Source organism: Myxococcales bacterium (genome assembly GCA_016706225.1).
Classification (GTDB): Bacteria; Myxococcota_A; Polyangia; order Polyangiales; family Polyangiaceae; genus JADJKB01.
Genome location: JADJKB010000022.1, coordinates 57,672 through 288,357, shown reverse-complemented (window position 1 = coordinate 288,357; position 230,686 = coordinate 57,672). Strand labels below are relative to the sequence as shown.

The 230,686-nt window shown below is 67.0% G+C and carries 190 protein-coding genes and 1 pseudogene (2 of these 191 only partly in view); 95 read left to right on the top strand and 96 right to left on the bottom strand.

Features of this window, described 5'->3' with window-relative positions:
- The 6 genes from IPI67_32340 to IPI67_32315 form a co-directional block, all read right to left on the bottom strand.
- A protein-coding gene (locus IPI67_32340; protein ID MBK7584867.1) for a substrate-binding domain-containing protein crosses the window boundary here: on the bottom strand, positions 1–150 show its 5' portion. 870 nt of this gene lie to the left of the window's left edge; 150 of the gene's 1,020 nt are visible here — the first part of the coding sequence; it begins with the start codon at positions 148–150; its stop codon lies beyond the left edge, outside the window.
- Between the two features lie 142 nt (positions 151–292).
- The gene (locus IPI67_32335) at positions 293–844 is read right to left on the bottom strand and encodes a hypothetical protein (GenBank protein ID MBK7584866.1); all 552 of its coding nucleotides are present in this window, start codon (positions 842–844) and stop codon (positions 293–295) included.
- Between the two features lie 105 nt (positions 845–949).
- Entirely contained in the window at positions 950–3,229 is a 2,280-nt protein-coding gene (locus IPI67_32330) for a DUF3160 domain-containing protein (GenBank protein ID MBK7584865.1), read from the bottom strand.
- Positions 3,230–3,431: 202 nt separating this feature from the next.
- Complete coding sequence (locus IPI67_32325) at positions 3,432–5,072, bottom strand: hypothetical protein (protein MBK7584864.1); 1,641 nt, start codon at positions 5,070–5,072, stop codon at positions 3,432–3,434.
- 61 nt (positions 5,073–5,133) lie between these two features.
- Positions 5,134–5,625: a hypothetical protein gene (locus IPI67_32320; protein ID MBK7584863.1), complete on the bottom strand. Its 492-nt coding sequence runs from the start codon at positions 5,623–5,625 to the stop codon at positions 5,134–5,136.
- 37 nt (positions 5,626–5,662) lie between these two features.
- On the bottom strand, positions 5,663–5,920 hold the full coding sequence (locus IPI67_32315) for a hypothetical protein (protein MBK7584862.1): 258 nt from the start codon (positions 5,918–5,920) through the stop codon (positions 5,663–5,665).
- Between the two features lie 266 nt (positions 5,921–6,186).
- Between IPI67_32315 and IPI67_32310 the strand changes: the two genes are divergently transcribed.
- The 5 genes from IPI67_32310 to IPI67_32290 are packed head-to-tail and all read left to right on the top strand — an operon-like array spanning position 6,187 to position 11,924.
- A complete protein-coding gene (locus tag IPI67_32310) occupies positions 6,187–6,729 on the top strand; it encodes an NADH-quinone oxidoreductase subunit J (GenBank protein MBK7584861.1) in 543 nt (180 codons plus the stop codon).
- A complete protein-coding gene (gene nuoK / locus IPI67_32305; protein MBK7584860.1) occupies positions 6,726–7,028 on the top strand; it encodes an NADH-quinone oxidoreductase subunit NuoK in 303 nt (100 codons plus the stop codon). The genes IPI67_32310 and nuoK overlap by 4 nt, the downstream gene beginning before the upstream one ends.
- Before the next feature lie 8 nt (positions 7,029–7,036).
- Positions 7,037–8,860, top strand: a complete 1,824-nt coding sequence (nuoL, locus tag IPI67_32300) for an NADH-quinone oxidoreductase subunit L (GenBank protein MBK7584859.1) — start codon at positions 7,037–7,039, stop codon at positions 8,858–8,860.
- On the top strand, positions 8,857–10,464 hold the full coding sequence (locus IPI67_32295) for an NADH-quinone oxidoreductase subunit M (protein ID MBK7584858.1): 1,608 nt from the start codon (positions 8,857–8,859) through the stop codon (positions 10,462–10,464). The genes nuoL and IPI67_32295 overlap by 4 nt, the downstream gene beginning before the upstream one ends.
- Positions 10,461–11,924, top strand: coding sequence for an NADH-quinone oxidoreductase subunit N (locus tag IPI67_32290; protein MBK7584857.1), 1,464 nt, complete (start codon positions 10,461–10,463; stop codon positions 11,922–11,924). Before IPI67_32295 ends, IPI67_32290 begins: the two co-directional genes overlap by 4 nt.
- A gap of 442 nt (positions 11,925–12,366) precedes the next feature.
- Here the strand turns inward: IPI67_32290 and IPI67_32285 are convergent, their stop codons facing one another.
- The 4 genes from IPI67_32285 to IPI67_32270 form a co-directional block, all read right to left on the bottom strand.
- Positions 12,367–13,170: a hypothetical protein gene (locus IPI67_32285; protein ID MBK7584856.1), complete on the bottom strand. Its 804-nt coding sequence runs from the start codon at positions 13,168–13,170 to the stop codon at positions 12,367–12,369.
- A 172-nt stretch (positions 13,171–13,342) separates the two neighbouring features.
- Positions 13,343–13,942 (bottom strand): Uma2 family endonuclease, encoded by a 600-nt coding sequence (locus IPI67_32280; GenBank protein ID MBK7584855.1) that lies wholly within the window; start codon positions 13,940–13,942, stop codon positions 13,343–13,345.
- Positions 13,920–15,101, bottom strand: a complete 1,182-nt coding sequence (locus tag IPI67_32275) for a DUF790 family protein (GenBank protein MBK7584854.1) — start codon at positions 15,099–15,101, stop codon at positions 13,920–13,922. The genes IPI67_32280 and IPI67_32275 overlap by 23 nt, the downstream gene beginning before the upstream one ends.
- Complete coding sequence (locus IPI67_32270) at positions 15,073–16,443, bottom strand: DEAD/DEAH box helicase family protein (GenBank protein MBK7584853.1); 1,371 nt, start codon at positions 16,441–16,443, stop codon at positions 15,073–15,075. Before IPI67_32270 ends, IPI67_32275 begins: the two co-directional genes overlap by 29 nt.
- 315 nt (positions 16,444–16,758) lie before the next feature.
- Here IPI67_32270 and IPI67_32265 point away from each other — a divergent pair, with 315 nt between their 5' ends.
- On the top strand, positions 16,759–17,238 hold the full coding sequence (locus IPI67_32265) for a hypothetical protein (GenBank protein MBK7584852.1): 480 nt from the start codon (positions 16,759–16,761) through the stop codon (positions 17,236–17,238).
- A gap of 177 nt (positions 17,239–17,415) precedes the next feature.
- Here IPI67_32265 and IPI67_32260 read toward each other — a convergent pair whose 3' ends face one another.
- From IPI67_32260 to IPI67_32250, 3 genes are read right to left on the bottom strand one after another with little or no spacing between them, the layout of a single operon-like run.
- Positions 17,416–18,036 carry a methyltransferase domain-containing protein gene (locus IPI67_32260; GenBank protein MBK7584851.1) on the bottom strand — a complete coding sequence of 207 codons (621 nt, stop codon included), beginning with the start codon at positions 18,034–18,036 and terminating at the stop codon, positions 17,416–17,418.
- Between the two features lie 4 nt (positions 18,037–18,040).
- Positions 18,041–18,850 carry a class I SAM-dependent methyltransferase gene (locus IPI67_32255; GenBank protein MBK7584850.1) on the bottom strand — a complete coding sequence of 270 codons (810 nt, stop codon included), beginning with the start codon at positions 18,848–18,850 and terminating at the stop codon, positions 18,041–18,043.
- Positions 18,851–18,903: 53 nt separating this feature from the next.
- Positions 18,904–20,463: a hypothetical protein gene (locus IPI67_32250; GenBank protein MBK7584849.1), complete on the bottom strand. Its 1,560-nt coding sequence runs from the start codon at positions 20,461–20,463 to the stop codon at positions 18,904–18,906.
- 100 nt (positions 20,464–20,563) lie between these two features.
- Here IPI67_32250 and IPI67_32245 point away from each other — a divergent pair, with 100 nt between their 5' ends.
- Positions 20,564–21,916: a hypothetical protein gene (locus IPI67_32245; protein ID MBK7584848.1), complete on the top strand. Its 1,353-nt coding sequence runs from the start codon at positions 20,564–20,566 to the stop codon at positions 21,914–21,916.
- A gap of 15 nt (positions 21,917–21,931) precedes the next feature.
- Here IPI67_32245 and IPI67_32240 read toward each other — a convergent pair whose 3' ends face one another.
- From IPI67_32240 to IPI67_32210, 7 genes are all read right to left on the bottom strand, one after another.
- Positions 21,932–22,723, bottom strand: a complete 792-nt coding sequence (locus tag IPI67_32240; protein MBK7584847.1) for a hypothetical protein — start codon at positions 22,721–22,723, stop codon at positions 21,932–21,934.
- Between the two features lie 7 nt (positions 22,724–22,730).
- Entirely contained in the window at positions 22,731–23,354 is a 624-nt protein-coding gene (locus IPI67_32235; protein MBK7584846.1) for a hypothetical protein, read from the bottom strand.
- On the bottom strand, positions 23,321–24,007 hold the full coding sequence (locus IPI67_32230) for a histidine phosphatase family protein (protein ID MBK7584845.1): 687 nt from the start codon (positions 24,005–24,007) through the stop codon (positions 23,321–23,323). Before IPI67_32230 ends, IPI67_32235 begins: the two co-directional genes overlap by 34 nt.
- Before the next feature lie 13 nt (positions 24,008–24,020).
- Positions 24,021–24,704 (bottom strand): ROK family protein, encoded by a 684-nt coding sequence (locus IPI67_32225; protein MBK7584844.1) that lies wholly within the window; start codon positions 24,702–24,704, stop codon positions 24,021–24,023.
- Between the two features lie 14 nt (positions 24,705–24,718).
- Positions 24,719–26,137, bottom strand: a complete 1,419-nt coding sequence (gene zwf, locus IPI67_32220; protein ID MBK7584843.1) for a glucose-6-phosphate dehydrogenase — start codon at positions 26,135–26,137, stop codon at positions 24,719–24,721.
- A gap of 2 nt (positions 26,138–26,139) precedes the next feature.
- Positions 26,140–27,144 (bottom strand): decarboxylating 6-phosphogluconate dehydrogenase, encoded by a 1,005-nt coding sequence (gene gnd, locus IPI67_32215; GenBank protein ID MBK7584842.1) that lies wholly within the window; start codon positions 27,142–27,144, stop codon positions 26,140–26,142.
- Between the two features lie 141 nt (positions 27,145–27,285).
- A complete protein-coding gene (locus IPI67_32210; protein MBK7584841.1) occupies positions 27,286–29,904 on the bottom strand; it encodes a glucosidase in 2,619 nt (872 codons plus the stop codon).
- Between the two features lie 188 nt (positions 29,905–30,092).
- On the opposite strand from IPI67_32210, the gene IPI67_32205 reads away from it, so the two are divergent.
- From IPI67_32205 to IPI67_32190, 4 genes are all read left to right on the top strand, one after another.
- A complete protein-coding gene (locus IPI67_32205; protein MBK7584840.1) occupies positions 30,093–30,980 on the top strand; it encodes a hypothetical protein in 888 nt (295 codons plus the stop codon).
- A 73-nt stretch (positions 30,981–31,053) separates the two neighbouring features.
- Positions 31,054–32,184: a hypothetical protein gene (locus tag IPI67_32200; GenBank protein MBK7584839.1), complete on the top strand. Its 1,131-nt coding sequence runs from the start codon at positions 31,054–31,056 to the stop codon at positions 32,182–32,184.
- Between the two features lie 118 nt (positions 32,185–32,302).
- Positions 32,303–34,429 carry a hypothetical protein gene (locus IPI67_32195; protein ID MBK7584838.1) on the top strand — a complete coding sequence of 709 codons (2,127 nt, stop codon included), beginning with the start codon at positions 32,303–32,305 and terminating at the stop codon, positions 34,427–34,429.
- A gap of 11 nt (positions 34,430–34,440) precedes the next feature.
- Positions 34,441–36,321 carry an IgGFc-binding protein gene (locus IPI67_32190; protein ID MBK7584837.1) on the top strand — a complete coding sequence of 627 codons (1,881 nt, stop codon included), beginning with the start codon at positions 34,441–34,443 and terminating at the stop codon, positions 36,319–36,321.
- A gap of 39 nt (positions 36,322–36,360) precedes the next feature.
- Here the strand turns inward: IPI67_32190 and IPI67_32185 are convergent, their stop codons facing one another.
- Positions 36,361–36,549: a hypothetical protein gene (locus tag IPI67_32185; protein MBK7584836.1), complete on the bottom strand. Its 189-nt coding sequence runs from the start codon at positions 36,547–36,549 to the stop codon at positions 36,361–36,363.
- Positions 36,546–38,222, bottom strand: coding sequence for a hypothetical protein (locus tag IPI67_32180; GenBank protein MBK7584835.1), 1,677 nt, complete (start codon positions 38,220–38,222; stop codon positions 36,546–36,548). The genes IPI67_32185 and IPI67_32180 overlap by 4 nt, the downstream gene beginning before the upstream one ends.
- A 123-nt stretch (positions 38,223–38,345) precedes the next feature.
- Here IPI67_32180 and IPI67_32175 point away from each other — a divergent pair, with 123 nt between their 5' ends.
- Both IPI67_32175 and IPI67_32170 read left to right on the top strand, forming a co-directional pair.
- On the top strand, positions 38,346–40,634 hold the full coding sequence (locus IPI67_32175; GenBank protein MBK7584834.1) for a glycosyltransferase family 39 protein: 2,289 nt from the start codon (positions 38,346–38,348) through the stop codon (positions 40,632–40,634).
- 2 nt (positions 40,635–40,636) lie between these two features.
- Complete coding sequence (locus IPI67_32170; protein MBK7584833.1) at positions 40,637–42,505, top strand: glycosyltransferase family 39 protein; 1,869 nt, start codon at positions 40,637–40,639, stop codon at positions 42,503–42,505.
- A 29-nt stretch (positions 42,506–42,534) separates the two neighbouring features.
- Here the strand turns inward: IPI67_32170 and IPI67_32165 are convergent, their stop codons facing one another.
- A complete protein-coding gene (locus IPI67_32165) occupies positions 42,535–43,482 on the bottom strand; it encodes a hypothetical protein (GenBank protein ID MBK7584832.1) in 948 nt (315 codons plus the stop codon).
- Positions 43,483–43,647: 165 nt separating this feature from the next.
- Here IPI67_32165 and IPI67_32160 point away from each other — a divergent pair, with 165 nt between their 5' ends.
- From IPI67_32160 to IPI67_32150, 3 genes are read left to right on the top strand one after another with little or no spacing between them, the layout of a single operon-like run.
- Positions 43,648–44,340 (top strand): AraC family ligand binding domain-containing protein, encoded by a 693-nt coding sequence (locus IPI67_32160; GenBank protein ID MBK7584831.1) that lies wholly within the window; start codon positions 43,648–43,650, stop codon positions 44,338–44,340.
- Entirely contained in the window at positions 44,337–45,497 is a 1,161-nt protein-coding gene (locus IPI67_32155) for a hypothetical protein (protein MBK7584830.1), read from the top strand. The genes IPI67_32160 and IPI67_32155 overlap by 4 nt, the downstream gene beginning before the upstream one ends.
- A complete protein-coding gene (locus IPI67_32150; protein ID MBK7584829.1) occupies positions 45,497–47,239 on the top strand; it encodes an asparagine synthase in 1,743 nt (580 codons plus the stop codon). Before IPI67_32155 ends, IPI67_32150 begins: the two co-directional genes overlap by 1 nt.
- 12 nt (positions 47,240–47,251) lie before the next feature.
- Here the strand turns inward: IPI67_32150 and IPI67_32145 are convergent, their stop codons facing one another.
- From IPI67_32145 to IPI67_32135, 3 genes are read right to left on the bottom strand one after another with little or no spacing between them, the layout of a single operon-like run.
- Entirely contained in the window at positions 47,252–47,812 is a 561-nt protein-coding gene (locus IPI67_32145; GenBank protein ID MBK7584828.1) for a DUF615 domain-containing protein, read from the bottom strand.
- 11 nt (positions 47,813–47,823) lie between these two features.
- Positions 47,824–48,834 carry a discoidin domain-containing protein gene (locus IPI67_32140; protein ID MBK7584827.1) on the bottom strand — a complete coding sequence of 337 codons (1,011 nt, stop codon included), beginning with the start codon at positions 48,832–48,834 and terminating at the stop codon, positions 47,824–47,826.
- A 6-nt stretch (positions 48,835–48,840) separates the two neighbouring features.
- Positions 48,841–50,289 carry a PLP-dependent aminotransferase family protein gene (locus IPI67_32135; protein ID MBK7584826.1) on the bottom strand — a complete coding sequence of 483 codons (1,449 nt, stop codon included), beginning with the start codon at positions 50,287–50,289 and terminating at the stop codon, positions 48,841–48,843.
- A 99-nt stretch (positions 50,290–50,388) separates the two neighbouring features.
- Here IPI67_32135 and IPI67_32130 point away from each other — a divergent pair, with 99 nt between their 5' ends.
- The 3 genes from IPI67_32130 to IPI67_32120 all read left to right on the top strand — a co-directional run bounded on the left by IPI67_32130 (position 50,389) and on the right by IPI67_32120 (position 53,667).
- Positions 50,389–51,045: a pyridoxamine 5'-phosphate oxidase family protein gene (locus IPI67_32130; protein MBK7584825.1), complete on the top strand. Its 657-nt coding sequence runs from the start codon at positions 50,389–50,391 to the stop codon at positions 51,043–51,045.
- Between the two features lie 139 nt (positions 51,046–51,184).
- Positions 51,185–52,132 carry a hypothetical protein gene (locus tag IPI67_32125; protein MBK7584824.1) on the top strand — a complete coding sequence of 316 codons (948 nt, stop codon included), beginning with the start codon at positions 51,185–51,187 and terminating at the stop codon, positions 52,130–52,132.
- A complete protein-coding gene (locus IPI67_32120) occupies positions 52,129–53,667 on the top strand; it encodes a hypothetical protein (protein MBK7584823.1) in 1,539 nt (512 codons plus the stop codon). The genes IPI67_32125 and IPI67_32120 overlap by 4 nt, the downstream gene beginning before the upstream one ends.
- Before the next feature lie 10 nt (positions 53,668–53,677).
- On the opposite strand, the gene IPI67_32115 is transcribed toward IPI67_32120, so the two are convergent.
- Positions 53,678–54,403, bottom strand: coding sequence for a hypothetical protein (locus IPI67_32115; protein ID MBK7584822.1), 726 nt, complete (start codon positions 54,401–54,403; stop codon positions 53,678–53,680).
- 135 nt (positions 54,404–54,538) lie between these two features.
- On the opposite strand from IPI67_32115, the gene IPI67_32110 reads away from it, so the two are divergent.
- Positions 54,539–54,811 carry a TMEM165/GDT1 family protein gene (locus IPI67_32110; GenBank protein ID MBK7584821.1) on the top strand — a complete coding sequence of 91 codons (273 nt, stop codon included), beginning with the start codon at positions 54,539–54,541 and terminating at the stop codon, positions 54,809–54,811.
- 15 nt (positions 54,812–54,826) lie between these two features.
- Positions 54,827–56,176: a dipeptidase gene (locus IPI67_32105; GenBank protein MBK7584820.1), complete on the top strand. Its 1,350-nt coding sequence runs from the start codon at positions 54,827–54,829 to the stop codon at positions 56,174–56,176.
- Positions 56,177–56,239: 63 nt separating this feature from the next.
- Here IPI67_32105 and IPI67_32100 read toward each other — a convergent pair whose 3' ends face one another.
- A complete protein-coding gene (locus tag IPI67_32100) occupies positions 56,240–56,656 on the bottom strand; it encodes a VOC family protein (protein ID MBK7584819.1) in 417 nt (138 codons plus the stop codon).
- A 142-nt stretch (positions 56,657–56,798) separates the two neighbouring features.
- Between IPI67_32100 and IPI67_32095 the strand changes: the two genes are divergently transcribed.
- Complete coding sequence (locus IPI67_32095; protein ID MBK7584818.1) at positions 56,799–57,548, top strand: hypothetical protein; 750 nt, start codon at positions 56,799–56,801, stop codon at positions 57,546–57,548.
- 13 nt (positions 57,549–57,561) lie between these two features.
- Here the strand turns inward: IPI67_32095 and IPI67_32090 are convergent, their stop codons facing one another.
- The 7 genes from IPI67_32090 to IPI67_32060 form a co-directional block, all read right to left on the bottom strand.
- Complete coding sequence (locus tag IPI67_32090; GenBank protein MBK7584817.1) at positions 57,562–58,113, bottom strand: cob(I)yrinic acid a,c-diamide adenosyltransferase; 552 nt, start codon at positions 58,111–58,113, stop codon at positions 57,562–57,564.
- A gap of 49 nt (positions 58,114–58,162) precedes the next feature.
- Positions 58,163–58,678: a CarD family transcriptional regulator gene (locus IPI67_32085; GenBank protein ID MBK7584816.1), complete on the bottom strand. Its 516-nt coding sequence runs from the start codon at positions 58,676–58,678 to the stop codon at positions 58,163–58,165.
- Positions 58,679–58,806: 128 nt separating this feature from the next.
- Positions 58,807–59,835, bottom strand: coding sequence for a hypothetical protein (locus IPI67_32080; GenBank protein ID MBK7584815.1), 1,029 nt, complete (start codon positions 59,833–59,835; stop codon positions 58,807–58,809).
- On the bottom strand, positions 59,832–61,052 hold the full coding sequence (locus tag IPI67_32075; GenBank protein ID MBK7584814.1) for a tyrosine--tRNA ligase: 1,221 nt from the start codon (positions 61,050–61,052) through the stop codon (positions 59,832–59,834). The genes IPI67_32080 and IPI67_32075 overlap by 4 nt, the downstream gene beginning before the upstream one ends.
- 120 nt (positions 61,053–61,172) lie before the next feature.
- Positions 61,173–61,499, bottom strand: coding sequence for an integration host factor subunit beta (locus tag IPI67_32070; protein MBK7584813.1), 327 nt, complete (start codon positions 61,497–61,499; stop codon positions 61,173–61,175).
- A gap of 45 nt (positions 61,500–61,544) precedes the next feature.
- On the bottom strand, positions 61,545–63,536 hold the full coding sequence (locus IPI67_32065; protein ID MBK7584812.1) for a hypothetical protein: 1,992 nt from the start codon (positions 63,534–63,536) through the stop codon (positions 61,545–61,547).
- A gap of 7 nt (positions 63,537–63,543) precedes the next feature.
- Entirely contained in the window at positions 63,544–65,607 is a 2,064-nt protein-coding gene (locus IPI67_32060) for a hypothetical protein (protein MBK7584811.1), read from the bottom strand.
- Between the two features lie 269 nt (positions 65,608–65,876).
- Here IPI67_32060 and IPI67_32055 point away from each other — a divergent pair, with 269 nt between their 5' ends.
- The 3 genes from IPI67_32055 to IPI67_32045 all read left to right on the top strand — a co-directional run bounded on the left by IPI67_32055 (position 65,877) and on the right by IPI67_32045 (position 69,671).
- Positions 65,877–66,521 carry a hypothetical protein gene (locus tag IPI67_32055; protein MBK7584810.1) on the top strand — a complete coding sequence of 215 codons (645 nt, stop codon included), beginning with the start codon at positions 65,877–65,879 and terminating at the stop codon, positions 66,519–66,521.
- Positions 66,518–67,999 (top strand): hypothetical protein, encoded by a 1,482-nt coding sequence (locus tag IPI67_32050; GenBank protein MBK7584809.1) that lies wholly within the window; start codon positions 66,518–66,520, stop codon positions 67,997–67,999. Before IPI67_32055 ends, IPI67_32050 begins: the two co-directional genes overlap by 4 nt.
- 76 nt (positions 68,000–68,075) lie before the next feature.
- Complete coding sequence (locus IPI67_32045) at positions 68,076–69,671, top strand: HAMP domain-containing histidine kinase (GenBank protein MBK7584808.1); 1,596 nt, start codon at positions 68,076–68,078, stop codon at positions 69,669–69,671.
- A 3-nt stretch (positions 69,672–69,674) separates the two neighbouring features.
- Here the strand turns inward: IPI67_32045 and IPI67_32040 are convergent, their stop codons facing one another.
- The 10 genes from IPI67_32040 to IPI67_31995 form a co-directional block, all read right to left on the bottom strand.
- Positions 69,675–70,454: a response regulator gene (locus tag IPI67_32040; protein ID MBK7584807.1), complete on the bottom strand. Its 780-nt coding sequence runs from the start codon at positions 70,452–70,454 to the stop codon at positions 69,675–69,677.
- A 75-nt stretch (positions 70,455–70,529) separates the two neighbouring features.
- Positions 70,530–72,050: a fucose isomerase gene (locus tag IPI67_32035; GenBank protein ID MBK7584806.1), complete on the bottom strand. Its 1,521-nt coding sequence runs from the start codon at positions 72,048–72,050 to the stop codon at positions 70,530–70,532.
- Positions 72,051–72,134: 84 nt separating this feature from the next.
- Positions 72,135–73,196 carry a hypothetical protein gene (locus tag IPI67_32030; protein ID MBK7584805.1) on the bottom strand — a complete coding sequence of 354 codons (1,062 nt, stop codon included), beginning with the start codon at positions 73,194–73,196 and terminating at the stop codon, positions 72,135–72,137.
- Positions 73,197–73,240: 44 nt separating this feature from the next.
- Positions 73,241–74,551, bottom strand: a complete 1,311-nt coding sequence (locus IPI67_32025; protein ID MBK7584804.1) for a TIM44-like domain-containing protein — start codon at positions 74,549–74,551, stop codon at positions 73,241–73,243.
- A gap of 360 nt (positions 74,552–74,911) precedes the next feature.
- Positions 74,912–75,538: a hypothetical protein gene (locus IPI67_32020; GenBank protein MBK7584803.1), complete on the bottom strand. Its 627-nt coding sequence runs from the start codon at positions 75,536–75,538 to the stop codon at positions 74,912–74,914.
- A complete protein-coding gene (locus tag IPI67_32015; protein ID MBK7584802.1) occupies positions 75,538–76,278 on the bottom strand; it encodes a hypothetical protein in 741 nt (246 codons plus the stop codon). Before IPI67_32015 ends, IPI67_32020 begins: the two co-directional genes overlap by 1 nt.
- Positions 76,275–77,246: a substrate-binding domain-containing protein gene (locus IPI67_32010; GenBank protein MBK7584801.1), complete on the bottom strand. Its 972-nt coding sequence runs from the start codon at positions 77,244–77,246 to the stop codon at positions 76,275–76,277. The genes IPI67_32015 and IPI67_32010 overlap by 4 nt, the downstream gene beginning before the upstream one ends.
- A gap of 46 nt (positions 77,247–77,292) precedes the next feature.
- Entirely contained in the window at positions 77,293–77,685 is a 393-nt protein-coding gene (locus tag IPI67_32005; protein ID MBK7584800.1) for a VOC family protein, read from the bottom strand.
- Positions 77,682–78,689 carry an ABC transporter permease gene (locus tag IPI67_32000; GenBank protein MBK7584799.1) on the bottom strand — a complete coding sequence of 336 codons (1,008 nt, stop codon included), beginning with the start codon at positions 78,687–78,689 and terminating at the stop codon, positions 77,682–77,684. Before IPI67_32000 ends, IPI67_32005 begins: the two co-directional genes overlap by 4 nt.
- Positions 78,686–80,206 (bottom strand): sugar ABC transporter ATP-binding protein, encoded by a 1,521-nt coding sequence (locus IPI67_31995; GenBank protein MBK7584798.1) that lies wholly within the window; start codon positions 80,204–80,206, stop codon positions 78,686–78,688. The genes IPI67_32000 and IPI67_31995 overlap by 4 nt, the downstream gene beginning before the upstream one ends.
- A gap of 82 nt (positions 80,207–80,288) precedes the next feature.
- On the opposite strand from IPI67_31995, the gene IPI67_31990 reads away from it, so the two are divergent.
- Complete coding sequence (locus IPI67_31990) at positions 80,289–80,843, top strand: hypothetical protein (GenBank protein MBK7584797.1); 555 nt, start codon at positions 80,289–80,291, stop codon at positions 80,841–80,843.
- Positions 80,840–82,231, top strand: coding sequence for a hypothetical protein (locus IPI67_31985; protein MBK7584796.1), 1,392 nt, complete (start codon positions 80,840–80,842; stop codon positions 82,229–82,231). The genes IPI67_31990 and IPI67_31985 overlap by 4 nt, the downstream gene beginning before the upstream one ends.
- A gap of 79 nt (positions 82,232–82,310) precedes the next feature.
- Here the strand turns inward: IPI67_31985 and IPI67_31980 are convergent, their stop codons facing one another.
- From IPI67_31980 to IPI67_31965, 4 genes and pseudogenes are all read right to left on the bottom strand, one after another.
- Positions 82,311–84,788, bottom strand: a complete 2,478-nt coding sequence (locus IPI67_31980) for a choice-of-anchor L domain-containing protein (GenBank protein MBK7584795.1) — start codon at positions 84,786–84,788, stop codon at positions 82,311–82,313.
- Positions 84,789–84,962: 174 nt separating this feature from the next.
- Positions 84,963–85,709, bottom strand: a complete 747-nt coding sequence (locus tag IPI67_31975; protein MBK7584794.1) for a TetR/AcrR family transcriptional regulator — start codon at positions 85,707–85,709, stop codon at positions 84,963–84,965.
- A complete protein-coding gene (locus tag IPI67_31970; protein ID MBK7584793.1) occupies positions 85,706–86,110 on the bottom strand; it encodes a DUF393 domain-containing protein in 405 nt (134 codons plus the stop codon). The genes IPI67_31975 and IPI67_31970 overlap by 4 nt, the downstream gene beginning before the upstream one ends.
- Positions 86,111–86,233: 123 nt before the next feature.
- Positions 86,234–86,623, bottom strand: a pseudogene (locus IPI67_31965) (hypothetical protein).
- A gap of 303 nt (positions 86,624–86,926) precedes the next feature.
- On the opposite strand from IPI67_31965, the gene IPI67_31960 reads away from it, so the two are divergent.
- From IPI67_31960 to IPI67_31945, 4 genes are read left to right on the top strand one after another with little or no spacing between them, the layout of a single operon-like run.
- Entirely contained in the window at positions 86,927–87,226 is a 300-nt protein-coding gene (locus tag IPI67_31960; GenBank protein MBK7584792.1) for an NADH-quinone oxidoreductase subunit A, read from the top strand.
- Positions 87,227–87,242: 16 nt separating this feature from the next.
- Positions 87,243–88,019, top strand: a complete 777-nt coding sequence (locus IPI67_31955) for an NADH-quinone oxidoreductase subunit B (protein ID MBK7584791.1) — start codon at positions 87,243–87,245, stop codon at positions 88,017–88,019.
- Between the two features lie 3 nt (positions 88,020–88,022).
- A complete protein-coding gene (locus tag IPI67_31950) occupies positions 88,023–88,517 on the top strand; it encodes an NADH-quinone oxidoreductase subunit C (GenBank protein MBK7584790.1) in 495 nt (164 codons plus the stop codon).
- A gap of 4 nt (positions 88,518–88,521) precedes the next feature.
- Positions 88,522–89,790, top strand: coding sequence for an NADH-quinone oxidoreductase subunit D (locus tag IPI67_31945; protein ID MBK7584789.1), 1,269 nt, complete (start codon positions 88,522–88,524; stop codon positions 89,788–89,790).
- Between the two features lie 23 nt (positions 89,791–89,813).
- On the opposite strand, the gene IPI67_31940 is transcribed toward IPI67_31945, so the two are convergent.
- Both IPI67_31940 and IPI67_31935 read right to left on the bottom strand, forming a co-directional pair.
- Positions 89,814–91,448 (bottom strand): alpha-amylase, encoded by a 1,635-nt coding sequence (locus IPI67_31940; protein MBK7584788.1) that lies wholly within the window; start codon positions 91,446–91,448, stop codon positions 89,814–89,816.
- Entirely contained in the window at positions 91,445–97,534 is a 6,090-nt protein-coding gene (locus IPI67_31935; GenBank protein MBK7584787.1) for a hypothetical protein, read from the bottom strand. The genes IPI67_31940 and IPI67_31935 overlap by 4 nt, the downstream gene beginning before the upstream one ends.
- Positions 97,535–97,847: 313 nt before the next feature.
- Here IPI67_31935 and nuoH point away from each other — a divergent pair, with 313 nt between their 5' ends.
- Positions 97,848–98,780 carry an NADH-quinone oxidoreductase subunit NuoH gene (gene nuoH / locus IPI67_31930; GenBank protein MBK7584786.1) on the top strand — a complete coding sequence of 311 codons (933 nt, stop codon included), beginning with the start codon at positions 97,848–97,850 and terminating at the stop codon, positions 98,778–98,780.
- A complete protein-coding gene (locus tag IPI67_31925) occupies positions 98,780–99,982 on the top strand; it encodes a 4Fe-4S binding protein (protein MBK7584785.1) in 1,203 nt (400 codons plus the stop codon). The genes nuoH and IPI67_31925 overlap by 1 nt, the downstream gene beginning before the upstream one ends.
- A 687-nt stretch (positions 99,983–100,669) precedes the next feature.
- Here the strand turns inward: IPI67_31925 and IPI67_31920 are convergent.
- The 3 genes from IPI67_31920 to IPI67_31910 are packed head-to-tail and all read right to left on the bottom strand — an operon-like array spanning position 100,670 to position 104,157.
- Entirely contained in the window at positions 100,670–101,668 is a 999-nt protein-coding gene (locus tag IPI67_31920) for a radical SAM protein (protein MBK7584784.1), read from the bottom strand.
- Positions 101,665–103,419, bottom strand: a complete 1,755-nt coding sequence (locus IPI67_31915) for a B12-binding domain-containing radical SAM protein (protein ID MBK7584783.1) — start codon at positions 103,417–103,419, stop codon at positions 101,665–101,667. The genes IPI67_31920 and IPI67_31915 overlap by 4 nt, the downstream gene beginning before the upstream one ends.
- A 15-nt stretch (positions 103,420–103,434) precedes the next feature.
- Positions 103,435–104,157 (bottom strand): hypothetical protein, encoded by a 723-nt coding sequence (locus tag IPI67_31910; GenBank protein MBK7584782.1) that lies wholly within the window; start codon positions 104,155–104,157, stop codon positions 103,435–103,437.
- A 200-nt stretch (positions 104,158–104,357) separates the two neighbouring features.
- Between IPI67_31910 and IPI67_31905 the strand changes: the two genes are divergently transcribed.
- The 3 genes from IPI67_31905 to IPI67_31895 all read left to right on the top strand — a co-directional run bounded on the left by IPI67_31905 (position 104,358) and on the right by IPI67_31895 (position 107,064).
- A complete protein-coding gene (locus IPI67_31905; protein ID MBK7584781.1) occupies positions 104,358–105,374 on the top strand; it encodes a radical SAM protein in 1,017 nt (338 codons plus the stop codon).
- A complete protein-coding gene (locus IPI67_31900; protein ID MBK7584780.1) occupies positions 105,371–106,219 on the top strand; it encodes a flippase-like domain-containing protein in 849 nt (282 codons plus the stop codon). Before IPI67_31905 ends, IPI67_31900 begins: the two co-directional genes overlap by 4 nt.
- Positions 106,220–106,329: 110 nt before the next feature.
- The gene (locus IPI67_31895) at positions 106,330–107,064 is read left to right on the top strand and encodes a hypothetical protein (GenBank protein ID MBK7584779.1); all 735 of its coding nucleotides are present in this window, start codon (positions 106,330–106,332) and stop codon (positions 107,062–107,064) included.
- Between the two features lie 41 nt (positions 107,065–107,105).
- Here the strand turns inward: IPI67_31895 and IPI67_31890 are convergent, their stop codons facing one another.
- A complete protein-coding gene (locus tag IPI67_31890) occupies positions 107,106–107,789 on the bottom strand; it encodes a haloacid dehalogenase-like hydrolase (protein MBK7584778.1) in 684 nt (227 codons plus the stop codon).
- Between the two features lie 55 nt (positions 107,790–107,844).
- On the opposite strand from IPI67_31890, the gene IPI67_31885 reads away from it, so the two are divergent.
- Entirely contained in the window at positions 107,845–108,252 is a 408-nt protein-coding gene (locus IPI67_31885) for a hypothetical protein (GenBank protein ID MBK7584777.1), read from the top strand.
- Positions 108,253–108,282: 30 nt separating this feature from the next.
- Here the strand turns inward: IPI67_31885 and IPI67_31880 are convergent, their stop codons facing one another.
- The 4 genes from IPI67_31880 to IPI67_31865 all read right to left on the bottom strand — a co-directional run bounded on the left by IPI67_31880 (position 108,283) and on the right by IPI67_31865 (position 113,921).
- Positions 108,283–110,526: a molybdopterin-dependent oxidoreductase gene (locus IPI67_31880; GenBank protein ID MBK7584776.1), complete on the bottom strand. Its 2,244-nt coding sequence runs from the start codon at positions 110,524–110,526 to the stop codon at positions 108,283–108,285.
- A 57-nt stretch (positions 110,527–110,583) separates the two neighbouring features.
- Positions 110,584–112,467 carry a hypothetical protein gene (locus IPI67_31875; protein MBK7584775.1) on the bottom strand — a complete coding sequence of 628 codons (1,884 nt, stop codon included), beginning with the start codon at positions 112,465–112,467 and terminating at the stop codon, positions 110,584–110,586.
- A gap of 172 nt (positions 112,468–112,639) precedes the next feature.
- Positions 112,640–113,410, bottom strand: a complete 771-nt coding sequence (locus IPI67_31870; protein MBK7584774.1) for a GNAT family N-acetyltransferase — start codon at positions 113,408–113,410, stop codon at positions 112,640–112,642.
- Between the two features lie 70 nt (positions 113,411–113,480).
- Positions 113,481–113,921, bottom strand: coding sequence for a hypothetical protein (locus tag IPI67_31865; GenBank protein ID MBK7584773.1), 441 nt, complete (start codon positions 113,919–113,921; stop codon positions 113,481–113,483).
- A gap of 101 nt (positions 113,922–114,022) precedes the next feature.
- On the opposite strand from IPI67_31865, the gene ppk2 reads away from it, so the two are divergent.
- On the top strand, positions 114,023–114,997 hold the full coding sequence (gene ppk2 / locus IPI67_31860) for a polyphosphate kinase 2 (protein ID MBK7584772.1): 975 nt from the start codon (positions 114,023–114,025) through the stop codon (positions 114,995–114,997).
- Between the two features lie 55 nt (positions 114,998–115,052).
- Here ppk2 and IPI67_31855 read toward each other — a convergent pair whose 3' ends face one another.
- The 4 genes from IPI67_31855 to IPI67_31840 all read right to left on the bottom strand — a co-directional run bounded on the left by IPI67_31855 (position 115,053) and on the right by IPI67_31840 (position 121,522).
- Positions 115,053–116,999: a serine/threonine protein kinase gene (locus IPI67_31855; protein MBK7584771.1), complete on the bottom strand. Its 1,947-nt coding sequence runs from the start codon at positions 116,997–116,999 to the stop codon at positions 115,053–115,055.
- Positions 117,000–117,116: 117 nt separating this feature from the next.
- Positions 117,117–118,517: a chloride channel protein gene (locus tag IPI67_31850; protein MBK7584770.1), complete on the bottom strand. Its 1,401-nt coding sequence runs from the start codon at positions 118,515–118,517 to the stop codon at positions 117,117–117,119.
- 83 nt (positions 118,518–118,600) lie between these two features.
- Positions 118,601–119,905: a hypothetical protein gene (locus IPI67_31845; GenBank protein ID MBK7584769.1), complete on the bottom strand. Its 1,305-nt coding sequence runs from the start codon at positions 119,903–119,905 to the stop codon at positions 118,601–118,603.
- A gap of 120 nt (positions 119,906–120,025) precedes the next feature.
- Positions 120,026–121,522 (bottom strand): hypothetical protein, encoded by a 1,497-nt coding sequence (locus IPI67_31840; protein MBK7584768.1) that lies wholly within the window; start codon positions 121,520–121,522, stop codon positions 120,026–120,028.
- Between the two features lie 161 nt (positions 121,523–121,683).
- Here IPI67_31840 and IPI67_31835 point away from each other — a divergent pair, with 161 nt between their 5' ends.
- The 3 genes from IPI67_31835 (at position 121,684) to IPI67_31825 (ending at position 123,848) form a co-directional block, all read left to right on the top strand.
- Positions 121,684–122,196 (top strand): TerB family tellurite resistance protein, encoded by a 513-nt coding sequence (locus IPI67_31835; GenBank protein MBK7584767.1) that lies wholly within the window; start codon positions 121,684–121,686, stop codon positions 122,194–122,196.
- Between the two features lie 141 nt (positions 122,197–122,337).
- Positions 122,338–122,991 (top strand): hypothetical protein, encoded by a 654-nt coding sequence (locus tag IPI67_31830; GenBank protein MBK7584766.1) that lies wholly within the window; start codon positions 122,338–122,340, stop codon positions 122,989–122,991.
- The gene (locus tag IPI67_31825) at positions 122,988–123,848 is read left to right on the top strand and encodes a hypothetical protein (GenBank protein ID MBK7584765.1); all 861 of its coding nucleotides are present in this window, start codon (positions 122,988–122,990) and stop codon (positions 123,846–123,848) included. The genes IPI67_31830 and IPI67_31825 overlap by 4 nt, the downstream gene beginning before the upstream one ends.
- A 49-nt stretch (positions 123,849–123,897) precedes the next feature.
- Here the strand turns inward: IPI67_31825 and IPI67_31820 are convergent, their stop codons facing one another.
- Positions 123,898–124,383 (bottom strand): hypothetical protein, encoded by a 486-nt coding sequence (locus tag IPI67_31820; GenBank protein ID MBK7584764.1) that lies wholly within the window; start codon positions 124,381–124,383, stop codon positions 123,898–123,900.
- Between the two features lie 96 nt (positions 124,384–124,479).
- On the opposite strand from IPI67_31820, the gene IPI67_31815 reads away from it, so the two are divergent.
- Entirely contained in the window at positions 124,480–125,874 is a 1,395-nt protein-coding gene (locus IPI67_31815) for a sigma 54-interacting transcriptional regulator (GenBank protein ID MBK7584763.1), read from the top strand.
- Between the two features lie 47 nt (positions 125,875–125,921).
- Here the strand turns inward: IPI67_31815 and IPI67_31810 are convergent, their stop codons facing one another.
- The 4 genes from IPI67_31810 to IPI67_31795 form a co-directional block, all read right to left on the bottom strand.
- On the bottom strand, positions 125,922–127,514 hold the full coding sequence (locus IPI67_31810) for a protein kinase (GenBank protein MBK7584762.1): 1,593 nt from the start codon (positions 127,512–127,514) through the stop codon (positions 125,922–125,924).
- Positions 127,515–127,592: 78 nt separating this feature from the next.
- Positions 127,593–128,897: a hypothetical protein gene (locus IPI67_31805; GenBank protein MBK7584761.1), complete on the bottom strand. Its 1,305-nt coding sequence runs from the start codon at positions 128,895–128,897 to the stop codon at positions 127,593–127,595.
- 70 nt (positions 128,898–128,967) lie between these two features.
- Positions 128,968–130,200, bottom strand: a complete 1,233-nt coding sequence (locus tag IPI67_31800; protein MBK7584760.1) for a hypothetical protein — start codon at positions 130,198–130,200, stop codon at positions 128,968–128,970.
- A gap of 104 nt (positions 130,201–130,304) precedes the next feature.
- On the bottom strand, positions 130,305–130,862 hold the full coding sequence (locus IPI67_31795; protein ID MBK7584759.1) for a hypothetical protein: 558 nt from the start codon (positions 130,860–130,862) through the stop codon (positions 130,305–130,307).
- Between the two features lie 232 nt (positions 130,863–131,094).
- Between IPI67_31795 and IPI67_31790 the strand changes: the two genes are divergently transcribed.
- Complete coding sequence (locus tag IPI67_31790) at positions 131,095–132,921, top strand: phosphoenolpyruvate carboxykinase (GTP) (GenBank protein ID MBK7584758.1); 1,827 nt, start codon at positions 131,095–131,097, stop codon at positions 132,919–132,921.
- Positions 132,922–133,000: 79 nt separating this feature from the next.
- Positions 133,001–134,809: an Ig-like domain-containing protein gene (locus IPI67_31785; protein MBK7584757.1), complete on the top strand. Its 1,809-nt coding sequence runs from the start codon at positions 133,001–133,003 to the stop codon at positions 134,807–134,809.
- 21 nt (positions 134,810–134,830) lie between these two features.
- Here the strand turns inward: IPI67_31785 and IPI67_31780 are convergent, their stop codons facing one another.
- Complete coding sequence (locus tag IPI67_31780; GenBank protein ID MBK7584756.1) at positions 134,831–136,246, bottom strand: hypothetical protein; 1,416 nt, start codon at positions 136,244–136,246, stop codon at positions 134,831–134,833.
- 85 nt (positions 136,247–136,331) lie between these two features.
- The gene (locus IPI67_31775) at positions 136,332–137,333 is read right to left on the bottom strand and encodes a hypothetical protein (GenBank protein MBK7584755.1); all 1,002 of its coding nucleotides are present in this window, start codon (positions 137,331–137,333) and stop codon (positions 136,332–136,334) included.
- Positions 137,334–137,480: 147 nt separating this feature from the next.
- On the opposite strand from IPI67_31775, the gene IPI67_31770 reads away from it, so the two are divergent.
- Together IPI67_31770 and typA are read left to right on the top strand one after the other, a co-directional pair.
- On the top strand, positions 137,481–139,025 hold the full coding sequence (locus IPI67_31770) for a class I SAM-dependent methyltransferase (protein ID MBK7584754.1): 1,545 nt from the start codon (positions 137,481–137,483) through the stop codon (positions 139,023–139,025).
- 159 nt (positions 139,026–139,184) lie between these two features.
- Positions 139,185–141,011, top strand: coding sequence for a translational GTPase TypA (gene typA / locus IPI67_31765; protein MBK7584753.1), 1,827 nt, complete (start codon positions 139,185–139,187; stop codon positions 141,009–141,011).
- Positions 141,012–141,112: 101 nt separating this feature from the next.
- Here the strand turns inward: typA and IPI67_31760 are convergent, their stop codons facing one another.
- Entirely contained in the window at positions 141,113–142,624 is a 1,512-nt protein-coding gene (locus IPI67_31760) for an FAD-binding oxidoreductase (GenBank protein MBK7584752.1), read from the bottom strand.
- A gap of 98 nt (positions 142,625–142,722) precedes the next feature.
- Here IPI67_31760 and IPI67_31755 point away from each other — a divergent pair, with 98 nt between their 5' ends.
- The 3 genes from IPI67_31755 to IPI67_31745 all read left to right on the top strand — a co-directional run bounded on the left by IPI67_31755 (position 142,723) and on the right by IPI67_31745 (position 145,041).
- On the top strand, positions 142,723–144,054 hold the full coding sequence (locus tag IPI67_31755; protein ID MBK7584751.1) for a L,D-transpeptidase: 1,332 nt from the start codon (positions 142,723–142,725) through the stop codon (positions 144,052–144,054).
- A gap of 85 nt (positions 144,055–144,139) precedes the next feature.
- Positions 144,140–144,505, top strand: coding sequence for a hypothetical protein (locus tag IPI67_31750; GenBank protein ID MBK7584750.1), 366 nt, complete (start codon positions 144,140–144,142; stop codon positions 144,503–144,505).
- An 89-nt stretch (positions 144,506–144,594) separates the two neighbouring features.
- Positions 144,595–145,041: a response regulator gene (locus IPI67_31745; protein MBK7584749.1), complete on the top strand. Its 447-nt coding sequence runs from the start codon at positions 144,595–144,597 to the stop codon at positions 145,039–145,041.
- A gap of 60 nt (positions 145,042–145,101) precedes the next feature.
- On the opposite strand, the gene IPI67_31740 is transcribed toward IPI67_31745, so the two are convergent.
- Both IPI67_31740 and metF read right to left on the bottom strand, forming a co-directional pair.
- The gene (locus IPI67_31740) at positions 145,102–145,314 is read right to left on the bottom strand and encodes a hypothetical protein (protein ID MBK7584748.1); all 213 of its coding nucleotides are present in this window, start codon (positions 145,312–145,314) and stop codon (positions 145,102–145,104) included.
- 12 nt (positions 145,315–145,326) lie between these two features.
- Positions 145,327–146,187, bottom strand: a complete 861-nt coding sequence (metF, locus tag IPI67_31735; GenBank protein MBK7584747.1) for a methylenetetrahydrofolate reductase [NAD(P)H] — start codon at positions 146,185–146,187, stop codon at positions 145,327–145,329.
- 59 nt (positions 146,188–146,246) lie between these two features.
- On the opposite strand from metF, the gene IPI67_31730 reads away from it, so the two are divergent.
- The 6 genes from IPI67_31730 to IPI67_31705 all read left to right on the top strand — a co-directional run bounded on the left by IPI67_31730 (position 146,247) and on the right by IPI67_31705 (position 153,002).
- Positions 146,247–147,695 (top strand): UDP-N-acetylmuramate:L-alanyl-gamma-D-glutamyl-meso-diaminopimelate ligase, encoded by a 1,449-nt coding sequence (locus tag IPI67_31730; protein MBK7584746.1) that lies wholly within the window; start codon positions 146,247–146,249, stop codon positions 147,693–147,695.
- Positions 147,696–147,767: 72 nt separating this feature from the next.
- Positions 147,768–148,586 carry a hypothetical protein gene (locus tag IPI67_31725; GenBank protein MBK7584745.1) on the top strand — a complete coding sequence of 273 codons (819 nt, stop codon included), beginning with the start codon at positions 147,768–147,770 and terminating at the stop codon, positions 148,584–148,586.
- Between the two features lie 258 nt (positions 148,587–148,844).
- The gene (locus tag IPI67_31720; protein ID MBK7584744.1) at positions 148,845–149,507 is read left to right on the top strand and encodes a TetR/AcrR family transcriptional regulator; all 663 of its coding nucleotides are present in this window, start codon (positions 148,845–148,847) and stop codon (positions 149,505–149,507) included.
- A 12-nt stretch (positions 149,508–149,519) separates the two neighbouring features.
- Positions 149,520–150,062: a hypothetical protein gene (locus tag IPI67_31715; protein MBK7584743.1), complete on the top strand. Its 543-nt coding sequence runs from the start codon at positions 149,520–149,522 to the stop codon at positions 150,060–150,062.
- The gene (locus IPI67_31710) at positions 150,059–150,844 is read left to right on the top strand and encodes an SDR family NAD(P)-dependent oxidoreductase (protein MBK7584742.1); all 786 of its coding nucleotides are present in this window, start codon (positions 150,059–150,061) and stop codon (positions 150,842–150,844) included. The genes IPI67_31715 and IPI67_31710 overlap by 4 nt, the downstream gene beginning before the upstream one ends.
- Positions 150,726–153,002 carry a DUF362 domain-containing protein gene (locus IPI67_31705; GenBank protein ID MBK7584741.1) on the top strand — a complete coding sequence of 759 codons (2,277 nt, stop codon included), beginning with the start codon at positions 150,726–150,728 and terminating at the stop codon, positions 153,000–153,002. Before IPI67_31710 ends, IPI67_31705 begins: the two co-directional genes overlap by 119 nt.
- 29 nt (positions 153,003–153,031) lie before the next feature.
- On the opposite strand, the gene IPI67_31700 is transcribed toward IPI67_31705, so the two are convergent.
- Positions 153,032–155,002 (bottom strand): serine/threonine protein kinase, encoded by a 1,971-nt coding sequence (locus tag IPI67_31700; GenBank protein ID MBK7584740.1) that lies wholly within the window; start codon positions 155,000–155,002, stop codon positions 153,032–153,034.
- A gap of 124 nt (positions 155,003–155,126) precedes the next feature.
- On the opposite strand from IPI67_31700, the gene IPI67_31695 reads away from it, so the two are divergent.
- Complete coding sequence (locus IPI67_31695; protein ID MBK7584739.1) at positions 155,127–157,250, top strand: N-acetylmuramoyl-L-alanine amidase; 2,124 nt, start codon at positions 155,127–155,129, stop codon at positions 157,248–157,250.
- A gap of 49 nt (positions 157,251–157,299) precedes the next feature.
- A complete protein-coding gene (locus tag IPI67_31690) occupies positions 157,300–158,166 on the top strand; it encodes a PEGA domain-containing protein (protein ID MBK7584738.1) in 867 nt (288 codons plus the stop codon).
- 236 nt (positions 158,167–158,402) lie between these two features.
- On the opposite strand, the gene IPI67_31685 is transcribed toward IPI67_31690, so the two are convergent.
- Positions 158,403–160,013, bottom strand: a complete 1,611-nt coding sequence (locus IPI67_31685) for a protein kinase (protein ID MBK7584737.1) — start codon at positions 160,011–160,013, stop codon at positions 158,403–158,405.
- A 248-nt stretch (positions 160,014–160,261) separates the two neighbouring features.
- On the bottom strand, positions 160,262–162,463 hold the full coding sequence (locus tag IPI67_31680) for a hypothetical protein (GenBank protein ID MBK7584736.1): 2,202 nt from the start codon (positions 162,461–162,463) through the stop codon (positions 160,262–160,264).
- Between the two features lie 189 nt (positions 162,464–162,652).
- Between IPI67_31680 and IPI67_31675 the strand changes: the two genes are divergently transcribed.
- The 4 genes from IPI67_31675 (at position 162,653) to pheA (ending at position 166,957) form a co-directional block, all read left to right on the top strand.
- Positions 162,653–163,480, top strand: coding sequence for a hypothetical protein (locus IPI67_31675; GenBank protein ID MBK7584735.1), 828 nt, complete (start codon positions 162,653–162,655; stop codon positions 163,478–163,480).
- Positions 163,481–163,557: 77 nt separating this feature from the next.
- A complete protein-coding gene (locus tag IPI67_31670; GenBank protein MBK7584734.1) occupies positions 163,558–164,475 on the top strand; it encodes a hypothetical protein in 918 nt (305 codons plus the stop codon).
- A 172-nt stretch (positions 164,476–164,647) separates the two neighbouring features.
- Positions 164,648–166,144 (top strand): hypothetical protein, encoded by a 1,497-nt coding sequence (locus tag IPI67_31665; protein MBK7584733.1) that lies wholly within the window; start codon positions 164,648–164,650, stop codon positions 166,142–166,144.
- On the top strand, positions 166,145–166,957 hold the full coding sequence (gene pheA, locus IPI67_31660) for a prephenate dehydratase (GenBank protein MBK7584732.1): 813 nt from the start codon (positions 166,145–166,147) through the stop codon (positions 166,955–166,957). It begins immediately after the preceding gene.
- Here the strand turns inward: pheA and IPI67_31655 are convergent.
- The 9 genes from IPI67_31655 to IPI67_31615 form a co-directional block, all read right to left on the bottom strand.
- Entirely contained in the window at positions 166,954–168,249 is a 1,296-nt protein-coding gene (locus IPI67_31655) for a 6-phosphofructokinase (protein MBK7584731.1), read from the bottom strand. The genes pheA and IPI67_31655 overlap by 4 nt on opposite strands.
- 181 nt (positions 168,250–168,430) lie before the next feature.
- Positions 168,431–168,643: a hypothetical protein gene (locus IPI67_31650; protein MBK7584730.1), complete on the bottom strand. Its 213-nt coding sequence runs from the start codon at positions 168,641–168,643 to the stop codon at positions 168,431–168,433.
- 59 nt (positions 168,644–168,702) lie between these two features.
- The gene (locus IPI67_31645) at positions 168,703–169,449 is read right to left on the bottom strand and encodes a hypothetical protein (protein MBK7584729.1); all 747 of its coding nucleotides are present in this window, start codon (positions 169,447–169,449) and stop codon (positions 168,703–168,705) included.
- Positions 169,446–170,039: an RNA polymerase sigma factor gene (locus IPI67_31640; protein ID MBK7584728.1), complete on the bottom strand. Its 594-nt coding sequence runs from the start codon at positions 170,037–170,039 to the stop codon at positions 169,446–169,448. Before IPI67_31640 ends, IPI67_31645 begins: the two co-directional genes overlap by 4 nt.
- Positions 170,040–170,113: 74 nt before the next feature.
- Positions 170,114–172,453: a TonB family protein gene (locus IPI67_31635; protein ID MBK7584727.1), complete on the bottom strand. Its 2,340-nt coding sequence runs from the start codon at positions 172,451–172,453 to the stop codon at positions 170,114–170,116.
- A complete protein-coding gene (locus IPI67_31630) occupies positions 172,443–172,862 on the bottom strand; it encodes a biopolymer transporter ExbD (GenBank protein ID MBK7584726.1) in 420 nt (139 codons plus the stop codon). Before IPI67_31630 ends, IPI67_31635 begins: the two co-directional genes overlap by 11 nt.
- Positions 172,863–172,865: 3 nt before the next feature.
- Positions 172,866–173,507: a MotA/TolQ/ExbB proton channel family protein gene (locus IPI67_31625; protein MBK7584725.1), complete on the bottom strand. Its 642-nt coding sequence runs from the start codon at positions 173,505–173,507 to the stop codon at positions 172,866–172,868.
- Between the two features lie 19 nt (positions 173,508–173,526).
- Positions 173,527–174,408: a hypothetical protein gene (locus IPI67_31620; GenBank protein ID MBK7584724.1), complete on the bottom strand. Its 882-nt coding sequence runs from the start codon at positions 174,406–174,408 to the stop codon at positions 173,527–173,529.
- On the bottom strand, positions 174,405–176,417 hold the full coding sequence (locus tag IPI67_31615) for a TonB-dependent receptor (GenBank protein MBK7584723.1): 2,013 nt from the start codon (positions 176,415–176,417) through the stop codon (positions 174,405–174,407). The genes IPI67_31620 and IPI67_31615 overlap by 4 nt, the downstream gene beginning before the upstream one ends.
- A gap of 160 nt (positions 176,418–176,577) precedes the next feature.
- Between IPI67_31615 and IPI67_31610 the strand changes: the two genes are divergently transcribed.
- The 3 genes from IPI67_31610 (at position 176,578) to IPI67_31600 (ending at position 180,057) form a co-directional block, all read left to right on the top strand.
- Positions 176,578–178,206: a hypothetical protein gene (locus tag IPI67_31610; protein ID MBK7584722.1), complete on the top strand. Its 1,629-nt coding sequence runs from the start codon at positions 176,578–176,580 to the stop codon at positions 178,204–178,206.
- Between the two features lie 90 nt (positions 178,207–178,296).
- Positions 178,297–178,668: a hypothetical protein gene (locus tag IPI67_31605; GenBank protein MBK7584721.1), complete on the top strand. Its 372-nt coding sequence runs from the start codon at positions 178,297–178,299 to the stop codon at positions 178,666–178,668.
- Positions 178,669–178,740: 72 nt separating this feature from the next.
- Entirely contained in the window at positions 178,741–180,057 is a 1,317-nt protein-coding gene (locus IPI67_31600) for a hypothetical protein (protein ID MBK7584720.1), read from the top strand.
- A 2-nt stretch (positions 180,058–180,059) separates the two neighbouring features.
- Here the strand turns inward: IPI67_31600 and IPI67_31595 are convergent, their stop codons facing one another.
- A complete protein-coding gene (locus IPI67_31595) occupies positions 180,060–180,548 on the bottom strand; it encodes a hypothetical protein (protein MBK7584719.1) in 489 nt (162 codons plus the stop codon).
- A gap of 188 nt (positions 180,549–180,736) precedes the next feature.
- Here IPI67_31595 and IPI67_31590 point away from each other — a divergent pair, with 188 nt between their 5' ends.
- Positions 180,737–181,117 carry a DoxX family protein gene (locus IPI67_31590; protein ID MBK7584718.1) on the top strand — a complete coding sequence of 127 codons (381 nt, stop codon included), beginning with the start codon at positions 180,737–180,739 and terminating at the stop codon, positions 181,115–181,117.
- A gap of 60 nt (positions 181,118–181,177) precedes the next feature.
- On the opposite strand, the gene IPI67_31585 is transcribed toward IPI67_31590, so the two are convergent.
- Positions 181,178–181,642, bottom strand: coding sequence for a hypothetical protein (locus IPI67_31585; GenBank protein ID MBK7584717.1), 465 nt, complete (start codon positions 181,640–181,642; stop codon positions 181,178–181,180).
- Positions 181,643–181,717: 75 nt separating this feature from the next.
- Here IPI67_31585 and IPI67_31580 point away from each other — a divergent pair, with 75 nt between their 5' ends.
- Positions 181,718–182,485, top strand: coding sequence for a hypothetical protein (locus IPI67_31580; GenBank protein MBK7584716.1), 768 nt, complete (start codon positions 181,718–181,720; stop codon positions 182,483–182,485).
- Positions 182,486–182,509: 24 nt separating this feature from the next.
- Here the strand turns inward: IPI67_31580 and IPI67_31575 are convergent, their stop codons facing one another.
- Positions 182,510–184,081 carry a hypothetical protein gene (locus IPI67_31575; protein MBK7584715.1) on the bottom strand — a complete coding sequence of 524 codons (1,572 nt, stop codon included), beginning with the start codon at positions 184,079–184,081 and terminating at the stop codon, positions 182,510–182,512.
- Between the two features lie 250 nt (positions 184,082–184,331).
- Here IPI67_31575 and IPI67_31570 point away from each other — a divergent pair, with 250 nt between their 5' ends.
- The 5 genes from IPI67_31570 (at position 184,332) to IPI67_31550 (ending at position 188,531) form a co-directional block, all read left to right on the top strand.
- Positions 184,332–184,541 carry a hypothetical protein gene (locus IPI67_31570; GenBank protein MBK7584714.1) on the top strand — a complete coding sequence of 70 codons (210 nt, stop codon included), beginning with the start codon at positions 184,332–184,334 and terminating at the stop codon, positions 184,539–184,541.
- 177 nt (positions 184,542–184,718) lie between these two features.
- Positions 184,719–185,258 (top strand): hypothetical protein, encoded by a 540-nt coding sequence (locus tag IPI67_31565; protein ID MBK7584713.1) that lies wholly within the window; start codon positions 184,719–184,721, stop codon positions 185,256–185,258.
- A 4-nt stretch (positions 185,259–185,262) separates the two neighbouring features.
- On the top strand, positions 185,263–185,658 hold the full coding sequence (locus tag IPI67_31560) for a CBS domain-containing protein (protein MBK7584712.1): 396 nt from the start codon (positions 185,263–185,265) through the stop codon (positions 185,656–185,658).
- 12 nt (positions 185,659–185,670) lie between these two features.
- Positions 185,671–187,014, top strand: coding sequence for an ArsB/NhaD family transporter (locus IPI67_31555; protein ID MBK7584711.1), 1,344 nt, complete (start codon positions 185,671–185,673; stop codon positions 187,012–187,014).
- Between the two features lie 137 nt (positions 187,015–187,151).
- Positions 187,152–188,531 (top strand): ArsB/NhaD family transporter, encoded by a 1,380-nt coding sequence (locus IPI67_31550; protein ID MBK7584710.1) that lies wholly within the window; start codon positions 187,152–187,154, stop codon positions 188,529–188,531.
- Positions 188,532–188,548: 17 nt separating this feature from the next.
- On the opposite strand, the gene IPI67_31545 is transcribed toward IPI67_31550, so the two are convergent.
- The gene (locus IPI67_31545) at positions 188,549–189,034 is read right to left on the bottom strand and encodes a ferritin family protein (GenBank protein ID MBK7584709.1); all 486 of its coding nucleotides are present in this window, start codon (positions 189,032–189,034) and stop codon (positions 188,549–188,551) included.
- Between the two features lie 155 nt (positions 189,035–189,189).
- Between IPI67_31545 and IPI67_31540 the strand changes: the two genes are divergently transcribed.
- From IPI67_31540 to IPI67_31480, 13 genes are all read left to right on the top strand, one after another.
- Entirely contained in the window at positions 189,190–189,651 is a 462-nt protein-coding gene (locus tag IPI67_31540) for a hemerythrin domain-containing protein (GenBank protein MBK7584708.1), read from the top strand.
- 230 nt (positions 189,652–189,881) lie between these two features.
- On the top strand, positions 189,882–191,789 hold the full coding sequence (locus IPI67_31535; protein ID MBK7584707.1) for a 2-oxoacid:acceptor oxidoreductase subunit alpha: 1,908 nt from the start codon (positions 189,882–189,884) through the stop codon (positions 191,787–191,789).
- Between the two features lie 33 nt (positions 191,790–191,822).
- Complete coding sequence (locus IPI67_31530; protein ID MBK7584706.1) at positions 191,823–192,776, top strand: 2-oxoglutarate oxidoreductase; 954 nt, start codon at positions 191,823–191,825, stop codon at positions 192,774–192,776.
- A gap of 75 nt (positions 192,777–192,851) precedes the next feature.
- Positions 192,852–196,652: a ferredoxin gene (locus IPI67_31525; protein ID MBK7584705.1), complete on the top strand. Its 3,801-nt coding sequence runs from the start codon at positions 192,852–192,854 to the stop codon at positions 196,650–196,652.
- A 13-nt stretch (positions 196,653–196,665) separates the two neighbouring features.
- Positions 196,666–197,502, top strand: a complete 837-nt coding sequence (locus IPI67_31520) for an RnfABCDGE type electron transport complex subunit B (GenBank protein ID MBK7584704.1) — start codon at positions 196,666–196,668, stop codon at positions 197,500–197,502.
- Entirely contained in the window at positions 197,499–201,860 is a 4,362-nt protein-coding gene (locus tag IPI67_31515) for a 4Fe-4S binding protein (protein MBK7584703.1), read from the top strand. The genes IPI67_31520 and IPI67_31515 overlap by 4 nt, the downstream gene beginning before the upstream one ends.
- 11 nt (positions 201,861–201,871) lie before the next feature.
- Positions 201,872–203,185 (top strand): electron transport complex subunit RsxC, encoded by a 1,314-nt coding sequence (gene rsxC / locus IPI67_31510; GenBank protein MBK7584702.1) that lies wholly within the window; start codon positions 201,872–201,874, stop codon positions 203,183–203,185.
- Entirely contained in the window at positions 203,182–204,183 is a 1,002-nt protein-coding gene (locus IPI67_31505; GenBank protein MBK7584701.1) for an RnfABCDGE type electron transport complex subunit D, read from the top strand. The genes rsxC and IPI67_31505 overlap by 4 nt, the downstream gene beginning before the upstream one ends.
- Positions 204,180–204,833 carry an FMN-binding protein gene (locus IPI67_31500; protein MBK7584700.1) on the top strand — a complete coding sequence of 218 codons (654 nt, stop codon included), beginning with the start codon at positions 204,180–204,182 and terminating at the stop codon, positions 204,831–204,833. Before IPI67_31505 ends, IPI67_31500 begins: the two co-directional genes overlap by 4 nt.
- 2 nt (positions 204,834–204,835) lie before the next feature.
- Positions 204,836–205,489 (top strand): electron transport complex subunit RsxE, encoded by a 654-nt coding sequence (rsxE, locus tag IPI67_31495; protein ID MBK7584699.1) that lies wholly within the window; start codon positions 204,836–204,838, stop codon positions 205,487–205,489.
- 8 nt (positions 205,490–205,497) lie between these two features.
- A complete protein-coding gene (locus tag IPI67_31490; protein MBK7584698.1) occupies positions 205,498–206,076 on the top strand; it encodes an electron transport complex subunit RsxA in 579 nt (192 codons plus the stop codon).
- A 12-nt stretch (positions 206,077–206,088) separates the two neighbouring features.
- Positions 206,089–206,292: a hypothetical protein gene (locus IPI67_31485; protein MBK7584697.1), complete on the top strand. Its 204-nt coding sequence runs from the start codon at positions 206,089–206,091 to the stop codon at positions 206,290–206,292.
- Between the two features lie 53 nt (positions 206,293–206,345).
- Positions 206,346–207,296 (top strand): serine/threonine protein kinase, encoded by a 951-nt coding sequence (locus IPI67_31480; GenBank protein ID MBK7584696.1) that lies wholly within the window; start codon positions 206,346–206,348, stop codon positions 207,294–207,296.
- Between the two features lie 25 nt (positions 207,297–207,321).
- On the opposite strand, the gene IPI67_31475 is transcribed toward IPI67_31480, so the two are convergent.
- Complete coding sequence (locus IPI67_31475) at positions 207,322–208,200, bottom strand: hypothetical protein (protein ID MBK7584695.1); 879 nt, start codon at positions 208,198–208,200, stop codon at positions 207,322–207,324.
- 269 nt (positions 208,201–208,469) lie between these two features.
- Between IPI67_31475 and IPI67_31470 the strand changes: the two genes are divergently transcribed.
- The 4 genes from IPI67_31470 to IPI67_31455 are packed head-to-tail and all read left to right on the top strand — an operon-like array spanning position 208,470 to position 214,282.
- Entirely contained in the window at positions 208,470–209,648 is a 1,179-nt protein-coding gene (locus IPI67_31470) for an SH3 domain-containing protein (GenBank protein MBK7584694.1), read from the top strand.
- A 4-nt stretch (positions 209,649–209,652) separates the two neighbouring features.
- Complete coding sequence (locus IPI67_31465; protein ID MBK7584693.1) at positions 209,653–210,726, top strand: hypothetical protein; 1,074 nt, start codon at positions 209,653–209,655, stop codon at positions 210,724–210,726.
- Between the two features lie 45 nt (positions 210,727–210,771).
- Entirely contained in the window at positions 210,772–211,905 is a 1,134-nt protein-coding gene (locus IPI67_31460; GenBank protein MBK7584692.1) for a hypothetical protein, read from the top strand.
- Positions 211,906–211,933: 28 nt separating this feature from the next.
- On the top strand, positions 211,934–214,282 hold the full coding sequence (locus IPI67_31455; protein MBK7584691.1) for a hypothetical protein: 2,349 nt from the start codon (positions 211,934–211,936) through the stop codon (positions 214,280–214,282).
- Positions 214,283–214,294: 12 nt separating this feature from the next.
- Here IPI67_31455 and IPI67_31450 read toward each other — a convergent pair whose 3' ends face one another.
- Positions 214,295–216,100: a hypothetical protein gene (locus IPI67_31450; GenBank protein ID MBK7584690.1), complete on the bottom strand. Its 1,806-nt coding sequence runs from the start codon at positions 216,098–216,100 to the stop codon at positions 214,295–214,297.
- 163 nt (positions 216,101–216,263) lie between these two features.
- Between IPI67_31450 and IPI67_31445 the strand changes: the two genes are divergently transcribed.
- Positions 216,264–217,478, top strand: a complete 1,215-nt coding sequence (locus IPI67_31445; protein ID MBK7584689.1) for a hypothetical protein — start codon at positions 216,264–216,266, stop codon at positions 217,476–217,478.
- Positions 217,479–217,642: 164 nt separating this feature from the next.
- Here the strand turns inward: IPI67_31445 and IPI67_31440 are convergent, their stop codons facing one another.
- The 4 genes from IPI67_31440 to IPI67_31425 all read right to left on the bottom strand — a co-directional run bounded on the left by IPI67_31440 (position 217,643) and on the right by IPI67_31425 (position 223,315).
- Positions 217,643–218,872, bottom strand: a complete 1,230-nt coding sequence (locus IPI67_31440; protein MBK7584688.1) for a hypothetical protein — start codon at positions 218,870–218,872, stop codon at positions 217,643–217,645.
- Between the two features lie 96 nt (positions 218,873–218,968).
- A complete protein-coding gene (locus tag IPI67_31435) occupies positions 218,969–220,036 on the bottom strand; it encodes a class I SAM-dependent methyltransferase (GenBank protein ID MBK7584687.1) in 1,068 nt (355 codons plus the stop codon).
- Positions 220,037–220,195: 159 nt separating this feature from the next.
- Complete coding sequence (locus tag IPI67_31430) at positions 220,196–221,158, bottom strand: hypothetical protein (GenBank protein ID MBK7584686.1); 963 nt, start codon at positions 221,156–221,158, stop codon at positions 220,196–220,198.
- A 324-nt stretch (positions 221,159–221,482) separates the two neighbouring features.
- Positions 221,483–223,315 (bottom strand): hypothetical protein, encoded by a 1,833-nt coding sequence (locus tag IPI67_31425; protein MBK7584685.1) that lies wholly within the window; start codon positions 223,313–223,315, stop codon positions 221,483–221,485.
- Between the two features lie 321 nt (positions 223,316–223,636).
- Here IPI67_31425 and IPI67_31420 point away from each other — a divergent pair, with 321 nt between their 5' ends.
- Entirely contained in the window at positions 223,637–224,995 is a 1,359-nt protein-coding gene (locus tag IPI67_31420) for a VCBS repeat domain-containing M23 family metallopeptidase (GenBank protein MBK7584684.1), read from the top strand.
- 417 nt (positions 224,996–225,412) lie between these two features.
- On the opposite strand, the gene IPI67_31415 is transcribed toward IPI67_31420, so the two are convergent.
- Positions 225,413–226,765, bottom strand: a complete 1,353-nt coding sequence (locus IPI67_31415) for a sigma 54-interacting transcriptional regulator (GenBank protein MBK7584683.1) — start codon at positions 226,763–226,765, stop codon at positions 225,413–225,415.
- Positions 226,766–226,831: 66 nt separating this feature from the next.
- Here IPI67_31415 and IPI67_31410 point away from each other — a divergent pair, with 66 nt between their 5' ends.
- The 5 genes from IPI67_31410 to IPI67_31390 form a co-directional block, all read left to right on the top strand.
- Complete coding sequence (locus IPI67_31410; protein MBK7584682.1) at positions 226,832–228,421, top strand: protein kinase; 1,590 nt, start codon at positions 226,832–226,834, stop codon at positions 228,419–228,421.
- Positions 228,418–229,185, top strand: a complete 768-nt coding sequence (locus IPI67_31405) for a hypothetical protein (protein MBK7584681.1) — start codon at positions 228,418–228,420, stop codon at positions 229,183–229,185. Before IPI67_31410 ends, IPI67_31405 begins: the two co-directional genes overlap by 4 nt.
- The gene (locus tag IPI67_31400) at positions 229,185–229,883 is read left to right on the top strand and encodes a hypothetical protein (protein MBK7584680.1); all 699 of its coding nucleotides are present in this window, start codon (positions 229,185–229,187) and stop codon (positions 229,881–229,883) included. Before IPI67_31405 ends, IPI67_31400 begins: the two co-directional genes overlap by 1 nt.
- A 61-nt stretch (positions 229,884–229,944) precedes the next feature.
- Positions 229,945–230,193 carry a hypothetical protein gene (locus tag IPI67_31395; GenBank protein MBK7584679.1) on the top strand — a complete coding sequence of 83 codons (249 nt, stop codon included), beginning with the start codon at positions 229,945–229,947 and terminating at the stop codon, positions 230,191–230,193.
- Positions 230,194–230,409: 216 nt separating this feature from the next.
- Positions 230,410–230,686 carry the 5' portion of a hypothetical protein gene (locus tag IPI67_31390; protein MBK7584678.1) on the top strand. It continues 98 nt past the right edge of the window, so only the first 277 of its 375 coding nucleotides appear in the window; the start codon lies at positions 230,410–230,412; the stop codon falls past the right edge of the window.

Here is a 230,686-nt window from a genome sequence, read left to right as displayed (position 1 = left end):
GGTGCCCTTGGGGATCACGGCGATGCGCAGGGTCTTCTGCGCAGGCGCGGCGTCCGAGCCAGAAGCCGGGCTCGGCGCCTCGCGCTTGCAGCCGACGGCAGCCAGTCCGATCGCCAGTCCGAGTACCCCACCGAGCGCGTTTCGTAACATCGCCCGGGAGGGTATCCGTCTGGTTCCGTCGGGGAAAGTCGAAGCGAAAACGCTCTGACTGAGCGCGGTCATTCGGCTCGCCGCCAGCTACTTTCAGCTGGACGGCGAGCCGAATGACCGCGTGGGCCTTGTGCTTGCTGCGTCACTTCGGCTTGGTGCAGCCGTCGAATGCGGCCCGCTCCGCGGTGCAGTTGCCCGCCTTGAAGTCCGGCGTGCCCTTCCCGCCGCACTCCCAGGCCGAGTCCGGTAACGCGAGTACGCAGCCCATGAGTGCCTCCCATTCGGCTACGCACGCGTTGGCCGTGTAGAGACCCTCGCAGCCGGTCTTGATCTCGGTGGAGTTGTCCGTGCATCCGAGTTTCTTCGCTTGGGCGGCCAGCTTGGCGCCCGCATCGGTGCAGGTCTGGTGTGTGCCGCCGCCGCCGCCGCTGCCGCCGGTGCTGCTGCCACCCGTGCCCGAACCGGCTGCGCCGCCGCTGCCTGAGCCGGCTGCGCCACCACTGGCCGAGCCAGCCGCGCCGCCGGTGCCGCTGCCGCCGGTGCCGCTGCCGCCCGTGCCGCTACCGCCCGTGCCGGCACCACCGGATCCGCCCGTGCTGCTCCCGCCCGACCCGCCGCCATCGTCGCCGCCGCAGCCCGCGCCAAATGCGAGCGCCAGTGCGCCGCCGACCACCAACAAGTTCACACTATTCATGTAAAGCCAGCTCCTCTCGGATCCTCGACCGGCGAACATAGGCTGCTTCGCGCGTGCGCGTGCGAATACTTGGGGCGCGACCCATCAGGGGTGGTCAACCCACGCTCAGCGCACGACGAGGTCGGTCATCCAGGGCACATCGGGCGGCGTGTTGGCCTTGACTACCGCCGACCAGTCCTCGTCGGTGAGCCGCTCGAAGTTCGAGGTCAGGTGCTGGAAGTAACTGGAGACGAGCCCCGCGTAGGCACGTGGCCCGGTGCAGGTGTCCACCGTGACGACCATCAGCCGAGGCATGCCGGTTCCAACGTGCAGCACCTTGCCGACCATCCCGCCGGCTTCGTCCGTCGGCTGGGTGTGCACGTCCGCGATGGTCGGATCGAGCTTCAGGCCGCGGCTCGTGTCGAAGAACAGCTGTTTGTACCAACCAGAGCTGAAGCTCGGATCGCCACAACCCTCGCTCACCACCACCGCATCGTTGATGAACTCCATCTGCTCGGCGGAGTGCGGCGCGCCCGTCCGCTGGTTCTCGGCCATCTTGCCCAGGGTCGCCGCGACGAAGGCGAGGTTTTCGAAGTACGCCTGTGTGTCCTTGCCGAGCCAGGGCTGCTGGCTGAAGTCGAGTGTGGCGATCAGGCTGGCGCCCTTCGTTGCAAACGCGCCGAGCTTGACGAAAAACTCCGGGTACGGCTCGACGTAGGCGTCGGGGAACTCACACGAGGCGCCTCCGGTGTACGACTGCTTGGCGTAGAGAATGGTGTCGTGGCGTAGCTCCGCCCACGACGCGAGCTCGGTGTTGAGCAAGCGGCGACCCCAGGCCTCGGTCCCTGCCACCGCCGGCAAACCCACCGCCTTCGGGCTCTGGACCTGAGAGCTCGGCGCGAGCGTGCGCAGCATGCCGAGCCAGAGATTGTAGAGGTTTCCTTCCCAGTACTCTGCCGGGTGGGCGTCCGCGAGCACGCGCATCGACGCGAGGTCGGGCGCGTACTTCCACTTGTCGAGCTCCGGGCCCAAGAGCAGGCCGGCCTGATCGTTGCCGAAGGCCGCGAAGGCTGCGTCGAGCGGGTCTGGCAGCATGCGCATCTGTGTGCCGTGCTGCACCCGGTCATAGACCACGTTGCTGAACACGTGGCTGTCGAGCACGTAGCGCTGGCCAAACAGCAAGAACGAGCTCGACAGCGGGAGGGTTCCGCTGCCAAGGCCGTTGATCATGATGTGGCTGGAAATGCGCTGCGTACCGTAGCCACCGCTGACGACCGCCTGGGCAATGACCGCGTCCGTTGTCTGTGAGAGGTCCTTGGCGGCACTCAGGCCCAGGTCTCCGAGCAGTGCGTCGAGCTCCGGCACTACCATGCTGTCGTGCTCACCAACGAACGCGCCGATGGTGTCGTCGACGCGCTTCCAGTCCGAGAGCGCCGTCTCGGACATCAGCGCCCGAAGTGTGTAGGCGCCCTCCAGCTGGCGGCGGTGAAAGACCTGGCTGCCGTCTTCTTGGGTCTCGAGGATGCGGAAGTCGATGCGCCCGAGCCACATCATGGCGCGGAAATAGCGCTGCATCTCCGCGAGGTCGGTGTAGTGGCCACGCGGCTTGAACTGCGAGAAGTCCAGGATGCGCTTGGCGTCGAACAGCATGATGGCCTTTTCGCCCTGTGCCGCGACCGCGCTGGCGAGCAGTGACCCGACCTCCGCCTTGCTGGCACCGGCCACGGGCTCGACGACGTTACCGCCGAGCAGGCTCATCGCCACACACAGGTACAGGTCGGCGTCGGCGCGCGCTTGGGCACCAAGGGCGCTGCCTGCGCCTTGCTGAAGCTCGGCGCGCATGCTCCCCAGCAAGCGCGTGAGCGTCGGGATCAGCGCGTACATTTCCACCCGCATCAAGAGCGAGTCATAGGACTGGTGCACGGCGTACAAGATCGAGTCCGCCGACACGTAGACCGGCAGGTCTTCGAGGTAGATGCTCTGGTAGCCATAGACGAAGCTGGGAAACCGGCGGTTCTCGCTGATCACGAAGCCGCGCTTGCCCAGGGTGTTCTGCTCGGCGCTGGGGAGCGCGAGCGCCGACTTCTGGATCAGGTCGAGGCCCGCCGCCGTGAGCGGCGAGTAGTCGAGGGAGGTGCTGAAGGGCACCGCGTACTTCGTGGCGAACCCTTGGGCGTCCAGGTTCGCGACCGCCGCGAGCTCCGCGGTCAGCTTCTCGAGCTCCGCGGCATCCCCTGTCGCGAGCTGGGTGGTCACGGCTTTGCCCGGGGTGAGTGGTTGGCTGGGTGTGGGCCCGCCGGGAACATGGGTGATCGGCGTGTCCGACTCGTCCGGTGTGCCACAACCGGTGAGCACCCCCGCCAACACCACCGCGATGAGGGAAGCTGCATTCTTCAGGGATTTCATGGGGGCCCTCCGGGGTACGGACGCCGTTCTGCCTCGGGGCAAAATTGGCACACCACAGCTGTGCAGCGTGCGTGCCAGCCCGGAGGAGCTGGCGGCCCTACAACGCTCGCCCAGCTCAGCGCAGCTCTGGAGGGCGAAGCTCACCTCTCCCGATTCGAGCAGATCCTGCGTAGCGTGCCCCACTGAGGTCAGGCGGCGCGCGTCACAACCCGACGACGTACCCCAGCGACGGCTCGATCACCTGTCCGCTCGTCGGCAGCATCTGCATGAAGTTGACGTTGAGCTGGAGCCCGCTGTCGGCGCTGACCGCGTACACGATGCCGGCGTGGAGACCGATGAACGCCTTGCCGAGTTTCTTGTACGCATCGAGCTTCAGCGGCACCGGCGGCGCGTTCCCGCGTTTGCAGGCGTCGTAGTAGGCGCCGTCCTTGGCGATCGTTGCGCCCGGTTTGCTCGCCGGTCCGCCGGGGACGCCTGCACAATCGCCGATCTTCACCGGCAGCTTTGCGTCGACCTGTGCGGCGCCGCCCTGGGCTCCGACGTACGGGCGCAAGCCGGAATCCGCAAAGGGCTTGTCACCGAACCAGTAGGAACCGCGCAGCTCGGCGTGGAAGGGCAAGAACTTCGCGTCCTTCTTCTTGCCCGATGGCGGGCCGCCACCAAACGCGTAACCCACGCGCGCACCAACGCTGAGGTTCGGGGTGGCCAGCTGATCGAACGAGATCAACGCGCGCGCGGTCGCGGGGGCTATGCCGCTCTTGATCTCGTCCGCGTACGTGGGATGCGGGTCGAAGCGGTACTGCTCTTCGGTGTCCTGGTGGTAACAGGCAAAACCGTTGTTCAGCTGGCTCTCCTGCGAGCACACCTCCTTGCCACCGGTGAAGGCGAAATCGTAGGCGAAATGCAGGCCGAGCCAGCTCTCTTTGGCCGCGCCGTGTTTCTTCTTCGCCGCGGCGCATTTCCCTTCATTACAGCTGAGCCCGCCGTCGCAGTCGTCGCTCGACTCACAGTCCGCGGCCTCCGTCTCCTCGGATTGCGGACAGCGCCCGGGTGGAGCCTTGTCGGGGAACGACGGCGGCTCTTCTTCGGTTCGCTTGACGATGTCAATCTCGATGGGTTTGCTCTTCTTTGCGTAGCCGTCCACCGGGTCACCGTTGCCATCCACGCCGCGGACGTAGAAGCGCAAGGTGCCCTTCCGCTGCAGATCCTTGCAGGGGATCGTGGCCTGCAGAGCGCCACGCTTCTTCTTCATCTTGAGGGTCTTCCAGCCGCCCCCTCCGAATTTGTAACGCAGATCGATCTTCTTGGCGCCCTCGCCGCCGCGGCAGGCGATCGGGATCGGGCGCCGGGTCTGGACCTCGGTCACCTTGAGTGAGCAGTCCATCGAGCCCCCGGTGCTCTCGGGCTCCTCGAGATCGACGCTGTCGGTTTCGCTCGGTGAGCTGACACCGCTCGGGCGAGTGCGCTTGATGGCGTTGAAGGTCTTCTTGGTCTGCGGCGTGGCCAGCGCGGCGTCCAGCTCCACTCCGGCATCGGAGGCGATGGCGTTGACAAAGGCTTCACGCGCGCCCTTCTGATCGTTCTTGCCGCTACCGCGCACGATGCCGATGTACATCCACGCCTTCGCGGTCACCGCGGGGCTGCACTGCCCACCGCAGGTCTTGATCGCGCCGAGCAGGACCTTCTCGGCCCGATTGAAGTTGGTGGTGACGTAGTGCTCGTTGATCGCCTCGTCGATCTGCTTCTTGGCGGCCACGTCACGGGACTTGGCCGCTGCCGCCGAGCCGCCGACCAGGGCGACGAGCAGCGCAATCAGGAGGGCGATCTTCGCTCGGAAGGGCACGTGAAAGTCTCGTAGCATGATGGCCCGGCGCGCTCGAACGCCTCGCACTCCCGCCGCCGCGTCAGGGCGTGATTTTGGCTTGCCCCTCGATCACACCCCAGCCCGGGCCGGGGTTCATTTTCACTCGGTATTCCCCCGGGGCGAGGCCCTCCAGCGTCGTCTCCAGCGTGCGGGGTGAGGCACAGGCGACGCGCAGCGAGCCCTTGTAGACGTCGATCGCATCTACGCTGATGACCTTGCCCCGCACGTTCGTTCGGTACTCGTAGACCGCGTCGCAGGGCAGCGCCTCGCGGTAGCGGACCACCAGCTTGCGTTTGCCCGGCACGAGCTCGAGCCCCTTCTTGTCGGGTTCTTCCGCGGGCTGGGTCGGTGAAGGAGCGGCGGTCGCGGGTGGGGGAGCCACATTCTCTGGCGGAGCGACTGACGTGGTCGTACGCGGGCCCTCCGGCTCCGCCAAGGGCGGCGTCGGCGGCGTTGGACGTGTTGAATCGCAGCCGCTGACCCAGAGCACGAGCGCGACCGCGGCGACCGGAGTGGACCTCGAACCCCGCATGCGAAGGCAAGGTACCACGCCGGTTTGGAGCGCTGCGCTATTCGGGGAAGAGCTCCCAGTCCCCGATTGCCCGGCGGCGTCGGGCCTTGGCCACCATGAACGCATCGAGGGCGACGATGGCCGACACGATGTACCCCACGCCGCAGGACGCGATGACCAGGGCCATGATCACCAGGCCCTTGGCGACCTGACCCAGCACGACGTGGCCGAGTCCCGGGGCCAGCACGCTGAGCACGATCGCGAAGAAATCCGTGGCGTCGAGTTCACCGGGTGCGTGCGAGGGGAGCGAGTTCATCAGAGGGTCCGTTGCCTTTCGCCAGACGGCCCCGATGGCCGCCGTCGGGGATCGTTCGCGGCCCCGGCGCCATTTATTTCGCGGGCGGCGGCCCGCCTTCGGCCTTGCCCCCCCGACCGACGCCGCGGAATTCCGGCCCCAGCCGAAATCCCGGTGAAAAACCCGAGATCAGGGGCTGACGGCTCAATGGACCCGAGAGTACCCTCCGCGCCCGCGTCGACCACGGCCCACCGAGAGAGGTGAAACCCCGGGTCGGCGCCCTGGTCATGGACCCCATCGCATTCGGCATCGTCGCGGCTTGCCTGCTCTCGTCGGCGCTGTTCGTGGTCCTCAGCAAGAACCTCGTTCACGCCGTGCTCTGGCTGGCGGTCACGTTGGCCACGACGGCTGCGCTCTTCGTGCTGCTCCAGGCACCGTTCCTCGCCGGCATCCAGATCCTGCTCTACACGGGCGGAGTCATCACCCTGATGCTCTTCGGCGTCATGCTCACACGCCGCCACGAGCGTTTGATGATCGAGAACGAGAGCACCGGGAGCCGGCGTGTGCCGGGCGTGCTCGCGGGCTCGGTTCTGTTCGGGGTCGTTGCCGCCGCCATCTACCGGACTCCGGGGCTGCCCACCGGCCCGGGGCGCATGGTCGCGACCCAGGAGATCGGCCACGCCTTCCTGACCGAGCACCTCCTGGCGTTCGAGGTGCTGAGCATCCTGCTGCTCATTGCGATGATCGGCGCCATCGTGCTGGCCCGGAAAGCCGACTTCGGCGCGGAGACGGAGCGCGTCATGCCCGTCCGCGGGAGGAAGGCGACCTGATGCCGCTCCAGCCTGTCCTCTTGCTCAGCGCGGCGCTGTTCTCCGTTGGTATCTACGGCGTCATCTCGCGTCGCAACGTGATCGGCATCTTGCTCAGCGTCGAGCTGATGATGAACGCCGTGAACATCAACTTCGTGGCGTTCTCGCACTATCATCAGAGCTCCGTCGGCCAGGTTTTTGCGGTCTTTGCCATCGCGCTCACCGTGGCAGAGGTGGTGGTGGGCCTCGCGCTGGTGATCCTGCTCTACCGGTCCCAGAAAGACGTGCTGGTCGACGGCGCTCGGGCGTTGAAAGGGTGAGCCTCGGCATGCTGTTCGGACTTTCACCCGTCGCCTGGGCGCTCGTCGCGCTCTTCGCCCCGCTCGCGGCGGCGTTTGTCATTGCAGTGGCCGTCCCGCTGCGCAAGGCCGGCAAACCGGCGGCGTATCTGGCCATCCTCGCCGCCGCCCTGTCGCTGGTCGGCGCCGTGTTCTTGATGCTGCGGCAGCTGCGCGCGCCGTCCGACATCTTGATCCAGACGGTGCGTTGGTTGCCCTCGAGCGGTCAGACCATCGCCGACATCGGTGTGCGCATCGACGGCATCAGCGTGCCGATGCTGGTCGTCGTGACGACCGTGGCGACCTCGGTGCAGGTCTTCTCCCTCGGCTACATGGCGGACGAGCCACCCGCCGCGTTTGGTCGCTACTTCGGCTACCACTCGCTGTTCATCTTCAGCATGAACACGCTGGTCCTCGCGCCGAACGTGCTCCAGTTGTTCGCTGGCTGGGAGCTGGTCGGCCTCACCAGTTATTTGCTGATCGGTTTCTACTGGCAGAAACCCAGCGCCGCGCGCGCGGCCGTCAAAGCCTTCTGGACCACCAAGCTCGCCGACATGGGCTTCGTGGCTGGTGTGGTGCTGTTGTTCGTCTCGACGGGTGGGTTCGGCTGGACGGCTCCCACGGATCCGACGCTTCACATGTGGATCGGGTTCGGGCTGTTCTTGGCGGTGATGGGTAAGAGCGCGCAGTTCCCGCTGCACATCTGGCTGCCGGACGCGATGGAAGGCCCGACGCCGGTCTCCGCGCTGCTGCACGCCGCCACCATGGTGGCCGCCGGCGTCTACCTGATCGTGCGCGCCAATCCGCTGTTCCAGGCGCTGCCGGTGCGTGAGCTGATGACCTGGCTCGGGGCGTTCACGGCGCTCTTTGCCGCGATCATCGCCGTCGTGCAGACCGACATCAAGAAGGTGCTCGCCTACTCGACCTGCTCCCAGCTCGGGTACATGGTGAGCGCGCTGGGCGCGGGCTCGTTGATGGGCGGATATTTCCACCTCACGACCCACGCCGCGTTCAAGGCGCTGCTCTTCCTCGGTGCCGGCAGTGTGATCCACGCGGTGCACTCCAACGAGCTCGCGGACATGGGCTATCTGTGGCCCAAGATGAAGGTCACGGCGGTGACGTTCATCTTCGGTGCGCTGGCGCTGGCGGGAGTGCCGGGCCTGGCCGGCTTCTTCAGCAAAGATCTGATCCTCGAGGCGCTGTACGAGCACCACGCCTACGGGCCGCTCGGCATGCTGATGATCGCGGCCTTCTTGACCGCCTTCTACATGGGGCGCGTGGTTTTCCTGGCCTTCTTCGGCAAGGCCACCAAGAAGACCCAGGCCGCCCACGAGAGCGGGCCCAGTATGCTCGCGCCTCTGGTGCTGCTCGCCGTCCTGTCCGTTGGCCTGGGGTACTTCGGCAAGCGCTTCGCCGGTCTCTACGGCGTCGAATATCACTTCCACCTGGGCGCCGTCGGCGGGGCCGCCTCCGTGCTCGGCCTGGCAGGCCTCGTGCTTGCGTACGCCGTCTACGGTGCGCGTTGGTTGCCGGAGTCGAGCTTCGCTTTCCTCGCGCCGGTTGCTCAGGTTGCCCGCTCCGGAGCGGTCGACAAACTGTACCTGTTTGCCTTCCACAAGCTCGCGCTCGGCCTCGCCAACATCGTCGGTTGGTTCGACCGCTACGTCGTCGACGGCGTGATGAACTTTCTGGCCTGGGCCACCATCATGGGCGGACGCCGGGCCCGCAAGCTGCAGACCGGTAACGCGGCAGACTACGTGTACGCCGTGATCGCCGGTGCCGTCGTGCTCGCGACCTGGGGGATCCTCCGATGATGGGCCTGCCGTTGCTCAGCCTGATCATCGCGGCGCCGTTCGTCGCGGCGGTGGTGCTGTTCCTCGTGCCGGACACCCAGCGGCAGCTGGTGCGCCTGGTGTCCCTCGCGGGTGCGCTCGTGTCGCTCGTCGGCAGCGTGCAGGTCGCGCGGCTGTACGACCTCGACAAGGGTGGACTGCAGCTGGCGGAGAGTTACCCGCTCGTGCCGTCGCTCGGCATCCGGATCTCACTCGCCGTCGATGGCTGGGGGGTGTCGCTGCTCTTGCTCACCGGCATCATCATCACCGCCGGAGTGCTCGCCAGCTGGACGCTGAAGGAGCGCGGCAAAGAGTTCTTCGTCTTTCTGCTGGTGCTGGTCGCTGGTGTGTTCGGTGTGTTCGTGTCGCAGGACCTGTTCGTGTTCTTCCTGTTCTACGAGATCGCCGTGCTGCCGATGTACCTCTTGATCGGCATCTGGGGCTCGAGCCACGCGGTGACCGAGGCCGGTCCCTTCAAGTTCGTGTGGAGGCTGCTCGACATCGGCGGGCGCGAATACGCGGCGATGAAGCTGACGCTGATGCTGCTGGTCGGCTCCGCCTTCATCCTGGTCGCCATCATCGCGATGTACCTGGCCGCCGGCGCGCGCACCTTCGACATGGCGGTGCTCGGCGACCATCCGTACAGCAGGGATCTACAGCTCTGGGCGTTCCCCTTCCTGTGGCTTGGCTTCGGCTCGCTCGGCGGCGTGTTTCCATTCCACACCTGGTCGCCCGACGGTCACGCCTCTGCGCCGACCGCCGTGTCCATGCTGCACGCCGGTGTGCTGATGAAGCTCGGCGCCTTCGGGGTGATGCGGGTGGGCATGATGATGCTGCCCGAGGGCGCTCAGGTCTGGGCTCCCTGGGTCGGCGGCATCGCGGTCATCAACGTGGTCTACGGCGCCCTCAGCGCGATGAGCCAGAAGGACCTCAAGTACATCATCGCCTACTCGTCGGTGAGCCACATGGGTGTGGTCATGCTGGGCGCGGCCACGCTGACACCGAACGGCTGGAACGGCGCCATCTACCAGATGTTCGCCCACGGCATCATGACGGGCATGTTCTTCGCGCTCGTCGGCCTGGTCTACGAGCGCGCGCACTCTCGCCACGTTCCCGGCATGGGCGGCTTCGCCAAATCGATGCCGGCGGTCGCGGTGTTCTTCACGCTGGCGGGGCTCTCGTCCCTCGGTCTGCCCGGCACGGCAGGATTTGTCTCGGAGCTCCTGGTCTTCCTGGGCGCCTGGCAGAGCGCTCACTGGTGGTGGGCGATCCCCGGCATCCTCGGCGCGTTCATCACCGCGGTCTACGTGCTCCGAGCGGTGCGCCAGATCTTCTGGGGCCCGGGACCGAGTGACAAGTTCCACGAGCTGAGCGACGCCACCGGCACCGAGTGGGCCGCGCCCATCATTCTCGGCGTCTGTATCATCGTGTTCGGCTGTTACCCGGTCATCGTGCTCGACTTCATCGACAAGGCGACGCCGGGGTACCTGGCTCGAGCGCAGGGCAAACACCGAAGGGGCACGAGCGCCGCCCTCGAGGCGCCGGCGAAGATCTTCACCAGCACGGCCGCCGGAGGTGAACGATGAACGTCTCCGTCATCGACCTGCTTCCACTCAGCCTCGACCTCGCGTTGTGCGCTGGCATCTTGCTGACGTTCCTGGCGGACCTGTTCTCCGGCGAAAAACCCAACCGGGCGATCGGCGTGATTCCGGCTGCCACCTTCGCCGGAGCGCTGTTCGCTTCGTTCCAGATGGACCTCTCCGGCAGTGCGTTCGGCGGGGCCTACATCGGGGACCACTGGTCGCTGTTCTTCAAGCGTGCGTTCCTGGCTGCGGGGCTGCTCGCCACGCTCGGCAGTCTGGATCACGTCGCCAAGCGCCAGCCGCACCGACAGGGTGAATACTACCTGCTGCTCATGTGCAGCGTGCTCGGCATGACCCTCTTGCCGGGCGCTCGGGATCTCGTGCTCTTGATCGTGGCCTTCGAGCTGATGGGGTTGCCGCTGTTCGTGCTGGCCGCCTTCGCCAAGACCGACGACCCGAGGGGTGTCGGGAAAGACGGTCCCGAAGCCGGGCTCAAGCTGTACCTGGTCGGCGCGGTCAGCGCGGCGATCACGTTCTTCGGGCTGTCGTTCGTCTACGGCATGAGCGGCTCGACGCGCATCGACGTCATCGCCCACACGACCATGACGCCGCTGTTCGTGGTGGGCGTGATGCTGGTGCTGGCCGGCATGGCCTTCAAGATTGGCGTCGTGCCCTTCCACATGTGGGTGCCGGACACCTACCAGGGCGCGCCCACACCGTTCGTGGCGTTTCTGTCCGTGGCGCCGAAGCTGGCGGGTTTTGCCGCCCTCGCCACGCTCTTCCACCATGGTTTTGCCCAGGCAGAGAGCGAATGGCAGCCCGTGATGTTGGCGCTGTCTCTGGTCAGCATGATCTTGGGCAACTTGCTGGCGGTGGTGCAGACCGACGTGAAGCGTCTGCTGGCGTACTCGGGCATCGGTCACATCGGTTACATGCTGATGGCGTTCGTCTCCGGCACCGCGGGCACGACGATGCTGCTCTTTTACTTCGTGGCGTACCTGGTCACGAACATCGGAGCGTTCCAGATCGTCGAGGTCGTCGAGCGCGAGACTGGCGACTCGTCGCTCTCGGCGTTCGAGGGCATGTGGAAACGCTCCCCGACCCTCGCGTTCGCAATGCTGGTGTTCCTGCTTTCCCTGGCGGGGATCCCGTTCGTGGTCGGGTTCTGGGCCAAGCTCAACGTGTTCATCGCCGCGTGGCAGAGTGGGTTCTACGCGCTCGTGATCCTCGGCGCGGTGCTCGCGGTGGTCGGGCTCTTTTATTACATGCAGATCGCCCGCGCGATGTACATGAAACCCCCGAAGCACGACGTGGAGCTGCGGGCGGCGCCGGGCTTGGCGATCTCGCTGGCGCTGTGCCTGGTGGGGGTCGTTGCCTTCGGCGCCTGGCCCCGCATCGTGCTCGACGACGCGGCTCGGGCGACGCAGCCGTTCGTGACGGCGCGGCAAGCTTCGCTGCCTTGAGCCTCAGCGCGAGCGCCCACCCGGCCTTTCCGGGGTCAATTGAGCCCGATTCTTGGCCGCTTGCTGGGATTTCTGGCTTAGCTCGGCGCGTGAAGCTCTGCGGGTCTTGTGCTCGTCCCACGGCGCGGCTGCGTCGGGCGCGCTGCCCTGCCTGTTGTCGACGTCTGGAGCGGGGACACAGTCTGGCGGGACCCTGCGCAGTGTGCGGGATCGCAGATCTTCGTGTGCTCCGGCGCCACGAGCTCAAGAACGGCTTCGTCGTTCTGTGTGCGAACCACGCGGCAATGGCTGGGCGTCGCCCGCTGACTCTGACCGAGCTGCGTGGTGAGTGCTGCCCGCTGGGCGATCGCCGTGGAGGCGAAGAGCGGCGTCAGAGCGCGCGTCGGGATGCGGAGCCGCGACCCAGGCTCGGCCGGGCGTTGCTCTCCGAGCGGCGCGCCAGTTAACGCACGAACAGCATTCCGGGTTTGCCGTCCAGGAAGGCGTTGGCCTGGCAGCTCGCGGTCATGGCCATGTTCCAGCCGTCGGGATAGAGACCGAAGTTCACGAACTCCGGGTGGTCGCGGAAGAAGAACTGATCGCCCGCGTCGGTGAACCCTGCGAAGGCGAGCATGTTGACTCCGCCGCTTGGTTTGCAGCTCCCCACCACTGTGGTTGCAGTTGGGTTGACGGCGTAGGCAAGGTTCGCGAAAGTCTTCAAATAGTTCGCGGCGACTTGCATCACGAACCCCTGAACGATGCCAAAGTCAGCATCACGCTCGGCAATCAGCACTTCGGAAAACAGGACCCGGTGTGCGTCCAGGTCCAAGGAGTAAGGTGTGTTCGGCTGGTCGAGGGAGCCCGCCCCGCGCTTCCACCCGAACCCCGTGCCCGACACGCCGCCCCCGGCCGAGCGCGCGATGAGTGTCCAACCGCCGCCATCGACGGTCATCTCGCAGTAGGCCTCGAACGGCGCGGTGCCGAGCGGCGTCAGCAGCTGTTTGCCGCTGGTCTTGATCCCCTTGGCGCGCCAGAGCTTGCAGCTCGCGGCGGTGGTGCCTCCGGCCGTTCCGCCGCCGCCCGCGGCGCCCGCTGCGCCGCCTGCTCCCCCTGTGTCGGTCGCCCCGGTGCCGCCCGCGCCGCTCGCGCCGCCCGAATTGTTTCCGCCCGCGCCGCTCGCGCCGCCGGTCGCTTCCGCCTCGAAGCTGTTGCCTGAACATGCGGCAATGACGAGACAGGTCGAGAACCAGAGCAAGCGACCGAGCATTATCTCAAAGCGAAGCAGGCCCGGCCGGCTCCGTCAATGACAGCCTCCTCGAACGAGCGGTCAGGCCTTGGTGGTGCGGGCCATCAGCACCCAGCGTGCGAAGTTTTTTCGCGTCGAGCCTCGAACGTCGGAGACCTCGGCTGAGTCAAGCGCCCCATGGGCGTCGCGGCGGTCACTGGAAGAGCTCCCCGAGATCCACGAGCACGTCCGGGAACGCCGCCGGCGCGAGCTGCGCGGTCGCCGGCACGAGCCGGTGCTTCGTGTAGCTCCCGGCGACCGGTGCTTCGAATACCTCGACCTGCTTGCCGACGACGTCCACCACCCAGTACTCCGGGACACCCGAGAGTGCATAGACTCGCGCCTTGACCCGGCGGTCGTAGGCGAGCGACGACTCCGCGACCTCAACCAAGAGGAAGGCCTGGTCTGGATGCCGGTCGGACCAGCGTCGCGGCGCTACCAGCGCGAGATCGGGCTGCGGCTGTGAGTCGTCGCCGGCGGCAAACGGCAGCTGGACGCGCACCACCGCCCGGTCCCCGACGCCCAGCACCAAGATGCGGGTGAGCACGGAGATCTCGTCCGAGTGCGGCGGCCCCACCGGGCTCATCTCGACGACCACTCCCGCGATGAGCTCGACGCGCTCGTCCCGGAAGAAGCCTTGTTCGCCCATGCGCTGGAACTCGTCCCGGCTGAGGCGCCGTGGCGAAGCGTGGTCGAGCAGCTCTTCGACGCGCATTTCTGCTGCAAACGTATCATGCGTCACCCAGTCGGTCATCTCGCTCCTCGATTCGCGCCAACACTTCGCCGGCACACACCCTGCTTCGAAAGCGTACGATCTCCGCGCCTGGCGGCAGCGCGTCGTCGCGGCATCCGCGCCGTTCGTCGACGCACAAGAGCAGCGAGCCGAGCTGCGCTTCGCGCAATCGTGCGAGCTTGTCCGCGAGGTAGCGCTCGGTCCAGAACCCCACGATCTCCACGAGCACGCGCCGCGCGTCCCGCCGGTGCACCAAGGCGAAGTCGGGGAAGAGTACGCGCCCGCCGCTGAGGGGCACCGGCTCCGGCTCGCGCACCAGGTCCCACTCGGAGCCGAGCCGAGCGAAGTCCCTTGCGAAGCGCGCCTCGACGGCGCTGTCGAACCGCTCGAGCTCGCGTCCCGCCGGAATCGGCGCCGTGTTGTCCAGGCGGTAGGTCACGAGCCCGGCTCCCGGCGCGAGCGAGACCTTCGCCTCGAGCTCGAAGCGCTCGCACCACATCGCCCGCGGCACCAGCGACGCCAGTCGCTTGCCATAGATCAGCGTGTGGCGGAAGAGCGCGAACGGCCCGGAGACGTCCAGCACGATGCCGCCGCCTGCGCTGGCTTCCGCCGTGCAGATCAGGCCGACCAGCTGCGCGTGCCGCACCAGCGCTCGCGTATTGCCGAACGCCTTCACACGCAGCGACCGCGCGCGCCCGAGCAGCGCCGAGGCCAGGGCCAGGTTCGTGTTCTGTGCGAGCGCAACCGTTGAGAGCTCCGCGGGCACTGGCCCGACGCGCTCGCTCGAGCGCAGATCCCCGAACAACTGCTCCTCCAGCGCCTCGGGCTCGAGCTCGAGCTCCCGCGCGACGAGCGCCATTACCTCCGCGCGGTCCGGCACCTCCGCCGCGCGACCAAACACGGCGCGCCGCACGGCCTCGGGAGCCACCGGCCTGCAAGGCTTCGAACGCGTTGCGCGGTCGAGCACGTGGCGCGCCATCCGCAGGGGTGCCTTGGGCGCGCGCACCACCAGCGGCTCCCCCAGGCGCTCGCCGAGCGCGCTCCGCGGCCTGCCTTCGAAGGCTGCATAGACGTCGAGCAGGGCTCGCAGCCACGGCTCGTCCCGCGGCCCTAGATAGCGCGGCACGACCAGGGCCCCATCGAGACCGACGCTAGCGGACAGCAGCGCTCGCGGCAGCAAGGCCCCGCCTCCTCTCCCGCGACTGCGCCACCTCTCGAGTGCCGGCGCTGACCAGCTCGTAGACCGTGGCGCGCTTGCCGGGTCTGGGCCTGAGCAGGCGGCCGATGCGCTGCACGTGCTCTCGCTCGCCAAGCGTACCACCGACGATCACCGCCACGTCGGCGTCCGGCACGTCGATGCCCTCGTTCAGCACTCGCGACGAGACCAGCGCGCGCAGCGAACCTTCCTGGAAGGCCGACAGCGCGCGGGCGCGTTCCTTGCGCCGGATCTCGCAGGTGATGGGCGTGATCAGCTCGCACCGGGCAATGGTGTAGGCCGCGTGGTTGTCGGCGGTGAAGACCAGCACTTTCGAGCTCCGGTGGCGCTGCAGGATCTCGTGGACCGCCGCGAGCTTCTTCCGCGTCAAGCTCAGGAGGCGCCGGCTACGCCTCCAGGCCGCGAGCGCCGCACGGCCTTCAGCCGACTGCATCGCCACGCTGGTGAAGTCCTGCCAGGCTGCGTTCGGGTTCTGTCGCGCGAACGGCTTGAACACCGTCACGAAGCGCCCGTGGTCCTCCTGGTACCGGCGCCTCTCATCGGCATCGAGCGCCAGGCGCAGCTCGATCAGATCGAAGTCGGCCAGGTACGTCCCCGTCAGATCTGCGACACCGAGCTCGTACACCACCGGTCCGATGAGCCCATCGAGGCGCGCCAGTGCGACCGGATCGGGCGGTGTGGCGGTGAGCCCCAGCCGGTGCTGGGCCACGCACATCTCCAGGAGCTCGTCGCGCTGGCCGAGCCCGAAGTGATGCACCTCATCGACGATCAAGACGTCGAAGCGCGAGCCGAGCTCCGGCATGAGGCGGTAGGCGCTCTCGAACGTCGCGACGGTCACGGTGCCGTTCCTCCGCTCGCCGTCGCCCCAGATCCCGACGGGCTCCGGGCACACCCGGCCGAGCTCAGCGTGCCACTGCGCGAGCAGCGCGCGGGTTGGCACCACGACCAGCGCCGGCAGCCGAAGTTCCGCCAGGGCCGCGACGGCCACGCGGGTCTTGCCCGCCCCCGTCGGCAAGACCACCAGCCCGCGGCGCTCCGCCAGCGTCCACGCCAGGAGCGCGCCCTTCTGGTACGGCCGGAGCGTGGGCTCCGTCCACGGCGCCGATAGTGCCGATGGCACCGGACGCACGGTGTCTTCGAGCGGCAGCCTCTTTGCTCGCAACGTGTGAGTGAGCTCGGCGTGAAAGTGCGCCGGGGCTCGCCACAGCGCCACGCGCGGATCCCACATGACCCCTGGCGCAAACCCGAGATCGAGCTCCGGCGGCTCGGAGATGACCAGCGTGCCGTGTTCGAACGAAAGGCGCATGGCCCGCGTGGTGCACGGGCCATACCAGCGCATGTTGCGCGAAGAATCGGGGCCACCAGGGGTGGCGAAGTGGCGAAGTGCGGCGAACCTCCGCCACTACTGGCGAAGGATTCAGGCGACCTCGCGGCGCGACGCGGGCCAAGCCGCACTGCCAGCCGACCGGCTGCGCTGGACCCGCCCAGTCGACTGTTGTTTTCGTGCGCTCTCGCAGCGCGACCGCGGTCGAACGGCCGGCGAGAAGGCGCCATCGCGCAGGGCTCGATGGACACAGAAGAGGGCGCCAAGAACGCGCGGCGACGGTGTAGGCTTCGGTCCATGAGCAGCTTCGGGCGTAAGATCAAGCGCAGCGCCGGTCGTCACCATGCGGGATCCGGGAGCATCGATGCACGCCTGGCCACGCTCGAGCAGCTCACCATTGACAGCCGGGACCTGAGCGTACCGGTGACGTATTTCCACGACGAGCTCGCCAGCCTCGACGACCTCGGGCGAGCGAGCCGCAGCGCAAACTCGGAGCTCTTGTCCCGAATCGTCGAGGCCACGCTGAAGCGCACGCTGCCGGGTTTCGAGATCGCCGAGTCGGCGTTCTTCCAAATCGAGGCCCTTCGATTTTGGCACGGCTTCGCGAGCGGTGCGAAGGGAGAATTTGCTGCCTTCTTCTATTTCGAAGGCATCGGTGTAGGTGTCGCACACGTCGTCGAGAAAGCGATCGGGGGCACGAGTCACTTCGTCCGCTTCACGGGCGTTCCGCTCAGCGCGCCGGTGCTGCCTGGGCCGGTTCAGCGCGGGCAAGGCTGACACGAACCCCTGGAGTCTCACGACCAGCCGTGGTGATCCTCGAGCGCTTCTACCCGCTCGCGCGATTTCGCAGAAGACGCTGTACGCACTGGAGGAGCTGCTCGCCCGGTGAGCGCGCGAGCCTCCGGTTCATCAGAGGCGTTTCAGCCAAGGGCTCGAGCAGCGCTCGCGCCGAGCTCAGGCCTTGGTGGCGCGCGCCGTCAGCACCCAGCCGAAGGCGATCGTCTCGAGCCTCTCGCGGCGTGCATCGACCTTGTGGAGCAGCGCGCGAAGTTTCTTCGCGTCGAGCTTGGAGGGGTGCAGCGCCTTGCGGCTGAACCCCTGCACCCGCGCAATGGCTTCCAGCGCCGTGAGCTCGATGACCACCAGCGAGCGCGAGGCGTAGTTCGGCGTGGTCAAGAACACGAGGCCGCCCGGGCGGACCACTCGAAACGCTTCGCGCAGCCAGGGCTCGGGCTCCGGCAGGTGTTCGATCACGTCCATCGAGACCAGGCCGTCGAAGTGCCCGTCGGGATACGGTAGGGGCTCACCGGGAACGAGCACGTCGGTATGCGCGATGCGCGCGCCGTGGATCTTCTGCGCGAGCTCCATGGCCCGGGGATCGATGTCCGCCAAGGTGAGCTCTTTGCCCGCCGCGTCGATCGAGTCGAGCTCGAAAAACGGACCCGAACCCAGATTCAAGATGCGCGGCCCCGGCACTTCGTAGTCGAGCGCGTTGATGATCGGCCCGTGGTAGAGCCGCCAGGGAAACCTCAGCTTGAGCCGATGGTTGCTGAAATAGTCGACGGCTTCGGCCATTTCCTCACTCCGGCCGCGAGCACACCATCAGGAACTCCGCGGTCGGTGCTGGGTCGCTGCCGGCCGCGAGCGCGGCGCGCACGGCGCCAAACGCAGGGCGCGCGGCGAGCTTGCGCAAGCGCGGAAAATTGGTCCAGCGCGTGGTCATCTTCTTGTTCACGAACCCGAGCAGGGACGGCACGAGCAGGAGCTCGAAGGCGACGGTGGTCGCGGTGCTGAGCACGGGCTCGGCGCGCTCGACGCGCAAGCCCGCCTTCTCCATGCAGGCGCGCCAGCCCGCTTCGTCGTAGAGGTGATGGTGTTTGAACGTGTGATCGACCGCGTCCTGGAGGGCTTGTCCCGCCGACTCGAGTCCCAGCGCCTTCAAGAGCCGCACGCTCAGGAACCAGGACGCCCAGTCGCGATTCGGCACGAACATGTAGGCGCGCCCCCCTGGTTTCAGGCTGCCGCGAATGGTGCGGAGAGCCGCGTCGAGGTCGGGGATGTGCTCGAGGGAACAGTTGGCGACGCAGGTCGAGAAGAACCCTTCGGGTAGCTTGGCGCGGGTGATGTCGCCGAGGATCACCTGGGCGTAGGCGCGGCTCGACAGCGCCCAGGCGCCCTCCTTGGCGTCGATGTCGATCCCCCAGATCTCGGTGTTGCCGAAGGCGACCGTGGCAAACAGACCGTCCCCGCAGCCCACGTCCAAGATCGGACCCGGGCAGTCGAAGCGACGGAGCTCCGTGAGGCGCGCGCACTCCTTCACGCACAGCGCCGCGGGCGCGTAGGGGAAGTAACGCTCGAAGTCCTCGAAGCCGACCTCTTCCTTGGGCATGGGGGCGCGTACTCTAGATCATTTTTGCGCCGCGATTGCCCCGAGAAAAGCCCTCAGCAGGCGCTGGTGAGCAAGAACACGCCGAAGCGCTTGCCGGGCTGTTCCGCCGGGGTGATGGCGCCCGGAAGGCCGATGGGTTGAGCCACGCTGGGCGCGGCCATCGGCACACTGAGGGGTTTGCCGTCGAAGGTGCCCGAGAGCACGGGCGCTCCGAACACGTCCTGGACGCTGCGAAGCTCGTACTTCGCTCCGGGGGCGACCACCGCGCTCACGTCGACCGAGACGCTGTCCGCGTTCTCCCAGTTGTAGACGATGACGTGAGCGCGCCCTTTCTCCCAGGGGTTGGGCCGCACCGCGATCTTGTTCGTGCCGGGCACTGCGCTCTGGAAGGTGTTGTTCGGGTAGCTCGCCGTCGTCACGCCGTTGACCGCGCCGATGAAGGTATTGCCGCTCATGTCGACGGTCTTCCACGATGGCTGGAACGTGGTGTCGCCGACCAGGTAGTTGTCGAGCAGCTTCGCGTCTTCGTTGGGCGCCTTCCAGCCGAGGCGCAGGTCGCGCTCGCCCGGGCTCTCGGCCCAGCCGAAATTCTCTTTCAGCTCGACCCGCGCCACCGGGTGCGTCCCGTTGTGACCGACCATGCAACCGTCGTAGTACTTGCTGGTCGCGGCGCCGGGGCTCTCGGGCACGGCCGAAGCCGCACCGTTGCCGAACCAGACGTTGCCGCGGATCTCGTAACCTTCCGCGAAGTACTTGTCGGTGTCGGAGTAGGCGTGCACACCAAACCCGAAGGCGTTGAACACGACGTTGTCGAAGATGTGTTTGGTGCCGTCGCGGTTCTGCAAATACAGGTGATGGCCGTGGGAGCGATCCACGTCGTCCCAGCCGTTGTTGTAGAGGATGCACCCCGCGACCTCGAGCTCCAGGGCGTACTCGGGGTTCGTTGCGCCGGCGCTGTTGCAGATCACCCCCGTGCCGGTGTCGTGCACGACCAGGTTCACGAGCTTGGCATTCTGCGCTTCGACGTAGATGCCGCTGGGGCGCGTCGTCTTGCGATCGGGGGCGGTGTTCGTGACCTCGAGATCGCGGATGACCACCCACTGTTTGTAGACTTGCAGTGTCGGTTCGGTGGAGCTCGCCCCGTCGAGCGTGGCCCACTCGCCGGGCGCGCTCCGCAGGGTGATCGGCGCGCCGCTCTGGCCCGCGAGCTTGCTCACGAAGCCGCCTTGGTAGACGCCGCCGTGCACGAGCACCGTGTCGCCGGGTTTCACAGCGGCGGGTCCGAGCAATGCGGTCGGCAGATCCCAGGGTTTCGCCGCGCTGCCGTCTCCACTCGCGGTCCCGCTGAGCGCGGCGTGGAACACGTTGCCACTCGGGCTTCCACCGGTGCCCGCGCAGGTGGGAATGGTCGTGCCGCCACTTCCTCCCGCGCCCGCGCCTCCGGCTGCGCCGCCGCTGCCGCCGGTCGAGGTGGTCCCAGCGTTGCCTCCGCTGTTCGCGGTGCCGCCGCTGCCGGGCTTGCCTCCGGTCGACGCGCTGCCCCCATCGTCTCCACCGCCGCAGCCGAGCGCGATGCAAGTTGCGAGCAGCGTGCAAGTGTTCGTGCGCCGCACGAGGGGAAGCATACGCCGAGTGTGTGCGGCGTGCTTCGTCGTTTCGCGCAGGGGACGCGAGCGGTTGGTAAGGCGCGGGAACTCCGTTATTCTGTCGCACGTGAAGCGGCTGATATTGCTGGTGTGCGCGCTCACTGCGACCTGCTCGTCGGAGACGCCGAGGGACTCGCCGGGCAAGAAGGACGCTCAGGCTGATTCGCCGGCGGGCGATGCGATGCCGGACGGGTCGAGCGTCGACGCTTCGGACGCGAGCGTTGATGGGGGGGATAGCTGTGGGCCCGTCGGCGCCGCGTTCACCCGCTGCGAAAAGAACCCGCTGTACACGGCCGGGGCCAAACACGCCGACGGAAGGCTCGAGCTCTTCATTGCCGATCCCAGCGTTCTCTACGACGAGGACGAGGGCAAATGGAAGGCGTGGTGGCAGTCGCCGCTGGACGCCGACTACCTCGCGCCCGATCCCGCGACGGCGATCTTGTATGCGGAGAGTAGTGATGGCGTGACGTGGACTGTAGAGGACAAGCCGGTGCTCAGCGCCAAGGGTGCCCCGGCGGACTGGGACTACGACCGCGTCGAGACGCCGACCGTGATCAAGGTGCCGACGAACCCGCCAGACCGCCGCTACGTGATGTTCTATTCGGGCGGGAACTTCGCCGCGGTTCAGAGCTCGGTCGCTGGCTACGTCTGGTATCAGATCGGCGTTGCCTATTCGGCCGACGGACGCTCGTTCCAGCGACCGCCCGCGAGTGAGTCGCCCTACGCGGGTAAGACGACGCCCTACCAGAACATCGCCGGGTTGCTCCTGCTTGGGCGAGACGCATTTCCCGGGATGGCCGGCGTCGACGACGGACTGGTGGCCGATCCCGAGGTCGTGATCGTCGGCGACACCTGGCACCTGTTCTTTTCGTCGATGGCGGTCGATGCCGCGAAGAAACCGCTCGCGTTCGGAGTCAGTCACGCCACGTCGAAGGACGGTGTGCAATGGACGCAAGCGGCGGGCAATCCGCAGGCAGGCGGCATGCAGCCGTCGGTGGTGTGGAACCCGAAGAGTACGAAGTTCGAGCTGTTCTTCAACGCCGACACGGATGCCGAGAAGGCCACGGCGGCGACCAACTTCAACGTGTCGGTGCACCTCTCCCACGCCACCTCGCCGGACGGTAACTCGTTCCAGCTATCGAACCCCAAACACGTGTTCGACTGGGATGCCTCCCACACCTACGAGGCCTATGGCTGGCTGACCGGGGCCGACGTCGTGCTGCGCCCCGACGGGTACTGGCTCTTCTACACCGGCTTCAGCAACCAGAGTCCGCCCCAGAATTTCTTCGTGCCTGCGAACGAGGCGTGGTGTGCCACCGCCGGGTCGACCTGTACCTGTTACACGGAAGACGCCGGGCAGAAGACCTGCTTGCTCGCGAGTGTCGTGACGCTCGATCTGGCGCGCCGCGCCGCGGACTAGCGGCTCACCAGCGCCTCACTTCTTGCCGTAGGGGTTGGCTCCCCCGACCTCGTCGCTGAGCAGCTTGCCGTCGAGGCTGACGCTTCCCGTCCAACCGTACGCCGTGTCCGAGCTGTCCTTGTAGATGTGTCCATCCAGGAGGAGCTGTCCCTGGTGCAGGCGCACGTTCTGGGGGAAGGGAGTGTTCTCGCGGCCCTGGCCCCGCAGCTTCAGATCCCACACCACGCCGCCCTTGCCATCGATCCGTACCAGGCGCGCGACAGCACCGCGTCCCGGGTGCACGTAGGACAGAACGTACACGAGGTAGCCGTCATCCACCTCGAGCGCACTTGCTCCCTCGTAGTCGACGAACCCGTTGGCTCGGTACGCGCGCTCCCACGTGAGCTTGCCCTCGGCGTCCAGCTTGCACACCACCGGTCGCGACTTGCCGACCTGGTACTTGCCCTTCGGGTAATCAGCTCGGGTGCCCACCACCAGAAACCCTCCGTCGCTCGTCGCCAAGATCGGCGCGAGGTAGCCCTCGACGTTCCCGACCCGGTGCTCGTGATATCGATACATGTCGAGCTTCGTCTTCTCGATGAAGCGCCGCGCGGCCGCGAAGCGCTGCTTCGGGAGCGGTTGCGGGGGTGGCGAAACGGCGGGAGCCGGCGCCGCCACCACAGCGGGCGGTGGTGTGGCGACCGGCGCAGTGGGCGTCTGGGCGATGGCCATGGACGGGCGCGCCGGCTGCGATGGTTCGCGCGAGCTCGTACGCGCCCCGCAGGCGCAGATTGCGATCACACCAATGCCGATGAGCCTCTCCGACATGCTCGACCTAACCCGTTGGCCAGGGCCCCAAGAGCGGGCCTTCGACCCAGACGCCGGGATCGCCGGCGGCGACGAGCCGGGCGCGGAAGCGCGCGGGCTGTGGCGTGAGTGAATCGGATCGCGTGTCGAGCGGCGCGTGCACACGCAGCCGGAGCTTCGAGCCGCGCGTGGTGTTGCCGTCGAAGGGCACGGTGTCTTGTTCGGAGAAGTCCCCCCTCTTGCGCGCTTCGTCTCCCACGCTCCCCTGATCACGCCGCAGCGACCAGGGCGGCACGGCGCGTGCGACGACCTTGCCGTCGCTGGCCAGCAGCTCGACGGCCTCGACCGCCACTCGTGAGAGCCCGCCGTCGGACTCGACATCCAGAAACAAGACGACCCAGGTGTCCGGATGCGGCGCCGGGGTGGCTGGGCCGACGCCGCCATAGCCAGCGCTCAACGGTTGGACGCGCAGCGCGCTCTGTTTCATTGCTGCTCCGTTCTCGACCACGGGGTTCGATGCAGTCGTCGCCGTGGGGTTCGAGACCGCTTCCGAGCCGGCGCGCCGGGGCTCACATCCCGCAGTGAGCGTGGCAAGCGCGGCGAGCGCGCCGATCGCGGTCAGCCGCCGCCGGGTTTGGGTTCGTTGTCCCACCAGCTGGAGAGGTTACCCTCCGCGTGGCGCGGTGTCGTCTGGTAATGGGAGACGTCGTTGAAGAGCATCAGGCGCGCGCGCACTGGGTCCTTGAAGTCGACGACGTTGAGGCAGGCGGGCGATTGATCGAGGCGGTCGCGGTAACCCCGGGCGTCGAAGCCGAGCAGGCTCGAGATCAAGAGACGCAGGGTTGCCTTGTGCGAAACGACGATGACGTTCTGGTCGTCGTGGGCGACGACGATCTCTCGGAGCACCGGCAGGGCGCGGGCGAGGACTCCGATACCCGATTCACCGCCGACGGGCGCGAACGTGAACGGGTCTTCTTCCCAGGTCTCGTACTCGCCGGGGAACTGGGCCTCGACCTCGGGCCGTGTCAGACCTTCCCAGCGGCCGTGGCTGATCTCGCGCAGGCCGTCGCGTGGGATCGGTTTCAGGTCGGAGTGCGGGTGCGCCAGGATGTTTGCCGTCTCGACCGTGCGGCTGAGCGGGCTGGTGTAGACGGCGGCGATCTTCTCGCGCGACAGCCGCGCCGCCAGGTGTTTGACCTGGGCGCGCCCTTCGTCCGAGAGATCGACGCCGACCGCGCCGGAGAAGCGGTTCTCGGCGGTGAGCTGGGTGGCGCCGTGGCGAACGAGGAAGAGGCGAGTGGACATCAGCGCTCACTATTTACGAGCGTGACCACAGTCGCACGCCGCCCACGATGGCGGCGTTGCCCGCGCCGAGCTTCACGTCCGGCGGGAGCGCCTTCAGTTTCTTCGTCTGCCCTCCGCCGAGCACGACGTAGTCGGCTTGCAGGGCATGGCGCAGCATCTCGACGACCTGGAACACGTGCGAGGTCCACTTCTTCGCACCCAGGCGCTTGAGCCCACGCTCGCCCACGTAGTCCTCGTAGCTGCGCCCCTTGCGATACGGCAAATGCGCGAGCTCGAGGGGATCGAGCGAGCCGTCGCTGACCAGCGTCGTGCCTAGCCCCGTGCCCAGCCCGAGAAACAACATGCGACCGCCGGCGTGGGAGCCGAGGGCCTGCAGCGCGGCATCGTTGACCATGCGCACCGGACGCGCGAAGGCCGCCGCAAAATCCAGGTTCACCCAGCCGCCCGCCAGGTTGACCGGCTCTCGCCCGGGCCGACCGCTCTTCACCGGGCCCGGAAATCCGATGCTCACCGCCTCGTACTTCCAGCTCTCGGTGGCCTTCTTCACGTCCGCCACCATCTGCTCGGCCGTCATCTCTCGCCCCGACGGCACCTTCAGCGGCTGCTCGTGATCTCCGAGCGCCACCTTGACGTTGTTGCCGCCCACGTCGATCACCAAGATGTCCCTGGCCGCCGGCGGGTTGTGAGCTTGTTTCATCGTCTGGTCCTTGGTCATGTTGGTGTGTTCCAGCCCCCGACCTCTGCGGTCAGATGATCGGCTTCCTTTGGGCCCCAGGTCCCGGGTTCGTACTCGTACATCGGGCTGGGCCCATGAATGACCGGGTCCACGATGGCCCACGCCGCTTCCACGACGTCGGTTCGCGCGAACAGGGTTGCGTCGCCCGCCATCGCATCACCCAGCAGGCGTTCGTAATCACCGAGGCGCACTCCTGTGCCGTGTCCTTGCTGTTCCGGCTGCGCTTGGTCGACCACCGACAGCTCCGTCGGGCGTCCCATCATGCCTTCGCCTGGACGTTTTGCGCGTGCTCCGAGCCCGATTTGAACCTGGGGGCTCAGGCGGAAGCGGATGTAGTTGCCCATGGCCGGCGCCGGTTCGTTGAACACGACCTGCGGCGGGTTCTTGAACTCGATCATGACCTCGGTGGTGGTGGTCTGGAGAGATTTGCCCGCGCGCACGTAGAACGGCACACCCTCCCAACGCCACGAGTCGACGTACAAACGCAGGGCTGCGTAGGTCGCCATGTAGGAGTCCTTGGCGACTCCCGGCTCGTCGCGGTACCCACGAAATTGTCCACGCACCATGTGGTCGGGGCTCAGCGGCCGCACGGTACGGAGCACCTTCGCCTGTTCGTCGCGGATGGCCTCGGGGATGGTGGACGACGGAGCTTCCATCGCCAGGTAGCTCACGACCTGCAGCAGGTGGTTCTGGATGACGTCGCGGATGACGCCGGTCTCGTCGTAGAACTTGCCGCGGCCTTTGACCCCGAAGCTCTCCGCCATCGTGATCTGCACGTTCTCGACGTAATGCCGGTTCATGATCGGCTCGAGGAACGCGTTCGCGAAGCGGAAGTAGAGGATGTTCTGCACCGCCTCTTTGCCCAGGTAGTGGTCGATACGGAAGACCGCGTGCTCCGGGAACACCGTGTGGATGATGGCGTTGAGCTCCCGTGCGGACTCGAGGTCGCGCCCGAATGGCTTTTCGACCACGACCCGTCCGTTGACGGCGCACCCGGACTTGCCCAGCTGCTCGATGACCGCCGCGAACATGCTGGGAGGAATGGCCAGGTAGTGGGTCGGGCGCTGCGCGCCGCCGAGCTCCGCCTTCAGGCGCGCAAAGGTGGAAGGCTCGGCGTAGTCGCCATCGACGTACTTGAGCTGGCGCGCCAGAACCAAGAAGGCAGCCTCGTCGAGCCCGCCGTACTCGGTGCAGCTCGCCCGCGCCCGTTCGATGAGCTGAGGCAGCTCCATGCCCGAGCGCGCGACGCCGACGACCGGGAAGTCGAGCTTCCCGCGCTTGGCCATGGCCTGCAGCGCGGGGAAGATCTTCTTGTATGCGAGATCCCCCGTGGCACCGAAGAAGACGAGCGCGTCGGACCGCTCTTTGACCACCGGACCGGCGACGCCGGACATGGTTATTTCTTCTCCACGTGTCCGCCGAAGCCGAAGCGCATGGCGGAGAGCACCTTGTTCTGGAACAAATCGAGGTTGCGCGACGCAAAACGCTCGAACAAGGAGGCAGTCAGCACGTGCGCCGGCACACCAACGTCGTTCGCAGCAGCGACCGTCCAGCGGCCCTCTCCCGAGTCCGAGACGATGCCGCCGAACTTGTCGAGCTTGGGATCCGTTGCCAAGGCTTGCGCGGTCAGGTCGAGCAACCACGAGCTGATCACGCTGCCGCGGCGCCAGACCTCGGTGATCGACGCCAGGTCGAACTCGTACTGGTAGTGTTCCGGGTTGCGCACGGGCGAAGTCTCGGCGTCCTTCTCGTGCGAGCGCTTGCCGATGTCCGCGTTGGCCAGGATGTTGAGCCCCTCGCCGTAGGCTGCCATCACGCCGTACTCGATGCCGTTGTGGATCATCTTCACGAAGTGACCGGCACCGGGGGGTCCGCAGTGCAGATAGCCCTCCTCGGCCGTGCCACTGACGGCGTTCGGCGTGCGCGGGATGTCACCGCGTCCGGGAGCGAGGGTCTTGAAGATGGGGTCGAGGCGCTTCACGACCTCCGGCTCGCCGCCGATCATCAGGCAGTACCCGCGCTCGAGGCCCCAGACCCCGCCGCTGGTTCCCATGTCGACGCAGTGAATGCCCTGGGGCGCCAGGCGCTTCGCTCGGGCGATGTCGTCATGATAGTGGGAGTTGCCACCGTCGATCAGCGTGTCGCCAGCCTCGAGGAAGGGCACGATCTTGTCGGCGATCGCGTCGGTGATCGCCGCCGGCAGCATCAGGCAAATCGCCCGGGGCTTGGCCAGCTTCTTCACCAGATCTTCCAGCGACGAGGCGCCGGTCGCCCCCTCCTTCACCAGCGCCTCGACGGCTGCTGCGCTGACGTCGGACACGACGCACTCGTGTCCGTTCTTCATCAAGCGCCGCACCATGTTCGCACCCATGCGTCCGAGTCCCACCATTCCGAGCTGCATCGTGTTTCCCTCTTCTCGCGAAGCCGATCGACGCGAAGCACGAAGGGTAGCGAAGGCCACGCACGATCGAAAGGGCCGCGAGGGCCCCTCGACGATCGGCCGGCGATCCGCCGCGCGTGGGCAGACCCGCGGAGGCTTCGCTCACTTTCCGTCGGCGCCTACACCAATGATCAGGTTGGCGACGAGCCCAGTCCAACCCGTCTGGTGCATCGAACCCACACCGCGTCCGGTATCGCCGTGGAAGTACTCGTGGAAGAGCAGGTGGTCCTTGAAGTGAGGGTCCTTCGCCAGCCCGGGTTGGTGGGACAGGAAGGGACGGACGCCGTCCGCGCCGGGCAGGAAGAGGCGCACCAACCGGCGTGCGATCTCGTCGGCCGCCTCGCCGATCGACACGAACGTCCCCGAACCGGTTGGGCACTCGATGCGGAACTGATCGCCGTAGTAGCGGTGGTACTCGCGCATGGCATCGATGAGCAGGAAGTTGACCGGGAACCAGACCGGCCCACGCCAGTTCGAGTTGCCACCAAACAGGCGACTGCTCGACTCGGCCGGTTGGTATCCGACCTCGAGCTCGGTCCGGCCGATGCTGAACCGATACGGGTGCTCCTCGTGGTACTTGCTCAAACCTCGGATGCCGTAGGGGGAGAGGAACTCGGTCTCGTCCAGCATGCGCTTGAACAGGCGCTTCATGCGGCTTCCGCGCAAGAGTGAGAGCAGGCGCTGCTGTCCGCGGCCCGGTTCGTTCCAGCGCGACACGAGCGCCGCGAGATCTGGACGGTGATCGAGGAACCACTCCAGGCGCTTCGTGAACTCCGGTGCGCGTGCGAGCTCCTCGGGCTCGAGCACCTCGACCGCGAAGAGGGGCAAGAGGCCCACCATCGAGCGCACCTTCAGCGGGATGACCTGGCCCGTCGGCAGGTGCAGCGAGTCGTAGTAGAACCCGTCGTCCTCGTCCCAGAGCCCGTGGCTCTTGCCGCCGAGCCGCGTCATGGCCTCGGCAATGTGCAGGAAATGCTCGAAGAACTTGGTGGCAATGTCCTCGTAGGTCGAGTTTTCGCGGGCCAGCTCCAGCGCGATGCGCATCAGCTGCAGTGAATACGCGGCGACCCAGGCCGTGCCGTCGGACTGGTCGAGATAACCGCCGGTGGGGAGTGGTTTGCTGCGATCGAACACGCCGATGTTGTCGAGGCCCAGGAAGCCGCCCTGGAAGACGTTGCGGCCCTCGGCGTCCTTGCGGTTCACCCACCAGGTGAAGTTGAGCAAGAGTTTGTGGAAGACGCGCTCGAGGAAGCTGCGGTCGCCCTTGCCCTTCTGGTGCTCCTCGAGTTTGTAGATCTTCCACGCGGCCCAGGCGTGCACCGGTGGGTTCACGTCGCCGAACGCCCACTCGTACGCCGGCAGCTGTCCGTTCGGGTGCATGTACCACTCGCGGGTGAACAGCACGAGTTGGTCCTTCGCGAACTCGATGTCGACGAGTCCGAGTGGGAGGGTGTGGAAGGCGAGATCCCAAGCGGCGTACCAGGGGTACTCCCATTTGTCGGGCATCGAGATGACCTCGCGGTTGTAGAGGTGATCCCAGTCGCTGTTGCGCCCCGCCTTGCGCTCTTCGGCGGGGCGCGGTTGCAGCGGGTCGCCTTCGAGCCAGCCGCGCACGTCGTAGCGATAGGTCTGTTTCGTCCAGATCATGCCGGCCAGGGCCTGGCGCAGCACGCGGCTCTCTTCGGGATCGGCGACGTGCTTGGCGAGATCCGCGTAGAACTCGTCGGCCTCGGCGCGCCGGCGCGTGAGCACGACGGCGTTGGGCAGCTCCGTGAGCGCAGCTTCGGGGTGCAGCCGAAACCCGAGCGTGACCGAACCCCCCGCGGGAACCACGCGCTTGACCCAGAAGCAGGCCTTGGTGCCGCGTTCGAGGGCACTCGTGGCGTCCGGGCGGCCGTCGACGACGCGCTCGTGGAAGCCGTCCTTCCAGCAGTGCACGGTCTTGGCGCCCCACAGGCGGGCCTCGTTGCTGTCGTTGTCGGTGAACAACGGAGTTGCGTCGCCCTCGCTCGACGTGAAGCGAAAGCGTCCGAGTGTCTCGTGCAAGATGGCGATCTCGCCCCGCTCGAGGTGCATCGACGGTTTGGTGATCGTGGCGTAGCCCCAGCTCCAGACGTTGCGAAACCAGAGCTGCGGTAGCACGTGGATGGGCGCCGCGACCGGGCCGCGGTTGTGCACGGTGATGGACAGCACGATGTCCTCGGGACCGGCCTTCGCCCACTCGACGAAGACGTCGAAGTAGCGGTCGTCGGCGAACGCCCCGAGGTCTTCCAGCTCGAGCTCCGGCTCCTCGCTGCTCGGCTGGCGCGCAACCAGCTCCTCGTACGGATACGCACACTGCGGATACTTGTAGAGGTACTTCAGGTACGAGTGCGTCGGCGTCGCGTCGAGGTAGTAGTAGAGTTCCTTGACGTCCTCGCCGTGGTTGCCTTGCCCGTTGGTGAGCCCGAAGAGCCGCTCCTTGAGCATGGGGTCTTGCTCGTTCCAGAGCCCGATGCAGAGACACAGTCGCTGGCTCAGATCCGAGATCCCCGCGAGCCCGTCCTCGCCCCAGCGATACGCCCGCGAGCGCGCGTGGTCGTGGGGGAAGTACTCCCAGGCATCCCCGTCGACGCTGTAGTCCTCGCGCACGGTGCCCCACTGCCGCTCGGACAGATACGGCCCGAACAAACGGTAACGCTCCCCCTCCTCGACGAGTCGCCGGCGTTCTTCGTTGCTCATGCGGCGGTGGCTCCGAGCTGCATGGGGCGGATGGTAGCTCGGTCGTGGTGGGGCGGTACACTGGGGCGGTGGTGTGCTGCGCGGTCGGCGTTCAGGCATCTGACAATGCTGACTGCTCCACGGTCGCTGGCGTTCTTGGTCCCTTGGCGCGAGGCGCCGGGACGCGCAGGATCGGTTACACTGGCGAGGTGTGTCGGGGCTCGAATCGCGCGTCGTTGCTCGTTGCGGGCGTGCTTCTGGTGGCGTCCTGCTCCATCAACGATCTCGATGAGACCGTGGGTGGGGGCAACTCGGGCACAGACGCGGGAACCAGCGGAGGCGCTGGCCCTGACGCGGCGGACGGCGATGGGAGTGCAGGCTGGCCAACCGGTGGCACGACGGGTGTCGGTGGTGCGATTGACGGCGGCGGCAGCGGCGGCACCCCGAGCGGCGGCAGCGGCGGCACCCCGAGCGGCGGCGGAAGTGGTGGAGCGGGTGGCGCCGGGGGCACGGGGGCGACGGGTGGCAGCGCGGGCTGCGCCAGCAGCGAGAAGCTCTGCGCTTCGCAATGTGTCGCCAAGTCGCCCGACAACGGCTGCGACGCGAGCGCGTGCACGGCCTGTTCGCTGCCTCACGCACAAGCTGGCTGCGCGGCAGGGCAGTGCAGTGTGGCCAAGTGCTCGAGCGGCTACGGCAACTGCGACTCGAACGCCGGCAATGGCTGTGAGACGATGCTGGGGACCGGCGCGAACTGCAAGGCGTGCGGCGACGCCTGCTCGGCGCCCATTGGCACCACGGCGTGTGTCAGTGGAGCGTGCAAGGTCACGGCCTGCCCAGGCGGTCGCGCGGACTGCGACGGGCTCGCCGGCAATGGTTGCGAGACCGACCTGACCACGACAGCGAGCTGCGGCGTCTGCGGTAACCAATGTCCTCCCGGTTTCACCTGTCACAAACCCGCGACGGGTCCCAACGTTTGCATCTGCAGCTCGGACACGGACTGCCTGAACGGCGGCGTGTGTTTCTGGGGCGTCTGCGTGTGTGGGGGCGTCGGTTGCCCCAATGGTCAACGCTGCACGCTGATCAGCACCTGCTTCTGAGGCGTGTCAGCCAAGTGCTTTTTCCGCAACTGCCCCGTAACGCTTTTCGCGCTTGCCGACTAGACTCACTCGGATGCGCCCTCGCTGGTTCGGCTCGCTCACCTGCCTGCTCTCGGCGTGTGCGAGCGCGCCACCGAGTCTGCCGCCCCCGCGGGTGACCACGACGCCAGTGCCGAGTGCAACGGCTGAGCCCGAAGCGCCGCCTTCAGTCAGCGAACCCGAGCCACCGATCCCTGAGGTCCGCGAGCCGACCTCCGTGGGTTGCCGGCTCGCGAGCGGCGAGTGGTCCTTCGATCAACTTCGGCTCCGCACCGGTGGCCCCGTGTTCGCAAAGGTGCGCGCGGCTCCTTCGACCGTGGTGCTGCCCGTCACCGACAAGGCCGTGGCTGCGACCGCGGTGTTCAATGACGGCCACGTGACACTGCGCGCCGTCGTGGACTCCGCGGAGCTTTCGCTTCACCCGCGGGCGCAGACAAAAAAACGCCCGCCGGCGGTCCTGCTTGGGGTGGTGTTCCCGCGCGCCGAAGCCAAGCTCACGTGGGTCGCCACTGCGACCGATCGTGCCAGTGTGTCGCTGGACGCAAGTGCGGTCGTCGCTTCGCCCTCGCCTGTCATCGACCAGCTCTTTTGTGATCAGCTCGGACTCGAGTTCGACGAGTTCGACGCACGCACGTACGTCACCAAGAAGGCCAAGCTGCCCAAGCTCTGGGTCTCTCGGGACGGAGCTCCGATCCGGCGCAATCTCACGGCGAAACCTTCGGCAGAGCTCGAGCAGGGCGTCGAGGTCGAGGTGCTCGAGGTGCGCGGGTCGATGACTCACATCATGCACGACACGCCGCTGTTCGTGGTCGCGGGCTGGGTGAGCTCGAGCGACCTCGGCACGCAGACGTGGGCGGGGGTGGGGTATGGCGGGTACGGCGCCGGCTACGGCCGGAGTTTTTCCACCGTTCGCGGCGACAGCTGCGCCAAAGATCTGTCCCTGATCGTGCAACTCGGTGCGGAGCGTGTCCGCGTCGGCAAGTTGAACGCGGGCAGCGCATTTCGCAGGGTCGACGCGCCCGCGGAGCCTCCCGACCCGCGGGCGAGGAAGCCCAAACCCGAGCGCTTCGTGCCCATCGAGCTGCCTCAACAGCGGTGGCTCACGCTCGTTCCCGAAGCGAAGATCGTCGTCGAGCGCGCCGAGCTCGAACGCTGCAAAGAGTAGCAGTCCCTGACGTGCACCCGGGATGGAAGCGGGCGCCGAGCGGACATTGAACTAGCGCCGCGAGCCCAAGCGCCGGTGGACTCTTGCGCCCGCTTGCCAACTCGCTAGCCTGTGGTCGATGCGCCCCCTTCACTTTGCCGTGTTCCTGCTTGCTCTGGGATGCAGCTCCGAGAACACCACAGTCACGTCGTCGGGCGGCACGGCGGGCACCGGCGGGGCTGCAGCCGGCGGGGGAACCGCCGGGACCGGCGGCGCGGCGGCGGGCGGGGGCAGCGGGGGCAACACGGGTGGCGCAGCGGGTAGTGGCGGCAGCACGGGTGGTGCCGCAGGCAGTGGCGGCAGCACGGGGGGTGCGGCGGGCAGTGGCGGCAGCACCGGCGGCGCGGCCGGTGCCGGTGGCGCGGACGCCGGCCCGTCGTGCACGGACCAATCGAAGAACGGCGACGAGACCGACGTGGACTGCGGCGGCTCCTGCCCGCCGTGCGCTGCGAGCATGAGCTGCGGGGGGCCGGCGGACTGCGTGAGCAAGGTCTGCACGCTCGGCAAGTGCGACACTCCGAGCTGCATCGATCTGGTGATGAACGGTGACGAGACGGACACGGATTGCGGTGGCAGCTGTCCCACGAAGTGCAAGCTCGGCGCCAAATGTGTGGCGCCGACGGACTGTGAGACGGTGTCCTGCGCGAGTGGGTTCTGCGCCGCTCCGACCTGCACCGACGGTTCGAAGAATGGCGACGAGACGGACAAGGACTGCGGCGGGTCATGCACCAAGAAGTGCGGTACCGGCGAGGGTTGTGCGGCCGGCGCGGATTGCACGAGTCAGCTGTGCGACGCGACTCTCCTCACCTGCAAGGCCCCCGACTGCAGCGACACCAAGCAGAACGCGGACGAGACCGACGTGGACTGCGGCGGGTCGTGCACCAAGAAGTGCGATCCAACCCAGGCTTGTCTGGTCGACGCGGACTGCACGAGCCAGGTCTGCGACCCAACGAGCAAGAAGTGCAAGGCCCCCGATTGCAACGACACCAAGAAGAACGGGGACGAGACGGACGTGGATTGCGGCGGCTCGTGCAGCGCAAAATGTGGCTGGGGCCAGGGGTGCAAGCTGACCGCCGAGTGCGGCGACGGGTCGAACGGCAAGTGCACGGCTGACAAATGCGTGCCGGTTCCCATCGGCATCTGGCAGAACGTCGCGCCGGCGTCACCGCCACCCCCGCGCTGGGGACCTGCGGTCGCCTACGATCCCGGCGCGGGAGGCGTCGTTGTCTTTGGTGGCAGCAAAGATGGATGCGGGACTGGGCTCCTGGCTGACGTCTGGGTCTGGGATGGATCGACTTGGAAGGACATCACCCCCAGCGCGGGAGCCGCGCCGAGCGGTCGCTGGGCGCCAGCCCTCGCCTACGATTCCGGTCTACAGGCGCTGGTGCTAGCTGGGGGCGGCACCCTCGGCCCCACGATCTTCTTCGACGAAACGTGGTCGCTCAAGGCAGGCGTCTGGACCAAACACTCGTCGAGCGCTTCGGTCGCGCGGGCGCGCATGGGCATGACCTTTCACGGCGGCGCTTCGGCGGGAAATCTGACGCTGTTCGGCGGCACCAACTACTTCTCCTACTTGACCAACACGGCTCAATGGAATGGCACGCTGTGGACGCAGCCCGCAGTGAACCCGGCGCCGGGCGCGTGGGCAGCTCCGACCTTCGAGTACGACAGCGCGCGGACCCGCTCGGTGCTGTTCGGGGGCACGACGGACGTCAACGATGGCACCAAGGCGGTCGCCGAAACCTGGGAGTGGACCGGGTCGAGCTGGATCGACAAGACGACTGCGTCGGCGCCCCCGGCGCGCTTCGGCGCGTCGAGTGCCTTCGATTCGGTGCGCGGTCGCACGATCGTCGCTTTCGGCCACGGCGTGGTCAACGCGGCGCAGAGCCCACTCGCCGACACCTGGGAGTGGGATGGGACCACCTGGACGCGGACCGCCACCGGGCCCGCGAAGAACTCCAGCTTCGCCGACACCATGGCGTACGATCCGGTGCGCCGACGCAGCGTCCTGTTCTACGCGGGCTACCAGAGTGCGTGCGCGAACGAGACCTGGGAGTACTACACACTCGGCAATCCCTGCACGACCGCCGCCGACTGCGCGAGCGGCGTGGCCTGTGTGGACGGCCTCTGCTGCGCGGCAAACAGCTGCAGCAGTACGGAGGCTTGCAACACCAAGTCGAACCCGGGCTACTGTGTGACGAAGTGAGGAGCTGCCAGATGCGCGATCCAATTCGCTGGGCAATACGCAGTGCGATTTCGGTCGCGCTGGTGACGGTCCTGACCGGCGCCTGTGGCAGTGACTCCGAGGGAACCACGCCCAGCAAGGACGCGGGCCTCGGCGGCGGCGGGAGCGGGGGTTCGGGTGGCAGCGGTGGGACTGCCGGCGATTCGGGAAATGACGGCCCGGTGATCGTCATCGACGCGGGCGACTCCGGTGTGCTCGGTTGCAGCGCCGACCTGCGCTCCGTCGTCGATGCGAACGGCGTGGTCGTCGAGACTTGTCCACCGGACCAGGGTTGCGCCGCTGGCAAATGCATCGCGGCCTGCGCTGCTGCCGGCGCGAGCCACGGCAATCTCGGCTGCGACTTCCTCGTGCCGACTCCGCTCGCCTACTACACCACCAAGCCGCCGTGTTTTGCGCTTGCGTTGGCGAACGCTTGGCCCAAGGCGGCGAAGATCACTGTGTCGCGCGGGGGCACGACGCTGGACGTCACCTCGTTCGCGCGCATCCCGATCGATGGTCAGCCGCCGACGAGCTGGAATCCGGTGCCAGCGACGGGGATCCCCGCCGATCAGGTCGCGGTGCTCTTCTTGTCGGCTGACCCTACCTCGGTATTTCCCGAGAACAACGTGCCGATGAACTGCCCCGTGCCGACCGCGGTGGCGGCCTCGACCATGCTGGATGGCACCGGCAAAGAGCTCGCGTTCCGCATCGGCTCCGACGTTCCCGTGAGCGCCTACGACGTGCTCCCGTTCGGTGGAGCACAGTCGCACTTCCCGAGCGCGGAGCTGCTGTTCCCGTCGTCGGCGTGGGGTTCGAACTACGTGGTCCTCGGCACTCCACCGGGGACCCACACGCCTGCGGGCCCGGTCTGGCTTCAGATCCTCGCCGAGCAAGACGGCACGAAGGTGGACATCCTGCCCTCCGTCGATCTGCCGTCCGGTTCGGCGGTCGCCGCCATCGGCAAGAACATACCAGGGAGTGTATCGCTCAACGCCGGGCAGTACGTGCAGTGGGAGTTGCCACCGGGCACTTCCGACGTCTCCGGCTCGATCGTCCTCGCCGACAAACCGATCGCTGTGTTCACTGGGAATCGCTTCTACCGGCAGCAGCCGACACCGGGCGCCGGAGGCGAGTCGACCCATCAGCAGATCTCTGCTGTCACGGCACTCGGGCGCGAGTACGTGGGCGCGCCGTTCGCATCACGGCGAAAGGACGCTGCGCCGGAGCCAATTCGTTACCGCTTCGTCGGCGCCGTCGATGGCACCACACTCAGCTTCGATCCCGCGGTGTCAGGCGCGCCGAGCGCGCTCGGGCGAGGACAGGTTGCAGATTTCTTGGCGACAGACTCGTTCCGGGTCACGAGCCAAGATGCGGACCACCCATTCGCCGCGGCCCAACTCATGGACACGGCCAACGTGCCGAGCGGCAGCGCACCGGGCGGGTCGGCTGCGTACTGCTCCGCGTTCAACTTGCCCACGACGCTCGGGGACGAAGAGATCGTGATGATGCTCCCCCCGACGCAGTTTCTTTCGAAGTACGTCTTCTTCACCGACCCGACCTACAGCACGACTCACCTGGTCATCACTCGTCGAAAAGGGTCAGCTGGGTTCGCCGACGTGAAAGTGGACTGCTTGGGCGCCGTCAGCGGCTGGAAGGCGGTCGGTACGAGCGGGCAGTACGAGATGACCACGGTCGATCTCGTGCGCGGTGGTGTGGGAGTCGGCAGCTGTGTCAACGGGCGCCACGTTGCCGACAGCACGGCGCCTTTCGGCATGACCGTCTGGGGACTCGACTGCTACGCCTCTTACGCGTACCCCGCCGGCGGAAACGCCGCGGTGCTGACCAAGATCACGGTTGTGCCCGTGCCCAAGTGAACCGGCGAGCCGGCGCGGCCTGCTTCGAGGGGTCGTCGTTCAGAACACCGGGAACATCAGACGGCATCCCTCGCCGGAGGGACCGGTCGCTGATTTGGCCCACTCCAGATTGCCGCCGTCGAGCGCCGAGAGCACTCTGACGCATTCGTCGAGGCCGAAGTCGGGCGGCTGCCCTTCGGCCTTGCAGCGCTCGAGGCTACTCGCGCAGGTCGCCCGCTGTCGGCTCACGGCCTGACCCAGAGATCCTTCTCCAGCTCCTGGTAACCCTGAGCCTTCAAGAACGGGAACACGAGCACGCTGAAGGTTCGCCGTTTTCGCTCCTGGTACGCCCGATCGACGACCACGACCTTGGGCCTGTGTCGGTCGAGTTGCTCGCGCAGCGGGCGCAGCTTCTCTTCGTCGGTGTCGCCCGGGTACTGCACCAGGTAGTCGTCCAAGATGGCGCTCTGGCGCGTCGCGCTCACGCGGTCGGCAAACACGTAGAGCCCCGGCGCGCCGGTAGTCCAGATGCGATCGCCAGGGGCGCTGTGAGCGAGCACGAACTGGAGCACGCGCGGCTCCACGTTGAGCGGCTGGTAAGGATACTGTTTTGGCGCCTCGACCTCGTAACGCGGGTAGACCGCGGCGGCCGATAGCGCGAGCAAGATCACCCCGCTCCAGAGCCCGACGGCGCGCGGCATGGCCGCGGACGGCATGGCAACGAGGCCGAGGCCCGCGACACAGAAGATGCCGGCCAGGGTCATCACGTAGTAGTGGGACCAGTAACACCCGGTCGCCGTCACCGAGTAGAAGCCGGCGGCGAACACGAAGAACGAGAGCGCACTCACCACCAGGGAGCGACGCACGAGCGCCACCGCCGCGGCGGCGAGGTACGGCACCACCGGGCCCATTTTTTCGAGGTTCAAGAAATCGACCCTGAGTTTGTCCCAGTGTCGGGGCAAATCCGCCCAGAAGGTGGTCGGCTGAAAACGGCCGAGCACGGTGCAGACCGACTTGGTTGGATCGCTGTAGGTGCTGTAGCTCTTGACCAGCGCGATGTATCCACTGAGCGCGCCGCGCGGCAGCATCAAGATCAAGAGCACGACCACGACCGAGAGCACTCCCAGTCCCGTGAGAGCCACGTAGCGCTTGGCTCTCACGCTGAATCGGCCCGGCTCCTCCGACATGAAAAAACACGCGGCCCAGGTGCCGATCACCGTGAACGCGACGGGTTCTTTCGAGAGCACCGCGCAGGCCATCAGCGCGCCGCCGATCACGTCGCTGACGCGGCGGTTACGCAACGGCGCGAGCAGACAGGCGAAGCCGAGGAAATAGTAGGCCAGCGCGATAGATTCGGCGTCCCCCAGGTGATTGTCGTGGAAACGCGGGTCGGTGAAGTACCAGCTGGCGAGCAATGCAAAGCCAAGCGTTGCGAGCACGTTGGCGCCTCGCCGCATCAGCGAGAGCTGAACGGCGAGCACCGAGCCCAGGGGAAAAAATAGATAGAACCAGCGGTAGCGCATGTGCTCGAAACCGAGCAGCTTCAGCGCCAGCGCCTGGGTATAAAACAAGAGTGGGGGTTTGTACTCGAAGGCCTCGGAGTACGGCGCGAGCCCCTTGGTGACACTCCACCCCGACCACAGGAAGTACTGTTCGTCGTAGCCAATGATGGAGTGCACGGCCATCTGGTCGAGCACCCAGAACAGGCGGGCGGTGAGCGCCAGACACACCGTCCAGACCACGACGCGGAGCACGCGCGAGGCGGGGGAATCGGCGCGGCTCAGTGACTCGGCCCAGGGTGCGAGCCGAGCGCGGACCCGCTCGCGGGCGGTGGCGAACCCGGTCGAACGTGGGCGCTCCTGTCCACTGCCCTCGGCGGGGCCCGGAGCGGGGTCAGCGTCGGACGCCGGGGCGGGCTCCATCCGGGCTTCATTAGCCCCGCGTCGGCGGGCGATCCAGCAATGTGCGCGGGCGCGACAAGCCCAGCTTCCTCTGTAGTACCCTGCCGCTCGGCTGCGCGGTCGTTCATGCAAAAAGAAGGCATAGTGGCGGGATTGGCCCCCCCGGAGGCGCCTCAGGTCGGACGTGTGCGGCGTGTGCTCTCGCGCGTGCGGTCGGCCCTTCGGAGCGAGGCTCCGGCGGTCGCTCATCCGCGAGTCGAGCTCGTGTGCCGCGTCATCGCCGTCTTGGCTTCGTTGTGGTTCACCGCCGCGGTCGCCTGGGAGATGTTCGGCCCCATCGCGGTCGGCCACTGGGCGAGCAACGCCGCCATCGGCATCGCCGCCGAGAACATGTGGAAGTGGAAGATCATCGCGCCCGTCGCGATGTACCTGACGGACCCGCCGACGCCTGCCGTCTACTACTGCAACCACCCGTGGGGGATCTTCTGGACGACAGCGATCGTGGTCAAACTGTTCGGGCACCAGGACTTCGTGTGCCGGCTGCCCGCCGTCGTCATGAGCGCGCTGTCGGCGCCGCTCGTGTACGGCATCGGGCGACAGCTCTGGGGCCCCGTCGCCGGTGCCCTCGCGTGTCTCGGGTTCGTCGTTACCCCGATTGCGCTGGCGTTCGGCAACTTCAACAACCTCGAAGTGCCGGTCATGTTCGGTGTGCTGCTTGCGACCTGGGGTTACCTGCGCATGACCCAGACCTGGCGTCGGCGCTGGATCCTGGTCAGCGCGTTCGGGTTTTTCACCGCGCTGAACAGTGACTGGCCGGGCTTCTTCTTCAGCGCTGTCGTGCTCGCGTTCGGCCTGCCGCGTGGGATCTTGTTCAACGGTTTCTGGTACCCGTCCGTCGACCGTCGGCGCTTCGCTCAGTGGTGGGCGCTCGGTGCATCACTGGCAGTCGGGCTCTTGCTCTTTTATCTGGTGGCATTTCAGAAGGCTGGTCAGCTCGGCAATCTTTTAACCCAGGGCATGCACCGCTCCGCCGGCGGCAACATGGCGCTCGACGCCGTGCTCGAATCCCGCGCGGACTGGATCGACGCGAGCTTCACGCCGCTGGCGATCTTCATCGGCAAGGCGGCGCTGCCCCTGTTCGTGTTTCGCCTGCTCTTCCTGCGGAAAGACGCCGAGATCTTCCCGCTGGCGATGCTCGCCATGGCGGCGCTGCAATACGTCACCTTCAAGCAGGGCGCGGACATCCACTTCTTCTGGCCGCAGCCCTTCGCGCTCTACTTCGCATTCTCCCTCGGCCTGTTCGCCTGGACGTTCGAGGCCGTTGGGCGCGCGCTCGTGCGGCGGTTCGGGCGTCAGGGCATGCTGTGGCCGCCGGCCATTGCGCTCCTGTTCACAGCGTGTGTTCCAATCGCGATGTTCCCCGATGGAGTCGCCGGGTTGGTGCAATCGCGCCGCACCGGCGGACGCTTCGACGAGCGGGGTGATCTGATTCACCAGGATGTCGACAAGATCACCGTGCTCAAGTGGTTGCGCCGAGACCTCGAGAGCGGGACGACGGTCATGTTGCACGACGGGATGAAGGCCTGTTGGAGCATGGACTGGGCCCTCAGGCGTCCGATCCTCGTGGGCGCGGTGCCGGTGGGGCCTCAGGTCGGTGAGGCGCAATACTTCGTGCTCGACACGCGTTTTGCCTACGCGACCGACTTGACCAAGCTTGCTGACAGCTACGCGGTGCGCGCGGTGGGGGCGTTCTGGATCGCCGACCGCTCCAAACCCAAGGCGCTGCTCGATGGGTTCTCACTCTCGCAGCGCGAGCCGACCCGGCTCGAGTGGTACTTCCGGCAAGGTAACGATCCGATGTACACGGTCGTCCCCGATCCGTTCGTTACCTGGGAGCTTCGGCATCACCTGAAGCAGGAGCCGAACGCTGTGCCAACGGGCACCGCGAAGACCTTCGAGCAGCGTCGCATTGCGCACAACGCCGCGGTCGCGTCCGGCGACCTGGCGCTGGCGGAGCGACTGCGGCAAGAGCTGGTGGACGAGCTGGACAAGTCCGCTGCGACCGACTTCAGCGGCGGGGTTCGACTGCTCGGCACGCGGATGCAGCCGGGGATCGGCGGGCGATTCAGCGTGTATTTCCTGGCGCCCGGCCCCATCGAACCGGATGCAACGTTCAACCTGAGCGCCGAGGTGACCAAGACCCGGCGCTGGACGTTGATCGACCTGCCAACACGCCTGCGCGCTACCGGCATGCCGTTCGAGATGCCAACGCCGCTGTGGAAGGCCGGCATGATCTACCGGAGCGAGAGCGAGATCCGCCCGCGACCCGGCACCGAGAAACACAACGGGTCGTGGGGCGCGCGGCGCGGCACCCCTTCTCTGCCGGTGAAACCCAGCCCGGGCGAGCACACGGTGCTGACGACGGTGTGGTGAAGATGACCGGGGGATCCAGGGATTGGGCGAAGCGCCTGCGAGAGGCAGCCCGCGATCAGCGGGCGGGGATCGCCGTGTGCCTGATCGCCCTCGGCCTCTACCTGTGGTTCTGGTTCGCGGAGCGAGCCAAGGACGCTCCGGGCAACTCCGATCCCCACTACATCTGGCTCTACGCCCGCTCACTGGTGTTCGACGGCGACTTCGACTTCAAGAACGACTACGCGCTGTGCGGTGATCCGTTCGCACTCGGCAAAGATCACGGAACGGGTCATGTCGCGAACCCGTACTACCTGGGTCCGACGATGTTCCTCGCACCGGCGCTGTTCCTGGTGCGTTTGTTCGTGAAGCTGCCGCCGGGGGCAAGGCCGGACGTACTCGCCGGGTGTCGCGGGCCGCTCGCAGGTGATGCGTTCGCCATCGGCTGTGTCGTGGGTGCGGTCTCGCTCTACCTTTGTTACCGACTGGCGCGGCGGTTCGTGGGGGACGGCGCCGCGGCGGTGAGCGCGGCGCTGTTCGGTTGGGCGGGGCTCCTGGCCGCGTATTCCGGCCTGTGGCCCAGCTACTCTCACGTGTACGCGACGTTTGGTGTCGCGCTGGTCGCGCTCACGTCGCTGCGGGCCCACGAGAAGCCGGAGTCCTGGGCGCGCTGGGTGGTGGCCGCGCTCGCGGTCGCGATCGCACTCTTGCAGCGACCCCCTCAGCTCATCTACGGCCTGCTCCCGCTGACCGTTGCGCTGATTCATTTCCGAAGAGACATCCGCAAGTTGGCGGGCGTGCTTGGCGTGCTCGCCGCCGGCGCGGCCCTCGGCGTGGTGCCGCTCTTGATGCTCTACAAGTACATGTACGGGCACTACACCACGAGCCCGGCGAGCGGCCCGTACCTTCACTTGTCCCAGGCGCACCCGTTCCTGCTGCTGTTCGCGCCGCATGGGGGACTGTTCTACTCGACGCCCGTTGCCTGGCTCGCGGTCGTGGGGCTGGTGTTCGCCTGGAAGCGTCGTGCGATGTGGGCGCTAGTCCTGCCGCTGGTCGCAGCCGGCGCCATCGAAGGGTTTCTCTACTCCGCGGTGCTCGACTGGCACGGGTCGGGAACGTTCGGCGCGCGCCGCCTCACCCCGTTGACGCCGCTCTTCGTCGTGCTCGGCGCGCTGGTAGTCGAGCGCATCGCCGCGTGGTTGATGGCCAAACCCGAGCGCTCGCTGTGGTTGGTGGGTGTCGGAGCAACCGTGCCCTTTGCGCTCCTGGTTCAGGGCAACATGCTCGGCCAGACACGCGCCGTGATCCCGTGCTGTCGCGGGGCTTCGCAGGCGGTGCAGTACGGAGAGAGCTCGAAGCTCTTGTGGCAGCTGGTGGACGAAAAGATCGGCGACGTTGCCGTCTACCCTGCAGCGCTGGCGTTTGCCGCGCGCTATCGGGTTCACCCGAACCGCTGGCGGGACGCGACCCAGTCGGACTGGTACATGCGCGACTTTCGATCCTTGAAGTTCAGCGCACAGGGGTTTCAGCTCGGGGACAAACGCCTGGTCAGCGACGGGTTCGAGGCGGTTGGCTCCTCGGCCCGCATGACCACGACGAAGGCCCGGGTGATCTTCGCGGCAGAGTGGCCGTTTGCGAGCCGGGTGCTCGTGCGCGGGCACGCCGACCGAAGCACGCGGGTGGAGCTGACCCTCGGCCACACGTTGGCTTCGTCCACCGTGGGCAGCTTCGAGCTTCAGCCCGGGGCGTCTCGGGTCGAGCAGGTCGCCGTGCCGAGCGGCGCCTTCGGCTCCGGGATCCTGGAGCTCGGTTTCCACACGAGCGACGCTCCCGGAGCCAACGTGGTGATCGACGACGTGCGCTTCGAGGATGACGCGAAGTACATCATCCCTTGAGCCTTCGAGGCCCAAGCCGCGGTGTAGCGTCAGGCGAGCTGCGCGCTTTTGCCCAACCTGGCGAAGTGCGCGGTGATCGCCTCGATGCGTCCCTTGTTGAAATCCAGGAACTCGATGTCCAGATGGCTCAAGCCCATCTCCGCCAGGAAGAAGAAGCGCTCGGCTTTCAGCTTGGTGTTGATCTCTTCGAGTTTGATCCGCTCGACGCATGGCAGCGTCGCCATCACCTCGGGGTTGGTCCAGGCCTTCATCAGATGAAGCTGCAGTTCGGTGAGGCGCTCGAGGCCGGAGAGATCGGGCAGCTTGACTACTCGCGACTGCCTCACTGTGAGGCTCTCGACTCTGGCGAGCGCAGCGATGAAGTCGACGTCGACGAGCTCTTTGATCTCGCTCAGCTGAAGCACTTCCAATGCTGGCAGGCGCGTCAGAGCTTCGAGCCCACCCACCTGCTGCACGCCGTCGAGCGTGACTCGGTGCAGCCGCGGCAGCGACTCGATGAAGGCGAGGGATGGTACCGCCGCGGACTGGATGTGGAGCTGCTCCAGCGCGGAGCAGGTCCCGAGTGAATCGAGTCCTTTGGCGGCACCGCACACGAAGACCTGGGTGAGCGCCGGCAGCTGGCCCACGAACTCGACGTCCGGCAGGCTTCCGCGGAGGGTCAGGCGTTCGAGGTGTCGCAAGGCGCCAAGGGCTGAGAGTCGGGCTTGTTTGGAAGCGGAGACCTCGAGTCCGCGGACGTGTTCGAGGGAGGCTACGGTCTCGAGCTCTGCCTCGGTGAACTTCGCGCCCTTCAGGTTGGGCGAGATGTGGAGGTTCAGGTCGGGGCGCAGCGCGAAGACCTGCCCATCGAGTTGACGCAGACAGTCCAGCGGATCCGTTCCGAAGGAGAAGCTGACTGAGCCGCCTATTTGCACCTTCTGGACCGCGGCGCGCATCTTCGCCGGGGTCCACGGAACACCATGCATTGCGTGTGTCATGAGCTGGCCGTAGGAGGGGCGGTTAGCCCAGTGTCGCAAGATTTGCTCGGCTGACCAACAGGTCGAATGCGGGGCAAAACCCTGGCGAAGTCCCGAGCGACGCTCACGGGGCGGTCTGAACTCAGTAGGTCACTTCGCAGCCGCGCCGCGCTACTCTCCCGTGCGATGTCCTCCCCCGAAGAGCGAACGCCAGACGGCATTCGGCTCGCAAGTTTGGAGCACGGCCTCGGCCTCGAGCCGGGAGGCGCGCTGCCCAGCGCGCTCGCCGGCTGGAGTGGCGCCGTGCTCGAGCTCACCGATGGCGCGACGCACTACGTCTTCGTTCATCAGGGCGAGGCCGGGCTCGTGTGCAACGCCGGGCGCTTCACGTTGAGCGCAGGCATGTACGCCGCCGTGGTCGGCCGGGGCAGCATCGGGGGCGCCGGCAAGGGGGTCGTCATGTCGCGCCTCGGACACTCGGGAGTGTTTTGCCTGGGTGGACCCATCGAGGCACGCGGTCGCCTGCGCTACATCGACGGCTGCACGGACTCGCTCCTGTTGCCGCCGAGCCGCCTTGGTGATCCGTGCCTGAACCACCTGCACATTCCGGCTCGCACGCGCCAGACCCGGCACACTCATCCGTCCGTGCGGGTCGGTATGGTCACACGTGGCTCGGGCCGATGTGTGACACCGACGCGAGAACACGACCTGTCACCCGGCGTGGTCTTCATCATTGCCGCCGACGCCGCGCACAGTTTTTTCACTGATGACGAAGCACTCGACGTCGTCGTCTATCACCCGGACAGTGACACCGGACCGACCGACGAAGATCACCCGATGCTGAACCGCACCATCATCACGCGGAGCGTGTCGGCGTGAAGTGTCCGAAGTGCGCCACCAGCCAGACCCGGCGCGAAGGCACCGCGTGCAAGAGCTGCAAGTATCAGTACGTTTTCGATCCGAAGAGCGACGGCATCACGGACACCAAGTTCATGGCGCTCTTGTCCGGCGCTAGCGCCAAGGACACCTACTACTTCACCTTCAATCAGCTCTACGCTCGTTACTGCCGTGGGCGAGAGCAGCGCATCCTGGCTGTGTTCGAGACTCTTCTCACCCTGGGCGGCAGGAGCGGCCGCCTTGCGGTGCTTGGCGGAGTCGTCGGTGTGGTCGTCGGGCGTGTGTTGGACTCGACCGCGCTCGTGCTCGTGTCGGCGCTGGTCATCCTGGTGGGGGTCGTCGCCTGGATTGCCGGTCGCTTTCAACGCCAGATTTCCCCCGAGGGCCGCGCGGCGGCCTCGCGTGAAGCATTGCGTGGCTGGGTCAACAAGTGGAGGGCCGCCGAGCGCCCCATCGAGCGACTGCTCGAGAAACCGTCGCTCGATCGTGCGCCCGGTCCGTATCGCGAGAGCGACATCTACGACTACGGTGTCGAGCGGATCTTGGTCGTGCAGCACGACCTGCTGGTCGATCTGTTCGTGAAGAACAACTTCCACGCCGATCAGCGGGCGCTCGTGCTCAGCGAAAATGGCTACCCGAGTTATCTGCTCTCTCATGCCAAGCGGCTGCTCCAGGAGCGAGCCGATCTGCCCGTGCTGCTGCTGCACGACGCGACACCAACCGGGACTCGCATGCGCGAGCGCCTGATCGCCTCCGGGCTCTTGCCGCTGTCCGGTCGTCAATTGATCGATGCCGGGTTGTTTCCCAAAGACGTCCCCAAGATCAAGGCCCTCGGGCCCACCGTCCCCGAGGCGACCGCGTTCGCGGTCCCGGTGGATCTGATCGCCTTCGGTGCGCTCGCCGGCGGCTTGGCGGGGCTCGCCCTCGCGCCACCGCCGGTCCCGGAATCGGTCGAGCATCCCCAGCCGCCGCAGCGACCCGCAGAGCCCGGCTCGACGGGTTCCGACGGAGGCGGGGCGTCTTCGGACTCGAGCTTCGAGTCGAGTCACGATTCGTCGGGCGATGACGGTGCAGCTCATGGCGGCAGCGCGGACTTCGGTGGCAGCGCGGACTTCGGCGGCGACGCCGACTTCGGCTGATGGGCGCGCTCTTCGGTTTCACAGGGCCTCCCGAGCCGCGCCTGCTCGAACGCATGAGCGAAGTGCTCGCTCACCGCGGTCGCGGCAAGGTCGTCAGCTTCGTCTCGGCACAGGGCAGCGTGGCCGTGCGTGCCGCCCGGCCCGAAGCTTCGCCGCGCTTGCGCTCCGCATGCCTCGCCTCGGAAGCCGACGCGTGTATCGCAATGAGCGGATACCTGACCGGCTCCCGGTTCGTGTCCCCCGCGCAGCTGCTGGCGGATTACCGCAGGCTGGGTCCAGAGCTCGTGAGCGAGCTCACCGGCGCCTTCACCTTTGCCGCGTTCGACGGCGCGAGGCTCTGTCTCGCACGCGACGGAGCCGGCGTTCGCACGCTGTACTGGGCTCGCCATGCGGGACGTCTGCTGTTCGCGGTGGAACCAAAGGGCATCCTGTCGGCGCCCGGGTTCCCACGCAGGATCCGCGCCGCCGCGGTCGCGCAGTACCTCAGCATGAGCTTCGTACCCGGCAGCGGCACCATGCTCGAAGGTGTGCACGAGCTTCGCCCCGGACATCGGCTCGAGCTCGAGGGCGCTGCGGCCGAGCCGGCGATCACGCGCTGGTACGAGTTCGAGGACGATCGTGAGCTCGAATCAGCGCCGGACGCCGAGTGGATCCGGCGTTTTGCCGAGCTGCACCGGGACGCCGTTGCGGTGCGGCTGCCCCGCGGTGAGCCCGTCGGTGTCTTCTTGTCGGGCGGGCTCGACTCGAGCGCCGTCACCGCGGAGGTCGCCCGACAACACGACGCCAAGGTCAAGACCTACGCCATCCACTTCGGGGACGACTACGACAACGAGCTGCCGTACGCCCGCTCTGTAGCAGAGCGTTGTGGCACCGAGCACGAAGAGGTGTTGCTGCGCCCGAAGGACTTCTTGCCGCGCCTGCGCCGCATCGTCTGGCACCTCGACGATCCGATCGGCGACCCGATCACGGTGCCCAACTTCGAGCTCGCCGGGCGCGTGTCGCGCGATGTGGCGTGTGTGTTCAACGGTGAGGGAGGAGATCCGGTCTTTGGCGGCCCCAAGAACATCCCGATGCTGCTCCACCACTGGTATGGCGGCATCGATCGAGACTCGGGGTTTCGCGCGCGCATGTACCTGGCTTCCTATCGTCGCAGCTACGAGGAGTGGGCGCGTCTGATGGTGCCCAGCTGGCGTTCCAAGGTGGATGCACAGCAGGATCTCGAAGGGGTGTTCTCGGGTGAGCTCGACGCCGAGCTGCCCACCGCGTTCCTGAACAAGCTGTGTGCGATCAACATCCGACAGAAGGGCGCGCACCTGATCCTGCCCAAGGTGGACCGCATGACCGGAGCCTTCGCCCTGACCATGTTGTCGCCGCTGTTCGACGAGCGATTGTTGAAGCTGTCTTTCCGGATGCCGCCGACCTTGAAGCTGCGGCAGGGTGTGGAGAAGGTAGTGCTCAAGCTCGCGTACAAGGACGCGCTGCCGGAAGCGGTGATTCGGCGCCCGAAGAGCGGCATGCGTGTGCCGGTTCACTTCTGGTTTCAGGGCGAGATGCGGCGTTTCGCTCGGAAGATCTTGAGCAAGAAGGAGATCGTGCGGGCTGGCATCTTCGATCCCAAGCGGGTCGCGCAGCTCCTCTCGTATGACACGGAGGAGGGACCGGGCCGGTACGGGTTACGCCTGTGGATGCTGCTCACGTTCGAGCTCTGGCGCCGCATCGTGGTCGAGGGTGAGCCCGTCTGAGTCGGCGCGCGCTCAACCCGGATGCCGCAACAGGAGCGCAATCGTCCGCGCGAGCTTGCCCTCGGCCCGCTTGCGCACGTCCGGCGCACCGCGACCCGCCGCGCGGACGAGCTTGAACAGGTGCTCGCGATCCACACTCGGGTGGTCCGCCAGAAAAGCGTCGAGCCCGGTGCTGCCTTCACCCAAGAGGCGCACCACCCACTCGCGCTCTTTGCCCTCGCCCGGTGCAGGCGCCGCCGTCGGAGCCGTGCCGTGCAAGAGCAGGGTGTCGAGTCGCGCGCGAACTGCCGGCCACTCGGCGTCCCGCAGTGCGCCACGCACGACCCGCTCTTGCCGACCGCGAGCGCGCGGGCTCTTGATCTTCTGAGCGTCGAGGATGGCGTCCAGGACCGGCTCCGGCAGGCCCAGTCGCCCGAGGTTCTTCTCACTGAGTGCGGTCAGCTCCCGGGTGAGCTCGAAGAGTGCGTCCTCGCGCACACGCCGCGCGCGCTTCTTGTCCGTGCGCGAGACCAGATCTTCGTCGGTCTCGGTCGTGGCCTCGGGTGAGGTCTCGTGCAAGCGTCGTCGGGGCATCTCCGTATTCGCTACCTTCCGTAGACTTCGATCTCACTGAGGGCGATGTAGCCCTTCTCTTTTTTGTTCACGATCAGCCGGACGTAGCGCGCGGGCTTACCGTCGAGTTTCTGGTGCCAAGGCTCTTCTGCCGTGAACAACGTGCTGCGCGTCGAGATTTCCGAGTAGCTCGCGCCGTCCTGTGAGAGCTGCAAGGTGAGCGGCAGGGTCTCGAGCTGATGGTTGTCGCTGCGGTGGTACACGACGACCTCCGAGAGTTTGTAGCTCTTGCCCAGGTCGATGATGACCCACGGCAGATGCTCGAAGGTCGTGTGCACCCCGAACCCGCGCCCTCGCACACCGTCGGTGGCGCCGGCCGGATCGGGTGTTCTCGGGAAGATGCTGCTCGTCGTCACCGGCTTGCCCCGGGCGACGTTGGCCGGCGCGAGCGCCCAAGCCACCGTCGCGACGAGCAGCGTCAAGAGGCCGGCCGCGACCGCCACCATGCGCAGGGCGCGGTTGACCTTGATGCGGCGCACGCTGCGCACCTCGAGCGCGCCGGCGAGCTGCCGGAGCAGGGCTTCGAGCTGTGGGCGGAGGCGCAGGGCCTCGCGAGGTTCGAGTCGATCGGCGGCGAGCACGTCCTCGTTGCTCAGAAAACCTTCGAGGTCCGTCGGCGCGCGCGCCAGCTCACCCGTTTCCGCGAGCGCTTCCAGCTTCTGCCATGCCGACGCCGCTCCGAGCACGCGTTCACCGTCGGCCTCTCCGCGCGCCACGAGGTGCGCGCTCACCAGGATCGCAAACGCCTCGCCCAGCAGCCTGAACGCGGGGCCGTTCTCGCCGGGACTGCGGAGCTGCCCGGCCGCGCCGACTCTCGCGCGCGCGGCGCCGAGCAGTCGGCGCATTTCCCGCCGCTGCTCCGGAGAGGCGCTCGCAGCGCGGCGCTCGGCCCGGCGGAGCAGGAAGCGCTCGACGAAGATTTCACGAAACAGGCGGGCCACGGAGCGGTTGCGGAAGGTATCGAAGGCACGCTGTGCTCGCAAGCGCTGTCACTTGCTGCTGCGGGCGCGACCGAGGCGTCGCGCTGCTTCGCTCAGCTCGCGCTCGTTCAGGCTGGCGAACCCGAGGCGCAAGAACGGTCGGGCTCGGCCGTCGAACGCAAAACGGCGCGCTGGCAGCACGACCACCCCGTGCGAGAGCGCGCGCTTGGCCCAGGCGTCCGCGTCGATGCCCTGGGTCCGAGCCCAGAGCGCCATGCCGCCGGTGGGGACCCGGATGCTCAGGCAGTCGCCGGTGTGGCGCCGGAGCGCCTCCAGCAGATGGTCGCGGCGCGCCTGATAGATGCGCCGGGCCTTGCGCGCGTGGCGCTGCACGACTCCGTCTTCGAGCAACTCGCCCAGCGCCGCCTCGAGCAGCAAGTCGCCCTGGCGATCGATGTGGGCGCGCACGCGGCTCATCGCTTCTATGACGGGAGGCGGCCCGACCACCCACCCAACGCGCAGGCCCGGTGTGAAGATCTTCGACAGCGTGCCGACGTAGAGCACCACCCCCGCGCGGTCCGCGCTTGCCAACGGGAGCACGGGTCGTCCTTCGTAGTGGAACTCGTGATCGTAGTCGTCTTCGATGATCGCAAAGCGGTGTCTCTCCGCCAGCCAGAGCAACGCGAGGCGACGCGGCGCGCTCAGCGTGGCCAGCGTCGGATACTGATGGTGCGGAGTGAGGTAGAGCGCACGGATCGGCCGGCGTTCGAGCGCGCGTTCGAGCGCACTCACGTCGAGGCCAGCGGCATCCACTGGCACCGGTAGACACTCGGCGCCCAGGCTCGAGAACACGTTCCAGGCCGGTCGGTACCCCAGCGCTTCGACCGCCACGACGTCGCCGGGCGAGAGCAGCACGCGCGCGATCAAGTACAGCGCCATCTGACTGCCGCGGGTTACGAGCACGTCGTCGGCCGCAGCGAGCACACCTCGCGTCGTGGTCAACAGTTCGGCGACCGCGCTGCGGAGTGCGGGGTGTCCCTGCTCGTTGCCGTAGCTCGACACCCGGACGCTGTCGCGCCCGAGCACCCGCCGGAGCGCCCGCCCAAGCTCCAGCTTGGGTGCAAGGCGTACGTCCGGCACTCCCCCGGACAAGACCAGCGCGCCGCGCGGCGGGGCGCTCTCGTCGAGGTCGGGAAATCGTCCGAGGTCGAAGCCGGGTCGTCGGGCGACCCCCGCGGGTGCAACGCTGCGAGTGAAACGCCGAGGCGAAGTCTCCGGCAGCGCGGACGAGACGAACGACCCCCGCGCTTCTCGTGCGACGATCCAGCCTTCCGCCGCCAGCTCGCTGTAGGCCGCAACGACGGTGTTTCGGTGTACCGCCAGCTCGCTCGCCAGCGTCCGCGCGCCGGGCAAGCGGGCGCCGGGACGCAGACGTCCGCGCCGGATGTCGTCCGAGAGCGCCCGCGCGATCTGGACGAACAGTGCCTCGCCCGCGTGTTCTGCCAGGTCGAGCGGCAGCCCGGAGCGTCGAACTGGCCTATCCGGTCTTTTCAAACTGTACCTTTCATCTAGTCCAGTTTGGGACACAGTGTCGCTTGCCACAAGGCAGGTGTGAAAATGGTCGCGAGCTCCCCCACCCAACGTACCCAGCTGAAACGCCACCCCGAGCGCGGGTCGTACGACCCGAGGGTCGTGCACGACATCCTGGATGCGGCGCTCCTGTGTCAGGTGGCCTTCGTCCGCGAAGGACAGCCCTACGTGCTCCCGACAGCTCACGTGCGCGTGGGGGACGAGCTCTTCCTGCACGGAGCCAAGAAGAACCGCATGCTCGCCGCGCTGGTCGAGGGCGTGTCCGCGTGTGTCAGCGTGACCATTCTCGACGGCCTCGTGCTCGCCCGCTCCGCCATGCACCACTCGATGAACTACCGCTCGGTCGTCATCTTCGGTCGTGGGCGCGAAGTCGAGGACGCGCAGGAGAAGCGGCGGGTGCTGGCCGCGTTGGTGGACCACGTCACCCCCGGCCGCTCGCTCGAAGTGCGCGAGCCGAACGACGCCGAGCTCTCGGCGACCCGCGTCGTGGCATTTCCCGTCGGCGAAGCCTCCGCCAAGATCCGGCGTGGTCCCCCCCTCGACCTCGCGTCCGATCTCGAGCGGCCGTGCTGGGCGGGTGTCGTGCCGCTCGAGCTCCGAGCGCTTCGGCCCGAACCTGCTTCGGACCTCGTTGACGGCGCAGCGATTGCGCCGCTCGACGTGGGCGGCGCGCGCTTCGAGTGATAACGTCCCGCGCGTGCGAAGTCTGCTCGCGCTCCCGCTTGCATTCGCGTGCTGCGCCGGTCCCGCCGCGCCGCCCGCGAAGCCGCCGGCCCCAGCAGCCGTCGAGCTGCCACGACCGGCCCGCGCTCGCGGTCTGGCGATGGCGCGAGCAAACCGGGAGTGTGTCCGCTGCCACGCGGACGTCGCGCGGGAGTGGCGGGGGTCACCACACCAGCGCTCGGATCGTGATCCGGCCTACCAGCGCGCCCTCGCTCGGGAGCCACTCGCCATGTGCCGGAGCTGTCACGCGCCGGAGGCTGACCCTTCTGCCGACGCACCGGCGGAGCTGTCGCAGCTCGGAGTGGGCTGTGTCACCTGTCATCTGAGCGGCGAGGTCGTGCTCGCGGCGCCGCGCGCGGAGGCCGGCCCGGAGCGCGCCCCGCACCGTCTGCAGCGTGACGCCCGCTTTGCATCGGTCGGAGCCTGCGCTTCGTGTCACGAGTTCGCTTTTCCGGACACCCTTGCGCGGCCCCGACCCGAGCTCATGCAGTCCACGGTCAGTGAGCACGCCCGGGGGAAGTTTGCGGGGCTGGCCTGTGCGACCTGTCACATGCCGAAGGACGGCACGCGACGCCAGCATGGGTTTTCGCGCCAGCGTCGCGAGTCGTCGCTGAAGGACGCCATCGTCGTACGGGCGCGACGCATCTCGTCGCGCCGCGTCGAGCTCGAGCTCGAGAGTGTGGGTGTGGGGCACGCATTTCCCACAGGCGACCTGTTCCGTCGCCTGGAGATCTCGGTCGAAGCCGTGGGCGACGACTACGCCAGCGTCACGCGTAGTGTGCGGTATCTCGCGCGCCACTATCGCCCGCTCGGCAAGGTTGGTGTCCCGCGTCGGGTGATCCACGACGATCGCCTCGGCGCCGACGGAACCCGGTGGGCGCTCGTGGAGCTCACGCTGGCGCCCGCAGCGGACGGTCTTCCGCTCGCCTGGCGGGTTGCCTACCAGCGCGTCGAACACCCCGCGGGCGTGAGCGACGAGAGCGCCGTCATCGAGAGTGAAGTGACCCTCGCACAAGGGGAGCTACCCGTGAAGCTGGAGAAACCATGATGTCCGTCAAGACCTGCTCGTTGTCGTTGGGTGTGGTGGTCGCAGCCGCTTGCGGCGGAACAGCTCCGCCTCCTGCCGATGGCCCCGCGCCGCCAAGTGCAATGCCCACCGCAGCGTCGGCGCCCTCGTCGGCAGCCAGCGCGACTGCCTCCGCGCCGGTACCCGACGCACCGAAACACGCCAAGAGCCCGTTCCACCTGCTTGTCCGTGCCGAACATCCGCTCGATCTCTACCCGGTGGGTGAGCGGCTGTTCGTGCGCAGCAACGGCGGCATCCCGCTCGCGTTGGTCGACGGCGACCGCCTGATCGAAGACGAAAAGTACGGCAAGGGCCTGGAAGGTTTCATGGGGATCCGCGGGATCGTCGGCAGCTGGCCCGACGACGCCTGGGCTGCCATCACGCTCTCGAACGGCCGCGTTGGCTGGGGTGGTATCCGGAAGTGGAACGGAGGCAGCTGGGCCACGTCGGGCAACGACCTGGGACAGCGCTGGATCTACGCCGGCCTCGCGACCTGGTCCGGCGGCCTCTTGGCGCTGCTCTACAACGTGATGCCGTACGACACCAATGACACTGTACGCTTCAAGTGGCTGGGTTCAGCCAAGCGCCCGCCGCTGCCCGTCACCACCAAGACGAGCTGCGGGACCTTGGTTCGAGCCTCCGGCTTCACGGCGCTCCCAACCGGAGAGGTCTTCAGCGCGGGGGCCACCTGTGACGACGACAAGTTCGCGATCGAGTGGTGGAAGGCGGGCGCGACGCGCGGACAGGTCGAGCGGTTCGACGGACCGAATCCTTACAACGAGACCTACCTGCTGGCGCGCACGGCGAAAGACGTCTGGGTCATCGGCGACGCATGGAAGAGCGCGATCACGGTCCACTTCGACGGCGAGCGCTTCGAGGTAGTGAAGAACCCGTTCGTCTTGCCCACAATCTCCGCCTCGCTTGGCAGCGATGGAACGTTGTGGGTCGTGACCGGGCAGCCCTTCGACAACGACAAGGTGCAGGGAACAGTCTGGAAGCGAGCGCCGAAACACGACTGGGAGAGGGTGGCCCTGCCCGAAGGTGTGACCTCACCCACGAGTGTCCACGCGGCAGTCGACGGCCGCGTGTGGCTCGCCGCGGGCAACGGCTTGTACCGCACGACACCTCCCGCCGCTCAGGTCCAGGAAGTGAAGTGGGAGTGGGGTCGGCAGTTTCCCGGCCACGTTCGCATTCCCAAGCTCGCGACCGAGGGCTGCAAGGACATCTACGTGTTGATGTACGGCATCACCAAGGTCACGCCGAAGGACTACGACTTCCCGCTGACCCGCAAGGCCATCAAGGGACACACCGAGCTCGCCGGGACGCGTTTTGCCGAGACCGAGGACAACGGCAAGCGCTACTTCGGAGCGTTCGTCCCCACGCTGGCGATGGGGAAGAAGATCGAGAAGCTGGTGCGCGAGAAGGTGAAGGGCTCGCAGCCAGCCGTGATCTGCTTCGCGCCCCGTGTCCTCCGCGACATCGACATCGATCTCGCAACCGGCGAAGTGAAGAAGTAGGGACGCTGGCTCAGTTGCGGCGGGCCTTCTTGGCCTCTTCGCCGACTTTTTCCAGCATGCGCGCGAGCTCCGCCATGGCTTCGGGGCTGGGTTTGTCCTTCTTGGGTGGCTCCGAGCCGCGCGGTGGCGGGGAGGACGATGGCTTCTTGCCTGCTGCGCGCCAGCCAGACCAGGTCGGCGGGGGTTTCCAGGTCACGCCCTGTACCCGCTCGGCGCCGGACGAGCGGCGCGTGGAACGACCGCCCCGCGCGAGTTGCCCCACGAGCTTCCAGGCTTCATGCCCGTCGAGCGGCGGCACGGGCAGCAGGTTCAGCGCGATCAGCCAGAGATTGGTGAAGGTGAACACACTGACCATGTCGGCCATGAACGCGGTGTGAGGCCTGCCGACCAAGGCGAGGGTCGCGAACGTAGCCGCGAGCAGCAGGCCTTGGGCCACCACACCGCCCCAGGCAATGATACTGCGCTGCACAGCGGTGGCTCGTCCCGACCAATGGCAGAGGCCGCCGAAGCCAGTGATGTCGATGCCCTCGACGCGCAGGCGGAAGGACCGAACCAAGAATGCATGACCGAGCTCGTGGATCAGGACGAGCAAGACGAAGCCGAGCCAGAAGCCGGGGGCGTACCGGAACCCGCCGAAAACGAGCGCACCGATCGGGAGCGTCCAGTGCAGGCGGATGGGGATCCCTCGAAGGCGGGCGATGGTCAGAGAGCCGCGGTCGAGCATGCTTTCCGCCATGTTAATCACCTGCGCCCTCGTGCCCAGGGGGCGGGTGTGCCGTGCGGCCCACTCCGGCTTACTTTCTGCTGTAATCACCCTCGGTTCGCACCCCTCTCCAGGGTGACTACCGCGGAAGGACCGGCCCGGCGCGTCATGGACATGAAGCTCTTCGTCACTGTTTTTTCCACCGTGTTCCTCGCCGAGCTCGGGGACAAAACCCAGCTCGCGACGCTGCTCTACGCGGCGGATGCCAAGACCTCGAAGTGGATCGTCTTCTCCGGCGCCGCGCTGGCGCTGGTCGCGACCTCGGCCCTGGGAGTGCTCGGTGGTGCGCTGATCTCCAGGTACGTCAGCGACAAGGCGTTGCACTGGGTGGCCGGTCTCGGTTTCATCGCCGTCGGTCTCTGGACGCTCGTGAAAGCTTAGCCGTAAGCTGCGCCGGTGAAACCGTCAGCGTGGCTCGCTCTCGCCGTAGTCTATTCTGGTTGTGCGCCCAGCCCGCCACCGGCGTCGGACTCGGCAAGAGCCGCCGAGCCGACTCCGACGTCCGCGCCGCCGAGCGCGACGAGCGAGCCTGCCGCGCCCCCGAGCGCGAGCGCCGCGGCCGCTCCGAAGCCGATTGATCTCGATCAAAAAGCGAACGAGCTCGCCCACCGCTTCATCATCCTGGACGGGCACGTCGACGTTCCGTATCGCCTGTGGCAGTCCCGCGACAAGGCGGGCAAGGTCACGGAAGACGTCGCGGAGCGCACAGCGAAGGGCAACTTCGACTACCCGCGCGCCGTCACGGGCGGGCTCGATGCGCCGTTCATGAGCATCTACGTGCCGGCCAAGTTCGAGGCTGGCGGCGCGAAGAAGCTGGCGAATCAGCTGATCGATCTGGTCGAGGACATTGCCAAGAAGTCCCCCGACAAGTTTCGCATGGCGCGCTCGACCGAGGAGGTCAGGCAGAACAAGAAGGACGGCAAAATCTCGCTCTTGCTGGGCATGGAGAACGGGTCACCCGTCGAGAAGAAGCTGGAGAACGTGAAGTTCTTCTTCGATCGCGGCGTGCGCTACATCACCCTCGCACACTCGAAGGACAACCACCTCTCGGACTCGTCGTACGACGACCGTCACAAGAACAAGGGGTTGAGTCCGTTCGGAAAGCAGGTCGTGGGCGAGATGAACCGGCTCGGCATCCTGGTCGATGTTTCGCACATCTCCGACGATGCGTTCCGGGACGTGATGAAGGTGAGTACGGTCCCGGTGATCGCCTCGCACTCGTCGTGTCGGCACTTCACGCCGGGCTGGATGCGCAACATGAGCGACGACATGATCCGAGAACTGGCATCCAAGGGAGGCGTCATCCAGATCAACTTCGGCTCCGGTTTCCTCGATCCGAAGCTGCAGAAACAGGAGACCGAACGCTGGAAACAACGGGCGGCGCTGCTAAGAAAACACAAACTCGAGTCGAACGATGCTCGCGCAAAACCTCTGCTAGAGCGGTTCGAGAAGGACAACCCGGCGGGGTTTGCGAGCGTGGCGCAGGTCGCGGATCACATCGATCACGTGAAGGCGCTCGTGGGCGTCGACCACGTCGGATTGGGCAGTGACTTCGACGGGGTGGGGGACTCGCTCCCGGTCGGGCTCAAGGATGTCGGCGCCTATCCGAGTCTGATAAAGGTCCTCTTGGAGCGCGGCTATTCGGACGCCGAAATCGAGAAGATCTGCTCCGGCAACGTGCTTCGGGTGTGGCAGCGGGTCGAGGTCGCGGCGGCGGCGCAGGCCGATGCGGCCTCGCACAAGTGAGCGCGCCGGCGCCCGCGTTTTCGTCGCGGGCGGTGTTGGCGTCACTCATGGCGGCTCCTCCGGTCATTCTGGTGTTTGCGCGTCGGACCGCTGATGGAGCTCGATCACGTTGCGATCTGGATCTCGCACGAAGATGGCCTGAGCGCCCGTAGGAAACTTCACCGGACCCCCGCTCGGGGGAAACCCCGCCGCTTCGAGCTCCGCCTTCGCCGCCAGGATGTCCGGGCAGAAGAGCGCAATGTGGGTGATGCCCGGGTGTTTCTCGGGAACGTCCATCAGGACGTTGGTTGCTCGCGGGTCCTTGGCGTTGAGCACGAGGTTGAGCTCGATGCCGGACGGGTGTTCCAGGATCGCAACCGGCTCCGGTCCGATCGGTCCCACGGTCTTCTCGAAGCCGAGCAAGCGGTAGAAGCCCAGCGACCGTTCCAGGTCATGGACGCGGATGCCAACGTGGGCTAGCCCACGCAGTGTGATGGTCATTGCTTCAGCTTAGTTCGCCCGCCTGGCAATCTTCACCCGTGGACTGCCGCGCGCCCCGCTTTTGATCTGCTTGCCGTCTGCCGCAAGTCGGGAAAAGCTCCAGGGATCTCAACCCTTCTAGTCGGAAGGGCTGTCGACTGCGATGGACTACCGGGACGACCGCGAAGCGCTGCGACAGCGGCTCGAAGTGCTCGAGCTGGAGAACGCTGCGCTTCAGCGCGAGAACGAGCAGCTGAAGCAGCCGCCGCCGCCCGAGCCCATCGAGCAACCAGCCAGGGTGCACACGCTCGCTCCGGCGCCGCGGAAGATCTCCTTAGCGCTGGCGTTCTCAACCTTGTTCCACCTGTTCACCTTCAACATGGTGATCTTCGGTGTCTGGCTGGTGGTGCTTCCCGCAGGGTACGCGCTCGCCACACACCAACCGCTGGCGTGGATCTTCCCCTACCTCGTTCCGGGGTTCATGCTGCTGCGCAACCTGCGGGCCCTCTACCTGCTGATGAACGGTGTGGCGGCGCCCGCCGCGGTGCTCGAAGCAGACGACTCGTCGTCGTGGAGCTACTCGACGAATGTCGGCAGATCACTGGCCGGCTGGGGTGATCAGGGCGACGAGTACGGGGGCTCGTTCTGCAAGACTCGTGTGCGCATCGGCCTCCCCGATGGTCCCTTCGCCGAGCGCACGCTGCGTGGCAGGCCCTACGAGGGCGGCATGTTCCTGTTCGACCCGGCCAAGCCGTCGCGGAACGTCGGCACCTGGGAGCTGCCGGTGCCCGTCCGCCCGGGTCCCGATGGACAGCTCCCAACGTCCGTCGGGGTGTTCCGTTTCGTTCTCGGGCTGCTCGGCGCCGGCGCGCTCGGAGTTCTGTTGGCTCTGCCGGTTCTGCCTCACCTGTGAGACGCGGGTGCGTTCACGTCGGTTTGTTCCAAGGCACGTCTGCGACTCCCGCCTCGTGGTTGGTGCGTCGGGCCAGCACGAACAAGAGGTCGCTCAGGCGATTGAGGTAGATGACGACCTCGTCGCGGACCTTGCTCGCGCGCCGGAGCGTCACCACACGCCGCTCCGCGCGGCGACAGGTGGTGCGTGCCGCGTGCAGCGCCGCGGCGCCGGCGGTGCCTCCGGGCAGGATGAAGGCGGTCAGGGCAGGGAGAGCCGACTCCGAGCTGTCGATGGCCGCCTCCAGCCGCTCGATGGCCGCAGCGGAACACAAAGCGAGCTTCATTCGCTCTTCGTGGCCGGGTACACACGCAAGCTCGGCGCCGAGCGTGAACAGATCGTCCTGGATCGCCCCGAGCAAAGCGTCGAGCTCCGCCGGCAGTCCCGTGGCGCGCGCGCAGCCGATGGCCGCGTTCGTCTCGTCGACCGTGCCGTACGCGTCGACGCGCGTGTCGTCCTTGTCGACACGCGCGCCGCCGAACAGCCCGGTCTCGCCGCTGTCTCCGGTCTTCGTGTAGATCTTCATCGCCGAAGCGTGAAGCCGCCGCTCGCGGCGATCAATCGTTCTTGCTAGCTCAGGCCGAGAAGATCTCTTGGATCTCGCCCTCGATGCTCGCGGCCGTGACCTTCTTTGCCAGCGCCAGCTCTTGGATCAAGAGCGAGCGGGCTTGGTCGAGGAGGCGGCGCTCACCGAACGACAAGTCCTTGTCGAACTTCAGGCGGTACATGTCGCGCAGAACCTTGGCGATCTCCGCCGGCAGTCCACTCTTGAGCATCTCGGTGTAGGCGCGGAATCTGCGGTTCCACGGCTGAACGTCCACCGCCACCTCGGGTGCGCGCAGGATGTCGAGGATCTTCTCGGCTTCCTTCTTCTTCATCACCGGGCGCAGTCCAACGCGGCTAGCCGCTTCCATTGGAACCATCACCTTGAGATCCGAATCGACGATCTTCAGGACGTAACAGCTCGTGCGATGCCCCCCGAAGTCCTTCTCTTCGAGCTGCACAACTTCCCCGACCCCGTGTGAGGGGTGTACGGCCCTGTCTCCAACCTTGAAGGTGGGCGCCGTCGTACTATTCACCTGCGACTGCATATCGTCTCCTGATTGCCTCGTCGGGGTCCCCCGGAACGACAAGTCGGTGGCGCTTACTACGATCGGCGTGTCCGGGTCAATCCCGATGGGAGCCCGGCCCGCGGTTCGAGCGGCGCGTTTTGACGAAATCACGGCAGGTCCGGCTCGTTTCGGGGCGGCGGTTTCAAGTCGAGAATTTCCCAAACCTCCGACATCACCGCGGCGCGCAGTCCCTGGGCCATGGGCAAGGCGGCGACCTCGAAGCTGACGCGCAGGGCGTCCGGCGTTGCGACGATCTGCGGGGGCTCGGCCTGGTCGAAGCCGAGCAGTTTTCCAAGTCCACTTCCCGTCAGATCGGTCCACGCGAGGGCGGCCTGCGCCGCGGGATCGGACTCCGCTTCGCCGAAGCTCCCAGCGATCACGATCACGGCGGACAGGTGCCCATCCGCCGCTGGCTTCACTGCGATGCCCACGGCGGTCGCTGCGGCGAGCAACCCACGTGCCCCTTGGGTCCATTCGCCGGTGAAGGGTCCAGGTGCGTAGAACCTCATGGGTGCGCGCTCGAGCTCGGCCACTGGCAGCGACGAGAGCGCCGAGCCCCGCAGAGCCGAGGGTGACTTCGTGAGCTTCTTCCGGGCGTACAGCTCGACGATTCGAGCGGGCAAGGCGGAGCCGACGGAGACCGCGACCAGTCGTTCGTCGATGCGCACCAGAGTCTCGGGTGTTTGTCCGACCACACCGCTCAGCCGATGGATGCGTGGGTGGGGTCGGTGGATGCGGGTGCCTGCGAGCAGGCGCTCCGAAAACCTCTCCTCCGCCGTCGTCGACGAATTTCGAGCGTCGGCGACATACAAAGTGGCGTGATCGAAGCCAGCGATGAGACCGTCGGAGAGCTGTCTCAGATCGACGCCGCTGTCTTTTGAGTGAGCTTCGAGGCGCTCTTTCGGCAGCAGCAGCTCGATGGCCTTGGCCAGGGAAGCGTCCGACCCGATCTCCTTCGGTCGCCCCAGGACCATCCAGCGCAGGCCTGCGGACGGCACGTAGTCGGAGAGCGGGCCGTCGTGAAGCGGTGGTGTCGGTTGGCTCTCGGGAGCCTTGGCCGCCGGTGGCGACGCGGGCGCGCACGCGGCTGCGAGCGACAGCCCGAGGATCAGGCTCGCCGCTCGCGCGCGTCTCACGAACCGACCCGGATCCGGCAGAAACGTCGGTTTTTCGAGCCGACCCGGACCAAATAGGTCTGGCCCGGACGGAGCTCGAACAGCCCGTCCTTGACCACCGTGCCGTCGACCTCCACCCCGCCGCCCTGAATCATGCGCCGCCCCTCGCCGTTCGACGCGACGAGTTTGACCGTGGCCAGCGCCTTGGCCAGGAGCAGCTTGTCGCCATCGGGCGCGACGTCCGCTTCGGGCACGTCTGCCGGAACGCCGTCCCCCAGGTACGTTGCTCGGAACGTGGCCTCGGCCGCCGCCGCCGCGTCCGCGTGGTGGAAGCGAGTCACGACCTCACGAGCGAATTCGGCCTTGCTGCCGATGGGGTCCCCCTTGGCGCGCAGCTCCGCGATCTCGGAGGTGGAGCGGGGTGAGAGCAGCTCGAAGAAACGCCAGATGACCTGGTCGTCGATCTGCATGCACTTGCGAAACATGTCGACCGGCGGTTCCGTCAGGCCGACGTAGTTGTCCGCGGACTTGCTCATCTTCTTGCCGACGACCTGCCCGTCGACCATGTGCGCGTCGATGCCCTCCAGGATCGGCGTCGTGATCACGATTTGCGGCTTTTGCCCGAAGCGCTGCATCAGATCTCGGCCTACCAACAGGTTGAAGAGCTGGTCGGTGCCGCCGAGCTCGACGTCGCTCTCCATCACCACGGAGTCGTACCCCTGAAAGAGTGGGTACAAGAGCTCGTGCAGGTAGATGTCGCGGTGTTGTTCGAGGCGTTCGCGGAAATCTCGTCGCTCGAGGGTGCGTGCAACAGTGCGCTTGGCGGCGAGCTCGACCATCTTGTCGAGGGTCAACGCCCCGAGCCATTCGCTGTTGTAACGGACCCGCGTTCGCTCCGGGTCCAGCACCTTAAAGGCCTGTTCTTGATAGGTTTTCGCGGCTGACAACACCTGCTCTCGGGTCTGCCGCGGACGCATGTCGTTCTGGCCCGTGGGGTCGCCGACCATCGCGGTGAAGTCCCCGATCAAGAAGGTGACGTTGTGCCCGAAGTCCTGGAACTGACGCATCTTCTGCAGCAGCACCGTGTGGCCGAGGTGCAGGTCGGGTCGCGTCGGATCGAAGCCCGCCTTGATCTCGAGCGGGCGTCCTTCGCGCAGGCGATCGAGCAGCTCGTCCCGTTGCACTACGTCGACCGCACCACGGGTCAGCTCGGTGAATTGTTCTTCGGCGCTCGGCATACGACAAACCCAAGGAAGGAGAGTGTTTTGTCGCCTCTCCTTGCCGCGTCCGCGTCCGGAAAGCTACCCCGACAAGCGTCTGGCGCCACGGGACTGTCGCGAGTGGACCTGCCGTAACGGTCAGTCGTCGTCGTCGTCGCTGTCGTCGCCGCCGCTGATCGCCGTGTGACGGCTGGCGTTCACCAGCTCTTTCAGCTCTTTGCCGACCTTGAAGAAGGGCAGGCGCTTCGCCGGAACCGGCACGGGCTGGCCGGTGCGTGGGTTGCGTCCGTCGTAAGGCTTGTACGGCCGCACCGTGAAGCTGCCGAAGCCACGGATTTCAATGCCTTCGCCCTTCTGCAGGGCTTCCGTCATCGCGTCGAAGACGCAATTGACGACCATCTCGGCGCGGGCCTTCGTGAGCTCCCCGCGGGCTGCGATAGCTTCGATGAGCTCGCTCTTGGTCATGCCCCTCGAGCCTCCTCCAGAACCCCGATGGTTTTCCCTAACGCCTCAATTGTCAACGCCTTTTCCTGCCGGTTCGGCAGGACGCGCGGGCCGGATGGCCAGTCCGAGCAGGACCAGACCCTCCGTCGAGCTGCTGAGCCCGACGCGGAATGGCCCCTTAGACAGCGGGATTGCGGGTCCCGGAGTCTCGAAACATTGGCCTGCCTGGCCCGTCCATCGGCTGCTCCAGCTCGTGCCGCCCGCCGACACCGTCAGGTTCGTGTTTTGATCATTCACGGCTGTCCAGCGGGCTATCACCCGCCCGGGTCCATCGATCTCGGCCAGGAGCTCGACCTCGATCTGAGCCTGGCGGAGGCGGAGCCCCGGTCGGCCCGCGGCGCAGGCGGCCCCCGGGTAGTCCGGGTGCGACCAGCCGGACCGGACGGCGAGAGGGGGCCACTCGGCGCTCGCGGCGAACTCGGTGTCGAGATGAGGAACCAGGGGTTGGAGTCGAGGAGTGCTGGCGAGCGCGGTCGAATCAAAGACGTAGCGGTACGCGGGGGGGCGGCCGAGCGCCTGCCACAACTGGAAGTCGTGGGCGTCGTCGTGAAAGCGGGCCACGATCAGGTTGCGGCTGGCGTCGTGCGCGCCCGGCAAATGTGCGAGGTTGAAGCCGTGGTCGGTGCTGACGAACACGAGGCCATGTCGAACGCCCTGGGCCGCGAGCACCTGCGGCTCGTACATCGGGCGGCCGCCCTCGCGATCTCGGAGCGCCTCGTGGGCGCGGCTGCCGTGCACCGCAAAGGCGACGGCGAGTGCACCTGGCGCAAAACGCGCGACGCGCAGCTGAAGGAGACCCCAGGCGACCAGCCCGTGCTCGAGCGGTAAGGCCTCGGCGTAGAAACGCGCGCCGCCTCCGGGATAGTTGCCGTCGAAGTAGAAGGGAGCGTAGGCGGCGATCAACGCCAGCGTGACCAGAGTGATCAGGCGCACCGCGTGCTGGCGTCGCCCGGCAATCGCCGCATACAAGACGAGCGCAAACAGCGGCCATGCGTTGAGCAGATCGCCGAGGTGGTGCCAGAGACGGCGACCGGTGGTACCGAGTGCGGCAGCAAACCCGAAACCGCTCGGTAGGTGTTCGCGGACGAAGCTGCCGTGCTCGAACATGCAGCCGACGCCCGCCCCGAAACCGTAGCGAAAACAGCCGGGGGGGCCGTCCGCGAGGGCGTAATAACGCAGCTGCGACGAGCCCCAGAACGAGCCTGTGGCAGCGTGCTGATGCAGCCCGAAGAGAACGAGCCCGGGCACCGCACCGAGGGCGACCAGCACCAGATCGGAGCGCCGGCGCCGGGCGCACAGCAGCGCGACGAAGACTGCGCAAACCAGCCCGGTGACCGGGCGGGTGGCGACGAGCCATCCGAGCGCGAGCCCTGCCCAGAGGGTCGCGCGCCCTCCGCGCAGCGCACCGAGCAGACTGACCGCGAGCAAGATCGCGGCCCAGGCGTGGCTCATGGTGTCGGCGGTGTGGTAGCGGAGGGCGGCGCAAAGCACCGAGAGGGTCGCGGCGAGCAGCGCAACGTCGTCGCGGTGGAAGAGCTCCCGCGCAAGCGCGAAGGTGATGAAGGTGAGCACGGCCGCGAGCACGGGCCCGACGGCGAGCGGACTCCCCAGTAGAAACCCCAGCGCGAGCAGCGCCGGATATCCCGGCGGGAACAGCACGACGAGTGTGCTGGCCTCAGGGGGAGTCAGGAGAAAACGCCCGCGGAACGAGCCCGACGGATCGGGAATCGGGAACGCGAAGTAGCCTTGGGCCAGCGCGCGCGCCTCGAGATAGTAACTGGTGGCGTCGACGATCCGGGGGCCACCACGCAGGTAGTGATGCAGGTAGCCGACGGACAGCAGCGCTGCCGCGATCGACAAGAGCAGGAGCGTGAGGCGCGGGCGCGAGCGAGTGAAGCGGGCGATGGGCTCGGAGCGGAGGGCGGCGGCCGCGAGTGCCCCGAGGCCGAGCACCAGTATTGCCCACGTGACAGCCTCTCGCGGCAGCCCGAGCGTCATGGTGGGCTCATCGAGCCTGCACCAACCAGAGGTGGTGCAGTGTGTGCTCGCCCTTCACGGCTTCGAGGCGGAAAGGCGCCAGAGCCGTCAGATCTTGGGGCAAATCGAGGCTGAGCTCGACCCAGCCATCGACGTGCTCGAGCTCTAGCTCACCGATGCGCCGTTCACCGACGGACAGCGCGAGTATTGCGCTCTTTGCCGGGGCAAGCCGCAGGATCAGCTGCGCGGGTCGCTCGCGCTTCGGGGCTGCCAGAGTGAACTCTGCCGAGGCCCCCTCGGGGAGCACTCGCCCCGCGTCGAAGAGATCACGGTGCAGCTCCTTCGGGTGGGCGAGCAGCTTGAGCTCGATGTACGGCACACCGACGCTCGTCCGGTAGCCGTGGCGCTGCTCGCTCACCAGATCCGCGAAGTCGAGCTCATCGACGATGGTGGCGGAGGACGGCGCCGAGAACGGTTTGTCGCTGCCTTCGAGGGACGCCCAGTCGGGGCGATACAGCACCTTGGCGGCGCCGCCACAGATCACGTTTCCCGCCACCGGAACCTCCGCGATCTCTTGACCGAACCAGAGGGGTAACACCCCCCACCACGACGGATAGATCGCCAACAGATCGGGACGCTGCGCGGGCGGCATGCGTTCGATCAGCTCGACCGCGGCCCCGACGCCCTGGCGAGTCGCTCTGGCGAACGGCAGGCCCTTGAAGCCGCCGAGCCCGATGATGTCGAGCGCTGGCAAGTCCGAGGCGTAGGGGATCGCACCGGCATCACCCACGAGCACACGCTCTGGAGGAACCGGTAACATGCCGCGGAGCAAACGCCCGGCACGAACGTGTTGATCACGGATGTTGCGCGACGCGCGCCCGAAGAACCAGAGTTGATCGCGAAACTTGGGTTCCTGTCGCCACGCGAACAAGCCGACGCTGACCAGCGCGACGAGGCTGGTCGCCACTCTCAGCACTCTGCCCCGAGTCCCGAGCGCGAAGCTCTTGCTGACTGCTGCGCCCACTCCCAGGCTCGCGGCCAACAGCACCCAGCACAGGGCCGGCATCGTGTAGCGCTCGTTCTGCCAGCGCACCTGCCCATTCAACGCAACGACCAGCACCCAGGTGATGGCCGAGAACCAGAGCAGCGCGGCGTAGCGCCGGGTTTCGCGCGGGATCAACGCAAAAGCCGCCAGCGCGAACGGTACGTACCCGACGCCCCAGGTTGCGCTCAGGTGGTACTCGGCGACGCGCCGGACCTGGTATTCGCTGTGGAACTTCCAGGCATTCCACACCTCGGTCGCGGTCATGTGCGGGTGGTGAAGCTCGAGCTTGACCAAGGCTCCGGCTGCCGTGCTGTCACCGGTCAGCACTCGATTCGCGATGCTCTGCGCTACGACCACCGCGAGGCCCGGCAGCGCCACCGCGACCAGAACGCCAAGCGCACGCCGAGCGCCGAGCGTGCGGTATCGAGCGAGGGCCGCGCCGATTGCCAACACTGCGACCACGACGCCGGCCTCAGGGCGTGTCGCAACCAAGACCGCTCCCCAACCGCCGAGAATTCCCGCCGACGCCCAAGGTCTGGCCAGCGCAATTGTGTTCGGGACACCGTGCACCAAGTCGTCCCACGCGATCAGTGCACCAGCCCACACCGCCAAGAAGAACGCGACCTCCATGCCGCTGAACAAACTCCAGCTGACCACGCCAATTCCGAGCAGCGCTGGTGGTGCCAGGTAGCTGGTGTACGCGGGAAGCCCCCGGAAGAGGCGGCGCGCCGCGAGCAAGAGCGCGAAGGTCGAGACACACGCGATGATGCCCGCCCACACCATCAACGACAGGCTGCGAAATCCCATCAGGTACCCGACCGACAACACCAGCGGGTACAAAAGGCTCGTTCCCCCACTCGAGTATCCGTTGCCCTCGGACCACTGGAACGGATGTCCGCGGGCACTGGCGCGGGCGAAGTCGAAATGGATGAAGACGTCGTCGAGCGGGGCGCTCCAATCACTCGCGGAGGCCAGGGGCGCATCGGACGTGTAGAAGATCTGCTGACGCATCGAGGCGAAGAAGAGGCACCCCACCCACAGCGTCATTGCGCCGGCGTAAAGCACATACAGAGTGTGCTCCCAGCCGCGAGCGAGCCGGCGCGACGGACCGGCGGTCCCGCTGTCTCGACCCGGTTCCACCGGGGGCGCTTCTACCATTTGAGGCTGTGGCGGGAGGGAAACGGCTGGACAAGGCGGTTCTTCGCCTCAATTCGAAGCTTGCCCAGACGAGGCGGAGGCGCTCTACTGTCTGTCCTTGCACCGAGCGATTCTCGCTTTGGAACGCCTTTCGACCAACCCCCGCCTCGCAGACTAAGATGCGCTGGTTCATCGAGGTGTCTCGCCTCGGCGAAGACACGCCCATCGACAAATACTGCCTCGAGGCCAAGCAGTGGCAAGCCGCCCTGCAAGAGGCCCGCAAGCGGCGTGGCGACACGGGCCCGCTGTCGAAGTTTTCCATCGAGCTCCTGGAGCAGGGCTACCGTGCCGTCGATCCGAACCAGAAGATCCGGTACGTCGTGAACAAGGCGCCCGCAGACGCGCCCTTGTCGCAGGCCCCGGCTGCTTCGGAGAGCGCGCCTCCGCCGGGGTCGTTCCCGTCGCCCGCCAAGGTGCCGAGTGTGCAGAGCGTGTCCCCCGTCATCCTGAACGCCCCGGAGCCCGTGCCCTCGACGGACCCGATGGCGGCCCCTCCGCCGCACAGTGACCCACTCGCGAGCGGACCCAAGACGGATCCGATGGCGGCGCTCCCGCCGGAATCCCATCCGCCCCGTACCGATCCGCTGCCCCACCCACCGCCTCGCCCCGCGTCTGGCGCCGGCGCGAAACCCGAGGACAAGGTCCCGCCGGTTGGTGCAGGGTCTCCGTCCTCCATTACGCAACCCATGACGACGCCGACGGCGGCGACCGCATCGAGCACGCCGGCCCGACCAAGCGCGCAGGCGCCGGCTGCGGGCAGATGACCCAGCGCAGCATGGAGGCCGCGCGGGAGCCCAGCTACCAGTTGCTGAGGAAGCGCGAAGAAGAGCCGACGGAAAAGGTCCCGATCGTCTACCGCGAGTTTGCGTACGCCATCGCACCGGAGACCGAGCGCGCGAGCATCGAGGTGCTCTTGTGGCTGCGCTTCCGAGAGATCTCGGCCTCACTCGAGGGTCGCACTCACAAGAAGTACATCCAGCTCGCGGTTTTCGACCACGTGTTCGAGAAGAAGCCGCTGCGCGCTCCGGTCGCCACCATGATGTGGAAGGACTGGCGCGGGGAGCCGGTGTTGCAGTTCGGCGGAGGACCAAGCTTGCCGACCGCGTCCAACGCACCGCCAGCGGTGAGCGTGATGCCTCCGGTAGTCGCGCCCGCGCCCGCGCACCAAGTGAGCATGGTGGTCGCGCCGCCGAGCACCCTCGCGACGACCCAACCCGCGCCTGCGCCAGCGTCCACCACGGTGCCGGCGGCTCCGCTGACTCAACCGATGGGCGAGGCAGCGCCGCCCGCGGCAGAGACACACTCGGTGCGCGTGGTGTCGCAACCGTTTCCGCCTGCGCCTTCGTCACCGACCTCCGCGCCACCCCCTGCGCCACCGCTTGCACCGGCGCCGTCCACGCCGCCGGTCTCGGCGGCGCCTTGGCCCGCATCCGCAGACTCGGCGGCCCCGCCCGCGGCGGCGCTGGCAGCCCCACCCGCCGCGACCGCATCTACATCTGCGGCGCTTCCCTCAGCAACATCTTCTGCGTCGGCGGCACCGTCCGCGCCCGCGTCGGCGGCACCGTCCGCGCCTGCGCCACCGCCGGTTGCGATTGCTCCCGCGTCCGCGGTTCCGCCCACGACCCCGTCCGTATCGCCCCCCGCCGCAGTGCAGATCCAGGCGCCGGCCCATCCAGACCCAACCGGTCCGACCCTGCCCATCCGACGCCGCGCAGCGGAAGAGCTGATCGGTGAGCTGTTCGAGCTCATGCACGATCTGCACTTCATCCCGGACATGATGAGTGGGGTCGATTTCGTGCTCGGGATCCTGACCCGAACGCTGCCGAGCGAGATCGTGTTGATCCACGTGTTCGACATCAACACACGCCAGTTCGTCGTGGTGCGCGCGCTCGCACCGTCCCCCGACGCGGTCGTGCTGCACCGCACTCCGGACCAAGACCCGCTCCTCAAGCGTGTCATGCGCGGCACCCGCAGCCGCGCGAATGCCAACGCCGCCAGTGACGACACCTACCGCGGCGGGCGATGGAACCTGATCGGCACGGTCCCGGAGTCGGCCATCCTGGGTCCCGTGCAGCTTGCGGGGCGTTACCTGGGTGCCATCGAGCTGGCGAACCCCCTGGGTGGTGGCCCGTATACCGAGCACGAAGCTCACGCTTTGGACTACATCTGCGAGCAGCTCGCCGAGTTTCTCGCGGCCCGTCCGATCATCGTCGATGCCGACGTCGTGCTCGGAAAGCGCTGAGTTTCGGGGGCCGCTGCCCCTCCTTCGGAAGCCCTGAGCCGCGCCTCGGCTCCGAGTTCGGGTATGTTTGCCGGAGATGGCCGTCCGAACCCGACGCGAGCGTGTGCTCACGTTCTTCTTCGTTCCGGCCTTGGTGTTCGCCGTGGTCGTGCTCCTGGGCGTCACCTTTCGCAACAGCTTTCAGCTCGAGAAACTGCGCGAGCAGTCCGTCGTCGAAGCGACCCTGACTCTCGCCAACGAAAAAGCCGACCGTCTGGACAAACGCATCATCGAACAAGACAACGCGGTCTTGTCCCTGGTCGACGTGACCGACCGCGGCGATTTCGGCGCGACCTGGCTGTCCGTCGCCGCGCGCCAGACCCCGACCATCAGCAACGTGTTCCTCGTGGACCTCGACTCCAAACAACGCGAGGTCGTGGCCTTCGCGTCCCGCGTCCCGGCGCTCGACGCAGAGGCCGAGCGCCGACTCTTCGTTCGGGAGCTGCTGCCCGACCTCGAGCTCGGGGAACCGCGCGGTCAGCTGCGCCACCTCCACAAGACGGTGGCCGGCCAGAGTCACCTGCTCAGCTACTGGCAGCGCGAGGTCCGGGGTAGGGACTACCTGTTGGTCGCCTGGCACGATGTGCCCCGCGTCGTTCACGATCTGTTCCCGACTCTGTATGCGGAGCGTGATCAGAACGCCCGCCTGAACGTGGTCGACGAGAGCTCTCGCATCGTCTTCGGGCCGAACCTGAGCCGCGGTAGCTTCACGCTCGGACGCCGCTTCGAGACCACCCTCTACAAGTGGCAAGTGAACGTGACCCTGGTCAGCGCTGCGGAGCTCACGGCGGCCGTGGCACGGCGTCGCTCGCTGGAGATGGCCCTCGTCGGCACCTCCTGGCTGGTGGTGCTGGTCGGTCTGACGGTCGTGCTCGTCGCGGCAGCCCGTGAACGCAAGCTCTCCAACCTGAAGAGTGATTTCGTCGCCAACGTCTCCCACGAGCTGAAGACCCCACTGTCCTTGGTGCGCATGTTCGGCGAGCTGTTGCAGAGCGGGCGCGTGGAGAACGATGAAAAGCGCCAGCAGTACCTGCAGATCATCGTGTCGGAGAGCGAACGCCTCGGATCGCTGATCGAGAACGTGCTGGACTTTGCCAAGGTCGAGCGCGGCAAGGCCGCCTATCAGTTTGCGCCGGCCAACGTGAAAGACGTGGTGTCGCGGGCCGTCGAGGCTTGCCGGATCCGGGCGCAGCGCGAGCAAATCGAGCTCGTGCTCGAGGTCTCTGATGATCTGCCGACGACCGAAATCGACGAGGGCGCCATCGAGATCGCCATCATCAACTTGATCGACAACGCCATCAAGTATGCTCCGGACGGCGAACGAGTCCTGATCGCAGCGCACCCGACCCCCGCACACATCGAGATCCGGGTCACCGATTCGGGCGCGGGGATCTTGCCCGAGGACCGCAAGCGCATTTTCGAGCGTTTCGAGCGCGGTCGTGGCACGCAGTCGAAGCAGATCCGCGGCAGCGGCATCGGTCTCGCGTTGGTAAAACACATCGCGGAGGCCCACGGTGGACGCGCCTGGTGTGAGGTCGCCGAACCACGGGGCAGCACCTTCATTCTCACGCTGCGGGTGCGCAACGGCGGGGGACGCGAGCGGAGTCCCGTGCCTCGGGAAGTGGTCGCGTGAAGCTCAGCGGTCGCGCTCGTCCTGGATCCGCGCGTGGTCGAGCACGAGGGCGGAGATTGCGGCACGGATCTCGTCGACGCCGCCGACGCGTTCCGCCGTGAACTCGAACTGCCCTGTCTGCCAGTCCAGCAGGTCCATCAGCGCGTCTCGGGACGAGAGCCCGACATTCGCACCTTCAATCTCGACTCGCAGCGCGCGGCCTTCACGCATGAACAAGCGTGCCACGCGTTCGCCGACCAAGAGCAAGATCCCGGTCTTGCGCTCCACTGCGAGGAACGAGAGCAGGGAGGACGGCGAGACATTGTCGAGGTCACCTCGCAGCGTGCCGGCGGTCTCGGCCTCGGCGGCCTGACGTCGCCGTCGCACCACGCGGTGCACTCGCATGAGCAGCTCGTCCGGGTGAAACGGCTTCGGGATGTAAGCATCCACGCCCAGCTGGTAACCCTTGAGCCGCTCCTCGTCTCCGTCGAGCGAGGTCAGGAAGACCACGGGCACTCCGCCCAGGTTCGGTCGCGCCCGAATCATGCGCAAGAGCTGCCAGCCATCCATGCGAGGCATGTTGACGTCGGTGAGGATCACGTCCGGTGGATCGGCGACACACATGGACAGCGCCTCGAGCCCGTCCGCCACTGCGCGCACACGGTCACCCCGCTTGAGAAAGGGATCGGACGAGTACTCGCGCCAGCGCGGGTCATCGTCCACGACCAGCACATCGAGCGCGTCCGGATTGCGCGCCGAGACCGGCATGCTGTTCTTCGAACGGGGTCCGGACTCGGAAGGCATCTAACGACGCAGCATATTAGCCAAACTCGACGCGCCTGCCGAAATTCGCGGTCCAGACTCGAAGGAAAGGCGGGTTCAGCGCCTCGATGACACGATTCGCAGCTTGAACCCGAGCTCCTGGCTCAGCGCCACCATCTCGCCGAAGACGTCGCCGTAGGCGACGGCCACGTGATTCGAAAGGTAGTGAGCCATCAAGTCGTCGCGGGAGATCCCCAGGTCGGCGGCCATGAAGGGCCACTCGCGCGTGGTGCCGTTCCACCAAGCGTCGCGCACTTCTGGCGGGAGCTTCACGACCTCGCCGCGGCCGACATCCATCCACAGCTCGCCGCGTTTGAGATACGCCCGGGCCCAGGTGATCGCTCCCGGCAGGCTCTCTCCGGCAAAGGTCCCGCCGGGGGTCGGGAAGTAGGCCGCCGGTTGGCGATAACTGTGCACGCCGGCCAGTGTGTCCGGGTCGTGGTTGAACGCGAACGCGCCGCACGAGCCGCTGTTGAGCAGCACCCACAAAAAGCGACCGGCATGCTCGGCCCCCCAGCGCACGTCGTGGAACATCACCGCCTGGTGCAGCCCCTTGTCTTTCAGCAGGCGCTTCAGCAGCTCCATCGGCACGGCGTTGCCCTGGTCTGCTTCCGTCGCACACGCAATGGTGTCGCCATTCGACTCGGGTCGACAGGTCGAGTTGAACAAACCCTCGGCGAAATCACTGGGAGGTCGCAGTGGGATGAGTCCGAGCTGGTACTGCCAGCCGAGACAGTCGGCCTTGTATTCACCGAGCATGTCGAGGACAGCCAGGTAGTCGCGGAGCTGCTCGCGGGTGGCACGTTCGTCGAAGTCTGCGGCGTTCGCCTCCCCGTGATGAAAGCGCACGCCCTTGTCTTTCACAAAACGCTCCGCGTCGTCGATGCGTCGGTCGCTCACCGCGCGCCCGCGATCGATGATCCACGCCTGGTCGATCTTGTGCTCGGAGAAGCCGTGTCGTGACAAGAGTCGAGGCCCGAAGTAGCCGTTGGTCATGCCCATGCTGGTGTCGCCGAGCATCATCAGCAGCGGTCGCCGCGCACGGATCCCGTCCGCCACTCTCAGAGCGCGGGCCGACGCGTCAGGGCTCACTGCTGCGTGACTCGAGAGGGCGGCCTCGGAGTACTTGACCTGCCCCGTCGTGCACCACTCGTCCAGGTGTTGCATGAACGCCTCGTCGTCCGTGAACTCTTCGCCGGAGGTCCAGATGCGCGAGTGCGGCCGGTCGAGAGCCTCGAGACAGGCGCCGGTGTTGAGCAGACCAACCAGCCCCGGCCACTGACCGCTGAAGTTGGACGCAAGCAGCAAGGGGTTGTCTTTGCCGACGACACCGTCGGTGGTGTGGGGTCCGAACACCCAGTGCGCGAACATGCCGATCATCGGATCCGTCACCGGCCCGAGCTTCTCGATCGACTCGTGGGGTTTGGTGAGAAAACCTTCGATGCGGTACGGGGTGCGCCCTACCTTCTTGATCGCTGCCTCGAGCTTCCGCGTTGCCGCTTCCACGTTGGGGAGTGCGAGCTCGTTGGGGCGAGGGCGCCCATCACCGGGCCAGAAGACTGCGACCTTCTTTGCCATGTTTGGCCTCCGTGCGCCGCGCGGGCGCCGGCGCATAGTACCCTTGAACGCCCAGGGCACCAGCGGTCCGCGGCCTGCGAAATTTCACTTGGGCGGAGGAGGGATCACGACGGCCTTGGTAGTCACACCCGCGCCGCCGAAATCCGCGCCCGGGAAGCTGGACAGGAGACAGGCACTGCCGTCGTTGGTGTCGATCTCGACCAGGTTGCCGCTGCGCGAGAAACCGTAGACGCGGTCACCCCAGGTTGTGATGCCGTACATGCTGCCGTAGGCCGTGTTGACGGTGTCCGAGCAGCCCGCCCGCTTGACGATCTGGCCGCGGACGGCCTTGGTCACCGGCAAAATCGAGGCTTTGTCCAGCTTCGAGACGTCGATCTCGATCAGGGTGTCGGTGGTGCTGCAGCCGCTCGTGGCCGGCGGGTTGGGGCAGTCGCGCACGGTGGCGAAGCCGATGGGGTTGCCGCCGTTTTCCACGAACACGATGTCGCCGGACAGCTCCCAGGGCTTGCCTTGGTTCGCCGCTGGGTAGACGTGCCCGTTGCCGTCGCTGGTGGGCACGTCACCGAACACCCCGCGCTGCGAGAGATCTCCCTTGGCGTCGATGGCCCACAGCTCACCGGCGGTGTTGCCCGCGACGAGCACCTCTTCCGTTGGCGAAATGACGCCAACGGGCGCGAAGGTGAGCGCGTAGAACTTCACGTCGACGCCCACGTTCAGCGAAATCGAATTGGTACACTGCACGACTTGGTTCGCGACCGAGAGCTCGTGAACCTGAGTGTGGCTGATGCCAAACAGTTTTGCGTCTTTGTTCACCGCCACGTCGGTCATCGCCGGGTCTTGCCCGTTGCCGCTGACGCAGTCGAAGTTGCCGAGCTGTTTCAGCTCCGGGGCCGCAGCCGTGGGGTCGATCTGAAATAGCGTCGTGTCGGTGTGGGCGTACACGAGCGTGGCGCCTCCCCCCGGCCCGTCACTTGGCGCGTCGAGCAAGATGCCGCCGGAGCCGCCCCCTCCGCTGGTCGAGCCACCGAGCCCGGCCGAACCCGCAGCGCCGCCATCGCCGCCGCCCGCGCCTCCGGCAGTGGCACAGGCCACGAACCCAAAACCCAGAGCCAGCAGGGGAAAAACCACAGCGTTCGAGCCGCGCATGGCGCGAACCCTGACAGCGGCGAGGGGGAAGCGCAACTCCACTTTCATCCTTCGTAGACTTCGTCTTGTTCGATGCGGGAGAGCACCCAGTCGAACTGTCCGGACGTCAGCTTGACCTGGCAGTGCCCGCAGTGGCCCGCGGCGTTGACGTCGAGAGGTGCCCCGCAGCTCGGGCAGACGGGGTCAGTGCGGGCGGGGCCCTTGGCGCCGCTCGCACGGATCAGAGTCCAGTACTCGCTGAACTCGCGCGTCTTGCGCTTGTCGCCGCCTACCACGGCGCCGTCCTTGTCTTGAATGGTGTAATCGCGCCCGCTGGCGAACAGGCGCACGGTGATGGCGTCGAACCAGCGGTCGCTCGTCACGCGCGCCAACTCCAGTCGATGGATGCGCGGCTCGTCCATCATGTTGCGCAGACCCGAACGCCGGTAGGCGTCGATCCAGTAGGTCTGCGCGGTCCAGAGGTTGTCACTCAAGAACGGCCGGGCCTTTTCCCACGCCAGCGACGACCAGGCGACCTGCATGGTGTCGAAGATCAGCCCGATTCTGGCGAACAGTGTGTCCTGGTGGAAGGCCGGATCTCGCCCGCACAATTGAGCCACAGCCGGTGACAGCCCGGCGTCGATCCGCGTCGCCTGATCCGTTCCCGTCTCTTCGGTCGTGCCCGTCAGCATCGGGGGGCGGATCTGGCGCTCGAGTACCGTCACATCACTGACGACCCAGTCGAAGGCCCCGGTGTCGACGACGGCCTGACAGTATCCGCAGCTGCCGCCGACCACGCGATCGAGGGGTGCGCCGCAGCTCGGGCAGACGAACATGCGGACCCGCTCGGGCGGGCGGCTCTTGGCGCCTGCCTTGCGCTCCAGCTCCCAGCTCTCGGCGACCCAGTAGCTGATCGGCTCTTCGCCGGCAGGATGCTCGGTGTAGTTCGCTTCGATGTCGAGCTCCACCATGGCTTCGGTCGCCGAGATGTGCACGCCGGCGTAACTCAGCGAGCCGACGACCACGGTGCTGAGCGGGTGTTGTCCGAGCTCGGCCAACACGTTCCGCGCGGGCGTGCGCAGGTAGGGAGCGAGTGTGTCGAGTCGGCCGGCGCCGCGGGCGGTGTGAGCCTCTGCATACAGTGCGTATGCGAAGTCCTCGAACGCAACGATGGAGAAGTCGGGGTCAGTCTCCTTCAGCGCCTCGAGCAGCGTCCGCTTGGAGGTCACCGACTGTGAGCTCGGGGGCGTGGCCGTGGTCCAGCCCTTGGGTTTGCGCAGCCAGCGCAGGAACAACACACCGCCGAGCCCGAGCATGCCGGTGGCAATCAGGCCGACGAAGCCGAGAAAGCCCGAAGCCGATGACGGTGGCCTCACGCTCGTTGTTGCCGCGGATGCGGGTCACCTCGGGGCGTGCCGGCGCGACACCGAAGAGCGATGGTGCGCCGAGCTGCCAGACCGTGGCACGAGCTTTGGGATCGCCGACCCGGTAGGTGTAGACGGGTGCGGGGGCGGGCGAGCTGCCGCTTCCAGAGGATGAGCGCGAGCTGGACCCACTCGAGCTGCGGGTCGAGCCGGACGAAGAGGACGAACGCGACGACGACGAAGAGGAGGACGACCGTGAGGACGAAGAGGACGAACCCTTGAACGAGCTGCCTCCGCCGGGGCGGGCGTCGGCGAGCTGTGCGTCCGAAAGGGCCGTGAACAGCGCCAACGCTGCAATCAAGTGCCTGGTTCTCATGACACCACGCCGTCCGGAAGTTCGTTCACGTCGTCGTCGGCGCGCGGCAAGACCCGCGCGAGGCTGGGGGCCAGCTTCGAGATGCCGCGCGTGAGCTGAAGCAGCCCTTCCCCCCGCACGGCCGCGGCGATCTCGCCGACTGCCTCGCCGAACTCGGTGCCCAGGCGTCTTGCGTCGACGCCCGTATCCGGGATGACCTCGACCACCCGCTCGAACAGCGACACGTAGATCAAGATCCCGGTGCGACCGCTGGTGCCGTCGATGCGCTGCTCGTGGAACGCGGTCAGAGCCGCCCGCCGCACGTTGTCCCGCAGCGTCGACGGTCGAACGAAGAGGCGTCGGAGTCCCGGCACCTGAGCACAAAAGAATGCGCTCGCCCCAAACAGCAGACCGAGCGCCGGCGGCACCAGGTCATCGGTGAACTCTGCCGGATGGTAGGCGTAGAGACACAGTCCGATGCCTGCCATCAGCGTCGCGAACAGCAGATCTTGAGCCAGGTAGCTGCCGGAGGTCTGGCGCACGGTCACCACGAGCTCCGCCGAGGTCTGACGCTCGAGCTCGACGATGGCGCGTTCGACTCGCTGTTTGGCGTCGTCGCTCAGCCAGTCGTGGTCACCGGCCATCAGCTGTGTCCTCCGACCACCGTCACGTTTGGCGCGTTCTTCTTCAGGCTGGCGACGATGGCTTTTTCGAGGTTGTACTGCAGGTCGAACTCCACCTTGAACTCGGTCGCGCCATCCAGCTTGACGTCACTCTCGGCCTGGACGCGGAGGCCGCCGACCCGGCGCTTCTCTGCAAGATCGAAGATCAACACGTCCACGTCGATGAAACCAGCGTCGAACTCCTGTCCCTGAGTCGCCGGGTTGGTCCGCCCGGGGGAGGGGCGCGCGAAGGCTCGTGTGCGCAGCACGAACAGATGCGTCAGCCGCTCGCAAGCGTCGAAGCGCCGCGTTGCCGAATAACCGGTGCCCGACGCCGGAGGTGAGCTGGGAAAGAGCGGGTCCCAAGGCTCGCGCTCGGTGTGCACGTTGGCCGCGCACTGGTTGACGAGGCTGCTCTCGTTGACCCGCGCGTAGACCAGTCCGAGCTCGTCGAGGTCGCGCAGATCTTCGGCGTAGGTGAGCGCCGCGGTGATCTTTGCGCTGGGGTAACCGCCCGCGGCCATGCCCAGTGTTACCTGGACCTTCGTCGGCTCGTCCTGGGTGAGCAGTGGGGTCCGATTCAGCTCCTCGCCGAGCGCGCGCACCTGCACCAGCTTGGCTTCGACCTTGGCGCCGCGCTCCTTCACCACCTCGTCGATGTAGGGACCACAGCTGGAGACGAGCGCCCCCAGAAGAACCCCGAGTAGACCCGGACCCTTCACGGGATCGCCTCGCCTCCTTTGGCGACGTTGTCTTTGGTGAATGCGCGGGTGCCGAGCACGATCTTCTTCGGCACCGGCTTGCCAGCGAGGATCGCGAGGGCGGTGTCGATCGCCTCCACTCCCCCGGTCGGGTAGAGGAACGTCGCGTCCAAGATCCCTTGTTTCACGTACTCGACCCCCTCATGGGGCAGGGAGTCGATGCCAATGAGCTTCATGTCCTTCTCGCGGCCGGCGGCCTTGGCCGCGAGGTAGGCGCCGTGAGCACCCGGATCGTTGTGGGCGTAGACCAGATCGATCTTCTTCTGCGTGGTGAGCGCGGACTCCATCTCTTTGCGCGCGTTGGGCTCGAGCCACTGCATGTCCGCTTCGAACACGACCTTCAGGTCGGGGTGTTTGTCGAACTCGAGGCCTTCGCGGAAACCCTTGTGGCGGTCCTGACCCGGAGTGCTGGTCATGAGGCCCTTGAGCTCCACGATCAGACCCTTGCCGCCCAGGGCCTGCACCGCCCACTTGCCCGCTTCGCGGCCGATCTTCACGTTGTCCGCGCCGATGAAGCTCGTGTAGTCGTCACCCTGAACGGCGCGATCGAGGACGATGACCGGGATCTTCTTCTTGTACGCCTCCGCAACCGGTTGGGTCAGCGGGGCGGCCTCTTTGGGGCTGATGATCAAGAGGTCGATGTTTTGCCCGACGAGCTCCTCGACCTGAGCCCGTTGTCTGAGCGAGTCGTTCTGCGCGTCCTTGAACACGAGCTTCAAGTTGGGCTGTTTCTCCGCGGCCTTCTTCAGGTCATCGTTCATCTGCACACGCCAGGGTTCACCCAGGTTGCACTGGCTCATGCCGATGACCCACGGGCTGTCGGCGCTGCCGCGCTGGGCGGAGGCGCTCGGCGCCGGCGTGGTGCCGGGCTTCGGATCGCTCTTGCAGCCGACCAGGCTGAGCGCGCCAGCGAGCGCGATCGTCGTCATCGCCAGTGCGTTCATGGCCCGGACGCTACCACGCTGTCCCCGTCCGCTACACCTGGCTCGGGCACGCCACGACCACCACGTTGCCGTCCGGGTCCGCAAAGTATGCGGCCGTGTCACCCCACGCTCGCGGGGCCAGAGCCGACAACTCTCGCGCGCCGGCGGCGCGGAGCTTCTCGGCGAGCGCGCGCGGATCGTCACAGTGCAAGTACAGCTCGGTGGCAGTGGTCTGGCCGTCGCCGACGCGCTCGGGCACCTGCCCGGTGTTGTGAGCGAAGGCGTCGCGTTGATAGAGACCCAGGCGCATGCCACCCGGCAGCTCCAGCTCGACGTACACCGGCACGTCCACCGAGCACGGCCAGCCGAACACCGTCGCGTAGAAGCGCTTCGCGCGGTCGAGATCCGTAACGGCCAAGATGGTCAACACGTGGCGCGCGCTCATGACTGCCTTTCAGTCTGCCAGGGCCGCTGGAAGAGCACCGCACCAATCAAGATCGCCCCGGTCAACATCAGGCGCGCCTCGGTGCTGAAGGCGTTCAAGCTCAAGATCTTCTGCAGCATGCCCAAGGTGAGGGCGCCGATCAGGGTGAGCCCCATGCCTCCGCGGCCCCCGGACAAACTCGTCCCGCCGAGGACGACCATGGCAATGGCGTCCAGCTCGTAACCGGCGCCGGTCTCGGGATCACCTTGGGTCTCCTGCGCGGCCTGGCAGATGCCGGCGATGGCGGCGAAGGCGCCCGAGAGTGCGTAGGACAAGAGCAGGGTGCGCGCGACGGGCACCCCGGAGAGGCGTGCGGCCTCGTAGCTACCCCCGACGGCGTACAGATAACGCCCGGCGCGCAGCTGCCTGAGCACGAGGAAGGTCGCGAGGGCACAGGCAGCGAAGATCAGAGTCACGACGGAGATGTTGTCGCCGAGCACCTTGGCGTCGATCTGGCGGAACACCGCGGGCAGCTCGACGGTGGTGGAGGAACCGTCCGGCAGGCTCACGTAGTTCGTGACCTTCTTTCCGCCGGAAATCAGCTTCGCGAGTCCGCGCGCGAACACCATCATCGCGAGTGTCACGATGAAGGGTTGCACACGGAAGCGCGCGATCAGTGCGCCGGACGCCAAACCGAGCGCCGTTCCGACGGCGAGCACCGCAGCGATCGCGGCGATCGCCCCGTAGCCCCGCTGCATACTGAGGGTCGCGAAGGAGACGGCCGAGACCGCTAGCACGCTGCCGACGGAGAGGTCGATGCCACCGGACACGATCACGAGCGTCATGCCGCAGGCCAAGATCCCGAGCACGCTGATCTCACGCAGCATGGCGCGGTGCGCGCTCCACTCGAAGAAAGCGCCGTCCTGGTTGAACACACAACCGACCGCGAAGACCAAGAGCAGCGGCAGCAGTGCACGCACGGAGCTCGAGCGCGCCCAGACCGAGACTCGGTTGCCCGCGCTCACGCTGCGGCTCCTTCGCCGCCCATGGCTAGGGCCAAGAGCTTGGCGCGACTGAGCTCGGCGCGGGTCAAGCTGGCGCGGATCCGCCCGCGGAAGAGCACCAGGACACGATCACAGAGTGACGCCAGCTCGTCGAAATCGGAGGACACGACGAGTACGCCGGAGCCCTCGGCGGCGAGCTCCCGAATCAACCGATGCACATCGGCTTTTGCGGCGACGTCGATGCCGCGGGTCGGGTCGTCGAGCAGGAGCACGCGCGGCTCCGTCGCGAGGCAGCGTGCCAGCGCGACCTTCTGTTGATTGCCGCCGGAGAGTGCGGCTGCCGGTGCGTCGAGCGAAGGCGCGACCAGAGCCAGGCGCTCGGTGATACGCGCGGTGAGGGTCAGCTCCTTTTGGCGCAAGACGAAGCCCAGCCTCGAGACCCGGCGCAGTGCGGAGAGCGTGACGTTGTCCCGGATCGCGCGCTCGGGCAGCACGCTGTCTTTGCGATCCCGTGCGAGCAGCGTGACGGACGAACGCAGGGCGTCACCCGGTGAGCTTGCCAGGTAGCGCGCGCCACCAAGCGAGAGCTCTCCCGAGAGTGCCGCCGGGAGCGAGCCGAAGAGCGCGTGCAGCAGCTCGCTCGCCCCCGAGTCCGAGAGGCCCGCGAGCCCGAGCACCTCTCCCGAGCCGAGCTCGAACGCAACATCCTCGAAAGCCGGGCGAGGCGCGCCCGCGAGCATTGCCCCGAACCCGGAGGCCGTGAAGAGAGCGTTGCCCGAGGCGCCGTCCACCGAGGGCGCAGTGCGGAGCTCGAGCGCGCGTCCCACCATCTTGTCGATCAGCTTGCCTTCGTCGAGTTCTTCGACCGCTCCGCTGTGCACGACACGACCGTCACGCAGCACGGTGATGCGATCACCGAGTCGGAAGATCTCCTCCATGCGATGCGAGATGAATACGATGCCCTTGCCCGTCGCGCGCAGCTCCCGAAGCCGTTCGAACAGGCGCTCGGCCTCGGGTTCCGAGAGCGCGCTGGTGGGCTCGTCCAAGATCAGCACCCGGGCGGCGTGGCGGAGCGCGCGGGCGATCTCGACCAGCTGGCGTTCGGCCAGGCCGAGGTCTTCGACCCGAGTGTGCGGGTCGAGAGCGAGCCCCACTTGCAAGAGTGCCGCGCGCGCCTCGGCAACGTGGCGCTCGGGTCGCCACGCTGACAGCATCGCGCGCGGCTCCCCCAGGAACAGGTTGTCCAGCACCGAGAGCGAAGGCACCAGGGACAGCTCCTGGTGGATGGTCGCGACGCCGGCCCGCAGTGCGGCTGCCGGACTCGAGAGGCGCGCACGCTGCCCGTCCACTTCCAGCTCGCCCTCGAAATCCGCGAGCGCTCCGGACAGGATCTTGATCAGTGTGCTCTTGCCGGCGCCGTTGCCGCCCGCCAAAACGTGAATCTCACCGGCATGGATTGCGAACGACACGCGGTCCAGCGCGCGCGTCGGCCCGAAGGCCTTGGTCACGGCGAGAAGCGCGAGCAGCGACTCGGACACACGGGCAGATTAGCCAAAACAGCGAGAAACGTGATTTCAGTGAGCTTCGTTGGCATGATTGGCGTTCCGGGAGGTCATGGGCATGCGCGGACTCTTGCTTGGTGCGGTGGTTCTTCTGGGCCTTTCGTCGGTCAACGGCTGCGGCGGAAGCAGCGACGACTCGGGGGGCAGCGGAGGCAAGAGCAGCGGCGGGACCGGCGGCAGTGCCGGCACGACCACGGGCGGCAGTGGTGGAACTAGCGCAGGCGGTGGCTCCGGTGGCGGTGGAGGCTCGGGCGGTGTCGCCGGTAGCGGTGGCGGAACCGCGGGCTCGGGCGGTGCGTCCGGCAGCGGCGGAGCGGCCGGCAGCGGCGGTGGAGCGTCGGGCAGCGGCGGCGCTGCCGGTGCGGACGCCGGAATCGACGCAGCAACGGGCGGCCAGGACGGCGGCGGTCTCGATGCGGGCACCAAGGGTTGCAAGAAGGACGCTGACTGCAAGCTCTTCTCTTCCTATTGCAGCACGGCCCCCTGTCAGTGCCTGGCGCTGCAGCCGGGAGACCCCGGTCCCAAGTGTGGGGGCACGATCGTGACTTGTTTGATGGATCCGTGCAATGGCAAGACCGCGATGTGCGACACGGGCGTGTGCAAGGTGAAGTGAGGGCGGCTTCGCTCGGCCTTGCGCTCGCGGTCGTAGCCTGCGGGTCGCGCTCTCAGCTTCCCGATCTGGGAAACGGCGGCGGGAGTGCTGGTGCCGGCGCAAGCGGCGGCAGTGTCGTCACCGGAGGTTCTGGCGGCGGCGGCTTCGGTGGCACGGCCGGCTTCGGTGGCGCGGCCGGCTTTGGCGGCACGGCCGGCTTCGGCGGCGCGGCCGGCTTCGGTGGCATGGATGAATGCGCCGGCTTCTTCCAGGTCGGCGGCGTGCTCGAGGTGCAGCACTCGGCGAAGGATGTCGATCGACTGCCGGAGCTCGTCTATTCGAGCGACGGCGGAGACCAGCTCAGCGTGGCGTTCGAGCGTGAGCCCGTCGAGTCACCCAGTGTGTTCCGGCAGCTCGGCTACGCGACCTTCTTGCCCTGGGACAACTGGCCGAATGGTGGGGAAATTGCCCCGGTTCACGACGCATTTGCCAGCCCCCAGCTGTCCCCGAAGTTCCGCGCGGGCGCGGGTTTTGGTGACCACCTGTCACTCCTGGTTGCGCATGACACCGGAGGCAGCGCCTTTCCCAGCTTTGCCCCCAACGTCGCGGCCAACAAGTCCGACGCCGGCCCGACGGTGACATTGCTCGGCTCCACGCCAGCGTTCGCCGCGCGCGGCGCCGAGGGCCGACATCTGGTCGGCACGCGCGACGCATCCCTGTACGCACAAGTCGTGAAGCTCGCGGGGGGCAGCATCGTCGTGCAGACCAGCGTGCTCGGCTGCGCGTCGTTCGGCGCGGTCGCCGACGCCGTGCCCTTCGGCGACGGGTGGGTCGTTGCCCTCGCCAACGGCTCGAACGCGCCGAAGACCGGGTGCGGGCTACAAGATCCCGAACCGCCGACGCGCCTCGATCTGGTCCGGGTGGGACCCGACGCCACCATCACGTACTTGACTAGCGTCGACGCGGGCGCTCCGCTGATGCAGATTGCTGCAGCGGCACACCCGAGCGGTGCGTACGTGGTCTATCGGGTGGCGAGCGGTGGGGCCGTCGCACCCATCCGCTGGCTGCGCATCGACGCCTCGAGCGCGAATCTGACCGGTCCCCTCGATCTGTCGGGGCCCGGCGACTTCCCCCTCGAGTTCGACGCCGCCGCGCTCGGTGAACGACTCGTGGTGGCGTGGGGTAACGACCCGGCGGGCAATCCGCCGGACCTCGTGCTCTCGCTGCTCGACCCTGAGGGTCCGCTGCTCGCGAGCTACGCATTCGAGCCGCAGTTCTTTGGCGAGCTGTCGTTGATCGGCGCGCCGGGAGGGCAGTCTCTGGTCGTTGCGTGGCAAGGTCCATCGTCCGGGAGCGCACCCCAGAGCTCGATCCACCTCGCTCGCTTCGACTGTTTCGGCGCGCTCTGAGCGCGGCGTGGGCGCCCCAAATAGACGAACGCCGCGAGTGTTTCGGCACCCGCGGCGTCCGCCCCCCCGTGTGTTCGACTCAGCCCGTGCCCGGCAGCGTGGCGTTCGTCAGCCACTTGAAGCCGTCGAGCAGCGTCGTCGAATCGTAGATCGCGTCGCTCACGTCCCAGATCACGATCCGGAGCTCGACGATCTGACCCGGGATGACGTTGCCTGCGGTGGTGAGCCAGTAGGTCCCGCCACCGATGGTGCAGCTCCCGGACTTGTCGAAGCCGGTGCCCAGCAGGCTACCGATGCCGGCCTTGCAGCTTGCCGCGTTGACGTCGGTGTCCCAGCACCCCGGGTTGGCGGTCTGACTCTCACACACCGCAAACAGGCTGGTGCCCGCTGCGATGTTGATGCCGATTGGCCACTTCTTGGCGCTCGTGTCCAGGTAAGTCATCAGGTTCTTATCGACCGGGTTTGCGATCGGCGAGGGCGTGCCGCTCGGTGTGTCCACCAGGGCGATGACCTGGTCGTTGAACGACGAACACACGAACTCCGGGTACTCCGCGCTCAAGAAGTACGAGTTGAACGAGAAGGCCCGTGCGTTGGTCGGCGCACGCACACGCAGGCGCAGCATGACCGAGTCGTTCGGCGTGGCCGGGCTGCCCGACGTCCCCGAACCGCAGTTCGGCGCCACCGGCAGCGCGTTGGCTGCCTTGAGCGGCGGGTTCGCGGTGGTGAACCAGTCCTTGATGCAGCGTGCATCCGAGCAGGTCGAAATGTTCACCGTGCTCGCGGGCGTGTGAGCGGTGCTCACGTTGCCGCCGCCCGGCGCGCCGCCGTTCGGACCCGGAGTGGTCTGGGTCGCGTCGGACGCGATGCCGCTCGACAGCACCACCATCGAGGCGCCCTCGATCGGCACGTTGGTGTTGCCGAACTTCGGTCGAATCGAGCGGGCGCGGGCGTCAACCAGGGCCGAGCCGTCGGCGCGCAGAATTTCGGCCGTGATGAGGCCCCAGGTCTTGTCCTTCTTCAGGGCCGGGGTCTCCGTCGTCGTGCGACAGATGCCCATCGCCTTGGCGTAGTCGGCGGGTGTGCTGGAGCTGGACGTGAGGCCGGTGTCGCACGGCAGGGCATCGGTCTGGTCGAACAGATCGACGAGCCCGTTGCAGTTGTCGTCGATGCCGTTGCCAACCACCTCGGCGGCGCCGGGGTTCACGTACTGAGGCTCGCTACCACAGGCGCCAGGCTTGTCGCAGCAGTCGCCCTCGGACACGAGCCAGCCGTCACCGTCGCAATCCGTGGTGGCGCTGTTGCACTGCTGGCACGTGCCGGCGGAGCACTTTGCTCCCGAAGGACACACGTTGCCGCACGAGCCGCAGTTGGCCGCGTCGGTCTGGGTGTCGATGCAGAAGTTCCCGCACTTCGTCAGGTTGCCGCCGCACACGCTGGCGCAGACGCCGGCGTTGCAGACCTGGCCCGCGGTGCAGGCCTTCGCGCAGGCGCCGCAGTTTGCTCCATCCGTGTTGGTGTCGACGCAGGTCGTGCCGCACTTGGTGGTGCCGCCGGTGCACGAGAGGGTGCACGTCCCCGCCGAGCAGACCTGCCCGCTCGGGCAGGCGTTGCCACAACCACCGCAGTTTGCCGGATCGGTCTGGGTGTTGCTGCAGGTCGTGCCGCACTTGGTGGTGCCTCCGGCGCACTGCAAGCTGCAGCTGCCGTTCGCACACACTTCGCCGGTCGTGCACTGCGTGGTGCAGGCGCCGCAGTTGGCGGTGTCGGTGTTGGTGTTGACACACGCGGTGCCGCACTTGGTGGTGCCGCCGGTGCAGGTCAGGCCACAGGCACCTGTCGAGCAGACCTCCCCGCTCTGACACGCGTTGCCGCACGTGCCGCAGTTGGCCGGATCAATCTGGTTGTCGACGCACTTGTTGCCACAGAGGGTGGTGCCGCCGAGGCACTGCGAAGCGCACTGGCCCGCCGAGCAGACCTCGCCGGCCTTGCAAGTGGTGCCGCACGCGCCGCAGTTGGCGGGGTCGATCTGGGTGTCAACGCACTTTCCGCTGCACTCCGTGCTGCCACCGAGGCAGCTGGAAGCACACTGGCCGGAAGAGCAGACCTCGCCGGTCTTGCAGCTGGTGGCGCAAGCGCCGCAGTTGGCGGGATCGATCTGGGTGTCGACGCATTTTCCGCTGCACTCGCTGCTCCCACCCAGGCACTGGCCCGCGCACTTGCCCGCCGAGCAGAGCTCGCCCGTCGCGCACTTGTTGCCGCAAGAGCCGCAGTTGCTGGGGTCGAAATCGGTCTGCACACAGCTGCCGCCGCACAGCGTGGCGCCGGGACACTGAGCGCCTCCGCCCGTTCCGCCGATCCCGCCGGTGTTGCCGGTTCCACCGATCCCACCGGCGTTGCCGACGCCGCCCAGGCCGCCGTCCTTGGCTCCGCTGCCGCCGCTGGACGACGAGGAACCGCCGTCCCCGCCGCAGGCGGTCATCGGGGCGACCGCGAGGGCCGCCAATGCCGCGAGCCCGAAGGCTGCGGTCTCGAGTTTCGATCGACTCTTCTTCGTCATTCTGTGCTCCTAAAACAATTCGGCGGATGGATCTTCGCTCAACCTCGCGCGGCGTGCCCTTCCGCGGCGGGCACACGTGGCCGCGCTCCTACGCGGGTGGAGGGTCGAGCCTTCCCCGTTACCGGCGCGCCCGTGTAGCAGGCGGTTGGGCGCCGGTCGATGCAGGCCCGAAGTTCAGCGGTTGCGCGCTGCTTTTTTGGATTTTCTGGGCGCTCGCGCCGTCCTTGCGGCGCTCTCGGGCGGCAGAACCGGCGGTTCCGGCGGCCAAAGCTGCGCGTTGGTGAGCAAGGCAAACACACGCTCGCGCAGCGGGGCCGCCATCGGTGCCGCGAGCCACGGCAAGAGCGGCACCAAGGTATCGATCGCGCCTCGGGCGAGATCGCGCGTCCGCACCTGGCCCGGCGAGTCGTCATGCACGAAGTAGAGCACCGTCCCCAGCATCAACACCCAGAGCGCGAGCGCCGCTTGGCTGCGGAGCTCGTCCGGGACCTCGGGAACTTCCAGAGCTTCCGAGAGCAAGCTGATGCTGCGCGAGCGGATCGGTGCGGTCTCTCGGGCGAACACCGAGACCGCCGATTCTGGATCTCCGATCGTGCGGAAGAGCCCCGTCAACAGCTTCCGATCATCCTTCATCAAGTCGAGCCGCACGTCGAAGACCGCGCGCAGCCGCTCGCCGAGATCTGCCGAGTGAGAAAAGACCTTTCGAGCACGCTGCTCGTGCTCGACCATCTGCGTCTCCCAGTGAGCGAGCACCAGCGCCTCTTTCGACGGGAAGTAGTAGTAGGCCGATCCGAGGGAGGTGCCGGCGGCCTTGGCGACGTCGCGCATCGTCGTGGCGTCGAATCCCGACTTGCGAAACAGGCCGAGCGCGGTGTCGAGGATGCGCTCGCGGGTGGTCTCGGCCTTGGCTCTCTTCTTCATCGATACGGACCTCGGGCGGGGACGCCGCAAGCATCCGTCGAGCAAGGGCGGTGTGTGAAGAGCGAGCCGAGCCGGCGCCTTTCGGCCGAGACAACCCGGAAAAAGCGCTCCGCCAGCGGAGCCAGGGCCGGGCTCGACAACCGCTCGGCCCACTCCCGATACTGGACCAACGCCCACAGACACATGACGAAGGCTGCGGCGCCGGCCCACACTCGCCCGTCACTCGCCACCACCACGAGCTGTCCACCGAGCCACGGGATCTGTCCGAAGCGTCGGCGCGCCTCGCTGGAATCACAGGGGACGAACTCCATCGGCACGAAGCTCGGCTGGGTCTCCAGCCACTCCCTGCAGTGCACACAGAGCTGACAGCTCGAGTCGTAGAGGATGGTGAGCGAGTCCACGGTGGTCTCCCTGCTGATGACTATCGTGCTGGGTCAGCCGCTCGCGCCGCCACTCGCGGCGTAGCTCTGCGCGGAGTGGTGTGCGGCGTTGCGCGCGGCGTCTTGGCTGTAGTCCACGCGCCATTGGTGCGGCACTGGGGGCGGAAGCTCGGCGAGCTTCGCGCGGCGGCGAATGCGGTGGAACAAGTACATGTTGAAGAAGTGCATACCGCCGAGGGAGATCAGCAGGAAACCGAGCTTCTGCGCCAAGGTCTCGACCGCTGCGACTCCGGTGTCGGGTCGGTCGGCGCGCAAGAGCAAGCAGGCATAACCGAGGTTCATCAGATAAAAGCCGACGACCAACAAGCGATTGACCGCCTGAGCCAGGTCCGGCTCGTCTTTGAATACGTCGCGCAAGAAGACCGCGCCGTTCTTGAACAGGGTGCGGGCGAGCCAGACGGTGAGGCCGAGGCTGACCGCAGCGTAGACCGCGTAGACGGCAATCAGGCCGTTGGCTGGGGTGTCAGGGGACATGCTTCGAAGCTCCTTTCCGGGCCGAGAGCCCGTGTTGAACACGTTCAAATATTGAACACGTTCAACAAAACGTCAAGGCCCAATTCTCCCGGCCTTCCCGGGCCTGGAGCGGGCGCCTGAAGGACCCTCTCCGGACCCCAAAGCCCTGGGGCGGCCGGCGCTGCCCCGGGCCGACCCCGCCCATGTTAGAAGAGGGGGCTCGTCACAACGTGACGTGACGTAACTTTTCCACGGAGCAATCGTGTGAACGCCTGGGCCTCAGCACTGGCCTTCTTGATCCTGTCCGCCATCGTCGGCTCCAGCATGCTGGTGATCGCGAAGGTGCTGTCGGTCAAAGCCCGGAGAGACTCTCCGCTCAAACACCAGACCTACGAGTGTGGTGAGGAGCCCGAGGGTCCGGCCTGGCTGAAGTTCCACCCGCGTTATTACGTAGTCGCGCTCGTGTTCGTGCTCTTCGACGTCGAAGCGGCGTTCCTGTTTCCCTGGGCGATCAGCGTAGGCAAGCTCGGCCTCATTGCCATCATCGACATGCTGGTCTTCATCGCGATCTTGATGCTCGGCTGGTGGTACGCGCTCAAGAAGGGCGCGCTCGACTGGCACTGAGCAGCGGAGACGAAGCATGGGCGTGAACGAAGACGACAGAGCGTACAGCCACCCGCTGTACGACTTCATGGCGAAGATGCCTGGGTTGGACGTCGCGACGACCAGCGTCGACAAACTCCTGAGCTGGGGCGCGTCGAACTCGCTCTGGATCTTCCCCATGGCGACCAGCTGCTGCGGCATCGAGTTCATGGCCGCCGCGGCGAGCCGGGTCGATCTCGATCGCATGGGGACCATCGTCCGCGGCACGCCCCGGCAGAGCGACATCATGGTCGTGGCCGGCACCATCACCGTGAAGATGGCGGCGCGGGTGAAGAAACTCTGGGATCAGATGCCGGAGCCGAAGTGGTGTCTGGCCATGGGCTCTTGCGCGATCAGCGGCGATTTTTACCGCGACATCTACTCGGTCGTGCCCGGCATCGATACGTTCTTGCCGGTCGACGTGTACGTGCCGGGCTGCCCGCCCAACCCGGAAGAGCTGATGCACGGGCTGATGCGGCTGCAGGAGAAGATCAAGGCGTTTCGGGCTGGAAAACCCCGCGACGAGGCGGAGCGTCCGCCCACTCCCGAGTACATGCGGCGCCCGTCGTTACCGCGCATGGACGACCCGACGCGGCCCGAAGAGCTCAGCCTTCAACAGACCGAGAGCGCTGGCAGCTTGGGTCACGGAACCGAGATGAACTTGGTCGAGCTGCGCCGTTCGAAGGTCGGCGAGCGGCTCGAGGCGAAGCTGGCGGAGCTGCGGAAGCCACCGGCAGTCGAGGCCAAGGCCGCGCCCAGTCAGGCGAAGGAGTAGCGCATGGGAGCCAAGGGCGTTGCCAAGAACGACGAGCTGGACAAACTCCTCGCTGACTCGTTCGGCGTGAGCGAGTTCCCGGCGGACTCACCGCCGGTCGTGGACCGCGCACGCCACTTCGAGCTGGCGAAACAACTGAAGCAGCTCGGTTACCGCATCTACGTCACAGTCGTCGCGACGCACTACTTGCCGCAGGCTGCGGGCAAGGCTGGACCCGAACAGCCCGAGCTATTCGAGATCGCGACCGTCCTGCGCAAGCCTGGCAAGGGCGCGGACATTGCGACCTGGCGGGTGAAGCTCGCGGTCGGCGAGGGCATCGAGTCGCTGGTGCCGCTGTACGCCGGGGCCGACTGGCAGGAACGTGAACAGTACGACCTGGTCGGTGTGGTCTTCGAAAACCATCCGGACCTGCGCCGCCTGATGATGCCCGACGACTGGGAAGGGCATCCGCTCAGAAAAGACTACGCCATCGACACGGCGTGCTCTCCCTGGAGATGAGTTGATGGAGCTGAGCGTCGATCCCGTCCCCGAGAAACCGGCCAAGAAGGCGGCCGAGAGGCCCGGCCCTGCCTGGCGCGTGCCGGGTGCAGTGGCCTCGATCCAGCGCGGGGATCCGTACCTGAAGATCGAGGACTACGACCCCGAAGCCGACATGATGGTGTTGAACCTCGGGCCGCAGCACCCGAGCACTCACGGTGTGTTCCGCGTGAAGCTCTACCTCGACGGTGAGCTGATCGTGAAGGCGGTGCCCTACGCCGGGTACCTGCATCGCGGTGTCGAGAAGCTGTGTGAGAAGCTGGCGTTCACGCAGATAACGCCCATCGTCGACAAGAACGACTACGTGTCGCCGATGATGAACGAGCAAGCCATCAACATGGCGTTCGAGGCGTTGCTCGGAGCGGAGGTGCCCCGGCGTGCGCGTTACATCCGCACTCTGGTCGCGGAGCTGCAGCGCATTGCCAGCCACCTGCTCTGGCTCGGCACGTTTGCGCTGGATCTGGGCGGCGCCCTTGGCGGTGGCTCCACCGTATTTCTGCACTGCTTCCGCGAACGCGAGCTGATCCTCGACCTGTTCGAGATGCTGACGGGATGCCGGTTCCACTACAACACCCACACCGTCGGCGGGAATCGCCACGATATCCCCGAGGGCTGGGCCAGCCTCGTCAAGCGCTCGCTCGAAGTCATCGAGTCCCGGATCGGCGAGTACGAAGATCTGATGACACACAACCGCATCTTCGTGGAGCGCACGCGGGGTGTCGGCGTGCTCGACGGCGAGCTGTGTATGGAGCTCGGGATCAGCGGACCGCTCTTGCGTGCGGCGGGTGTCGACCACGATCTGCGGCGTGATGCGCCTTACCACGCGTACGACGAGGTCGAGGTGCGGGTGCAGACCGAGAAGGCCGGCGACTGTCAGGCCCGTACGTTGGTGCGCATCCGCGAGATCGCCGAGAGCATTCGCATCGTGCGGGAGCTGGTAGACGGTGTGCCGGAGGGCCCGATCTGCGGCCACAAACCCATCAAGATCGTGCTGCAAGAGCGCAGCGCCGGGGGCCAGGCTTATGCCGCCCTCGAGAGCCCGCGCGGTGAGCTCGGGACCTGGGTGATCGGGGGCGGGGTGAACAAGGGCACGAGCCCGTACCGCCTGAAGATCCGCCCGCCGAGCCTGCACGCGTCGAGCTGTCTGCCGTACGTGCTCCCTGGCCACAGCTTGAGCGATTGCATCGTGATCCTGGGCAGCCTGGATCCAATCATGGGCGAAGTGGACCGCTGACGGTTGCCCGAGCGCCGGTGAGCTCAGCGCACGCGGAAGATGGCCGCGCTCTTCGCCGGCAGGTCGAGCGCGCCACCACTGGCATTGAGCGAGAGTTTGCCACTGCCGAGTACTCGAAGGGCGCGTTGGCCTAGACCCGGGCGAGCAAGCTCGGCGGACTGGTCTTCTTCGCTCATGTTCACGCCGGCGACGTAGGCCATGAAGTCGTCCTGGCGCAGGATCGCAAACACACTCTTGGTCCCCGTATCCAGGACCTCCATCTCGCCGGTCCCCCAGACCGCGCGCCCACGCCTCAGCTCGAGCAGTGAGCGGTAGAAGGCCAGCATCGAGCTCGAGTCAGCGGTCTCCGTCTCGAGGTTGAACTGATCGGCCTCCAGACCGTAGGCAAGCCAAGGCGTGCCTGCGGTGAAGCCGTGATTCGGGCTCGCGTCCCACAGCATCGGTGTGCGGGCGAAGTCCCGGAGGTCGACCACCTGTTTCGTGCCGGGCCGCAGCGCCACCTCTTCGCCGTAGTAGATGAAGGGGGTGCCCTTGGCGGTCAGCTGGATCAGCGCGGCGCGCTGGTGGCGCGTGTCGTCAGCCTGCGCCGCGCTGTACGCCCGTTGTACGTCGTGCGAGCCGATCACGAGGGCGTCCTGTCCGCCCGGCGGGAAGTTGTCCAGGGACTTCTGGAACGTCTGGTTGATGCTGGTCGCGTCCTGCCCGCCGAACGGGAAGCTCCAGAAGTAGCCAAACCCGAAGTGGAAGGCCATGTGGAACATGTCGCTGCCATTGCCGAGGTAACCCGTGGCATCCGTGAGGTTGGACGGTTCGGCGAGGATCACACGCCCCGGATACTCGTCCACGACTTTGCGTAGCTTGCGGACGTAGTCGCGGGTCTCGGGGATCAGGTCGCACTCCTTGGCGGACTCGTAGAGCAGTCCGATGACGTCGCAGCGAAAGCCGTCCACGCCTTTGTCGAGCCAGTGGCGTGCCACCTTCAAGGTTGCGTCCACGACCTCGGGATTCCGGTAGTTCAGATCCGGCTGCTCGGGATAAAAGCGGTGGAAGAAGTACTGGTTGCGCGCGGGATCGAGCTGCCACGCGGACGAACCGAAGACGGCGGATTGGGTGCCGCAGCCGATGTCCGGGTCCGACGGTGTGTCGCGCCAGACGTACCAGTCGGCCTTGGGGTTGGTCTTGTCCGCGCGGGACTCGCTGAACCAGGCGTGCTGGTCGCTGGTGTGGTTCAACACCAGATCGATGACGACGCGCATCTTCTTTTCGTGTGCTGCGGCGAGCAGCGCGTCGAAGTCGGCTTCGGTGCCGTAGTCCGGGTTCACGGCCTCGTAGTTCGAGATGTCGTAGCCCGAGTCCTTGAACGGGGTGGGCATGATGGGCATGAGCCAGACGGCGTCGATACCCAGTCCCTTCAGGTAGTCGAGGCGCGAGATGAGCCCCTTGAAATCCCCGATGCCGTCGCCGTCGGAGTCCTGAAACGAGCGCACGTAGACTTCGTAGAAGGCGGCGTGTCGGTACCAGTCGGGCCCATCGAGCAGCTGGTCGGCCTCGGCGGACCAGTCCTTTTCTGGAAAGGAGGTGGTCTCGCTGGCTGTGTCGTCGCCGCAGCCAGCAAGAGCGAGCCCGAGGGCCAAGACTGCGGTGAAGCTTCGGTTCATTCGACGATCATCCGGTCGCCCGCGCCGCGCGCGAAGGTCTCTGGATCGTACATCTCTTCGACCTTCGGTGGCGGAACCACGAACTCACCCGGCGTGGTCGCCCGCGCCACGTAGGTGTAGTCGTACACACCTTCCCAGAGCAGCGAGGCAAACGCCTCGACGCGTTCGTCACGCATGTTCTGGTGCTCGTACCAGGTGCGCGACCACCACCACGGCGACTTGGCTTGTTTGTCCTCCGTGGCCGGATCGACCGGGATGCTGGCGGTGGTGGCGAGCGCTGGGTTCAGCGGCTCGAGCCCCGCGGGCAACGGATCGACCAGCGCCACGTGATAACGACGCGCGGGAGCGACCATCGCCAGCTTGATACGCACGAGGGAGCCGGCCTTCACGCGCCACGTACCGTCCTTGTCTCGGCGCACGTCGCCGGGTTTCTCCACGCCCTCGTATAGACGGCTCACGGAGAAACCGTGCTCGGCCGGCGGCGGGCGCAGGTTCTTCGGCGCGTACTGCAGGCCAATGCGGTAGTAGAGCCGGCCGTCGCCCTCCTTGGCGAGCACCAGCTGACTGGGTTGCGGCAGCTCCGCCAGCATGGCCAGCGGGATGTCGACGTGTTTGCGGTCCGTGCTGCGGCCCTGGAACTTGTGCTCCGACGCGAGTCGGCTGCCGAGCCACGAGCGCGCGGTGAAGTTGGGCGTCGTCTTCTCGTAGGTCGAGAAGTAGTGGTGCATGCCAAGGAGCACGAACACGTTCTCTTGCGTCGAGAGCCAGCGTCCGCGCTTGCGGTGACCGAGCAGGCCCGCGACCAGCTTGGGGATGAGATCGCTGTCGGGGCGATCTTCGATGTAGGCGTCGAGCAGGATGGCGTCGCTGCGTCGGTTGGAGGCGAGCAGCACGTAGGCCGCCGTCTCGTCGAAGCTGGTGACGAAGTGGGCCTTGCCGGCGGTCTCCGTCGTGCGGTTGTCGAGGTGGCGGCGGATTTCTTCGACCTGTTTGCTCGAGTCGGGGTCCTTGCTGAGCACCGGCAAGAGCCAGCCGAGTGCATCGAGCGGCAGCTTCGTGACTCCACCGGCCTCGCTGATGAGCCGGCGCGCTGCGGCTGGGTCGCTTTGTTTCGCGTGCCAGCGCACGTTGAGCGCGTAGGCCTCGATCACCCAGCGCGCCTCTTTGGAGTACCAATGCGGGAAGTAGCTGCGGATGCGCGCGATGAAACCGAGGGCGCTGGTGCGCAGCTCCTTCGGCACGGAATACCCGGCTTTTTCGGCGCGAATGAGCGCGTTCGCGACGTGTACGCTGACGTACGGCACGGGCTGTCGATCGCGCCGCCAGTAGTCCCAGCCCCCGCTCCAGTTCTGGCGGCTCTTCAGCTTCTCGATGTCGTCGGCGACGGTCTTGTTCAGCATCTTGGGCGGAGGCAGGTTCTCCGCGTCGAACGCCCCGAGCACGTCGCGGAGCGCGGCGATGGTGAGGATGCGGCTCGAGATCTGCTCGTTGCACTCGAACGGGTACCGCACCAGGTACAGCAGCGCGTCGGTCAGGCCCTGGAGCGCGGTCGACGAGGTGGTGATCTCGACGTTGCCGAACTCCTTGAAGACGTCCTTCGGCATCTTCACCGGTTGGCCGATGGCGCCCTGATCGATCTGACCGTAGGTCGCGAAGGCCTCGGTGGTCGCGGGCGTCCAGACCGGCAGCTCGATCTCGCTCGCGTCGTCACCTGCGGGAGAGACCGCGCCAATCTGCAGCCGGGCCGTGCCGGCCGAGACCGTCGCGGCCGGGAAGCGCACCTCGACGCGATCGTTGGCCGGCACGGTCACGCGGAGCGCGCGGGGCTCACTCATGAACAGGTTGTCCGCGCGCGCGACCACGTCGACCTCGAGGGGACTTGCGGTCTGGTTCTGGAGCACGACCGGCAGCGAGAAACGATCGCCGAAGTTCAAAAAACGCGGCGCCGATGGTCGCACCATCAGCGGCAGCCGCGCAGTGACCGCGCTCTCGGACGAACCGAAGCGGTTTTCGCCCGACGCGACCACGGCCATGATGCGGTAGCGCGTGAGGTTGTCCGGTAGCTTGACGTTGGTCTCGGTGCGGCCGCGGGCATCCGTCACCAGCCTCGGCACAAACGCGGCGAGAGAGCCGAAGTCCGCGCGCACCGCGATGGGTTTGTCCTTGCCCGTCTTGCTTTTGGCCTTCTTGAAGTCCGGTTTTGCATCGGCGCGCTCCTCCGCTTTGGAGGGGGGGGCCGGCGGCGCTGGGGAAGCGGCGCTGGCTGCGTAGCCTGCGGTCGCCACCGGTTTGGGCATCGGTCCGAGAACGCGCTTTGCCGACTCCTTGCGATGAAGTCCGCCATCCTTGAATCTCTGCCGCGGCTGAAGCTGCATGCGCGCAAGATCGGGTCGCATCAACGCCACCTTCAGGCGGGTCTCGTAGTCGCTGACTCCGGGTGAGCGTGCTGGATAGAACACCTCGAGGGGATCCGGCAGCTGGTAGCCGGCGAGCGCGAGGACACTCTCGTCCACCGCGACCATGGCGAGGGACGCACCCGACACGGGTTGACCATTCGCGTCGCTGACCTGAAACCGAACACGAGTCTTGCCGCCTGGCTCGAGCTCCTTTTTCTCCGGCGTGATCCGGATGGCGAGCGAGCGATCTTTGGGTGGGATCTTGAGGCCCGCGCTGCCCGAGGCGAACGCGGGGCGTTTGGGCAAGCTCGCGTCCGGTTCACCGCGTTCATTCTCGCGCAGGGTTGCGCCGACCAGATCGACCTCGACGGTGACGTTTTGCAACCAGTGTTCGTTCAGCGGCACCTTCAGCGTGCTGGTGCGTTTGTCGAGCCGGATGCGCTCGACCTTGACCAGCCCCTCGCGCCGCACGGTCAGCACGCCTTCGGCCGGTGCGAACGGTGCAACGACCAGGATTTCTGCGGTGTCACTGGGTTTGTACTCGCGCTGCCCTGGCACGAGCTCGACCCGCGCTTGGCGCAGCGTCGGGTTCTCGGGAGGGTCTTCACCCATCACCCACAGCTCGAGCTGCGACTGACTGGGGCGTCCGTGTACGTCGGTCACGGTCGCGGTCACCCGATGCAGCCCGCCGGATTTCGTCGCCAGGCTACAGCGCTGTGACTCGGTCGTGCTCGAGAGCGCGCAGGGCTCGGGGGGACCCACCTCCTCGTCGGAGACGGAGCCGCGCCAGCGGGTCACTACCCGCTCCATCTTGATGCTGACCGGGCGACCGGCGACGGCGTTGCCATCGATGTCGGTCACGATCACGTCGAGGTTTAGACTCTTGCCGGCGGAGAGCAGCGTGCTCTCTTCCCGCAAGCCCACGGTCACGCTGGCGGGGTGTACCAGCATCTCGCTGCGTGCGGTCCACGCCTGTCGGTTCACATCGGTGACCGTTGCTTCCAGGGAGAGCTGGCGTGGGTACGCCGGCTCGAGGCCGTCGAAGTCCACGCGCAGGCGGTGTTTGCCCGAGGCGTCGGTCTTCGCTTTCCACTCTTCGTGGGCGTCGCGGCTCTTGTCCGCCGGCGCCCACCACGACCAGCGGTGCGGCTTGCCAAAGTGGTAGTTGCTGCGGTTCGGCGGGACGTAGCTCGCGTCCGTGGCGCGAACGTTCCACTCGACCTCCGCGTCGGGCAGCCCGCCGCCCGCGTAATAACTGGCTGATACGTTGGCGATGGCGTGTTTGCCGACGAAGTGCGGGCCTTCCGTCGCTTGCGCGGTCACCTCGAACTCGGGTTTGCGAAACTCCTGGATCTCGTACTGGTGCGCGTAGTCGTCGCGCAGGTACGAGCCGCTACCTTCGAGGTGGAGCTCGACGCGCGCGCTGCCGAGGTTCGCGCCCTTGGGGATGTCGAACGCGAAGTTGAAGCCGCCGTCCGAATCGACGGGCACGACGTCCTTCGCGATTTCGTTGCCGCGGGGCTCGTAGGCCACGAGCCGGACGCGTTGTGCAGCAGAGCGCGGGAGCTTGGTGACATCGCCGTTGGTGCCGGCGCCGATCAGGCGCACGAAACCCTTCGCGTTCACTCGCTCACCGGGTTTGTAGAGTTTGCGATCGTCGAATACGAACCAGCGGAGGCCATCGGAGAGAGGGCGGGCCACGAACGCGCCGCTGTCGGAGCGCCCGCCGAGCCAGACCAGATCTTTGCCCTGTCGGGCGACCAAGATGTCGCCGTCTCCGGCAAGGGAGAGCTTGGCGAGGCCGTCGACGCCCGTCTTCTGGCGATCACCCTTGGGCTCGACCGCGACCTCGATGCCGGTCAGTGGCGCGCCGTCCGCCAGGTTCGTTGCAAATACGTGCCCCTCCGTCGAGTCAGTGAACGCCGTCAGGCCCATCTTGGTGACCTGGAGCCAGACCCGCACCCACTGGCGCGAGCGATAACCCCAGCGATCGGCCTTGGGTTGGGTCGGCGGCTCGACGATGGCGAGCACCTGTCCGAAGCCGTTGTCGAGGGCGGGGGAGAGATCGATGTTGGTCTCGGTCAACTCGTCCGCGGCGCCATTGGTCTTGACGGTGCGATTCGAGATCAGACGCCCGGGTGGCTGCCCTAGCTTGCCCTCCCAGTCCCAGTCCCGCCGCCACTTCAAATAGGCCTCGAACTGTTTGGGCTCCACTGCGAACAGGCGCACCTTGAGCGTTGGACGATTGATGCCGAAGACACCGAGCTTCGGTCCGAACGCGGGGTCGAGCACGAGCATCTCGTCTTGTTCCGGGAACAGGAACGGATCCGCGGAGTCGACCTTGACCTCGAGCGTCGTTGCCTTGTCGAGCTTCTGTCCGAAGGTGTCGCCGAGCTCCGGTCCGATCGAGACCTTGTACTTCGTGCGGCCCTTGCTCCGCCCGCGCACGACGATGCTCGAGCCCGAGAGTTCGAGGTGCATGTCCGGCAGTGGGGGCTCGACCTTGATCAGGTTCTTGTCGAAGGTCTTCTCGTCGAGCGGGTTGGAGAAGCGGATGTACCAGGGTGAGAGCGGAGGACACTGCTCGTTCCAGCCGCATTGCAGGTCCTCGGCTCGGAGCGGCCCGTAGGTACGAAAGCTGAACCCTTGGTCGGACGCGGTCAGGCGTTTGCCCTCGGCGCTTGGCATTTTGGCCTTGAAAACGGCCTCGAAGCTGGTGTCCTTCGGCAGCGGGCTGGCGGGAAGGAGCGCGATGAAGCGGTCCTTTTTTGCGCGCTCCTGGGCGGCGCGCGCGGGAGCCGACTTCTCGATCTCGTCGGCTCCGGCCAGGCGCACCGGGAAGGTCTTGCCGCTCGCGCGTAGCTCGAAGCTCGCGAGGACGGAGCCTTTGTCGATGCGCTGATCGAAGCTGGCGTAGAGCAGCGGTTCTAGATCGGTTGGGCCATCCCACTGGCGAGGGACGAAGCTCTCGACCTTGAGCGCGGGCGTCGAGAACCGCCAGCTCTTGGCCTGCGCAAACGCCTGACCGGACGCGGAGCGTGTGCCCGCGGGGACCTCGACCTGAAACTCGGTTGCCATCGGCAAGCGCTCGTCTTCTGGATCGAACACCAGAGTCTGGGTGCCTACCCAGCGCCAGTGGCCTCGGGGCTCGGGGACCAGTCGGACGGGCACGCCCTTGGCTGCGAGGTCGTCGTGCGACGTGAGCTCGACCATTGGTTCGGAGAACGTGACGCTCAGGCTCGGCGCCATGCTGACCTCGCCCTCGGGCTGGAAGCGTGTCACCGAAGGTGGACCCTTCGGTGTGACGCTGACGGGCGGTGCACCGGCCGTTGGTGGGAAGGCGGTCTTGATGGTCTCGCCGGGGCGCGGCGCCGGCATCGACTTCTCGCGCATCGCGAAGGTCTTGGCCTGTGCGCTCGCTTTCATTGGCGGGAGCTTCGCGAACACACGCTTGGCGTCTGCTGCGGCGAGCGGTTTTGCTGCGGCCGGTTTCACCCGAGCGGGTGGTTCCGGATCGGCGTCGCTCAGTCGGAACCCGAGGCCCGACTTGGAGATGCGCCACACCACTTTTTCTTCGGCGACCGGCGGAGGCGCGGTTTTTTTCACGCTCGCGGGCGGCGGCGTTGCGCTCGGGCAGGCTGCGGCGAAGAGCGCGAGCAGCATCATCAGCGGGGCGGGTGAGCGTTTCATCGGCTACTCCCTGTCGAGCCGGCATCGTATACGAAGCGCAAATGGCCTGGACATGGGCCTCGGACCGGGGCCGGCCGAGGTGCGGCGCCGGGGCGGGACTCGGGGCCAAAGTGGCGCTCGTTCGGCGGAAATCGCGTTGGCTTGAAGGCCCACATGCCTTGCTGCTAAATGGCGCTCCCTCGCGTCATCGCTCGGCGCACGCTCAGGTGCTGCCCGGCCTCGAGCAGGCAGAATTCGACCCGTGTCCGTGGAGCTCTTGAAGAACCCGTATGTGCATGGTGCCGTGTACGGCATCGTGATCGTGACCGTGCTGATGACGATCACGGCGTACAGCATCTGGTTCGAGCGCAAGTTTGCCGGCCGCATGCAGAGCCGGGTCGGGCCGACCATCGTGGGGCCGTTCGGGTTGCTTCAGCCGATCGCCGACGCGGTCAAGCTGCTGCAGAAGGAGGACATCGTCCCCGCGGCGGCGGATCGCCCGCTGTTCAACCTGGCGCCGCCGCTCACGGTGCTCTTTGCGCTCGCCACGGCGGCGGTCATTCCGTTTGGCCCCGACGTGATCGCGGCGGATCTCGACATTGGTGTGCTGTGGGTGCTCGCGATGGGTGGGCTCACGGTGTTTCCGGTCTGGATGGCGGGCTGGGCGAGCAACAACAAGTACGCGCTGCTCGGTGGCATGCGTGCGGTGGCGCAGGGCGTCTCGTACGAGATCCCGCTGGTGCTCGCGTCACTCGTGCCGGTGACGTTGGCCGGCTCGATGAGCATCTCGGACATCGTCCGGTATCAGGAGCAGCACGGGTGGATCATCGGCTGGCCGCCGGGCCCGGGTCTGATCGCCTTCGGGATCTTCTTTCTGGCGTCGCTGGCTGAAGCCAACCGCATTCCGTTCGACATTCCGGAGGCCGAGAGTGAGCTGATTGCTGGTGTGACGACCGAGTACACCGGCATGAAGTTCGGGCTGTTTTACCTGGCGGAGTATCTGCACACGCTGATCATCAGCGCGGTGGGCGCGGCGCTGTTCTTCGGCGGCTGGGCGGGCCCATTCGGATTCATGCCGGGGCTGCACTGGATGGTGGCCAAGACGCTCTGCCTGTTCTTCGTGGTCTTCTGGATTCGCTGGACCTTCCTGCGCTTCCGCGCCGATCAGCTGATGAGTCTTTGCTGGAAGTATCTGGTGCCGGCGAGCCTGGTGCTGGTGATGCTCGCGGCGGTCTGGGTTCACTATCGCGGGTTTGGTGCGCGCTGATGGGCTACCTCGGTGACAGTGTTCGCGCGCTGACGCTCACGTTGAAGAACGTGTTCCGGCCGCCGGTCACGGTTCACTATCCGGTCGAGAAGCGGGAGCGCGCCGAGCGTTACCGCACCAGCTTCGCGCTGATTCACGAGCCGGACGGTGAAGAGGCGTGTGTGGGCTGTCTGCAGTGCGAGAAGATCTGTCCGTCGTTCGTGATCACGGTGATTGCCGAGAAGCGCGAGTCGCCGACGACCGGCAAGCGCCGCGGCTACGCGAAGGACTTCACGCTGGACCTGAACGCTTGCATCTACTGTGAGCTGTGTGTGCAAGTGTGCCCGACGGACGCCATCGTGATGACGCGTCAACCCGAGACCCCCGCCTACCGGCGGGAGGACCTCGTGCTGACGATGGCCAAACTCTACGAGAACGAGACGGGCAAACCGCTGACCTGGGGCAAGGCCTCGAACCTGATGGAGATGCAGGACCCGAAGCGCGGCCAGCCCCCGCCGCCGCCGAAGGCCGCGACGGCAGCGAAGCCTGCGGCGGAAGCGAAGCCTGCGCCTGCGGTGGAAGCGAAGCCTGCGGCGGAAGCGAAGCCTGCGGCGGAAGCGAAGCCTGCGGCGGAAGCGAAGCCTGCGCCTGCGGTGGAAGCGAAGCCCGCGCCTGCCCCCCCCCCCCCCGGCGAAGCGGGCGGAAGCGAAGCCTGCGGCGGAAGCGAAGCCTGCGGCGGAAGCGAAGCCTGCGGCGGAAGCGAAGCCTGCGGCGGAAGCGAAGCCTGCGGCGGAAGCGAAGCCTGCGGCGGAAGCGAAGCCTGCGGCGGAAGCGAAGCCTGCGGCGGAAGCGAAGCCTGCCTCCGACCCGCCGGTCAAGGGCGACTGACCGCGCGCGCTGGTTCGGATGGCGGGCGGGTCGGTCCCGGGACGGCGCACGGATCCAGCAAGCCCTTGCGCCGCCACCCCGTGGCCAGGAGCGGAGTGCGTGGCCGGCGGATGCCGGGGGCGAGCTCTGGACAGGGATCGCACGCCGCCGCAAGCGCACGCCGCAAGCCTGGAGCAGCCCTCCAGCCATCCAGAGCACGCGCTGACGAGAACGGATCCAGCCAGTCATTCGGCAAGTGTTTGCCGACCTGCGCCTGGTGGCGCCTGAAGTTTGCGAGCACATACAAGAGTGCGCGGCGCACTTCGAGCGGAGTGCGTAGGGCGCGTGCGTGGTAGCGCCCTTGAAACACCGGCCCGCTCGAGCCCATCAGGGCGTTCAGGCGCCGGGCGATGCGTACGCCGAGCCCTTTCATGCCTCGGGCCAAGGCCGCACGATCTCGCGCCTCGGCGAGCAGGTGCACATGGTTGCCTTGCAGCGAATAGTGCACCAGCCGGAAACCAAACCGCTCACACCCGCCCGCAAACGCGCGCCGCAGCGCGCGTAGCCCGCGCTTGCTGCGCAGGTTCCAGACGTGGTCCCGCATGCGCAGCGTGACGTGAAGCGGGTGCACGGCGCGGTGCGACGGTCGCTCGCGATGCGGCACCGGAGGGCGGGCTCCCGGCTTCCGACCCGCACCCGGGCGGGCTCCGCCGTGGCGGAAACGGCGCGCTGGGCGCGGCGACGTGGGCTGAGGTTGCGACGGCGAGGCAATCATGACTTGAATAGGGCAGACAATATCACGAGGGCCGGGCGCCGGGCAAGCCGCGTGTCGCCTGCGCGTCAGGTCAGAGCGCCGCCGCCCGCCCGGAACGCCGCCGCCCGCCCGGAGCGCCGCCGCCAGCCCGGAACGCCGCCGCCAGCGCAGAACGCCGCCGCCAGCGCAGAACGCCGCCGCCCGCCCGGAACGCCGCCGCCAGCCCGGAACGCCGCCGCCAGCCCGGAACGCCGCCGCCCGCCCGGAACGCCGCCGCCAGCTCCGACCGCTACCGGCTCGCGATCACCCGTGCGACGGTTGGCAGGATGTCGACGCGGCCGGCCATCAGCATGTTCAGCTCGACGGAGCCGCAGAAGCCGCAGCCCGCGCACTCGTACCCCGGCAGCCGCTCGAGCGCGCGCGTGACCCCGCCGGGCTCCCGGACGTTCGGGATGGTTGCCGCGTACTGGATGCGATCACACGGCACCACGTCACCGTTGGCCTCCACCATCGCGAAAACCTCGCCCGCGAAACACGCCAGGCCCGTGATGTTCGGCCAGGCCGCAATGTGCCGGAGGCCACCAAGACTGTTGCGTAGGCGCGACGGGTCCCGCAGCTTCTCGCGCACCAAGAGCGCCACCGCAAGCCGATAGGCGCCCGGGTCGGGGAACAGCTCCTCCTTCACCTTCTCCGCCGAGTGCTCCGTCGCCATCACCGGCTGGAACGCTACGAACGTGTCGTGCTCCCGCGCCAGCGAGAGTGCGTGCGGGATGTCATCCAGGTTCTCGCGCGTCATCGTGAACGCAAACGAGAACTTCACGCCGAGCTCGCGCAAGACCTGAATGCCGGCGAGCAGCTCCTGATACGAACCGACGCGACCCCGGATGCGATCGTGCACCGACTCGCTGCCGTCGAGCGAGAGTTTCACCAGCTCGAGGGGTGCGAGCGCCGCCCTCCGCTCGGAGAACAAATAACCGCTCGAGTTGAGCTCGGTGGCGATACCGTGATCGACCGCCGCCCGTACGATCTCGGCGAGATCCCGGCGCAAGGTCGGCTCCCCGCCCGACAGTGACAGTCGCCGGGTGCCGGCCGCAGCAAGCTCCGCAATCACCTGACACCACTCTTCCGTGGCGAGCTCCTCGCTCGGTGTCGACCAGAACGAGCAGTACCGACAGCGCGAGTGGCAGCGATTGTTCAGGTTGATCCGCACCGCGACCGGGATCTTCCGGCCGAGCACGCGTACCTTTGCCATGTCGGCGGCGGCCCCGAGCTTGTCCGCGAGCTTCATCCGCCTTCCGCCCTCCGCGCGCGGCCCAAAATAGCCGGGGCGCGCTCCGTGAGCGTCTCGAAGAACGTGCGGTACCGATTGGGGATGTCGGCCGCAGGCGCTGATAGCCCCAGCGTGGCCACCCGCTCCCGCGTCAACATCGGATCGCTCGCCTTGCGCGCGGCCTCCTCGCTCGCGAGGTCGAGCGCGCCGCCGAGCCCGCCGCCCCGCGCGAACACGGTGTGCCGCGCGCCAGGGCTCGCGAGTGTGAGCGCCGCCTCGGCAAACGCTAACGCCGCCCGCCCAGCACGCTGCACGACCGAGGTCATCGCCGCAGGCCGCAGCGGCCTCAGCGCAAGCTGAAGGCCCACCCGCGCATACCGCTTCAGCTCCTCGACACTCTGCACCCGCTTCAACATGCCGAGCGCGTACCCGGGTCGCGAATAGAACCGCAGGTACGCCGTGCGGGCCATGCGCTCGAGCTCCGCTCGCGGCAACTCGGTCCAAGGCGTCGGCAGCAGGTGCTCAGCGATGCGTCCCGCCACGTACTCACGCCAGTAGTCGACGCCGAGCTCCTCGACCACGTGCCGCCGCTCGAGCTCCGTGTGCGGTTTGATGACCGCAATCTGATACTGCGCGTACGCGAGCGGCAACGAGAGCGAGAGGTCGACCGTGCGTTTCACGCTCGCCGGTGTGTCGCCGGGCGCGCCCAGAATGAAGAACCCGAGCGCCATGATACCGGCCTCGCGCACCTCCGCCAGGCATCGACCCAGCTCGGTCGAGGCGGCCTGCCCCTTCATCATCTCCTTCAGCACGTCGTCGTCGCCACTCTCGATGCCGAAGTAGATGCGCCGACAGCCGCCCTCGGCGAGCGCCCGGATCAGCTCGGTGTCCGGCGGTTTGTTCGAGCTGTGAAAGGTCAGCGAGTCGACCCGCGACCGGCACGACCAGATCACGTCCAGGCGTCGCCGCTTGACCTCCCGTGCGATGTCGAGGGCTCGCTGACGATCGTGCAACATCAGCGGGTCGAACCAGTCGATCTCGTGAATGCCGAGGGCCAGACATTCCTCCATCTCGTTCACGACCTGCTCTGCCGAGCGCGCGTCGAAGCCGCTCTGCCGCATGCAGCAGAACGTGCACGGGTAGGGGCAGCCGACCTCGCTCATGCCGATGGTGAAGCTCTTTCGCTGCGAGATGTGTGAGTAGTAGAGGCGGTTGTCGAAGATGCTGCGGTCCGGGGTTGGGTACTCGGAAAACCGCGTGCGCCGACCCGGCAGCGTGTGTTTCAGCTCGCCCCCGCTCTCGAAGAACAGATCGGGAACCCGCTCGTAGCCGCGGCCGCGCTCGAACGCCGGCAAGAAGTCGGGCAAGAACTCGTGCCCCTCGGCGCCGCACAAGAAGTCGAATCCGCCGGCGCGCATGATCTCGTGTGGGTAGACCTTCGCTTCGTAGCCACCCGCGAGCATGGGTAGGCGCAGGCGCTGCTTGAATGGCACCGACCACGCGTACAGATCTCGGATCGTCTGGCAGGCGTGCGCCGAGAACCCCAACAGATCCGGCCCCCACGCCTCGACCTCGCTGAGCACGCGTTCGAGCGACTTCTTCTCGGCTGGCGCGTCCCACAGGCGCACCTGCCAGCCCGCCGCCTTTGCGCCGCGCGCCGCCCAGCCGAAGCCGATGTGCGGGAACAAACCGAACTCGTCGTCGACGGTCGGCAAGTTCTCGTTGAACGACTTGGCGTAAAACGGAGGATAAATCAGGGCGAGCTTCAAGGTGCGACCGCCGCTTCAGGGTACACCGGAGGGCGTCCCCGTGCCCGATCGCTTGGAGATCTCCCGGAGGGCGCGCCACGCCACCAGCCACCAGGCGACGTAGAACGTGATCTGAAACAGGCCCAGCGGCGCACCGATCGGATCTCCGGCGCCGGCCCGCGGCACGTATCCGAGGCGTCTCTCCAGCAGCGGAAGCCCGTCGATCAGGACGCTCGCCGCAGCCGCGCCGAAGAACACGACCGCCTCGATCAGCGTTGACGCAGCCGGGTCGAAGCTTGCCCAAAATCGACGCCACGACTGGAACGGAGCAAGGGGCAGCGCAAAAAACACGATCATCGGGCCGCTCATCCACACCACCGACCAGCCGAGCAGGGAGCCATGCGAGAGCTGCGCGTTGTGGAAGTTCGGTGAGCCGTGCGTCAGGCGCGCGACGAGGCTGTGACCTAGATCGACCCCGTACACTTCGCCCCAGTCGATCTCTTCCAGGACGACCAGCGTCAGGTAAACCGCGGCAGCGATCGCAAGTCCCCTCGCACGCCCCCCAGCGCGCGCGGCAACGACGCACCAGAGCCCGAGCGCCGCGACGACCACCACATGCCCGACGTGCTCGAGCGGTCCCTCCTTCGCCGCGAGTCGCAACCACAACCCGGGCGTAAGCAGCACCAGCCCGAGATAAAACCCAAGCATCGCCCCGAACACGCGCGTCAGCGGGTGGCGAAGGATCTCGCGCGGGCTCACGGCGACAGATCTAACCCGAGCGGCCACGACAGGGACATGCTGCCCCCCATCGCCCGGCGTCGCGGCCGCGCGCGGCGGGCCAAAGCCACGACAATGCGCGCCGCTCGCGGCCGCTCCGGCGGTCGATTCCCCCCCGGCCCTCGCTGCGCTCGGTCGGGGGGAATGAAGCCCAGAGGCCGCCGGGCTAGGCTGATTCGGTCATGCGACTCGGGAGGACGTTCGAGAGCGCGGGGCGGTTTCTCCAGGCGTCGCTCCTCGATCGCCCGCAGCTCCTCGGCATCGGCTGGGCCATCACCCACCGCTGCAACTCCCGCTGCCCGTTCTGTGATCGGCACAGTGGCCCGGAAGGGCTGCCGACCGAGACGGCGCTCGACATCATCGATCAGCTGGCCGAGCTCGGCTGCCGGCGGGTTCACTTTACCGGTGGCGAGCCGCTGATGCGCAAGGATCTCGAGGAGCTGCTCCGGCACGTGCGGCGGCGACGCATGACGAGCAGCGTGAACACCAACGGAGCGCTCTTGATGGAACGCCCGGGAGTCGTCGACGCGTCGGACTCGTTCTTGGTCAGCATTGACGGTCCCGAGGCGATCCACGATCGGTATCGCGGGGCCGGCTCCCACGCGCGCTTGCTCGGTGGGCTCGCTGCGCTCGTACGCGCGAACAAACCGCGGGTGCTCTCCGTCACGCTCTTCCGCGACAACCTGGAGCAGCTGCCCTACTTCCTCGGGCTGGCCACGCGCTTCGATACTCGCGTCGTGCTGCAGCCGGGCGCGACGCACGTGCTCGGCTCGACCGCAGCGAACCCCGAGGCCCCGGAGGTCGAACGCTATCGGGCAGTGCTGCGTGAGCTGCTCGCCGACAAGGACGCGCAGCGCTGGCTCTGGAACTCCCCCGCCGGGCTCAGGGAGCTGCTCGGTTTTCCGGAGCAGCATGGCCTGCGCACCCACGCCGGACGCATCACCGCGCGGCTCGAGGTCGACGGCTGCATGTATCCGTGCTCCCGCAGCGTGAACGATCCGCAGGCGCAACCCGCGCCCAACGTGCTCGACGTTGGTGTGGGCGAGGCCTTTCGTCGCATGCCCCGCATCGACTGCAGCGGCCACGTCTGCCAGTGCGCGCACAACATCGAGAAGAACCTCTTATTTGCTCTCCGGCCGAGCGCCTGGTGGAACCTCGCGACCCGGCGCTTCGGCGAGCTCGCGAGGATGGCGGGGTGACAACCTCCGTCCGGAAGCGCTGGTTCGCTGCGCTCGGGCTCGTCGTCACGGTGGGGCTGTTCTTCACCCTGCTCCGCAGGCTGGATGCTGGCCGTATCGTCGCGGCGTTCGGCCACGCACAGGCGCTACCCCTCGGCCTCGCGATGCTGGTGGCCCTCGCCATCAACCTGCCGCTGTCGGCTCTGGCTCTCCGGAGCGCACTCGCCGCCCACGGCGTTCGCGTCCCGCTTCGCACCGCGTTGTCCGCGACCCTCGGGCACCTCGCGCTGCACGCGGGCTTGAGCTTGGTGGTCGGCAAGCCCGCACGCGCGCTCTTCCTGAAGCGCGAACACGGAGTAGACGCCAAGGCCGCGCTAGCAGCCGAGTTCACGCTGCTCGTCGCGAAGGTCGCGTCGCTGCTCGTTCTGACTGGTGTCGGTGCCGCGCTGATGCACTCGTCCTGGTATGCGCTCGGAGTGCTGCTCATTCTGGCATGGGCGCTGAGCTGGGCGCGGCGCGGCGGCGCGCGTGGCGTGGCGATCGCGTCGACCTTCGTCTGGTCGACGAGCATGGCGGCCGGTCAGCTCGTGGTGTTTGCCCTATGTCTGTGGGCGCTGGGTTCGTCGGCACCGCTCGGAGCGACCCTGCTCTTTTTCCCGCTGTGTTTGCTGGGCGCCAAGCTGCCGGTTGCGCTGATGGGCCTCGGAGTGCGCGAGACGTTGGTCGTGGTCCTGATGTCCGGAGTCGCGCCGGCGGAGACCTTGTTTGGCGCAGCGCTCGCCTTCAGCTTGCTCGAGCAAGTGCTGCCGGGGCTCGTGGGGCTGGTGTTCGCGCCGCGCTTCGTGGAGCGTGCGCTCTCGCGTTGACCTGTACCCGAGGCGCAGCTCCGCGCTTGCGTCGAGGCGGGGCCCCCAGAAAGCGCGGGGGTTTGTCGATGACCTTGGTCAAGTCGAGAGAGCCCGCTATCTTGCTAGGAATGCGTGCAAAACAGCGCCGATTTCGGGTCCCGTTCGTGGTCACCGCAACACTCGCGGGAGTGCCGCTCGCATGCGGTGGCGAGACCGACTCGCAAAGCACAGGTAGCGGCGGCAGCGTTTCTACCGGAGGCAGCGGCGCAACCGGGGGCAACGCAACGGGGGGCAGCGGCGCAACCGGCGGGTACGGCGCAACCGGCGGCAGCGCGGGTGTCGGGGGTTACGGCGCAACAGGCGGCGGTGCTGGCGCCGGTGGCAGCGGCGCAGTCGGTGGCAGCGCCGGCGCCGGAGGCAGCGGTGGGAACGTCGGTTGCCCGCCGGACCCGCCGTCCGCATTCGCAACCTGTGCTCAGGGCACGACCTGCAAGTACGACATCGCCTGTCAGAGCGGCAAACAGACCTTCACGTACGTGTGCCAAGGCGCGACGTACCAGGCCTGGGCGATCAACGCGAAGTCCTGCGACCCGACCAAACCCTACGACTCGTGTCCGAAGACGGAGCTGTACTGCGGCACCGGAGGCTGGTCGATCCCTCAAGGCACGAACCCGCCGTCGCCCTGCCCGGAGACCGCGCCTTTGGCCGGTGCAACGTGTTACGCCGGGGGCTTTGGCGGCGTCTGGGAAAATTGCGGTTACCCTTGCAAGACCGCCAGTGGCAGCGGCTGGACCGTGATGAAGTGCAGCTACAACCCCGACGGCGGGCCATCGAGCTGGGAAGTCGGAACGGCCTGCAAGTAGCAGCGCGGTCAACTGGTTCGCTGGGCGTCGCGCGGTTGTCGTCAGGCGAGCAACATCTCGAGCGCACCGGGCGCGGCCAAATCACGAAACACCGCCGTCGCGCCCCGCGCCTCGAGCTTCGATAGATCTTCGCCGCCGGTGCCCAGCGCGAGACACTCGGCGTCGTTCGCGAGCGCGGCGTCCACGTCGCGCACGGTGTCACCGATGACCACGACGCGGCACTCGGCCAGCGGCACACCGAGCTGCTCTGCCCCGCGCCGAGCGCCAGTCCCGACCAACTCCGCGCGGTCTTCGTGGTCGCAGCCAAAACCGCCGAAGCCGAAGCGCGAAAAGAGTGCGACGCGTCCGAGCTTGATCCGGGCGCCGTCGCGCACGTTGCCCGTGCCGAGTCCGACGGCAAAGCTCGCCGCGGCCGAGGCGGCGTCGAGCGCGGCCTCTACACCTGGATACATACCGTACTCCTGTGCGTTCGCGACCTCTTGTGACAAGAGCTCGATGTACGCCGCGAGCAGGCGAGCCATGTTCAGGTCGTCATCGGCGTGACGGACGTGTCGCAGTCCGGTTCGCACGATGGCCCGATCCGTCATGCCGGCGAACGGAAACTCCGTCGCATCGCGACGCCCGGTGATCCGCTCGAACGCACGCTCCATAGCGCGCCGACCCGCACCGCCGGTCGTGACCAGTGTGCCATCGATGTCGAACAGGAGAATCGTGGGGCGGGGCACAGGTGCATGATAGCCTCACGTCACGGCCGCGGCTCGTGGCAACGGGTGAAACCAGATGGAGATGTTCCGAGAGTGCGGCTGGCCGGCCTTCGTCGTGCTGGCCCTTGGAGTGGTTGCCGTGTTGCTCGGACTCACCGCCATTGCGGTCGCCATCGTGCGTCCGCGCGCGGGGCTCATTCTCGGTGTGGTGGCGCTGGCGGTCTCGTGCTCGGTACCCGGGACAGGGGTCGGCGGTACATTGTTGGGGAAAAAGAAGGTGGACGAGGTCGTCGACAGCGGCGCGGTCAGCCCCGACGTGGTCGAACGAATTCGAAAGGTTGGCTACCAAGAGGCGGCCCAGTGCACCAACCTTGGGCTCGGTGTGGGTAGCCTGCCGCTCTTGCTCGCGGTGGTGGCGATTGGGCTTGGTTTCTTGCGGCGCAACGCGCGTCCACCCGAGCACCCGACTCGAGCGCTCGAGTGAACGGGACGCCGCCACGCGCCGACGCTGCGCTCACACCCGTTCGAGTCGCGCCGGCACGTGTTTGTGCCAGGGTGTGCCCACAAAGGCATCGCGCTCGTCGAGCGCCGTCAACTCGTTCGGCGCGACCCCCGTCACGCTGTCCCCGCTGTCCGTCGGGTAGTTGAGGCCGAGCCCGTTCGGCAGCGAGATGTGGCCGGCTTGCAGGCTGCTCGTGACCTCGACCGGCACGACCGCCGATCCGCGACGAGTGGTGACGCGCAACCGATCACCGCTCGTCACACCGAGCGCTTCCGCGTCGGTTCGGCTCACGCGCAGCGAACCGTCGGCGTCTTTGTTCCGCCAGGCCGGATCTCGAAGGATGGTGTTCGCCGTGAACGATCGCCGCTCTCCGGCGGAGAGCACGAATGGAAAGCTCGCATCGAGTGCGTCGGCCGGAGTCGCGAGCACCTTAGCGAGCTCTTCGAGCAGGTCCGGCAGCACGAGCTCGATCTTGCCGCTCTCGGTCTTGATGCGTCCGAGCACGTCGCTCCACTCATCGACGGCGAACACGACCCCGGATGGCTGAGCCAAGATGGCCGAGAACACCGCCTCGGCCATCTCCGCCGGCGTGCCGGTGAATCCCGCGCGGGACACGGACGCGCCGTGCTGCATGACCAGTCGCAGCGCCAACCCGAACAACACCGCGCCCTCGTGGGACTCTTCCGGTAGCTCGAGCGTGCGATAGAGCAGCACCGCGATCTGACCCGCGAGGCGGCGGTCGCTCATCACGTTCCCGAGCAGCGCCTCGGCATACGCCGTGCGGCCTCGTTTTGCCGCGGCGCGAAGCGGCTCGAGGTCGGCGTCGGTGAGCTGCCCGAGGGCCTCGACCAGGCGCGCGTGGATCTCGGCCTCTGGCAGCGGGCCCGAGGGCGGCGGGAAGAGCCGCGGGCGCAGCTGAAAGCAGTTCTCCGGGAACTCGAAGTTGAAGAAGGAGGCCTCGGCCTTTTCGTACTGCGTTGCCGCGGGCAAAACGTAGTCCGCGAGCCTCGCGGTCTCCGTCAGCGCCACGTCGATGACCACGAGGGTGTCGAGCGCGCCGAGGGCCTCGCGTATGCGCTGTGAGTCGGCGAGTGAGTGAGCCGGGTTCGCGGCCTCGACGATCATCGCGCGGTAACGCCGCTCGTGGTCGGTGAGGATCTCTTCGGCGATCACGTTGCACGGTACCAGGCCGCTGATGATCGGGGCGCCGACCACCGGGCTCTTGCGGCCTGAGTCGCCGCTGATGAACGGCACCAGCGGGGTGGGGATGAAATGTGTCCCGGGTTTTCCCAGGTTCCCGGTCAGCACGATGAGCAGTCGGTGGAGGTAGCTCACGAGCGTCGAGTTCTTGTTCATCTGCACGCCGAGATCCTCGAAGCTGGAGAAGGCGCGGGCGCTGGCGATCGCGTGGGTCGCGCGGCGTACCAGCTCCTCATCGACGCCGGCGCGGGCGCAGCATCCGGCTACGTCGATCGCGCCGAGGGCCGCCAGCAGTGTCTCGAGCCCCAGCGCGTGCTTCGCCAGGAACGCTCGGTCCAGCAGGTCCTCGGACGATAGGATCCCGAGCATGGCCGAGAGCAGCCAGGCATCGGTGCCAGGGCGGACCTGCAGGTGGATGTCGGCGAGCTCGGCGGTCTCGGTCCGCCGCGGATCGATCACGATCAGCGAGCGAGCCGGATCCCTCGACAGCTCTTTGAGGGTGATGCGCGCCCGCGGAATCGAGTGGGAGTGCCAGGGGTTCTTTCCGAGGAACAGCGCCACGTCCGCGTGCTCGAAGTCGGCGCGGGTCGCGGCGCCGAGCATGCGGTGGCTGACCCAGATCTCGCCGGTCTTCTCCTGCGCCAGGGCGTTCGAGCGATAACGCGAACCGAGGGCTGCCCGGGTCGCGGTCGCGTAGGCGCCGGGCAGGTGGTTCGCCTGGCCGCCGCCGCCGTAATAAAAGATCGAGTCCCCGCCGTGCTGGTCACGCACCCGCCCCAATCGCTCCGCGACCTCGCGGATCGCGGTGTCCCAGTCGATGGCCTCGAACTCACCGTCGGCGCGCCGCCGAAGCGGCGTCATCAGTCGGTCGCGTGCGTGCTGGTAGTAGTCGAGGCGGTGGGCTTTTTCGCAGGCGTAGCCCCGCGAGACAGGGTGACGTCGATCCCCGCGCAGCCGCACCAGATGCCGACCACCCTCGCCTCCGAGCTCGACCTCGATGCCGCAGTTACACTCGCAGAGAATGCACGCCGTCGGTTTCCAGTCGTCTCGCGCCATGCCGAGAGCATCGCTAAACTGCGCCCGGCTGACAACCAAGCGCTCGACGGGACGAGATCACTGACTGGTCTTGCACGAACAGTACGGGTCGCGTTCTGCCTCGTTGGCGCAGATTGCGTCCCACTTGTTCGAGCAGCAGAAGGCGTCCTTCTTGCACACCGCGTCGGCGCAGGTGCTGCAGCTCGATGTCAGGGAGGCGCCGTCAGTGCACTCGGTGTGCGAGCAGCTCGATTTGCCGTCGTAACACACTCCCCGGCAAGGCCCGGCCGTGTCCTTGGCGAGCTGCACACAGGCTTCAGTCCAGCCCTTGCCCTTCTCCGTGCTGCAGCATTCCGGCATTGCATCGCACACCGAGGCCGTGCACGAGTCGCAACCCTTCGTCAGCGCGCTGCCGGTGGTGCACGCGCTGTGCTCACAGGTTCCTTGGTGGCAGGCCGCCGTGCGCAGCTGGAAGCGTGACTCGATCTGCGCAAGGCAAACCTTGCAGAAGCCGACCGAAGCATCGCGCATCTTGCAGGTGTCCTGCGGGCGGTAGGCGCCCGTGGTGCAATAGAGCGCGCCCTCGTAGGCTCCGACCGTGTCGGCGCCGCCGCCCGTGGTGGGCAGGGCGACGCCGGGGGTCAGCAGGCTGGTCCAAGGCAAGGCCTCGAGGCTCAGCGCGACGTTCGGGCCCTGAAAGGAGTTCGCCGGATTGCAGGTGCCGTCGGAGTACTCGTCGGCGAGATCGAACAGGGCGTGGGCCAGCTCGTGCGACATGATGAGGCCGGCCTGCGGGTGCGCCGCTACGTAACCTTCGCGCGACCACGGGCGCGCAGCACCCGCCCACTCGTTGATGTTGGCGATGTAGAGCACCGCGTCGGCGTTGACCTCGCCCTTGGCGGCAGCAACCGCCGCCACGTTCGCGGCCGGCACGTCCTCGGCTGGACCGATCGAGCGGTGGACGACGGCGTCGTGCTGGAAGCGGAAGGCCGTGTCGCGGGTGATGGACGCGGCCGGGTCCGAGATCCCCGAGTCGTTCGAGACGAAGAACTTGCGGTATACGGCGACGTCGCTCCAGTGCTCCTGGTACCCCGAGTGGGTGCTGATGGCGCCGATGATCTGCTCGGCGTCGGCCTGAAACTTGGTCTCTTCGGCCTTGGTGTAGCCCTCGGCGACCACCAGGATGGTCATGCCGACGCACTCCGTCTTGGGTTTGGCCATCTGCACGGTGGGGCCGCTCTCGGCGGCCGGGCCTTGCCCTGGGCCACCAGGGCCTGCACCGCCGGTGGATGCGCCGCCGGTGGAAGCACCACCTGCGCTCGCGCCGCCCACGCTTGCACCGCCTGCGCTCGCGCCGCCTGTTGAAGCGCCGCCTGCGCTCGCGCCGCCCGCGCTCGTTCCGCCCGAGGCCACGCTCCCACCGCTGCCTCCATTGCCCGAGCCGTTGTCGAGCTTGAACTTCCCAATCAACTTCTTGATATACAGTTTCAGCTTCTTGAGCAGGCCCCCCCAGGACTTCTGAGTCGTTCCGCCGGTTGCCGCCGGGTCAAACAGCACGAAGGTGCCATCGACGTTCGGGATCTGCACCTCGAGCGTGGCCGCGCCGGCAACCGTGGTCACCGGTGCCGGTTTGCCGTTCTCATCAAACTCCGCGAGGGTGACCACTGGCACGGTGACGGTACCGCTCTCTACGATCTTCCCGGAGCTGTCTTCGTACTGCCAGCCCAGGACCGGCGCGACTGCTTGGGGTTCCGGCAGCTCGTTGCCGGTCGCCGGTCGCAATCCGATCAGCGTGAGCTGATCGTTGGTCATCAGGATGGTTGCGATCACCCGATCGGCGGGACGTGCTGACGGCGACGCCGGAAGGGTCGCGCCGTCACCTCGATGGTCGCCGCAGGCAAAGAGCGCAACGCAGGCGAAGAGGGTCAGGATCCAAAGCGCCAGACGAGAGTGGGGTCGCATGACCGAATTGTACGCTGGGGTGGGGGCTCTGGATCCCTGAGACCTACACAAAAATCCCGCAATTTGCCGCCACTGACGCAAAGCTGTGGCGGCACTGGAACGACCGCTGGTTCGCCACGGCGCGGCTCTCGCAGTGCGCCCGCTGCGCGCGGTCACACCAGGCGACGCATCGTCATGCGGGCGTGCGGTGCTCCCACAGGCTCATCCCGCCGAGATCTCGATACCCGAGCTTGGCGTAGACGGACTTGCCTTTGGGGCTGGCCTGCAGGCTCGTGCTGGTCGCCCCGCGCTCGCGCGCCCTCGCGAGCGCACGTCCCATCAGCCGGCCCGCGATGCCTCGCCCTCTCGCGTCCGGTAGTGATGCGACGCCGGAGATGCTGCAGTCGCCATCGGCGCTCTCGTACGCGAGCACGCAGGAGACGGCTCTGCCCTCTCGCCGCCCGAGGTAGCCGTACCAACCGGGGGAATGGGGCCAACGGGTGACGGCGGCTTCGAACGCCGGCGGTGGAAACCCGTAGGCCGCATCGTTGAGGCGGGCGACGATGCTGATGTCTCGCGTCTCTTCCCATTCGAGATCGCCGGGCTCCGGGATTTCGATCTCACTCATTGGGGCGGCCATGGCTGCGGGACGTCCATCGAGCACGTGTCCGCGCGCTTCGAGGAACCGCTCGAGCGCGGAGTTGGCTGGTGGGACCCACACGGTGAAAGCGCGCACCCCAGCCTCGCGATAGCTGCGCACGAGCAGGTCGTAACAAGCTTCGAGGGATCCGAGATCGTCGGGAGCGACGCTGTTGAAGATGGAGCGATCGGGCGTGGCGGGAGTGACGGCGGCAACCACGCCTGGCGCGCGAAAGACGCTTCCCGTTGCTGAGCCCTTGCCCCAGAACTCGATCTCCGCCAGCAAACATTCATGGATCCTGCGCAAAAGTTCGCTGTCGTCCATGAGCTACATGGTCGCGGTTATGTCGCTTCGGGGCAATGGCGCAGATGGGCCAAGACCCCTTCCGAATCGTTCAGCCCGCGTCCGCGCAGCTGCCCTGGCACTCCCAGCCACCGTCGACACACACCGCGGTTCCGCACAGGCACGAGAAGCTGCCTTCGCAGCCGCCATCACTGCCTGCGTCGGCGACGTCTGGCAAACAACACTCCTGGGAGCAGGCCCCGCAGGTGTCGCAGGGCTGGGGACAGTCGTAGAGCAGTGGCCCCGGCGCCGAGTGAAAACCGGGACCGCAGCCCCCGGCACATCCGCAGGTGCCGCCGGCCTTCGCACAACCTTCACCCGGTGGCGGAGCGTCGCTCTGCGCATCGGCTGCGCCGCCGCCGGCGCCGGAGCTGGCCCCCGTCCCACCGGCACCCGAGCTGCCACCGCTCCCCGTGTCTCCGGACCCGCTCGATCCACACGCAACCGCCCCGAAGGCCGCGAGCCCGAAAACCAATCCCAATGCGCGCTTCATGAAAAAAGCATAGCAGACTCGATTCGCTCCTGCGTTTCGCACCCCAAGTCGCATTCAAGGCGCTACGCTCGCGCGGCTCGGATTCGAACGGAGGGAGACCGATGGCCAAGACGACGACAGGCGCGAAGCGTCGAGCGAAGGGCAGCTCGGCGGCCAAGGGCGCCAAGACGGAGCCCAAGACGGAGCCCAAGACGGAGCCCAAGGCGGAGCCCAAGAGGAAGCTCAAGACGAAGACGAAAGCCCGCCCCGAACCCAACGCGAGCAAACCCAAGAAGATCACGACCAAGTTCTACGAAGCGGAGCTGGCCAAGCTCCAGATCGAGCTGGTCAAGCTGCAAGAGTGGGTGAAGGCGAGGAAGCTGAGAGTCGTCGTCGTCTTCGAAGGGCGCGACGCGGCGGGGAAGGGCGGAGCAATCAAACGCATCACGGAGTCCCTGAACCCGCGGGTCTGTCACGTCGTTGCCCTCCCCGCTCCGACCGAGCGCGAGAAGACTCAGTGGTACTTCCAGCGTTACGTGGCGCACCTGCCGGCGGCCGGCGAAATGGTCCTGCTCGATCGCAGTTGGTACAACCGCGCGGGAGTCGAGCGCGTGATGGGCTTCTGCACCGAGGAAGAGTACCGGGAGTTCCTGCGCTCGTGCCCGGAGTTCGAGCGCATGCTCATCCGCTCGGGCATCATCCTGATCAAGTACTGGTTCTCGGTGCACCCGGAGGAGCAGGAGCGGCGCTTTCAGAGCCGGCTCAAGGACACCACCAAACGCTGGAAGCTCTCCCCGATGGATCTCGCGTCCAGGGAGATGTGGGTCGAGTACTCCAAGGCCAAGGACGAGATGTTCGCCTTCACGGACATCAAACAAGCGCCGTGGTTCGTTGTGGATGCCGACGACAAGAAGCGGGCTCGCCTCAATTGTATTCGCCACCTCCTGTCCCGCATTCCGTACGAAGACCTGACGCCAGCGCCGCCCAAGCTCAAGCCGCGCCACCACCTGACGGATTCGATCTCCAGGGAGCTCGGTTACGTCCGTCCGCCCATCTCGGATCAGACGTTCGTGCCCGACCAATATACCGGCGGGTGAGGGCACTCACTCGGCGATTGCCGCACGAGCATGCAGGCGGCGTGACCTCACTCGGTCACGCCGCGCGGCGGCGCCACAAGAGGTACGAAATCAGAAACACTGCCGTCACCGAGCTCGCGCCAAAGTACAAGATCGCGTGACCGGGATCGAAGTGCATGGCGGCGAGTGTCACAGCCAGCAATCCGACGCAGAACCACAGGGACGACAGCATGGTGATCGCGGCTGCGGAGAGGACTGCAGCAAACAGTAGCGTGTCGCGGAACACGACCTCCGCCACGGTCATCTCCGTGCCCAGTGCACCCACGCGGTTGAGCAGGGACCCGGCGATCGCGACCGCGAGCAAACCGACCATACGTCGGTTGAAGCTGGTGCCGAGGATGAAGCGCCGGGAACCCCACAGGACGATCAGCGCGACGAAGGCAATCGCGAGGTTCACCTCAATCAGGCGTTCGAGACTGAACGTCTTGGGACCGCCGCCGACGACCATGGTGAATAACGCGATCATTCCGACGAGCGCGCCGAGCAGAACCAGCGCAGCCGAGCGGGGGCGCGCTGCCACTCCAGGGTCCAGGTCGTGCGCCAGAGCACGCAGGCGCTCGGTCTCTCGGCGCGCGGTCTTGGCGTCGTCTCGGATCGCCGACACACGCGCGAGCAGCGCCGGCGGCGGTTCGGCGAGCTCGTCGAGCAGCGCCGCTGCAGCGTCGGCATGGCCTTGTCGCAGCTCGAGCTCGGCGAGAGCGCCGAGGCAATCATCCAGCCCGGCGCGGGCGGGCGCATGGTCGGAGCGATCCGCCAGGCACTGAGTGAAGCCGAAGCGCGCCTCGTTGCCGGCGCGGTATGCGGCCGCGAGATCGGCGGGTGGCGCGCCGTCCGGCGCGTCTGCCAGCGCTCGGCGCAACACGGAGAGGCGAGCTTCGGCTGCGTCACACAGCGCGGCTGCACTGCGTACTCCGAGGTACGCGGTGATTTCCTGGCGGAATGCCAGGGCACTGGGCGGACGGGTCGCAGGGTCGGGTGCCGTGGCGCGGTTCGCGAGATCCGCGAGCGCCTCCGGGATGGAGGCAGCGTAGGAAACTGGCTCGGACAGCGCGGCTTTGACCAGCACCTCCGCCAGTGATCGCCCGTCGTGTCGGTAGCTGAGCGTCAGGATCTGGTGGAGGGTCGCACCGAGCAGGTAGACGTCAGTGCGCGCATCGACGGGGCCGCCGAGAGCCATCTCGGGAGCCATGTAGGCAGGCGTGCCGACGAGCACGTTGCGCGACGTCTCCGCCGCGGAGTCGCCGAGCGCCATCGCGATGCCCCAATCGAGCAGGTACACCTCCCCGAACTCGCCGATCATCACGTTCTCGGGCTTGATGTCTCGGTGGAGTACGCCGCGACGGTGTGCAAACTCGAGGGTCTCACACACGCGGATCAGAACTTCCAATTTCGCGACCAGGCGTCCCGAGCTGGTCTCGGAGCGTGTGCTCCAGAGCGGGTGAGCGTCGTCGTCGAGCAGCTGGCCGAAGTCCACGCCGTCAACACGCTTCATCACCAACAGCGGGCGGCCCTCGGCGCTCACGCCCAGGGCGTGCACCGGGATGACTCCCGGGTGTTCGAGCGAACCCATGAGCCGCGCCTCGGACAGAAGCGCCGCGGCGGCATGGGCAGGAGCGGCCTCTTTCAGGGTCTTCACCGCGACGTCCCGCTCCAGGGATCGCTGCCGCGCGAGGTGCACTCGCCCCATCCCGCCTTCGCCCAGCGTGGAGAGGATGGAGAGGTCAGGCGTGTGGGTTCTGTCTGCTGCGCTTCCTAGCGCTGGCTCGCGCGCGTCGACTGAAATCGTGGGCAGCTCGGCGGTAGGCTGCCTGCTAGCTTCAGGCGAGTTCTTCAGCGTGAGAGTAGCGACCGTGTCCGGCCGAAGCGTGGCGCCGATCGCCACGTTCATCTCCGTCACGGCCAGCCCCAGTGTCGTCAGTCGACGCGAGACGCGTTCCTCCAGGTCGGGAGCGTCGGGGCCCATCCGCGCACTCTAACGTGACGACAGTACGAAGCGGGAGCGTTGGCTGCCGAACCCGAAAACCTCACACGATCTGGCCTGTACTCGATCTGATCATCGCAAGACTGCCCCCGGTCGATTCTAGCCGCCCGTCTCATCACCCACCGGCGTGGGGCTCATGCGCTGAGTCTCGTACACGGAGAGCCGCAGCGTCAGCACGTACGTCACGCCACACGCCAGGATGGCAGGTGGGCCGTACGGAGCGCCGAACACCTCGAGCACCAATGCGATGGCTGCGAGAGGCACACCGACCATGGCCACGAGCGCGGAGGCCACACCCACCACGACGAAGAGTGAGACGTCGAGATCAGCGAGCGGCGGCACGAGTTGCAGCGCTCGGCAGGTCGCGGCGCCGGCCACTCCGCCCAGAAACATGGACGGGATCAGCAGCCCCGCCGAACCGCCGCTTTGCACGGTGAGCCCGGTGGTGAGCATGCGGCCGACGACGGCCAGGACCAGGAACCACCACGTCCCGAGCTCGCTCGGTGGGGAGGCCGACAAAAGTGCCCTCAGCGTCCAGTCCCCCATGCCGAGCACGTGCCGGGCGTCCATGCCCGCGCCGAAGCGAAGCGCCAGCACGACGACGGCGGTGAGCAGGGCGCCGACTGCGCCGCGCAGCACGGGGTGCGCCTGGCGAACGAGCCGGCGAACCTGTTTCATCGTCAGTCCGAACGCGAGCGCGACAGGCGCAGATACCGCGACCGCGACCAGCGCCGTGACGCCGTATTCGGTGAGCGAGTAGGTGTGAGAGTGCTCGGGCGCGACGAAGACGGGGGTGTACCCCAGCACTCGATTGTTCAACGCGTAGGCCACGATGCCGGCGAGGAGCGCGTAGGCGATCTTTCGATAGATCACCCGATCGCCGTAGGCGATCTCGATGGCAAACAGCGCGGACGCGAAGGGCGCGTTGAGCAGCGTCGCGACCGCGGCGGCGATGCCCGCGATCTGGTACGTGCGCAGCTCGTGCTCGGAGCGAGCCGCCATCATCCGGGCCATGCCGGCAGCGGTGGACTCGCCGATCAACACCACCGGGCCCTCGAGCCCGCCGGAAGCGCCGCTACCCAGCGTCAGGCAGGTCGCCAAGATCTTTCGCGCGGCGAGGCCGAAGGCCGGCAGTGAGTAGCGGGGTTGCGGGTCGTCCGCCGGATCTGCATACGTGGAGTGATAGTTGCGGAGCGCTGCGTCGATGCCGTCGCCGGTCACGTTGCGAAAGCTCTCGAATCGGTTCAGCACACCCCGAAGCAGCCCTCCGACCACGAGGGCAAGCACGAGCGCGGCTGAGCCGTTGAAGGCGCTGGCTGATGCAACCCACGCCAGCAGGCCATCTCCGACTGCGTGTACAGCCTTCTTCAGCGCGGTGCACAGCGCCCAGATCACACCGGAGATCAGCGTGACCAGCAGGACCACGCGCGCGACGTCGTCCCACGATTCGTGCAGAGCGCGCTGCTCGGCATCGAGCTCGTCGAAACGCTTGCGTGCCACTCATCCGGTCTACTCTCCAGTGCGTGGGATTGTCACGCGTGGGGCAGAATTGGAGAGGGCGCGACGAGAACCGCTGCTGCCGACTACGGTGTGCAGCAGACTGTGACCGGGCCGCTCGGCGCCGCTTCGCCGGTGGGTGTCCCGCTGCCCGTGGCCGGGCATGCGCCCGGGCTCGTGACGGCCAAACCGGTGCGGAAGACACCCCAATAGTTGTCTTGGTTGCCCGTGTCCTTGAACGTGGCGCACTGCCCGTTCGCCGGCACGGTCGCGAGGAAAGACTGGTTGCAGTTGTTGGACCAGTTGATCTGCACGCCGCAGTTGCCGCCGCTGCAGCCGCAGCTTCCGCCGGTCGAGCCGCCGCACGAACAACCACTGGCCGAACAATCGCGGGTGTCCGCCAGCTTTCCGTCGAAGTACACCGTCTTGTACGTGTACGGCGTACCAGCGGGGCAGGCGTGGTCGCCGGTCTGTGCGATGCACGGTCCCTTGGCTCCGGCGAGCTTCTGTACACACACTTGACTCGCGTCCTTGCACGAGCCCGCGACGTTCTGGAAACAACCCCGCGTGTCGGGTGCCCACGTCGTGGCGGGCAGCGCGGCCTTCACACTCGGTGCACACTGGCCGCTGGTCGTCGTGACGTTCACCTTGCACGAGTTGCTGTTGCCCGGCGCCGGCACCGCCAGCGTCTGGCACGAACTGAAGACAGGAGTGGAGGTCGTGCCAGCTCCGCAGGCGTCGCCTGCGTTGCAGGTAAGGTTTGCCTGACAGAACACGTTGCTCGCCGTGCCGCATCCGCAGCTGCACGCTGCATCGGGCGCTACGAGCCCCGACTTCTGATACAGCGGGGTGGGCGGCTGGAAGCCGTCCGGGCACGTCTTGCCGACGTTTGTGTCCACGTAACCGATACCGCTCCAGCCCGAGGGCGCCGGGGCCGCGCAGGTGTAACCCGCTTGGCACTGGGGATCAGCGCAGTCGGTGAGACCATCACCGTTGTCGTCGACGCCGTTGGTGCACGTCTCCGGGCCGATGCCACCGCCCGTGCCGCCCGTTGCACCACCGCTGCCACCGGTGGTGCCACCCGCGCCGCCTGCGCCAGTACCACCCGCGCCACCTGCGCCAGTACCACCCGCGCCACCTGCGGCAGTGCCGCCCGCGCCACCTGCGGCAGTGCCGCCCGCGCCGCCCGCGCCGATACCGCCCGCGCCTCCTGCGGCCGTTCCGCCGCTGCCGCCCGCCGTCGTTCCGCCGGTGGTCGACGCGCCGCTGCCTCCGCTGCTGCTTCCGGCTGCGCCTCCGCTGCCGAACAGGTCACCGGTGTCTTCCCCGCCGCAGGCAGGAAGCAGAACCCCGCCCATGACCAACACACACAATGTCTGGAGCGCGCGCATCGTGATACCTCGCTTCCAAAGATATCGGCGCGAGCCTTCGCTGTCCAACGCCGCCCCGATTACGCGGCGGTGGCGGCCCGAAGCCATGCTCGAGCCGAGTAGCGCGGAGCGCTCGCGGGATCACTTTGGCAGCCGGAGCACGGTTCCGTCGCCGGAGTCCGTCCAGTAGACGAAGCCGCCGTCCAGGCGGATCTGCGCGATGCTGTTGGCGGTGTGCAGCAGCAACGATTTCCCGCCCGCCGCGGCCACTCTGCGAAGCTCGGTGCCATCGGAGTAATAGACGTGCACGCCGTCCGTGGCCACGTTCCGCACGCCGTAGGTGACGCTGACAAGGAGCGTTTTGGCGCCGCCGGTCTTGGCAACCTTCCACAGCCCCGAGTCGTCACCGTAGTAGAGCGAGGTCTGGTCGACGTCGACGTCATTGGGATACGAAGCCGCGGTGACCACCGCCGCCTGACCGCCGCTGAGTGGTACCCGCAGCACGTTCCCGTCGTAAGAGCTGGCGAAGTAGGCGTTGCCTTGTTCGATGACCAGGCTGAGGCTGGAGGGCGTCGTTGCGGTGCCGAGCACCTGCGTGATGCCGCCCGAGGTTGGTGTCGCACGCAGCGCGTCGTCACCGAGCCAGTAGAGCGTCGCGCCGCTCACTGCGAGCCCGGCGGTGCTGCCCGACCCCGGCACGGTCGCGAGCTTGGTCTTGGCGCCGCCGGTCTGCGCCACCTTCCAGATGGCCTCGTCATAGTCACTGCCCCAGTAGACGTTGGTCGAGTCGACGGCGATGCCCCACGGTGTAGCGGTGCTGGTCGCGATCACCTTCACCCCGCTGCCCGTCTTCGTCGCCGTCATCACCTGGTCGAGCCAGGAGTCGGTCCAGAACACCGCGGTCGCGCTGAGGGCAAGTCCTGTCGGGGCTGCGCTCGAATCGCTGTAGATCACGCTGGCTGCACACTCTCCACTGACACACGCCTGGCCCCCGCAGTCGTGCCCACACGCGCCGCAGTTCTTCGCGTCATTCAGGATGGCGGTCTCGCACCCCGGTGCGGCAGAGCAATCGTCGAAGCCGCTGGCACACTGACTGTCACAGGCGCCCGCGCTGCACAGCCCCTTGGTGTTCGGGCCATTGCCGTTGCACTTCACGCCGCACGCCCCACAGCTGTCCACGCTCGTCAGGGCGGCTTCACAGCCGTTGGCGGCGTTGCCGTCGCAGTCACCCCAGGAGTCCAGACACTGGACGCCGCACGCCCCGGCTTCACACACGGATGACGAGTGCGAGAGCTTGCAGATCTGACCGCACGCCCCACAGTTGAAGGAGTCCTTCGTCGTATCGGACTCGCAGCCGTTGTCGGGGTTGCCATCACAGTCAGCAAGGCCCGCGGCGCATGCCGCGCCGGTTCCACCGCTCGCGCTGCCGGCGGTTGCGCCGGAGCCGGCGCTTGCCCCCGAGCCGCCGGCGTTCGCGGCGCCGCCGGTGTTCGCGGCGCCACCCGTTTGCGGCGCGCCGCCCGTTTGCGTCGCGCCGCCCGCGCTGTCGCCGATTCCGTTCGTGGGGTCGGCACATGCCAAGAGTGCTCCGGCGGCACCTGCCACCAGGACGAGCGCGCGTTTCGAGTTTGAAGCCATGAGATTCCTCCGCGCGCCGGTAGAGCAACCGTCGGGCCAAGTCGCCCGCCCTGGAAAACCGCCGCGATCCACTGGGCGCACGCGCCGCACGCCTGGGCAGACTCCGGCGCGATCGCGCAGGAATCGGTGATCACGACCGCGGTCTTGGGTAGAGTCGCGCGGTGTTTGGAAAGTGGCTGACACGCGCGCTGGCAAAGGACGAAGAAGACGAGGGGACCGATCTCGCCCGGGTGATCCGTGAACATCTGCCGAACGCCGACGCCGAGAGCGTGCGAGTCGTGACCGCGATTGCGGGGCTGCTCGCGGCCGTTGCGTATGCCGATCGGGACTACTCGGAGAGTGAGGAGCGCCTCGTGCGCGACGAGCTGGCGCGCGTTCATGGGATGACGGCGGCCGGGGTCGATGCCATCGCCGACGCGCTGCGGCGCGGTCTGGTCGAGCTCACGACGGTCGAGCTGCCACGTTCGACGCGGACGATGGTCGAGCTGTGTGACGAGGAGCTGCGCCTCGAAGTGCTCGGTGTGCTGGTCGACGTCGCGGCCGCCGATGGGCGCGTCTCGCACGCCGAGACCACGCTGCTGCGTCAGATCACGACCAGCCTTGGCCTCACGCAGGACGACTACAACCGCGCCCAGGCACAGCACCGTGAGAAACTCTCGGTGCTGAAGGCCTGAGGCAACGTGTCCCATTTTGCGCCAGCGCGCGCGCTTCGCTCGCGCGGCTTGCTGGCGTGTCGGCGATAAATGCCGGCCAGAGCCCAGCTCGACGAGCCCCCGTTCCACCCGCGAGCCAGGCCAGGTAGACGCTTAGTCAACATGGCATCCGATCCGAGCCAGGACAGCTTGCGCATGGCGCGATACCTCAAGGGCCTGAGCCTGCTCACACGAGGGATCGGGATCCTGGGCGTGGTCGGTTCGCTCATTGGTCTGCTCGCTGCGTTCTCGCAGCGGAGCTCGAGTGACCGCCTTGGGTTTTCACTGATCTCGCTGTGTGTGCTGCTCATTGCCATCGTGGTCTGGTCGACGGGGACCTTTCACGGATCCATGGCGCACGTCGTGCCCGTGATCGTCCGCATCGATGAACGCCTGGAAGAGGCTCAGGCTGCGGCGGTCGCTGCACGTCGGGCCGCGTCGCTGGTGAAGAGCGCCGCGCCAGCATCTGATGCCGCGATGCCCGTGACTGCGGCCGCGATCCCGGGGCCGCTCGACTGGGGCGTCGCTCAGAGTGGGGGCGGCGTGACCGAAGCCGACCCGGTACCGGCAGCAGCGATGCCGGGGCCGGGCGCCGAGATCGGCGTGGGCACTCCCGAAGCCGCGGTCGATGCCCCGGAGCCCGCTGCCGAGGCTGCGCCCGTCATCGAGGAAGCCAAACCCGAACCCGTGCGTACGCCCTGCCCGCACTGCGGCGGGCTCACTCATCCGGAAGCAACGCGCTGCGTACACTGTCTGAAGCACATTGCGAGATCGTGACCGGCCCCGGTGCGACCCGAGACGCACGCTCGACCATGACGCCGAATCCTCCCTGGGTCCTCGCCTGCGTCGTCTGCGCTTCGGGCCTGACCTACGCGGCCCCCGCGCACGCCGACCGCCAGGCCCAGTGCATCGAGGAGTTCGAGCGAGCGCAGCGCACACGCAAGCGTGGCCGGCTGCTCGATTCGCGTCGCGAGTTTCGCCTGTGCGCCGCCGAGACCTGTCCCGCGATGGTGCGAAAGGACTGCACGGACGCCCTCGCGAGTCTCGGCACCACCATCCCGAGCCTTCGGCCGCGCCTCGAAGACGCAAACGGTAACGAGCTGCGTGGTTTCACCCTGGAGCTGGACGGTGCGCAGATCGCGGTAGGACCGGAGCCCATCGAGGTGGATCCCGGTGAGCACCGGCTGGTGTTTTCACTCCGCGACCGAACGGTGAGCAAACGAATCGAGGTGCGCGCGGGTGAGCTGGCTTTGCCCGTGGTTGAAAGACTCGAAGTACGACCGGCCCAGAGTGAGCGCGCGGACGCTGCTGACCCGAGCGCGATCCCGACTCTGGCTTGGGTGTTCAGCGGAGTCGCCCTGGCTGGCACGGCTGGGTTCGTGGGTTTTGGCCTCGCCGGTCGCAGCACCCAGAGCTGCAAGGGCAGCTGCAGCGACGACGAGATCGACACCCTCCACCGGCAGTACCTGCTCGCCGACGTCAGCCTGGGTGTGGCCGTGGTGAGCGGTGGACTCGCGACCTGGCTCTTCCTTTCCACCCCGGAGAAGAGAGCCGAGCGCGGAAGCGTGCGGCCGTGGCTCGGTGTTGCACCGAGCCCACACGGCGGCGCGGTGTGGGGTGGCGCTCGATTCTGAGCGCCGCCCGCGCACCGGAGCGTTGTCTCGCGCGCTGGTCAGCCGAGCATCAGTCGAACCACTTGCCGCGGTTCTTCTTGCACTCCTTTTGCGCGCTGTCCGGCGTGTACTTCGGCGCCGTGTAGTTGATGAGCATCCCCATCGAACGGCACGTGCCCTGCACTCCCTCGGTGGGGCAGGACTTCACGACCTTCGCCTTCATCATCTTGGCGACCTCCTCCAGCTTCTTCTCGTCGTACTTGCCCTTTTCGGCCTCGGGCGCCGGCAGCACCGCGCACTGGCCTTCGTCCTTCAGGTCCTGCAGGTAACCGACGATCACCTCCCCCTTCTCCAGACCCTCTTGGTCGTCCGGCGCTTCGGCCTCGGCCTTCTCCGGCGCCGCCGATGGGGCTGCGCTCGGTGCTGCGGCTGCAGGTGCACTCGCAGCCGCTGGTGCCTCCGGCTTGGCCGTCGCAGTCGCCGCAGTCGGCGCTGCATCCTTCTTGTCGCAACCCGCCAGCACCAACAAAACCCCCAACGCGATGGCTCTCTTCATTGTATCGACTCCTCGGAACGGACGCGGCACGATAGCCGAGTCCGGGGACCCGAGGGAGCGCCCTCGGGAACGGACGCACGACGCAGCAGGAAGCGCATGGGATTTCACGCCGACGATGGGGTCTCCAAGACGGATGTCTGGGTGAGCGCGGCCGAGGGAGGCGTGCGCGTCGTTGCCCTGTGGGACGCGCACGTCGTCACCAAGAAGCTGGCTGCCGGTGGGGTGTACACCATCGGACGCGCCCCGGAGTGTGAGATCCGAGTCGATCACCAGAGTGTCTCGCGCCGGCACGCACGAGTGCACGTCGGAGAGACCCTCCGCATCGAAGATCTCGGCAGCGCCAACGGCACGATCGTCGGGCGCAGACGCCTGGCCGAGAATTCGACAATCGACTGGCAGCCCGGCGACCTGTTGATCATCGGAGCGTGCACGCTCTTCCTGCAATCGACGGAGCAGTCACGCGATGAGCTGGTGCCAGCCCAGACGCCGACCGTGGCGCTGCCCTGGCCCGCGACCGGAGCCATGGGACGCATCGCCAAGGTGCTCAGCCTGGTCGCGCCCGGTGACATTACCGTGCTCTTGCTGGGTGAGACCGGGGTCGGCAAGGAGCTGGCCGCCGAGACCGTGCATCGTGCGTCGCGGCGGGCCGAGCGGGCCTTCGTGCGGCTGAACTGCGCGGCTCTGCCGGAGAACCTGCTCGAGAGCGAGCTGTTCGGCTACGAGCGTGGCGCGTTCACCGGCGCCGACAAACAGAAACCCGGGCTGCTCGAGGGCGCCGACAAGGGCACCGTCTTTCTGGACGAGATCGGCGAGCTCCCGCTGCCCACGCAGGCCAAGCTGCTGCGCGTGCTCGAGAGTCGAGAGGTGACTCGGCTGGGCTCGGTGACACCCCGCAAGATCGACGTGCGCTTCGTGGCTGCGACCAATCGTGACCTCGGCGAGCAGGTGGCCAAGGGCGGGTTCCGCAAAGATCTGCTGTTCCGCCTGAGCGGCATGCCCGTTTACATCCCGGCGCTGCGCGAGCGGCGCGAAGAAATCTTGCCGCTGGCCCGGCGATTTGCCGCCGAATCCTGCGCTCACCTCGGGCGCCCAGCGAAGGAGCTCACTCCGCGGACGCTCGCCGCGCTGGAGGGCCACAGCTGGCCGGGCAACGTGCGCGAGTTGCGCAACGTGATGGAGCGCGCGGTCCTGTTGTCGGAGAACGCTCCGATCGACGTGGAGCACCTTGCGCTCGACAGCGGCACGGCGCCGTTGGACGCCGCGCCGATGAGCGCAGACCCCACGTCGATCACTCAACCGTCTCCGCTCGAGCCCTCCGGCGATCTCGATCTGCGTCGCGCGATGTCCGACTTCGAAAGAGCGCAGATCGAGCGCGCGCTCGAGGCCGCTGGAGGAAATCAGACCCGCGCCGCCGAGCTGCTCGGCATCTCACGCCGGGCGCTGGTGACGAAGCTGGGCGAGTACGGGCTCACCCACAAAAAGCCGCGCTGACCCTCGCACACGCTCTCAGCGTGCATTGCGGCAGTCATGCCGCGCGCTCATTTTCCGAGATTGCACTCCTTCTTGTAGTGTTTGATGCCGTCGCCATCGACCCAATAGGGTGGCGTGCAGTTTGGCTTCGGGCTCTTCGGCACGCGCGGGACGGGCTTCGAATTGAACACTGGCCTGGGCGTCGGTAGGTCGGCACTCTCCAAGGCTGGCGTGGCGGGCTCCTGGCTGCTCTCCGCCCCTGGCGCGGAGGCGTCACTGACAGCGGGCGCGCGCCCGATTCCAGCACTCGCACTCGCGAGCGGCGTGCCGGTCGTTGCAGGGGCGGAAGTCTCCGGAGCGCCGCTCGCGGTGCCCTGCGTACGTGAGCCACGCAGCGAGGTCACACCGAGCACGATTGCGATGAACACGAGCGCGCCCACTCCCGCGCCCGTCAGCACCGTGCGCCGCGCACCGCCCGCGCCCGGCTGTTCGCTCAGGCCTGCGTGAATCGGTACCGCTGCCTCCACGGCGCGTGCGGCAGCCGGCTCTGACTGAGCCATCGGCATCCGGGTCGTGACCTCGGTGGTTGGCTCGACTCGAAGCTCCGCGACCACCGAGTGTTGGTAGTCGGCGGTCGCGTCGTCCCCCGCGGCCGAGGTGGGCAGAAGACTCGCCGTCACCCCACTCTCACTCTCCTCTCGCTCGAGGCTGGAGAGCGCTCGCCCCCGCTCTCGGATCTCGTCACCGACCGTGTTTTCCACCCACTCACCGACCTCGCGCGAGAGCGCCGGCATCAGCGCTCGCTCGAGCGCGATGGCCATCTCTCGCGCCGTCTGAAAGCGCAACTCGCGGGGCCGAGACAACGCGCGCATCACGACCGCGTCGACCTCCGGCGACAGCGCCGGTATGTGTCGACTGGGTGGCACGAGCGGCGCTTCTAGCACCTGCGACATCACCAAGAACGGATCGGTGTCCTCGAACAGCCGACGACCCGTGAGCGCTTCCCAGAGCACGATGCCCGCGGCAAACACATCCGAACGTCGGTCGAGCGGCTCACTCTTTACCTGCTCCGGCGCCATGTACGCGATCTTGCCCTTGATACGCCCGACCTCGGTCTCTTTGGTGCGTTTTGCAGCCTTCGCGATGCCGAAGTCGACGACGCGAGTGATGCCGTCGACACCTACCAAGATGTTGTGAGGGGAGACGTCGCGGTGAACGATGGCAAGCGGCTCGCCGTCGTCACTCTTCGCATCGTGCGCAGCGTGCAAGCCATAAAGTGTGTGCGTGACCACCGCGCTGGCAATCGGGGGTGGGAGCGCGAGGTTCCGGCGCCGCAGTCGTTTCATCAACCGAGCCAGCGACTCGCCGACCACGTACTCCATCACCAGAAAGAGCTCGCCCTCGGTCGCCACGACGTCCAGGGTCTGCGCCACGTTCGGGTGTTGAATGCGCGCGGCCAGGCGCGCTTCGTCGAGGAACGCAGCGACGAACTCGGGATCTTTGGCGAACTGCGGGTGCAGCCGCTTGATGGCGACGGTGCGAGCGAATCCGACCGGTCCGAGCAGGCGCCCAAGATGGATGGTCGCCATGCCACCGGCAGCGATGGCATCGGCCAGGAGATAGCGCCCGAGCACCCGACGCTCTCGGCGGATCTCACTCACCCGCGCAGCGTACCACGCGCGCTGGGATGGCCCAGCGGTCAGCAGACGGAACCTCGCACCGCCGCGGTTCGGCGCTGTTCACGGCGTGCAGATCGACAGCTGCAACTGGGACGGACTCCCGGCCTTGCTCCAGGCGACGACCCAGCGATCCCCGGCCCAAGTCAGGCTCGGTGTGTCGCCGGCAAGTGCGTCGGTTGCCAGGACGGCGTCGCTGGCCGAGCCGTCGCCGGCGATCTCCGCGAAGTGGATGCTCTGCCCCTCTTGCCAGGCGACCGCGTAGTGACCGGGGCGCACCGCGATCGCCGGCGCGCGCGCGGGCGTCGGTGCGCCGGTTGATACGCGCTGTAGCGACGCGGCGACGACGCTCGAGCCGGCGACGCGAGCGAACCAGACCGCGCTCTTGCCATCGCGGTCGTCCAGCCACGCCACGCCGAAGTCGCTGTCGCCAGCGGCAATCGCGGGGTAGTCCGAGATTCCGGCGCCCGCAGCCACACTCAACTTCGAGACCGGGGCCTCCAGCGTCGATTTCAGCGTGGTGAAGTAGATGTCGGGCTGACCCCCCGCGGAGCCGTCGCAGCCGTGCGGCGCCCACGACCAGGCGAGGGCGTAGCCGCCGTTGGCCGAGCTCAGCGCCGGATTGTTGCGGTCTCCACACTCCGGATCGTTGGCTGAGTCGTCAGTGATGCGTGTGTAGCCGTCCCCGCCTGTCAGACTCGTGCCGCCGCCGTCGACGAGCAACGCGTACAGCCGCCCAGCGCTGTCACCGTAACCGCGCCACACGATGGCGAACTCGGAGCTATTCGGCGCGCCGGCGATGGCAGCCGAGATCGGGCCCTTGCCGCCGGGTAGGAGAGGGTCGGCGCCGTACACGGCGGCGGCCTTGGTCGGAGGATGGGAAGCGAAGCTGAGTGTGGTGTCGAACCAGACGGCGCCCACGCGCGCCGCACCGGCGCTCCATGCAGCGTCGAACTTGGTAGCCTTGGCGGACGACGAGAGTTTGAGCGGTGCATCGGGCGCGCCGGGCAAGAGCGGAGCTCCGCGAGTGAAGACATCGCCTGCTTCCAGCCAGGTGAGCGCGAGGTCACTGCTGGTCGAACGGTAGTCGACGTGCGCAGCATTCGCTGCACCGGGGCTCGCTATCTCTGTCGTTGCAAAGCCCGCAGCGCTCTCACAGGGGTTGCCCGCTCCTCCCACACCGGCGCTGCCCCCGCTGCCTCCCGTGGGAAAACCCCCGCCACCGGCGACCCCGCTCGTCCCTCCTCCGCCGTCCTTGCCACCGGTCGAGCGGTCGCCGCGCAGGTCGTCGTCGCTGGGCACGAGCAGGCTGCAGCCGTGTGCCGCCGCCGCGAGCAAACCGACGACGGTCAGCGTCAAGACCCTCACGCGAGTCAGCGTAGCTTGGTCGATTCGCGATGACACGTTCTCAGGCGATCCGCGGCCGAACGCCCGCGGATCACGGCAGCGCCGCCGCCGTGTACGTCTTGATGAAACTCAGCCGCTCGGCGTTGCTCGCGCCCATCTGATTCGCAGCCCAGCCGTAGCTGATGAAGCCGGGGAAAGCCACGTTTGCGATGGCCTGGCCTCGTGCCTTGATGGCGTTGGTCCAGCCACTGGCGCTGGCGCCGCCGCGACCCCAGTCCACGTCGGATGCGGTGTTGCCGAAGTGCTCGAACAGGAACAAGCGCGACTTGGGCACACCGAGCTTGCCGTAGGCGTCGACGCTGGCTTGATACTGAGCTTGGCACCAGCCCACGGAGTTTCCGTTGGCGTTCACCTTCGCCCCAGACAAGTAGTTCTCGACGCCGATGAACGCGAACTTCTGGAGCGCGGTCCACGACGTCGCATTGGCGCCCGGTTTCGCAAACGGCGCGGCGATGATCACCTTCTTGCCCTTTGCCGACAGCGTCTGGGCAAAGTCCACCACGAACTGACGGTAGCTCGCGCTGCTGGGCCAGAGCCCGGCGGAGATCTCGTTCACCACGAACCAGGTGGGAACGCCGCAAGGAAAATCTGCCTGGGCCTTCGTCAGCGCGGCGTTGGCACGTGCTGCTCCGCCCGCCGCGATGTTCGTGTTGAGCTCGTTCACGTACACACTCTGCTGATTGCCGGCCGCCCAGACCTTCGCTTTGTGTGCGTCCGTTCCCAGCGACAGGATGTGGTGCGACAGTGAGTTCAGCGCGTCGAACTCCGGTGCGCAGAAACACTTGTCGCTGTTCGGATCACACACGCCGCTCGCGCCGCAGTTCAAGGTTGCCAGGTCGAAGCGCAGGTTGATGCCGGTGGGCGCCGCACCGGCAGGGCAGGCCGCCGTGCCGCCGCTCCCGTTCGACGCCGCGCCGCCGCTCCCGTTCGGCGCCGTGCCGCCGCTCCCGTTTGGCGCGCCGCCCGTCGATGGGCCGCTGCCGCCTTGACCCGCTCCCGCTCCCGCGCCTGCGGCGCCGGCTTCACCCCCCACTCCAGCGCCCGCGGCACCGGCCTCGCCCGCCGCGCCGCCCAGCTCGCCGCCCCCCGCGCCCGCCGGACCAAGGCCCCAGGGATCGTCGTTCGGTGCGCCCCCAGCTCCACTGATCGGGTCCACCGCGCCCGGGTCGCCCGCTTCCCCCGTCTCCGTTGCACAGCCCAGGCCGAGCAACCCAGCAAGTAAGAGGTGGGCGGTCGCTGAGCCGAGGCTGCGGGATGCGGTCATGCCCCTTGCCCTCGCAATTCCCTTGCCAGGCCAAAACCCACCGAATTTTCGGCGTCCACAGGCCGGGCGTGAGAACGGGCGCGCTCAATTGCGCGTGTGCGGGATCAGCGCTTCTTCTTGGAGTCCTTCTTGGAGTCCTTCTCTGGCTCGAGCTTCTCCCACTGGCAGTCGCCGTCGGCGTCCTGGGTGGCCGTGCCCTTCAGGTCGATGTTGTTGCCCTTGAGCTTCAGCTTGAAGATCTTGTGCCCGCTGGTCATCGGGACCTCGAACTCGAGCCACTTGTTCTCGACCAGCGGGATGTCGAGCTGGTCGGTCTTGCCATCGAGGGCGTACGATCCTCGATACGTGTACTCGACCGCGACGATCCGATCGTTCTTGATCTTCACGATCAGCTTCTCGTTACTCTTCGTGTCCTGGCCGTCGTAGCCCGACTCGTTGAACGCACACACGCCGGTCTTCGGTTCCGCGGGCTCCGCGTCGTTGCCCGCGTCTTCGGGCGGAGCCATGCCGGGCGGGTAAGCTTCCACGGGGGCAGTCGTCGCGGTCGGCTCGGCGGATGCGGTGGTCTCACCGCTCGGCGCTCCGGCGGACACCGGCTTCTTCTTGTCCTCACAGGCGAAGAGGAGCAGGGCCGCGAGGAGAGCGAAGGTGGACCTTTGCATGGCGGTCGCCATTCTAACCAAATCGGCGGGTCGCTGTTGCCGGCCGAGAGTGCGGTGTCCTGATCTGACGTCGGCGGGCGCCGCCGTCGAATCGCACGGGCGTCGGGGAGAACCGCGCGATTTGCGCGGCGAAACCCACGAGAATTTTGCGCTCGTAGCTGCCCGCGGTGCCCCCCGGTCACGCTCAAAGCTGCTAGGGTCGCGGCCCTGTTTCTTCGGAAAGGTAGAGACCATGAGCAACGCAAAAACGAACCACTCTCGCCTGCTCGCCTGGGTCGACGAGATGAAGGCTTTGTGCGAGGCCGACCAGGTCTACTGGTGTGACGGCAGCCAGGAAGAGTACGACCGTCTGTGCCAGCTCATGGTCGACAGCGGGACCTTCATCAAACTGAACGCGGAGAAACGCCCGAACAGCTTCTTGGCCCGCAGTGATCCGAAGGACGTGGCGCGGGTCGAAGACCGCACGTTCATCTGCTCGACGGCGAAGACCGACGCCGGCCCCACCAACAACTGGATGGCGCCCGCCGAGATGAAAGCGCGGCTGAAGAAGAGCTTCGCCGGCTGCATGCGCGGCCGCACGATGTACGTCGTCCCGTTCAGCATGGGCCCGCTCGGCTCCCCCATCGCTCACATCGGTGTTCAGCTCACCGATAGCCCGTACGTCGCGGTCAATATGCGGATCATGACCCGGATGGGACAGGGCGCTCTGGATGTGCTCGGCGACACGGGCGAGTTCATCCCGTGCATGCACTCGGTGGGCAAACCCCTGGCCAAGGGTGAAAAGGACGTCTCGTGGCCGTGCAACCCCGAGAACATCACGATCGCGCACTTCCCCGAGACCCGCGAGATCTGGTCCTTCGGCTCGGGCTACGGCGGCAACGCTCTGCTCGGCAAGAAGTGCCTCGCCCTGCGCATTGCCAGCGTCATGGCGCGGGACGAAGGCTGGCTCGCCGAGCACATGCTGATCGTCGGCGTGGAGAACCCTGACGGTGAACGCACCTACGTGGGGGCAGCGTTCCCCAGCGCCTGCGGCAAGACCAACTTCGCCATGCTGGTCCCCCCCAAGGGCTTCGAGGGCTGGAAGATCTGGACCGTCGGCGACGACATCGCGTGGATCAAACCGGGCAAGGACGGCGAGCTGCGCGCCATCAACCCGGAGGCCGGTTTCTTCGGCGTGGCACCCGGCACCGGCGCAAAGACCAATCCGAACGCGATTGCCAGCCTGAGCAAGAACTGCATCTTCACCAACGTCGCGCTCACCGACGACGGCGACGTCTGGTGGGAGGGGCTGTCGGACAAGCCCAAACACTGCATCGACTGGCTGGGCCGCGACTGGACACCGGAGTCGAAGACCCCGGCGGCGCACCCCAATTCTCGCTTTACCGCGCCCGTTTCCCAGTGCCCCACCGCCGATCCGAAGTGGGAGGACCCGGCCGGTGTCCCCGTCAGCGCGTTCATCTTCGGCGGACGTACTTCCAAGGACATGCCGCTCGTGTACCAGGCGTTCAACTGGAGCCACGGTGTGTACCTGGCTGCGACGCTGGGCTCCGAGGCCACGGCCGCGGCCGTTGGACAAGCGGCCGTGCGCCGCGACCCGATGGCGATGCTGCCTTTCTGTGGCTACAACATGGCTGACTACTGGGGGCACTGGCTCAACATGGGCCGACGCATTCCGAACCCGCCGCGCATCTTCCGCGTGAACTGGTTCCGGAAGGACGACGACGGGAAGTTCATGTGGCCCGGCTTCGGCGAGAACATGCGCGTGCTCAAGTGGGTCGTCGATCGTGTGCGCGGCCGCGCTTACGCCGTCGAGAGCCCGCTCGGATGGATGCCGCGTCACGAAGACCTGCTGTGGGAAGGCCTCGACTACGATCCGAAGACCTTCTACGAGCTGATGGCGGTGAGCCGCGAGGCTGGCAGGGCCGAGGCGGCCTCGCACGAAGAGCATTTCGACCGCTTCTACGATCGACTGCCCAAGGAGCTGTTGTACGAGCGGGAGCTCCTGCGTTCGCGCCTCTGGCGCAGCCCGAAGACCTGGGAGCTCGGCGCCGAGACCTGAGCCCCTCGACGCGCGGGCAGAGTTCGTTGCATGCTGGTCGATGCTGGGGTTTGTCCCCACCACGACCGGAGTGCAACGCATGACCGCGACGACTCGCGCCCTGAGACTCCTCGGCTTCTTGCCGCTGCTTCTGCCACTGCTCGCCGCCTGCGAGCTGATCAGCCAGGTGGATCGCAGCAAGATCAGCGACGGTGGTGCCGCGGGCGCGGCGGGCGCGGCTTCGGGCGGCGGCGGCACGAGCGGCAGCGCGGGCTCGGGCGGTAGCGGCGGTGTTGCAGGCAGCGGTGGCATCGCCGGCGCAGCAGTCGACTCTGGGCTCGACGGTAGTGACGCGGCAAGCGGCGGCGCTGCGGGCGCCGACGCAGGCGACGGCGGCTGTCAGAGCGCGGGCGAGTGCCCACCCAACGGCAGCGAGTGTGTGATCCCGACCTGCGTCGGTGGCGTCTGCGGAGCGGATAACGTCGCGTCCGGAACACCGACGACAGCCCAGACCGCCGGCGATTGCACCGTGGTGCAGTGCGACGGTTCGGGCGCCACGGTCGACATCGCGGAGCCGACGGACGTGTCCGACGACGGCAACGACTGCACGATCGATGCGTGCAGCGGCATGACACCGACACACGACCCCGTGGCCCAGGGCACGGCTTGTGGCACCGGTGGCACGCTGAAGTGTGATGCGCAGGGCAAGTGTGTCGGGTGCGCTGCGCCCACGGACTGCCCCGGTCAAGACACCGACTGCAAGACGCGGACATGCACCAGCGGCCAATGCGGCTTCAACTTCGCTACGACCGGCACGGTGACCACCGCGCAGACCGCTGGCGACTGCAAAAAGACCGTGTGTGACGGCGCCGGCAATACCAGCGCGACGATCGACGACAATGATCTGCCGGTGGACGGAAAAGAGTGCACGAACGACGTGTGCACCAACGGCGTCCCGAGCAACCCGCCCAAGACCAGCGGCACGGCTTGTTCGGGAAGCGGCATCAAATGTGATGGCGCCGGCGCCTGTGTTCAGTGCCTGGCGGCGAGCGACTGCGGCGCCAATACCGAGTGCAAGACCGTCTCATGCACCAACAACACCTGCGGCGGCGCGAACACCGCCAGCGGTTTCGTGGTTTCGGGACAAACGACCGGAGATTGCAAGCAAAACCAGTGCAACGGCTCCGGTGCCATCGTCGCCGTCAATCTGGATACGGACCTCCCAGTCGATGGCAATTCGTGCACTCTCGACCTGTGCAGCGGTGGGGTCGCATCGAACCCGCCGGCACCGATCAACACTCCGTGCAATCAGGGCGGAGTCAAGTGCAACGGCGCCGGTGCCTGTGTGAACTGCACCAGCGGTGGCGACTGCCCCAGCCTCGTTTGCCAGAACTTCAGCTGTGCGGCAGCCACCTGTGCGGACGGCGTCGTCAACGGCGCGGAGACCGACACCGACTGCGGCGGCGGAACCTGCGGCTCGTGCGCACCCGGCAAGAGTTGCCTGCAACCGAGCGACTGTCAGACCGGGTCCTGCAGCGGGAACGCCTGTGCTCCGCCGGCGGTCGTCAGCACGAATCCGGCGGATGGCGCGGCGGGCGTCTCCGTGTCCACGACCATTGGTATCACCTTCCTCTCCAGCATGAACGCCACGACGCTCACAGCTCAGACCACGGCCGGCGCTTGCACGGGTACCGTGCAGGTCTCGAGCGACGACTTCAGCAACTGCATCGGCTTCAGCTCGGCAGCACCGGTGCTCTCGAACGGCGACACGACCGCGACCTTCACGCCGTCCGGGGCGCTCGCGTCCGGTACACTCTTCAAGGTCCGCGTCACCGCCGCGGCGAAAGACACGTTCGGCAATCCACTGGGGGCCCCCTACACGTCGGCGACCGGATTCTCCACGCCCTGAGCCGTTCGCGGCGGCGTCGCCTCAGAGTGTGCGCTTGGCTTGCGACGGCACGTTCGGGTGCTGAAACAGGATCTTCTTGAGCGTGGCGTGTTTGCGCACGAACGGTTGTTTCAAGAGGTGAACCAGCAGCGCGGGCGGGCAGGCCGGGAAGCGCGCCAAGTTCTGGATGAACAAGACGGAGTTGTACGCGCGGCTGCACAGGATCGACGTCATGCGTGAGTCGAAGGTCTGCCCGATCAAGAAGGTGAGGCAGCGGGCCTCGGTTGCGATCACGAAGTTCGCGCGCTCTTCCGCCGAGGAGCTGGACCACCGCGTGCGCAGCAAACCGCGGGAAGCCACGCGATTCTTCTCCGGGATGTCGCGATCGACGCACACCTTGTACAGCTCGCGCAGGGGCTTCGTGCCGATCACACGGCGAAGCAGGCTGTCGTTGAGCTGCGGGTTTCGGACCAACAGGCGCTGCACCTGAGTGTCCTTGACGAGCTCCGTGCGTTTCACCACGGCCTCGAGCCCGACAGGGTTCTTGTGATGCCGCGCGACCAGCCGCGCATGGTCCAGTCCCGAGAGTGAATTCGCGAGCACTGCGATGATCACCTGCGGATCTGCATCCAGACACAGCGCACACAAGACGGAGCCATCGGCAGTTTGGGCGAGGGCCAGTCGGGCGTCGCGTTCCAGCGGGCGGAGCTCGGTCTCGTAGATCTGCTGGTAGTTCCGCGAAGCTTCCGCGTGCGCAGCCTGCTCCGCGTCGGACTCCACCTCGGCCTCTCTGTCCGACTCTGGCTCGGACTCTGGCTGGTGTAGCTCGGGGTCGGGGTCGGGCTCGCTCCGTTCTCCGGGCGGGGGGCGGCTAGCGGCAACCGTGAGCTCGTCGAGTGCTTGCTCCTCGATCGCGAACGCCAGGCCGAGGACCGGCACCGCATCGCCCGCCACCGCATGCTCAGGAGCGAGCTCGGGCACCGCAGCGTCCGTCACTGCATGCTCGGGACCGAGCGCCGGGAGCTCTTCGTCGTGCACCTCGTACTCGGGACCGAGCACCGGGAGCTCTTCGTCGTGCACCTCGTACTCGGGACCGAGCACCGGGAGCTCTTCGTCGTGCACCTCGTACTCGGGACCGAGCACCGGGAGCTCTTCGTCGTGCACCTCGTACTCGGGACCGAGCACCGGGAGCTCTTCGTCGTGCACTTCGCGCACGGGGGGCTCTTCGTCGTGTACTTCGTGCTCCGGGCCGAGCACCGGCAGGTCCGCTGCGCGAAACGGCTTCGGCTGGGGACCATACGAGACGTCGGGCAGCACGGGCTCAAAGGGCAGCTCGGGTGGGGAGTCGTCTCCCAGGTCGGGAATGGAACCGAGCTCGACGCGAACCGAGCGCACCTCGCCTTGTGTTCCGTCTCCGCCCCTTGGCGGTGGCTCCGACTTCGGACCAGACGCGCTCATGCGAGCAGCAGCTTAGTGTTTTTCGCGTCGCGGCGACATGGAAGTCACGCATGCCGTCTGCTGTGCGCACCCCGGCCGGCTGGGCTCAGCCCGTGCAGCTCTTCTGGTCCACTACCGGCGCGAGGGCCCCACACTTGCCCGCGCTGCAGGTGTAGCTCTGGCACTCGACGGTCTCGATGCAGGCTGCCCCGCCCAGCTTGGCTTTGGTGCAGACGCTGGATTGTTTATTGCAGTAGAAACCGGCGCCGCACTCGAGGTTGTAGGGCTTGAAGCCGTTGCATTTCTGACCTTCGGCGGTCGCGGTCTTGCACACGCCGGGATAGGGCGGAACCGGTGCGAACGTCGCATCGCAGTACAGACCTGGCGCGCAGAAGTCCGCGACACCGTCGCCGATCGCGCAGTTCGCGCTCAGCGGGAGGCGCTTCGCCGAGACGCATTTGCCGGTCGTATCGCTGCAGCTAACGAACACGTTCGGATCGGCCGACGGCGCGCACTGCTCATCTCGATCGCAGCTAGTCCCCTGGGACAACTTGCCCTGGAACGCGAGCCCGCACGTCTTCAGGCCGTCCAACGCGGCCAAGTAGTCGCTGACTCCCAGCGTGCATTTGGACAGGAGCGTCTGATACGTGGTCAGGCAGGCGTCGACCTTGCTCGGGTCGAACGTCATGGTGCCGGCCTTGACCTCGTCGACGTTCTTCTGGCAACCGGCGAGCGCCGTCGCAATACACGCCTTCTCGTCGTACCCAAAGCCACTCTGCTTGCAGCAGTCGGAGCTCCAGCCGCAGCCCTGGGGCTGCGTCTTCTGACACACGTTCTCGAGGGTGTAGCCGCTGCCTCCGCCGACCGCCCCGGCTCCGCCCCCGCCTGCGGCACCGACGCCTGCCACTCCGCCTGCGCCCCCGGTCGCGGTGCCCGCAGCCCCGCCCAGCCCCGCCCCGGCGCTTCCGCCCGCGCCGGCGCCACCCCCGGCGGCGGCGCCTCCACCGGCGCCTCCCGTTGCTTTGAGGCCAGAGTCGCTGCTGCCTCCGCAGGCGACCAGCACGACGGAGCAGAGGGCGAGCACGATTCGGGGCTGTTGGATCCGCATGGCGAGCAGGCGACTAGCACGCTTTGGGCCAGGTGCCCGGACGGCCGATCCTTCGCTGATCCGCCGAGGTCGGCTCGCCGGGTTCACACCCGGGGCGTAACGGTCAGTGCATACCTCGTTCGTGGTATCAACGCTCGGGGCCCGCACATGAACTGGACGGAAGGGTACATCGCCGAGATCGACTACACGGTCGGCTATTTTCCAGAGCTGAACCCGCTGCGCACGCGCTTCGCCCTGACGAGCCGCGGCGTTCAGTCGCGCGACATCAGCCGGCCGACCTACCTCGAGCTCGGTTTTGGTCACGGGGTACCCTTCGCGATTCACGCCGCGGTCTGCCCGGGGGAGTTCTGGGGCACGGACTTCAATCCGGGTCAGGCCGCCGGTGCGCAAGACTTGATCGCTGCTTCCGGAGCCGACGCCAAGGCGTTCGACGTCAGCTTCACCGAGCTCGCCGAGCGAAGTGACCTCCCCGAGTTCGACGTGATCGCACTCCACGGCATCTGGTCTTGGGTCTCACCCGAGAACCGCCGGGTGATCGTCGACATTGCGCGGCGGAAGCTCAAGCCCGGTGGAGTGTTCTACGTCTCGTACAACGTCGCTCCGGGCTGGACACCGCTGGTGCCGGTCCGCGACCTGTTGCAGATCCACGCAGCACGCGCCGGCAACGAGGGCGACGGCATCGTGGCTCGGCTCGACGCGGCCCTCGACTTCGCGGAAAAGCTCGCGGAGTCCGGCTCGCTGTACTTCAAGCAGAATCCCACGGCCATCGAACGGCTGAAGAAGATGCGGGACCGCAACCGCAAGTACGTGGTGCATGAGCTGTCGAACGCGGAGTGGCACCCGATGCCGTTTGCTCAGCTGGTGGAGGAGCTCGGGCCAGGCAAGCTCACGTTCGGCGCAACGGCGACCCTGACCGAGCAGTTCAACGGTCTGCATCTGTCCGCAGAGGGGCAGGCGATCGTCGCCGGAATCGCCGACCTGGTGCTGCGGGAGACCGCGCGAGATTTCTTGGAAAACGCTCAGTTTCGCCGGGACTATTTCCTGCGCGGCCCGCGCAGTCTTCCGTCTCTGGTTCAGACCGAGCGCATGCGAAAGTTTCGCTTCGTGCTCGGCATCGACCCGAAGCGCTTCACCTTCGAGATCAAAGGTTCTCTCGGCACCGCCAAGCTTCAGGAGTCGATCTACGCGCCGGTGCTCGACGCGCTAAACGCCGAAGGTGCGCGCATCAAGACCCTGCACGAGGTGGAGGAGCTGGTTCTTCCTCGCGGCGTGAGCTTGGCGCAAGCCGTTCAGGCGCTGACCTTGATGATTGCCAAGAACGCCGTGCATCTGGCGCAGGACGACGCTGACATCGAGTGGGCGCGACCGCGGGCAGCCGCCCTGAACCTCCACCTCTTGGACCGAGCCCGGACCAACGCCGACATCAATTTCTTGGCGTCCCCCGTGAGTGGCAGTGGTATCCCGGTAGGTCGGCTCGATCAGCTGTTCTTGCTCGCCCGATGCCAGGGCAAGCAGTCCCGCGCCGAGTGGGTCGAGCAGAGCTGGCAGATCCTCTCGTCGCAAGGGCAGCGCGTGCAAAAGGACGGCAAGCGCATCGAACCGGAGGACGAGAACCGCGTCGAGCTCGGGAAAATCGTGGAAGAGTTCGAGGCCGAGCGGCTGCCCGTCTTTCTGCGACTCGGTCTGGTCTGAGCGCCAAGCGTCGCGATCTCCGGCACGAAACCGCGCCCGTTCGTCGATCTCGGCGCTCGCGGCACCCACGCGGCGGCGGCTGCGCCGTGACCGGAAGGTCGCCCGCTGGGACTTTGCTCTTTTGCCAGCGCGCGCGCTGGGCTAGTCCCGCGCCCAAACATGACCTCTCCGACTCGCCCGGACGTGCGCAACATCGCCATCATTGCGCACGTCGATCACGGCAAAACCACGCTCGTCGACGCCATGCTCCGCCAAACCGGAGTCTTTCGGCAGAACGAGGTGGTGGCCGAGCGCATCATGGACTCGAACGACCTCGAGCGAGAGCGCGGCATCACCATCCTGGCGAAACACGCCAGCGTTCGCATCAAGGACGTGCTGATCAACATCATCGACACGCCCGGCCACGCCGACTTCGGTGGAGAGGTCGAGCGCACGCTCAAGATGGCGGACGGCGCCATCTTGCTGGTCGATGCCGCCGAGGGGCCGCTGCCGCAGACCCGCTTCGTGCTGAAGAAGGCGCTGGAGCTCGCGCTCCCGGTGGTGGTCATCATCAACAAGATCGACCGCCAGGACGCCCGACCAGACGAGGTGCTGAACGAGATCTTCGATCTGTTCTGTGAGCTCGAGGCCAGTGACGCTCAGGCGAACTTCCCCACGCTCTACGCCATCGGCAAGCTGGGTATCGCCAAACACGAGCTCGAGGACGAAGGCAAGGATCTGGGCCCGCTGTTCGAGGTGCTCCTGGGCAAGGTCCCCGGACCCACGGGGGATCCCAAGCTCCCGTTGCAGCTCCTGGTGCACAACATCGAGCACGACGACTACGTCGGGCGCCTGGCGATCGGGCGCTTGTGGCAGGGCGCGGTCGAGGTGAATCAGGACGTCGTGCTCTTGCAGGAGACCGGGCAGACGCGCTCGCGCCTCTCGAGCCTGTTCACCTTCGAGGGCACCAAGCGCGTGCGGGCAACGCAGGCTGCAGCCGGCGACATCGTGGCCATCGCGGGCATGGACGAGGTGCAGATCGGTGACACGGTCGCCGATCCAGAGCACCCGAACCCGCTGCCGCGCATCTCGGTCGAGGAGCCCACGATCAAGATGGGGTTCTTGGTCAACGCTTCACCGTTCGCCGGCCGCACCGGGAAATGGGTCACGTCGCGCCATGTGCGCGAGCGCCTGATCAAGGAATCGAAGCGCAACCTGGCGCTGCGCTTCGAGGACACCCCCGAACCCGATACCTTCCTGGTTTATGGCCGTGGTGAGCTGATGTTGGCCATCTTGGCCGAGACCATGCGGCGTGAGGGTTACGAGTTCGCCCTCGGCATGCCCGAGGTGGTGGTGCGCGAGATCGACGGCCAGAAGATGGAACCCGTCGAGCGGGTCGTCGTCGACGTGCCGGAGCAATTCGTGGGCGCGGTGACCACCCGCCTGGGTGAACGCAAGGGCCAGATGGTGAAGATGTCGAACCTCGGGTTCGGACGCGCGCGCATGGAGTACATCGTGCCGTCGCGCGGGCTGATCGGGTTTCGCTCCTCCTTTCTCACCGAGACTCGCGGCATGGGCCTGCTCAACACCTTGTTCGAAGGTTGGGAGCCTTATCGCGGCCCCATGCTTCGGCGCGTGAACGGAGCCATCGTCTCCGACCGTGCGGGCACGGCCACACCCTACGCGCTATTTCATCTGCAGCCGCGCGGCGTGCTCTTCATCGAACCCGGCACCGAGGTCTACGAGGGCATGGTCATCGGCGAGCACAACCGCGCGAACGATCTGGACGTCAACGTCACGCGGGAGAAGAAGCTCACCAACATTCGCGCCGCGGGCCGCGACGAAAACATCATCTTGTCACCGCCTCACATGCCTTCGATCGACACGGCGATGGACTTCATCGATAAAGACGAGCTGATCGAGGTCACGCCGGACGCCGTGCGCGTGCGCAAGCGCATCATGGACATCAACCGCCGCCCGCGGCGCGACGACGAACGCGTGAACTGAAGCTCGGCCCGGCCCGCGGGAGACGTGTCAGCGTTTCGGCCAGGTCGAGCGAAAGTCGTAGCGGCCCGGCGCAAGCACGTCGCTCGGGTCGAGGGTGCGCTTCAGTCGCTCGAGCACCGCTCCGTGGTCGTCTCTCGGGCAGGTAGCGAATCTTGAGCCGGCAGGGCCAGCCGATGCGGGAGGTATCCCAGCGCCACGAGCTCGGCGAGCAGCTCGTCGTGGCACTCGAGTGCCCGTGCGTCCGCACCCACCTGGTCGCGGTCGTAGACGATCATGGGCAAGAGCTGCAGGGTGCGCGGGGTCGAGGACACCAGCGCCAGCAGCGGTTCGAAGCCGCATTCGAGCATGCGCCGCTCCACGAGCTCCGTCGCCGTGACGACGTCGGCGCCCCGCAGGGGCAGCAGCGGACACAGCCAGAGCACACCGACGCGATCCTGATCCGGATCGAGCTCGACCGGCGCGGGCGCGCGTTTGCGATAGTACATGCTGCGCAGGCTCTGTTCGTGGGGCACGCCCTGCAAAAAAGCAAAACCCGGATCCGTGACGGGGAAGAGCTCGTTGCCGCTGGTCGGCTCGCCGCTCTCTGCCTCGACGCTGAGCGCTTCGACGAGGGCCCCGAGCTCGCTCTCGACGTGGCGCACCGCTGCCTCGCCTTGCATCACGCTGGGCGCGTAGATCGACGCCAGGCCCATCCAGCGACTGCCGTCGAAGGCGCGCCGTTTTTCGTCCAGCACCTCCCGTGAGAGCGGGGTCACGCCCTGCATGCGTTGCCACGGATACTGCTCCGATACGGACAACACCCGGTAGTCGTTCCAGATGCCGACCGCGGAGGTGAGCGTGCCGTCGAGGCGCAGCCGACGCAGGCCGTCGACGAGCGGACCGAGTCGAGCGTCGCTCCGGATCGAGAAGCGTATCGCCGCCAGGTAACGCGGCAGCGGGGAGAGCCAGACGGTCCCCCGTGTCACGACCCCGAGGTTCGACTGGGTGAACAGTCCGTCGAGCGCGGGACCGACGCCGAAGCGGTGCAGCGCGGCGGTTCGTGCGCCGGCAAAGCGCTCGAAACCCGTGTGTACTACCTCACCCGTGGACAGCATGACCTCGAGCGCCGCGACCGATGACGCTCGATCGCCGTTCGGGCCGCTGCCATCTCCGCGCTCGAGGGCGTTGGCGAGCACGCTTCCCTCGGGGCTGCCGCCGGTCGTCGAGGCGAAGGTCCGAGAGCCTCGCTCCCGCAGAAAATCGTAGAGCTGTCGGAAGGTCACTCCGGGCTCGACGGTCACCGTCGCCAGCTCCTCATCGAAGGCGATGATCTGGTTCAGTCGACCGAGGTCGAGCAGGACCGCGTCCCGAGGGGGAACTCGCGAACCAAGCCCCCAGTTCTTCCCGCCGCTGACGACGTAGAGGGGCATGGCTCGTGCGCTCGACACCCTCAGTACGCCGCGCACCTCTTCGGCGTTGCCGGGGCGCAGCCAGGCCAGCACGCGCGCCTCGGTCGAGAACGTGGCGGTCGCCAGCCGCGCGAGCAGCTTCGGGTCGGTGACCACGTGCTCGGGGCCAATGACCGCGGAAAACGCGGCGCAAGCCTCGGCGACGCCGCGTTCGTCGTGGGCCATGGCCCGCATGATGTACGGCAGCAGGTCCCGGTCAGCAACGACCAAAAATTGGGCCGATTTGCCAGGACCATGCCACCTCCCGGGTCATGGCTCGCTGCATGCTCGGAAACGTCCGCCTCGGAGTGGGAGTGGTTTTGCTCCTCGGTTTCACCACCGTCGTCGCCTGCTCGAAGAAGCGAAAAGACGATCTGCCCTCCCTCGCCAAGTCTGAAGAGGTCGAGATCCCGAACGTGCCGGCGCCGCCCGAAAACGGGCCGAAGTTGGGCGCCATTGCCGAGGTGACTCCGGTGATGGACCGCCCCGCGACGACCGGCAAGCAGATTGGTTACCTGCACGCCGGCGCCCTGGTCACCCGGGCCGAGAAACCCTTCAGCACCGATGGTTGCCCCGGGGGCTGGTACCCGATCCGCACCAGCGGGTTCGTGTGTGTCGGCGAGACCGCGAGCCTCGATCTGAAACATCCGACGTTGGCGGCGATGGCCCAGGCGCCGAAGGTCGATCAGCCGGCGCCGTTCGTTTACGGCCGCATGAAGAGCGAAGGCCCGTTCTTCGAACGCGACACAGGCAAGGAGAACGCCGTCAAAGAAGTCGGCAAGCTCCGTCGTCGCAGTGTCATCGCCGTCGTAGGCTCGTGGAACGCCATGGATCCCGAGGGCAAGATGCAACGCCTCGCGCTCACGCCGAGCGGCCAGTTCGTCAGGGCGAGTGACCTCGAGCCGATCGCGGGCAGTGACTTCAAGGGCGTGGAGCTCAACGACAAGACGGAGCTGCCCGTGGGCTTTGTGGTCCGACGTGGGGTGAAAGCGTGGCAGGTCGAGAAGGGTGAGGCGGACAAGGTTGCGCCGCTCGAGTACCACCAGATCCTGAACCTGACGGGGAAGTACCGCACGGTGGGGCCGCTCAAGTACTGGAACATGGCGGACGGCACCTACGCCCGGCACCGCGATGTGCTCGTGGTGCGGCGGCGCAACACCTGGCCGGACTTCGCCGAGGGGGATCAAAAATGGATCGACGTCAGCGTCATCACCAACACCATGGTGCTCTACGAGGGCAAAAAGCCGGTGTTCGTGACGCTGATTTCGACGGGTCGTGATCGCCTGGGGGACCCCAAGGCCTCGGCCTCGACTGCCCAGGGAACCTTCAATGTCGTCGGAAAACACATCACGGCCTCGAAGTTCAACCCCAAGGGCATCGAGGAGCTGTTCGAGGTGCACGATGCCCCCTGGGCCGTCGAGCTCTCCAGCGGGCAGATGTTGGTCGGCGCGCTCTGGCACGATCGGTTCGGCATCGAGAACGGGCAGGGGCAGATCCAGCTCTCGCCGAACGATGCCCTCCGAGTCTGGCAGTGGGTCGACCCGACCGTGCCCGACGGCTGGCACGGAGTATCGCAGCCCGGCGAAAAGAAAGTGTTCGTCGTCGTTCGCAAGTAACGCTGCGCGAAGCGGGTGAGGCTCACGACCCGCGGCGGCTGGATCATGGATGATCCGATAGGAGTCGTGGCTGATCCGCTGCGGGATGCCCGGACTCAGATTTGAGGGCGCGGGCAGCCTGGCGGGAGCACAGTTCTACAGCGAGGCGAACATCTACGAGGCCCGCCCCGGCACCATCTGCCTACCGCCCTGTCCCGACCCGAACCCCTGCGGCGACAGCGACTGGCAGGTCTCCAAGCTCGGCCTGGTCACCGACTGGGACACGAACGGCGCGGGATACACCAAGAGCGTGGGTGACCTGCCCCTGAACGACGCCAAGCTATCGGTGAACGAACCGGCCAAGGTGTTCGACCCCCACGCCGCTTACGCTTACACCGCCGATACGGCGTCAACCGCTCTGGCGGCGAAGATCAAGGCTGAAGCCGGCGCGCGCGCTTCGTACTGCAAATGAAGCGCGGGTGACGGTCATCCGCGGAATCCTCGCTGGCATCAGCGCCCCGTGGGCGGCGCGCCTGCATCGGCGTATGCTCGCCTCACCCCATGTTGGCGCCCGTCGCGCTCGGCGAGATCCTGACCTCGTTGCTTGCGGTCTGGCTCTTGACGGCGCTCTACCGTCGGGATCCCGATCCGCCGCTCCGCTACTGGGCAGCGGGTTTTGCGGAGGCAGGCTTCGAGGTCGTTGCTCCTCGGACCTCAGAGGCAGCAATCGGCTCCATCGAGAGCGGCCTCGAGTGCGCCCTCCTGGTGACCGACATCAGGATGCCCAGGCGCTCGGGCCCCGAGGTCGCTGCCGCGCTCAGGGCTCGCAGCCCTCAGGCGCCGATCATCTTCATCTCTGGTCAGGCGGACGAAGTTGAGCGTGGTGAGCTGGGACTCCACGCGCGGACACGCTTCCTGGGCAAGCCCTTCTCGCCCGACGAGCTGTGCGGCTTGGCACGGGAGCTGTTGGTGGACACCCGCGCTCCGAAGCTGCGCCGCGAGGGCTGAGCCTGGTCAACGACCGGGTCGGAGCCTGGGCTCAATCCCGCGTCGTGCCCGGCGGGTCGCTCAAGCGTCGTCGAGGCTGGGTCCGCCGAGGGCTTCGATGGCCGCGCGAAATGCGTTGGCTCTGAGCTCATGCCGCTCGACGAGGGAGGGGCGTCCGAGCTGGTGAGCAGCTTGCTGCATGTTCACGGCGTCCCGCTCGAGGCGATCTGCCTCCCGCGTCAGTGTCTCGAACACCAGCGCCTTCGATCCGTCGTCCAGCTCGTCCCACAGCATGGTCGCGCGAGCTTACCTGAGAGCGTCCAGGATTTCGACCGTCGCCGTCGAGCGGTTCAGCGTGTAGAAATGAATGCCGGGAGCGCCTCCGTCGAGCAGAGCCCGGCACTCGGAGATGGCATGCTCGACGCCGACGCGCCGCACCGCCTGGGCGTCGGCATGAACGGCCTCCAGGCGGGTCATCAAGCTGTCCGGAATGTGCGCCCCGCACATGGCCGTGAAGCGCTTCACCTGATTGACGTTGGTGATCGGCATGATGCCGGCCAAGATTGGCACCGTCACGCCGATGGCGCGAGCGCGCTCGACGAACGCAAAGTAGTCGCGCGCGTCGAAAAAGAGCTGGGTCACCAGGAACTCTGCGCCAGCATCGACCTTCTTCTTGAGGTTCTCGAGATCGAGCTCCGGGCTCGGCGCCTCCGGATGTTTCTCCGGGTAGCAAGCCCCAGCCAGACAGAAATCGTAGTCACGTCGGATGAATTCGACGAGCTCCGATGCGTGGGCGAAGCCGCCCTCCGTGACCACGAAGTCCTTCTGCCCCTGCGGCGGATCGCCGCGCAGCGCGAGCACGTTCTCCACCCCGCCAGCCCGCAGCTGATCGAGCACACCGCGAACCTCGTCCTGCGTTGCGCCGACGCAGGTGAGATGTGCCATGCACTCGATGCCCGTCTCCCGCTCGATGCGCAGCGTCAGCTCTACGGTCAGGCGGCGCGTTCCACCTCCGGCCCCGTAGGTGACCGAGACGAAATTGGGGGCGTAGGGCGCCAAGTGCGCCACGGTCTCGAACAGGAGTTCCTTGCCCTCCTCGCCCTTTGGAGGGAAGAACTCGAACGAGAACGACGGCTTTTTTGACGCCAGCTTCTCGATGATCTTCATACGGCGAAGCTGCCGGTCTAGCAGGCCGGAGACCCGAGTACCAGGGAGCCAGACGAGACATGCTGATTCACGTAGTCGCTGTGGCCGGGACGGGCATGGGCGCCTTGGCGGGTTTGCTCCGAGAGCTGGGGCACGACGTCTCCGGGAGCGACGTCGCCTTCGATCCACCAATGGGCCCAGCCCTCGATGCTTGGGGTGTGCGCAAGCTGGCCGGCTTTGACGAAAAGAACCTGATACCCCGCCCCGACCTGGTGGTGATCGGCAACGTCTGCCGCCGCGAGAACCCGGAGGCCGTGGCGGCGATGCGGGATGGCCTGCGCTACACCCACATCGCCGGGGCTTTGCAAGAGTTCGTGCTCGCCAAGACCTCGCCGCTCGTGGTTGGGGGCACCCACGGCAAGACCACGACCAGCGCCATGGCCGCGTGTCTGCTCGATGGAGTCGGGCGGGCACCGGGATTTCTGATCGGTGGGCTGCCCAAGAACTTCCCCCAGAGCTTCCGGGCCGCGCCCGCCCGCAGCACGCTGCCGACGGCGGGCGCGCTTCGCAAGGTGCCATTCGTGATCGAGGGCGACGAGTACGACACTGCGTTCTTCGAGAAGACGGCGAAGTTTCTCCACTACCAGGCCGAGGTCGCGATCGTCACCAGCATCGAGCACGATCACATCGACATTTATCCGACGCTCGCCTCGTACCTGGATGCGTTCCAGAAGTTCGTGAAGAACGTGCCCGAGTCAGGGCTCGTCGTCGCCTGCTGTTCCGACCCGCTGGTGGTCGAAGTGGTGCGTGAGTCGGCGCGCGCACCCGTTGCCTGGTACGCGCTGGAGGGGGAAGACACGCACGGCGTCTCGCCCCACTGGTTGGCCGCACCGGCACAAATGACGGCCGAAGGCACCAGCTTCGACCTGTTTGCTGGTGGCGTCGCCGCCGGGCGTTTTGCGCTGCGTGTTCCCGGTCGCCACAACCTGAAGAACGCGCTGGCTGCCCTGGCTGCTGCGGCGCAGGGTTACGGTGCCAAGTTGCCAGAGTTGTCGCGCGCCCTGGCCAACTTCGCGGGCGTGCGTCGCCGGCAAGACCTTCTGGGCGAGCCGGGTGGCGTGTTCGTATACGACGACTTTGCTCACCACCCCACCGCGGTGCGCGAAACACTGGCGGCGCTCAAACAGAGACACACGACCGGGCGCCTGTTCGTGGTGTTCGAGCCGCGCAGCGCCACCGCATGCCGCAACTTGCACCAAGCCGAGTACGTGAAGTGTTTCGACGTCGCTCACGAGGTGCACTTCGCGCCTCTGGGTCGGGACAACCTGTCACCGGACGAACGCCTCGACACTGCGCGTCTGGCGGAGGAAATCACGAGTCGCGGACCGAAGGCCGAGTCCCATCAGTCTCTCGACAGCATCGTGAGTGCGCTGACTGAGCGCACGAGCGCCGGCGACATCGTGGCGCTGCTCTCGAACGGCTCGTTCGGCGGGATTCACGCGCGGCTGCTCGCTGCGCTGACACGCTGAACTGTGGAGGCACTGGGGCTCGACCGACACTCTCGGGTTGCCCGATCGGCTCCGAGCGACTAACGGAGCCGGATGCCCGGCCGCCTCTCGACGCTGACGCTCGCCTTCGCGGTGCTCATGGCGTCGCGCGGTGCGCTGGCGACGCCCCTCGAGCACGACGAGCAGAAGTACTCGGCCTGGCAGTCCAAGAAGTACAGTTTTTACGCCTCCAGCGCCAGCGACGCGGGCTTCGTCTACGCCCGGCCTCAGCTCACGATTGGTTACGGCGCGCCGTTCTGGGTGTTCTCGGGCTTCGACGGCTATCTGCTCTCGACCAACGGTTTTGCAGCGGCGTACGCGGGTTGGCGCGCGAGCCTCCCCTTCCTGGATTTCCAGATCGGCCACCGCTGGAACTACCCGTTCAATCGTCGCTACCTGCCGCGCAAGGACAGGTACCACGCGCGCGATCTGGACCTGAACGGCTCCGACCAGCGCTCGACCTACGGGGTCACAGAGATGGAGCTGACGGTGCTCGCGCCGGTGCTGCACGGTGCGACGTTTCTGGAGCTGCACCCGATGTGGTTCAGCGCTCCGGACGGCAAGCTCGTCTTCGAAGAGGTCATGCGCGTCCCGGTGGTGCCGCCCTTCGCGATGCGGACTCGCCTGGGATATGTCTACGGAGTGGGGCCGTCCCAGGACGCCAAGTTCGGCGTGATGGTCGAGTATCTCGTGACCCCCGGCCGCCCGCAGAACACGACACGGTTTGGGCCGCTGGCGCTGGTCTCGTTCACCAAGAATTTCGAGGGGCTGTTCACCACGACCGTGGTCGTGTCGGGGCCCGACGCCCTGGGGCTCTACGCCGGCACGTACGGATTCCTCGGTGTGCGCTACCGCTGGGCGCAGCGCTTCTGAAACCCGACGCGCGTCTGGGCCCCGGATGCTCAGGCCCCTCTAGACAGAGCGCCGAACAGGTTGAACGTCGTTTGTTTTCAGCGACTTGCAATGTGTTCGGCGCTCGCGCGCGGAGCGCCCACGGCCGAAGGCCGGGGGTTTGGGGCGCAGCCCCAACGTAAGTGTCCTAGAACACGAGCAGCGCAAGCTGATCAGTGTTCTAGGCCCGTTGCGTGCGGGCTTGACGCGAGGGTACGCCGCGTGGTTGTTTATTACAGAATGAACGTTCTGGAAAGGCCGGCTCGGGCCCGCGGTCGCCCACCGAAGGGCGACAAACCCCGGCAAATCCTGGATGCGGCCCTGCATCTGTTCGCTGAGCGGGGGTACCACGGGGTTGCCATCCCGGAGCTCGCGCGGGCAGCCGGCGTCGGCACCGGCACAATCTATCACTACTTCGAAAACAAGGAGCGCCTCGTCAACGCGGTGTTTCGCGATGCAAAACGACGCTTGCAAGGCGCGCTCTACGCCGGTCTCGAGCTGGACGGCGGGCCGCGCAGCACGTTCCTGGAGATCTGGCGGAGGCTGGCGCGTTTTGCCCGCACCGATCCGGTGACGTTCCAGTTTCTCGAGATGCAAGACCACGTGCCGTACCTCGACGACGAGAGCCGCGCGCTCGAGCGCGACGTGCTCGAGCCCCTGTGGTTCGCCGGGCAAGCCTTCGGAAAGTCAAAGCGGAAGTCAGCGCTGCCCGCCGCGACCTTGATGGCGCTGGTGTGGGGTGCGCTCGTCGGAGTGGTGAAGGCCGAGCGCCTCGGCTACCTCGCGGTCGAGAACGACACGCTCGCGCGCGCGGGGGAGGCGGCGTGGGCGATGGTGGCATCAGGCGCCGGACTCGACGATGCGGTCGCGAAGACCCCGCAACCAAGACACACGAAACGATGAGGAGGAATGACCATGCAACAAACAGTCGAAACCAACACGCGAGACAGCCGGCCCCGTCTGACGCTGGACGACCTAGCGGCAAAGTCCTGCGCCGAGCTCGAGACACTGTATCGGCGCGGCAGCCTGCCGGCATCGCTGTCGGCGGTCGACGGCGCGCTCACGGGTCGCATGCTCGCCGTGCGCGGGCTCGGCAGTGGGCGTCTGGCTCGTGGGCTCAGGAGCTTTGCGCGCTCTCGGGCCTTCGTCTGGGGTGGCAAGTCGTTCAGCGCCGAGAGCGAGCGCCGCGGCACCGGGATCAACCGCGTCATTGCGCCGGGTGTGCTGGGAAGGCAGAACCTCTTTCCCTTCGATACCCTGTTTGCCAAGTCCGAAATCGACGCTCAGCCGGCCATCGTGCTCGACTACGACAAACCCGAGAATCCCCCGTACATCCGCGCCATCCACGACGAGATCCGCGAGGTCGCGCCGGGCGTGTATCTGGGCCCTGCCATGTGGAAGACGGCGAACGGGCCCCGCACGCTGCTCTGGTTCGCCCTCGACACGGGTAAACGATGAGCCGAACCCTCGCCGAGGCGCCGCATGTGATGGTGACCGGGACCTCCGGCGCCATCGGTGGAGGCCTGGTGCGCGAGCTCGTCGCGCGGCGACCCGACGCGCGGGTCACGCTGGTCGATCGCAGCGAGGCCGCGTCGCGGGCGCTCGCAGACGACATCAGCAACGCTCGGGTCGAGGTCTGTGATCTCGCCGAGCTCGACGCCATTCCCGAGCTCGTCGCGCGCGCCGAGCGCGAGCTCGGTCCCATCGACGGCCTGATCAATTGCGCGGGTTACATGGAAGTCCGGCGCTTCGATCGGTTTGCATGGGAAGACGTGGAGCGGCTCATGACCGTGGATCTGCTGGCCCCGCTCCGGCTCTTTCACGCTGTCGTGCCGACGCTGCTCGAACGCCGCATCGGGTTTGTCGTCAACGTGACCAGCATGGCCGGGCGTGTGCCGATCCGCGGTTGTGCCATCTACGGCGCTGCCAAGGCCGGTCTGGCCATGGCCTCCGAGATCGCCCACGCGGAGCTCCGAGCGCAGGGTGTCCACGTCGTGACGGTGTACCCGGGCCCGGTTCGCTCCGCGCTCGAGCGGGGTGCCCGGGCGCAGTTCGGGAATACGGCCCTCGCGCGGGCCGTTCCAACCGGTCAGGCGCTCGCGCTCGCGCGTCGTGTGTTCGATGCGGTCGAGTCGAAGCGAGCGCGAGTGGTGTACCCGAGTCTGTATCGTGTGGGATTCGATGCCGTGGGATTGGCTTCGCGCCTGGCGCTCTCGTTGGGGCCTGACCCCGTCGCATGAGTCGGTTACGCTCGGCCGCGTGCAGCTGCGCGGCCTCTTGTTCGGTGCCCTGATCTGGGGCGCGTGCAGCGCGTGTGAGAAGAAGCCGTCGCCCACTGCGGATGCTCCGTCGCAGACAGCCAGCGTCGCCGCGAGCGCGGCGCCCGCCGCACACCCGAACGCATCCGCGGCGACGGACACCGTCTCGGCGGCCTCCGAGACTGCCTACGACGCCGGCCCGAGTGTGCTCGGCGCGTCCACGGTCGATGGGGCCGCGCTTCGAAAACGACACGTCGAGCGCCTGAAGACGGATCGCAGCGCGGTCAGCGTCCTCAGCGGCGGCGACGCCCTTTCGCTCGGCGAGGCCATCTGCGAGGCGGTGATGCCTAAACGGCCGAAGAGCACCCCCATCCTGCTCAAGCCGAATCTGTGCGGCTTCGATGGCATCGTCGATCCGGACAAACACAAGGGCGACGACGGGGTGGTGGGTCGCACGACGGACGTGGCGTTCACTCGCGGCGTGGTGCGCTGCCTGAAGAAGCGCGGGCACGACAAGATCACCATTGCCGAAGGCTGTGGCATCTCCCACCAGCACTGGCAGCGAGTGATCGCCATCACGGGCTACGAGAGCATGGCCAAGGAAGAGGGGGTTGCCTTGGTGGCCATGGACGACGACGGGGTGTTCGACGTCGAAGGGAACAAACCTGGTCTGCCGCTGGGCATCTCCGGAATTGGCGCGTCACGGGTGCCGACGCTGCTCATGCCCAAGGTGCTGGCCGAGCACCTGGACCATGGGCTGTTCGTGTCGCTGCCCAAGGTGAAGGCGCATCGATACTCGGTCACGTCCATGGCCATCAAGGGCATGCAGGGCACGGTCATGTACAGCGACGCGCGCCCTGCCTACAAACAGAAGGCGCGCTCGCATCGCGAGCTGAACGAGCAGCTCAAGGCGAAAAAGGCCGCGCGAGCGGCAGCAAAAGCCGATGCATCGCCACCGCCGCCGACCGACGCCAAGGCGGAGCGCGCCGCCTACGTTGCTTCGCTGGCCGCGTTCGCCGAGCGCATGCTCGACGTGCTGGAGATCTCCACGCCCGACGTCGTGTTGGCGGAGGCCGCACCCGGCATGGGCGGTGATGGTTTCTGGCAGCTCCATCCGACCGACGAGAAGGTCGCCATTGGCGGCACCAACCCGGTCAGTGTCGATCGCGTCGGCGCAGAGTTGCTCGGCCTGTGGGACAACGCGCGCCTGGGGAGCGAGCTGCTCGGCAACAAGACCTCCCCGCTCATCACCATCGCAGCGAAGCGCTACGGGCTCGATCTCGCCCAGACCAAGCTCGAGGGCAGTGGTGCCGGGCTGTTCGGCAAACCTCGGCCGTTCCACTACCGCTCGATGGCGGGCTTCGAGCTGCATTCAGCGAACAGCCCGGCGTGGCAGCCGGTTGCTCCGCGTTTCGGAGCCTCGGCGCCCGCCTCGAGCGCAGCGCCGGCCGCTGCCGGCGCTCCCGCCTCGAGCTCCGGCTTGCCCGCGCCGACACCTGCGCCGCCAGCAGCCGGCCAGCGTGAAGCCCACGCCGTCGCGCTCGGGTCGGAGCGTGTGAAGCTCGATGGCAAGTTCGATGAGCCCGTGTGGACACGCGCGCCGAGCATCTCGTGGGACACGGACTGGTCCGGCGCCAGGACCGGCGTCGTCACTCGCGTGCGCTTCGCCTGGGCGAAGGACGCCCTCTACGTCTTGTTCGAGCTCGAGGGAGCGGGGCTGTTCGTGGACCGCACGCGCTCGACCCAGATCGAGCGCGAGAAGCTCTACCAAGAGGACTGCGTCGAGCTCTTTCTCGGACATGACGCCAGCAACCCACGCCACTATCTGGAGGTGGAGCTGGGACCGTTCGGCCACTTCTTCGATCTCGAGGTGCGGCTCGGCGGTGCGGCGAACCTCGGTTGGTCCAGCGGCGTCGGCCTGGGCACCAGCCGGGACGCGAGCGCTCAGCGCGCTGTGATCGAAGCCAAGCTCAGCGCTCCGGAGATCATCGGTGTGCTCTCGTCCGGCGCACGTTTGCCGCTCGGGCTCTATCGGATGGAAGGCTCGGGGCAGCGTAAGTACCTGGCGTGGAGTCCGACGTTGACGAAGAAACCGAACTTCCATGTGCCCGACAAGTTCGGGGTGCTCGTCGTCGACTGACGCGCGGCTGGGTTCGTTCGCTCCGGTGCTTACAGAGTACTCTCCGGCATCGCCTCTTCGCGCTCGCGCTCTGCGTCGAGCCGGTGTCGCCACAACGCAAACGCCACACTCGGTGGCATGAACACACCCACGAGGGAGAAGACCACCGGAGACGCGCTCGGCACGGCCAGGCAGTAGACGGCGCCGCCGAGCAGGCCGAGCGCCAGTGGCCCGAGCCATGGCAGCACCAATACCGCTCCGGCCGCCGCCACCGTTGCGTACATCAACATCTCTTGAGCGAAGATCAGCGGCGCCGGCATGCGCAGCCAGACCCCGATGCTGCGGCTTGCCAGCATGGCCGCGCCACTGATCAGCATCAAACCGGTCAGACGTCGGCTGAACTGGTTCGCGAGCAAGCGTTTGCGCCAGAGCACGGTAGTCGCGACCATCACCGCGACGACCACCACACTGAATATGAACAGGCTCTCCGGTTTGATCTTGGCGGGGTTCGGCTGAGACAGCGCAAACACGGCGATCGCCACCGCCGCGCCGGACAGCGCGGCCAGACCACGGGTGCGCTCGTGGCCCGCGACACTGCTGTCTTGATCGTGAGCCAGCGCACGCAGGCGCTCGTCTTCGGCGCGCGTACGCGCCTGCGCTTTCCGCGCCAAGCGAACACGCTCTCGCAACGCCTCGGGCGGGGTGCCGAGCTCGGTGAGCAGTGCCTCGGCCACCTGCACGTGCCCCTGCCGGAGCTCGAGGTCGACCGCCTCCGCGACGGTTCGCATCAACCCCGCTCGCGCCGGAACATTGTCCGGCCACTCCTTGAGTGCCTGCGCAAATCCGAACCGACACTCGGTCACCAGTTGGTAGGCTCGTTTCAAGTCGTCTGGAGCCTCGTCGTCGTCGCTCTCCCGGAGCAGTGCCTCCAGGCGCGTCAGCCGCTCGTGCGCCTCGTCGGCCAGCGCGATCGAGGCTTGGTGACGCAGGAAATCGGCGATCGCTTGGCGAAACGCCGGCGCCGACGCCGGACGGTCGGCCGCGCTGCGACTCGTTGCGCGATTGCACAGCGCGGCCAGCTCCTCCGGGACCGTTGCGTCGTAGCTGTGTGGCTCGGAGCAGAACGCACTCATCAAGGCGTCCTGCAATTTTTCGCCGTCGTGGCGGAAACGCCCGGTGAGCACGTAGTGCAGGGTCGAGCCGAGCAGGTACACGTCCGTGTGCACACCGATTGGCCCGCCAGAGACCAGCTCCGGTGGCATGTAGGCGGGCGTGCCCACCAATCCGGCGCGCTCCGCAGCCCGCGGATCGTCGCTCCGCAGCGCGATGCCCCAGTCCACCAGATAGACCTCGCCGTAGTTCCCGAGCATCACGTTCTCGGGTTTGATGTCGCAGTGGATCACGCCGCGGTCGTGGGCGAAGTGCACTGCCTGACACACCTGCATCAAGACCTCGAGGTGAGTAGTCAAGCGGTCGCCGGGACGGCTGGCCCAGCCCGGGTGTGAGGCATCGGCGAGCAACGTGCGCCACTCGACGCCCTCGACACGTTTCATCACCAGCACCGGTGCGCCGCGGTCGTCGAGCCCGAGCGCGTGCACCGGCACGATGCCCGGATGTTCGAGCCGACCGGTGATCACGGCCTCGCGGAGCAACGCGCCCGCTGACGCTTCCCCGGTCGCACTCTTCCTCAGCGTCTTCAGCGCGACATCTCGGTCGAGGGAGCGTTGCCGTGCGGCGTGCACGACTCCCATGCCGCCCTCGCCGATGACACCGTGTACCTCGAGATCCGCGCGGTCCGGCGTTTGCGGGTTTGACGGCGGCATGGACTCGGTGGCGAATGACAGGGAGATGCGCGGGAGCTCATCCGGTTTGGGGCGTGTCCACGCCCGCGCGACCTCACCGGACTCCGATGCTCCGGGGCGCTGGGTCTGGTCGATCGAGCTCGCCAACGCCGTATCTGCCAGCCCGAGCTGGCTGGCTCGGACCTGGAAGGTTGCTCGGAGCTCGTCCCGCTCGGTCACTTCAGGAGCATCTTCGCATGCCAACTCGAGAGCGACGCTGCCAACCACGGGTTGGCGGGAAACCCGCGTAAATCCCTGAAATCTGGCGGCGTGGGTCTGGTGCGCCGTTTGCGAGGGAAGGGGTGTGGACCTCTGCTGTTTCGCCCGCTCCGCTGCCTCTCTCAAACTCCCGCTCGTCCTTCTGTGCCTCGCCGTTTGGGGCTGTGGACCCGTCAGCTCCGAGGCGCCCCGGAAAGCGCGCGCGGAGCTCTCGGGTGACTCGCCGCTGCTCGAGCACTTCCGCGGGGCGGAGCGGCAGACCGGAGTGCCGGCTGAGCTCCTGGCCACCATTGCCTACGCCCAGACCCAGCTGAGCATGAACCTCGCGGCCGGTGAGCTGGACCGCGACGACCACGAGCACACGGCGCGGGAGTGGGGACTGATGGCCATCGGTACCGGCGGGCTCACGTCTCCAGAGGCCGCCGCACTGCTGACCGGTGAGAGCCTCGAGAGCGTGAAGACGGACGCACGCGCGAACATCGTTGCCGCCGCTGCCTTGCTCCGAACGTCGGGACACGCCCAGGGTGTCGATGCCAAAGCTGATCTCGGGGCATGGACTCTGGTGGTGGAGTCATACGGCGGAATCGCGCTGCTCGAGCAGGTTCGCTCGCTGCTCGCATCGGGTTGGAAGGGCCACGACGACCAAGGTTTCGTGGTCGAGGTCTCGGGCATCGGCCTCGGCGGCGATGAGCTCGGCTCCGTGCAGCAAGGCCTCGGTTATCCAGGATCGATCTGGAGCCCGGCTTACTCCGGCAACTACACCAATGCATCGCGGGGTGCGGCGCAGATCAACTACGTCATCATTCACACCACCCAGGGCAGCTACGCCGGCACCATCTCGTGGTTCAAGAACTCCACCTCGAACGTGTCGGCTCACTACGTGGTGCGCTCGAGCGACGGTCAGGTGACCCAGATGGTTGACGATGCCGACATCGCCTGGCACGACGGGTGTTTCAACAGCCAGACCATCGGCATCGAACACGAGGGTTTCGTCGCGGATCCGGGCAAGTGGTACACCGAAGCGATGTACAAGGCGTCGGCGAAGCTGACGCGCTGGTTGTGCGATCAGTACGGCATTCCGAAGGACCGCAAACACATCATGGGGCACGGCGAGGCGCCGGACTGCTCGGACCACACTGACCCCGGCAGCGGTTGGAACTGGACTCACTACATGGACCTGGTCGTGAACGGCGAGTGTGTGCCGAAGACCGAGGTGTGCAACGGCAAGGACGACAACTGCAACGGCAAGGTGGACGAGGGTGACGTTTGCAACAAACCCCCGAAGGGCCAGCTGGACGAGGTGAGCTGTGAGGCGCTACGAGGTTGGGCCCAAGATCCCGATGCGCTGACCAAGGCCATCGACGTGCATGTCTACTTCGGGGGTCCCGCCGGCTCCGGCGCCAAGGGGTACCCGCTCACTGCCGACATGAAGCGCGATGATCTCTGCACCGCGCTCGGCTCCTGCGCGCATGCGTTCGACATCGATCCCCCACTCTCGTTGTTCGACGGCAAACCCCACGCCGTACACGCCTACGGCATCGACAGCGCCGGCGGCGCGAACGCGCAGCTCGGAGGGAGCCCGAAGAGCATGACGTGCACCGCGACCATTCCGGACGGCGTGCGCCGACACGTGACGGATCCGGCCAGTCTCGGGGCCTGGAAGCTCGACCTGTTCTGGAGCGCCCTTCCGCTCTCTGACGCCCAGATCCAGACGCTGACCGAAGAGGCGGCGTGGCCCTCGACCCCGAAGCTGGTCCAGGCCGACGACGGTTCTCCGGAAGTGTGGCTGGTCGATGGCAATTGGCGGCGGCACGTGCCGGGGCCGGCGGCCATGGAGGCATGGGCGCTGTCGTTCGCGAGCGTGAAGAAGGTCCCGGCGACGGAGATCGAGGCGCTCTACCTGGGACCCAAGCTGAGGCAGCGACCCGTGATGGTGAAGGACAGCACCGGCAAGATCGATCTGATCGACGATCCCATGCCCAAACCCGGCGCAGCCGTCCGGGCGCCGACCCCGGACGAGCAGGGGTGGGGTGGTGGCGCCGGTGTCGGCAGCAATGGCCCGCCGAACACCAGCCACGGCTCCGACTCCGACGACGTCAGCGCCTCGTGCTCTGTCGGCACGGCGCCCCGGCCCCGCGGTGGTGCTGGTGCATGGGCCTTTGCGGCGCTCCTGGCGTTCCCCTTGGCCCGGCGCCGCTGCCGTTCCTGAGCACATTCCGAGTTCGACGCGGCAACGTGGAACCGCTACGCTCGGCGTCGTGCATCGCGCGAGCGCCAACCTCTTCGCCGCGGGCCTGCTGGGTCTCGTGCTGACTGCGCCGACCGTTGCGCACGCCGACTCGACCAAACAGGCCTGTGTCCAGGCCTACGTCGCTGCCCAGAAGCTGAGGAAGGCCGACAAACTGGAGGAGGCGCGAGACAAACTGGTGGTGTGCGCGGACGCGGCGTGTCCGGCGACCATCCGCAAGGACTGCACGCCCTGGCTGGCCGAGAACGAAAAAGATCAGCCCACGCTCGCGCTGTCGGCGCTCGACGTCTCGGGGCAGAAGACCAGCAGTGTGCGCGTGCTCGTCGATGGCAAGACGATCGGCGACCAGCTGCCGAACACCCCGCTGCGAGTCGACCCGGGCGCACACAAAGTCCGCTTCGAGGTCGAGGGGCTCGAGCCCATCGAGGTCGAGATCTCGGTTCAGAAAGGCGAGAAAGGCCGCGAGGTGCTGGCCGACTTCTCGTCGCAGAAAAAAGCGGCGGCGGCCGCCCCCGCTGCGGCGCCCGCCGAAGCGCCGGCCGACGACAAAACCAAACGCAAGACGCCGGTGCTGGTCTACGTGCTCGGTGGTGTCGGCGTCGTGGGTCTGGCGTCGTTTGCGTATTTCGGGAGCACGGGCAAGAGTGAAGAGAACGACCTCGCCGACACCTGCGCGCCCCGCTGTGACCCCGCTGACGTCGACGCGGCTCACCAGAAGATGTTGATCGCAGACATCTCCCTCGGCGTGTCGGCGGTTGCTTTCGGAGCTGCGGCGTACTTCCTGTTCAAGAAGCCCGCAAAGACCGAGAGTGCGACGCTGGTCGGCTTGAGTGCGATGCCCAGCGGCGGCAGCGCCTTCGTGCGCGGTGCGTTCTAGAAGCGAGCTCTCTGCGGCGGCCCGCTAGTGTCGTGAATCCGCAATTCGCAACCGAATTGCGGACCGCGCTCCGCGCGGCGCTGCTATCGCAGCGCGGACACTATCTTCCTCGAAAGGGCGCCGCGCGCCCCTCTCGCGCTTCGCGCGATTCACCCCGCGGAATTCGCTCCGCGAATTCGCTAGTGTGCCGAGGTCACATCTTGCCCGATTTGCGGACTCGGCACACTAGCCAAGGCTCACAAACACTCGGGCTTCGGGATGCGCGTGCCGTCCTTGTCCAGTGTGTAGGGCGGGTTGCAGCCGACCTTGGGCGTTGCCTGGGGCTTTGTCGTTGGGGTCGACGGTTTGGTAAGACTCGGCTTGGTGGCCGCGGGTGTCGGTTTGGCAACGGCGACACTGGGGTCGGCTTTGGGCTTCGCGAGCTCCGGCGCCGCGGGGTTTTCCTCTGCCGTCGCAATCGCGCTCGGAGGTGGCGAGGGTGACTCGATTGGGGTGGGCTCGCGCGGCTCGATCTTGGTCGGCGTAGACGCGGGAGTCGGTAACGCCTCCACACTCGGCCCCTCATCCGGGCGGCTCGAGGCGCGCCGGATCGCGACGAACCCGACAATCATCACGAGGAACGCCAGCAGGCCCGCCACCGCCCCGAGGCCAAGCATCAAGTTCCTGCGCGAGGCCAGCTGCGGCGGCAGCGTCGGCCCGCGCGTCATCGAGATGCTCGACAGGTTCGAGTTCCCCGAGGCCTCTTCGGCGGGGATTGGCGGAGCCTGCGGCATCAGCACCGTCGGGGCGACGGCGGGTGCGGAGGGAACTTCCAGGTTTGGTGACGACAGCGCGCGCGCCTCGGCGACTCCGAGCAGCCCTTCGACCGCCGAATGGCTCTCCAGCTCGCGTACCTGGTCGGCGCGCCGGGCCAGGGACTCCGCAGCGAGCTCCCGCACCCATCCGCCGAGCTCCCGCTGGGTGGGGCGTTCCCGCGCGAGCTTCTCGAGCTCTTCCGCCATGTCGAGCGCCGTCGCGTAACGGTCGTCGGGGTTCTTGGCCAGGCCACGCAGCACCAACGCATCGAGATCCGGGGGGATCTTCGGATCGACGCTGCTCGGCGCGCTGACCTCGGCGTTCATGACCTTGCCAAAGGTTGCGCCCTCGTTCTCGGATTGAAACAAGCGTTTGCCGGTCAACAGCTCCCAGAGCACGATGCTCGCCGCGAACACGTCCGTGCGGCGATCGACGGCGTCGCCCCGTAGCTGCTCCGGCGCCATGTACGAGAGTTTGCCCTTGAGCTGTCCGTCCCGCGTGGTCTGCAGGCGCCCCACCGCCTTGGCAACGCCGAAGTCCACGACGCGCGCGTTGCCGTCGATGTCGACGAGGATGTTTTGCGGCGAAATGTCCCGGTGAACGATCCCGAGCGGCTCGCCGCGCTCCCCCTTCGCTTCGTGCGCGCCGTGTAGGCCGTAGAGCACGTTGGTCATGATCGAGATCGAGTTCTTGAGCGGGATCCAATCGCCGCGCCCGCGGGCCGCGCGGATCAGACGCGCGAGCGACTCACCTTCGACGTAGTCCATGACGATGAAGAGCTCACCGTCGAGGGCCACGACGTCGAGGGTCGACACGACGTTCGGATGGCGAATGCGTGCGGCGACCCGGGCTTCGTCGAGGAACATGCTGACGAACTCGGGATCTTTGGCGAACTGCGCGTGCAGTCGCTTCACCGCCACGGTTCGGGAGAAACCCGCCGGCCCGAGCAGGCGCCCGAGGTGCACCGTCGCCATGCCGCCCGCAGCGATCTCCTGGTGGAGCGCATAACGCCCGATGATGCTGATCGGCTCGACGCTGGGGGTGCCCGTCACGACTGCCCTCGAACCGGGAAGGGTATCATGCGGGGCGAGGTGGGCCGAGTTCGGGCCGAAAATCAGCCAAGATCGGCGACTCCAAGCGGAGAGCAGGGCTCAAGAGCTGTCCAAGAATTGAACAGCTCTTTCACTTTGTCATCGGGGAGGCACGCGCCTCCCCGCCCCAACGAAGTGAATTCGTTGGGGCCCCACCCCACGCGGGCCGGCCTCGCCGGCTGGCGCCAGGCCAATTTTTGGACACCTCTTTACTTGGGGACGCGTTTGAGGCCGCTGCTGTCGGACCAGTACACGTGGGTAGAATCCACCCGCAGGCACGTGACGGTCGGGAGGTTGGCGGCCAACTTGATCGCGGTTCCCGCCCCGGTCTTGTCCTTGCGCCAGAGATCGGCGCTGGAGCCGGTCGAGGCCCAGTACACGTCCGTCTCGCCAACAATGAGTGCGTTCGCGTTGGGGCTGTTCGTTGCGACGTCTTGCACGCTGCCGACGGCCGGTGGTTTCGGTTTCCTGCGTACGGCGCCGTCGGTCACGTTGGTCCAGTAGACGTGCGTTGGGTCCGTTTCGACGTAGGACGGCTCGCCCTGACCGGTCGCGAAGGTCGTGACGTTGTTGCCGTTCAAGTAGCGCACCAGACCTGCCGCGGGCACCGTCCAAACCACGACCTGGCCATCTGCGCGGACCGTGCGTCCGCCGGGCGTGGGATCGATGACGGTAGTTACGCCCCCACCGCTCGGGATTCGGCCGAGGGCGGGGCCCGTGGCGCCCTGGACGACCCAGATGTCACCGCTGAAGTAGTCGAGGAATGTAACCTGTGTGTTGCTCGAGAGCTGGTTCGCCGCGCCGCCGCCCGTGCTGACTCTGAAGAGACCGTTCGTCTGATTGGAGAAGTACGTTTGAGCCCCCGCCGCGTCGAGCCACGAAGCTGGCTGCGCCGTCGTGAGTGTCGTGACGGCGAACCCACTCTTGGCGACGCGGAACACTCCCCCCGGATTGCGCCCGAAGACGAAGAAGGTACCGGTGGCTTCGTCGTCGAACGACGTGACGCCCGCCGCAGTCACCACCTTCTCTGGATCGCAGAAGCCCCCGATGCACTGGGTGGTGCCGCAGCTGCGCCCGCACACGCCGCAGTTCTGGGCGCTGGTGTTCAGGTTCGTCTCACACGTGCCGTTCTTGTCACAGTCCGCCGTGCCGACCCCGCAGTTGTAGGTGCAAGCGTTCGCCGTGCAGCCGGGTTGTGTTCCAGCCGGTGCGCCCACGGCGCAGTCCTTGGCGCACGAGCCGCAGTGTTTGGGATCCGTAGCCAGCTGGACCTCACACCCGTCGCCCACGGCCCCGTTGCAGTTGCTGAACCCACCTGCACAGGTGACGGCACACCCGCTTGGACCGCAGGTCGCGGTGACCACGTTGGCGCCGCCCGAGCAACTGTCGCCGCACGCCTTGCAGTTGCTCGTCGTCCCGAGGCTGGTCTCGCAACCGTTGGCCGGAAGCCCGTCGCAGTCCGCGAAACCTGCCTTGCAGGTCGTCACGGTGCACTTGCCGCCGCTACAGCCCGCGTTTGCGTTGGGCAGGTTGCAGGGATTGTTGCAGAACCCGCAGTGGGTGACCGACGTGTCGGTGTTGGTTTCGCAGTCCGCTGGGTTGGCGTCGCAGTTGGCGGTAGGCGGCGTGCAGTTCGAGACGATGCATTTGCCCGCCTGGCACACCTGGTTGGCGGAGCACTTCGTCCCACACGTTCCACAATTAGCCGGGTCTGTCTGAGCGTTCGATTCACAACCGGTGTCCGACAGCTTGTCGCAATCGTCGAAACCCGGGCTGCATTTCGTCAACGCGCAGGTGCCCGAGGTACAGCTGGCCGTGGCGTTGGCCAGCGCACAGGCTGCGCCGCACGAGCCGCAGTTCACGCTGGTGTTGAGCGGAGTCTCGCAACCGTTGCTCGGGATGCCGTCGCAGTTCTCGAAACCCGAGCTGCACTCGTCGATCTGGCAGCCGAGCGCACACGTCGCTGTTGCGTTGGCGATGACGCACTTCTGCCCGCAGAACTGGCAGTGATCGACGGACGTCGTGGTGTTCGTCTCACACGTCCCGTCGCCGTCACAGTCCGCCATCGGCGCCGTACAGTTCGATACGCCGCAGACTCCGTCGACGCAGGTCGGGGAATTGCCATCGGCACCCGTGCAGACGGTCTTGCACGTGCCGCAGTTGTTCGGGTCCTTCGCGACTTGCGCCTCACAGCCGTTGGCCGCCAGCCCGTCGCAGTCCGCGAAGCCCTTCTCACAAGCGCCGGCGCCCCCGCTGCCGCCGCCGTCTCCGCTCGAGCCGCCACTGCCACCGGCGCTGCCGCCGTCGTCGCCAAACTTGCCCGAGAGCTCGGCGTCGTCGCGAGCGCCGAGGGTGCAAGCTCCCGCCACCAAGCCGAGGGCCATCAAGCTTCTGAGCAGTCTGAGTCGCATCGATTCGCCTGGGGGGATCAGCGCCAGACTAGCAGTGTCGGGGGCGGAGGGTCAGCTGCGACATGTGCTCCACGGTCGCACCCGCCCGTTCACTGCGACGTCGGGTGGCCGCGTTCACGCGTTGGGGCATCCCGTGCGGGTTTTTGGGCCAACCCGATCTGGTATGGATGGTGCTGAATGCAGCGCACCATGCAGCGATATCTCCCTGCGCTCTCGTTCCTGTTGTTCTCGACGGCCGCGGGAGCCCAGCTTCCGGAGGGAGCTCCGCCACAACCGGGAGCTACCCCCGCAGCTCCGCCCCCCGCGGCGCCGCAGCCCGCTCCGGCCGCGGCAGCTCAGCCCGGTGTGGGCACCGCCGCGCAGCCCGCGCCCGCCCCGATGAGCGCGCCCCCTGCGGCGACCCCAACAGCCAAGTCCACTCGCGAGCCCGTCGAGCTCCACCTTTTGCTCGGCTTCGGCAGCGCGGTTTGCGACAACAAAAAGCCCGACAGCGACTGCCCCGTGGATGGCGGCGCAGCCTTTGGGCTGGGCGGCGGCTGGCGCTTCCACGATCACTTCTCGGTTGGGCTCGAGCTTGCGGCGTGGAGCTTCAAGGTCCGCGACTCGTGGAAGGGGCAGCTCCAGGACGAAGCGTCGGACGTGAGCTTCGGCTCGAGCTACATCGCGCCGTTCGTCCGCTGGTATTGGTTCGAGCCTGGAACCACCAACGCCTACCTCCAGGCCGGCATTGGTTTTGGCAGCGTGACCGCCGAGGCATCGAACAAGTCAGGGACCTACCGCTACTCCGCCAGCGGCATCGTCTACCCGTTGGCGATCGGCGTCGAATGGCAGGTGTCGAAGCTCTTCCGGTTGGGGCCGCAGTTCGGCGCGTACCTGCACGTCTCGAACAAGATCTGTGAAGAGCAAGGCGGCAGCGAAAAGTGTCACGACCCCGGGAAAAATCCGGACGGCGACCGCGAGGGTGTGGCCCTGCCCTGGCGCCTGGTTGCCGTCGGAACCTTCACTTTCGGGAGCTGAAGCGTGCGCGATCGTGGACCTAACGCCACAGCTGGGTCATTCTCTCAGGTAGCGTAACCCCGAGCGCGGAGTCGATCATGCTTCAGCGAACCCTTGTACTTTCTGGCTTCTTTCTGCTCATCGCGGGCTGCGGTGGCAGCAACGAAGGCGACCTGTTTGGCTCGGGGGGCGCAAGCACCGGGGGCTATTCTGGAGGCGGAGGTTCGAGCGGTGCTGGTGGCTCGACGAGCGGCGGAGGCAGCTCCGGCGGCGGTGGCCAGAGCGGGGGCGGTGGCACGACCAGCGGAGGTGGCGCACCGAGTGGCGGCGGGGCGCCCGCGGGCGGTGGCCAGAGTGGCGACGGCGGCGCACCGGCGGGCGGCGGACCCAGTGGCGGTGGCGCACCCAGTGGCGGTGGCGCACCCAGCGGCGGTGGCGCACCCAGTGGCGGTGGCGGACCCAGTGGTGGCGGCGCACCGAGCGGTGGCGGAACAGGCGGTACCGGCGCCGTTTCGGGGGGGGGCGGAACCGGGGGCGCTCCAGGGGTGAGCTCTTGCAAAGGTCATTGTGGCAGCGGAGATCCCGTCGCACCTGCGAACTGCTTCTGCGACACAGCTTGCACGAGCAGCAACGACTGCTGCGCGGACTACGGTCCGGTGTGCAACCCGTCATCGGGTCCGAACGTCGTGAAGTGCGGCGGTGGAACCTGCAACGTGCCGAGCAATTTCTGCTGCATCCAACTCACGACGGGTGGGGGGACGTATCCTCACTGCGAGGCTGCCAACACGTCGTGTTATGGGCCCGACGTCTATTGCGACGGCCCGGAAGATTGCACCGGTGGCCAGGTCTGCTGCAGCACCGAGACAACCGGCAGCTTCGTCAGCAAGTGTTCGGCCGCGAACCAATGCAATGGCGGTAACCAGACGGTACTGTGCGGGAACAGTCCGAAGGCGTGTGACGTCGGGGAGTTCTGCGCACCGTACGACCGCGCCAAACAGTATAACGCTTGCCAATGACCGCAGCCGCTCCGTCGGGAGCTGCCGGGAGTGCAGCGCCCCAGGGTGGCGGCCGTACTTCCGACGTTTTGGCCCGAATTCCCTCTCGTACGGCCCTCCGCGCACCCGGGCGGACGATCAGTGCAGGGGTCGCAAGGCGGCGCGATCTAGACCGGTCTGTTAAGCTACCTCAATGCGGATCTTGGCGGCCCTGTTCCTGGGCACGGTGGCGGTAGCAACGGCTTGCGGCGCCGACGGCGGCGGCGTTGCCGCAAACAACAACGGTACAGGCGGGAGCGGCGCTGGCCCCGACGGTGCCGTGGGCGGCAGTGGCGGCGGTACCGGTGGCAGCACTCCGACCTGCATCATCGGCACGGGCCAGTGCAGCGGGCTCATCCCACAGATCTGTCAGATCGGTGGGATCTGGTCGAGCGGGGCGGAGTGCCCCTTCGCCTGCGCCAACGGTGCTTGCACCGGCACCTGCAAGCCGGCTTCCACCGAGTGCAAGTTCGGCAAGTCGCGCACCTGCGGAGCCAACGCCGAGTGGGAAGCGGGCATCGACTGTGAGTTTGGCTGCGAGAACGGGCTGTGTCGCACGGCGTGTCTCGCGGGTGAGTTCAACTGCTACGGCAACGAGGTCCGTCAATGTGATCCGGGACCGCCAGCCAAGTGGGTGGCGAAGGCCCCGGCCACCACCTGCAGCGCATCTGCGGGTACGAAGTGCGACGCGAAGACCGGGACTTGCATCACGGTCCCGACCGTCGGCGGCACCACGCCAACCGGCAAGTACTACCAGTACGCCACCTTCAAGACCGGTGAGACCGCATTCCTGGGTGGCTACGACGTCACGTCTTTCGGGGACTTCGTGTACGTCAATCGCAGCTCAGCGAACCTTGACGTATACAAGGTCACGCTGCTCGACACCGACGGTGATGGAGACCTCGAGCCCAACCAGCATCCCGACAACCCGGACAACCCGGGGCCCGTGGAGCAGCGCACGATCGAGCTGGTGATCACCTACACCAAGGCGGCAGACACGACGCCGCTCGGTCCGGCGAGCCAGTCGTCCCTGCACGCTCAGGGCGCCGACAAGATCTTCATGCTCGGGCCGACGCACAACGGGGCGATCTCCGAGTTCGTGTACGGCACCAAGAGCTCGACCATCGTGATTCAACCCACGGCCACGACGCCAGTGATGTCGTTCCTCGGCTTCGGGTACGGGGATGGCCAGTGGTACTCGGGGAACGAGAGCGCGCGGCGGGTCTATTCCTTCCACGCGCCGACCAAGAGCTGGGTCGCAGAGTTCGGCTACCCGAACCTGGCGGGCAGCCACATGGACGGGATGGAGGTCGTGATCTCGCCCAAGACCGGAGAGCAGTACGTCTACGTCTCCGATATGACCTCGGACTTCATCGGCCAGTACCGCAACGACTCGGTCCAGGGCTGGGTTCAAGAGAACCTGTTCGAGTACAACGACGCGACCTCGTCGGCCATCGAGGGCTTCGGCTTCGGCACCCTGAACCACTTCTGGGGCAGCTCGGGCACCTTCGTGTACGAGCTCGGCGGTGGCGACATCCAGAAGGACCTCGAGCCGTGCGAGAACGGCAAGCCCGCCTGCGGTGACAACCTGCCGGCGTGCCCGTCCGGACACTTCTGCCAGGCCGGCTGCTGCAAGAAGAACGTACGCTAGTTGCGGCTCGCTCACCTCGGTCCGGCCGGCACCTTCGGCGAAAGTGCTGCGGTTGCTTGGGCGCCGAACGCGGAGCTGCTTGCGCTGGCCAGTCACGCACGCGTCGCCGATGCGGTTCAGCGCGGCGAAGCCGACGCCGGCGTGCTGGCGATCGAAAATAGCCTCGAAGGCGCGGTGAACGAGACTCTGGATCTCCTGATCCACGACACCGAGCTGAGCATCGCCGCCGAGATCGTGGTGTCGGTGGAGCACTGTTTGCTCGGCCAAGCCGGCGCCGTCACGACGGCCGTGAACGTCGTGTACTCCCACCCCCAGGCGCTGGCGCAGTGCCGCAAGTACCTGGAGCGCGAGCTACCTGATGCGCGGCTCGAGGCATCGCTGTCGACCGTGGCGGGTGTCGAGCGCGCGCTCGGTGAAGAAGGCGCGCTCGCCATCGGCTCCGCGCGGGCCGCGGAGCGCCTCGGGGCAGAGATCTTGGCGCGGGGCATCCAGGATCGCGGCGACAACGTGACCCGCTTCGTGGTCGTCGCCCATGCGGACAGCGCGCCGACGGGCCGCGACAAAACCTCGCTGGCGTTCAAGACCGCCCACGATCAGCCCGGGACGCTGGTCGAGGTGCTCGGTGAGCTCTCTCGTCGCGACGTGAACCTGACGAAGATCGAGTCGAGACCGTCGCGAGACGCACTCGGCGTCTACGTATTTTTGGTCGACCTCGAAGGGCACCGCCTCGACGCGGCAGTGTCCGCGGCCATCGCAGGCGTCCGCGGCAAGACCAGCTGGCTCAAGATCTTCGGCTCGTACCCGCGCGGCTAGCTCTTGGCTTCGATGCGCGTCTCGAGCTGGCGTGCGAGGCGGTGAAAATCGCTGCCAATGCGCAGGTAGCGCACGCCGGTCTGCATCGTGTCCGCTTCGACCAGATCGCCGAACGGCACGTAGTGCAGGTCCAGCTGACCGCTCACGCTCACCATGTGGCCGTCGAGGCCCTCATCCACCAGCGCGCGGTATGCGCCGACGCCGAGCTGACTGCCGAGCATCACGTCGAAGGCGTGGGGCGCCGCGCAGCGCGACTCGTAGCCGAGCTGCACGCCGGTCAGCTTCATTTCTCGGCCGGTCCGCGCCTTGAAGCGTTTGCTGGCGAGCTCCGCCACCAGCTTGCCGATGTCGATGCGCCCGAGTGAGACGTGCCCGTGGTCGTCGCGGGGAACGCCGGACAGGTAACTCTGCGGCAAGATCTCTGCTAGCCCCTCCGCGAGCACGATGGTGCCGTAGTGTTTGCCACGTTTTTCCCGGGTCATGACCAGGTCCACGATGCGGTCACACAAAGCATCCAGATTGAGCCGGACTCCGCGCTGGACCGCGCCGGAGGCATCTAGCGTCTCCTCTTCGACCGCGAGCGCGCCCACTATGTCTTCCATGCCGATCACCATGTGCGCCTCGCCCGCGATGGCGACGCCGTAGGCGAGCCAACCGGTCTTCCGGCCCATGGTCTCGACCACGAAGTAACTCTTGGTGGCCATGGCGTCGGCGCGGAGGTTGAGCAACTCCTTGCCCATGAAGTCGACGGCGGTGAAAAATCCGAACGTGAAATCGATGCCGCGATAGTCGTTGTCGATGGTCTTCGGAACGTGCACCACGCGCACCCGTGGCGCGTCCGGAGCCAGCCCCTTCTGGTACTCGTACAGGAAGTTGGCGCTCTTCAGCGTGTCGTCTCCGCCAATCGAGACCAGCGCGTCGATGCCGAGGTCGGTGAGAGCCCGATGGACCCGCCCCAAGGGGGCGTTCTTCTTCGGGTCGGTGAGATCTTGGCGCGAGCGAACGGCCTTGCCCGGGTTCGCGCGCGACGTACCGACCAAGATGCCTCGGGCATTTCTCAAACCCCTCAGGTGATGATCCTGGAACACGAAGTAGTCGGTGCCCTCGACCAGCGGTCGTGTCGCCGGGTCGTACTCGTGCAGGCTGGCGTAGCCGTTCATGAAACCAACCACCTCGCGGCCGTTGCGGCGAAACGCCATCGTCGCCGCCGAGATCACGGCGTTGGCGCCGGGGGCTGGCCCGCCGGCGAACACGATTCCAACGCGACGAATGGGGGACTCGGTGACGCTCATGTTGTTCCTTTGTCGGGCACGCAGCCGCGGTAAGCCGCTGCTTCTAGCGGGATCTAGTCCGAAGCGCGAGCGCCGACCGCGAGGCGCGCTGCGTCAGCCCACTCCTCGACGCGGTGTCATGTCGCGGCACGCTAGCATGCGCCGGGTCAGTCTGCGGGACCGCCCAGTGTCGCCCGCGCGGTCAGAGCAGCGTAAGGCTGCACTCTTCGAGCATGGCGTTGTCTTCGACCTTGCCCTCGGCAACGACGTGGGCGTTGTCTTTCAGCTCGGGAGGCAGTGTCGTCGCCTTGCAAAAGACGAAGGGTAACGTCTGATCGGGCTTGTCCGTCAGCGGCACGAGGTTGCCCTCGGCGGCGTGCGCGATGGCGTGGATCCGCGCGCGGCGAACGTTCATGGTGTGCCGCGTACGAAAGCAGGCGGAGCGACCTGCCCACAAGCGCAAAGTTCACGGCATCATTTGGCCGCCCCCAGCGCCTCAGACAGCTCGCTCGCGTCGCGCTGCCGATAACCACCAAACCGTCCGGCTGCGAAGGGCTCGAGCGCTGCCTGCGCCTCGGCTCGCCTCCCCAATCGAACCAAGCACAGCGCGCGGTTGTAGCGCGCTTCGAGGGTGAAACGGCCACGCGGTGCCGCGGCGAGATAGGCGTCCCAAGCAGCGACGGCGCCCGCGGCATCGTTGTCCACGAAGTGACGACGATGCGCCACTCGATAGAGATTGTCTGCCGGGTCCGGGGTCGCTCGCTCGCTCGGAGCCGCTCGTGCCGGCGAGCTCCGCTCCGGTTTCGCCGCCATCGCTGCGCGGGATGGCTTCGCTGCGCGGGACGGGTCTTCGGTGGGGTCACCGTCGTCATTCACCGCGACTGCGGGTCCGACTACCGGTGCCGCCGCCAGGCGAGCGAGCGAAGTTCGCCATGTCGTGCTGCGCGCGAGCTCACCCGAAACCGGCGGGGTCGTGAGCCCGACGGCGATCGACGCTTGTTGCCAGCTCGACGGCAGGCGCCCGCTGGCGGTGCCCCACGCGGTCGAGCCCACGAGCACAGCGGCAATCGGCAACAAGAACGCCAGCCGCGTGCCTCGACGCCGCGCGCGCTTGTGCACGGAGGCCATGACTCGGGCGCGGGTGAAGCGCGCAGCGTCGGTGCCCGTGCTCGCCTCGTGCCGAAGCGCGCGAGTTGCCGCGAGGAGAATGTCTTCGTTCATCGGACCCCCTCTCTCTCGAGCAAGGCACGTAACTTCTTGCGAGCATGGAAGAGGCGGGTGCGCACCGTGCCCTCTGGCACTCCGACGATGCGCGCGACCTGGCCCGACGATCGCTCCTCGACGTCGCACAATACGAATGCCACGCGCTGGTCCAGCGGCAGTGTGTCCAATGCACGAGTGAGCGCGGCGGCCAGCTCGCGGCGCCGGAGCTCGCGCTCGGGATCCGGGCTCGATGGCCGAGGCTCGACCGCGAGTCTCTCGAGTGCTGCCCGCCTGCGCGCCGCCGAGCGCACGAAATGTCGCGCGTGGTTGACGGCGATGGAGATCAGAAAGGTGCGAAGTGACGACTCGCGACGAAAGCTGCAAATCGCGCGGGGCAAGCAGACAAAGACCTCGTGGACCAGATCCTCGGCACTCGCGGGCTCGCCGACGAGGCGTGTTGCGAACGCGCGCACGGCCTCGTGGTGCTCGTCGTACAGCTGGCCGATGGCGGACGGCTCCCCGCGCGCGAGCCGCTCGAGCAGCTCCGCGTCCTTTTCCTCTCCGACCGCCGAGTAGGAGAGTGAGAGGTCGAGGTTCGACAGCGTCATCGGGAACGACTGATTGGTGCCCGGTACCCGGACAACTGTTCAATCGGGGGAACAAACCTAGCAATTGACACCGGTTAGAACAACGACACCCCGGCGACGCCGTAGGCTCGAACCTGTTGATTCCGCCCGTGGGAGTCGACGTCGTGGCTCACTCCGCCGCCGACGAACGCCCCCGCGGGCCCCAGACCCTCCGCACCGATCACGACCCGGGCGGCGCTCAGGTGGCGATCTGGATCCGCGTCCGTGTCGTCGAAGTCGGTCAGGTAACGATAGAGCGCGTCCAGCTCCACGTAGCTGCCCTGCGTGATGCGGACATGGCCACCGAGCGCGAACGCGGCCGCCACACCGTCGCCGCCGTCATGCCCCGCACCGACCAGCGTGAAGATTGGCCCGTTGAGGTATTTCACCGCAGCGTTTGCGACCACCAGCGTGTCGGCCCAGGCGACCGCCTGAGTCCGCCCGTTCTTGACGACGTTCACGACGCCGAGTGGAACACCGTCGACGCGGTCCGAAATGTTGACCACCCCAAGCTGCGAACCGCGCACGTCACCGCCGATGTTGACGAGTCCGACTTGCGCGCCGCGCACATTGCCACCGATGTTGACGAGGGCGAGCTGACCGCCATCGATGTCTCCGCGCGCGAAGCTCAGGCCTCCGGCTAGCTGAGCGCCTTTGACTGGGCCCTCGGCCCAGCTCACGGCTCCGCCGACCTGGGCGCCCCGCACGCGCGCGGCTTTGCCGACCACGCCCGCACCCTGAAAACCATCCACGTCACCGCGCCGCAGGGCCGCGATACCGCTGAGCTCGGCGCCGCGCAGCGCCCCGCCACCCTGGGACAAGATCCCGGAGCCAAAGGCCCCGACTGCATCCCCGTCGATCCGAGACCAGAGGCCGGCCACGCCGACACCCTCGGCCACGCCGTCGACCCGCAGATGCCCGACGTTCAGCCCGAAGCCGGAGAGCGCGCCGATGCGGCCGTACGCCAGGCCGAGCTCCAGATCCAACGTGTAGCGCTCGCTGTCAGCGACGATCGACAGCGGATGAAACAGCGAGAGGTTCGCGGCCAGCGGTGGGCGGTGATGGGCGGCGGTCGGAGCCGCGGCCGTGGTGTCCGCCGTGGCGCTCGGCGCCGCTGCGGTCGGCCTTGGGGGTGGCGCCGCGGCCAGCGGCAGCTTCGGCGCCGAAGTTTCGTCCGTGGCGGGCGTCGCCTGTGTCTGTGCTTGCGATCGTTTCAGCTCGGCGAGCAACGCCGCCGCCTCGTCGCGAGCGAGGTTCCCCGCGAGCAGCGCGATCACCTCGACGCGCGAGGCCGTCTCGCGCGGGAGCTCGACCTCGCGTTCGATACGTTCGCCGTCTCCGCGCGTGAAGGTCACCCTCACGCGCGCGCCGAGCACACGGACCGACAGCGAGCCCGATGCGTCGCCCTCCGACAGCGCCTGCACACCCAGCTCTTTGGCGACGGCGGCGCGAACTTCTTCCGGCGAGAGACCCGAGGTTCCGACATCGACGCTCACGACCAGAGCTCGTCGCTCCTCGGCGATCGTAGGGGCTTTTTCTTCGGCAAACGCCGGCGCAGCGAGCCAGCAGGGCAGCGCGACCAGGATCGTCGCCAGTGTCTTCATCGGAGCTCGGTTCCCGCTGAACGCCGCGGCGTTCAAATTCCCTACCCGGAAACGGCACGTATAACGCACCCAGGTGGCGACAGGCAGACCGCTCTGGCTGATGGGTGGTGACCAGCGCGAGCCGATCAGGGTGCGCCGGCAGGCCGCGCCGAACCCCGACTCCGTCTCCGACGCGACCACGGCCACGCGCACTCTTCCGTCAGCATCGACCCGAGCTCTAACGACCGCCTGTCCGCTCACGCCGCGTCGCCGCGCATCCTCGGGGTACTCCCGAGCCAAGCTCGCGGCGAGGGCAGGCGGACCAGGTCTTCGCGCGAGATCCTTCAGCGCCACGGGCGCCGGAGGCAGTGGCGCCGGACGGGGCGCGAGCGGTTTCACTGCGGGTTGGGTGGGTGCCGCGCGCGGCAGTGCGTCCGGACGCGGATCACCCGTGCTCGAACCGTCACCAGCGGGTGCCGCGAACGTCGAGCCGGGCCCTTCGCTAGTGAGCGTCGTGCCGCTCAGCTCTCGAGCGGGCGACGACTCGGGTTCGCTCGCTGTTTTGTTTGGCTGGGGGTCGGTTCGAGCACGGTGCACGGGTTTCGGCGGTTTGGGTTTCGGCACCTCTTGTGTGATCGGTTCCGTGTCGGGCGGGCGCGGCGCTCGAGGTAACGTGACGAACTGAACGTGAGCGGTCGAGCTGGTTTGAGTGTCCAGTGGTTCGGGCATGAGCCGCATCGCGCCAACGTGGAGCAGCGCACTGCCGAGGAGCGCAGCGGCCGTAAAGCGGCCGCGGACGAGCTCAGCGAACATCGGTGAGGTCACCGGGATCGACGTTGATCGCGAACTGAGTGATCCCCTCGCTCCGCAGCAGATCGATCACTCCGACCACCGTGCGGTGGGCGAGCGAACCATCCGCGGCGACGACTGCACGCAGATCGGGTGTCAGTCGGCGTCGCTCCCGGAGGCTCCGGCGCATCTCGGGCCGTGTGATCGCGCGGCCGTCGAGGTAGAGCGTCCCTCGCGCATCGAGCGTGATCGAGAGCGGGCTCGTGCTTGCCTCGCCGGTCTCCGCCTTGGGCAAGTCCACGGGAATGGTGCGCGCCACCAGGTACGAGGCCGTCACCATCAAGATGACCAGGAGCACCAAGACCACGTCCACCAGCGGCGTGACGTTGATCCCGGTGATCATGTCGTCGTGTGTGTCTTCGACGGCGGCCACCGCTCAGCCTCCGCTCTCTTGTATGACCGAGCGCTCCTTCAGAAACGCCACCACCTCGCGCGACAGCGCGTCCGCGCGTGCCAGGCGGGTCTTGATCAGGCGCTGGAAGAGGTTGAAGCTGGCAACGGCAGGGAGCGCCACGATCAGCCCGAAGGCCGTGGCGATCAACGCCTCGCCGATCTCCGCCATCAGACCCGCAGACACCTGGCCACCTCCGGCGCCCAGAGCGTGAAACGCCCGAACTATTCCGATGACGGTGCCCAACAGCCCGACGAACGGAGCGTTGTTGCCCAGGGTTCCCAGGAACACGAGGCGGCGCTCCAGATCGAGCTTCACGAGGGTGCTCTCCTTGGCGATACGCTCCTCGGCTGCCTGCGCGGTCGCGCTGCTGAGCGCCGCGCCGGCGATGCGAGCTTCGAAGCTGGGAGATTCCTCCAATCGATGACGTGCCTGCTCCGTGTCGCCCCGGGACAAGAGCGCCACCAGTTCGCGCGCAAGTCGCGGTAGGTCGTCCCGCGCGGCGGCGAAGTACACGGCCCGCTCGATCACCACGGCCAGCCCCGCCACGCTCAGCGCCAGCAAGAACCACAAGACCCAGCTGGCCCCGACTTGGCCGAGCCCGTTCAGTGCACGCACGATGTCCATGTCAATCTCCTGCTCTGCTTCAGTCGCCGAGGCACAGGGTGCGAGCCGACCAGTCGACCCCGCCGCGCCCATCTCGGACTACGAAATAGAACCGCACGCGCTCTCCGCCGGCGGCCGTCGGCGCGCGCCAGGGCACACTCGCCTCGAGCTCGTTGCTGTCCCCCTCGATGATCGACAGCGCGCGCGACAAGCGGCCTCGCGTCGAAAAATGCGACACGGATAGGGCTTCGTGCTTCGGCGAGAGACCGGTCGAATCGGCGGTGGCATCGCGATCCATTGCGTCCAGCACGAGCCTCAGCGTGGCCTGCTCGCCGCCCGCGATCGAAGGCGCCGAAGCTCCGGGGATGCAGCTGCCCTGAGCCAGCTCACCCGGGGTTGCCTCGGGCCATGGTTTCCCGTCGAGGGTCATCGGCGCGTCTGCCAGCGTCGGATTGTCGTTCTCTCGGCCATCGGCGGCGATGGTCAGCTCGAACAACACTCGTGCGCGTTCACCGCACCCGCTGTCGCTTGCGAGCGCGCCCTTGCACACGAGCCCCTGCACCAACAGTCGCTCACCCACCACGCCGGGCACGTCGAAGTCGAACCGCGGAGCCTCCGGCGACAGCGCGAAGGCCTCGGCGCTCGCAAATACCTCACCCGCGCACTCCGGCAGTCCGCGTGAGCCAGCGGTCCCGGGGCAAACCTCGAAGCGCCAGCCGAGCTGCGGTTCGGGCTCGGGGTCGACCACGAGCCACTCGAGCGACACGGAATCCCCCGGGCGCGGCCAAGCCCGGCGAGAGTCGCCATTGACGCTGACGCGGGCTCCGAGCACCCGCAAGCGGTCGATGTCCTGAGGGTACGCGAGCGGGTCGTCGCAGCCGAGCAGGCACAGCCCAAGCGTGACGGTCAGCAGGGTTCTCACAGCTCACCTCGCAGGCCGATGTTCGGCAGGATCGGCAACCCATTCACCGCTTCGTGACGTGAGTAGTCGTAGCTGTAGCGAGTGCTCTCCTCGTTCTTGGCGTTGTAGGCGTTGAGCAGCTCCACGTAAGCAGCGAGCGTGACGGGAGCGACCCGCCACTCCTTCTCCACGCGCAGATCGAGCTGATGGAATGCGGGTCTGCGTTCGCTGTTCAGTGGGCCGTATACGGGTCGATACTGACCGACGCGCGCGTCATAGCTGGCGTCCACCACCGGAGTCGCCGGGTCGCCGCTCACCCAGCGGAAGCGGCCGCCGACTGACCAGCCCGAACCGAGTTGCTCGCTCGCAACGGCGGACAGCACGTGGGTCTGGTCGTGATCGAACAGTCGCCAGCGGGTAGCTTGCCCGCGGCGCTCGCTGCGTGTGAGTGAGTAGGCGGCGTATACGAAGGTTCGGGGCGACGGCCGGAGCTCGAGCGACAGCTCCCCGCCGAAGATGCGTCCGCTCCCGGTGTTCTCGAAATGAGGCGCTGCGTCGCCGGGCGTGCCAACGATGTCGTCGTAGATGTACTTGTAGTAACCCGCGACATCGAGCTTCACGCCGTGCCCGAGGGCCTGCTCTACACCGACACTGGTGTGGAGCGCGTGGTAGGGCTCGAGCGCGGGATTGCCGAGCTTCGGCAGCGCGTAATACCAGACCGCCGGCTGGGTGAAGAGTCCGACTCCGCCTTTCAGTGTCGTCGTCTCGCCCAGCGCGAGACGTGACGACAGCCGCGGGTCCATCGAACCGCGCCCCAGGTTTCCATACCAGTCGATGCGCGCCCCAGGGACCAGCGTCACACGCCGGTCGGGCCGCAGCGTGAGCTCGAGCCAGATTGCCGGCTGTACGAGCTCTACCTCGTCGCGAATGCTGAGGGAGTCGCTGAGCGCCAGGCCTTCGTTTGCGCTTGGGTCGCCCTCTGGCGAGGGCGGGCGCGGGCCGCGGTAACGTCCGTCCGCCAGCTCGAGCTCGGCGTCGATCCCAAACGCGAGCTCCGCGCTCCGGTCGAGCACGAGCTTCTGGTCGACGCGCCCGAGCAACTGCAGCGACTCGAGGTTCTGTCTCAGGGGACCGACCCGTTGGGCGCGGGTGAGCGTGCCCAAGGTGAGTGAGATGCGCTGTGACCACTCACTCGACGGGCTGCTCTCGAGCGTGGCGTTGACCCGATGGAACGCCAGAACCCCCTCGATCTCTCCGCGCAATCCCGGGTCTTCGAGCACCGGCTTCGAGAACAAGAGCTGAATGCCGTCCCGGCTCCCGTACGCCATCAGCCTCAGGCGGTGCTCGGCGCCCAGGCGCAGCCGACCGATGGCCTGGTAGTCGTAATAGATCGGAGCAGCCACCACGGAGTAGGCCCCTTCAGGGACCAACTCTCGGAAGAAGAAATCGATGTTGCTGCGGCGCGCTCCGACGGCGACGCTCGCGTCGTTGCCGAGCGGTGCCTCGACGAGCGCGGCGCTGTCGAGCAGCGAGAGCTCGAGCAGCGCGTGCACCCGGTCCGTGGCGGGCGCGCGGGTCCGCGCTTCGATGACCCCTCCGACCAGACGCCCGTAGCGCACCGAGAAATTGCTGGGTATGAGGTCGACGTGCTCGAGCAGCCGCGACGGGAAAAAACTGGTAGCGCTCGCGAAATGGTAGAGCAACGGGACGGGCGCGCCGTCGAGAAACACTACGCTCTCGTGCTGGCCCGCGCCGCGCAGAACTGGCGCGCCGCCCTCGAAGCTCGAGCTTCGCGCAACACCGGGTAGGATCTCGACCGCGCGCAGCGCGTCCCCGCGAGCGCCGGCGACCCGACGCAGATCTTCTGCAGCCACGCGGTGCCGCACTGGATCGCTGGGGATCGCTTCAACCTCGGCCGTGGCTCCGTATTCGAGCTCCTCGCCCGGCTCGGTGTTCGTGTCGTCGGCCAGCGCGACTCGAGGTGTGAGCAGGCACAAAAAGATAGTCGATGCCACGAGACAATCGCGCACGCCGGTCTCCGGTTTGGCTCGGTCCAAGGGCCCGTCACGCCGCTGCAAGACGAGCGGAGGCGAGGGGCCAACCCGAGCGAAGGTTCGGGAGATAGTGCCCACTGCGCGGGGAACCGTTCACGGCGCTCGCGAAATCTCCAGGCGGGGGTAGAGTTGGCTCATGCGGCGTTCTGTCGGCGCGGCGTTGCTGGTGGTCGGAGTGATCGCTCTGGCGTCGGCGTGTGGCATCACCGAGGAGGGCGGGCTCCAGGTCATGGACGACGCAGGCATCGAGGGCAGTGCCGGCTCCGGCGGAAGCGTCAACAACGGCAGCTGTTTTCCGGGGTCGAAGGTCTGCCCGGACTCGCAAGGTCAGCTGAAGTGCATCGAGGCCAACACCCCAGCGACGGGTTGTTCGGACAGCACGGGCTGTAGCCCCTGTTCATTGCCTTACGCGTCGGCGATGTGCGCCACGACCGGGGAGTGCGCCATCGATCAGTGCAACCCGGGTTGGCAAGACTGCAATCTCGACCCCAGCGACGGCTGTGAGACGAACGTCGACGGGGATCCCACGCACTGTGGAACCTGTGCGGTCGACTGCAAGGCCACCAAGGGCCAGAACTGGATCTGCGAAGCCGGAGGCTGCATCGTCAATTACTGCGATCCCGATTCCCTCCTCGACTGCGACAAGGACAAGAGCAACGGCTGCGAGGTCGACGGCAACACCGACGTCGCCAACTGCAAGTTCTGCGGTAACGCCTGCAGCCTGGCCCACGCGACGAACGAGTGCTCGGGTCAGGTCTGCAAGATCAAGGCCTGTGATGCAGGCTGGGCCAACTGCGACGGGAATGAAACAAACGGCTGTGAGACCAACACCGCGTCGGACCCGGGTAACTGCGGGGCGTGTGGCACGCAGTGCAACTCGACCAACGGCGTGCCCGGCTGCAACGCCGGGAAGTGCGCCATCGTCTGCAGCGCACCATACGGGAACTGCGACAACAACCTGACCAATGGCTGTGAGACCAACACGTCGTCCAGCCCGGGTCACTGCGGTGGCTGCGGTAAGGGGTGCGCGCTCACGCAGGCCAATCCAGCGTGCAGCAACGGCGCGTGCACCATCGCGTCGTGCAAAGCTGGCTTCGGCAATTGCGACGGAAACGTCGGGAACGGCTGCGAGACGAACCTCAACTCCGACCCGAAGCACTGCGGAGCATGCCCGACTGCATGCTCGGCACCGGCGAACGCGGCTGCGACCTGCGGCACCGCCAAGTGCGGCTTCACGTGCAACCAAAGCTTCTCGACCTGCGGTTCCGGCACGACCTGCTTCGACACCCAGAAGGACGCGAATCACTGCGGAGCTTGCAAGGTGTGCCCGGGGCCGGCGAGTGGGGCCGGAACGCCCGCGTGCAGCGGAGGCAATTGCACTGTCGCCTGCAAGGCTGGTTTCAGCAAGTGCGGCAACGACTGCTTCGACCTGAAGGTCGAGGCGAATCACTGCGGCTCTTGCACCAAGGTTTGTGCGGCCCCGACGGGAGGCACGACGAGCTGTGCCGCGAGCGCCTGCCAGTCCGCCTGCCCAGCGTCGTCGACGCTGTGCGGAGCTGCTTGCGTCAACACCCAGACGAGCAACGGCAATTGCGGGGGGTGCGGCAAGAGTTGCACCGGTGGCATGGCATGCTCGGGGGGCAACTGCAGTTGCCCGTCCGGCAAGATGGACTGCGGCAACGGCGTCTGCGTGGCGTGCTGCGGCAACGGAGATTGTCCCGGCAATGACAAATGCTGCAGCGGGGTGTGCAAAGGGAGCTGCTGACGACCGCCTCAGTTGGATTCGAAGAATCTTTCGTCCCCAAGTAGGGTTCGGCCCAATGTCACGTCGAACCCCTTGAAAGAAGGAGTGACGATGAAACGGATGCTCAAGGTTTTCGCGGGGTTCGCTGCAGTTCTCGGGATCGCGTTGGCCGGCAGCGTGGCCGTCGCGGCGCCCAAGGCCGGCGGCGCTGCAGCGAAAGCCGAACGCGCCGAGGCCCGGGACGGAAAAAAGGCCAAGGGAGAGCGAGGCAAACACAAGGGTCAGCGCTTCGCGAAGGCAGACAAGAATGGCGACGGCTACCTGACTCAGGCCGAAGTCGGCGACAAACGCTGGAAGCGCATCGGTGTGGCTGATGCCAACAAGGACTCGAAGGTCAGCAAGGCGGAGCTCGCGCAGGCGCGCAAAGACGGCAAGCTCGGCCGGCACGGCAAGGGCGGCAAACACAAGCGCGACAAGTCCTGACCTGCCCCGTGCAGGTGGAGCGTTCCAGTTCAGTTGGGGACGCTCCGCCGCTCAGCTGCTATGCTCGGCCGAATGAAAGCGCGACTAGCGCTGTGGGGCGGACTCACCTGTCTTGCGTGCACGTCCACCGGCGGTGGCGGCGGTGCAGGTGGGACGGGTGCCGGGAGCGGCGGCACTGCCTCCGGCGGAGTCGCCGGTGCAGCGGCCAGCGGCGGTCTGAGCAGTGGCGGCGCGGGCGGTGTGTTCGGCGGCAGCGGTGGTGGTCTGAACATCGACGCCGGTGGGGGTGATGCCGGCGGCGCGAAGACCGTCGTGAGCAGCCTCGAGCTCGAACGGGTCTGGTACATCGCGTCTCAGGGCGCAAACTCCCTGGTGGACTTCCGCCAGACGCCACCGAAGGTCACCTGTGGCGCACCCGTGGGTGAGTCGGACGGCTTCGAAGGCACCGGGGTGTTCACCGATCCCGTCACCAAGGAGCTGTTCTTTTATACCGACGGGCGCCGCGTGTTCCACGGGACCACGCACCAGCTCTTGGCGAACGGCGACGCGCTCTCCGGAGACTCGAGCTCGACCGAGGCCGCGCTGATCGCGCCCAAGTTCGGCAGCAACAACCAGCAGTTTTACATCTTCACCAACTCGACCAACGTCGCCTCTCCGGGCACCATTTCTTACTCCGTCATGGATCTCGCGGCGGGGCCCAGCGGCACGGTGACGACCAAGAACACGCCGCTGGTCACCGGCAACGTCGGCGAGGCGCTCGACGTCCTCCCGCACGAGAACGGCAAATCGTTCTGGGTGCTCGCTTACGACGGCGCGGCCAATATCCAGGCCTTCGAGGTGGCCGAGACGGGGGTCTCCGCTACCGCGGTCAAGTCACCCAGCGGGCTCACTGGTGTGGTCAAGCGAGGCGCCATCAACCACTCGCTCGACTACGACACGCTGGTCTTGGCCATGAACTTCGGCGGTGCCAACGGCCTCATCGCCACCGCGAGCTTCGACCGAAAGACGGGCATGGTCTCGAATGTCGCGCAGCTCTTGACGGGTGATGTCGGGTACCACGCGTCATTTTCCCCGGACGCCACCAAGCTGTATTTCGTGCGAGGCTCCGAGGGCTGGTATGGCAAGGCCTATCAGTACGACATCACGACCTCGACGGAGACGCTGTTCGGCGGAACGATCATGGCTGCAGCCCGGCTTGCACCCGACGGCAAGGTCTACTGGGCGAGCAACGGCAGCAAATACCTGGGGGTCGTCTCCCAGCCGGATCAACCCGGTGCCGCCGCCGGCTTTCAAGAACAGGGACTGTCGCTCGAAGGCTGCACCTCTGGCTTCGGGCTGCCCAACCAGACTGCGTCGTATTTGGACTATCTGCCGCCGGTCCCCAAGTAGGTTCATTGGCTCAACCAGCGAACGGCGAGCTGAACCTCCTGCCGCCAACCGCCCTGGTATTCGAGCTCGTAGCCGTTCCAGTTCAACTTCGGGTCGTCCGAGGTCAGCTGAATGGTCTCGTCCTTGTCACCCGAGCGCAGGCGAAGTGTCGCCCGCATCATGCCCGAGCCGTCCATCAATCGCTTCTCGACCAGCTCCACCACCTCGATGTCGAGCGTGCGAAACTTCGCCTTCCCCGCCTCTGCGGGCAGGACGAGCTTCGCGCTTGTTGGTGCAGCTGCAGCCGGCGTATGCGGCGCGGCAGAGGGTTCGGTAAAACCCTGCTCGGTGACCGCCGGCGCTGCGACAGAGCGTCCGTCCGGTGCTGGCTCGACGCCATTGGGCGACGCATGAGACGGGGTCGTGGTTCCCTCCTTTGCACAGGCCGCGGTGAGCGCGCCGGCGGTGGAGAGGGTCAGGCAGACGAGAAAGCATGAGAGTCGACCGCGCATCTTCCCAGCATCGCACGCCGCCGCGCAGTCATCGACCGTGAAGTCTCGGAGCCCCGGGTCGCCCGACGACAGGAGCGGGCTTGCCCCAGGGTTCGACCCGATCGCGGACAGCCCGTATGCTCGGTCACGTCATGACGCCCCGCCCCTTCTTTGCGTATCTGGCGCAACTCTCGAGCAGCTCTCCGCGAATGCTGGACGCCGGACTGCTCGGGCTGCGGCTTTGGTTTGGGCTGGTGCTCGCGAGCGTCCATGGACTTGGAAAAGTCACGGACCTCGCGAAGTTTACAGCGGGTGTCGCGACTCGCGGCGTTCCGCTGCCGTCGCTCTTGGGACCGGCTGCAGCGCTGAGTGAATTCGTGGGAGGGATTCTGCTCGCGCTCGGGCTGTTGACGCGCCCGTCAGCGTTGTTCGTGGCCGTCACCATGCTGGTGGCGGCGCTCCACATCCATGCGGCTGATCCGTTTGGAAAGAAGGAACTCGCCTGCTCCTACGCGGCAGCCGCGCTCGTCGTGCTCGTGGCTGGCCCGGGGCGCTGGAGTCTGGACCGGTGGCTGTTCGGTCCACGTTGAGTAGTCGTGGGCTCGATGTGTCGGTCTGGTTGAGCGGCAGGGGCGAGGGGAGGCTCCGGACTATCTGCGGCAGTGACCCTGGTCGCACTTGGGCTGGCACGCCCAGGCCGCACACTGTTGGGTGTGTTTGCAGCCGCGGTCGTGGAACTCTTTTGCGATGCGGCTCAGCGGCACCAGGCTCTGCTGGTTGAGCACCCCGCCACAGCCGCTCTTTCGGCCAACACCGCCCTGGTAACAGCCGCAGTCGGCGTCGGTCTTGCAGTCAGTCTTGCCTTCGTCGATCGCCTTTTCGTATTGGGCGGCGGAGACCACGCAGGGGTGGGTGATGGGGTCCGGCGTCGGATCCGACGGTCGCGCAGGGATCGGCAGTTTTGCGCCGCTGGTTGCCGTTTCGGTCGATGCAGTCGCGGGCGCCGCCGTCGCGGACGAGGGCGCCGCAGTCCCGGCGGGTCGTGCCGGGTTTTGGGTGTTGCAAGCGAGGGTCAGCGCACACACGACCAGGCTCGAACGGCCCAAGGTTGCCATCGCTGACATCACCCGCCGAGCATGCCACGGAACGGTGCAGCCCGCGCACTCGCGAAATTCAGCTATCGTTGGGGCATGCGAATCGGAGCGGCGGGGTTCTTCGCACTCGTTCTTGCGCTGGCGGCCTGTGCCTCCAGCACCCCAGAGGCCAAGGACTGCACACCGGGCACGTCCGTGGCCTGCACGTGCACCAGCGGGAAGACCGGAGCTCAGTCGTGCTCGGACAACGGCAGCAGCTACGGACCGTGTGAGTGCACGGGCAGCGGCGGCAGCGGTGGCAGCGTGGGTGGAGGCGCCGGCTGGCCGGGGACGGGCTCTGCAGCGGGCAGCGGAGGCAGTTCGACCGGAGGCAACGCCGGCAGCGGGACGGGCGGCGGCGACGTGTGCGCCGGCCATTGCGGCAACGGCACCAAGGACTGCGGTGAGACCAGCACGGACTGCGGCGGCGGCGAGTGTGGCGCCTGTGTGTACACCCAAGCAGACTGCATCCAGTCGGCGAACAACGGCTCCGAGGTCTGCGACGACGAGGCCTGGCAGGTCGCGACGCCAGGCAAACCCATGGTGCTCGTGTGCATCAACGACAACGGCGGCGTGACGTACGTCTCGAGCAACACCGGGCCGAAGATGAGTGATGGCGTCGAGCGTTGCCAGGGTTGGGAGACCAACGGCCAGAACGCCTGGGACTACCTGCAGTACATCTCCAAGATCACCTGCGACTCGCTGCAGAAACAGATCGACGTCGACCTCTCGACCTACGTCGGTACGGTGCTGCACATTGGCACCCACGACAATCCAGCCGGAGGCGGGCACAACACACCCAGCTGTCTGGCGTGGAAGAAGTGACGCGGTTCGCCCTCCCCGGTCTGTCTAGAGATAGCTGCCGCTGAGCACCAACGCCTCCGCCCCGCTCAGCGTGAACTTCTCCCCCGCAACGAGGTTTTTCGACTTGAGTTTCGTGCCGGTCATGGGATCGATCACGTCGAAGCTCATCGCCTGTCGCGGTGCCATGAGCACGTGGTTCTTGATGCCAATCGGGAATACGAAGAACTGCTTGGCTTTGACGCTTCCGTAGGCGCGGACCGCGCCGCTCGTCGGGTTCTGGAGATCGGGCCACATGGTGTCGGGGAGGGCCACACCGCCCTCCTCCGCGTAGACCACGAAGGGCGAGTCCGCCCAGTTGGCGTTCTTGCGGGTCCAAGACGCCAGATCCGCTGGCACGAAGTCGGTCAGCTGTCCGAACGCGTCGGCGCCGGCCATCTGCCACAGGTCTTCGTCGCCGCGCACGCCGGCCTTGCTGTGGAAGACGTAGAGCGGGAGCCGCGAAACGTAGGTCGTGATGGCCGCGGCGACCAGCTTGACCGGGTCATTCTCGGACGCAACGGACGCGCCGGGGCCAATCGGCTCATTGTTGCTGCCGACCGGCAGCGCCGGTGAACAGTTCTCGTGCTCCCACGGCTGCCGCACCGGACGCCACGCGCCTTCGATCTGGCTCAGATCGCGGTCGAAGTGAATGGTCGCGAGATCCGCGACGCTACCTGAGTAGACTTGGTTCTTGCTCGCGCAGTCTTGACCAGCGGGCGCGGAAGCCGCCACCAAGACATCGGTCTTGTCGTTCATGTACTGAGACAGCGCGCGCAGCTCCGTGATGCCGCTGTCACCGGCGAAGCCGTTTTGCCAAGCTTCGTTCGCGATCTCGAAGTGGATGATCTTCTGCTCGCGACCCTTTGACATGGCCAGGAACTGATCGACGAGCGCGTAGCGCTCTGCCGTGGTCGGCACACTGACCTGTCCGTCCCCGATCAACGTCCACTCGACTCTCAGGCCGTACTTGTCGAAACAAAGGTCGGTGAGCCCTGCGATTACCTGTTCGTAGTCCGGCCACGTGTGGACGATCTCTCGTCCATCCCAGTAGTCGGCCGCGTTTGCATCTCCGACCACGCCGAGCGCGCGGATGTACTGAAAGCCGTGCTTGGACAGGTAGTCCAAGTTCTGTTCCAGCCGCGCGAGGTCGTTCTTGTAGCCCCATGCCGCCCACATGAGGGTGGCGCCGAGCGCGTTGAAGGGGCCTTGGTCGTCCATCAGCGAGCTGCCCGCGAGGCTCACTTTGCCCGTGCGTTTGCCGCTCACGCCGCCGCCGGTTCCGCCCGTCGAGCCGCCCGCGCCCGACGACCCGCCGCTGCCGCCCGCACCCGAGGACCCGCCGCTGCCGCTCGTCCCGCAGCCTGTGCATGGTCCAAAGCTCTTTCCGTCGGCAGCGCAGGCTTGTGTGCCTTGGCTGCCGTTCTTGCACGCGCAGCTCACCGACTTGCCGGGTGTGCACGGGCCCGCGTCGTCGTCGCTGGAACAAGCCGCGATCAACGCCCAGCAAGCGAGGACCAGCGTCCCCAGTACTGGCGCAAGCGACCCCCGCCCCTTCCGAGCTACTTCCCGCCGACGCATGCTGATGAAGATATCACGTCGGCGATCGGGCTCGCTGCGTCGCGGCTTCAGTGCCATCTTTGCGCTGGTCCGATGCGAGGGAGCGGGTGTCCGGCAGCGTAAGCAGAGGATTCGCGCATCCCACGCGCCACGCCGGCCACGAACGCAGATCGCGTGCACGATTGGCGCGGGAGAATTCACGCCCCGCGGGTTGCTTTGGGTCAGCGTCAGCCCAAGCTTGATGAGTCTGATCGCACCAATGGAGGGGTCCATGGCAACACTGGCAATTCACACCACACTCGACCTACTCACGGCGACGGTCGCCGACCTGGAAGCACGGGTCGTCGATCTCAAGAAAGTAGCCAACACGTTGGCTGAAGCATCGGCGCTCGATCCCCCGTACCGCGACGTCGCGAGCGCCACGCCCCGACCTCGTGTGCTCGACATGAGCGGCGGCCCGGTGGCGGACTCGCAGGACTGAGTTGCTCGACGGCGTGGCGGGCGACTCGTTCGAGCGCTCGCTGTGCTGCACGGCGGCTCCCGATCGGTGGCCGCGGGCGGTCGTGTGAGCGCGAGCCGACGTCGGCCAGCTCGAGCTGACCCTGTGGTAGGCTGGCGCCCAATCCAGCCAGCCATTGACCCACCAGGAACCGGCACGGTGGTTCGCTCCGACACGGAACGTGCCCGCACCGAAGAGAGCATCCGCAGGGTACTGGAGAACGCTCGGTTGCGCGCGGTTCCCCGGGTCATCGTGCAGGGAGCGCTTTCGATCGCCGAGATCGTGCGAGCGGAGAGCCACGACGTCGATCTCGCCATCATCGGGCTGCGCCTGCCGGCACGGAACGAACCCGCCGAGGCGTTCATGGAACGCATGAACCAGCTGCTGACCAATCTCCCGTCGACCGTGCTGGTGCGAAGTTCCCGGGGCTTTCAGGGCGAGGCGGTGCTGTTTGATGACCCCGGCGGGCCCAAAGCGACGGAGCCAGTCCCCGCGGCGCCCGCGACTCGAGGCCGGCTCGGGCGGCGCGAGTTTCTTGCGCGCGTGGGTCCGCCGGGCGGCTGGCGCACTGATCGGCGTGTTGGTATGAGCGTCGGCAGGCTGGGCGCTCGTTCTCCACCAAGCCAACGCGAAAGAGCTGAGTGTCATGAGCACCGCAACCCTTTTCCGGACGTCGTTCAGGCAGCTGGCCCCAACTGACACGGTGGCAGAAGCCGCTGCCCTGATGCTCCACGGGCAGGCCACCGATCTTCCTGTCGTGGACGCCAAGGGGAAACTCGTCGGGATGTTCAAGCTGCAGCGTTTGTACGCGAACCTGCTGCCGAAGGCGGTGCTGATCGGAACCGGAGTGCCCGACCTGCGTTTCATGTCGGACAGCATCGACGAGGTGCGTGAGCGGATGGCGGAGATCGCCCAATTGCCGGTCAAAGACTTCATGGTCAAACCCGACCTCATAGCCGCACCGGACGCTTCCCCCTTCGAGCTGGTGCACCTCCTGTACCGCGGTGCGAACAACATCCCTGTCGTGGATCCGGCGACTGGCCGCCTGGTGGGAGTGGTCGCGACGCACGACGTACTCGCTGCGCTCGTGCCTTCCTGACGGAGCAGCATGATGCATGGCGAGGCTGCAGCTGCGAGCCACGTGATCTTCGGTCTGAGCCCGTTCTGGGTGGCCGTGGCACTGTTCGTGGCGGTCTACGTCGCGATCATGACCGAGAAGCTGAACCGCGCCATCCTGGCGCTGGTCGGCGGCGGGCTGCTGGTGCTGTCCGGCGTGATGAGCCAGGAGGAGGCCGTCAGCGCCGTCGACTTCAACACACTTGGGCTGTTGCTCGGCATGATGTTGATCGTCAACACCACCCAGCGTTCCGGGCTGTTCCAGTTCGTGGCCATCTGGTCGGCCAAGCGAGTGAAGGCGAACCCTTGGGGCATCCTGCTGATGATGTCGCTGGTCACGGCGATCTTCTCTGCTCTCCTGGACAACGTCACCACGGTGCTCCTGACGGTGCCGGTGACCTTGCTCATCACCGACGAGCTCAAGGTCAAGCCGTATCCCTACTTGTTTGCCCAGATCTTCTCGTCGAACATCGGGGGCACCGCGACGTTGATCGGCGATCCCCCCAACATCATGATCGGCTCGGCTACGGGCCTCACATTCAACGACTTCGCCTACAACCTGGCCCCACTGATCGTGGTCGTGTTCGCCGTGACGATGGTGCCGATGTACCTCGTCTGGGGGCGCCACCTCACGGCCGACGCGGCGCACAAGGCGCGCGTGATGAGCTTCGAGGAACGCCAGTCGATCACCGATCCGGCACTGTTGAAGAAGTCGCTGCTGGTCATCTCGTTGGTCATCGCGGGTTTCGTCCTGCAGCGCCAGATCCACGTCGAGCCGGCGACCACGGCCATGGTCGGTGCGGCGGTGTTGCTGCTCCTGGACAACATCGGCAAGGACGCCGAGACCCAGTCGAAGAACGTGGCGGGTGCGCTGTCCGAGGCCGAGTGGATCACGTTGATGTTCTTCTTGGGCCTGTTCGTCCTGGTCCACGGCCTGGTGAAAGCGGGGGCCATCGATCTGGTTGCGAGGCAACTGGTGGGGATCACCCAGGGCCGCTTCAACGTGACGGCCTACGTCATCTTGTGGGCATCCGCGGTGCTGTCTGCATTCATCGACAACATCCCGTTCGTCGCGTCCATGATCCCCATGATCAAGGCGATGGCACCGACGTTCGGGGGCGAGCACGCGCTCCTGCCGCTCTGGTGGGCGCTCTCGCTCGGCGCATGTCTGGGTGGGAACGGCACGCTGATCGGCGCTTCTGCCAACCTCGTGGTGGCTGGCCTCGCGGATCGAGCCGGCGTGCGCTTCCGCTTCGTGGAGTACCTGAAGGTGGCGTTTCCGCTGATGCTCATCAGCATCGCCCTTTGCCACGCGTACATGTGGTTCCGGTTTCTTTGAGCCCGCATTGCACAGCGCGCAGTTCGTGCACGGAAGACTTCGTCTAAAGCTGGTGCTGCCGCCGCGATGGCGGTATTAGCCGCGGGCAGCGGAGCAGGTCGGCGCTTTTCGCGTGACGCTTCGTGGCGCTGGCCAGCATGGGCACTGACATCATCGAGAAAACTTCAGCACCCGCTCTCGGAGAAGCCGCGCACGCCAGCCATGTGCTGTTCGGCATGAGCAGTTTCTGGGTGGCTGTGGTGTTGTTCGTGGCCGTCTACGTCGCGATCATGACCGAGAAGCTGAACCGCGCCGTCTTGGCGTTGGTCGGCGGCGGGCTGTTGGTGCTCACGGGCGTGCTGAACCAGGAAGAAGCGGTCAAGGCCGTCGACTTCAACACCCTGGGACTGCTCCTCGGCATGATGCTGATCGTCAACACCACGCAGCGCTCGGGGCTGTTTCAGTTCGTCGCCATCTGGTCAGCCAAGAAGGTGAAGGCCAACCCCTGGGGCGTGCTCTTGATGATGTCGGTCGTCACCGCGGTCTTCTCCGCGCTGCTCGACAACGTCACGACCGTCCTGCTCACGGTTCCCGTTACCTTGCTCATCACCGAAGAGCTCCGGGTCAAGCCCTACCCCTACCTGTTCACGCAGATCATCGCTTCTAACATCGGTGGCACGGCGACGTTGATCGGTGACCCGCCCAACATCATGATTGGCTCGGCGACGGGCCTCACCTTCAACGACTTCTTGCTCCACGTGGGTCCAGTGGCGCTGATCGTTCTGCCGCTGACCATGGTTCCTCTCTACTTCGTATGGGGCCGGCACCTGACGGCGGACGCGGCGCACAAAAAACGCGTCATGAGCTTCGAAGAGCGAGAGTCCATCACCGACCCGGCCTTGCTCAAGAAGTCACTGCTGGTGATCGCGCTGGTGATCACCGGATTCGTGCTGCAGCGCCAGATCCACATCGAGCCCGCCACGACCGCGATGTTCGGCGCCGCGCTGCTGCTGCTCCTGGACAACCTGGGCAAAGACGCAGAAACCCAGTCGAAGAACGTGGCCGGGGCGCTGTCCGAGGCCGAGTGGATCACGCTGATGTTCTTCCTCGGGCTGTTCGTCCTGGTGCACGGGCTGGTCAAAACGGGGGCCATAGATGGACTCTCACGTCAGCTGCTTCTTGCGACGCACGGCGAGTTCAAGACCACGACGCTCGCTGTGCTCTGGGCGTCTGCGGTGTTGTCCGCCTTCGTCGACAACATCCCGTTCGTAGCTTCCATGATCCCGATGATCAAGGCCACGGCGCCGACCTTTGGCGGAGACGCGGCGCTTCAGCCGCTCTGGTGGGCGCTCTCCCTCGGTGCGTGCCTCGGTGGCAACGGGACGCTGATTGGTGCTTCGGCCAACCTGGTGGTGGCGGGGTTGGCCGAACGGGCCGGAGTCCGGTTCCGGTTCATCGAGTACATCAAGGTGGCGTTCCCCTTGATGCTCGGCAGCATCGTAGTCAGCCACGTCTACATGTGGCTGCGCTACCTTTGAGCGGCCCCCGCTCGTCGTCAGGCCGACTCGGCAGAACGTTCGCCGAGCAACTCGGCGAGCTTGCGGAAGTGCCCCCGCTCCTCGGTCACGATCCGGTCGAGGACCTCGTGCTCTTCGGGGGGCACCAGGTTCTTCAGCTCCAGATAGAACAGAATCGCGTCCTGCTCCCGCTGCATGGCAAACCGGAGGGCAGTCTCGCTGTCCTTCGTGCTGGCGAGCAACTCTGCAGCGCGCGCCTGGGAGAACACCACGTTGTCCACGTAGGCTCGCAGGTAAGCGTAGTAGTCCTCGGACGCGCTCTCGCCGGGGTCGAAGCGGCCAATGCGCTCGAGCATGCGCTTGAAGACCCGCTCGTGGTCGACCTCTTCGAGCGCGAGCGAGCGGAACGTTTGTTTGACCTTGGGGTCACTGACCTGCTGCTCGGCCTGGCGATAGAACTCCTCGCCTGTGCGCTCGATCGCGAGGGCAAGCTCGAGGACTTCGTTGGCGTTGAAATGCGTCATGGGTTGGCGCGCTCAGCCTAGCGCAGGCGCCGAAGATGACCCCGGTCATCCATCGATCGGACAGCGGTGAAACGCGCAGGAAACGCGCGCGCCCTGCGCTTCGGGTCGTGGTAAACGATCGAGGTGTGCAAGTTCGCGCGCGCCAAGAGGTAGCCATGGCAAAGAGCGAGAATTCCGGGGATAAGCGCAGTCAGGTCCTGGAGGAGCACCGCGAGGTCGTGCAGCACGTCAGTGAGCTGGACGCCTGGGCTGAGCCGAACACGCCGCGTGACGAGAAGTGGGGTCCGGAGCTGAGCCGTCGGGCTTCGATCGTCATCGAGCACCTGAAGCACCACTTCAGTGGCGAAGCCGAGGGCAGCCTTTTCGCCGATATCGCCAAACATGCTCCCCACCTCATGGGCAAGCTCACAACCTTGACCGCCGAGCACCGCGAGATTCTGGCGGAATTTCGTCAGGTAGCGGAGCACGCGAGCGCGCTCGGGCCTGGTGACGTCAAGACCGCAGCCCGCATCGGGGTGCGGGCGCGACGGGCGGTCGCAAAGCTGCGGCGTCACGAGGCCGAAGAGAACGAGCTCATCTTCAACACCTACTGGGACGATCTGGGCGTCGGCGACTGAACCCCAGCGGTTACCTCACCCCTTCTTGTTTGCCCGTGACCGCGCCTTACAGCGCTGCGGTCACCAACCATGGCTCAGATTTCGCATCCGTCGCGCGAGTCGTCCCCGAAAGGCGCACTACCCCGCCGCCATTCCGCATTCTTTTCGTTGGCGCCGTCCAGACGGTCTGGGCGACGCAACCGTTGCGGTGAATTTTCCGCCGCGGCCGAGAGAGGATCCAAGAGGCTTCGATGACCAGCACAGCGCCCCTTCAGAAGACCAACGGCTCTCAGGGGGAGCCGCTGCCCCAGGACTATCGCGTCGAGACGGTCAGCCAGCACGTCGTCGAGGTGGTGTGTGACTCCGGCGAGGGGGCCCAGACTGCGGGCCAGCTCTTCGGCACCATCTGCGCGAAGATGGGCAACGGCGTCTGGACGGTAGAGATCATCCCAGCGGAGATCGAACCGCCGGTGCGCTCCCGTTCGGGCGCCAGCGGAAACCGTGTCCGCATCGGCTCCGGCGAGGTCACCAACATGGGCGACTCCGCCGATGTGGTCATCTCGTTCAACGAGCAGGTGCTCTACAGCCGCATCGACGTCGGCGCGCTCAGGCCCGGCACCACGGTGTTCCTCGAGAGCAAATGGGCGAATGACCCGCAGACGGCGATCCGCGAGGCCTACGCCGAGGCCAAGGCCGACTTCTTGGCGCGGGGTTACGTCATCAGAGAAGTCGAGATGGAAGAGGAGTGCCTCAAGGTCGTGCCGGACGCGCGGCGCGGTAAGAACATGTTCGCGCTCGGCTTGATGTGTGCGCTCTACGGACACGACAAACAAAAAGTGCTCCACGAGGTGCGGGCCAAGTTCGCCAAGAAGGGCGAGAAGCTGCAGTCGGCGAACGCCGCGCTCGTCGAGACCGGCTACGCTTGGGCGGAGCGAAATCTGGACGTGCGTTATCGCATTCCGGCGCGTGAGACCACGGAGGAGCTCGTGGTCATGAATGGCAACCAGGCCACCGCTCTCGGGATCCTGGCTGCCGGCATCGAGCTCTGCTCCATGTATCCCATCACGCCGGCGACCTCGGTGACCCACTACCTGGCCTCCGCGATCCACAAGACCGGCGGATTCATCCACCAGGCCGAAGACGAGATCGCCGCCATCGGTTTCGCGCTCGGCGCATCGTACGCGGGCAAGACCGCCGTCACGGTTACCTCGGGGCCAGGGCTCGCGCTGAAGACGGAGTTCATCGGGTTCGCGGTGATGGCCGAAATTCCGCTGGTGATCGTCAACGTCCAGCGCGGCGGTCCAAGCACGGGATTGCCCACTCGGGTGGAGCAGGGTGACCTCTTGGCGGCGCTCTACGCCGCGCCCGGCGACGCGCCGAAGATCGTGATGGCTCCGTCCACCATCCCGGAGTGTTTTCACTTCATGATCACCGCCCGACAACTGGCCGAGACCTTCCGCGGACCGGTCATGGTCCTGACGGACGCCAACCTGGCGACGGGCCAGCAGCCGTTCAAGCGTCCCGTGCCACAGGAAGAATGGCTGGCCCCACCCATCGACCAGGGCGACTGGGAAGCGGGCGTGCCGGCCTACGCCTGGGACGAACGAACGGGCCTGTCGACCCGGCCGATTCCAGGGCAGAAGGGCGGCGAGTACGTGCTGACCGGCCTGGCGCACGACGAGCGCAGCAAGGTTGCTTATGAGTCCGCCATCAACGAGCGGGCCATGCAGCGGCGAAGCGCCAAGTTGCTCACGCTGCAGAGCACGCTAAAGCCACCGCAGATCCACGGCGACCCGAGCGGTGACCTCCTGGTCGTGGGCTGGGGTTCCGCTCGCGGAGCCATCGAGGAAGCGGTGGACCGCATCCGTGCCGACGGCGGCAAGGTGTCTTCGCTGACCCTGCGTTTCCTGTCTCCCCTCGAGCCGGGGCTCAAGGAGATCTTCAGCCGCTTCAAGCGCGTGATGACCGTCGAGATCAACTACAGCGACGACGTGAGCTCGCCGGGGGTCACGGAGGAAAATCGCAGATACTCTCAGCTCGCCTGGTACCTGCGGGCGCGGACGTTGGTCGACATCGATTGTTGGTCGCGCGTACCGGGCATTCCGCTTCCGCCCGGAGACATCGAACGCGAGCTGCGACGCCGGCTCAACGTGCAGTGAAGTGGCTCGAACGAGGATCAAGGAGAACGCGGAATGTTCGGACTGAAGCTCGACTGGGTTGCTGACATCTCCCCCCGCCACTTCGTGCTGGAGGACTACGAAGGTGCAACGCCGCGCTGGTGTCCCGGCTGCGGCGACCACGCGGTGCTCACGGCCGTGCAGAGGCTCGTGCGCGACTACCAGCTGCCACCGGAGAAGGTCGCGATGATATCGGGCATCGGCTGCTCCAGCCGCTTCCCGCACTACATGAAGACCTACGGCTTCCACAGCCTGCATGGTCGCGCGTTGCCCGTTGCCTGTGGCGTACGCAGTCGCCGGCCGGATCTGCACGTCTTCGTCTCGACCGGCGACGGCGACTGCTGCGCCATCGGCACGGCGCACTGGATCCACGCGATTCGTTACAACATGAAGATGACCGTCATGCTGTTCGACAACAACGTCTACGGTCTGACCAAGATGCAGACGTCGCCGACCAGCCGTCTGACCCAGAAGTCGAACACCCACCCCGCTGGGTCACCGCTCAGCCCGCTGAACCCGTTGTCCGTCGTGCTGGGCATCCGCAACGCTTCCTTTCTGGCTCAGACCGTGGACTGGAACCCCGTCCACGTGGCGGCAACCATCAAGCAGGCGTACGAACACGAGGGACTGAGCTTCGTGCGCATCCTGCAGCGCTGTCCGCATTACATGGATCACCAGTGGGACGACGTGCAGCAAGATCCGACCAAGCTGCTGCTCTTGACACACCCGGATGGGATCCCGGCCGACGCGAGCCTGAATCGCATGTTCCCCAACCGCGTCGAGCACGATCCGAGTGACCTCAAAGCGGCGCGTGACATCGCGGGCTCCGAGATGCCGATCCCGATCGGGCTCCTGTACCGGAACAAGAACGCGGAGCGCTACGACAAGGAGTCGGCTCGCGGGATCGGCACCGGCGTCGAGAAGAAGCTGGCGGCGGTGCAGAGTGAGATCGACCGTTTCCTCGTTTGAGTGGACGAAGCCATGTTGGAACCTCGTCAGGAGAGTGTAGCGAGCGGGGGCGCAGCGCGGGAAGGAGCAGCGCCAGTGCCAGAGAGCGAACCGAGCCAGCGGGTGTGTCGCGGGGGCACAGCCCTGGCGTTGACGGAGAGGACCCTGTGCGGCTCGGGTGCCGTGGGAACGGCGGCAGCGGCCGAGGGGCTCGCGCTCTCGGGAGTGCGGGCAGCCCGCCTGCTGGCCGACGAGGAGGTGCGACTCCTGAGTCACGCGGCGGCTGCGGTGCCGTGGGTGCTCCACCGCACCACGTTGCAGCGCGCCCGGGGAAATGCGTTTGGCGCGTTCGAGCTGGTTGCATCCACAGCCCAAGAGGCCTGTGACCAGGCCTTGGTCGCGCACATGACGGCGTTGGCCGGCGAGCTGCTGGTCCACCCGGGGTTCGAGCGTGAGCTCTGGTTGATTCAACCGCTCTCGGAAGACCAGGTGGCGCCGCTCTTTTCGGAGGCTGCGAGTCGCGAACGCCTCGTCACCGACGAAGACGCGGTGAGTCGCGAGCTCGGGATCGCCTTCGAGAAGGTGGCGGCGAAGCTCGGCAGAGTAATCGCACCCCTGACGAGGGAGCACAGCCACGACGCGGAGGTGGTGATCGTCACGACCGCCGATGCACGGGAAGTAGCACTTGCGGCGTCGGCCTCGCTCGGTGTCCGTTGCGCGGTCGTCTCGCTGGCACAGCTCCGACCCTTTCCCAGCAAAGCGCTGGTCGAAGCGGTGTCCGGAAAACGCGTGGCCGTGCTCGAGGCCGGGTGGATGAGGGGGCGTCTGGAACCTGCGGTTCGAGCGGCGCTGGGTGTGAACGCGCAATCGCTGCCGACCGCGGATCCATTTGGCGCGAATCCGATCCCGTCGCTCCGCGCAGCACTGGGTTTCCCTTCACAGGAAGAGGCAGTCGTCCCAGCGAGCTCCCCGCGGTTTGTCATCGGTGTGGTGCCGGCCGGCGCGCGTGCCGAGGCGCTGCTCGGCGACGTCGCCGCACGGCTGGCACAGGCCGGCTCGATCACCATCGCCGAGCCGGGCGGTTCCGGGGCCGCGTCGCTCCTTTCAGTGGGGCGGGGCGCGGGCAGCCTTGGCGGGCAAGCCAGCATCGATCTGCTCCTGGCGGCCGATCCGGTCCTGCTCGACCCGAGTCGGCTCGAGACTCAGCTGGCCGAAGCTGGCACCGTGGTCATCGCGTCGGCGGCGGACAGCGCACAGGCAGTGTGGAGTGAGCTCAGCGCTGCGCAGCGCGACGTGCTGAGACGCCGCTCCGCGCGGATCCAATGGCTGGACACTCGCCAGCGAACCAGCGAGCTCGATGCTCCGAATTCGGCTTGGCTCACCCTCGGTCGCGCGCTGATCGAGGCGAGCGCGCCGGCGGTTTCCAAGCGGCTCGGACTGGACGAAAACCGTGTTCGGTCCCTGGCTGGCGAACCCGCGCTGGTCGCGGTCGAGCCCACGGCGACGACGGTTGCGCGCGCGGCGCGCACCACCAAAGAGCGCCCGGTCATGCCAGCGGGAGTTACGAGCTCTGTGGCGTCGAGCTGGCGGACCGCGCTTCGGAAGTTTCACGTGACGGGGGAGGGGGCCGCCGGTGCCGCTGCGCTCTTGCCGTTGGCGCCCGCTGCTGTCTCTGCCTGGCTCGCCCGGGGTGTCGAGCAACAGTTTCCTTTGCTGGTCGACCTCGACAGCGAGCCCGCCGTCGTCCCGTTCATCACTGCGGTTTCAGCGGCCGCGAATTCGGCGGGCGCCGTGATCGCGGAGCACTTGCCGCGGTTCGTCGCGTCGGTGGCGCACGAGCTGGCTGACGCGAAGGGCCCAGCCCCCGTCGCTGTCACGCTGGAGCGCGCGTTGGCGCGGTTCGCTCGGGACTTCGAGCTGAGCGCTGCCGCGAAGAAGAGCTTCGATGGGGAGCTCGCGAACTTCCGCCGATCACTCCCGGTGGCTGGGCGGTTGCTTGGACTTTCCCAGCACGTTCACCTCGAGCTGTACGCCCGAGTGGTCCTCGCCGAACGCGCGCGCCGCACCTCGGAGACGCTGGAACAGATCAAGCGCCTGGCTTCGGCGCTCGGTGATCGGATCCGGATCGAGGCCGCGCGTTCACCCAAGGCGCGCTCCGCCGAAGGTGTGGGCTCCGTCCTGGGCGAAGGCGCCGCATTCATCGACCCAAGTGTGCTCGCCCGGACATTGCCGGCGACGCGCGGGCCGCGGCCGCTCGACGACGAACGCCGACGGCGTATCGAGCGCGCACATCAGACGCTGCAGCGCTTCCTTGCCGAGTTGCCCACCGCTTCGGAGCTCGTGGTGGTTCACCACGGCAGTGTGCCCGACGACCTCGAGCTCGGGCGAGCGGAACGCATCCGTCACGGCGACTGTTTCGAGGTGGCGTGCGGACTCTTCGACGGCATGGTGCTGCGTTTTGCGGAGGTCTTTCGCGCCGCGCGGGTGGCGCGGCTCGAGCTCGACGGCGCCTACGACGAGGCTGTGCACGGCGCGAGCATCGCGGCTCTCGAGTGGACGGGTTTCAGCGCAGAAGAGCTGCTGCTCGTGCCGCCAATCGTCGTGGTCGAGAGCGCCGACCGAGTGTGGAAGTCCTCCCTCGACTCCCTCTCCAGACTGCTGCGCTCGGGCCGTCCGATTCACGTGCTGGTCGAAGAGAGCCTCGCCCTGTCGGGCCAACCGGGACTCGGCTACGTGCTCGTTGCGCACCGCGAAGCCCTCGTGCTTCAAGCCACGCTCGCACGCCCGCAGCATTTCAGCGACGGGCTCGCACGCATGGCTGTTGCGCTCAGACCGGCGGTCGTGCTCGTTGCTCCACGCCCTGTGCCCGGTCCCATCCCGGCCTGGCTCGAGCTCGGCGCCAGCCTCGAAGGGCGAGCGCTGCCTCCGTTTTCGTACGATCCGGACCAAGGTGGCTCGTGGGCGGAGTGTTTCGACATCGGGCAGAACCCCCGAGCCGAGCTGGCTTGGCCGACCTCGACGCTCGAGATCCAGAGCGCGGATGGCACCGCGGGCAAGCTCGAGGTGACGACCACGTTTGCCGACGCGGCGGCGCTCAGCCTGGAAATGCGCGGACACTTCTGGTTGATCCCGCGCGAGGCCTGGAGTGACGAACAGGTCGAGCTCGCCCCCTACCTGACTCGACCCCCGAACGACCTCACCCACTTGCCGTTCATCTGGGTGGTCGGCGAAGACGGACAATTCGCGCGGGCGGTCGTGTCTCGGGAGCTGGCGTTCGCGTGTCGCGAGCGCCTGCGCATCTGGCATGTGATCCAGGAGCTCGGTGGCGCCGACAACGAACACGCGCGCCGCGCAGCCGACGCCGCCCGCCACGAGGCCGAGTCCGAAGCGCTGCGGGCGCAGCAGGCACTCGAAGCGTCGCACCAAGCCGAGCTCGAGCGCGTTCGCAACGAGGAAGCCAGCACCGCGCTCCGCCGACTCGCCGAGGCGCTGCTCAATCCCGGGGCGCTCGCTGCGCCCGCGGCCACGGCTCCGCCGGCGACGACGAAGAGCGTGGCCCGGGTCGGGGCTCCGCCTCCGACTCCGGAAGCTGCGGCTGCGGCGAGCCCGCCCGCGCCAGCCCCTGTCGTGGAGGAAGAGGTCGTCTCGTTCTCGGATCCCTACGTCGACACGCCGCTCTGCACTTCGTGCAACGAATGCCTGAACGTGAACCCGCTCATGTTCAAGTACAACGGCGACAAACAGGCAGTCCTCGCGGACGCCAAGGCCGGCACGTTCCTGCAGCTGGTCAGGGCCGCAGAGAAGTGCCCCGCCGCCTGCATTCACCCAGGGGAGCCCCGCAAAGACGACAAAACGGTCGACGCCGACCTCCTCGCCAGAGCGGCACGTTTCAACTGACGGAGGCCACACCGTGCCGCTGAATGAGATCGCAACGGCTGGGGGGATCATGTTCGGCGTCGCGCTGACGTTCGGAGTGATCTTGGCCATTGCCAACCGCAAGCTGAAGGTCTGGGAGGACCCTCGAATCGACGACGTCGAGAAGCTCCTGCCCGGCAGCAATTGCGGCGCTTGCGGTCAGCCGGGTTGTCGCGCGTTTGCCGAGAACGTGGTCGGAGGTAAGTCGCAGCCGAGCTCTTGCACCGTGAGCAACGCGGATGGCATCGCGGCCATCGCTGCTTATCTCGGCGTCGCGGCGGGTGAGCGGGTGAAACGCGTGGCGCGGCTGCACTGCGCGGGCGGAAAATCCAGTGTGCGGCGGCTCGCCGAGTACGAAGGGTTGCCGTCCTGTCGCGCAGCTTTCGTCGTGAACGGCGGAGGGCGGGCATGTTCTTGGGGTTGTCTGGGTCTCGGAGATTGTGATCGGGCCTGTTCTTTCCAGGCAATTCACATGAACACCGAGGCATTGCCGGTGGTGGATATCGACAAGTGCACGGCTTGCGGCGACTGCGTCGTGGCTTGCCCGCTCAACCTGTTCACGATCGAAGCGCTCGATCAGCCCATTATCGTCCAGTGCAACAGCCCACTCGCCGGAGCCGAGGCGACGCGGGCTTGCACGGTGGCTTGTGACGCTTGCGGCCGCTGCGCGCTGGACGCGCCGCGGGATGCGATCAGCATGCGCGGCGGCCTGCCGGTCATTCAGGACGCCGCGCGCGTGGACATCAAGTGCACGCTGCGCTGTCCGACCGGCGCCATCCAGGAGGTCCCAGGTGTGCAGTTTTCCCGAAGGCGACTGAAGGTGGCATCATGAGCTTCAGAGCAGCGGCGGCGAAGTGGTTCGAGCGCGTGGTGGGCGGCGACACAAAGAGCGTCGCGCCGGCGGCCGGACAGCGCGTCGTCAGCAGCGGCGCAGCGGCGGCGCTGGCCGCCGAAGTACAGACCAGCGAGCGGGTATTTCGCGTGGCCGCGCGGGGCGAGCTATTGACTCGCGCCGAGCGCTCGGCGGGTCCGAACGCGTTCGGCGCGCCGGTCTTCCAGACCGTGTGCGAGGACCCGCGGGCGGCCATCTCGAACGCTGCGGGGCGCGCGATGGCCGGCTCACGCGTCGCGGTGCTAATCCCCGAAGAGAGCGTCCTGGCGTGCCACGGGGCGCTGCACGCCGCCGTTGCGCGCCGTGCGCCGTTCATCGTCCACGCCGTCGTGTCGGCGGACACGGCCTCGGCCTCCACACTCGGCGCCCAAGGGCACGGGTCGTACCACGCGCTGGCTGACACGGGTGTGATCCTGTGCATGGCGCGAACTCCCCAGCGCGCGGCGGACATGGCGTTGATCGCACGGCGCGCAGCGGAGCTCTCACTCGTGCCGGCGGTCATCGCGCAGGAAGGACCCGAAACGGCCTGGGCTCCTGCGAGCCTCGAGCTGCCGAGCGCTGCGACCGTGCGGGAACTCTGCGGCCTGCCCAGCGAAGAGCTCGCCGCGCAGAGTTCAGCGCAGAGCATGCTGCTGGGAGAAAGTCGTCGTCGCGTGCCGCGTTGGTTCGATCTCGACCGCCCGGCTGCCCATGGAATGCAGCTCGCCGGTCAAGATCTGGCGCTCTCCCTGGCCGGCCAGCACGAGTTCTTCGGGCGGAACGTGATCGAGCTGCTGTCGGAGTCCATCGAGCGGTTTGCGTTGCTGACGGGGCGCAAGCTGGAGCTCGTCTCGAAACATCGGCTCGAGGACGCGAAGGTTGCCTTCGTGGCGCAGGGCGCCGCCATCGACGCCGCCACGGCCGTCGCCGACTACTTGCGCAAGGAGCGCGGCGAGAAAGTCGGAGTGCTGGGCATCGAGTGGTTGAGGCCCCTCGCGCGTGACGAGATCCGGAAGGCGCTGGCGCACGTCGAGACCATCACGGTGCTGGAACGCACGGGTGATGCCCTCGGAGCGGGCGGCCCCCTGTCGCGTGAGATCGAGAGTGCGCTCGGCGCCGAGAAGTCGCGAATCGTGTTCGCGAGTCATGGTTTGGGGGGACAGCCCCTGTCGAACTCGGATCTGCTGGGTGCTTTCGAGAACATGAAGGCAGGCGCGGGCGCCAAGCGGTCGCTATTGCTCGGAGTGGCCTTCCCTGAAGCCCACCCGAAACACACTCGCCGCGAGGTCTTGAATCAGAAGGTCCGCGGCGCGTACCCGGAGCTCGCGCGCTCGGCGCTGGCGATCGACGCACCGCTCGATCTGCGGCCGGCCTCCGCGCGTACTGTGGGACTCTGGGCTCGGACCAGCGAGTCGCCGGAGGACGTGTTGGACGCGCTCGCCACCAGGTGTGCAGCCGTAGTCGGTCAACACATCAGAAGTCGCAAGACCGGTGCCGAGCAGGGAACCTGGATGGCCGAGGTCAGTGTGTGCCCCGTGCCGCTCACGGATCCCGCGGGTGGGGTCTGGCACGACGTCGCAATCGTGGCGGCGCCAGAATTGCCGAACGACATCAATCCGCTGCGCAAGGTCGTGACGGGCGGCTCGGCGCTGATCGCCAGCCCACTGCCGGCGGAAGCGCTCTGGCGCGATCTTCCCGAGTCCTGGCGGAACGAGATCCGCACGCGTGGACTCGGCATCTGGGTGCTGAACGCGCCAGTCACCGAACTGGTGGAGCACGCTGCCTGGCTGCTCGCAAAAGAAGCCGCTACCGCGACCGCGAGCGGCGTGCCCGAGCGATTGCAGTGGGAGAGTTTCCCTGAGCTCGCTCCGGCGCCGGCGGATTCGCCCGTGCCCCTTGCGGTGCGACGCTTCACGAGCGCGCGTTCGACCTACGACAACCTGCCGCGCTTCTGGGGTGAGCTAGCGGAGCCCCGCATCGACGCGGGCTTCGCCGAGCGGGCGCCGGATCCCTACTTGTCGCTTGGGGCAGTGCCGCCCAGCACCAGCGGACTGTTTCACGTTGCTGTGCATCAGAACCGCTTGCCCCAGTTCGACGCCGAGCGCTGCACTGGATGCGGCGCATGCTGGAGCGCCTGCCCGGACTCGGCGATCGCACCGAGCGTCATCCGTAGCGAGCGCTTGCTCGATGCGGCGGCTGACCTCGCGGCGGAGCCCGGCGCCGAACGCAAACCTCAAGCAGAAAAGCTCAAGCGCGCCCACAAACAGCTGGCTGCTCGTGTGGACGGCAGCCTGGCGAAACAAAAACATCGCCGGCTGACCACCGAAGTCTTGCGCGAAAGCTTCGACTGGCTCACGCAGCAAATGAAGGTCACTGACGACGATCGCCCCGAGTTCGAGCGGGCGTTCGAGACCACCCTGCGCGCCATCAGCGCACTACCGTTCGCCGTGACCGAAGCGTTCTTCCACGGACCTCACGGTGCTGCGAAGGGAAGCGGGGAGTTGCTCGGCCTCGCGCTGAATCCGGCGGCGTGCCAGGCCTGCGGAGGCTGCGCCGCAGTGTGCGCCGAAGAAGCGATTCGGGTCGTAGGGCGCACCGAGCCGGCAGTGCATGCGGCACAGCTCGGCTTCGGAGTCTGGGAGCGCTTGCCGGATCCAACTGGAGAGAGTCTCGCCCACGCTGCCGGCCTCGACGCCGTGGGCAAGCTGCCAGCCGCGCTCGCCAGTCGACACACGCTGCTCAGCGTGACGGGCGGCGGAGGACACGAGCCGGGCTCCGGCTCACGCCTGGGAGCGCGCTTGGCCGTCGCCGTGACGGAGTATCGCCAGCAGCGCCTGTCGGTGACCGAGCTGGGTCGCATGGACACACTCCTCGGGCAGCTGCGCGAGGCGCTGCGGCGCGAGCTCGCTCAGGCCATTCCCGCCGACGACCTTGGTGCGCTCGAACGCGCTCTCGAAGATGTACCCGATCGCGGCGGCAGCATGACGGCGGTGCTCTCACGCCTGGACAATCTGGGCGAGCAACGAGGACTGGACGGCGACAAAGCACGCAAGTTGGTGCACACCACAAAGAAACTCCAAGAGCTCCGCGAAGCGATCGCAAGCGGCGCCGACGGAATGGGCCGCGCACGTCACGGCCTTGTGGTGACGAGCCCAACACTGGCCGAGTGGGCCGCAGAATTTCCCCGCAATCCATTCGCCGCACCCGTGGTGGTCGATCTCTCGGGTGGCGCGTTCGATCTCGCGCTCGGCCTCGCAGAGAGCATGGCAAGAGCGCACGTGGCCGAGACACGGCTCACACGTTTGGCGGAGCTCTGCCTGGCGGCGCCTGCCGATTGGATGTTGAAGGAGCGTGAGCTGGAGCAGCTGACCTTCGCGGCTCTGGCACCCGTCGAACGAGCGCGCGCGGCTCCGATGTTGGTCCTCGCCGGCCCCGAGGCTCTCAGCGCCGAAGGTCGTGCGGGCCTCATGCGTGTGCTCGGGGCGGACCTGCCGATCAAGGTCATCGTGCTCGACGGACGCGAGCACCTGCTCCGCTCGGGTGAATCACTCTTGCCCTTCGTTGCGGAGCGTCGTGCCTTCGTCCTCTCCACGACCGTCGCTCACCGCGAGCACTTGTTCGCCGGCGTACATGCCGCGCTCGACGCCGAAGGACCCGCGCTGATTCACCTGTACGCACCGCGTCCCGGTCCTCACGGCTTCGACACTGCGATCACGCTCGAGCGCGCGCGGGCGGCGGTCGACTGCCGAGTCCATCCGCTCCTACGCTGGGACCCCGCGGCGGAAGGGGTGTTCGGCTCCAAGCTGAGCCTTGCCGGCAACCCCGCGCTCGACCAGCCGTGGGTCGAAGATGCGAGCGGCCAGCTGCTGACGCCGGCGCACTTCGCGCTGAAAGAGGCGCGATTCGCCGCGTGTTTCACCGAGCCGAGTGGGGCGACTCGGAGTGTGGCCGCGTGGGCGCTCGGCGACCCGAGCGAGCGGGGCAGCGCGGCGCCGAGCGTGACGTTGGATGGCGTCGAACGCTCCCTGAACGCCGACCTGGCTCGCGCGGTGGTCGAGCGACTCGACACGTGGCGTACGTTGCAAGAGCTTGCGGGTGTCTCCACGCCATTCACGCTGAGTGTGCGCTCCGCCGCGGAGGGTGACCTGCGCGCCGAGCACCAGGCGGCGCTCGCGGCGCTCACGGCGGAGTACGAAGCGAAGCTGGCGGCGGAGACCGCGCGCCATGCGGAAGACACAACGGCTCGCCTCGGCACACGACTGCTCGAGCTGGCGGGTTATGGAGCCGCCCGAAGCAAACCCGGCGAGGGACCGACGTGACGAGTTTGTCCCTGACGGGGCGCACCTTTCGCCACGGCGTCCACCCCGCGGAGCGGAAAGAGGCGACGGCAGCCTGTGCGCTCGAGCGCGTGCCCTTCGTCGACGAGTACTCGCTACCGCTGTCTCAGCACATCGGCGCGCCTTCCAGAGCGCTGGTTCGTCCTGGGCAAAAGGTCGAGCGTGGCCAGGTCATCGCCGAAGCGTCGGGTTTTGTGTCCACCCACTTGCACGCGCCGGTGACCGGCAGCGTGAAGGCGATCGAGCTGAGACTCGCGCCCAACGGCAAACGGGTCGAGACGATCGTCATCCAGGCTGACGCCTATTCGAGCCAGAAGGTCACACCCATCGAGGTCCCGGACTCGAAGACCGCGGATACCGAGGCACTGATCGACGCCATCCAGCGCGGCGGTCTGGTGGGTCTCGGCGGCGCGGCGTTTCCGACCCACGTCAAGCTCAAGGTCCCCAAGGGGAAACGCGTTCAGTTCGTGATGCTCAACGGCTGCGAGTGTGAGCCCTACCTCACCTGTGATCACCGGGTGATGGCAGAGCGCGCGGCGGACGTGAAGCGTGGTCTCGACCTGATCATGCAGGCCACTGGTGCGGAGCGCGCCTACATCGGTGTGGAGCTCAACAAACCCGATGCGATCGCGGCACTGGAGCGGGAGGTCGATCCAAAGCGAGTGGAGGTCGTCGGGCTGCAGGTGAAGTACCCGCAAGGCGCCGAGAAGATGATGATCGACGCCATCCTCGCGAAGGAGGTGCCGGCTGGCGGTCTGCCCCTCGATCTGGAGATCGTGGTGCAAAACGTGGGCACCGCCGCGGCGCTCGCCGATCTGTTCGACCGCGGCCAGCCGTTGATCGAGCGGGCGGTGACGGTGACCGGCCCCGGCGTGCGCCGACCGGCCAACGTGATCGTGCCGATTGGCACCTCAGTCCGAGAGGTGATCGAACACTGCGGCGGTCTGCTCCCCGAGGCACGACAGGTCGTTCTGGGTGGTCCGATGATGGGCATGGCGCAAAAGAGCCTGGACGTGCCCGTGACGAAGGGCACCTCTGGCATTCTGGTCCTGACGCGCGTCAGCCATACCGCGCCGGAAGAGCCGTGCATTCGCTGCGGGCGCTGCCTCGAGGCGTGTCCCATGTTTCTCAACCCGTCGCGACTGGCGCAGCTGACCCGAGCGGAGCTCACGGACGAGCTGAAAGAGCAAAATGTCCTCGACTGCTTCGAGTGCGCGAGTTGCTCATTTTCGTGCCCGTCTCACATCCCGCTGGTGCAGTTGATCCGGGTGGGTAAGGGCTTGGTTCGGCAGAAGGAGTCGGCGTGAGCGAGGGCGTCCACACTCTTCAGATCTCCACGTCGCCGTTCGTGCACCGCGGCCCGACAACGCGCAGTGTCATGCTCGAGGTGGTGGCTGCGACGGTCCCGGTGATCGCCGCCGCAACCTACTATTTTGGCCTGACGGCGCTGCTCTTGGTGGTTTCGTCCGTGGTGGGTGCCGTCGCCACCGAGTGGTTGCTGTCGGATCGCAGGGGTTGGTCGACCCTGCGTGACGGCTCCGGCCTGCTCACCGGCATCTTGCTCGCGCTGACGCTGCCGCCGGCCATCCCGCTGTGGATGGCCTGCCTCGGCGGCATCGTCTCGATGGCCCTCGGCAAGATGATGTGGGGAGGCCTGGGCAAGAACATGTTCAACCCCGCGCTAGTCGGGCGGGCGTTCTTGCAGGCGGCCTTCCCCATCACGCTGACGACCTGGGTCGCACCCCGGCAAGGCATGCTCCACATGAACGGCAGCACGTTCGCGCTGCCACTGATGAAGGCAAAAGTCGACATCATCAGCTCGGCCTCCCCGCTCGGGCTGTCGAAGTTCCAGCACAAGGGCACCGAGCTGGGCCACCTGCTAAGCGGCAACACCTCGGGCTCACTCGGCGAGACCGCGGCCGTGCTGTTGATCGTCATCGGGCTGTGGCTGGGTTTGCGCCGTGTCTTCGACTGGCGGTTACCGGTGTCAACGCTGCTGTCGGTGGCCGTGCTCTCGGGCTTGCTTCACCTGTGGAAGCCGACCGCGTACCCGACGCCGATCTTCATGTTGCTGTCGGGCGGCCTGCTGTTTGGTGCGGTCTTCATGGTCACTGATCCGGTCACCACCCCGCTCACTCCCCGGGGTGCCTGGATCTTCGGGACCGGCGTCGGTCTGCTCGTGGTGCTGATCCGCATATTTGGCGGGCTGCCCGAGGGTGTGATGTACGGCATCCTGCTGATGAACGCGCTCTGTCCGTTGATCGACAAAACGACCCAACCGCGGCGTTTTGGAGGCAAGCGATGAGCGCCGGGGCGGAGCCTTCTTCGCTGCGTTTGGCCGGCACGCTGGCGCTCGCCGGACTGGCGTCGGGTCTGATCATCGTCAGCGTCTATCTGGGTACGCTCGAGAAGATCCAGGAGAACCGGGCGAAAGCCATGCAGGAGGCCATCTACAAGGTGCTGCCCGGCACCTCGAAGATCGAACCCTTCGCGCTGACCGGCGCGACGCTCGTGCCGTTCACCGGCAAGATCGGCGCGCCGAACCGGGACCCGGTGATCTATCTGGGGCGCGACGAGGGCGGGAAGGCGATCGGTTACGCCATCCCAGCGGAGGGGGCCGGCTTCCAGGACACGATCAAGCTGCTCTACGGCTACGACCCCGCGCGACGGGCAGTGATCGGCATGGAAGTGCTGGAGAGTCGCGAGACGCCCGGCCTGGGTGACAAGATCGCGTTCGATCCCCACTTCAAGGCCAACTTCAACGAGCTCCTCGTCGACCCCAAGGTCGAGCTAGTGAAAAAGGGCGACAAGACCGCCAAGAACCAGGTGGACGCCATCACCGGCGCCACCATCTCGTCGCGCGCCGTCGTCTCCATTCTGGGCAAGAGCCACGCAATTTGGCTGTCGAAGCTGGGCGCTGCCGATCCCAAGACGGCGAGTGCGGAGGCGAAGTGAGTATGACGGGAAACGACGACAGACCTGCGTGGCCGGAGGTGACGCGGGGGATCTGGAAGGAGAACCCGGTGCTCGTGTCAGTGCTCGGGCTGTGCCCGTCCATGGCGGTGACGAACTCCCTCAAGAACGCCCTGGTCATGGGCGCGGCCACCAGCTTCGTGCTGATCGGCTCGAGCACGTTGGTGTCGACGATGCGCAAGATCATCCCCGGCCCCGTCCGAATCTCGGTCTACATCGTGATCATCGCGACCTTCGTCACGGTCATCGACTTCACCCTCGCGGCGCTCTTGCCCGCGGCTCACAAACAGCTTGGCGCCTTCATCTCGCTGATCGTGGTCAACTGCATCATCCTGGGACGAGCGGAGGCGTTCGCGGCGCGCAACCCCGTGTGGCTTTCCATCGCCGATGCCCTGGGCATGAGTGTGGGGTTCACGCTCATCATCAGCCTGATCGGGGCGATTCGCGAGCTGCTCGGCAGTGGAACCCTGCTCGAGTTTCCGGTCCTGGGCGACAGCTTCGAACCGTGGGCCATCATGGTCTTGCCGCCCGGTGGGTTCCTCACGCTGGGAGGGCTGCTGACGCTGTTTGCCTACGTGCGGCAGCGGCGCGCGCGGGCGGCAACCCGGGACAACGGCGCAGAACAGGCGGTGTCGTGATGGGCGACATGGGGAACCTGGTCTTCATCTTCGCTTCCGCGTGCGTGATCAACAACTTCACGCTGAGCTACTTTCTCGGGCTGTGTCCGTTCATGGGCGTGACGACCAAGGTCGACACGGCGTTGCGGCTCGGGCTCGCCAACATCTTCGTGATGTTGATCACGGCACTCTCCACCTGGGCGCTCAACCGATTCATCCTGGTGAAGGCACCTTACCTGGCGGTCATCAGCTACATCGTCGTGATCGCGAGCACGGTTCAGTTCGTCGAGATGGTGATCAAGAAGCTCAGCCCCGTCTTGTTTCGTGCGCTCGGGATCTACCTGCCGCTGATCACGACCAACTGCGCCATCCTGGCGCTGGCCCTGTTCCAGACGAGCCGCGGCTACGGGCTGGTCGAGGGGCTCGTGTTCGGCCTTGGCAGCGGCGTCGGACTCTCTCTGGCGCTGGTGATCATGGCCGGGATCAGGGAGGAGACCCAAGTGAACGGATCGCCGGACCTGGTCAAAGGCACGGCACTGAACTTCCTGATCGCCGGGATCCTGTCGCTGGCGTTCATGGGTTTTGCGGGCCTCTTCTCCAACGCGTAAGGTAGTCAGAAGATGGTCGAGATCCTCGCTGTACTCGGACTCGCTGCCGCGTGTGCGCTGTGGGTGCTCATCGATCGGGCCTCCGGCGGCTGCGGCAACAGCGGGCGCTGTGGGGCTTGTGGAGGCGGTGGAGGCTGCAGTCGCGACCCGCACGAGGATGACGGCCCGGGCGAGCGAGCGTCCAATGGCGACTCACCGGCCGCGCGCGCCGGCTGATTGCGAGCGGCACTCGGCTGTGATGTCGTCCGGCCGAGACGCACAAACCAAGCATGGAGCCGGAGTTCACCGAGGCGTTTGCTGACCGTTACCTCGTCAAGGAGTTGCTGGGTGAAGGCGGCATGGGCGTGGTGCATCACGCCATTGACTCGACGACTGGCGAGAGCGTCGCGCTGAAGATACTGAGACCCTCGGTCGCGAAAGACGACAAGGTCGTGAAGCGTTTCGTCCAGGAGGCCGAAGCGGCTCGGCGCGTCGTTCACCCTAACGTGGTGCGCTACCGCGAGAGTGGGCTCTGGCGCCAGGCTCACTATGCCGTGATGGAGCTGGTCGACGGGCCCACGTTGCGCGAGCACGTCGAGGCAAACGGTCGAATGGATCCCACGGTGGCGCTGTTGTTGATGGCCCAGGCTGCGCGCGGGTTGGCCGCGATCCACGCGGCAGGCGTCGTTCATCGCGACGTAAAACCTGCCAACTTGTTGCTGGTGGGTCCCGACACTCCGCCATCGTGCATCAAGATAGGCGATTTTGGTCTGGCCAAGCTCGACCACAACCCCGTGACCGGCTCGCTCTTGGCGATCGGCACCGTCGACTTCATGTCGCCGGAGCAGGCGCTTGCCGATACGGCGGACGCGCGCTCCGACGTCTACGCGCTCGGCATCGTGACCTTCTTCGTGCTGACCGGTGAGTTGCCCTACATTGGCAAGAACGCTCCGACTTCGATGGCGCACCAGCTGTTGAGTACGCCGCCTCCGCCCTCGTGGTTGGTCGAGGAGCTCGACCCCGCGATCGATGATTTGGTCGCCGTCGCACTGCGCAAATCTCCCGACCGGCGCTTCCAGACGATGGACGCGTTTTGTCGTGCGTGTGAGGTCATCCTCGGCAAGCCGGGGCCGGAACCCGAGGTGCCCAAGCTCGACGGTCCAGACGAATACCAACCGCAGACCGAGCAAGCGAAGCTGATCTTCGGTGCGCTGAAGAACGAGCTGGCAACGGGGAAGTGAGGAGCCGGAGCGACCGGTGGCTCTGTCAGTACCCGGCGCGACGGATCGCGTGATACGAGCTGGACGCCGTGCGGAAGCCCTTGGTGCAGCCGTAGGAGCAACCCTTGCACTCGTAGGCGTACATCGAGCCCCAGCCGTCCCCGTGGTCGTACACGAAGATGTGACCGGCACCACCGCTGCGATACACCATTGCATCGCCTTGCTTCAGCGAGCCCTTGTCGATCGTCTTCCATTGGCTCGTGTCTTCATTGAAGTCCGCGGTGCTGTACGGGTGAGAGTCCTTGGTCAGATCCGAATTGGTCGACGGAACCTGCCAGACCTTCGCCACGAAACCCGAGCAGTCGCCGCCATAACTGCCGGAGTGCGTGCAGTTCGAGCAACTCCCGGAGCACGAACCTTTGTTGGCCGCGGTGGGCCCCTCGGGCAAGAACCGGCCGTGTCCCCACCAGTACGAAAAACCCACGCCGCTCTCGGCTCTGGTCATCGCTTCTTGAGCGGGTGTCAGCGGGCCGCCGCCGCTCGAGCCGCCTCCACCGCTCGAGCCGCTGCTGCCGCCAGAGCCTCCGGCGCCCGCCGCTCCTCCTCCGCCGCAGTTGCAGTCCGCAGCGCACACCGCGCAGCTCTCGCCAGCTGGATCGCAGTAACCATCTCCACAAACTGGTGCGGGTAGTCCGCCACCGCCAGCGGCTCCGCCCGCCTGTCCCGCCACGCCTCCCGAGCCACCTCCACTCTGACCACCGCCGCCCATGGGCAAGTCGGGCGTGAGCTCGGTGTCGGGATCTGGCAGCGCGCCCGCTGCGCCGGAGGTGCCGGTATCATTCGGAGCGGGGGCCTCGGTCGAGACACTGCACGCTCCCAGGAACGCTGCGATGCCCAACGTCAGGACGATGCAGCGCGCGAACATGCGCTGAGTATACGCAGGAATTGATCCAGCCGTGCCGCGGCGATGACAAACCCAGCTGGCGTAGTCGAGCGCGCGCATTTGCAGAGCGCGCGCGGCCTCTGGTTCGGCGTCCGTTTCGCCGCGGTCCAGACGGATTCCGGACGGAACCGGATTTGGTTTCAAGGCCTACATTTTCCCACAAAGTCGACATCGCGGTTTTTCTCGGCGTTTTCCCTCAGAAGTGGGGCGGCACGTCGCGTGCTTAGTGCCGGCCAGGTAGGAGCAGCCAAATGTGGTCGAATGTAAGCAGGTCTTCCTTGGTGGTGATGTTGGTCGCCGGCGTGTGCGCCGTCTGGACACCCAGCTGTGCAACGACGACAGCACCACCACTGTCCGAGGACTTGAGCGAGGACGGCACCGTCGCGAGTGAAGGCCTCTCGGGGAGCAGCACGGCGGTCGGGACTCAGCTCGAAGCCATCGCGAACGTGAACCTGCGTACCAGCCCATCCGGCTCCGCCAAGATCCTTCACGTCGTGCCGGACGGCTCGATCGTCACGCTGCAGGCCTCGGCGCCGAGCAACGGCTACTACAAGGTCAAGCACGACGGCAGCATCGGCTGGAGCTACGGCAAGTACTACGAGCCGGTGCAGAGTGGCGGCGGTGGACCAACGGGCACCGTGATGACGGCGACCGGCGACGTGAACCTGCGCAGCGGACCCTCGACTTCGTATCAGGTGCTCGATGTGGTCGTTGGCGGGTCTCAGGTCAAGCTCGTGAGCGCTGCCACGCAGAACGGCTACTACAACATCGACTTCAACGGCACGGTGGGGTGGAGCTCGAGCAAGTACTACACCAGCTCCGGCAACGGCGGCGGCGGCAGCGGTGGGTCGGGCGGTGGAGCGGTCGGCGGTGATCCGGGCGGCAGCGGCGGCGCAGTCGGCGGCGGTTCGGGTGGCGGGTCAGCCGGAGGCAGCGCGGGCTCGGCCGGCGGAAGCCCAGTGCTGGACAGCGCCATGGCGCGCGCCGCAGCGGGTGTCGGGTTCTCGTACTGGTGGGGACACGGCCGGTTCCGTTCCGAGGGCGTGAACGGCAACGCCGGCTCTTGCTCGGGGTCCTGCCCCAGTTGCTCCCACAGCGGAAGCTACGGCGCCGATTGCTCGGGTTTCGTAGCGAAGGTCTGGCAGGTTCCGTCGAGCAACACCGATCTGGCGTCGGATTCCCACCCCTACAGCACCGCCGACTTCGACAACGACACGAGCCAATGGAAGACGGTATCCCGCTCGAGCCTGAAGGCCGCGGACGCGCTGGTGTACCGGAGCGGCGGCAGCGGGCACATCTTCATCTACTCGAAGGGTGACGGCTGGGGCTCGATGTACGCCTACGAGTGCAAGGGTTGCTCCGCGGGTTGCGTCAAGGGTTACCGCACGGCAACCTCGGGCTACCATGCCATTCGGCGCGCGGGTTACTGACGTAATGCGGAGGCCTGCCGTTCTTGGTTTGGTGCTGGTGTGCGGAGTCGCGGCGTTCTTCTCGCTGCGCGCGTCGTCACAACAGAAACCCAAAACGAAGCGGCCGGCGGCGGCGGCGGGCGCGCCGGAGGCTCCGGTGGAGCTGCCGCGCTCGACACGACGCGTGGTCGATGACGACAAATCCGCGACGCCCAAGGCCAGGGACCCGCAGGGCCGCGCGCTCTTCACTGCGCGCTGGGGCGGAGCCAAAGAGGAGCTGGGTCGCGAGCGTCCTCCCGAAGGCAACCCGATAGGTCCAATGAGCTTCGGAGTGGATGGCCGCGGTCGCGTGCACGTGCTCGACAACGTGAACGGTCGTATCCAAGTGCGGGCGGCCGACGGCAGCCAGGACAACAATATTCTCGTCGACGTGAAGAACCCGGAAGACATGGCCGTGGCCGCCGATGGCTCGAGCGCGGTGCTCGACCGGCACCGGGACAAGGCCGTCACGCTCTACGACGACTCGGGGAAGCTCCGCGGCAAGCTCACGCTCGAGGGGCAGGGCATCGACGATGTGGGCAGCATCACGGGCGTATTCGTGGACGGCTCTGACGTCTACGTCGAGCGCGAGCACGGCCCCCTGGTGAAGATCGGCGGTCTTGACGGCACGCCCGCCGACCCGCGCAGCGAGATCCCCGGCCGACCCAGCCGAGACGGCAAGTCATTCTTGAACGCGGGCATCATCCAGGCGCCGCTGGGGCGAGTCTACGTGTCGAGCATCAACCGCGCGACGAACGAGCACCGGTTCACTCGTGAGCTCAAGCTCGATGCCCACGTACACATGCTCTCTCTGCTCGACAGCGACAAGTCTGGAAAGATCTACTTCGCCGCCGAAGTCGAGCAGTCGCCCGGCGCAAACGCGATTGTGCTCCATTGTCTGGATCCGCTGAGCGGGGAACCGGTAGGGAGCGCCACGCTGCCCGTGAACACCCTGCCCGAGGAGTCTTTCCGCGACCTGGTCGTGCTGGATGCTGGTGGTGTCATCCAGGCCATGCGCTCGGACCAAGGTGTGACCTACGCGCGCTACGACTGTGAGTGACTCTGCTTCTCGAGCGGGGCCACGTGTTAGCGTCCGCGAACGCTCATGGCCCGTACCAAGCAGCTGGCCGCGTTCGCCGTCGTGGTGTGCGCGGTAGGTGGCGCCTTCGCCTGGCGGTCGCGCCCGGTGCGGCCGATCCCGTTGGTACTCGAGCGCGGAGCGCGCGCGCTCGAGACGGACTCGCGAGTCATCATCGACCCCGTGAGCCCAGAGCGGCCCGCGTTTGCGCTGGCGCCGCGGGATGAAGCCTTTCAAGGCACGGCGGCCCGCGCCGTGGACGACACGAGCTGGGTCGTTGCCCGCCCCGACCCGGCGCATCGGCACGAGCGTACGGCGGCGGAGCGCGGCGGCGTGGATCCCTGCGCGTTGCCCAAGGCGACAGAGTCGACCTTCGGGGCCTGGCAGTCGATCTCCTCCCGAGGCTACGTGGCGTTTCCCGAGGCTCAGGCGGTGGACACGGAAGGGAACTTCGACACGCTGCTGATCTTCAACGGCCACGACGTGGCTTGGACGATGCTGGCAGAGGCGAAGGTTCCCATCGTGCTCTTTGGCACGACGCTGCGCGACTACCGCGGGGAGTACGGCGGTCCCGAAGCTCTCGATCAGCTGCTCGCCGCGGTGGAACAGGTCGTCTCCAAGAGTGCGGGGCGTGCAGCGCACGCGCGCCATGTCGCGCTCGCTGCTTGGAGCGCGGGGTACGACGCCATCAGCATCCTGCTAGAGCGTTCACCGTCCCGCGACCGCGTCGACGGCGTAGTGCTGCTCGACGGGCTGCACTGCTCGCGGGACCGGGAGATGATGCCCAAACAGCTCGGGCCGTTCTTGCGCTTCGCCGAGCGCGCGGTCGACGGCAAGGCCTTCATGTTCGTGAGTCACTCGTCGGTGGACACCGATGGGTTTGCGTCGACGACCGAGACCATGCATTTCTTGGCGCTGGAGCGCGGGGGAAGACCCCTGGCTGCGGAGCGTGAAGATGCGCTCGGTCTCCAGCTGATCGAGATCTTCGATCGGGGTGATTTTCATCTGCGCGGTTACGCCGGCGGGGGCAAACGCGACCACTGCGCGCAGCTCGGGCTGTACCCGGTCGCGGCGCGTGCACTCGCGCGGCGTTGGCAAGCAAAGGCCAAGCGAGACGCTTCTGGCAGCCAACGGCCCCCCCCCGACGAAGTCACTCGCTAGGCTGCGCGCATCAGCCTACGCTCCCGTGATGCGATCAACGGGGAAGGGCGCCTGGGGACGGGTCTTGGTCCTGAGCTGCGTCGCGGGCTTGGGGTCCGCGGCGGTCGGGGCTTGCGGTTCGGACGATGCTGCCGAGCTGCGACGCGCGCAGCTGGCCGAGGGATGTCTGCTCAACACTGACTGCAAGTCGCCGCTGGTCTGCGCATTCCGCACGTGCCACGTCGAGTGCACCGAGCAGCGCGACTGCCCCGACGGAGAGCTCTGCGTGCCGACGGACAAACCCTTCAAGGTGTGCATGTTCGAGAGCGAGCAGAAGTGCACGTACAACAGCGATTGCCCGTCGAGCTTCAAGTGCGTCGTCGGCAAGTGCCGCCCCGAGTGCAAGCTCACCACGGACTGCGTTCCGGATCAGGTGTGCGCGGAGTACTCGTGTGCCGTCCCAGCCGACGTGAACGCCGGTGGCGGCCTGATCAAACCCGACGGTACCTCTCCGGACGCGAGTGTCGGTCAGAACTGCGTCCACGACTCGGACTGCCCCGGGTTCCTGATCTGCCTCGCGGGCGCCTGCAACCCGGAGTGTGTCACCGACAAGGATTGCCCCGGCTCCTCCTGTGATCAGAACGGCAGATGCATCGTGGGTGGCCTCGACGGTGGCAGCAGCGCTTGCCAGAACGGCGTGAAAGATCCCGCCGAGTCCGACGTCGACTGTGGCGGAGCGTGCGGTGCGTGCGCGGGAGCCCCTTGCACCAAGCCGAGTGACTGCGCCAGTGACGTCTGCACGGCTCAGAAATGCGCGGCGCCGAGCTGCGCCGACGGGCTCCAGAACGGCGCGGAGTCTGACGTCGACTGCGGTGGGCAGAGCTGCCCGAAGTGCCCCGCGCCGAAGGGTTGCTGGACGGCGAGCGACTGCGCGGAGGGCAAATGCGCTGCGGGGGTGTGCACGACGGCGGGCTGCAGCGATGGGACCCAGAGCGGTAACGAGACGGACATCGACTGCGGCGGCGGCCAATGTAGCGGCTGTGCCGACGGCAAAGGCTGCGGTACGAACGCCGACTGCAAGAGCGCAAACTGCGTGAACAAACTCTGCAAGCCGGCGGGGCCCACCACTTGGGTCGAGGCGATGACGGGCACCCCGCGGGTCGCCGCGGATCCGACCGGAAATCTGGTTGCGGCCGGCACGTTCATCACCGGTCAGAACATCGGCGGAGTGTCATTGAGCTCGGCGGGCGGAAACGATCTGTTCATTGGCAAGTTCACGCCGGCTGGTGCTCCGCTGTGGGTGGAGCGCCAAGGTGGGACGGGTAGCGACCAACTGGAAGAGGTCGCCGTCGATTCGAAGGGAAACGTGATCGTGGTCGGGACCACCACCAACGGGGCATCGTTCTCGAAGCCCCTGAGCTGCCCGAACGCCGGCCTGTTCGTGATCAAATACAGCGCCGACAAGGGCACCGAGGTCTGGTCCCGCTGTGTCAGCATTCCCGCGAGCCAGGCGGGTGGAGAGTTGTTCGGGCTCGCGGTCGACGCGGCCGATAACGTCTACGTGGGAGGCCGTTTCTACGGCACGCTCGATTTCGGAGGCTCGCAGCTCTACGACGCGAGCTGGCAGGGTTACCTGGCGAAGTATTCGGGTGTGACCGGAAGCTTGGCGTGGGCGAAGGAGCTCACGGTCTCCTCGGGCTCGAGCGGTGCTCCCGTTCGAGCCCTGGCGGGCGACGGGACCAACGTCGTCGCGGTGGGGGACTTCGTCGCCACCTTGGACCTAGGGGGAACACAGCTGGTCAGCACCAGCACCGCGGCGGACGTGTACGTCGCCCGGTTTTCCGGCGTGGACGGCGCGGTTCAGCAGGCCAAGCGTTTCGGAGACTCCGGCGTCGACAACGGTCGCGATATCGCGCGCGACGGGAACTCGGGGATCATCGTCACCGGCGCGTTCGTCGGGCAGGTTGATTTCGGAGCCGGGCCCGTCGTGAGCAAGGGAGCCGCGGACGCATTCCTACTGAAGCTCGACGCTGTGTCCTTGTCCACGACCTGGGCCAAGGGGTTCGGCAGCAGCGGGGACGACCGCGGCATCTCCGTTGCGACAGCCAGCAGCGGGGAGATCGCGTTCGCGGCAGAAATCAGCGGCGCTGTGGACTTCGGCGGAGGCCCGGTCGCCCACATCGGTCAGACCGATCTCGCACTCACGCGCTTCAGCTCTCAGGGAGCCCACGTCTCATCGAAGGGCTGGGGTTACATCAGCGTTGATACACCGACGAGTGTGGTGTGGGTGGGCTCAGCCGTTGGGCTCGCAGGCAAGTACACCGGCGGAACGCTGGACTTTGGCACGGGGCCGCTCTCCCCGACGAAGACCGGATTCTTCGCGCACCTCGTCCCATGACGTGGAGCGTGGTCAGACGGTTCGACGCCGTCGTCTGCTACCGATGAGTGTCGCCAGCGCCAGCGCGCCGAGCCATGAAGCCGAGCTCGTACCGCGCGGCGTACGACAACCGCAGCCCGAGTCGTCACTGCCGGAGCCCGCCCCCTTGCCGGCGGCGCCGCCGCTTCCACCACCGCCGCCCGTATTCGCTCCGCCCGCGCCTGCGCCCGCGCCGCCGTTGCCGGCACCACTCACTCCGCCCGCGCCGCCACTGCCGCCCGCGCCGCCATTGCCCTGCATCGGGTGAGGATACGGATACTCCTTGTAGTAGGTTTGCCACTTGCCCGCGCTGTCGCAGCGATAGAGCGTTTTTTCCGCGGTGTTGAAGAACCCGTCGTACGCCTTGCAGGTTGCCGGAGGCGACGTGCCCGTGGGCACATCGTCGAAGTAGTCGCGGCCCGGCTCCAGCTGGCTCACGTCTTCGCCGAAGTCCGCGTTACAGGGCGGGGTCCCGCAACCGCTGCTGCCCTCGCCGCCCGACCACGTGTTGCCCCACTCGTACCAGGGGTGACGCTGCATCTCGGTCGCGAAGCCGATCTGCATGAAACACGGGTAGGCGTCTGCTCCGGTTCCGTCCAGGTACTCCGTACACTTTTCACCCGACGGGCACTCGGCGTCCGTCGTACACAGCTCCAGCTTGGAGACGGAGCAGAGCTTCCACTTGCACGTCGTGCCGGCCCCGACCTTGTCGATGCAGTCTTGATCCGCTTTGCAGTTGTACGGATAGGGGCCGGATGTGACGCTCCAGTCCTTGGCGATGTTCGAGCACATTCGGTACTGCGAGCCGTCGCAGGGCATCCAGTGTTCGTTCCCGCCCGCATCGGCGGCCGTCCGGTAGATGGCCAGATCCATCTTCGATGAGCCAATCCAGATGTCGTCACCGATGGTCCAGGTGTTGTCGTAGAGCAGGCCCGTGCCACCTCGGAAGTGCGTCAGCCGCGCCCAGGTCTTGGAGCTCCACGCCGGCGTCGCATCGTCGAGCACGAAGGAGTTCCCGTAGGCAACGACGCTGAAGATCGACGCGCCAAAACCCGAGTCCAGCCCGTGGCTGCCCAGCATCTGGTTCTTCACCTGGTTCTTCCGCACCACCATACGCCCGCCATTCTCTCCGTCGAACGGGCGCCCCTCCCACGAGCCGGTGAAATTGATGTCGCAGTCCTCGATGTAGACCGCCTCGGCGCTGCCCAGGTCGACCGGGCGTTTCCAGGCCGCAAACCCCTCGTCGTCCACGGTGGCGAACTCACTCGGGGTGCTGCCACTCACACTGATGTGGTCGATGAGACCGAAGCTCTTGCCATACGAGCGAAACAGGCGAGTGAACACGCCGGTGGTCTCGAAGCTGAGGTGGTGGAGGCGCCACTTGTCACCGCCACCGATGCCCAACACCGAGTCGCAGCTTCCCTTGCAGGTAGCGTCCGAGAACTTCAGCTCCGACACGCTGAGCAGCTGCCCAACGCCAGCAGTGATGGCGAACGCCTGCTCGCTGGCCACGATGTGTGTGGTGTTCCGGCTCTGTCCGACGATGTCGAGTGGCACCTTGGATGCGTCGACCTGGACGGCCTTCGCCCATTGGCAAGGCGCGCCGGTCGGGTCGGGGATCCGCACGGTGCCACCCTTCGCCGCCACGGCAGCATCGACCGCACTCTGCACCGCTGCCTGTTCACAGCTGTCCGCGAGATAACAATCAGGCCCGCAGCTGGTCTCGGCGGCGGCGTTTCCGGCAACGCTGCCAAGCAGCACGACGGTGGTGAAGAAAAGCAACGTCAGGCGCAGATTCATCGCGAATGCCTCCGAGAGCAGACGCCCGCCACTTTAGCGGCAGGGCCCCGAGTCGTCGACGGCTCCGGATGAGCGGCGGGCGCGGGCTGTGGCTTGGTTCGGAGTCTAGTTCCATGGCATTCTCTGACTGCCGAGCTCGCTTCGCCCGGTGACAAGGCCCATGATGACCATCAAGATCTTTGCACGAGGACTTCTGGCTCTCGCATTCGCGAGCTCACAGCTCGCCTGCGGTTCCGACTCCGGTGACGCCTCCGGGACCGGTGGAGCCGCAGCAGGCGGTGCGGGGGGCGCGGGCGCAGGTGGCAGCGCTGCTGGCGGGGCGAACACCGGCGGCGGGGGCGGCTCGGCCGGCAGCATCATCAACCCGCTTGCGAACCCAGAGTCGGGGCCGCCGGCGGGCAACCCCGACGGTGACAAGTGCAGCCTCGGCATCCCGGCCGATGCCCTGCCGGAGGACGTTTCGGCGCCGACCACTGTCGTAGGTGACGGCACCGCCGCGAGCTGTACGTCGGACGCCGTGGTCAGCGCCGTCGCAAAAGGTGGAGTCATCACCTTCAGCTGCGGGAAGGATCCGGTTGTCATCAAGCTGACGGCGACCGCCAAGATCTTCAACGACAAGGGCCCGAAGATCGTGATCGACGGCGGCGGCAAGGTCGTGCTGAGTGGCGATGGCCAGCGTCGCATCTTGTACATGAACACCTGCGACAAGGACCAGGTGTGGACGACCTCACACTGCCAGGATCAGGACCACCCCCAGCTGAGCATCCAGAACATCACGTTCTCCGACGGCAACGCCAAGGCCGAGGAGGACGGCGGCGGCGCGATCTTCTCGAGGGGCGGGCGCATCAAGCTGATCAACACCCGCTTTTTCAACAACGTGTGCGCCGACGTCGGGCCGGACATCGGCGGCGCGGCCGTGCGTGTGTTGAGCCAGTCGGAAGGCAAGCCCGTCTACGTCGTGAACTCCACGTTCGGTGGCGACCCGAATGGGTTCGGCAACTCGGGCTCCAACGGCGGCGGCGTCAGCAGCATTGGCGTGTCCTGGACCATCATCAACAGCTTCTTCAGCTACAACAAGGCCGTCGGCAACGGAGCCAACCCTGCCAAGGCGGGGACACCGGGCGGCGGCAGTGGCGGCGCCATCTACAACGACGGCAACACCATGACGTTGTCGTTGTGTGGAACACTGATCGAGAACAACAGCGTCAACGCCCACGGCAGTGCGATCTTCTTCGTGACCAACGATCACAGCGGTAACATCGTGATCAACGACTCGGTCATTCGGAAGAACAGCGGTGGCTCTTGGTACGCCAAGCCGGGCATTTCCATGCACGACGACACCAAGGTCGAGATCAACAATTCCACGTTGGAACCCTGAGCCGGCAACGCGGCGCGCGCTTCGCCCGCGGGAAGACTGCTGCCACAGGGACGGATCAGAGCGCGTGCGATTGAACGCTTCGGCGACGAACCGACGCTCGCCGATCGAGCCTACTGCCGCATCGGTGATCTCGTGATGGTGTTCGAGCTGTGCGAGGACGTGCTCTACCGCGACGACTCACCGTGACCGTCCGCGTGCCACTGTTCTCTGAGGGAAAACACGAGTGCGTGCACCGGGACCCGCTCGAGGAAGCTCGTCCGCAGCTCGGGCGACTGGATGCGGGCCGCGAGCTCGCGCAGACGGGCTGCAGCTAGGTCGACGATTCGAAGTGCTTCGGCCCGATCGCCGGAGCGCGACACCAGGTCGGCCTTGGTCCAGCGGACGTAGAATTCACCCTCCGCCACCCCCGTCTTCTCCGACAAGTGCGCGTAGGCGGCGTCAGCCTCCCAGAGAGCAGGTTCCGTCTGCCCCGACTCCATCAACGCTCGGGCGGTGACCGCGCGCGCGAACGGAACCAAATGCGGTGCGCCGGCCTCGAAGCACTCCACGGACTGACGCGCTGCGAGTTCGGCGCAAGCGTGCTCGCCACGTTCGAGGGCGATCTGGGCAAGGTACAGGTGTGAGATGCCCTGTTTGCGCTGCGCGCCGCTCTCACCCAGTGCGGCCAGAGACTTCGCGTAACACTCTTCGGCCTCGGCTCGACGTCCGAGCCTCAGCAAGGCGAAGCCGAGGTTCTGCTGCATCATCTGCTCCAGCTCCGACAGACCGAGCCGCTGCACGACATCCAGCGCGCGTCTGAGCTCTGATTCTCCCTCTTCGGCCAGACCAAACAGCGTCAGGAAGTACCCCTCGATGAGTAGGCTGTCGGCCGGCGGTCCCTCCGGCCGGCGTCGGCGTTTTCTGCGGAGCGCGGTCCGCGTAGCGATCACCTTGAGGTAACTCCCGAGCGAGCCGCGACCCGAGTAGTTCTGGAGCTTCGCCGGTTCACCGGAGCGCGGGACGAGCAGCCCCGACATCACTTCTTGCGTCACTTCGTCGCGGGCATCGGCGTCGATACGAAGCTTCGCCACTGTGCTGCTCACGACCCCGCCGTAGAGCTGTTCGAACAGCTCGAGGCTCTTCCGGTCGCCGGACAGGCACCCGGCGACAACGTACAACTCGTCGAGGTGCACACCCTCGAGTGTGTGCATGAGCCCAATGCCGGGATCGAGCTTGCTGGCGACGTGGGCGAGCCAACTCTCCACCGACAAGCGAGCGCCGGGGCACTTGCTCCGCGCTTGCTCGAGTCCCTCGCGGAGGCGTGCCTCCAGCGCGCTCTGTTCCGCTGCGTCCTCCAGGCTCTCGATCGACAGCGCTCGTGTGAGTGCTTCCGCCAGCTCCTGATCCCCGGTCATTGCACGAGGTCAGCAGCTTAGCACGGCCGCAGTTGTGGGGAGGCTAGCCGCGCACGATAGTGCCCCCCGGGCTCGCCCGCGCGAACGCTGGCAGGACTACTTCGCGCGCGGTTTGTCGATCTTCGTGAACTTGAGCGTCATGCGATCACTCTCGCCGATGGCGAGGTACTTCTCGCGGTCCTTGTCGCCGCCGCGCAGGGTGGGAGGCAGCGACCACACGCCGTCCGTGTGGTCCTTGGTGTCCTTGCTGTTGGCATTGAGCTCGCTCTGTTTGACCAGCTTGAAGCCGGCCGCCTCGATCCGCTCGATCAGCCATTTCTCCGGCAGGTAGCCTTGTTTGGCGCTCACGACCGGGTCGGCATCGGGCTTCGCGCGGTGCTGAACCACGCCGAGCACCCCCTTCGGTTTCAGCGCCGTGTGGAGCTGGCCGAGCCACTGGTCGAGCACACCGTTGTTCTGCATGCCGTGCATGCCTCGAATGACCAGCGCAAGATCGACAGTCCCGGTCAGCGGGAGCTTGGGCGCGCGCCCGTCGACCACCAGCCGCTCGACCTTGCCGTAGGCCTCCGGCGACGTGTCCAGGAACAGCTGCACCCGCTCGGCGTAGAATGTGCTGCGCTGATCCGGCGGGCCCTTGGGATCACCATTCGTGATGACGAGCTTGCCTCGCCGCGCGAGCGCTGGCGCCAGTATTTCGGTGTACCAGCCTTCGCCTGGTCCGTACTCGAGAACCGTCATGTTCGGGGCAAACCCCATCAGCTCGAGAGTGTCCAAAGGGCGACGGGCCCGGTCGCGCTCGGCATTGCCGGGCATGCGGTGTTTGCCGGCCAACGCGGCCTGCACGGCGCTGCGCCCGCTCGGGTAGAACTTCTCTGCGAGGGCTCTAGCCTCCGTCACGAGCTCCGGCGTCCATCGCGCCAGCTCGGTCTGGTGCTCACTTCGCATCTTCTCGCGGTCTGCGACGAGCTTCTTCAGGTCCTCGGCCTTCTTCAGCTCCTCGGGGGTCGGCTCTGGGGACGCCGCGCCGGGCTCTGGTGTTCCGAACCCGTCGCCGCCGGCGGGGGGCTGCGTGACAGGCGCGATGGGAGCGATGGCGGCAGGCCGAGCGGAACCACAAGCGAAAGCCAGAAGGCAGAGCGTCGTAGCGAGGAGGTGTCGAGTCATTGGAGCCAACTAGGCCCAAAATCGTCGACGCGGCAAGTGTGCTTTGCCCGTTCGCTCGCGAGACGCGCCCCTGCTTCAGGCACCCAGCGCGGGTTTCGCCCGGCGAGCCCCCGCCAACACGATCAAGAAAAGTCCCGTTGCTGGAAGCGGGAAAGAAAATCAGCGCGGCGGCGCCGGGCTGCAGCCGAACCCGTCCGCCAGCGAGAGCGGCGTCAACTTGCCGGTGGGTTGATTCGGCTGCGCGCCTTCGCGGGGCGCCCAGGCTTTCGCTCCGGTTCGCGGGAAATCGAGCAAGCGCCATGCGCTCGTCGCACCGGTCTCGATGTGAACGCTCTTGCTGACCGGCAACCGGAGCACACCAATGACCTCACCCCACGGCTCGTCATAAAGGCAGGTGCCGGTGGAGAAGGTGAGGATTTCCGAAGGCGGATCCTGGTGGGCGGCGTAACCGAAACCCTTCCGCCCCCAACCCATGGACTGGGGTTCTGACAACGCGGACTTGGGCACGAAACCCCGGACCGACAGCGACGAAGAGCCGTAGGCGACCTCGACGAACCACGCCGGGCCAGTCGAAATCCCGTCCACCGTCACCTGGGGCGGTGCAGTGTCGAGCAGTTTGGCCAACGCCGGACCGCCGGGGCGCTCCAGCAGGTTCGCGCCTCGAGCGAGCGCCCACCTCTGATTGCCCGACACAGCAGGCACCGTCGCCGGCACGTAGGTGCGAGCGATCGCCGAGGCCGGAAGCCAGCCCTCGGCCGCAACGGTTTGATCGCTGGCCGAGACACGGACGAAGCCCGCTTGATCGCGTAGCCGAGTGAGGAAGGCACCCGGGCCGACGAGCACGCGTTCCTTGGGGCCAGGCTTCGCGGGGTTGCGGGTGAGCGGAGTCACGCTGGCGGGTGTCTCCAAGAGCCCGCTATCTTCCACCCAGAAGAGGAGCCGCTCCGTCGCTTCGTCGAAGATGATGCGAGCCTTGCCGGGACCCTTGTCGACGACGACGTGGGGTTTGTTTTGGCCGCTTCGGTCGTGGGGGAGAGCGCGCTCCGCAAAGCGCTGCTCGAAACCATCGCGGAGCAGCGCAGCAACCGGCGGAATGCTGAGGGCGGGTGTGCGATCGCTCACGCTCGCGTCCGCGGTTTCGATCAAGACGACGCTGGGCGCCGGGGGCGGAGCGGGCTCTGGCGCTGGCGTCGGGACCCGTGGGGCGACGGAGCCGCACGCCGATAGCAAGAGGGCTGCGAGGAGCGATGGTGCGACGAATCGGCAGTTCATGGCATCGGGTGTGCGAGGAGGAAGGCCAGCACCGCCTCAGCGCGGGTGCAGGCGGATGGTACACCTCTCTCGGGGCCAGGCCTCGCGCATTGCCGGCCGCCCTCGAGTCTTCGAAGCCGAAGTCGCATGGGTACGAGGAAGAGGGGCGGCGCGAAGCCGGCGAAAGCAGTGTGATCACTCGTAGGGCACGTGGGCGATGACACCGGTCGTTGGCAGTCGTCCCTCGGCGCCGCAAGGCAAGAGCACACGTCCCGACGCTGCGAGCGTACCGGTGCACTCGAATTCGATGCTGGCGCCGTCGACCCGTACGTTGCAATCGGTGCCGACGTTCTCGCAGCTCAGGTGACGGGCGCGGTCGTTTCCTTCGGAGCGGCAGCGCGCCGGGCCCGGGCTGCTGAACACACGGGCTGGCTGAACCCGGGTCTTCTCGGCGTTCGGTACCAAGATGCTGAACTTGCCGCCGGCCCCCGCGCCGTACTGGTTCAAGAACGGCGCATCGAAGGTTCGGCTTGGCGAACCTTGTGGGCACTGGCCGCCCGGCAAATCGCGCGAGCTCTTCTCGGAGCGCTGGATGACCACGTCGACTCCGGGCGGGAGAACCGCACGCTTCGCCTCTGCGCCTGGGCGCGTGAGCTCGAGCGCATCGCTTTGTTTCACGATGTTGAGCTCCACCTTGCTTGCATCGGGTGTGCACGTCACGCTGCCCCCGCGTTCGTTCGGCGCCAAACGACATACGAACGGGCTGGGCACTTCGGCGACGCGCTCCTCGATGCTCAGCGCCTTCGCAACCACGTAGACCGTCGGTCGCTGGGACGGACCCTCCGCTCGGATCTCGAGCTCGAGCTGGATGGGGCGAGCGCCCGAGTCTGGAGTCGTGCTCGGAGCGGGCGGAAGCGCCGCAATCGTGCTGGATGGGGAGGGGGTCGCGGGCCCGCTCGTCGGAGCGCCGGGGGGCGAGGGTTCGTGGCTGATGCCGAATCGATAGTACGCGGCCGCGGCTAGGCCGAGGACGACCGCCAGAGCGGCGACGCGCACGCCAGCGCCCGAACCCTTCGGCTCGGGAGGCGGCCGCAATGACTCGAGGCGCTTCGCCTTCGCATCGACGCGCCGGCGCTCCTCTTCGACCTGCAGGCGTTCCTTCTCGACTCGCAGGCGTTCTTCCTCGGCGCGCTCTGCTTCCTCTTCGGCCTTCTGTGTGGCTTGCTCGGCGAGTCTTCGTTCTTCCGCAACGCGCTCGCGCTCCGCCTCCAGCGCGCTGCGCTGCTCCGCGATTTGGTTGCGCTCTTCCTCGAGCCGCTCGCGCTCGTCGTCCTGCTGCTGGTTACTATCAGCGCGCTCTGCTTCACGCGCAGCGTCCTCGGCGAGCTTGGCTTCCTCGGCGAGCTTGGCTTCCTCGGCGAGCTTGGCGTCCTCGGCGAGCTTGGCGTCCTCGGCGAGCTTGGCTTCCTCGGCGAGCTTGGCTTCCTCGGCGAGCTTGGCTTCCTCAGCGAGCTTGGCTTCCTCAGCGAGCTTGGCTTCCTCGGCTTGCTTCGCCTCCTCCGCCCGCCGGGCCGCTTCCGCGCGCATCCGCTCTCCGGCCGCACGCCCCGCTTGTTCCGCCTCTGCGAGCCGGGCCGCTTCCTCCGCCCGCCGGGCCGCTTCCGCGCGCATCCGCTCTCCGGCCGCACGCCCCGCCTGTTCCGCCTCTGCGAGCCGGGCCGCTTCGTCCCACTGCTCCTCTTCCGCGCGTTGAGCCTCCTCCGCTCGCTGCTGCGCTTTGGCCGCCCGCCGCGCGTGCAACTCCTGGATCGCTTCAGCGCGCAGTCGCTCGTGCTCGTTCCCGGTCGCTTCCTCCTCGGACTTGTGAGAGTCCGTGAGTGGTCCGGCGCTCGCCGCCAGTGCCGGTGTCGCCAGCGCGGGCTCGGGGGCAGAGCCCGCACTGCCACGAGCCGGGCGCGGCTCCGCCGTGCGCGTGTGGACGCGAACCAGCAGGGCCTCGAGCTTCTTCACTTGATCTTCGTTGGCCACGGCGGCCACAGCCTACAGCGGTCCGCAGAGGTCGGACACGTTTTGCGCCGGCGCTCCCCCCGGCTCGCTTCGTTCGATGCTTGCGCTCACCCGGGCGGAGGGGAGGGAGTAGGGGGCATGCGCTGCCGCTTTCCGTTGGCAATCCCTTCCGCTGGCCTGGGCCGCTCGCCGAAGTCCACTGAAGAGCCGCGTTGTGCGACGCCCCGCACGGGCCGTTGTGCGGAGTCCCGCACGACTCGCGGACCTCCGGGCAAGAACGCCCGGATAAGCTCCCAATTTGCCTTGGCCCCGCGCTTGCTAGCCCCTTCGCGGAGGTCACAAGTGAAGCTCACTCATGTCATTGTCTGCTCGGCGCTTCTATTCGGCGCGGCGTGCTCGGGCCCAAAAGGCGAGCCCGTCGAGTCGTCGAACCAAGCCGCCGAGCAGATCTTGCTCTACTACCCGCTCGACGAGTTCTTCCAGGGCGTGAGCTGCGATTGGGACTGCTACAAGAACAATGACGGGTCCTGGCACGCGGCCCTCGATCTCACGACCGGACCGGGCAAACAAACCATCCGCGCCGCGCTCGACGGTTGGCTCGACGTCCAGGCGAACGTGGGCGGTTGCGGCAACATGGCCGTCGTCACCCACGCTTCGGGCTACAGCGTGAAGTACTGCCATCTCTCGACCTTCGAGGGCGGTTCACGCCCGGTCCGGAGGGGTGACGTGCTGGGCCTCAGCGGCGCCACCGGATGGACCGATCCAGTGGGCTTTGATCACGTGCATTTCCAGGTTCGCGACGACAGCGGCGCTCCGGTGCATCCCGGTTGCCCGCCGGGGGTTGCTGGATGCAACGACGGCGTCAGTCGCTCCCTGTGGGCGGTCAGCAAGGGGCGCGTTGTGCGGGCGAGCGAGCGCGAGCACGGGCTCGATTTCGATGGCGACGGCTGCGAGGACATCGTTGCGCGCCGGGCTGGCGACCAGAGCCTGGCTCTATATCGCGGCGACTGCCACGCTGCGTACCGCTCCCAGAACCAGACGATCGGGACGGGCTTTGGCGATTTCGACCGCCTGCTCTCAGTCGGCGACTGGGACGGCGACGGCTGCGCGGATCTGATCGGACGACGCCGGAGTGACTCCAGCCTGCGGCTCTACGCCGGTGATTGCGGCGGCGGTTATTCCCGCGAGAACGTGCTGGTCGGCACCAGCTGGGGCGATTTCGAGCTGCTCACTTCGCCGGGCGACTGGGATGGCGACGGCTGTGCCGATTTGGTCGGTCGCCGGTCGAGTGATCACAGCTTGCGGCTGTACGCGGGCGATTGCGCCGGCGGTTACTTGCGCGAGAACGTGGTCATCGGAACCAGCTGGGGCGATTTCGATTTCGTGATGGGCGCGGGGGATTGGGACGGCGATGGCTGTTCAGATCTCGTCGGTCGGCGGACCAGCGACCAGACACTGAGGCTCTACGCCGGCGATTGTCACAGCGGGTATTCCAAGGAGAACGAGCTGATCGGCACGAGCTTCGGTGACTTCGATCTGCTGGTGATGAAGGACTGGAATGGTGACGGGTGCAGCGATCTGGTCGGTCGACGTGTGAGTGACGCGAGCTTGCGGATGTACGCCTCGAGCTGCACTGGTGGCTGGAGCTCCGAAAACGTCCTGATCGGCACCGAGTGGGGCGGAATGGACACGCTGCTGTGATGGGTCAGGAGCGCCTCGCCCGCGGCCGTACATGCAGCGGCCTCAGCCAACAGCTGACGCGGGATGGGCAACACCTCGGGGCAACATCGTGACGGGGCTGGGTCCGCCGCGAGCACGGGCGAGCACCCGGCGAGCACGCACGCGGCGCCGCCGGCCTCAGTCCGTTCCAGCATCGACCAGACACGGCGCGCCACTCACGGACCAGCTGCCGTTCACGCAGCTCGCCTTCGTCAGCTTGCCGATCGCGGAGCAGGTGTCGTAGCTGCACTCGCCGGGTACCGCGCAGACGTCGCAGGGTGCTCCCGGCTGCGGGGGCTGGCCTTCGGCGCTTGTCTCGCACTGCTGGGAGTCCCGGCGTGTGGCGGTGAAGATGGCGCTCGTTCGGGTTCAGGGGGCAGTGGTGGGGGCTGTGATGGGTCAGGAGCGTCTTGCCCGCGGCCCCGCTATCCCGTGCGCTTCCAGCTTGTCGATCAAGGTGCGCCGACCGATGCCGAGCAGCGCCGCCGCGCGGGTCTGATTGCCTCCGGCGCGCTCGAGGGCGTCCAGGATCTGTTGTTTCTCCAGCGCGCGCATGGCCGACCGTAAATCGGTGGCCGGTTCGGCGGCCGCGCTCGGTACCTGCTCCAGCATCAAGTGCTCGGGCTCGACCGCTCCGCCGCGGCTGAGCACCAACGCGCGTTCGACGGCGTTGCGCAGCTCGCGCACGTTTCCTGGGAATGGGTGGCGCATGAGCAAAGCGCACGCAGCGTCCGACAGCTCCGGTGCTGGTCTGGCCGTACGTGCTGCGGCCTCTGCCAAGAGCTGACGCGCGAGGGGCAACACCTCGGAGCGGCGCTCGCGCAGCGGCGGCAGCTCGATGGGCATCCCGGCGAGGCGATAGAACAGGTCACGTCGGAACTCGCCCTCCTCGACGCGCGCAGGCAGCGCGCGATTGGTCGCCGACACGAAACGCACGTCGACCTGCTTTGCGCGAACGCCCCCCAAACGTCGGAGCTGCCCGCTCTCCAGCAGGTGCAGCAACTTGGCCTGCGTTCCAAGGGGCATCTCTCCGACTTCGTCCAGGAACAACGTCCCGCCGCTGGCGCTCTCTGCGAGGCCCACTTTGGTCTCCACGGCCCCGGTGAAGGCGCCGCGTTCGTGCCCAAACAACTCGCTCTCGAGCAGCGCCTCCGGCAACGCTGCGCAGTTCACGCTCACGAACGGACCGGTTGCGCGCGGCGAAGCGCGATGCAGTGCCTGCGCTGCGATCTGTTTGCCCACGCCGGTCTCACCCAAAAAGAGCACGCTGATGTCACTCTGGGCCACGAGCGTGAGCAGCTCCGCCACACGATCCATGACTCCACCCCGAGGCCAGGGCGAGCGCTCCGAGCCAGGCGACGTGGCTCCGGTGGGGCGAGCGCTTGCGCCCGCCGCTCGAATGACGAGCGTGGCCACTCCGACGCTCACCAGCGCCCCGGGCTCGAGCGGTACGCGGGCGCCCTTGGGCAGCGCCTGAGTCCCGATGTGGGTGCCATTCGCGCTCCCGAGATCTTCGAGCTCCACGCTTTCACCCACCACGATGCGCACGTGAGTGCGCGATACCGACTTGTGATCGATCCGCAGCGAGCACTCGTGAGCACGCCCGACGATCAGCTCGGTGCCGGGTACGAGCTCCCGCTCAACTACGTGCCCATCCCACAGTGCGATTACGCGCAGACCGGCGCTCGGGTCCCCGGTGGTCCAGACGTGCGACGCCGTCCGCCCGGTCACCTCGAAATCTCGCTCTGTCATGCTGGACGCCCGGCCGCGCAGGGCGCGCTGAACTTCCCGCGCAAGCTCGCATGGTATCATGTCGCGGTGAGCGAGGACGCAGGGCAAGTCGTGCCCGGCGCCCAGATTGGGCGCTACACGTTGTATCGTCGGATCGCCTCGGGCGGCATGGCCACGGTTCACCTTGGACGCCTGGTGGGGCCGGTCGGTTTTTCGCGTACGGTGGCCATCAAGCGCCTGCACCGGCAGTTCGCCAAGGACCCCGGATTTCTCGCGATGTTCCTGGACGAGGCGAGGCTCGCCGCCAAGATCCGCCATCCAAACGTGGTTTCCACCTTGGACGTCGTCAGCGCCAGCGGCGAGCTGTTCCTGATCATGGACTACGTCGAGGGGGAGTCCCTCGCTCACTTGTTGCGAGGCGCGAGTCAGCGTGGGGAGTGCATGCCCCTACCCATCGCTCTTGGCATCGTGATGAGCATGCTGCACGGACTGCACGCGGCCCACGAAGCCAAGAGTGATGCTGGAGAGTCTCTCGGCATCGTGCATCGCGACGTCTCACCCCAAAATGTGCTCGTGGGTGTGGATGGGATCGCGCGCGTCGCCGACTTCGGCGTGGCCAAGGCCGCGAGGCGCATCCAAGAGACGGAAGTGGGCCAGCTCAAGGGCAAGATCGCGTACATGGCGCCAGAACAGCTGGCGTCCGGTCCGGTCGACCGGCGCGTCGACGTGTTTGCTGCAGGGGCCGTGCTCTGGGAGACACTAGTGGGCCGTCGTCTGTTCCACGCAGACCACCCGCTCGACGTGGCGCGGCTGATCAAGTCGCACGAGGTCTCGGCGCCGAGCAGTGAGAACCCCGAGGTGAGCGCCGAGCTCGACGCGATCGTATTGCGCGCCCTCGCGCCGAGCGCGGAGGCTCGCTTCGCGAGCTGTCGTGAAATGGTCATGGCGCTCGAAGGCGTGGTGCAGCCAGCGCCGCAGCGGGTGATTGGGGAGTGGGTCGAGGCCATCGCGCACACCTCGCTGAGCGAGCGGACTCGCATGCTCCGAGACGCTCAGGCCGACGAGCACGTGCGCGTCGCCGATCCGGTGTCGCTCGCGCGGGCTCTCGATCCTTCGGCCAATCACTCGGCGACGAGCCTGCTCGATGGGCCTCCGCTGGAAACGAGCCGCCCGAGCGCTCCGCTGAGTGGTGCCGACGACACACTCACGACGCCACTCGCTCAGTCGCCCTTCCCTCCCGTCTCGAGCCCTCCGACGGACGTTGCTCCCGCGCCAGCCACGGATTCCCAGATCACCGCTGCCGCGTCCTGGGACATGACTCCCAAGAAGGAGCGGCCGCGGCGTGCCGCGCTGCTCGGCGTGGCGCTCGGTGCAGTCGCTTTCGCGGGCGCCCTTGCGGGGTTCGTCGCAACCAGAGCTCCCGAACCGGAGCCTCAGACGCTCGTGCGAAGCCTGGGCTGGACCCGCCGGGTGCCGCTCGCCCATCCCGTCGAGCCCGAGCCCGCGAAGGCGCGGCCCTCGGAGGTCCCGACTGCGCGGGCGGCCCCGGTGGCCGACAAAGCAGCGCCATTGCGCCTGCCGGTGAAAGCGGCTGTCAAACCTCCGCCAAACTGCGATCCTCCCTACGTGAAAGGCGCTGACGGTATCGTGCGCTTCAAGCGGGAGTGCTTGAAGTGAAGGTTTGGCCGAGCGGCCTTCTCGTCATCCTCATCTGGGGCGCACCGGTCCGCGCCGAACCCGTCGATCGATGCCTTGGCGCCCACGAAGGCGGGCAGAAGGCCGAGCTGGAGAAGCAATTCTCCATGGCGGCTGACCGCTACCGCATCTGCGCCGCCGCGAGCTGCCCCGACCTCGTGCGCAGGGACTGCGCGGAGCGGTTGGCGGTGTTGGAGGCGAACCTCCCGTCCCTCTCGGTTCGAGTGCTCCGAGGCGGAGAGCCGCTTGCAGACGTCCGCTTGACCCTTGATGGAGACGAGATGAAGGGTGGAGACGCCGTGCGCGTGAAGGCCGGGGATCACGTCCTTCGCGTCAGTTCCTCGGATGGCGCAACGGACGAGCGTCGTATGACTTTGCAACGCGGCGAGCACCGCGAGCTGGAGCTCGAGCTGCCGTCGGCGCAGCACGACCCTTCACAAGAGGTTCGCCGCTCCGGCGGCGTGTTGCCGTATGTGCTTGGTGGCGTGGCGATTGCCGGGCTGGCGGGATTCGTCGGCTTCGCGCTGGCAGGCAAGGCGAAACAAAACGAGTTGAACGATTGCAAACCTCGTTGTCGGGACGGCTCGCTCTACGATGACATGCAGCGGCGTTACCTCTTCGCCGACCTATCGTTGGGCATCGGGCTGGCCGCGGGGATCGGCGCCTACCTGACACTTCCGACCGGGAAAACTTCCGGCAAGGACACGGGACGTCCAACCTTGTTTCACGTTGGGGGGCGTTTTTGATGAAACGCTGGTCGCTCGTCGTTCCGTTGCTCGTCGGTGGGTGCAGCCTACTCGCGCCGGAGCGTGACGAGTTTTATGCAGGCGAAGATCTGGACGGCGGCAAGCTCGATGGCGCGCCCGGTGGCGGTGGCGTAGCGGGAATTGCCAGCGGTCTGGGTGCCTGGGGTGGGACGAGTGGCGGGGCTGGCTCCGGCGGCTCTGTCGCAACCGGTGGAACTGGCCCGACCGGCGGAAGCGGCGGCACGACGCCCAGCGGCGGCGGCACCGGCGGCACTCTCACCGGCGGCACCGGGGGCGCGATGCCGACCGGCGGTGGCACGGGCGGCAGCGTCACCGGTGGCACGGGCGGCAGCGTCACCGGTGGCACGGGCGGCAGCGTCACCGGTGGCACGGGCGGCAGCGTCACCGGTGGCACGGGCGGCACGACGCCGAGCGGCGGGGGCACGGGCGGCACCACCGCGTGCAAGTTTGCCGGCGCGACCTGTAGCGCGGTCGAAGCGTGCTGCGGTCAGCTGCTCTGCCTGATGAGCAAATGCTGTGGCACCAGCCTCACCCCCTGCACCCAGGACTTCGAGTGTTGCGGCCCGACGTATGCGTGCTCAGTGACCACGAAGCAGTGCTGCAAAGTTTCGGGCTCGGCTTGCGCCAACAACAGTCAGTGTTGTTCGGGTGTTTGCAGCGCAACGGTCTGCCAGTAGCTCAACCCAGCGTGGGCGGATTGTCGCGGCTCGCCTTCCGCCGCATGATGCGCATCCTCCCATGACCTTCACCCCAAAACCCTGCGCCCACTGTGGTGGGCAGTCGTTTCACCTGGTGCCAAATCTTCAGCTCGAGTTCTGGCAGCCCACGACCACCTTCGGAGTTCGCGCGTCCCAGAAGGCGACCGGCGGCGCTCGCTGGACGATGACTCTCTTGATCTGCACGCACTGCGGCAAGACCGAGACCTTCACGGTCAACGCCGCAGAGCTCTGCCGGCACGTGCAAGGGTCCACCTCGATCAGTTCGTAGCGCACGCTCGGCGCTGAGCGCTCAGCTCGTCACGCCGACAGTGAAGCTGCCTTCGAACCGCGCGGCCCCGATCGTCCGCTTCCGAGTCACCTGTCCGGTCACGTGTCCGCCGAGCGCGGATGTTTTGGACAGGCTGCGCAAGGATCTGCGCCCATTCGCGGTCCAGCCGAGTGGCACGGACCTTGTAAACGCTCCCCACCGAAAGGCGGAAACAGCGTGACACAACAACGACACCACGAATCGAAGTGGCAATCGCTCGTCGGACTAGCGACGGTCCTCGCGACCCTGGCGCTGACCTCTGGCTGCTACAAAGCGACCTTCGTCGAGGACCCGTCGGCTGCGAAGCGAGCGCCGACGCACGAGGAGTGGTCCAACCACTACGTGTTCGGCTTGGTCGGGGACAAAGAATACGACACCCGCGATTGGTGTCCGAACGGAACGGCCGCGACGCGAACCGGCGGCAACGTCGGGACGACCGCGCTCACCGTCGTGA

Excerpts from the sequence above, each read along its gene's own strand:
- IPI67_32335 (MBK7584866.1), bottom strand. The coding sequence starts at position 844 with ATGAATAGTGTGAACTTGTTGGTGGTCGGCGGCGCACTGGCGCTCGCA.
- IPI67_32330 (MBK7584865.1), bottom strand. The coding sequence starts at position 3,229 with ATGAAATCCCTGAAGAATGCAGCTTCCCTCATCGCGGTGGTGTTGGCG.
- IPI67_32320 (MBK7584863.1), bottom strand. The coding sequence starts at position 5,625 with ATGCGGGGTTCGAGGTCCACTCCGGTCGCCGCGGTCGCGCTCGTGCTC.
- IPI67_32315 (MBK7584862.1), bottom strand. The coding sequence starts at position 5,920 with ATGAACTCGCTCCCCTCGCACGCACCCGGTGAACTCGACGCCACGGAT.
- IPI67_32310 (MBK7584861.1), top strand. The coding sequence starts at position 6,187 with ATGGACCCCATCGCATTCGGCATCGTCGCGGCTTGCCTGCTCTCGTCG.
- nuoL (MBK7584859.1), top strand. The coding sequence starts at position 7,037 with ATGCTGTTCGGACTTTCACCCGTCGCCTGGGCGCTCGTCGCGCTCTTC.
- IPI67_32295 (MBK7584858.1), top strand. The coding sequence starts at position 8,857 with ATGATGGGCCTGCCGTTGCTCAGCCTGATCATCGCGGCGCCGTTCGTC.
- IPI67_32290 (MBK7584857.1), top strand. The coding sequence starts at position 10,461 with ATGAACGTCTCCGTCATCGACCTGCTTCCACTCAGCCTCGACCTCGCG.
- IPI67_32285 (MBK7584856.1), bottom strand. The coding sequence starts at position 13,170 with ATGCTCGGTCGCTTGCTCTGGTTCTCGACCTGTCTCGTCATTGCCGCA.
- IPI67_32280 (MBK7584855.1), bottom strand. The coding sequence starts at position 13,942 with ATGACCGACTGGGTGACGCATGATACGTTTGCAGCAGAAATGCGCGTC.
- IPI67_32270 (MBK7584853.1), bottom strand. The coding sequence starts at position 16,443 with ATGCGCCTTTCGTTCGAACACGGCACGCTGGTCATCTCCGAGCCGCCG.
- IPI67_32265 (MBK7584852.1), top strand. The coding sequence starts at position 16,759 with ATGAGCAGCTTCGGGCGTAAGATCAAGCGCAGCGCCGGTCGTCACCAT.
- IPI67_32260 (MBK7584851.1), bottom strand. The coding sequence starts at position 18,036 with ATGGCCGAAGCCGTCGACTATTTCAGCAACCATCGGCTCAAGCTGAGG.
- IPI67_32255 (MBK7584850.1), bottom strand. The coding sequence starts at position 18,850 with ATGCCCAAGGAAGAGGTCGGCTTCGAGGACTTCGAGCGTTACTTCCCC.
- IPI67_32240 (MBK7584847.1), bottom strand. The coding sequence starts at position 22,723 with ATGTCGGAGAGGCTCATCGGCATTGGTGTGATCGCAATCTGCGCCTGC.
- IPI67_32230 (MBK7584845.1), bottom strand. The coding sequence starts at position 24,007 with ATGTCCACTCGCCTCTTCCTCGTTCGCCACGGCGCCACCCAGCTCACC.
- IPI67_32225 (MBK7584844.1), bottom strand. The coding sequence starts at position 24,704 with ATGAAACAAGCTCACAACCCGCCGGCGGCCAGGGACATCTTGGTGATC.
- zwf (MBK7584843.1), bottom strand. The coding sequence starts at position 26,137 with ATGTCCGGCGTCGCCGGTCCGGTGGTCAAAGAGCGGTCCGACGCGCTC.
- gnd (MBK7584842.1), bottom strand. The coding sequence starts at position 27,144 with ATGCAGCTCGGAATGGTGGGACTCGGACGCATGGGTGCGAACATGGTG.
- IPI67_32210 (MBK7584841.1), bottom strand. The coding sequence starts at position 29,904 with ATGAGCAACGAAGAACGCCGGCGACTCGTCGAGGAGGGGGAGCGTTAC.
- IPI67_32200 (MBK7584839.1), top strand. The coding sequence starts at position 31,054 with ATGCGCCCTCGCTGGTTCGGCTCGCTCACCTGCCTGCTCTCGGCGTGT.
- IPI67_32195 (MBK7584838.1), top strand. The coding sequence starts at position 32,303 with ATGCGCCCCCTTCACTTTGCCGTGTTCCTGCTTGCTCTGGGATGCAGC.
- IPI67_32190 (MBK7584837.1), top strand. The coding sequence starts at position 34,441 with ATGCGCGATCCAATTCGCTGGGCAATACGCAGTGCGATTTCGGTCGCG.
- IPI67_32180 (MBK7584835.1), bottom strand. The coding sequence starts at position 38,222 with ATGGAGCCCGCCCCGGCGTCCGACGCTGACCCCGCTCCGGGCCCCGCC.
- IPI67_32170 (MBK7584833.1), top strand. The coding sequence starts at position 40,637 with ATGACCGGGGGATCCAGGGATTGGGCGAAGCGCCTGCGAGAGGCAGCC.
- IPI67_32165 (MBK7584832.1), bottom strand. The coding sequence starts at position 43,482 with ATGACACACGCAATGCATGGTGTTCCGTGGACCCCGGCGAAGATGCGC.
- IPI67_32160 (MBK7584831.1), top strand. The coding sequence starts at position 43,648 with ATGTCCTCCCCCGAAGAGCGAACGCCAGACGGCATTCGGCTCGCAAGT.
- IPI67_32150 (MBK7584829.1), top strand. The coding sequence starts at position 45,497 with ATGGGCGCGCTCTTCGGTTTCACAGGGCCTCCCGAGCCGCGCCTGCTC.
- IPI67_32145 (MBK7584828.1), bottom strand. The coding sequence starts at position 47,812 with ATGCCCCGACGACGCTTGCACGAGACCTCACCCGAGGCCACGACCGAG.
- IPI67_32130 (MBK7584825.1), top strand. The coding sequence starts at position 50,389 with ATGGTCGCGAGCTCCCCCACCCAACGTACCCAGCTGAAACGCCACCCC.
- IPI67_32125 (MBK7584824.1), top strand. The coding sequence starts at position 51,185 with ATGGCGCGAGCAAACCGGGAGTGTGTCCGCTGCCACGCGGACGTCGCG.
- IPI67_32120 (MBK7584823.1), top strand. The coding sequence starts at position 52,129 with ATGATGTCCGTCAAGACCTGCTCGTTGTCGTTGGGTGTGGTGGTCGCA.
- IPI67_32115 (MBK7584822.1), bottom strand. The coding sequence starts at position 54,403 with ATGGCGGAAAGCATGCTCGACCGCGGCTCTCTGACCATCGCCCGCCTT.
- IPI67_32110 (MBK7584821.1), top strand. The coding sequence starts at position 54,539 with ATGGACATGAAGCTCTTCGTCACTGTTTTTTCCACCGTGTTCCTCGCC.
- IPI67_32100 (MBK7584819.1), bottom strand. The coding sequence starts at position 56,656 with ATGACCATCACACTGCGTGGGCTAGCCCACGTTGGCATCCGCGTCCAT.
- IPI67_32095 (MBK7584818.1), top strand. The coding sequence starts at position 56,799 with ATGGACTACCGGGACGACCGCGAAGCGCTGCGACAGCGGCTCGAAGTG.
- IPI67_32090 (MBK7584817.1), bottom strand. The coding sequence starts at position 58,113 with ATGAAGATCTACACGAAGACCGGAGACAGCGGCGAGACCGGGCTGTTC.
- IPI67_32085 (MBK7584816.1), bottom strand. The coding sequence starts at position 58,678 with ATGCAGTCGCAGGTGAATAGTACGACGGCGCCCACCTTCAAGGTTGGA.
- IPI67_32075 (MBK7584814.1), bottom strand. The coding sequence starts at position 61,052 with ATGCCGAGCGCCGAAGAACAATTCACCGAGCTGACCCGTGGTGCGGTC.
- IPI67_32070 (MBK7584813.1), bottom strand. The coding sequence starts at position 61,499 with ATGACCAAGAGCGAGCTCATCGAAGCTATCGCAGCCCGCGGGGAGCTC.
- IPI67_32065 (MBK7584812.1), bottom strand. The coding sequence starts at position 63,536 with ATGACGCTCGGGCTGCCGCGAGAGGCTGTCACGTGGGCAATACTGGTG.
- IPI67_32060 (MBK7584811.1), bottom strand. The coding sequence starts at position 65,607 with ATGACGCTGTGGGTGGGGTGCCTCTTCTTCGCCTCGATGCGTCAGCAG.
- IPI67_32055 (MBK7584810.1), top strand. The coding sequence starts at position 65,877 with ATGCGCTGGTTCATCGAGGTGTCTCGCCTCGGCGAAGACACGCCCATC.
- IPI67_32050 (MBK7584809.1), top strand. The coding sequence starts at position 66,518 with ATGACCCAGCGCAGCATGGAGGCCGCGCGGGAGCCCAGCTACCAGTTG.
- IPI67_32045 (MBK7584808.1), top strand. The coding sequence starts at position 68,076 with ATGGCCGTCCGAACCCGACGCGAGCGTGTGCTCACGTTCTTCTTCGTT.
- IPI67_32040 (MBK7584807.1), bottom strand. The coding sequence starts at position 70,454 with ATGCCTTCCGAGTCCGGACCCCGTTCGAAGAACAGCATGCCGGTCTCG.
- IPI67_32035 (MBK7584806.1), bottom strand. The coding sequence starts at position 72,050 with ATGGCAAAGAAGGTCGCAGTCTTCTGGCCCGGTGATGGGCGCCCTCGC.
- IPI67_32030 (MBK7584805.1), bottom strand. The coding sequence starts at position 73,196 with ATGCGCGGCTCGAACGCTGTGGTTTTTCCCCTGCTGGCTCTGGGTTTT.
- IPI67_32020 (MBK7584803.1), bottom strand. The coding sequence starts at position 75,538 with ATGGCCGGTGACCACGACTGGCTGAGCGACGACGCCAAACAGCGAGTC.
- IPI67_32010 (MBK7584801.1), bottom strand. The coding sequence starts at position 77,246 with ATGACGACGATCGCGCTCGCTGGCGCGCTCAGCCTGGTCGGCTGCAAG.
- IPI67_32005 (MBK7584800.1), bottom strand. The coding sequence starts at position 77,685 with ATGAGCGCGCGCCACGTGTTGACCATCTTGGCCGTTACGGATCTCGAC.
- IPI67_31990 (MBK7584797.1), top strand. The coding sequence starts at position 80,289 with ATGCGCGGACTCTTGCTTGGTGCGGTGGTTCTTCTGGGCCTTTCGTCG.
- IPI67_31980 (MBK7584795.1), bottom strand. The coding sequence starts at position 84,788 with ATGACGAAGAAGAGTCGATCGAAACTCGAGACCGCAGCCTTCGGGCTC.
- IPI67_31975 (MBK7584794.1), bottom strand. The coding sequence starts at position 85,709 with ATGAAGAAGAGAGCCAAGGCCGAGACCACCCGCGAGCGCATCCTCGAC.
- IPI67_31960 (MBK7584792.1), top strand. The coding sequence starts at position 86,927 with ATGCTGGTGATCGCGAAGGTGCTGTCGGTCAAAGCCCGGAGAGACTCT.
- IPI67_31955 (MBK7584791.1), top strand. The coding sequence starts at position 87,243 with ATGGGCGTGAACGAAGACGACAGAGCGTACAGCCACCCGCTGTACGAC.
- IPI67_31950 (MBK7584790.1), top strand. The coding sequence starts at position 88,023 with ATGGGAGCCAAGGGCGTTGCCAAGAACGACGAGCTGGACAAACTCCTC.
- IPI67_31945 (MBK7584789.1), top strand. The coding sequence starts at position 88,522 with ATGGAGCTGAGCGTCGATCCCGTCCCCGAGAAACCGGCCAAGAAGGCG.
- IPI67_31940 (MBK7584788.1), bottom strand. The coding sequence starts at position 91,448 with ATGAACCGAAGCTTCACCGCAGTCTTGGCCCTCGGGCTCGCTCTTGCT.
- IPI67_31935 (MBK7584787.1), bottom strand. The coding sequence starts at position 97,534 with ATGAAACGCTCACCCGCCCCGCTGATGATGCTGCTCGCGCTCTTCGCC.
- nuoH (MBK7584786.1), top strand. The coding sequence starts at position 97,848 with ATGACGATCACGGCGTACAGCATCTGGTTCGAGCGCAAGTTTGCCGGC.
- IPI67_31925 (MBK7584785.1), top strand. The coding sequence starts at position 98,780 with ATGGGCTACCTCGGTGACAGTGTTCGCGCGCTGACGCTCACGTTGAAG.
- IPI67_31920 (MBK7584784.1), bottom strand. The coding sequence starts at position 101,668 with ATGAAGCTCGCGGACAAGCTCGGGGCCGCCGCCGACATGGCAAAGGTA.
- IPI67_31905 (MBK7584781.1), top strand. The coding sequence starts at position 104,358 with ATGCGACTCGGGAGGACGTTCGAGAGCGCGGGGCGGTTTCTCCAGGCG.
- IPI67_31895 (MBK7584779.1), top strand. The coding sequence starts at position 106,330 with ATGCGTGCAAAACAGCGCCGATTTCGGGTCCCGTTCGTGGTCACCGCA.
- IPI67_31885 (MBK7584777.1), top strand. The coding sequence starts at position 107,845 with ATGGAGATGTTCCGAGAGTGCGGCTGGCCGGCCTTCGTCGTGCTGGCC.
- IPI67_31880 (MBK7584776.1), bottom strand. The coding sequence starts at position 110,526 with ATGGCGCGAGACGACTGGAAACCGACGGCGTGCATTCTCTGCGAGTGT.
- IPI67_31875 (MBK7584775.1), bottom strand. The coding sequence starts at position 112,467 with ATGCGACCCCACTCTCGTCTGGCGCTTTGGATCCTGACCCTCTTCGCC.
- IPI67_31870 (MBK7584774.1), bottom strand. The coding sequence starts at position 113,410 with ATGGACGACAGCGAACTTTTGCGCAGGATCCATGAATGTTTGCTGGCG.
- IPI67_31865 (MBK7584773.1), bottom strand. The coding sequence starts at position 113,921 with ATGAAGCGCGCATTGGGATTGGTTTTCGGGCTCGCGGCCTTCGGGGCG.
- ppk2 (MBK7584772.1), top strand. The coding sequence starts at position 114,023 with ATGGCCAAGACGACGACAGGCGCGAAGCGTCGAGCGAAGGGCAGCTCG.
- IPI67_31855 (MBK7584771.1), bottom strand. The coding sequence starts at position 116,999 with ATGGGCCCCGACGCTCCCGACCTGGAGGAACGCGTCTCGCGTCGACTG.
- IPI67_31845 (MBK7584769.1), bottom strand. The coding sequence starts at position 119,905 with ATGCGCGCGCTCCAGACATTGTGTGTGTTGGTCATGGGCGGGGTTCTG.
- IPI67_31840 (MBK7584768.1), bottom strand. The coding sequence starts at position 121,522 with ATGGCTTCAAACTCGAAACGCGCGCTCGTCCTGGTGGCAGGTGCCGCC.
- IPI67_31830 (MBK7584766.1), top strand. The coding sequence starts at position 122,338 with ATGGCATCCGATCCGAGCCAGGACAGCTTGCGCATGGCGCGATACCTC.
- IPI67_31820 (MBK7584764.1), bottom strand. The coding sequence starts at position 124,383 with ATGAAGAGAGCCATCGCGTTGGGGGTTTTGTTGGTGCTGGCGGGTTGC.
- IPI67_31815 (MBK7584763.1), top strand. The coding sequence starts at position 124,480 with ATGGGATTTCACGCCGACGATGGGGTCTCCAAGACGGATGTCTGGGTG.
- IPI67_31800 (MBK7584760.1), bottom strand. The coding sequence starts at position 130,200 with ATGACCGCATCCCGCAGCCTCGGCTCAGCGACCGCCCACCTCTTACTT.
- IPI67_31795 (MBK7584759.1), bottom strand. The coding sequence starts at position 130,862 with ATGCAAAGGTCCACCTTCGCTCTCCTCGCGGCCCTGCTCCTCTTCGCC.
- IPI67_31790 (MBK7584758.1), top strand. The coding sequence starts at position 131,095 with ATGAGCAACGCAAAAACGAACCACTCTCGCCTGCTCGCCTGGGTCGAC.
- IPI67_31785 (MBK7584757.1), top strand. The coding sequence starts at position 133,001 with ATGACCGCGACGACTCGCGCCCTGAGACTCCTCGGCTTCTTGCCGCTG.
- IPI67_31780 (MBK7584756.1), bottom strand. The coding sequence starts at position 136,246 with ATGAGCGCGTCTGGTCCGAAGTCGGAGCCACCGCCAAGGGGCGGAGAC.
- IPI67_31775 (MBK7584755.1), bottom strand. The coding sequence starts at position 137,333 with ATGCGGATCCAACAGCCCCGAATCGTGCTCGCCCTCTGCTCCGTCGTG.
- IPI67_31770 (MBK7584754.1), top strand. The coding sequence starts at position 137,481 with ATGAACTGGACGGAAGGGTACATCGCCGAGATCGACTACACGGTCGGC.
- typA (MBK7584753.1), top strand. The coding sequence starts at position 139,185 with ATGACCTCTCCGACTCGCCCGGACGTGCGCAACATCGCCATCATTGCG.
- IPI67_31760 (MBK7584752.1), bottom strand. The coding sequence starts at position 142,624 with ATGGCCCACGACGAACGCGGCGTCGCCGAGGCTTGCGCCGCGTTTTCC.
- IPI67_31755 (MBK7584751.1), top strand. The coding sequence starts at position 142,723 with ATGCTCGGAAACGTCCGCCTCGGAGTGGGAGTGGTTTTGCTCCTCGGT.
- IPI67_31750 (MBK7584750.1), top strand. The coding sequence starts at position 144,140 with ATGCCCGGACTCAGATTTGAGGGCGCGGGCAGCCTGGCGGGAGCACAG.
- IPI67_31745 (MBK7584749.1), top strand. The coding sequence starts at position 144,595 with ATGTTGGCGCCCGTCGCGCTCGGCGAGATCCTGACCTCGTTGCTTGCG.
- IPI67_31740 (MBK7584748.1), bottom strand. The coding sequence starts at position 145,314 with ATGCTGTGGGACGAGCTGGACGACGGATCGAAGGCGCTGGTGTTCGAG.
- metF (MBK7584747.1), bottom strand. The coding sequence starts at position 146,187 with ATGAAGATCATCGAGAAGCTGGCGTCAAAAAAGCCGTCGTTCTCGTTC.
- IPI67_31730 (MBK7584746.1), top strand. The coding sequence starts at position 146,247 with ATGCTGATTCACGTAGTCGCTGTGGCCGGGACGGGCATGGGCGCCTTG.
- IPI67_31725 (MBK7584745.1), top strand. The coding sequence starts at position 147,768 with ATGCCCGGCCGCCTCTCGACGCTGACGCTCGCCTTCGCGGTGCTCATG.
- IPI67_31720 (MBK7584744.1), top strand. The coding sequence starts at position 148,845 with ATGAACGTTCTGGAAAGGCCGGCTCGGGCCCGCGGTCGCCCACCGAAG.
- IPI67_31715 (MBK7584743.1), top strand. The coding sequence starts at position 149,520 with ATGCAACAAACAGTCGAAACCAACACGCGAGACAGCCGGCCCCGTCTG.
- IPI67_31710 (MBK7584742.1), top strand. The coding sequence starts at position 150,059 with ATGAGCCGAACCCTCGCCGAGGCGCCGCATGTGATGGTGACCGGGACC.
- IPI67_31705 (MBK7584741.1), top strand. The coding sequence starts at position 150,726 with ATGCGGTCGAGTCGAAGCGAGCGCGAGTGGTGTACCCGAGTCTGTATC.
- IPI67_31680 (MBK7584736.1), bottom strand. The coding sequence starts at position 162,463 with ATGCGACTCAGACTGCTCAGAAGCTTGATGGCCCTCGGCTTGGTGGCG.
- IPI67_31675 (MBK7584735.1), top strand. The coding sequence starts at position 162,653 with ATGCAGCGATATCTCCCTGCGCTCTCGTTCCTGTTGTTCTCGACGGCC.
- IPI67_31670 (MBK7584734.1), top strand. The coding sequence starts at position 163,558 with ATGCTTCAGCGAACCCTTGTACTTTCTGGCTTCTTTCTGCTCATCGCG.
- IPI67_31665 (MBK7584733.1), top strand. The coding sequence starts at position 164,648 with ATGCGGATCTTGGCGGCCCTGTTCCTGGGCACGGTGGCGGTAGCAACG.
- IPI67_31655 (MBK7584731.1), bottom strand. The coding sequence starts at position 168,249 with ATGAGCGTCACCGAGTCCCCCATTCGTCGCGTTGGAATCGTGTTCGCC.
- IPI67_31650 (MBK7584730.1), bottom strand. The coding sequence starts at position 168,643 with ATGAACGTTCGCCGCGCGCGGATCCACGCCATCGCGCACGCCGCCGAG.
- IPI67_31645 (MBK7584729.1), bottom strand. The coding sequence starts at position 169,449 with ATGAACGAAGACATTCTCCTCGCGGCAACTCGCGCGCTTCGGCACGAG.
- IPI67_31640 (MBK7584728.1), bottom strand. The coding sequence starts at position 170,039 with ATGACGCTGTCGAACCTCGACCTCTCACTCTCCTACTCGGCGGTCGGA.
- IPI67_31635 (MBK7584727.1), bottom strand. The coding sequence starts at position 172,453 with ATGTTCGCTGAGCTCGTCCGCGGCCGCTTTACGGCCGCTGCGCTCCTC.
- IPI67_31625 (MBK7584725.1), bottom strand. The coding sequence starts at position 173,507 with ATGGACATCGTGCGTGCACTGAACGGGCTCGGCCAAGTCGGGGCCAGC.
- IPI67_31610 (MBK7584722.1), top strand. The coding sequence starts at position 176,578 with ATGCGGCGTTCTGTCGGCGCGGCGTTGCTGGTGGTCGGAGTGATCGCT.
- IPI67_31605 (MBK7584721.1), top strand. The coding sequence starts at position 178,297 with ATGAAACGGATGCTCAAGGTTTTCGCGGGGTTCGCTGCAGTTCTCGGG.
- IPI67_31600 (MBK7584720.1), top strand. The coding sequence starts at position 178,741 with ATGAAAGCGCGACTAGCGCTGTGGGGCGGACTCACCTGTCTTGCGTGC.
- IPI67_31595 (MBK7584719.1), bottom strand. The coding sequence starts at position 180,548 with ATGCGCGGTCGACTCTCATGCTTTCTCGTCTGCCTGACCCTCTCCACC.
- IPI67_31590 (MBK7584718.1), top strand. The coding sequence starts at position 180,737 with ATGCTGGACGCCGGACTGCTCGGGCTGCGGCTTTGGTTTGGGCTGGTG.
- IPI67_31585 (MBK7584717.1), bottom strand. The coding sequence starts at position 181,642 with ATGGCAACCTTGGGCCGTTCGAGCCTGGTCGTGTGTGCGCTGACCCTC.
- IPI67_31580 (MBK7584716.1), top strand. The coding sequence starts at position 181,718 with ATGCGAATCGGAGCGGCGGGGTTCTTCGCACTCGTTCTTGCGCTGGCG.
- IPI67_31575 (MBK7584715.1), bottom strand. The coding sequence starts at position 184,081 with ATGCGTCGGCGGGAAGTAGCTCGGAAGGGGCGGGGGTCGCTTGCGCCA.
- IPI67_31570 (MBK7584714.1), top strand. The coding sequence starts at position 184,332 with ATGGCAACACTGGCAATTCACACCACACTCGACCTACTCACGGCGACG.
- IPI67_31555 (MBK7584711.1), top strand. The coding sequence starts at position 185,671 with ATGCATGGCGAGGCTGCAGCTGCGAGCCACGTGATCTTCGGTCTGAGC.
- IPI67_31550 (MBK7584710.1), top strand. The coding sequence starts at position 187,152 with ATGGGCACTGACATCATCGAGAAAACTTCAGCACCCGCTCTCGGAGAA.
- IPI67_31545 (MBK7584709.1), bottom strand. The coding sequence starts at position 189,034 with ATGACGCATTTCAACGCCAACGAAGTCCTCGAGCTTGCCCTCGCGATC.
- IPI67_31540 (MBK7584708.1), top strand. The coding sequence starts at position 189,190 with ATGGCAAAGAGCGAGAATTCCGGGGATAAGCGCAGTCAGGTCCTGGAG.
- IPI67_31535 (MBK7584707.1), top strand. The coding sequence starts at position 189,882 with ATGACCAGCACAGCGCCCCTTCAGAAGACCAACGGCTCTCAGGGGGAG.
- IPI67_31530 (MBK7584706.1), top strand. The coding sequence starts at position 191,823 with ATGTTCGGACTGAAGCTCGACTGGGTTGCTGACATCTCCCCCCGCCAC.
- IPI67_31515 (MBK7584703.1), top strand. The coding sequence starts at position 197,499 with ATGAGCTTCAGAGCAGCGGCGGCGAAGTGGTTCGAGCGCGTGGTGGGC.
- IPI67_31500 (MBK7584700.1), top strand. The coding sequence starts at position 204,180 with ATGAGCGCCGGGGCGGAGCCTTCTTCGCTGCGTTTGGCCGGCACGCTG.
- rsxE (MBK7584699.1), top strand. The coding sequence starts at position 204,836 with ATGACGGGAAACGACGACAGACCTGCGTGGCCGGAGGTGACGCGGGGG.
- IPI67_31490 (MBK7584698.1), top strand. The coding sequence starts at position 205,498 with ATGGGGAACCTGGTCTTCATCTTCGCTTCCGCGTGCGTGATCAACAAC.
- IPI67_31485 (MBK7584697.1), top strand. The coding sequence starts at position 206,089 with ATGGTCGAGATCCTCGCTGTACTCGGACTCGCTGCCGCGTGTGCGCTG.
- IPI67_31480 (MBK7584696.1), top strand. The coding sequence starts at position 206,346 with ATGGAGCCGGAGTTCACCGAGGCGTTTGCTGACCGTTACCTCGTCAAG.
- IPI67_31475 (MBK7584695.1), bottom strand. The coding sequence starts at position 208,200 with ATGTTCGCGCGCTGCATCGTCCTGACGTTGGGCATCGCAGCGTTCCTG.
- IPI67_31470 (MBK7584694.1), top strand. The coding sequence starts at position 208,470 with ATGTGGTCGAATGTAAGCAGGTCTTCCTTGGTGGTGATGTTGGTCGCC.
- IPI67_31465 (MBK7584693.1), top strand. The coding sequence starts at position 209,653 with ATGCGGAGGCCTGCCGTTCTTGGTTTGGTGCTGGTGTGCGGAGTCGCG.
- IPI67_31460 (MBK7584692.1), top strand. The coding sequence starts at position 210,772 with ATGGCCCGTACCAAGCAGCTGGCCGCGTTCGCCGTCGTGGTGTGCGCG.
- IPI67_31455 (MBK7584691.1), top strand. The coding sequence starts at position 211,934 with ATGCGATCAACGGGGAAGGGCGCCTGGGGACGGGTCTTGGTCCTGAGC.
- IPI67_31450 (MBK7584690.1), bottom strand. The coding sequence starts at position 216,100 with ATGAATCTGCGCCTGACGTTGCTTTTCTTCACCACCGTCGTGCTGCTT.
- IPI67_31445 (MBK7584689.1), top strand. The coding sequence starts at position 216,264 with ATGACCATCAAGATCTTTGCACGAGGACTTCTGGCTCTCGCATTCGCG.
- IPI67_31440 (MBK7584688.1), bottom strand. The coding sequence starts at position 218,872 with ATGACCGGGGATCAGGAGCTGGCGGAAGCACTCACACGAGCGCTGTCG.
- IPI67_31435 (MBK7584687.1), bottom strand. The coding sequence starts at position 220,036 with ATGACTCGACACCTCCTCGCTACGACGCTCTGCCTTCTGGCTTTCGCT.
- IPI67_31415 (MBK7584683.1), bottom strand. The coding sequence starts at position 226,765 with ATGACAGAGCGAGATTTCGAGGTGACCGGGCGGACGGCGTCGCACGTC.
- IPI67_31400 (MBK7584680.1), top strand. The coding sequence starts at position 229,185 with ATGAAACGCTGGTCGCTCGTCGTTCCGTTGCTCGTCGGTGGGTGCAGC.
- IPI67_31395 (MBK7584679.1), top strand. The coding sequence starts at position 229,945 with ATGACCTTCACCCCAAAACCCTGCGCCCACTGTGGTGGGCAGTCGTTT.